Origin of the sequence: Pseudomonas sp. 2,4-D (genome assembly GCF_030418155.1) — a bacterium.
Lineage (GTDB): Bacteria > Pseudomonadota > Gammaproteobacteria > Pseudomonadales > Pseudomonadaceae > Aquipseudomonas > Aquipseudomonas alloputida.
In genome coordinates this window covers 1-185,122 of record NZ_JAUHUI010000005.1, presented here as the reverse complement: position 1 = coordinate 185,122, position 185,122 = coordinate 1, and the positions used below count along the sequence as shown (strand labels likewise).

164 protein-coding genes, 3 tRNA genes and 8 pseudogenes are annotated in these 185,122 nt (G+C 62.0%); 69 read left to right on the top strand and 106 right to left on the bottom strand.

Annotated elements, in window-relative coordinates; all coding sequences use genetic code 11:
- Positions 1-193: 193 nt before the first annotated feature.
- The 4 genes from QYE47_RS06800 to QYE47_RS06785 are packed head-to-tail and all read right to left on the bottom strand — an operon-like array spanning position 194 to position 5,752.
- Entirely contained in the window at positions 194-2,146 is a 1,953-nt protein-coding gene (locus QYE47_RS06800) for an acetyl/propionyl/methylcrotonyl-CoA carboxylase subunit alpha (protein ID WP_070383612.1), read from the bottom strand.
- Positions 2,143-2,958, bottom strand: coding sequence for a gamma-carboxygeranoyl-CoA hydratase (locus tag QYE47_RS06795; RefSeq protein WP_070383613.1), 816 nt, complete (start codon positions 2,956-2,958; stop codon positions 2,143-2,145). The genes QYE47_RS06800 and QYE47_RS06795 overlap by 4 nt, the downstream gene beginning before the upstream one ends.
- 3 nt (positions 2,959-2,961) lie before the next feature.
- Positions 2,962-4,569 (bottom strand): carboxyl transferase domain-containing protein, encoded by a 1,608-nt coding sequence (locus tag QYE47_RS06790; RefSeq protein WP_014590338.1) that lies wholly within the window; start codon positions 4,567-4,569, stop codon positions 2,962-2,964.
- Positions 4,570-4,588: 19 nt separating this feature from the next.
- The gene (locus QYE47_RS06785) at positions 4,589-5,752 is read right to left on the bottom strand and encodes an isovaleryl-CoA dehydrogenase (RefSeq protein ID WP_003251317.1); all 1,164 of its coding nucleotides are present in this window, start codon (positions 5,750-5,752) and stop codon (positions 4,589-4,591) included.
- Between the two features lie 323 nt (positions 5,753-6,075).
- On the opposite strand from QYE47_RS06785, the gene QYE47_RS06780 reads away from it, so the two are divergent.
- Positions 6,076-7,758 carry an AMP-binding protein gene (locus QYE47_RS06780; RefSeq protein ID WP_070383614.1) on the top strand — a complete coding sequence of 561 codons (1,683 nt, stop codon included), beginning with the start codon at positions 6,076-6,078 and terminating at the stop codon, positions 7,756-7,758.
- A 152-nt stretch (positions 7,759-7,910) separates the two neighbouring features.
- Here the strand turns inward: QYE47_RS06780 and QYE47_RS06775 are convergent, their stop codons facing one another.
- On the bottom strand, positions 7,911-8,072 hold the full coding sequence (locus QYE47_RS06775) for a hypothetical protein (RefSeq protein WP_003251307.1): 162 nt from the start codon (positions 8,070-8,072) through the stop codon (positions 7,911-7,913).
- A gap of 139 nt (positions 8,073-8,211) precedes the next feature.
- On the opposite strand from QYE47_RS06775, the gene QYE47_RS06770 reads away from it, so the two are divergent.
- The 3 genes from QYE47_RS06770 to glgB all read left to right on the top strand — a co-directional run bounded on the left by QYE47_RS06770 (position 8,212) and on the right by glgB (position 15,932).
- Positions 8,212-10,230: an alpha-1,4-glucan--maltose-1-phosphate maltosyltransferase gene (locus QYE47_RS06770; protein ID WP_070383615.1), complete on the top strand. Its 2,019-nt coding sequence runs from the start codon at positions 8,212-8,214 to the stop codon at positions 10,228-10,230.
- A gap of 165 nt (positions 10,231-10,395) precedes the next feature.
- A complete protein-coding gene (gene treS / locus QYE47_RS06765) occupies positions 10,396-13,725 on the top strand; it encodes a maltose alpha-D-glucosyltransferase (RefSeq protein WP_070383616.1) in 3,330 nt (1,109 codons plus the stop codon).
- On the top strand, positions 13,722-15,932 hold the full coding sequence (gene glgB, locus QYE47_RS06760) for a 1,4-alpha-glucan branching protein GlgB (RefSeq protein ID WP_070383617.1): 2,211 nt from the start codon (positions 13,722-13,724) through the stop codon (positions 15,930-15,932). Before treS ends, glgB begins: the two co-directional genes overlap by 4 nt.
- 106 nt (positions 15,933-16,038) lie before the next feature.
- On the opposite strand, the gene QYE47_RS06755 is transcribed toward glgB, so the two are convergent.
- Entirely contained in the window at positions 16,039-17,115 is a 1,077-nt protein-coding gene (locus QYE47_RS06755) for an autotransporter outer membrane beta-barrel domain-containing protein (protein ID WP_014590343.1), read from the bottom strand.
- Between the two features lie 188 nt (positions 17,116-17,303).
- Here QYE47_RS06755 and QYE47_RS06750 point away from each other — a divergent pair, with 188 nt between their 5' ends.
- A complete protein-coding gene (locus QYE47_RS06750; RefSeq protein WP_256590440.1) occupies positions 17,304-17,429 on the top strand; it encodes a hypothetical protein in 126 nt (41 codons plus the stop codon).
- Between the two features lie 3 nt (positions 17,430-17,432).
- Here QYE47_RS06750 and QYE47_RS06745 read toward each other — a convergent pair whose 3' ends face one another.
- The 8 genes from QYE47_RS06745 to QYE47_RS06710 form a co-directional block, all read right to left on the bottom strand.
- Complete coding sequence (locus tag QYE47_RS06745) at positions 17,433-18,227, bottom strand: endonuclease/exonuclease/phosphatase family protein (RefSeq protein ID WP_003251297.1); 795 nt, start codon at positions 18,225-18,227, stop codon at positions 17,433-17,435.
- A gap of 121 nt (positions 18,228-18,348) precedes the next feature.
- Positions 18,349-20,502 (bottom strand): glycogen debranching protein GlgX, encoded by a 2,154-nt coding sequence (glgX, locus tag QYE47_RS06740; RefSeq protein ID WP_019437494.1) that lies wholly within the window; start codon positions 20,500-20,502, stop codon positions 18,349-18,351.
- Between the two features lie 136 nt (positions 20,503-20,638).
- Positions 20,639-20,905 (bottom strand): DUF2934 domain-containing protein, encoded by a 267-nt coding sequence (locus QYE47_RS06735; RefSeq protein ID WP_014590346.1) that lies wholly within the window; start codon positions 20,903-20,905, stop codon positions 20,639-20,641.
- Positions 20,906-20,919: 14 nt separating this feature from the next.
- Complete coding sequence (locus QYE47_RS06730; RefSeq protein ID WP_014590347.1) at positions 20,920-23,691, bottom strand: malto-oligosyltrehalose synthase; 2,772 nt, start codon at positions 23,689-23,691, stop codon at positions 20,920-20,922.
- A complete protein-coding gene (gene malQ, locus QYE47_RS06725; protein WP_070383618.1) occupies positions 23,688-25,757 on the bottom strand; it encodes a 4-alpha-glucanotransferase in 2,070 nt (689 codons plus the stop codon). The genes QYE47_RS06730 and malQ overlap by 4 nt, the downstream gene beginning before the upstream one ends.
- On the bottom strand, positions 25,754-27,496 hold the full coding sequence (treZ, locus tag QYE47_RS06720; RefSeq protein WP_070383619.1) for a malto-oligosyltrehalose trehalohydrolase: 1,743 nt from the start codon (positions 27,494-27,496) through the stop codon (positions 25,754-25,756). Before treZ ends, malQ begins: the two co-directional genes overlap by 4 nt.
- 14 nt (positions 27,497-27,510) lie before the next feature.
- Positions 27,511-29,070, bottom strand: coding sequence for a glycogen synthase GlgA (gene glgA / locus QYE47_RS06715; RefSeq protein WP_014590350.1), 1,560 nt, complete (start codon positions 29,068-29,070; stop codon positions 27,511-27,513).
- 647 nt (positions 29,071-29,717) lie between these two features.
- Positions 29,718-29,885, bottom strand: a complete 168-nt coding sequence (locus tag QYE47_RS06710) for a DUF6026 family protein (protein WP_003251280.1) — start codon at positions 29,883-29,885, stop codon at positions 29,718-29,720.
- Between the two features lie 178 nt (positions 29,886-30,063).
- Here QYE47_RS06710 and gnd point away from each other — a divergent pair, with 178 nt between their 5' ends.
- The 5 genes from gnd to QYE47_RS06685 all read left to right on the top strand — a co-directional run bounded on the left by gnd (position 30,064) and on the right by QYE47_RS06685 (position 35,478).
- The gene (gene gnd, locus QYE47_RS06705; protein WP_290446946.1) at positions 30,064-31,071 is read left to right on the top strand and encodes a phosphogluconate dehydrogenase (NAD(+)-dependent, decarboxylating); all 1,008 of its coding nucleotides are present in this window, start codon (positions 30,064-30,066) and stop codon (positions 31,069-31,071) included.
- A complete protein-coding gene (gene zwf, locus QYE47_RS06700; protein WP_014590352.1) occupies positions 31,068-32,573 on the top strand; it encodes a glucose-6-phosphate dehydrogenase in 1,506 nt (501 codons plus the stop codon). Before gnd ends, zwf begins: the two co-directional genes overlap by 4 nt.
- 65 nt (positions 32,574-32,638) lie before the next feature.
- The gene (locus QYE47_RS06695) at positions 32,639-34,435 is read left to right on the top strand and encodes a glycoside hydrolase family 15 protein (protein WP_019437013.1); all 1,797 of its coding nucleotides are present in this window, start codon (positions 32,639-32,641) and stop codon (positions 34,433-34,435) included.
- A 66-nt stretch (positions 34,436-34,501) separates the two neighbouring features.
- Positions 34,502-34,858 (top strand): VOC family protein, encoded by a 357-nt coding sequence (locus tag QYE47_RS06690; RefSeq protein ID WP_014590354.1) that lies wholly within the window; start codon positions 34,502-34,504, stop codon positions 34,856-34,858.
- Positions 34,858-35,478 (top strand): TetR/AcrR family transcriptional regulator, encoded by a 621-nt coding sequence (locus tag QYE47_RS06685; protein ID WP_026031824.1) that lies wholly within the window; start codon positions 34,858-34,860, stop codon positions 35,476-35,478. Before QYE47_RS06690 ends, QYE47_RS06685 begins: the two co-directional genes overlap by 1 nt.
- A 133-nt stretch (positions 35,479-35,611) precedes the next feature.
- On the opposite strand, the gene preA is transcribed toward QYE47_RS06685, so the two are convergent.
- The 3 genes from preA to hydA form a co-directional block, all read right to left on the bottom strand.
- Positions 35,612-36,886, bottom strand: a complete 1,275-nt coding sequence (gene preA, locus QYE47_RS06680; protein ID WP_019437251.1) for an NAD-dependent dihydropyrimidine dehydrogenase subunit PreA — start codon at positions 36,884-36,886, stop codon at positions 35,612-35,614.
- Positions 36,887-38,254: an NAD(P)-dependent oxidoreductase gene (locus tag QYE47_RS06675; RefSeq protein WP_010954834.1), complete on the bottom strand. Its 1,368-nt coding sequence runs from the start codon at positions 38,252-38,254 to the stop codon at positions 36,887-36,889.
- 135 nt (positions 38,255-38,389) lie between these two features.
- Positions 38,390-39,829: a dihydropyrimidinase gene (gene hydA / locus QYE47_RS06670; RefSeq protein ID WP_014590358.1), complete on the bottom strand. Its 1,440-nt coding sequence runs from the start codon at positions 39,827-39,829 to the stop codon at positions 38,390-38,392.
- A gap of 343 nt (positions 39,830-40,172) precedes the next feature.
- Here hydA and QYE47_RS06665 point away from each other — a divergent pair, with 343 nt between their 5' ends.
- Together QYE47_RS06665 and QYE47_RS06660 are read left to right on the top strand one after the other, a co-directional pair.
- The gene (locus QYE47_RS06665; RefSeq protein ID WP_014590359.1) at positions 40,173-41,663 is read left to right on the top strand and encodes an NCS1 family nucleobase:cation symporter-1; all 1,491 of its coding nucleotides are present in this window, start codon (positions 40,173-40,175) and stop codon (positions 41,661-41,663) included.
- Between the two features lie 49 nt (positions 41,664-41,712).
- Positions 41,713-42,996 carry a Zn-dependent hydrolase gene (locus QYE47_RS06660; RefSeq protein ID WP_019437252.1) on the top strand — a complete coding sequence of 428 codons (1,284 nt, stop codon included), beginning with the start codon at positions 41,713-41,715 and terminating at the stop codon, positions 42,994-42,996.
- Here QYE47_RS06660 and QYE47_RS06655 read toward each other — a convergent pair.
- The 3 genes and pseudogenes from QYE47_RS06655 to nhaB form a co-directional block, all read right to left on the bottom strand.
- Positions 42,993-43,953, bottom strand: a pseudogene (locus QYE47_RS06655) (ribonuclease Z). The gene QYE47_RS06660 and the pseudogene QYE47_RS06655 overlap by 4 nt on opposite strands.
- 87 nt (positions 43,954-44,040) lie before the next feature.
- Positions 44,041-44,586 (bottom strand): lipocalin family protein, encoded by a 546-nt coding sequence (locus QYE47_RS06650; RefSeq protein WP_003251256.1) that lies wholly within the window; start codon positions 44,584-44,586, stop codon positions 44,041-44,043.
- Positions 44,587-44,732: 146 nt separating this feature from the next.
- Positions 44,733-46,235, bottom strand: a complete 1,503-nt coding sequence (nhaB, locus tag QYE47_RS06645; protein ID WP_014590362.1) for a sodium/proton antiporter NhaB — start codon at positions 46,233-46,235, stop codon at positions 44,733-44,735.
- A gap of 150 nt (positions 46,236-46,385) precedes the next feature.
- On the opposite strand from nhaB, the gene QYE47_RS06640 reads away from it, so the two are divergent.
- Complete coding sequence (locus tag QYE47_RS06640; RefSeq protein ID WP_014590363.1) at positions 46,386-47,198, top strand: crotonase/enoyl-CoA hydratase family protein; 813 nt, start codon at positions 46,386-46,388, stop codon at positions 47,196-47,198.
- A 36-nt stretch (positions 47,199-47,234) separates the two neighbouring features.
- Entirely contained in the window at positions 47,235-48,065 is an 831-nt protein-coding gene (gene nudC / locus QYE47_RS06635) for an NAD(+) diphosphatase (protein ID WP_070383621.1), read from the top strand.
- Between the two features lie 68 nt (positions 48,066-48,133).
- Here nudC and QYE47_RS06630 read toward each other — a convergent pair whose 3' ends face one another.
- From QYE47_RS06630 to QYE47_RS06580, 11 genes are all read right to left on the bottom strand, one after another.
- A complete protein-coding gene (locus tag QYE47_RS06630) occupies positions 48,134-48,913 on the bottom strand; it encodes a TSUP family transporter (RefSeq protein ID WP_070383622.1) in 780 nt (259 codons plus the stop codon).
- Positions 48,914-49,081: 168 nt separating this feature from the next.
- Entirely contained in the window at positions 49,082-49,912 is an 831-nt protein-coding gene (locus tag QYE47_RS06625) for an alpha/beta hydrolase (RefSeq protein ID WP_014590365.1), read from the bottom strand.
- Between the two features lie 193 nt (positions 49,913-50,105).
- Positions 50,106-51,395 carry an FAD-binding oxidoreductase gene (locus tag QYE47_RS06620; RefSeq protein WP_070383623.1) on the bottom strand — a complete coding sequence of 430 codons (1,290 nt, stop codon included), beginning with the start codon at positions 51,393-51,395 and terminating at the stop codon, positions 50,106-50,108.
- Positions 51,396-51,541: 146 nt separating this feature from the next.
- Entirely contained in the window at positions 51,542-53,503 is a 1,962-nt protein-coding gene (locus tag QYE47_RS06615; protein WP_301158924.1) for a DNA topoisomerase III, read from the bottom strand.
- A gap of 207 nt (positions 53,504-53,710) precedes the next feature.
- Positions 53,711-54,139, bottom strand: a complete 429-nt coding sequence (locus QYE47_RS06610; protein ID WP_003251237.1) for a GNAT family N-acetyltransferase — start codon at positions 54,137-54,139, stop codon at positions 53,711-53,713.
- Positions 54,132-55,298, bottom strand: coding sequence for a cupin domain-containing protein (locus QYE47_RS06605; RefSeq protein ID WP_070383625.1), 1,167 nt, complete (start codon positions 55,296-55,298; stop codon positions 54,132-54,134). Before QYE47_RS06605 ends, QYE47_RS06610 begins: the two co-directional genes overlap by 8 nt.
- Positions 55,299-55,379: 81 nt before the next feature.
- Positions 55,380-56,750, bottom strand: a complete 1,371-nt coding sequence (purB, locus tag QYE47_RS06600) for an adenylosuccinate lyase (RefSeq protein ID WP_010954819.1) — start codon at positions 56,748-56,750, stop codon at positions 55,380-55,382.
- 137 nt (positions 56,751-56,887) lie between these two features.
- On the bottom strand, positions 56,888-57,514 hold the full coding sequence (gene hflD / locus QYE47_RS06595) for a high frequency lysogenization protein HflD (RefSeq protein ID WP_010954818.1): 627 nt from the start codon (positions 57,512-57,514) through the stop codon (positions 56,888-56,890).
- Entirely contained in the window at positions 57,511-58,635 is a 1,125-nt protein-coding gene (gene mnmA, locus QYE47_RS06590) for a tRNA 2-thiouridine(34) synthase MnmA (protein WP_014590369.1), read from the bottom strand. Before mnmA ends, hflD begins: the two co-directional genes overlap by 4 nt.
- A gap of 59 nt (positions 58,636-58,694) precedes the next feature.
- Entirely contained in the window at positions 58,695-59,135 is a 441-nt protein-coding gene (locus tag QYE47_RS06585) for an NUDIX hydrolase (RefSeq protein ID WP_010954816.1), read from the bottom strand.
- A gap of 202 nt (positions 59,136-59,337) precedes the next feature.
- Positions 59,338-61,563 (bottom strand): NADP-dependent isocitrate dehydrogenase, encoded by a 2,226-nt coding sequence (locus QYE47_RS06580; RefSeq protein WP_014590370.1) that lies wholly within the window; start codon positions 61,561-61,563, stop codon positions 59,338-59,340.
- A gap of 414 nt (positions 61,564-61,977) precedes the next feature.
- Between QYE47_RS06580 and icd the strand changes: the two genes are divergently transcribed.
- Complete coding sequence (gene icd / locus QYE47_RS06575) at positions 61,978-63,234, top strand: NADP-dependent isocitrate dehydrogenase (protein ID WP_070383626.1); 1,257 nt, start codon at positions 61,978-61,980, stop codon at positions 63,232-63,234.
- A gap of 71 nt (positions 63,235-63,305) precedes the next feature.
- On the opposite strand, the gene cspD is transcribed toward icd, so the two are convergent.
- The gene (gene cspD, locus QYE47_RS06570; protein ID WP_014590372.1) at positions 63,306-63,572 is read right to left on the bottom strand and encodes a cold shock domain-containing protein CspD; all 267 of its coding nucleotides are present in this window, start codon (positions 63,570-63,572) and stop codon (positions 63,306-63,308) included.
- Positions 63,573-63,802: 230 nt separating this feature from the next.
- Between cspD and clpS the strand changes: the two genes are divergently transcribed.
- Positions 63,803-64,165, top strand: coding sequence for an ATP-dependent Clp protease adapter ClpS (clpS, locus tag QYE47_RS06565; protein WP_003251220.1), 363 nt, complete (start codon positions 63,803-63,805; stop codon positions 64,163-64,165).
- 30 nt (positions 64,166-64,195) lie between these two features.
- Positions 64,196-66,466, top strand: coding sequence for an ATP-dependent Clp protease ATP-binding subunit ClpA (clpA, locus tag QYE47_RS06560; protein ID WP_010954812.1), 2,271 nt, complete (start codon positions 64,196-64,198; stop codon positions 66,464-66,466).
- Positions 66,467-66,551: 85 nt separating this feature from the next.
- On the opposite strand, the gene infA is transcribed toward clpA, so the two are convergent.
- From infA to aat, 3 genes are all read right to left on the bottom strand, one after another.
- Positions 66,552-66,770: a translation initiation factor IF-1 gene (gene infA, locus QYE47_RS06555; RefSeq protein WP_002553999.1), complete on the bottom strand. Its 219-nt coding sequence runs from the start codon at positions 66,768-66,770 to the stop codon at positions 66,552-66,554.
- 101 nt (positions 66,771-66,871) lie between these two features.
- Complete coding sequence (locus QYE47_RS06550) at positions 66,872-67,579, bottom strand: arginyltransferase (protein WP_003251215.1); 708 nt, start codon at positions 67,577-67,579, stop codon at positions 66,872-66,874.
- 56 nt (positions 67,580-67,635) lie between these two features.
- Positions 67,636-68,316: a leucyl/phenylalanyl-tRNA--protein transferase gene (gene aat, locus QYE47_RS06545; protein ID WP_070383627.1), complete on the bottom strand. Its 681-nt coding sequence runs from the start codon at positions 68,314-68,316 to the stop codon at positions 67,636-67,638.
- Positions 68,317-68,722: 406 nt separating this feature from the next.
- On the opposite strand from aat, the gene QYE47_RS06540 reads away from it, so the two are divergent.
- From QYE47_RS06540 to cysG, 6 genes are all read left to right on the top strand, one after another.
- Positions 68,723-71,227, top strand: a complete 2,505-nt coding sequence (locus tag QYE47_RS06540; RefSeq protein ID WP_014590374.1) for a DNA translocase FtsK — start codon at positions 68,723-68,725, stop codon at positions 71,225-71,227.
- A 62-nt stretch (positions 71,228-71,289) separates the two neighbouring features.
- Entirely contained in the window at positions 71,290-71,913 is a 624-nt protein-coding gene (lolA, locus tag QYE47_RS06535) for an outer membrane lipoprotein chaperone LolA (protein ID WP_003251209.1), read from the top strand.
- A gap of 12 nt (positions 71,914-71,925) precedes the next feature.
- The gene (locus QYE47_RS06530; RefSeq protein WP_010954809.1) at positions 71,926-73,251 is read left to right on the top strand and encodes a replication-associated recombination protein A; all 1,326 of its coding nucleotides are present in this window, start codon (positions 71,926-71,928) and stop codon (positions 73,249-73,251) included.
- A complete protein-coding gene (gene crcB / locus QYE47_RS06525) occupies positions 73,248-73,622 on the top strand; it encodes a fluoride efflux transporter CrcB (protein WP_003251205.1) in 375 nt (124 codons plus the stop codon). Before QYE47_RS06530 ends, crcB begins: the two co-directional genes overlap by 4 nt.
- 30 nt (positions 73,623-73,652) lie before the next feature.
- A complete protein-coding gene (serS, locus tag QYE47_RS06520) occupies positions 73,653-74,933 on the top strand; it encodes a serine--tRNA ligase (RefSeq protein WP_014590376.1) in 1,281 nt (426 codons plus the stop codon).
- Positions 74,934-76,325 carry a siroheme synthase CysG gene (gene cysG, locus QYE47_RS06515; protein ID WP_014590377.1) on the top strand — a complete coding sequence of 464 codons (1,392 nt, stop codon included), beginning with the start codon at positions 74,934-74,936 and terminating at the stop codon, positions 76,323-76,325.
- A 106-nt stretch (positions 76,326-76,431) separates the two neighbouring features.
- On the opposite strand, the gene QYE47_RS06510 is transcribed toward cysG, so the two are convergent.
- The 8 genes from QYE47_RS06510 to QYE47_RS06475 all read right to left on the bottom strand — a co-directional run bounded on the left by QYE47_RS06510 (position 76,432) and on the right by QYE47_RS06475 (position 82,175).
- Positions 76,432-77,391, bottom strand: coding sequence for a glutathione S-transferase family protein (locus QYE47_RS06510; protein WP_070383628.1), 960 nt, complete (start codon positions 77,389-77,391; stop codon positions 76,432-76,434).
- A 94-nt stretch (positions 77,392-77,485) separates the two neighbouring features.
- The gene (locus QYE47_RS06505) at positions 77,486-78,487 is read right to left on the bottom strand and encodes a glycosyl transferase family protein (RefSeq protein ID WP_070383629.1); all 1,002 of its coding nucleotides are present in this window, start codon (positions 78,485-78,487) and stop codon (positions 77,486-77,488) included.
- The gene (locus QYE47_RS06500) at positions 78,484-78,819 is read right to left on the bottom strand and encodes a TusE/DsrC/DsvC family sulfur relay protein (protein ID WP_014590380.1); all 336 of its coding nucleotides are present in this window, start codon (positions 78,817-78,819) and stop codon (positions 78,484-78,486) included. Before QYE47_RS06500 ends, QYE47_RS06505 begins: the two co-directional genes overlap by 4 nt.
- Entirely contained in the window at positions 78,816-79,112 is a 297-nt protein-coding gene (gene tusB, locus QYE47_RS06495) for a sulfurtransferase complex subunit TusB (protein ID WP_014590381.1), read from the bottom strand. Before tusB ends, QYE47_RS06500 begins: the two co-directional genes overlap by 4 nt.
- The gene (tusC, locus tag QYE47_RS06490; RefSeq protein ID WP_014590382.1) at positions 79,112-79,471 is read right to left on the bottom strand and encodes a sulfurtransferase complex subunit TusC; all 360 of its coding nucleotides are present in this window, start codon (positions 79,469-79,471) and stop codon (positions 79,112-79,114) included. The genes tusB and tusC overlap by 1 nt, the downstream gene beginning before the upstream one ends.
- Position 79,472: 1 nt before the next feature.
- Positions 79,473-79,865 carry a sulfurtransferase complex subunit TusD gene (gene tusD, locus QYE47_RS06485; protein WP_014590383.1) on the bottom strand — a complete coding sequence of 131 codons (393 nt, stop codon included), beginning with the start codon at positions 79,863-79,865 and terminating at the stop codon, positions 79,473-79,475.
- A gap of 95 nt (positions 79,866-79,960) precedes the next feature.
- Positions 79,961-81,340, bottom strand: a complete 1,380-nt coding sequence (locus QYE47_RS06480; RefSeq protein WP_014590384.1) for a nucleobase:cation symporter-2 family protein — start codon at positions 81,338-81,340, stop codon at positions 79,961-79,963.
- A 163-nt stretch (positions 81,341-81,503) separates the two neighbouring features.
- The gene (locus tag QYE47_RS06475) at positions 81,504-82,175 is read right to left on the bottom strand and encodes a Bax inhibitor-1/YccA family protein (protein WP_014590385.1); all 672 of its coding nucleotides are present in this window, start codon (positions 82,173-82,175) and stop codon (positions 81,504-81,506) included.
- A gap of 133 nt (positions 82,176-82,308) precedes the next feature.
- Between QYE47_RS06475 and QYE47_RS06470 the strand changes: the two genes are divergently transcribed.
- Positions 82,309-82,396: transfer RNA gene (locus QYE47_RS06470), tRNA-Ser, on the top strand.
- Positions 82,397-82,995: 599 nt separating this feature from the next.
- Here the strand turns inward: QYE47_RS06470 and QYE47_RS06465 are convergent.
- Positions 82,996-83,253 carry a hypothetical protein gene (locus QYE47_RS06465; RefSeq protein ID WP_076402832.1) on the bottom strand — a complete coding sequence of 86 codons (258 nt, stop codon included), beginning with the start codon at positions 83,251-83,253 and terminating at the stop codon, positions 82,996-82,998.
- Between the two features lie 76 nt (positions 83,254-83,329).
- Positions 83,330-83,794 (bottom strand): hemerythrin domain-containing protein, encoded by a 465-nt coding sequence (locus tag QYE47_RS06460; RefSeq protein WP_014590387.1) that lies wholly within the window; start codon positions 83,792-83,794, stop codon positions 83,330-83,332.
- Positions 83,795-84,105: 311 nt separating this feature from the next.
- On the opposite strand from QYE47_RS06460, the pseudogene QYE47_RS27275 reads away from it, so the two are divergent.
- Positions 84,106-84,294: pseudogene (locus QYE47_RS27275) on the top strand (DUF6555 family protein); the annotation flags it as partial.
- Between the two features lie 246 nt (positions 84,295-84,540).
- Here QYE47_RS27275 and QYE47_RS06450 read toward each other — a convergent pair.
- From QYE47_RS06450 to QYE47_RS06435, 4 genes are all read right to left on the bottom strand, one after another.
- Positions 84,541-85,866, bottom strand: a complete 1,326-nt coding sequence (locus tag QYE47_RS06450) for an SDR family oxidoreductase (RefSeq protein WP_014590389.1) — start codon at positions 85,864-85,866, stop codon at positions 84,541-84,543.
- Between the two features lie 32 nt (positions 85,867-85,898).
- Positions 85,899-86,132 carry a PLD nuclease N-terminal domain-containing protein gene (locus tag QYE47_RS06445; RefSeq protein ID WP_010954786.1) on the bottom strand — a complete coding sequence of 78 codons (234 nt, stop codon included), beginning with the start codon at positions 86,130-86,132 and terminating at the stop codon, positions 85,899-85,901.
- A 13-nt stretch (positions 86,133-86,145) separates the two neighbouring features.
- Positions 86,146-87,348: a zinc-dependent alcohol dehydrogenase gene (locus tag QYE47_RS06440; RefSeq protein WP_041166878.1), complete on the bottom strand. Its 1,203-nt coding sequence runs from the start codon at positions 87,346-87,348 to the stop codon at positions 86,146-86,148.
- Positions 87,349-87,497: 149 nt separating this feature from the next.
- On the bottom strand, positions 87,498-87,860 hold the full coding sequence (locus QYE47_RS06435; protein WP_019438231.1) for a response regulator: 363 nt from the start codon (positions 87,858-87,860) through the stop codon (positions 87,498-87,500).
- Between the two features lie 147 nt (positions 87,861-88,007).
- Here QYE47_RS06435 and QYE47_RS06430 point away from each other — a divergent pair, with 147 nt between their 5' ends.
- A complete protein-coding gene (locus QYE47_RS06430; RefSeq protein WP_070383631.1) occupies positions 88,008-89,126 on the top strand; it encodes a sensor histidine kinase in 1,119 nt (372 codons plus the stop codon).
- A 5-nt stretch (positions 89,127-89,131) separates the two neighbouring features.
- Here the strand turns inward: QYE47_RS06430 and QYE47_RS06425 are convergent, their stop codons facing one another.
- A complete protein-coding gene (locus tag QYE47_RS06425; protein WP_070383632.1) occupies positions 89,132-89,533 on the bottom strand; it encodes an NUDIX domain-containing protein in 402 nt (133 codons plus the stop codon).
- 297 nt (positions 89,534-89,830) lie between these two features.
- Here QYE47_RS06425 and QYE47_RS06420 point away from each other — a divergent pair, with 297 nt between their 5' ends.
- Entirely contained in the window at positions 89,831-90,103 is a 273-nt protein-coding gene (locus tag QYE47_RS06420; RefSeq protein ID WP_014590392.1) for a PepSY domain-containing protein, read from the top strand.
- Positions 90,104-90,273: 170 nt separating this feature from the next.
- Here QYE47_RS06420 and QYE47_RS06415 read toward each other — a convergent pair whose 3' ends face one another.
- The 3 genes and pseudogenes from QYE47_RS06415 to QYE47_RS06405 form a co-directional block, all read right to left on the bottom strand.
- Entirely contained in the window at positions 90,274-90,600 is a 327-nt protein-coding gene (locus tag QYE47_RS06415; RefSeq protein ID WP_081343580.1) for a KGG domain-containing protein, read from the bottom strand.
- Between the two features lie 730 nt (positions 90,601-91,330).
- Complete coding sequence (locus tag QYE47_RS06410) at positions 91,331-92,125, bottom strand: OBAP family protein (RefSeq protein WP_019438235.1); 795 nt, start codon at positions 92,123-92,125, stop codon at positions 91,331-91,333.
- 432 nt (positions 92,126-92,557) lie between these two features.
- A pseudogene (locus QYE47_RS06405) lies at positions 92,558-92,668 on the bottom strand (transposase domain-containing protein); the annotation flags it as partial.
- 259 nt (positions 92,669-92,927) lie between these two features.
- Between QYE47_RS06405 and QYE47_RS06400 the strand changes: the two are divergent.
- Together QYE47_RS06400 and QYE47_RS06395 are read left to right on the top strand one after the other, a co-directional pair.
- Entirely contained in the window at positions 92,928-94,136 is a 1,209-nt protein-coding gene (locus tag QYE47_RS06400) for an MFS transporter (protein WP_070383633.1), read from the top strand.
- Positions 94,137-94,297: 161 nt separating this feature from the next.
- Positions 94,298-94,903, top strand: a complete 606-nt coding sequence (locus QYE47_RS06395; RefSeq protein ID WP_019438237.1) for a TetR/AcrR family transcriptional regulator — start codon at positions 94,298-94,300, stop codon at positions 94,901-94,903.
- A gap of 310 nt (positions 94,904-95,213) precedes the next feature.
- On the opposite strand, the gene nhaA is transcribed toward QYE47_RS06395, so the two are convergent.
- On the bottom strand, positions 95,214-96,575 hold the full coding sequence (gene nhaA / locus QYE47_RS06390) for a Na+/H+ antiporter NhaA (RefSeq protein ID WP_014590396.1): 1,362 nt from the start codon (positions 96,573-96,575) through the stop codon (positions 95,214-95,216).
- Between the two features lie 303 nt (positions 96,576-96,878).
- Between nhaA and QYE47_RS06385 the strand changes: the two genes are divergently transcribed.
- Positions 96,879-98,852: a choline BCCT transporter BetT gene (locus QYE47_RS06385; RefSeq protein WP_010954773.1), complete on the top strand. Its 1,974-nt coding sequence runs from the start codon at positions 96,879-96,881 to the stop codon at positions 98,850-98,852.
- Positions 98,853-98,879: 27 nt separating this feature from the next.
- On the opposite strand, the gene QYE47_RS06380 is transcribed toward QYE47_RS06385, so the two are convergent.
- From QYE47_RS06380 to QYE47_RS06355, 6 genes are all read right to left on the bottom strand, one after another.
- Positions 98,880-99,296: a DUF1850 domain-containing protein gene (locus QYE47_RS06380; RefSeq protein WP_014590397.1), complete on the bottom strand. Its 417-nt coding sequence runs from the start codon at positions 99,294-99,296 to the stop codon at positions 98,880-98,882.
- Entirely contained in the window at positions 99,293-101,320 is a 2,028-nt protein-coding gene (locus tag QYE47_RS06375) for a TRAP transporter permease (RefSeq protein WP_026031922.1), read from the bottom strand. The genes QYE47_RS06380 and QYE47_RS06375 overlap by 4 nt, the downstream gene beginning before the upstream one ends.
- A gap of 27 nt (positions 101,321-101,347) precedes the next feature.
- Complete coding sequence (locus QYE47_RS06370; protein ID WP_070383634.1) at positions 101,348-102,298, bottom strand: TAXI family TRAP transporter solute-binding subunit; 951 nt, start codon at positions 102,296-102,298, stop codon at positions 101,348-101,350.
- A 104-nt stretch (positions 102,299-102,402) separates the two neighbouring features.
- Complete coding sequence (locus QYE47_RS06365) at positions 102,403-103,857, bottom strand: TrkH family potassium uptake protein (RefSeq protein WP_019438240.1); 1,455 nt, start codon at positions 103,855-103,857, stop codon at positions 102,403-102,405.
- A gap of 272 nt (positions 103,858-104,129) precedes the next feature.
- Positions 104,130-104,771 (bottom strand): 3-oxoacid CoA-transferase subunit B, encoded by a 642-nt coding sequence (locus tag QYE47_RS06360; RefSeq protein ID WP_003251131.1) that lies wholly within the window; start codon positions 104,769-104,771, stop codon positions 104,130-104,132.
- A gap of 8 nt (positions 104,772-104,779) precedes the next feature.
- Positions 104,780-105,475, bottom strand: coding sequence for a 3-oxoacid CoA-transferase subunit A (locus tag QYE47_RS06355; protein WP_010954768.1), 696 nt, complete (start codon positions 105,473-105,475; stop codon positions 104,780-104,782).
- A 390-nt stretch (positions 105,476-105,865) separates the two neighbouring features.
- Between QYE47_RS06355 and QYE47_RS06350 the strand changes: the two genes are divergently transcribed.
- Positions 105,866-108,031, top strand: coding sequence for a methyl-accepting chemotaxis protein (locus tag QYE47_RS06350; RefSeq protein ID WP_070383635.1), 2,166 nt, complete (start codon positions 105,866-105,868; stop codon positions 108,029-108,031).
- A gap of 214 nt (positions 108,032-108,245) precedes the next feature.
- Here QYE47_RS06350 and QYE47_RS06345 read toward each other — a convergent pair whose 3' ends face one another.
- From QYE47_RS06345 to QYE47_RS06335, 3 genes are all read right to left on the bottom strand, one after another.
- Entirely contained in the window at positions 108,246-109,139 is an 894-nt protein-coding gene (locus QYE47_RS06345; RefSeq protein WP_070383636.1) for an SMP-30/gluconolactonase/LRE family protein, read from the bottom strand.
- A gap of 26 nt (positions 109,140-109,165) precedes the next feature.
- A complete protein-coding gene (locus tag QYE47_RS06340) occupies positions 109,166-109,984 on the bottom strand; it encodes an NAD(P)-dependent oxidoreductase (RefSeq protein WP_014590403.1) in 819 nt (272 codons plus the stop codon).
- Between the two features lie 75 nt (positions 109,985-110,059).
- Entirely contained in the window at positions 110,060-110,785 is a 726-nt protein-coding gene (locus QYE47_RS06335; RefSeq protein ID WP_012051859.1) for an oligogalacturonate-specific porin KdgM family protein, read from the bottom strand.
- 342 nt (positions 110,786-111,127) lie between these two features.
- On the opposite strand from QYE47_RS06335, the gene QYE47_RS06330 reads away from it, so the two are divergent.
- The 8 genes from QYE47_RS06330 (at position 111,128) to QYE47_RS06295 (ending at position 121,167) form a co-directional block, all read left to right on the top strand.
- Positions 111,128-112,282, top strand: a complete 1,155-nt coding sequence (locus tag QYE47_RS06330) for a mandelate racemase family protein (protein WP_014590404.1) — start codon at positions 111,128-111,130, stop codon at positions 112,280-112,282.
- A 69-nt stretch (positions 112,283-112,351) separates the two neighbouring features.
- Positions 112,352-113,962, top strand: coding sequence for an ABC transporter substrate-binding protein (locus tag QYE47_RS06325; RefSeq protein WP_070383637.1), 1,611 nt, complete (start codon positions 112,352-112,354; stop codon positions 113,960-113,962).
- A 44-nt stretch (positions 113,963-114,006) separates the two neighbouring features.
- A complete protein-coding gene (locus QYE47_RS06320) occupies positions 114,007-115,044 on the top strand; it encodes an ABC transporter permease (RefSeq protein ID WP_012051862.1) in 1,038 nt (345 codons plus the stop codon).
- A 48-nt stretch (positions 115,045-115,092) separates the two neighbouring features.
- A complete protein-coding gene (locus QYE47_RS06315; RefSeq protein ID WP_070383638.1) occupies positions 115,093-116,703 on the top strand; it encodes an ABC transporter substrate-binding protein in 1,611 nt (536 codons plus the stop codon).
- Positions 116,704-116,764: 61 nt separating this feature from the next.
- Positions 116,765-117,679, top strand: coding sequence for an ABC transporter permease (locus QYE47_RS06310; protein WP_012051864.1), 915 nt, complete (start codon positions 116,765-116,767; stop codon positions 117,677-117,679).
- Positions 117,680-117,690: 11 nt separating this feature from the next.
- On the top strand, positions 117,691-118,530 hold the full coding sequence (locus QYE47_RS06305) for an ABC transporter ATP-binding protein (RefSeq protein ID WP_012051865.1): 840 nt from the start codon (positions 117,691-117,693) through the stop codon (positions 118,528-118,530).
- 11 nt (positions 118,531-118,541) lie between these two features.
- Positions 118,542-119,318: an ABC transporter ATP-binding protein gene (locus tag QYE47_RS06300; RefSeq protein ID WP_014590407.1), complete on the top strand. Its 777-nt coding sequence runs from the start codon at positions 118,542-118,544 to the stop codon at positions 119,316-119,318.
- A gap of 28 nt (positions 119,319-119,346) precedes the next feature.
- Positions 119,347-121,167: a glycosyl hydrolase family 28 protein gene (locus tag QYE47_RS06295; RefSeq protein ID WP_014590408.1), complete on the top strand. Its 1,821-nt coding sequence runs from the start codon at positions 119,347-119,349 to the stop codon at positions 121,165-121,167.
- Here the strand turns inward: QYE47_RS06295 and QYE47_RS06290 are convergent.
- Positions 121,152-121,898, bottom strand: a complete 747-nt coding sequence (locus tag QYE47_RS06290; RefSeq protein WP_012051868.1) for a FadR/GntR family transcriptional regulator — start codon at positions 121,896-121,898, stop codon at positions 121,152-121,154. The two genes, QYE47_RS06295 and QYE47_RS06290, sit on opposite strands and share 16 nt — an antisense overlap.
- 96 nt (positions 121,899-121,994) lie before the next feature.
- Here QYE47_RS06290 and QYE47_RS06285 point away from each other — a divergent pair, with 96 nt between their 5' ends.
- Positions 121,995-122,723: a FadR/GntR family transcriptional regulator gene (locus QYE47_RS06285; RefSeq protein WP_014590409.1), complete on the top strand. Its 729-nt coding sequence runs from the start codon at positions 121,995-121,997 to the stop codon at positions 122,721-122,723.
- Here QYE47_RS06285 and QYE47_RS06280 read toward each other — a convergent pair.
- Both QYE47_RS06280 and QYE47_RS06275 read right to left on the bottom strand, forming a co-directional pair.
- Positions 122,683-122,811 (bottom strand): annotated as a pseudogene (locus tag QYE47_RS06280) (LysR family transcriptional regulator); the annotation flags it as partial. The gene QYE47_RS06285 and the pseudogene QYE47_RS06280 overlap by 41 nt on opposite strands.
- 87 nt (positions 122,812-122,898) lie before the next feature.
- Positions 122,899-123,861 (bottom strand): XdhC family protein, encoded by a 963-nt coding sequence (locus tag QYE47_RS06275; protein WP_070383639.1) that lies wholly within the window; start codon positions 123,859-123,861, stop codon positions 122,899-122,901.
- A 105-nt stretch (positions 123,862-123,966) separates the two neighbouring features.
- Between QYE47_RS06275 and QYE47_RS06270 the strand changes: the two genes are divergently transcribed.
- Complete coding sequence (locus QYE47_RS06270; protein WP_070383640.1) at positions 123,967-124,605, top strand: TetR family transcriptional regulator; 639 nt, start codon at positions 123,967-123,969, stop codon at positions 124,603-124,605.
- Positions 124,606-124,608: 3 nt separating this feature from the next.
- Here QYE47_RS06270 and QYE47_RS06265 read toward each other — a convergent pair whose 3' ends face one another.
- From QYE47_RS06265 to QYE47_RS06250, 4 genes are all read right to left on the bottom strand, one after another.
- Positions 124,609-128,172, bottom strand: a complete 3,564-nt coding sequence (locus QYE47_RS06265) for a molybdopterin cofactor-binding domain-containing protein (protein WP_070383641.1) — start codon at positions 128,170-128,172, stop codon at positions 124,609-124,611.
- Positions 128,169-128,642: a (2Fe-2S)-binding protein gene (locus tag QYE47_RS06260; protein WP_070383642.1), complete on the bottom strand. Its 474-nt coding sequence runs from the start codon at positions 128,640-128,642 to the stop codon at positions 128,169-128,171. The genes QYE47_RS06265 and QYE47_RS06260 overlap by 4 nt, the downstream gene beginning before the upstream one ends.
- A 571-nt stretch (positions 128,643-129,213) precedes the next feature.
- On the bottom strand, positions 129,214-129,690 hold the full coding sequence (locus QYE47_RS06255) for a MarR family winged helix-turn-helix transcriptional regulator (protein ID WP_003251120.1): 477 nt from the start codon (positions 129,688-129,690) through the stop codon (positions 129,214-129,216).
- 70 nt (positions 129,691-129,760) lie between these two features.
- Positions 129,761-130,813 (bottom strand): 2,5-dihydroxypyridine 5,6-dioxygenase, encoded by a 1,053-nt coding sequence (locus QYE47_RS06250; RefSeq protein WP_004577272.1) that lies wholly within the window; start codon positions 130,811-130,813, stop codon positions 129,761-129,763.
- A 321-nt stretch (positions 130,814-131,134) separates the two neighbouring features.
- Here QYE47_RS06250 and nicC point away from each other — a divergent pair, with 321 nt between their 5' ends.
- The 6 genes from nicC to QYE47_RS06220 all read left to right on the top strand — a co-directional run bounded on the left by nicC (position 131,135) and on the right by QYE47_RS06220 (position 137,461).
- Positions 131,135-132,283, top strand: coding sequence for a 6-hydroxynicotinate 3-monooxygenase (gene nicC, locus QYE47_RS06245; protein ID WP_014590414.1), 1,149 nt, complete (start codon positions 131,135-131,137; stop codon positions 132,281-132,283).
- Positions 132,280-133,086 (top strand): N-formylmaleamate deformylase, encoded by an 807-nt coding sequence (nicD, locus tag QYE47_RS06240; RefSeq protein ID WP_014590415.1) that lies wholly within the window; start codon positions 132,280-132,282, stop codon positions 133,084-133,086. Before nicC ends, nicD begins: the two co-directional genes overlap by 4 nt.
- Positions 133,087-133,099: 13 nt before the next feature.
- A complete protein-coding gene (locus QYE47_RS06235; RefSeq protein ID WP_003251112.1) occupies positions 133,100-133,852 on the top strand; it encodes a maleate isomerase in 753 nt (250 codons plus the stop codon).
- A 15-nt stretch (positions 133,853-133,867) separates the two neighbouring features.
- Entirely contained in the window at positions 133,868-134,509 is a 642-nt protein-coding gene (locus tag QYE47_RS06230) for an N-carbamoylsarcosine amidohydrolase (RefSeq protein ID WP_070383643.1), read from the top strand.
- A gap of 208 nt (positions 134,510-134,717) precedes the next feature.
- Positions 134,718-136,031 (top strand): MFS transporter, encoded by a 1,314-nt coding sequence (locus QYE47_RS06225; RefSeq protein ID WP_003251108.1) that lies wholly within the window; start codon positions 134,718-134,720, stop codon positions 136,029-136,031.
- A gap of 137 nt (positions 136,032-136,168) precedes the next feature.
- The gene (locus QYE47_RS06220; RefSeq protein ID WP_070383644.1) at positions 136,169-137,461 is read left to right on the top strand and encodes an OprD family porin; all 1,293 of its coding nucleotides are present in this window, start codon (positions 136,169-136,171) and stop codon (positions 137,459-137,461) included.
- A 171-nt stretch (positions 137,462-137,632) separates the two neighbouring features.
- On the opposite strand, the gene QYE47_RS06215 is transcribed toward QYE47_RS06220, so the two are convergent.
- Together QYE47_RS06215 and QYE47_RS06210 are read right to left on the bottom strand one after the other, a co-directional pair.
- Positions 137,633-137,818: a hypothetical protein gene (locus tag QYE47_RS06215; RefSeq protein WP_019438248.1), complete on the bottom strand. Its 186-nt coding sequence runs from the start codon at positions 137,816-137,818 to the stop codon at positions 137,633-137,635.
- 847 nt (positions 137,819-138,665) lie between these two features.
- Complete coding sequence (locus QYE47_RS06210; protein WP_019438249.1) at positions 138,666-139,571, bottom strand: LysR family transcriptional regulator; 906 nt, start codon at positions 139,569-139,571, stop codon at positions 138,666-138,668.
- Between the two features lie 98 nt (positions 139,572-139,669).
- On the opposite strand from QYE47_RS06210, the gene QYE47_RS06205 reads away from it, so the two are divergent.
- Positions 139,670-140,431: a TSUP family transporter gene (locus tag QYE47_RS06205; protein ID WP_014590421.1), complete on the top strand. Its 762-nt coding sequence runs from the start codon at positions 139,670-139,672 to the stop codon at positions 140,429-140,431.
- Between the two features lies 1 nt (position 140,432).
- On the opposite strand, the gene QYE47_RS06200 is transcribed toward QYE47_RS06205, so the two are convergent.
- The 5 genes from QYE47_RS06200 to QYE47_RS06180 all read right to left on the bottom strand — a co-directional run bounded on the left by QYE47_RS06200 (position 140,433) and on the right by QYE47_RS06180 (position 145,138).
- Positions 140,433-141,857: a GGDEF domain-containing protein gene (locus tag QYE47_RS06200; protein WP_014590422.1), complete on the bottom strand. Its 1,425-nt coding sequence runs from the start codon at positions 141,855-141,857 to the stop codon at positions 140,433-140,435.
- 137 nt (positions 141,858-141,994) lie between these two features.
- Positions 141,995-143,824: an SLC13 family permease gene (locus QYE47_RS06195; RefSeq protein ID WP_014590423.1), complete on the bottom strand. Its 1,830-nt coding sequence runs from the start codon at positions 143,822-143,824 to the stop codon at positions 141,995-141,997.
- Between the two features lie 126 nt (positions 143,825-143,950).
- Complete coding sequence (locus QYE47_RS06190) at positions 143,951-144,343, bottom strand: glycine zipper domain-containing protein (RefSeq protein WP_003251091.1); 393 nt, start codon at positions 144,341-144,343, stop codon at positions 143,951-143,953.
- 73 nt (positions 144,344-144,416) lie between these two features.
- Positions 144,417-144,602, bottom strand: coding sequence for a hypothetical protein (locus tag QYE47_RS06185; protein ID WP_019438252.1), 186 nt, complete (start codon positions 144,600-144,602; stop codon positions 144,417-144,419).
- Between the two features lie 245 nt (positions 144,603-144,847).
- Positions 144,848-145,138: an RcnB family protein gene (locus tag QYE47_RS06180; RefSeq protein WP_014590424.1), complete on the bottom strand. Its 291-nt coding sequence runs from the start codon at positions 145,136-145,138 to the stop codon at positions 144,848-144,850.
- A 117-nt stretch (positions 145,139-145,255) separates the two neighbouring features.
- On the opposite strand from QYE47_RS06180, the gene QYE47_RS06175 reads away from it, so the two are divergent.
- Together QYE47_RS06175 and QYE47_RS06170 are read left to right on the top strand one after the other, a co-directional pair.
- Positions 145,256-145,606 (top strand): hypothetical protein, encoded by a 351-nt coding sequence (locus tag QYE47_RS06175; protein ID WP_012051882.1) that lies wholly within the window; start codon positions 145,256-145,258, stop codon positions 145,604-145,606.
- Between the two features lie 169 nt (positions 145,607-145,775).
- Positions 145,776-146,597 (top strand): class I SAM-dependent methyltransferase, encoded by an 822-nt coding sequence (locus QYE47_RS06170; protein WP_014590425.1) that lies wholly within the window; start codon positions 145,776-145,778, stop codon positions 146,595-146,597.
- On the opposite strand, the gene QYE47_RS06165 is transcribed toward QYE47_RS06170, so the two are convergent.
- From QYE47_RS06165 to QYE47_RS06150, 4 genes are all read right to left on the bottom strand, one after another.
- The gene (locus QYE47_RS06165; RefSeq protein WP_003251082.1) at positions 146,598-147,365 is read right to left on the bottom strand and encodes an SDR family oxidoreductase; all 768 of its coding nucleotides are present in this window, start codon (positions 147,363-147,365) and stop codon (positions 146,598-146,600) included.
- Positions 147,366-147,401: 36 nt separating this feature from the next.
- A complete protein-coding gene (locus QYE47_RS06160; RefSeq protein ID WP_014590426.1) occupies positions 147,402-148,469 on the bottom strand; it encodes a phosphotransferase family protein in 1,068 nt (355 codons plus the stop codon).
- Positions 148,470-148,652: 183 nt separating this feature from the next.
- A complete protein-coding gene (locus QYE47_RS06155; RefSeq protein WP_003251077.1) occupies positions 148,653-148,970 on the bottom strand; it encodes an SCP2 sterol-binding domain-containing protein in 318 nt (105 codons plus the stop codon).
- Between the two features lie 56 nt (positions 148,971-149,026).
- Complete coding sequence (locus QYE47_RS06150) at positions 149,027-149,737, bottom strand: histidine phosphatase family protein (RefSeq protein ID WP_010954748.1); 711 nt, start codon at positions 149,735-149,737, stop codon at positions 149,027-149,029.
- A gap of 197 nt (positions 149,738-149,934) precedes the next feature.
- Here QYE47_RS06150 and sohB point away from each other — a divergent pair, with 197 nt between their 5' ends.
- Both sohB and QYE47_RS06140 read left to right on the top strand, forming a co-directional pair.
- Positions 149,935-150,954, top strand: a complete 1,020-nt coding sequence (gene sohB / locus QYE47_RS06145) for a protease SohB (RefSeq protein WP_014590427.1) — start codon at positions 149,935-149,937, stop codon at positions 150,952-150,954.
- A gap of 154 nt (positions 150,955-151,108) precedes the next feature.
- Positions 151,109-151,182 (top strand) — tRNA-Cys (locus tag QYE47_RS06140).
- Positions 151,183-151,258: 76 nt separating this feature from the next.
- Here QYE47_RS06140 and QYE47_RS06135 read toward each other — a convergent pair.
- Positions 151,259-151,411, bottom strand: a pseudogene (locus QYE47_RS06135) (integrase); the annotation flags it as partial.
- Between the two features lie 141 nt (positions 151,412-151,552).
- Between QYE47_RS06135 and QYE47_RS06130 the strand changes: the two are divergent.
- The 3 genes and pseudogenes from QYE47_RS06130 (at position 151,553) to QYE47_RS06120 (ending at position 154,040) form a co-directional block, all read left to right on the top strand.
- Entirely contained in the window at positions 151,553-151,981 is a 429-nt protein-coding gene (locus tag QYE47_RS06130) for a LexA family transcriptional regulator (protein ID WP_070384463.1), read from the top strand.
- Positions 151,971-152,740: pseudogene (locus QYE47_RS06125) on the top strand (Y-family DNA polymerase); the annotation flags it as partial. The gene QYE47_RS06130 and the pseudogene QYE47_RS06125, both read left to right, overlap by 11 nt.
- A 43-nt stretch (positions 152,741-152,783) precedes the next feature.
- Entirely contained in the window at positions 152,784-154,040 is a 1,257-nt protein-coding gene (locus QYE47_RS06120; protein ID WP_335726757.1) for an outer membrane protein transport protein, read from the top strand.
- A gap of 227 nt (positions 154,041-154,267) precedes the next feature.
- Here QYE47_RS06120 and QYE47_RS06115 read toward each other — a convergent pair whose 3' ends face one another.
- Both QYE47_RS06115 and QYE47_RS06110 read right to left on the bottom strand, forming a co-directional pair.
- The gene (locus QYE47_RS06115; RefSeq protein ID WP_014590431.1) at positions 154,268-154,741 is read right to left on the bottom strand and encodes an isoprenylcysteine carboxylmethyltransferase family protein; all 474 of its coding nucleotides are present in this window, start codon (positions 154,739-154,741) and stop codon (positions 154,268-154,270) included.
- A gap of 21 nt (positions 154,742-154,762) precedes the next feature.
- On the bottom strand, positions 154,763-155,656 hold the full coding sequence (locus QYE47_RS06110; protein ID WP_070383706.1) for an NAD(P)/FAD-dependent oxidoreductase: 894 nt from the start codon (positions 155,654-155,656) through the stop codon (positions 154,763-154,765).
- Between the two features lie 111 nt (positions 155,657-155,767).
- On the opposite strand from QYE47_RS06110, the gene QYE47_RS06105 reads away from it, so the two are divergent.
- Positions 155,768-156,418, top strand: coding sequence for a TetR/AcrR family transcriptional regulator (locus tag QYE47_RS06105; RefSeq protein ID WP_019438753.1), 651 nt, complete (start codon positions 155,768-155,770; stop codon positions 156,416-156,418).
- 30 nt (positions 156,419-156,448) lie between these two features.
- Here QYE47_RS06105 and QYE47_RS06100 read toward each other — a convergent pair.
- A pseudogene (locus QYE47_RS06100) lies at positions 156,449-156,540 on the bottom strand (IS5/IS1182 family transposase); the annotation flags it as partial.
- Between the two features lie 740 nt (positions 156,541-157,280).
- On the opposite strand from QYE47_RS06100, the gene QYE47_RS06095 reads away from it, so the two are divergent.
- On the top strand, positions 157,281-157,580 hold the full coding sequence (locus tag QYE47_RS06095; protein WP_010954670.1) for a hypothetical protein: 300 nt from the start codon (positions 157,281-157,283) through the stop codon (positions 157,578-157,580).
- A gap of 125 nt (positions 157,581-157,705) precedes the next feature.
- Here QYE47_RS06095 and QYE47_RS06090 read toward each other — a convergent pair whose 3' ends face one another.
- Positions 157,706-158,803 carry an SDR family oxidoreductase gene (locus QYE47_RS06090; protein ID WP_014590435.1) on the bottom strand — a complete coding sequence of 366 codons (1,098 nt, stop codon included), beginning with the start codon at positions 158,801-158,803 and terminating at the stop codon, positions 157,706-157,708.
- A gap of 72 nt (positions 158,804-158,875) precedes the next feature.
- Between QYE47_RS06090 and QYE47_RS06085 the strand changes: the two genes are divergently transcribed.
- Complete coding sequence (locus tag QYE47_RS06085) at positions 158,876-159,247, top strand: MerR family transcriptional regulator (protein WP_019438756.1); 372 nt, start codon at positions 158,876-158,878, stop codon at positions 159,245-159,247.
- A 31-nt stretch (positions 159,248-159,278) separates the two neighbouring features.
- Here the strand turns inward: QYE47_RS06085 and QYE47_RS06080 are convergent, their stop codons facing one another.
- The 4 genes from QYE47_RS06080 to QYE47_RS06065 form a co-directional block, all read right to left on the bottom strand.
- A complete protein-coding gene (locus QYE47_RS06080; protein ID WP_070383707.1) occupies positions 159,279-159,515 on the bottom strand; it encodes a hypothetical protein in 237 nt (78 codons plus the stop codon).
- Positions 159,516-159,791: 276 nt separating this feature from the next.
- The gene (locus QYE47_RS06075) at positions 159,792-159,998 is read right to left on the bottom strand and encodes a DUF6434 domain-containing protein (protein WP_041166882.1); all 207 of its coding nucleotides are present in this window, start codon (positions 159,996-159,998) and stop codon (positions 159,792-159,794) included.
- Positions 159,999-160,089: 91 nt separating this feature from the next.
- Positions 160,090-161,100 carry an alcohol dehydrogenase AdhP gene (adhP, locus tag QYE47_RS06070; RefSeq protein ID WP_070383708.1) on the bottom strand — a complete coding sequence of 337 codons (1,011 nt, stop codon included), beginning with the start codon at positions 161,098-161,100 and terminating at the stop codon, positions 160,090-160,092.
- 412 nt (positions 161,101-161,512) lie between these two features.
- Positions 161,513-162,382, bottom strand: coding sequence for a LysR family transcriptional regulator (locus QYE47_RS06065; RefSeq protein WP_019438760.1), 870 nt, complete (start codon positions 162,380-162,382; stop codon positions 161,513-161,515).
- 148 nt (positions 162,383-162,530) lie between these two features.
- Here QYE47_RS06065 and QYE47_RS06060 point away from each other — a divergent pair, with 148 nt between their 5' ends.
- Positions 162,531-163,703: a multidrug effflux MFS transporter gene (locus QYE47_RS06060; RefSeq protein ID WP_014590439.1), complete on the top strand. Its 1,173-nt coding sequence runs from the start codon at positions 162,531-162,533 to the stop codon at positions 163,701-163,703.
- A gap of 372 nt (positions 163,704-164,075) precedes the next feature.
- Here the strand turns inward: QYE47_RS06060 and QYE47_RS06055 are convergent.
- Positions 164,076-164,265, bottom strand: a pseudogene (locus QYE47_RS06055) (hypothetical protein); the annotation flags it as partial.
- 260 nt (positions 164,266-164,525) lie between these two features.
- Between QYE47_RS06055 and QYE47_RS06050 the strand changes: the two are divergent.
- A complete protein-coding gene (locus tag QYE47_RS06050; RefSeq protein WP_070383709.1) occupies positions 164,526-164,723 on the top strand; it encodes a hypothetical protein in 198 nt (65 codons plus the stop codon).
- Between the two features lies 1 nt (position 164,724).
- Here QYE47_RS06050 and QYE47_RS06045 read toward each other — a convergent pair whose 3' ends face one another.
- Together QYE47_RS06045 and QYE47_RS06040 are read right to left on the bottom strand one after the other, a co-directional pair.
- Positions 164,725-165,138, bottom strand: a complete 414-nt coding sequence (locus QYE47_RS06045; RefSeq protein ID WP_019438763.1) for a DoxX family protein — start codon at positions 165,136-165,138, stop codon at positions 164,725-164,727.
- Between the two features lie 104 nt (positions 165,139-165,242).
- Positions 165,243-165,327: transfer RNA gene (locus QYE47_RS06040), tRNA-Leu, on the bottom strand.
- 199 nt (positions 165,328-165,526) lie between these two features.
- Between QYE47_RS06040 and QYE47_RS06035 the strand changes: the two genes are divergently transcribed.
- From QYE47_RS06035 to QYE47_RS06020, 4 genes are all read left to right on the top strand, one after another.
- On the top strand, positions 165,527-165,802 hold the full coding sequence (locus QYE47_RS06035) for a hypothetical protein (RefSeq protein ID WP_014590473.1): 276 nt from the start codon (positions 165,527-165,529) through the stop codon (positions 165,800-165,802).
- Positions 165,803-165,886: 84 nt separating this feature from the next.
- Entirely contained in the window at positions 165,887-167,047 is a 1,161-nt protein-coding gene (locus QYE47_RS06030) for a nitrogen regulation protein NR(II) (RefSeq protein WP_070383710.1), read from the top strand.
- 5 nt (positions 167,048-167,052) lie between these two features.
- Positions 167,053-168,498, top strand: coding sequence for an ATPase domain-containing protein (locus QYE47_RS06025; RefSeq protein WP_070383711.1), 1,446 nt, complete (start codon positions 167,053-167,055; stop codon positions 168,496-168,498).
- 11 nt (positions 168,499-168,509) lie between these two features.
- On the top strand, positions 168,510-168,863 hold the full coding sequence (locus tag QYE47_RS06020) for a response regulator (RefSeq protein WP_010954660.1): 354 nt from the start codon (positions 168,510-168,512) through the stop codon (positions 168,861-168,863).
- Between the two features lie 39 nt (positions 168,864-168,902).
- Here the strand turns inward: QYE47_RS06020 and csrA are convergent, their stop codons facing one another.
- The 8 genes from csrA to QYE47_RS05980 form a co-directional block, all read right to left on the bottom strand.
- Positions 168,903-169,100 carry a carbon storage regulator CsrA gene (gene csrA, locus QYE47_RS06015; RefSeq protein ID WP_012051904.1) on the bottom strand — a complete coding sequence of 66 codons (198 nt, stop codon included), beginning with the start codon at positions 169,098-169,100 and terminating at the stop codon, positions 168,903-168,905.
- A gap of 253 nt (positions 169,101-169,353) precedes the next feature.
- A complete protein-coding gene (locus QYE47_RS06010; protein WP_012051905.1) occupies positions 169,354-170,376 on the bottom strand; it encodes a DNA topoisomerase IB in 1,023 nt (340 codons plus the stop codon).
- 57 nt (positions 170,377-170,433) lie between these two features.
- The gene (modC, locus tag QYE47_RS06005; RefSeq protein WP_014590477.1) at positions 170,434-171,525 is read right to left on the bottom strand and encodes a molybdenum ABC transporter ATP-binding protein; all 1,092 of its coding nucleotides are present in this window, start codon (positions 171,523-171,525) and stop codon (positions 170,434-170,436) included.
- Between the two features lies 1 nt (position 171,526).
- Positions 171,527-172,207, bottom strand: coding sequence for a molybdate ABC transporter permease subunit (gene modB, locus QYE47_RS06000; RefSeq protein WP_014590478.1), 681 nt, complete (start codon positions 172,205-172,207; stop codon positions 171,527-171,529).
- Complete coding sequence (gene modA / locus QYE47_RS05995) at positions 172,207-172,965, bottom strand: molybdate ABC transporter substrate-binding protein (protein ID WP_014590479.1); 759 nt, start codon at positions 172,963-172,965, stop codon at positions 172,207-172,209. Before modA ends, modB begins: the two co-directional genes overlap by 1 nt.
- 82 nt (positions 172,966-173,047) lie before the next feature.
- Positions 173,048-174,133 (bottom strand): nitronate monooxygenase family protein, encoded by a 1,086-nt coding sequence (locus tag QYE47_RS05990; protein WP_019438770.1) that lies wholly within the window; start codon positions 174,131-174,133, stop codon positions 173,048-173,050.
- Positions 174,134-174,184: 51 nt separating this feature from the next.
- Entirely contained in the window at positions 174,185-174,355 is a 171-nt protein-coding gene (locus tag QYE47_RS05985; protein WP_012051910.1) for a hypothetical protein, read from the bottom strand.
- Positions 174,356-174,362: 7 nt separating this feature from the next.
- Positions 174,363-174,665: a DUF1883 domain-containing protein gene (locus QYE47_RS05980; RefSeq protein ID WP_003250918.1), complete on the bottom strand. Its 303-nt coding sequence runs from the start codon at positions 174,663-174,665 to the stop codon at positions 174,363-174,365.
- A 159-nt stretch (positions 174,666-174,824) separates the two neighbouring features.
- On the opposite strand from QYE47_RS05980, the gene QYE47_RS05975 reads away from it, so the two are divergent.
- The 5 genes from QYE47_RS05975 (at position 174,825) to gorA (ending at position 179,352) form a co-directional block, all read left to right on the top strand.
- Positions 174,825-175,184: a hypothetical protein gene (locus QYE47_RS05975; protein ID WP_019438771.1), complete on the top strand. Its 360-nt coding sequence runs from the start codon at positions 174,825-174,827 to the stop codon at positions 175,182-175,184.
- Between the two features lie 77 nt (positions 175,185-175,261).
- Positions 175,262-175,912, top strand: coding sequence for a cytochrome c (locus QYE47_RS05970; protein WP_070383712.1), 651 nt, complete (start codon positions 175,262-175,264; stop codon positions 175,910-175,912).
- Complete coding sequence (locus QYE47_RS05965; protein WP_070383713.1) at positions 175,909-176,823, top strand: c-type cytochrome; 915 nt, start codon at positions 175,909-175,911, stop codon at positions 176,821-176,823. Before QYE47_RS05970 ends, QYE47_RS05965 begins: the two co-directional genes overlap by 4 nt.
- Before the next feature lie 236 nt (positions 176,824-177,059).
- Entirely contained in the window at positions 177,060-177,899 is an 840-nt protein-coding gene (gene galU, locus QYE47_RS05960) for a UTP--glucose-1-phosphate uridylyltransferase GalU (RefSeq protein WP_014590484.1), read from the top strand.
- 97 nt (positions 177,900-177,996) lie between these two features.
- Complete coding sequence (gene gorA / locus QYE47_RS05955; RefSeq protein WP_003256243.1) at positions 177,997-179,352, top strand: glutathione-disulfide reductase; 1,356 nt, start codon at positions 177,997-177,999, stop codon at positions 179,350-179,352.
- Positions 179,353-179,485: 133 nt separating this feature from the next.
- Here the strand turns inward: gorA and QYE47_RS05950 are convergent, their stop codons facing one another.
- From QYE47_RS05950 to QYE47_RS05930, 5 genes are all read right to left on the bottom strand, one after another.
- On the bottom strand, positions 179,486-180,793 hold the full coding sequence (locus QYE47_RS05950) for a substrate-binding domain-containing protein (protein ID WP_014590486.1): 1,308 nt from the start codon (positions 180,791-180,793) through the stop codon (positions 179,486-179,488).
- A 155-nt stretch (positions 180,794-180,948) separates the two neighbouring features.
- The gene (locus QYE47_RS05945) at positions 180,949-182,097 is read right to left on the bottom strand and encodes an ABC transporter ATP-binding protein (RefSeq protein ID WP_014590487.1); all 1,149 of its coding nucleotides are present in this window, start codon (positions 182,095-182,097) and stop codon (positions 180,949-180,951) included.
- Positions 182,098-182,114: 17 nt separating this feature from the next.
- Positions 182,115-182,921, bottom strand: a complete 807-nt coding sequence (locus QYE47_RS05940; protein WP_003256236.1) for an ABC transporter permease — start codon at positions 182,919-182,921, stop codon at positions 182,115-182,117.
- A 6-nt stretch (positions 182,922-182,927) separates the two neighbouring features.
- Positions 182,928-183,845 (bottom strand): ABC transporter permease, encoded by a 918-nt coding sequence (locus QYE47_RS05935; protein WP_014590488.1) that lies wholly within the window; start codon positions 183,843-183,845, stop codon positions 182,928-182,930.
- Positions 183,842-184,867, bottom strand: coding sequence for an ABC transporter substrate-binding protein (locus QYE47_RS05930; RefSeq protein ID WP_004576593.1), 1,026 nt, complete (start codon positions 184,865-184,867; stop codon positions 183,842-183,844). The genes QYE47_RS05935 and QYE47_RS05930 overlap by 4 nt, the downstream gene beginning before the upstream one ends.
- Positions 184,868-185,122 lie beyond the last annotated feature (255 nt).

The window sequence follows — 185,122 nt, the reverse complement described above, 5'->3', positions numbered from 1 at the left end:
CCCGCTCCTACGACGGCCTGTGCATGTGTGTAGGAGCGGGTTTACCCGCGAATACGGTGGCGGCGGTAACGGTGAACGGCGGGTGGAAATTGGCCAGCAGGCCCGGCCCTTTCGCGGGTAAACCCGCTCCTACGGGCTGTTGCAGGGGCGGCCTTGTGTTGCGTTAGGGCCGCAAAGCGGCCCTCCGGCACCGTTATTCCACCAGTTCGACCAGCACAGTCCCTTCGCTGACCATATCCCCCTCCAGGCAGAACAGCGCCTTCACCTTGCCGGCATGCGGCGCACGAATGCTGTGCTCCATCTTCATGGCCTCTAATACCACCAGCGCAGTACCGGCTTCCACCACCTGCCCAGGTTCGACCAGCACCCGCACGATACTGCCGTTCATGGGCGCACCCAGCCCGCCCTGGTGGCTGTGGCTGGCTTCGGCCTCGGCAATCGGGTCGAAGGCTTCGATGGCATGCATTTCGCCATCCCAGTGCAGGTACAGCGTGCCACCCCGACGTATTGCCAGATGCTGGCGACGCACGCCGTTCTGATCAAGCACCAACTGCTCACCTTGCAGCTGCCAGGTGGAAGCAGCGCTGCGTTCCAGGGCCACTGCCTGGTCTTGGCCAGCGCTCACCAGATGCAAGCTGCTGCGTGCCGGCAGGCCCAAGCGCAGGCCGTTACGCCCGCCCCAAGGTGAATGGTGGTCGTCTTCGCGCTGATGGACCCCCTGGCCCTGCAGCCACGCCTCTGCCGCCGCTTCCCAGAAGGCTGCCGGTAGTGCTTGCGGCGCAGGCAGCAGAACCTGCTGATGACGCGGAATGAAGCCAGTATCCAGCTCCGCCGCAGCAAATGCCGGGTGGGCGAGAATGCGCCGCAGGAAGGCAATGTTGGTCTTCAGCCCGCCAATGGCGAACTCATCGAGCATGGCCAGCAAGCGCAAGCGCGCCTGCTCGCGGTCTTCGCCCCAGGCAATCAGCTTGCCCAGCATCGGGTCGTAGAACGGCGACACCACATCGCCTTCGCTGACCCCGCTGTCCACCCGCCGGCCTTCGCCAGGCGCCGATTCACGGTACAGCGCCAATTTGCCGGTCGCGGGTAAAAAATCATTGGCCGGGTCTTCGGCATACAAGCGTACTTCGATGGCATGGCCGATCAGCGGCACCTGTTCCTGTGTGATCGGCAGGGCTTCGCCACAGGCCACGCGAATTTGCCAGGCAACAAGGTCCAGGCCGGTTATGGCCTCAGTGACCGGGTGTTCCACCTGCAGGCGGGTGTTCATCTCCATGAAGAAGAACTCGCCACGTGCATCAAGCAGAAACTCCACGGTGCCGGCACCCACGTAACCGATAGCCTGGGCGGCACGCACCGCCGCTTCGCCCATGGCCCGGCGCAGTTCGGGCGACAGGCCGGGGGCAGGGGCCTCTTCCACCACCTTCTGATGGCGGCGCTGAATGGAACAGTCGCGTTCGTTAAGGTACAGGCAGTTGCCGTGCTGGTCGGCAAACACCTGGATTTCGACATGGCGCGGCTTGAGCACGTACTTTTCCACCAGCATGCGCGCATCGCCGAACGACGACTGTGCCTCACGCTGGGCCGAGGCCAGGGCGTCGGCCAACTGGCTTTCTTCCTCGACCACTTTCATGCCCTTGCCACCGCCGCCAGCGCTGGCCTTGAGCAGCACCGGGTAGCCGATGCGTTCGGCCGCGGCGCGGAACGTGTCCAGGTCCTGGGCCTCGCCATGGTAGCCCGGAACCAACGGCACGCCGGCTGCCTCCATGAGCGCCTTGGCTGCCGATTTGCTGCCCATGGCGTCGATGGCGCTGGCCGGTGGGCCGAGGAATATCAGCCCGGCCTGCTCGATGGCGCGGGCGAAACCTGCGTTCTCGGACAAGAAACCATAACCTGGGTGAATGGCCTGGGCACCGCTGGCCTTGGCTGCTGCCAGCAGCTTGTCGATCAGCAGGTAGCTTTCGGCGGCCTTGGTGCCACCGAGATCCACGCGGATATCAGCTTCGCGGCTATGCCGGGCGTCACGGTCGGTGGCGCTGTGCACGGCAACAGTGGTCAGGCCCATGGCCTTGGCGGTGCGCATCACCCGGCAGGCGATTTCGCCGCGGTTGGCGACCAGCAGGGTGGTCAAAGCGGGGCGGCTCATGGGCGCGGCTCCTTCTTGTCAACGGTTTGCCAGGCGGGGCGGCGTTTTTCCAGGAAAGCGCGCAGGCCCTCCTGGCCTTCGGCGCTGACGCGGATACGGGCGATGGTGTTTTCGCAGTAACGGCGCAGGGCCGGGCTGAGTTCGCCGTCGTCCACTTCGCGCAGCAAGTCCTTGGTGGCGCGCAATGCTTGTGGGCTGTTCTGCAGCAGGTTGCTTACCCAGGCTTCGACGTGGTTGTCCAGTTCGCTGGCCGGGTACACCTCGGCCAGCAGGCCCAGCTCGCGGGCGCGCACGCCAGTGAAACGCTCGGCGGTGAGGGCGTAGCGGCGCGCGGCGCGTTCGCCAATGGCCTTGACCACGAACGGGCTGATCACCGCCGGGGCCAGGCCGATGCGTACTTCCGACAGGCACAGCTGGGCGTCTTCGGCGCCGATGGCGATGTCGCAGCAACTGATCAGGCCCAGCGCGCCGCCGAAGGCTGCGCCTTGCACCACGGCCAGGGTCGGGGCCTTGAGGCGGTGCAGGGCGTACATCAGCTCACCCAGTTCGTGGGCGTCATCCAGGTTGGTGTTGAAGTCCAGTTGTGCCGACTGCTGCATCCAGGCCAGGTCGGCACCGGCGCTGAAGTGCCGGCCACGGCCGCGCAGCAGCACAAAGCGCAGGCTGGCGTCTTCGGCCAACTGGTCGATGGCCACGATCAGCTCGCGGATCATCTGCGCATTGAAGGCGTTGTTCTTGTCCTCACGGCTTAACCACAGGGTGGCGAAGCCGCGTGGGTCGCGGATCACTTCGAGGGTGCTGAAATCGCTCATGGGTCACATCCGGAAAATGCCGAAGCGGCTCTGTTCGATCGGCGCGTTCAGCGCGGCAGACAACGCCAGGCCGAGGACGTCGCGGGTCTGTGCCGGGTCGATGACGCCGTCGTCCCACAGGCGGGCGCTGGAATAATAGGGGTGGCCCTGACGCTCGTACTGATCGAGGATCGGCTGCTTGAGCCTGGCTTCGTCTTCGGCACTGAATGGCTGGCCGCTGCGTTCGCTCTGCTCGCGCTTGACCTGGGCCAGCACCCCGGCGGCCTGTTCGGCGCCCATCACGCCAATCCGCGCGTTGGGCCACATCCACAGGAAGCGTGGGTCGTAGGCGCGGCCGCACATGCCGTAGTTGCCGGCGCCAAAGCTGCCGCCGATGATCACCGTGAACTTCGGCACCTGGGCGCAGGCCACGGCGGTGACCAGTTTGGCGCCGTGCTTGGCGATGCCGCCTTCTTCGTATTTCTTACCGACCATGAAACCGGTGATGTTCTGCAGGAACAGCAAAGGGATGCCACGCTGGCAGGCCAGTTCGATGAAGTGCGCGCCTTTTTGCGCGGCTTCGGCGAACAGGATGCCGTTGTTGGCCAGGATGGCCACCGGGTAGCCATGCAGGTGGGCGAAGCCGCACACCAGGGTGGTGCCGAACAGCGCCTTGAATTCATCGAACACCGAGCCATCGACCAGGCGTGCGATCACCTCGCGCACGTCGAACGGTTGCTTGGCATCGGCCGGAACCACGCCGTACAGCTCGTCGGCCGCATAAAGCGGTGCCACTGGTGCAAACCGCTGCAGCTTGCCGAGCTTGTGCCAGTTGAGGTTGGCCACACTGCGTCGCGCGATGGCCAGGGCGTGTTCGTCGTTGTCGGCATAATGGTCGGCGACGCCGCTGGTACGGCAATGCACATCGGCGCCGCCGAGGTCTTCGGCGCTCACCACTTCGCCGGTGGCGGCTTTCACCAGCGGCGGGCCGGCGAGGAAGATGGTCGCCTGCTGGCGCACCATGATCGCTTCGTCGGCCATGGCCGGCACGTACGCGCCGCCAGCGGTGCACGAGCCCATCACCACGGCGATCTGCGGGATGCCTTGCGCGCTCATGTTGGCCTGGTTGAAGAAGATGCGCCCGAAATGCTCGCGGTCGGGGAACACTTCATCCTGGCGTGGCAAGTTGGCGCCGCCGGAGTCCACCAGATAGATGCACGGCAGGCGGTTCTGCAGGGCGATGGTTTGCGCACGCAGGTGCTTCTTGACCGTCAGCGGGTAGTACGAACCGCCTTTTACCGTGGCGTCGTTGGCCACGATCATGCATTCCACGCCTTCCACGCGGCCGATGCCGGCGATCACGCCCGCCGCTGGCACGTCTTCGCCGTACACCTCATGGGCGGCCAACTGGCCGATTTCGAGGAACGGCGAGCCCGGGTCCAGCAGGCGGTCGATACGCTCGCGCGGCAGCAGTTTGCCACGCGAGGTATGCCGTTCCTGGGCCTTGGGCCCGCCGCCCTGGGCAACCTGGGCGAGCAGGCCGCGCAGGGCCTGGACCTGTTCGAGCATGGCCGCGCTGTTGACGGCAAATTCTGCCGAACGCGGGTTGATCTGGGTGTGCAAGGTAGCCATGTGCGCCCGTCCCTTATGTTCAGCGGGTTTCGTTGAACAGCTCGCGGCCGATCAGCATCCGGCGGATTTCGCTGGTGCCGGCACCGATTTCGTACAGTTTGGCGTCGCGCAACAGGCGCCCAGCCGGGAATTCGTTGATATAGCCGTTGCCGCCAAGAATCTGGATCGCCTCCAGGGCCATTTGCGTGGCGCGCTCGGCGGTGTACAGGATCACGCCGGCAGCGTCCTTGCGGGTGGTCTCGCCACGGTCGCACGCCTGGGCCACGGCATACAGGTAGGCGCGGCTGGCATTGAGCTGGGTGTACATGTCGGCAATCTTGCCCTGGATCAGCTGGAACTCGCCGATGCTCTGGCCGAATTGCTTGCGGTCGTGGATATACGGAACCACCAGATCCATGCAGCTTTGCATGATGCCGGTCGGGCCGCCGGACAGCACCACACGTTCGTAGTCCAGGCCGCTCATGAGGACGCGCACGCCGCCGTTGAGTTGGCCCAGGATGTTCTCTGCCGGCACTTCCACGCCATCGAAGAACAGCTCGCAGGTGTTGGACCCGCGCATGCCCAGCTTGTCGAACTTGTTGCTGCGGCTGAAGCCTTTCCAGTCACGCTCGACGATGAACGCGGTGATGCCGTGCGCACCCTTGTCCAGGTCGGTCTTGGCGTAAATCACGTAGGTGTTGGCGTCGGGGCCGTTGGTGATCCAGGTCTTGCTGCCATTGAGCACGTAGTGATCGCCGCGTTTTTCTGCGCGCAGCTTCATCGACACCACGTCGGAGCCGGCATTGGGCTCGCTCATGGCCAAGGCGCCGATGTGCTCGCCGCTGATCAGCTTGGGCAGGTACTTGAGCTTCTGCTCGTGGGTGCCGTTGCGGTTGATCTGGTTGACGCACAGGTTGGAATGGGCGCCGTAGGACAGTGCCACCGAGGCTGAGCCACGGCTGATTTCTTCCATCGACACCACATGGGCCAGGTAGCCCAGGCCAGCGCCGCCGTACTCTTCCGGTACGGTGATGCCCAGCAGGCCCATGTCACCGAACTTGCGCCACATGTCGGCGGGGAACAGGTTGTCGTGGTCGATCTGCGCGGCCCTTGGGGCCAGTTCAGCGGCGACGAAGGTGCGCACCTGGTCGCGGAGCATGTCGATGGTCTCGCCCAGGGCGAAGTTCAGGGAGGGGTAATGCATGCTGGGGCACCTTCTTGTTCTTGGAAATTGGGTAACACCGTAGCTCAAGGGCTATCCGCTGACCTCTGTAGGAGCGGGCTTGCCCGCGAATGCGTCAGCAGGACCACCGTCATTGCCTGGGTGATCGCTTCGCGGGCAAGCCCGCTCCTACAAGGGTCGGCGTCATGCCGGAGATCCCGGTATCGTTCATCACCTTTACGTTAACGTAAGCCTGCGAGAACGCACTGTCAATCCACTCGTCACCTTTACGTAAACGTAAATCTGCGACAGAGTATTCCCGCTTGCTTCAGCCGTGCCCAAAACAACCACAAGAAGGGACACCCATGAGTCAACCGAGCTATACCCGCGGTCGCCAGGACCGACCCTTGCTGACACAGACCATCGGCCAGGCTTTCGATGCCACCGTGGCCCGCTGTTGCGACAGCGAGGCCCTGGTGTCCCGCCACCAGGGCCTGCGTTACAGCTGGCGGCAGTTGGCCGAACAGGTCGAAATATATGCCCGCGCCCTGATCGCACTGGGCGTGAACACTGGCGACCGTGTTGGCATCTGGTCGCCCAACTGCGCCCAGTGGTGCATCTTGCAGCTGGCCAGTGCCAAGGTCGGTGCCATCCTGGTCAACATCAACCCGGCCTACCGTGTGGGTGAACTGGAATACGTGTTGCGCCAGTCAGGCTGCCGCTGGCTGGTCTGCGCTGAAGCCTTCAAGACGTCTGATTACCACGCCATGCTGCAGGAGCTGGTGCCTGAACTGGCCAGCGCCCGGCTTGGTGAGCTGGCCAGTGAATGCCTGCCCCAGTTGCGTGGCGTCATCAGCCTGGCCGCCAACCCGCCTGCCGGTTTCCTGCCCTGGCACGCACTGGCCGAGCGGGCAGGGCAGACGTCTGCCGAAGCCTGCACAGCCCGTCAGCAAAGCCTGCAATTCGACCAGCCGGTAAACATCCAGTACACCTCCGGCACCACCGGTGCGCCCAAAGGTGCCACGCTCAGTCACTACAACATCCTCAACAACGGTTTCATGGTGGGTGAAAGCCTTGGCCTGACGGCCCGCGACCGTATGGTGATCCCGGTGCCGCTGTACCACTGTTTCGGCATGGTCATGGCCAACCTCGGTTGCATCACCCACGGCAGCACCATGATCTACCCCAACGACGCCTTCGACGCCGAGCTCACCCTGCGCGCCGTGGCCGAGGAGCGTGCCAGCATCCTGTACGGCGTGCCGACCATGTTCATCGCGATGCTTGATCACCCCTCGCGTGCGCAGATGGACCTGTCGACCCTGCGCAGCGGCATCATGGCCGGCGCTACCTGCCCGATCGAAGTGATGCGCCGGGTCATCGACCAGATGCACATGGCAGAAGTGCAGATCGCCTACGGCATGACCGAAACCAGCCCGGTGTCACTGCAGACCGGCCCGGACGACGACCTGGAGCTGCGCGTGACCACCGTCGGGCGCACCCAGCCGCAGCTGGAAAACAAACTGGTGGACGCCGATGGCTGCATCGTCCCGCGCGGTGAGATTGGCGAGCTGTGCACCCGCGGCTACAGCGTGATGCTGGGCTACTGGGACAACCCCCAGGCCACGTCGGATGCCATCGACCCGGCTGGCTGGATGCATTCGGGTGACCTGGCGGTGATGGACGAGCAGGGCTATGTGCGCATCGTCGGGCGCAACAAGGACATGATCATTCGCGGCGGCGAGAACATTTATCCGCGTGAGCTGGAAGAGTTTTTCTACACCCACCCGGCGGTGGCCGATGCGCAGGTGATCGGCATTCCGTGTAGCCGCTATGGCGAAGAGATCGTCGCCTGGATCAAGCTGCACCCGGGGCACAGCGCCACGGTCGAGGAACTGCAGGGCTGGTGCAAGGCGCGCATTGCCCACTTCAAGGTGCCGCGGTATATCCGCTTCGTCGACGAGTACCCGATGACGGTGACCGGCAAGGTGCAGAAGTTTCGCATGCGTGAGATCAGTGTGGCGGAGATTGCAGCTGCATCTGCGGGTTGATGTGCTGGCGCGGCCGGCCTCTTCGCGGGTTTACCCGCGAAGAGGCCGGCCCGATCAATGCAAGATCTTCACCTTGCCAAGCACCCGGTCATCCTCAACCTTTCAATGGAGCAGCGGACATTAGCTGTTCACGCCGATGGCGTGGTCTACCCTTAAGCCTTCACCGGTGGCTCCTGGCTCGGCGGGTCGCCCACTGTCGGCGGCACGGTCGGCTTGATCGGCAGCTCGTCCGGGTCTTCTTCCGGTACGGGTGGTGGCAAGCTCGGGTCGTCGATATTGGGATCGGGTGTCTCCGGTGGAATGGGAATGTTCATGGCCTGACCTCGCGTGGGTGAGTGAAGAGGTGCTGTAGGCTCTGACCGCTGGCAGCTGCCGTTCGCTCAATTATTTTGAACCCCGCGCCTGTGCCCGGCTCTGAACCCTTACCGCCACCAGCCTGAGGGAGCAAGGTCGATGTCACGAAACGAGCCCTTTGAAAGCGTGCCCATGGCGAACGATCACCCGGACCAGGCCATTAGCCTTGCCCAGGCGCTGTTGGCGCCACGCATCGTGATCGAAGACACCCAACCCGTGCTCGACGCCGGCAGCTTCGCCGCCAAGGCCGTCAGCGGCCAGCCCGTGACAGTCAGCACCAAGGCGTACAGCGACGGCCACGACCGCCTGGCGGTGATGCTCAACTGGCGCCAGGCCCACAGCAGGCGCTGGCATTGTGTGCCGATGCAGTCGGCGGGCAACGACCTGTGGCAGGCCGAATTCACCCCCACCGAGCTGGGCCCGCACCGGTTCAGTATCGAGGCCTGGATCGACCCGTTTGCCACCTATTGCCACGATCTGGAGAAGAAGTACCACGCCGGCGTCGAGGTCAAACTGGAGCTGGAAGAAGGCCGTTTGATGCTGGGCAAAGGCATCGAGCTGTGCAGCGGCGCCCTGCGCGAGGAGCTCGAGGCCGTGCAGAACCGCCTGGCCACCCTCAGTACCGATGATCAGGTGGCCGTGTTTCTCGACCCGACCACCGCCCGCCTGATGGGCGAAGCCGAACACCGCAGCTACCTGACCCGCAGCCCTGATTTCCCCCTTGATGTCGACCGCCCGGCCGCCCTGTTCGCCAGCTGGTACGAGCTGTTCCCGCGCTCGATTACCGACGACCCGCAGCGTCACGGCACCTTCAACGACGTGCACGAACGGCTGCCGATGATCCGCGACATGGGCTTCGACGTACTGTACTTCCCGCCCATCCACCCCATCGGCATGCAGCATCGCAAGGGCCGCAACAACGCCCTCAAGGCCGAGCCGGGCGACCCGGGCAGCCCTTATGCCATCGGCAGCCCGGAGGGTGGCCACGATGCCATTCACCCGCAACTGGGCAGCCGCGATGACTTCCGTCGACTGGTGGCTGCGGCGGCGGAACACGGCCTGGAAATTGCCCTCGATTTCGCCATCCAGTGCTCTCAGGACCACCCCTGGCTCAAGGAGCACCCGGGCTGGTTCAGCTGGCGCCCGGACGGCACCATCCGCTACGCCGAAAACCCGCCGAAAAAGTACCAGGACATCGTCAACGTCGATTTCTATGCGCCAGAGGCCGTGCCTTCGTTGTGGCTCGCCCTGCGCGATGTGGTGGTCGGCTGGGTCGAGGAGGGCGTCAAGACCTTCCGCGTCGACAACCCGCACACCAAGCCGTTGCCGTTCTGGCAATGGCTGATCGCCAATGTGCGCAGCCAGCACCCCGACGTCATCTTCCTCGCCGAAGCCTTTACCAAACCGGCGATGATGGCGCGCCTGGGCAAGGTCGGCTACGCACAGAGCTATACCTATTTCACCTGGCGTAACCACAAGCAGGAGCTGCGCGAATATTTCGAGCAGCTCAACCAGCCGCCGTGGAGCCAGTGCTACCGGCCCAACTTCTTCGTCAATACACCGGACATCAACCCGTTTTTCCTGCACACCTCAGGCCGCGCAGGTTTCCTTATCCGTGCCGCGCTGGCGACCATGGGCTCAGGCTTGTGGGGCATGTATTCGGGCTTCGAGCTGTGCGAGGGCACGCCGTTGCCGGGCAAGGAGGAGTACCTGGATTCGGAGAAGTACGAAATCCGTCCACGCGATTTCACCCAGCCCGGCAACATCATCGCCGAGATCGCCCAGCTCAACCGTATTCGCCGGCAGAACCGCGCCTTGCAAACCCACCTGGGCGTGGCCTTCTTCAATTGCTGGAACGACAACATTCTGTACTTCGCCAAGCGTACGCCCGAGCGTGACAACTACATCCTGGTGGCCGTCAGCCTCGACCCGCACAACGCCCAGGAGGCGCACTTCGAATTGCCACTGTGGGAGTTGGGGCTGGACGACAACGCCGAAACCCAGGGTGAAGACCTGATGAACGGCCACCGCTGGTCCTGGTACGGCAAGACCCAATGGATGCGCATAGAGCCCTGGCACCTGCCGTTCGGCATCTGGCGCATCGAGAAAGCCCGTTAACAAGGCTCAGACTGTGCCCCCCGTAGGAGCGGGTTTACCCGCGAACACCGGCGAAGCCGGTGCCATGCACCTCGGCACCGCGCTGTCATCTTCGCGGGTAAACCCGCTCCTACGGGGGATCGAGCAAGCTCGGATGTCTGTGCATGCAATTGAAAGGAGTCGCACATGGCCAAGCGTTCCCGCCCGGCAGCCTTCATCGACGACCCGCTGTGGTACAAGGACGCCGTCATCTACCAGCTGCACATCAAGTCGTTCTTCGACTCGAACAATGACGGCATCGGCGACTTCGCCGGGCTGATCAGCAAGCTCGACTATATCGCCGAGCTGGGCGTCAACACCCTGTGGCTGCTGCCGTTCTATCCCTCGCCACGCCGTGACGACGGCTACGACATTGCCGAATACAAGGCCGTGCACCCCGACTACGGCAGCATGGCCGACGCCCGCCGTTTCATCGCCGAGGCCCACAAGCGCGGCCTGCGGGTGATCACCGAGCTGGTCATCAACCACACCAGCGACCAGCACCCGTGGTTCCAGCGCGCCCGCCACGCCAAGCGCGGCAGCAAGGCGCGCGAGTTCTACGTGTGGTCGGACGACGACCAGAAGTACGACGGCACGCGCATCATCTTCCTCGACACCGAAAAGTCCAACTGGACCTGGGACCCGGTCGCCGGCCAGTACTTCTGGCACCGGTTCTACTCCCACCAGCCGGACCTCAACTTCGACAACCCGCAGGTGCTCAAGGCGGTGATCGGCGTCATGCGCTTCTGGCTGGACCTGGGTGTAGATGGCCTGCGGCTGGACGCGATCCCTTACCTGATCGAGCGCGACGGCACCAACAACGAAAACCTTGTCGAAACCCACGACGTGCTCAAGGCGATCCGCGCCGAGATCGATGCCAACTACCCCGATCGCATGCTGCTGGCCGAAGCCAACCAGTGGCCGGAAGACACGCGCCCGTACTTCGGCGAGGGCGACGGCGACGAATGCCATATGGCCTTCCACTTTCCGTTGATGCCGCGCATGTACATGGCCTTGGCCATGGAAGACCGCTTCCCTATCACCGACATCCTGCGCCAGACCCCGGAAATCCCGGCCAACTGCCAGTGGGCGATCTTTTTGCGCAACCATGATGAACTGACCTTGGAAATGGTCACCGACCGCGAGCGTGATTACCTGTGGAACTATTACGCCGAAGACCGCCGCGCGCGCATCAACCTAGGCATTCGCCGGCGCCTGGCGCCCCTGCTGCAGCGTGACCGTCGGCGCATAGAGCTGCTGACCAGCCTGCTGTTGTCGATGCCCGGCACGCCAACCCTGTATTACGGCGACGAACTGGGTATGGGCGACAATATCTATCTGGGTGACCGCGATGGCGTTCGCACACCCATGCAGTGGTCGCCAGACCGCAACGGCGGTTTTTCCCGCGCCGACCCGCAGCGCCTGGTGCTGCCGCCGATCATGGACCCGCTCTACGGTTACCAGACCGTCAACGTCGAGGCGCAAAGCCACGATCCGCATTCGCTGCTGAACTGGACCCGGCGCATGCTGGCGGTGCGCAAGCAGCAGAAGGCCTTTGGTCGCGGCAGCCTGCGCACCCTCACACCCAGCAACCGGCGCATCCTTGCCTATATCCGCGAGTACACCGACGCCGACGGCAATACCGAGGTCATCCTCTGCGTGGCCAACGTGTCCCGCGCCGCCCAGGCTGCCGAACTCGAATTGTCACAATACGCCGACAAAGTACCGGTGGAGATGCTGGGTGGCAGCGCGTTCCCGCCAATCGGCCAACTGCCGTTTCTGCTGACCTTGCCACCTTATGCGTTCTACTGGTTCCTGCTGGCCAGCCGCGATCGCATGCCCAGCTGGCACATCCAGCCCACCGAGGGGTTACCCGAATTGACCACATTGGTACTGCGCAAGCGCATGGAAGAACTGCTGCAAGCCCCCGCAAGCGATACGCTGCAAAGCACCATCCTGCCGCAGTACCTGCCCAAGCGCCGCTGGTTCGCCGGCAAGGAAGGGCCGATCGATGCCGTGCGCCTGTGTTACGGCGTGCGTTTCGGCACCGCCACCACGCCGGTGTTGCTCAGCGAAATCGAGGTGCTCAGTGACGGCACGGCCACCCGCTACCAGCTGCCGTTCGGCCTGCTGCGTGAGGAACAGATTCATACCGCGCTGCCGCAGCAGCTGGCGTTGTCGCGGGTGCGCCGTGCCCACCAGGTTGGCTTGATTACAGACGCCTTCGTCCTCGAGTCGTTCATTCACGCCGTGATGCAGGCCTGCCAGGATGGCCTGCGTCTGCCGTGTGGCGACGGTGAGGACGGTGAGGGTGAATTGCGCTTCGAATGCACAGAGCAACTGGCCGGCCTGGCGCTCGACGAGGAGAGCGAAGTGCGCTACCTCAGCGCCGAGCAGTCCAACAGTTCGGTGGTCATCGGCGACCGCGTGGTGCTCAAGCTGATCCGCCGGGTCAACCCGGGTATCCATCCAGAGCTGGAAATGAGTGCCTACCTGACCGCCGCCGGTTTTGCCAATATCTCGCCGCTGCTGGCCTGGGTCAGCCGGGTGGACGAGCAACACGCGCCGCACCTGCTGATGATTGCCCAAGGTTACCTGAGTAACCAGGGCGACGCCTGGGGCTGGACTCAGAACACGCTGGAAAGGGCCATCCGCGACCAGATGGAGCCCACCCGCAACGACGCCGAAGCGCACACTGACGCCTTGGCCGAACTCAGCGGCTTTGCGGCCTTGCTTGGCCAGCGCCTGGGCGAGATGCACCTGCTGCTGGCCGCACCCACCGAAGACCCGGCCTTTCAGCCGCGCCCCAGCGATGCGCAGGACAGCGAGCGCTGGTGTGTACAGATCAGCACTGAACTGACCCACGCCCTCGACCTGCTGGCCCAGCACCGTGACACCTTAGACCGCGACAGCCAGGCCTTGGTCGACGACCTGCAGCAACAGCGTGACGGCCTGGCCCAGCACATCGACACCCTGAGCAAGCAGGCTCAGGGGGGCCTGCTGATGCGTGTACACGGCGACCTGCATCTGGGCCAGGTGCTGGTGGTGCAGGGGGATGCCTACCTCATCGATTTTGAAGGCGAACCCGCCCGGCCCCTTGAAGAGCGCCGGGCAAAACACAGCCCCTACAAGGATGTCAGCGGCGTGCTGCGATCCTTCGACTATGCTGCTGCGATGATCTTGCGCAGCGCGTCTGCGGTGGACCTTTCCGAACCGGCGCGGCAAGCCCGGCAGCGGGTTGCCCGGCAGTACCTGCACCAGTCCCGGCATGCCTTTGTCGAAGCCTATGGCCTGGCCACTGCCGCCATGCCCCACGCCTGGCAGCACGCCGAGGGCGAGCGCGCGGCGCTGGAGCTGTTCTGCCTGGAAAAAGCCGCCTACGAGATTACATACGAAGCCGAAAACCGTCCGAGCTGGCTGGCCGTGCCTTTGCATGGTCTGCATGGACTGATCAGTACCTGGGGAGAGTCAGAATGAACGTTACAACGCGTGAAAACGGTGGCCTTCGGCAACGGGACCTCGACGCCCTGGCCCGCGCCGAACACGCCGATCCTTTTGCGGTACTCGGCCCCCACAGCGACGGCGCAGGCGGGCAGCTGGTCCGCGCCTTTCTGCCCAATGCCCTGAAAGTGCACATTCAGGCCCGGGAGGACGGGCGAGTCCTTGCCGAAATGGAGCAGGGCAGCCTGCCCGGGTTGTTCAGCGCGCACCTCGATAAGGCACAGCCCTATCAGCTTCACATCGTCTGGGCCGGTGGCGAGCAGGTTACCGAAGACCCCTACAGCTTTGGCCCGCAATTGGGAGACATGGACCTTCACTTGTTCGCGGAAGGCAATCACCGCGATTTGTCCGGGCGCTTCGGTGCCCAGCCGACTCAGGTCGATGGCATCGACGGCGTGTGTTTCTCGGTCTGGGCGCCGAATGCCCGGCGGGTGTCGGTGGTGGGTGATTTCAACAACTGGGATGGCCGCCGTCACCCCATGCGCCTGCGCCACGGTGCCGGGGTGTGGGAGCTGTTCATTCCGCGTCTGGGCGTGGGCGAAACCTACAAGTTCGAAGTACTCGGCAAGGACGGCATACTGCCGCTGAAGGCCGACCCGCTGGCCCGTGCCACCGAGCTGCCGCCGAGCACGGCGTCCAAGGTAGCCGGTGAACTCAGCCACGCCTGGCAGGACCATGACTGGATGGCGCAACGCGCCCAGCGCCATGCCTACAACGCGCCGTTGTCGATCTACGAGCTGCACCCAGGGTCATGGCGCTGCGAGCTGGACGAAGCGGGGGAAATCGGGCGTTTCTACAATTGGCGCGAACTGGCCGAGCGGCTGGTGCCCTATGTGCAGGAACTGGGCTTTACCCACATCGAACTGCTGCCGATCATGGAGCACCCGTTCGGCGGCTCCTGGGGCTATCAACCACTGTCGATGTTCGCGCCCACCTCGCGCTATGGCAGTGCCGAGGATTTCGCCGCGTTCATCGACGCCTGCCACCAGGGAGGCATTGGTGTGCTGCTGGACTGGGTGCCGGCGCATTTTCCCACCGACGAACATGGCCTGGCGCGCTTCGATGGCTCTGCGCTCTACGAATACGACAACCCCCTGGAGGGCTACCACCAGGACTGGAACACGCTGATCTACAACCTCGGGCGCAATGAAGTGCGCGGCTTCATGATGGCTTCGGCGCTGCACTGGTTGAAGCATTTCCACATCGACGGCCTGCGCGTCGATGCGGTGGCCTCGATGCTGTACCGCGACTACTCGCGCAAGGCTGGCGAATGGGTACCCAACCGCCACGGCGGGCGCGAGAACCTGGAAGCCATCGACTTCATCCGCCACCTTAACGGCGTGGCTGCCCACGAGGCCCCTGGCGCGCTGATCATCGCTGAAGAGTCCACCGCCTGGCCCGGGGTCAGTCAACCTACCCAACAGGGCGGCCTGGGTTTTGCCTACAAGTGGAACATGGGCTGGATGCACGACACCCTGCACTACATTCAGAACGACCCGGTGCACCGCACCTACCACCACAACGAGATGAGCTTCGGGCTGATCTATGCCTATTCCGAGCACTTCATCCTGCCCATTTCCCATGATGAGGTGGTGCACGGCAAGCATTCGCTGATCGACAAGATGCCCGGCGACCGCTGGCAGAAGTTCGCCAATCTGCGCGCCTACCTCACCTTCATGTGGGCACACCCGGGCAAGAAGCTGCTGTTCATGGGCTGCGAGTTCGGCCAGTGGCGTGAGTGGAACCACGACAGCGAACTGGACTGGTACCTGCTGCAGTATCCCGAGCACCAAGGCGTGCAGCGCCTGGTGGGTGACCTCAACCGCCTGTACCGCGAAGTGCCGGCGCTGCACGAGCAGGATTGCCAGCCGCAGGGCTTCCAGTGGCTGATCGGTGACGACGCACAGAACAGCGTGTACGCCTGGCTGCGCTGGAGCAGCAGCGGCGAGCCGGTGCTGGTGGTGGCCAACTTCACCCCGGTACCCCGTGAGGGCTACCGCATTGGCGTGCCGTTCGGCGAGCGTTGGCAGGAGTTGCTGAACAGTGATGCCGAGCTGTATGCCGGGTCGAACGTGGGTAATCTGGGGGCAGTGGCCAGTGAGCCAGTGGCCAGCCACGGGCAGCCATTATCGCTGGCCCTGAACCTGCCGCCGCTGGGGGTGTTGATCATGAAGCCCGCCTGATCGGTTGGCTGTGCTGGCCCCTTCGCGGGTAAAACCGCTCCTACACATACGCACCCGGCGGTGACCCGTGTAGGAGCGGGTTTACCCGCGAAGAGGCCGGCCCTGCCTACCACCGCATCCGCACCCCAAGGCTGCCGATCAGCCCGTTCAGGTCATTGTCGTCCACATCACTGCTGTAATCGGCGCTGACGAACAAAGCAACCGAAGGCGTCACCCGCGCCACCAGCCCCAAGCCTAACTCCACCGTGGTCGAGTAGCGCGAACTGGAGATCTTGTCGACCTCGTCCAGCTTCACCTCATTGGCATTGCTGAAGTCATACCACACGTTGGTCCGCACATAGGGTTCGATGGGCATGCCGCGCACTTCGTAGCGCCCGGACAACTTGGCACCGACCCGGCCGCTCCAGCTCGGCTGGCTGTCAAAGGCTTGCAAGGTCTCTTCCTGCACCTGGTTGCCAGGGAAGAACTGCTGGTTGATCAACTGTGCCTGGGGCTCGATGACCCAGTTGCCACCCAGGCGGATCGGGTAACCGCCCTCTACCGAGAAGGTCATTGCGTGGCCACTGTCGTCCAGGCGCTGGCCGTTTTCGCCACGGCCCATCACGTCGATCCGCGAGCCCATGGCCACGGCATCCAGGTGCCAACCCTGTTCATGGGTCATGCTCCAGTACACCCCCAGGCTTTCACCGCTCAGGTTCACCGCTTTGCGCTGCTTGTCGCCCAGCAGAGGGCGCGCGCCTTTGAAGCTGCTTTGCAGGTTGTTGTGCCCCACGAAAATCCCAGCGCGGTGCACATCGCCTGCTGCTGTTTCACGCACGAACAGGTCCGGGCCGATCATCAGTTGCTGGCTGGGCGCCTCCAGCTGTGCCGGGGGCAGCGCGCGGCCGCGCGCACTGGTGGGGAAGAACTGCGCCCACTGACTGGCAATCAGGTCGGGTGCCGGCTGCTGGTGGCGTTCGCTCATCTGCTGCGAAAACGCATTGAGGGTGCCCAGACTCAACCCACTGGCACTGAGCGGGTCGAGCGACAGTTGCGCCTCCACGGGTTGCTGCAGAAAGCTGGGGGAGGTGGGGTCACCCTGCAGTTCGTACGCGATCGTTTCCACCGGGGTTGCCAGAAGCAGCGACGTGGAAACCGCGTAGAAAATGCCGTCGAAGCGCAAGGGGTTCGAGTTGCTTTTCATGGCGGATCTCCTTTGTTTTTGTGGTGCAGCCCGAGAGACCTGGCCTGTTGTCACGAGCTGTACGGCAAAAACAGTGGGCGACCCAAACCAGCACGCCAGCTATCGCAAACGCGCACGAAGGCGCGAGCTAGAGGCCCGGCGCAAGTTTTTTACAGCTTGGTACTGTTCAGCTAAGGAGAGGTCGCCGCTTGCGTCAAGAAAGCGTGAAGGAAGTGTTCAAAGTGCGTCGTAACGCTCAACCTGTTGTTTTATCGGTAAAAACAGCAGGGCATAGCGGGGATCGCTATTTGCCGCGCCGTAGCTATGAAGAATGATTGCTAAAGTCGCACTTCAACGGCCAGCGGGAGGTGATCTGACAGGTGTGACCAAGGTTTGTGCCCCAGAATCCGCGGCCCATGGCTTTCGGCATTACGCAGGTAAATGCGGTCCAGTCGCAGCAGTGGCAGGCGGGCAGGATAGGTGCGGGCGAGGTGGCCGTGGTGGCGTTCGAAGGCTTCGTGCAAGTCGCGTTGCAGGCCAAGGGTGCGGTTGCCATGGCTTTTCCAGTCGTTGAAGTCGCCGGCGATGATCACCGGGGCGTTGGCCGGCAGGGCGTCCAGCAGTTTACGCAGCAACTGCAGCTGCTTTTGCCGGTGGCTTTCCAGCAACGACAGGTGCACGCAGACCGCATGCACCTGGCCTTGCCCCGGCACCTCCAGCACACAGTGCAACAGGCCGCGGCGTTCGGGGCCGGTGATCGACACGTCCAGGTTGCGGTGCTCGATGATCGGGTATTTGGACAGCAACGCATTGCCGTGGTGGCCGTCAGGGTAGACCGCGTTGCGGCCATAGGCAAAGTCGCTCCACATGCTGTCGGCGAGGAATTCGTACTGCGAGGTCTGTGGCCAGCCGGGATAGCGCGCGGCGTGGCGGTCGTGGCTGCCTAGCACTTCCTGAAGGAAGACAATGTCGGCCTGGGTGCTGCGCACAGCCTCGCGCAGCTCTGGCAAGATAAAGCGCCGGTTGAAGGCGGTGAAGCCCTTGTGGGTGTTCACCGTCAGTACCCGCAGGCGTTTCACGGCTGGGGCCTGGCTGACGCTGGCGAAACCATTACTGCCGGCTTCGAGGCTCACAAATCCTCCTGAAAGTAACCCTGCCTTACTGTCGCCGCTAAAACCTGTGGCAGCGGGCATGCCCGCTCCCACAGGTATGGCGTAGCGATCAAAACGTAAGACCTGCCTGGGTTATCACGGTTCACTCATCGTCGCGCTGCAACACCATCAGCAGCATCGATCGGCCCTTCACCTCGAAGGTACTGTCGAACTGCAGGTGCTGCCCCTTGCGCAACTCCGGCCGGTCGGTATCGACCAGGCAGCTCCAGTAATCGCCTTCGGGCACGGCCGGCAGCTTGAATGGCACCACGTCATGGTGGGCATTGACGATCAGCAGCACGGTGGCCTCGGCACCTGGCCGGGCAATACCGCTGACCTGTGCCCGACCATCTATCAGCATGCCCAGGCAACGCCCGTGTGGGTCTTCCCATTGCTCAACACTCATCTCGTTGCCATCGGGAGCCAGCCAAGTCACGTCCTTGACCCCAATTGCCTCATTGTAGTCACCCACCAGGAAGCGTGACCGGCGCAGCACCGGGTAGGCCAGGCGCAGGCGGGTCAGGCGTTTGACGAAAGCCAGCAGCTCCTGGCCTTCCTCGTCCAGGTCCCAGTTCACCCAGCCGATCTCGCTGTCCTGGCAGTAGGCATTGTTGTTGCCGTGCTGGGTGCGGCTGAATTCGTCACCTGCAACGATCATTGGCGTGCCCTGGGCCAGCAGCAGGGTGGCGAAGTAGTTGCGCATCTGGCGCATGCGCAGGGCATTGATCCCCGGGTCGTCGGTCGGCCCTTCGACGCCGCAGTTCCAGGACAGGTTGTTGTCGGTGCCGTCCTGGTTATTTTCGTCGTTGTCTTCGTTGTGCTTGTGGTTGTAGGACACCAGGTCGCGCAGGGTGAAACCATCGTGGGCGGTGATGAAGTTGACCGAGGAATAGGGCCGGCGCCCGCGGTTGTTGAACATGTCGCCCGAGGCGGTCAAGCGGGCGGCAAAATCGGCCAACTGGCCTTCGTCACCTTTCCAGAAGGCGCGTGCGGTATCGCGGAAGCGGTCGTTCCATTCCGCCCAGCCCGGGGCGAAGTTGCCTACCTGGTAGCCGCCGGGGCCGCAGTCCCATGGTTCGGCAATCAGCTTGACCTGGCTCAGCATCGGGTCCTGGCGGCAGGCGACCAGGAAGCCATGACGCTCGCTGTAGCCATCGTGGTAACGGCCAAGGATGGTCGCCAGGTCGAAGCGAAAGCCATCCACGTGCATTTCGCCGGCCCAGTAGCGAAGCGAGTCGGTGACCAACTGCAGCACGCAGGGGTGGCTCAGGTCCAGGGTGTTGCCGGTGCCGGAGTCGTTGATGTAGTAGCGCTTGTCGTCCGGCATCAGGCGGTAGTACGAGGCGTTGTCGATGCCGCGCATCGACAGGGTCGGGCCGCGTTCGTTGCCTTCGGCGGTGTGGTTGTAGACCACGTCCAGGATCACCTCGAGCCCGGCGTCGTGCAGGTGCGCGACCATCTCCTTGAACTCGGCGATCTTGCCGCTGGCCAGGTAGCGCGGGTGTGGGGCGAAAAAGGCGATGCTGTTGTAGCCCCAGTAGTTGTTCAGGCCCTTGTCCAGCAGGTGCTGGTCGTTGACGAAGGCGTGAATCGGCAGCAGCTCGATGCTCGACACGCCAAGGTCCTTGATGTGTTTGAGCAACTCGTCGTTGGCCAGGCCTGCGAAGGTGCCGCGCAGTTTTTCAGGCACAGCCGGGTGGCGCATGCTGATGCCGCGGGCATGCGCTTCATAGATGATCGTGCGCTCCCATGGGATCTGCACGCGCTGGTCGCGGCCCCAGGTGAACGCCGGGTCGATGACTTTGCATTTGGGCACGAAAGGCGCGCTGTCGCGCTCGTCGAACGACAGGTCACCGTCGGGGTGGCCGATGGTGTAGCCGAACAGTGCCTCGGACCATTTCAGGCTGCCGACCAGTTGCTTGGCGTACGGGTCGATCAGCAGTTTGTTGGGGTTGAAGCGGTGGCCGTTTTCCGGCTCGTAGGGGCCATACACCCGGTAGCCATAGACCAGGCCGGGGTGAGCGTCGGGGAGGTAGCCATGGTAGATCTCATCGGTGTATTCGGGCAGCTCTATGCGCTCGATTTCCTGTTCGCCGGTGGAGTCGAACAGGCACAGCTCGACCTTGGTGGCGTTGGCCGAGAAGAGGGCGAAGTTGACCCCAAGGCCATCCCAGGTGGCGCCGAGGGGGAAGGGCATGCCTTCGCGGATGCGCGATGGTGCGACCGAGCGGGTTTTCTTTGGGGTGCGGGGGCTCATGACGATCCTCGAGTGGCCGTGATGGAAGGGGAATCGGGCTGTCCTGCATGGGCCTCTTCGCGGGTAAACCCGCTCCTACAGGTTCATCACAGGTGCATGCAGGAGCGGGTTTACCCGCGAAGAGGCCAGGACAGGTTTAACTGGCAGTAGGCTTTTTCACCGCCCGGGGCTTTTTCGCTGCAGCGGGTTTAACCCCCGGCAGGGCAGCCGCCTTGGGTTCGGCAGGCGCCTTCGGCTTGGCCGCTGCTTTCTTGCGCGGGGCTGCCTTGGGCGCCAGCGCTTCGGCCTCGGCCAGCTTGCGGGCCATTTCCCAGTGGCGTTCTTCCTCCCCTACGGGCTTACCTTCGGATTCCCAGATCTGGTAGGCAAATTCGCGAATACGCTTTTCATCGACACTCATCATGACGCTCCTGATGCTCAAGATTTTTGTATCAACACATTGACCGGAAACTCCGCCAGCACGGCGCTCAACGGCAACTCCTTTGAAGAGCTGACCGCCGCACAAGCGAAAAGTCCCGTCGAGTTGGCAGGTGACAAGGCAAACGGCAATACCAGCCGGGTGTCGTCCCAGTTCTGCGCCGGGATCAACGGTGTAGCGGCACCTCCGAGCAGGCTGCTGGCCAGGCGGGGGGCGACGACGATGGCGTGCTCGCCTTCCCCCAGGCGAGCAAAGGCAATGACCTTGTCAGCGTGCCGGCCCTGTACGGTCAGTGGCAGGTAGGCACCGCGGCGGAACAGCTCGGCATGGGCCTGGCGGCAGTCCAGCACGCGGGCGATCAAGGCCTGCTTGACACGGCCGTCACGCCATTGCGCCAGCAGCTCGGCTGCCGGCGTGTCGTCCAGCGTGCGACGCCTCGAAGCGTAGTCCACGGCGCGGCGGTTGTCCGGGTCGACCAGGCTGAAGTCCCAGTATTCGTTACCTTGGTACAGGTCGGGCACACCGGGTGTGGTCATGCGCAACAGGGCCTGGACCAAGCCATTGAGTGCGCCGGGGCAGGCCAGCAGCTGCGCCGCGTCGGCCAGTGACTTGCGCAGTTGCTGGTTCTCGCTGTCCAGCAGCAGGCCGTCGAGGTAATGAGCACAGGCGCCTTCGTAGGCCTCGTTCGGTGCACTCCAGCTACTGCGCAGCTTGCCCTCGCGCAGGGCCTTCTGCTGCCACTGGCGAACACGCTCGGCGTATTGGCGCAGGGCATTGTCGTCGTTCAGGTCGAGGTCCAACGGCCAACTGCCGAGCAGGGTTTGTAGCAGCATCAACTCGTCGCCGGGGCTGGGTGCCAGCCCGTCGTCCAACTGCGCGCGCAGGGGGGCGGCCAGCTCACGCCAGTGCTCCACCCGGCTGGCCAGCCACGTGCCGCGCTCGCTGAGTACAGCCAGGCGTGCCCGCGTGTCTTCGCCGCGCTTGTGGTCGTGGGTGGCGGTGGTCAGCAGGTTGTCGGGGAAATCGCGCAGGCGCCGCTGGGCCTCGTTGTGGAAATGCATGGTCGGGGCGCTGAAGCGCTCGGCCTCGAAACCCACGTCGTTACGCGACAGCAGCCGCGCGCTGCGGTAGAAGGCGGTGTCTTCCACGGCTTTGGCGGCGCTGGGCGCTGTCAGTTGCTGGAAGCGCACGCAGGCGTGGCGCAGTTGCTTGCGGGCGCGCCCCGGTGGTAGATGCCGCCAGGCTTGCCCGCCCAGCCACCGTTCAAGTTGGTCCAGTAGCGGCCAGTCAGCTTCGGCAAGGTCTTGCCGTGCGTTGGTCAGGGCCTGCTGGAAGAACGTTTCGTCCTGCGCCGGGCGCCCGCAGGCATTGAAGTAGGTTCGGTAAACCGGGTAATGCGCCACCAACGCCTGCAAGGCCCGGCGAATCGCGCCCAGGGTCAGGTCACGGGTCATCAGGTCGTTGCGCGCGACCTGCAACAGTGCCTGGGCCACCGATTCGCAGTCACCGGCCAGGCTGGCGTTGAGCACCAGGTGACGGGCCTGGCGCACTTCTTCGGTGAACGCCGGGCGCTCGCTGACGTTGCTCCACAGTTCGCTCAGCGGCGCTTCGCCGGCCGGATCATGCTGCAGCAGCGACACCTGGTTCATGAACTCGTAGCCAGTGGTGCCGTCGGTAAGCCAGTCGCGGTGCAGGTGCTCGTCGGCACCCAGGATCTTTTCCACGTACAGAGGGAAGTGCTCCAGCCCTGCATCCAGCGGCCGCCGCGCCAGCAGGCTATCAACCCGCCGGCGCAGTTTGCGGCAGTAGCCACGCGGGTCGGCAAGGCCGTCTATATGGTCGATGCGCAGGCCGTCCACCAGGCCGCGTTCGATGAGTTCGAACAGCTTGGCATGGGTGGCTTCGAACACCACGGCGCGCTCCACGCGCAGGCCGCCCAATTCGTTGATGTCGAAGAAGCGCCGCCAGTTGATGTCGTCGGCGGCGGTGCGCCAGCTGGCCAGGCGGTAAGTCTGGCGCTCCAGCAGCAGGTGCAGGCGCTTGAAACCGGCCTCGCTGCGGCTGTCGAAGGCCACCAGGGCCGATTCGAGGTCGGCACCTTCGCGCACCAGACGTGCCAGTTCGGCTTGTAGCGGTAGGCTATCGGCCAGCGGGGTGGCCGAGTCGCCCAAAGCAGTGAAACGTTCGGCCAGAGCCTTAAGCGCAGGCTCTGGGCTGAGCGCGAGAATCCAGCCGTAATCGACCGGGCAGATCGGGAAACGATGCGCGTAGTGGGCCACTTGCAGCAGCCCCTGCTGTTTGTCGAACTGCAGCGGTATTTCACCATTCTTGAGCGCCACGCCGTAGTCGCTGCCAAGGAACGGCAACAGCAGTTGCCCGGCCAGCAGCGGGTCGCTGGAGTGCCACTGGATGTCGAAGAACTCGGCATACGGGCTGCGCCGTCCCCAGGCCAGCAGGCTTTGCCACCAGGGGTTGTCGGCACCGCCCACGGCCATGTGGTTGGACACCGTGTCGAGGATCAGCCCCATGCCATGCTGGCGCAGGGCGGCGACCAGGCGCTCCAGCGCGGCCTCGCCGCCCAGCTCCGGGTTGACGCAGGTAGGATCGACCACGTCGTAGCCATGGCGCGAGCCAGCGCGGGCCTTGAGGATGGGCGAGGCATACAGGTGGCTGATGCCCAGCTGGGCGAAATATGGCACCAGCGGTACGGCGTGATCGAGGGTGAAGTCGCTGTGAAATTGCAGGCGCAGGGTCGCGGTCAGTGGCTTCATCGGTCGCGCTCCCACGCCTGTTCACGGGCCTGGGCCAGCAGCTCCAGGCGCCGTGCGGCATCCTCGTCGTCGAGCAGTTCGCGTACGGGGCGGGCAAAGCGCCGCCGCCAGTTGGGATGGCCATTGGTGGTGCCCGGCAGGTTGGGTTGCTCGTCGCAGCCCAGCAGGTCTTCCAGTGGAACCAGCACCAGCGGCGCACGGGTATGGCCAACGAAGCGGATGGCCGCATCGATCAGCGCGTCGTTGTCCTTCAGTTCGCCGTAGTTGGCCTCCAGGATGCGGCGCAGGCCTTCGCGTTCTTTCTGACGCTCGTGTCGCCAGTGCAATTCGGCAGCAGCATCAATCAGTTGCAAACGGTGTCTCCAGTCGATGTCGCGGTTTGCCAGCCAGCCTGCCAGTGGCGCCAGGTCGTGGGTGCCGGTTGTGGCCAGGGCATTGTCTGGCCAGTCGAGAATTGGCTTGAACTGGCCCGGCTGGGTCTGCTCGAAGGGCAGCACGCGCATGCCCAGCACCGCTTTCTCGGCCAGCTTTTCGCGCAGGCTGTCGGGCACGGTGCCCAGGTCTTCGCCGAGGATGATCGCCTGGTGACGCACCGACTCCAGCGCCAGCAGGCGCAACAGGTCGTCTAGCGGGTAGTCGAGGTAGGCGCCCTCGCTGGGTTTGGCCCCCTGCGGGATCAGCCATAGCCGGCGCAGGCCCATCACATGGTCGATGCGCAGGCCGCCAGCGTGGGCGAGGTTGGCCCGAAGCATCTCGATGAAGGCGCGATAGCCATTGCGCTTGAGGCCCTCGGGCGAGAAGGCGCAAATGCCCCAATCCTGCCCGACGTGGTTGAGGATGTCGGGCGGCGCACCCACGCTCAGGCCGGCCAGCAGTTCGTCCTGGCGGCTCCAGGCCTGGCTGCCGGCACCGTCGGCACCCACCGCCAGGTCGGCGATCAGGCCCACGGCCATGCCGTTGCTGCGGGCCGCTTCGTGGGCACGTTGCAGGCCACGTTCGGTCAGCCACTGGCAGAACGCGTGGAACTCGACCTTGGCCGGGTAGGCATTGGCTAAAGCCTCCACTTCCGGGTGGTAGGGGTCATGCCAGGCTTTGGGCCAGTTGCGCCAGTCGGCACCGAGGCCGTGCTCCACCGCCTGGGCCTGCAGCACCTCGAAGCGGCAGTGGTGCTCCAGGGTCTGGCCGCCGGCTTCGCGGAAGCTGTCAAAATCTGTGCGTAGCGGGTGATCGCCTTGGCTGAAGCCTTGGTAAAGCGCTTCAAGCAAGCGTAGCCGGGCGCTGGCGGCGCGTGGCCAGTCGACCAGAGGGCGCTGCTCTAGCTCTTCGAGTTGTTGCTCCAGCCCGCAGGCTTCGACGGCCATGCGCACCTCCCGTTCACCCAGCAGGGCCGCGGGGCTGGTGTACAGGGTGTTGAGCAGCAGGCGACTGGAAGGTGAGTAGGGGCTGTAGTGTTCCTGGTCGATGGCCGACAGGGCGTGAATCGGGCTGATAGCCAAGGCATCGGCGCCGCGCTCGGCGGCCGAGCGGGCCAACTGCTCCAGCGCCAGGCAGTCGCCGAAGCCACCATCGCCGGGGCGGCGCAGGCTGTACAGCTGCACTGCCAGGCCCCAGCAGCGTGGTGGCGGCTGTTGCACCTTGTCTTCCAGGCTGTGGCAGCGTGTTGGCGCCACCGCCACGGTGAAGCGGCGGCTGTCGATTTCCACCTGGTGATAGCCGATGGGCAGCTCGCCGGGCAGGCGCGCCTGGTCATCGAGGCTGAGGGTGACCGAGGTGTGATCTTCCAGGGTGCAGTGGGCCACGCTGGCGGCACTGAAGTAGCGCGACAGCGCCAGCGGCTGGCCTAGGTCGGCGGTCAGCAAGGGCGGCAGGTGTTCGCTGTCTTCGGCGGTTTCCACCGCACGCAGGCTGGCGGCAACGGCCGCGTCATCGCCGGCCGGGTGGCCAAGGCCTTCGAGGATGCTGCGCAGCACGTCGTCGCTGACACGCTGGGGCCTGGCATTGGCGTCAATCCAGTCGCGGCTCAGCCCGACGCTGGTTGCCAGACGGTGCAAGGCGGTTTCGCTCATGGGCGCTCCAGGGCAGGGGGAAGCAGGCTGACCACGCAGCTGTAGGCAGCCAGGTGGGTATCCGGGTGGCGGGTGTCGCTGCTGTCGAACAGCCGTGTGGATGGCGCGGGCAGTTCGACCGCCTGCGGGGTGTCGGCCAGGTTCAGGTCGATGCGCAGTGTGTTGCCATTGCCCAGCCGCCAGCGCGCGGTCAGCGCTTTGTCTGCGTGCACCTCGGCGCCCAGCGCACGGCTGCCGGGCAAGTGCGGGATGACGTGGCGGCGGCGCAGGTCGAGCAGTTGCTGGTAAAGGCCGTGCCAGCCGGCGATCACCGCCTTGTTCTGCGGGCGTGAAGAGGCGAAGGTCTGTTCGGCGTTGGGGTCGGGAATGTGCTCACGCTGCTTGGGGTCGGCGAACGCGGCGAAGTGGGCGAACTCGCCACGACGGCCTTCGCGGACGGCGTCGGCCAACGCGTCATGGAAGTCGGTAAAAAACAGGAACGGCTGGCAGCTGCCGGCTTCGTCGCCCATGAACAGCAGCGGAATCATGGGTGTCAGCAGCAACAGGCCGGTGGCTGCACGCAAGGCTGGCACGGGGCACAGCCGGGTCAGGCGCTCACCCAGCGCGCGGTTGCCGATCTGGTCGTGGTTCTGCAGGAACAACACGAAGGCGCTGGGCGGCAAATGCCCGCTGGGTTCGCCGCGTGGTTTGCCATGCCGGTTGGCCTGGCCCTGGAACACGAAACCTTCGCCAAGGCACCGTGCCAGTTGATCGATGGGGCGATGCTGGTAGTCGGCATAGTAACCTTCGGTTTCACCGGTCAGCAGCACGTGCAGGGCATTGTGGCCGTCATCGTTCCACTGGGCGTCGTAACCCTGTTCCAGCAGGCCCGCCTGGTTGTGCTCGTTCTCCAGCACGAGCCACACGTGCCGGCCCGGTTCTACGGCGGCGCGCACCCGTTGGGCCAGCTCGATCAGGAAGTCGGGCTGGTCGATGGCATGCACGGCATCCAGGCGCAGGCCGTCGCAGCGGTAGTCGCACAGCCACATCAGGGCGTTCTGGATAAAGTACTCGCGCACCTGCGGGCGGCGAAAGTCGATGGCCGCGCCCCAGGGTGTCTGCCGGTCTTCACGGAAGAAAGGGCTGGCGTAATGGTGCAGGTAATTGCCGTCGGGTCCGAAGTGGTTGTACACCACATCGACCAGCACCATCAGCCCGTGGCCGTGGGCCTGGTCGACCAGTGCGCACAGCTGCTCGGGGCGGCCGTAGGTATTCTGTGGGGCGTATGGCAGTACGCCGTCGTAGCCCCAGTTGCGTTCTCCGGGAAACTGCCCCAGCGGCATCAGCTCGATCGCGCTGATGCCCAGTTCGGCCAGACGCGGCAGTTCCCGGGCAACCCCGGCGTAACCCCCGAGCAGGCCGACATGCACCTCCTGGATCACGGCCTCATGCCAAGGCCGGCCTTGCCACGGGTGTTGCCAGGCGTAACCGGCCACATCCACTACCTGGCTTGGCCCGTGTACGCCGTCAGGCTGATAGCGCGAGGCAGGGTCGGCCACCTGCAGCTCACCGTCGATACGGTAGTGGTAACGGTCACCGGCCTGGCATGGCGCCACGCCGCTGTACCAACCCTCATCATCCGGCAGCAGTTCGATGGCCGGCTGCCGCTCCAGTTCTACGCTCACGCTGCGCGCATCCGGCGCCCAGAGGGCGAAGCGCGCCGACGTGGCGTCCAGCAAGTGTGCGCCATGTCTGTGCATCTTCCGACCCCCGCTCAGTAGTGGCTCAGTTGTGTCTGCTTGACCAGGTCCTCGTACAGGCGGGCATAGGGTTCAACCGCCTGGCACCAGTTGAACGGTTGGGTCATCGACAGGCAGCGCATGGCGTTCAGCAGGTCCTTCTTGCCGTAAACGTAGAAGGCGCGGCTGAGTGCCTCGCGGTAGCTCTCGACGGTGGACTCGTTGAACAGGAAGCCCGTCACCCCGCACTCGATGGTGTCGGCCAGGCCACCGGTATTGCGTGCCACCGGCAGCGAGCCGAAGCGTTGTGCGTACATCTGGCTGAGGCCACACGGCTCGTAGCGCGACGGCATCAGCAGGAAATCGCTGCCGGCGAACATGCGGCGGGCATCGGTTTCATTGAAGCCGATACGCACACCGATGCGGCCCGGGTGACGCAGTGCCAGCTCGCGCATGGCCTGTTCCTCTTCCGGCTCGCCGCGGCCGATGATCGCGATCTGCCCGCCTTGCTCGACGATGTAGTCGGCCACCCCCAGGGTCAGGTCCAGGCCCTTTTGATAGACCAGCCGCGACACTACGGCGAATAGTGGGCCTTCGGAATCTTCCAGGCCGAACAGCTCGCGCACCTCCTGGGTGTTACGCGCTTTGCCCTCCCAGTCATTGATGCTGAAGTTGTGTTGCAGGTGCTTGTCGGTAGCCGAGTCCCAGCTTTCGTCGATGCCGTTGGGAATGCCACCGAGCAGGCCTTGCTGGGCCTTGCTGGCGAGGAAACCGTCCAGACCGCAGCCGAATTCCGGGGTGGTGATTTCCCGGGCATAGGTGGCGCTGACTGTGGTGATGTGGCTGGAGTAGGCCAGGCCGGCCTTGAGGAACGACAGCTTGCCGTAGAACTCCATGCCTTCTTGCTGCATGGCATGTTCGGGTATCGCCAGCTCCGGGCTGCAGCCGCGGCTGTACACACCTTGGTACGCCAGGTTGTGGATGGTGAATAGCGTGGGCGTATTCAGGCCGCGCCAGTGCATGTAGGCCGGGGCCAGGCCGGCGGGCCAGTCATGCGCGTGCACGACTTCCGGCGTCCAGTGGATCTTGCCTTCGCCGGCAGCGATTTCTGCGGCAGCGAGGCCCAGGCGGGCGAAGCGGATGTGGTTGTCGGGCCAGTCGCGGCCATTGTTGGCACCATAGGGTGTGCCGTCGCGCTGGTACAGTTCGGGGCAGATCAACACATAGATGACCAGGCCGTCGGCCATGTCCATGCGCCCGATCTTGCATGGCGGCAGGGCCGCATGCCCGCCCAGTTCACCCACGATATGTATAGGGTTATCGCTTTCCATCACCTGGCGGTAGCCGGGGATGAGGACCCGCACATCGTGCAGGTGCGCCAGGGCACGGGGCAGGGCCGCGGACACGTCACCCAGGCCACCGGTTTTCACCAGGTCGGCGATTTCCGAGGTCACGAACAGAATCTTGCGCATGTTCGGGTTGTGCTGGCGCTGGGCGCCGGGTGCCTTGCCTGTCGTGGCGAAGTCCGGGGTGAGCGGCTCGCGGTTATCCGGTTTGAAAGCGTCTACGTGAGGCTCGACAGCGGCACTGATCATACTTCTCTCCGTCCCTATGCTTGGTCGGGTGCTGGCACCCGTGGCGATGTTTCGTGCTGGTTCTCTCTAGTTTGAATCTGCTTAGTGCGTTCCATGCCCCAGGGTCGTGCGCGCAGGCACTACGCGATCAGCATTCCGGCCGAAGGCGCTTGGACTGGTTGTGGTGTGTGGGCCGAGGATCGGGAATAGCCCAATGCGTCTGGCCTACTTATGTTCATGACCTGCCGGGTTTCCTGAAAGTTCGACTTTTTTGGGGTCACTCTTCCGTTGAGCAAATGGCGGGCCGAAAACCGAGTGTAGGAGAGAAAGTGCTAAAAAGGTGACCCACTGGTCACTATTGTTATGTGCGCAATAGACGCAAACGTTGGCGTTTGTGAGGGGTTGTGAAAAGGGGTGGGCGAGTGTGGGGCAGAGGGGTTTCGAGCTGCGCCAAATTGTGGCTCGTTACGCGCCATGCACCTTTTGGGTGCGTAAGCGTAAGCATGGCTTTAGGCTGCGAAGAGGCGGGTATGGGCGCAGGATTCTGCTTCAGTGCAGGCCCTTTTGGGCACAAAGCCGCTTCGGTTGCCCGATAGGGTTCAAAGACGGCGACTGGATTCAGGATCGGGTGGGAGCCATGCAGCTCCCACAGGCAGCAAGGGAATCGATCAGAGGCTGACAGCTTTATCGCCAGCGCGCTGTTGCGCCAGCAGCAAGTTCAACTGGGCGACCTGCTGACGCAGCTGGTCACGTTCGTCCTTCAGTTTACGCAGCTCATCACGGCGCACGGAGACATAGAGGGTCTGGGGTGGGGTTGCTGGCATCAATGTACCCATGAGCACACCTCGCGGTTTTGGCTGGTGACAAGTCAAAGCGTAGACGCTTCACGCGGGGCGCATTCTGAATTCTTTCACCGGGCTTGGGAACTTTTTTGTTTATTGTGGTCTTGCCGTTCGTCGCTGAACCCTCGGGCGGCATGCTGGACTAATCTGAAAAGCTGGACTGTCGTCATCCATTTCGAAAAGGGAGCATTGGCTCATGCAACTGGGAATCATCGGGCTGGGCCGTATGGGCGGGAATATCGCAAGGCGCCTGATGCGCGCCGGTCACCGCACCGTGGTGCACGACCGCAACCGTGAAGCCATCACCGGCCTGGAAGGCGAAGGCGCCCAGGGCGCGCATGACCTCGGTGCACTGGTACAAAAGCTGAAAGCGCCGCGCGCGGTATGGGTGATGCTGCCGGCTGGGGACGCCACCGAGCAGACCATCGCCCAGCTGGCCGAAATGCTGGAGCCGGGCGATGCGATCATCGACGGCGGCAACACCTTCTACAAGGACGACATGCGCCGCGCCGCCGAACTGGCCAAGCGCGGCCTGCATTACCTGGACGTCGGGACTTCCGGCGGCGTGTGGGGCCTGGACCGCGGCTACTGCATGATGATCGGCGGCGAAAAGGACGTGTTCGAGCGCCTTGAACCGCTGTTCAAGGCGCTGGCGCCGGGCGTGGGCGACATCCCGCGTACCCATGGCCGCAACGGCGAGCATCAGCGTGCCGAGCACGGCTACATCCATGCCGGCCCACCGGGCGCCGGGCACTACGTGAAAATGGTGCATAACGGCATCGAGTACGGCCTGATGCAGGCCTATGCCGAAGGCTTCGACCTGCTGCGCAGCAAAGGCGGCAACGAGCTGCCCGAAGACCAGCGCTTCGACCTGAACGTGGCCGAAATTGCCGAAGTGTGGCGACGCGGCAGCGTGGTGACCTCGTGGCTGCTCGACCTCACCGCCGATGCGCTGGTGGCCGACCCTCAGCTGTCGCAATTCAGTGGCTCGGTGTCCGACAGTGGCGAAGGCCGCTGGACCATCGACGCCGCCGTCGAGCAGGCGGTGCCGGTGCCGGTGTTGTCCAGCGCACTGTTCGCGCGCTTCCGTTCGCGCCAGCAACAGGGCACCTACGGTGACAAGATCCTCTCGGCAATGCGCCTGGGCTTCGGTGGCCACGTCGAGAAGAAAGGCGAATGACTAAACAGACCCTTGCGGCCGCCCCCCCTTGTACCCTGTTCCTGTTCGGCGCCAATGGCGACCTGGTCAAGCGCCTGCTGATGCCCGCGCTTTACAACCTCAGCCGCGACGGTTTGCTGGACCGTAACCTGCGCATCGTCGGCGTTGACCATAACCCGGCCAGCGCCGAAGAATTCGTCGCGCGCCTGCACGCGTTCATGGTCGAGCGTGACAAAGGAAGCGAGGGCAGCGCCAAGTGCCTGGACGAGAAGCTATGGGCCCGCCTGGCCAAGCGCCTGGATTACCAGACGGGCGACTTTCTCGATCCGGCCACCTACCAGGCCCTGGCCAGGCGCATCGACAAGACCAGCCACGGCAATGCCATCTTCTATCTGGCCACGTCACCACGCTTCTTCCCCGAGGTGGCGCAGCGCCTGGGGCAGGCCGGCCTGTTGGACGAGTCTGCCGGCGGCTTTCGCCGGGTGGTGGTTGAAAAACCGTTCGGCACCGATCTGGCCAGCGCCGAGGCGCTCAACGCCTGCCTGCTGAAGGTGATGGGCGAGCGGCAGATCTACCGCATTGACCATTACCTGGGCAAAGAGACGGTGCAGAATATTCTGGTCAGCCGCTTTTCCAACGGCTTGTTCGAATCGTTCTGGAACAACCACTATATCGACCACGTGCAGATCACCGCAGCGGAAACTGTCGGTGTCGAGACCCGTGGTGCCTTCTATGACAGCACCGGCGCCCTGCGCGACATGGTGCCCAACCACCTGTTCCAGTTGCTGGCGATGGTGGCCATGGAGCCGCCGGCCGCGTTCGGCGCCGATGCGGTGCGCGGTGAAAAGGCCAAGGTGGTCGGCGCTATCCGCCCATGGTCGGCAAAAATGGCCCTGAAGAATTCCGTACGAGGCCAGTACAGCGCCGGCAAGCAGGGGCGCAAGCCGTTGCCAGGCTACCGTCAGGAGGCCAACGTCGCGCCGGACAGCCAGACCGAGACCTACGTGGCGCTGAAAGTGATGATCGACAACTGGCGCTGGGCCGGCGTGCCGTTCTACCTGCGCACTGGCAAGCGGATGAGCGTGCGTGACACCGAGATTGCCATCTGCTTCAAGCCCGCACCGTATGCGCAGTTTCGCGAGTCGGAGCTGGAACGGCCCAAACCCAACTACCTGAAAATCCAGATCCAGCCCAATGAGGGCATGTGGTTCGACCTGCAAGCCAAACGGCCCGGGCCAGAGCTGGTGATGGAGAATGTCGAGTTGGGTTTTGCCTACAAGGACTTCTTCAAGATGACCCCGGCCACTGGCTACGAGACGCTGATCTATGACTGCCTGACCGGTGACCAGACCCTGTTCCAGCGGGCTGACAACATCGAAAACGGCTGGCGAGCGGTGCAACCGTTTCTCGATGCCTGGGCCCAGGGTGGCGAAGTGCATGAGTACTCGGCTGGCGAAGACGGGCCTGAGGCCGGCAATGAATTGCTGACCCGCGACAAGCGGGAGTGGCACCGGTTGGGGTGAGAGGTTTGCAAGCCTGTGCTGGCCCTTTCGCGGGCAAGCACAGGCAACCACACAAAGGAGACTCGATGCCTGCCCAAATCGAAGACTACGCCCTGCTGGGCAACTGCCGCAGTGCGGCGCTGGTCAGCCGCGATGGTGCGCTGGACTGGCTGTGCCTGCCACGCTTCGACGCCCCCGCCGTGTTCGCGGCCCTGCTGGGCAACGAAGAAAATGGCCGCTGGCGCCTGGCCCCTTGCGACCCGGTAACGCACAGTAGCCGCCAATACCTGGGCGACACCCTGGTGCTGGAAACCACCTGGGTCACTGCCAGCGGTCGTGCCAGGGTGCTCGACTTCATGCCCCTGGGCGAAGTCAATTCGGTGGTGCGCATCGTCGAAGGCTTGTCTGGCGAAACCCATTTCGAAATGGACCTGGTCATGCGCTTCGACTACGGCCGCAGCGTGCCCTGGGTGGAACGACTGGACCCACTGACCCTCAGCGCCGTCGCCGGCCCTGACCGATTGATCCTGTGCAGCACCGTGCCCCCGCAAGCCCGCGACCACCATACCGGCTGCCGCTTTCGCGTCAGCACGGGCCAGCGCCAGGTCTTCAGCCTGCGTCACCAGCCCTCGCACTTGCCGGTGCAGCCTGACTGCAACATCGACCAAGCCCTGGCAAACACTTGCGAGCAATGGCAGGCCTTCGCCGACCGCTGCCCGCAGGTAGGACCGTATACCGCCCTGGTGCGCCGCTCGCTGCTCACCCTCAAGGCCATGACCTACGCTCCCACCGGCGGTATTGTCGCTGCCGTCACCACGTCGCTGCCCGAGCGTGTGGGCGGCGAGCGCAACTGGGACTACCGCTTCTGTTGGCTGCGCGACGCGACCATGACCCTGCTGGCCTTCATGAACCTTGGCTATTTCGACGAGGCACAGGCCTGGCGCGAGTGGCTGCTGCGCTCGGTGGCCGGCAACCCCGAGCAGATGCAGATCATGTATGGCCTGGCTGGCGAGCGTGACCTGCAGGAGTACACCTTGCCGTGGTTGGCCGGTTATGAGCATTCGCAGCCGGTGCGGGTGGGCAACGCCGCCTCGGCGCAGACGCAACTGGACATCTATGGCGAACTGGCCGATGCGATGACCCAGGCGATCAAGGGCGGATTGCCCCGTCACCCGCGCAGCGCCGCCATTTCGCGCTTGATATTGCCTTATGTCGAACGTATCTGGCGCGAGCCGGACGAAGGCATCTGGGAAGTGCGTGGCGGCCGGCAGCAGTTCGTGCACTCCAAGGTGATGGCCTGGGTCGCCTTCGACCGCGCCGCAGGGCTGGCCGACACCACGGAAGAAGGCCGTGAGCGCGGGCAGCATTATCGCCAGGTGGCTGACGAAATTCACCACGACGTGTGCGAGCACGGACTGGACCCCAGCGGCCGGTTTTTCGTCCAGGCCTATGGTTCGACCGAAATGGACGCCAGCCTGTTGCAGATCGCCCTGACCGGCTTCCTGCCGGCGAATGACCCACGCTTCATGCGCACCCTGGAACAGATCGAACAGCGTCTGATGAAGAACGGCCTGCTGCTGCGCTATGACAGTGACAGCTGCAGCGACGGCCTGACGCCGGGAGAGGGCACCTTCCTGGTGTGTTCGTTCTGGCTGGCTGACGTTTATGTATTGCTGGGGCGCCAGGCCAAAGCCGAAGCGCTGTACCAACACCTGACCGGCCTGTGCAACGACCTCGGCCTGCTGGCCGAACAGTACGACCCGGCCGGCCAGCGCATGCTCGGCAACTTCCCCCAGGCCTTCAGCCAGATAGGCATCATCAACACCGCGCTGAATCTGCACCGCGCACAGTGCCCGGCACGCGACCGGGCGCGTTGTGGGTAGCGAATGAGTAGGGCGACTGCCTTGACCGGAGTAGACTAGGCCAAACCCTTTCGGCACGGAGCATACATGGGCATTCGCGGTACTGACCGGCAGATCGACAACATCGAGTTCAATGTCAGCGACATCTCACGGAGCAAGGCCTTCTATGGCAGTGTATTCGGCTGGGCTTTCACCGACTACGGGCCGACCTACACCGAGTTCAGCGATGGCCGGTTGACGGGCGGCTTCACCACGGGTGAGCCGGTGCGCCCGGGCGGCCCGCTGGTCATCCTGTACGCCGACGACCTGGAGGCCACGCAGCGCCGGATCGAAGCTGCCGGGGCGAAAATCAGCCGGGCGTCCTTTGCCTTTCCCGGCGGGCGGCGCTTTCATTTCATCGACCCGGACGGTTATGAGCTGGCGGTGTGGACGGCGCAAGCCTGATGGCCAATCACAAGATCGAAATCCGCCGACGCAATATCGAAAAAATTCTGCAAGCGGCGGAAAAGGTGTTTGCCGAGAAGGGCTACGGCGCCACCTCCATGGGGGATATCGCCGAGCAGGCTGAGCTGCCACGCTCCAACCTGCATTATTACTTCAGCACCAAGGACGAGCTGTTCCGCGCGGTACTGCAGGACCTGCTGGATGTGTGGAAGCAGGACGCCCTTTGCTTCGAGAACTTCGACGACCCGCGTGTGGTGCTGACCAGCTACATTCGGGCGAAGATGGGCCATTCGCGCTCGCGGCCGCTGGGCTCGAAAATCTGGGCCGAAGAGATGCTGCACGGGGCGCCGGTGCTGGGGGTTAACCTCGACGAAAGCCTGGTGCCCTGGGCGAAGATGAAAGAGGCCAAGATCCGCTGTTGGGTGGAAGAGGGGCGCATCCTGCCGGTGGAGCCGTCGGCGCTGTTGTACATGATCTGGGCGTCTACCCAGCACTATGCTGACTTTGGTTACCAGGTGCAGTTGCTCAACGGCGGCGAGGTGCTGTCGGACATGGCCTTCGAGAATGCGGTGCAGACGGTGACCAGCGTGATCTTGCGGGGGATCGGGCTGGCGCCGTGAACCGGCGATGGAGGCCGCTGCGCGGCATTCGCGGGCTTGCCCGCTCCCACAGGTTCTGCGCTGTCCTCAGAAACGGCGCAGTCCTGTGGGAGCGGGCAAGCCCGCGAAGGGCTGCATGGCAGCCCCCATTGCTTCAACTGGCCTCGCGGTACGGGTTACGCGGATCCTGCGTCCAGTTCAGGTACGGCTTGCCGGTATCCTGTGCCTCCATTTCGATGCAGTTTTCCACCGGGCAGGTGATCTGGCACAGGTTGCAGCCTACGCATTCCTCTTCGATCACACTGTAGGCATGCGTGCCGTCAGGCTTCAGCGTGCTGGCAATCGCCTGGTGCGAGGTGTCCTCGCACGCAATGTGGCAGCGCCCGCAGCCAATGCACGCCTCCTGGTCAATATGCGCTACCGATTTATAGTTGATGTCCAGGTATTTCCAGTCGGTGGTATGCCCCACCGCCTGCCCGCGGAACGCTTCGATAGTGGCATGCCCATGCTGGTACATCCAGCGTGCCAGGCCGTCCTGCATGTCCTCGACGATACGGAAGCCATGCAGCATCGCCGCTGTGCACACCTGCACGGCGCCACTGCCCAGGGCCATGAACTCGGCGGCGTCACGCCAGTTGCCGATGCCGCCAATGCCACAAATCGGCAAGCCCCGCGTTTCCGGGTCGCGGGCGATTTCCGCCACCATGTTCAAGGCAATCGGCTTCACTGCCGAACCGCAGTAACCGCCATGGGTACTCTGGTCCCCGACAATCGGGTGGGCCACCATGCGGTCCAGGTCGACGCTGGTGATGGAGTTGATGGTATTGATCAACGACACGGCATCGGCCCCGCCTCGGTGCGCGGCGCGGGCCGACTGGCGGATATCGGTGATGTTCGGCGTAAGCTTCACGATCACCGGCAGCGAGCAGTACGTCTTGCACCAGCGGGTGACCATTTCCACATATTCCGGCACCTGGCCGACGGCTGCCCCCATGCCGCGCTCCGGCATACCGTGTGGGCAACCGAAGTTCAGCTCGATGCCATCGGCCCCCGTGGCTTCCACCAGCGGCAGGATGAACTTCCACGATTCCTCTATGCACGGCACCATCAGCGACACGATCAATGCGCGGTCGGGCCAGTCCTTCTTCACCTGGGTGATCTCGCGCAGGTTGATTTCCAGGGAGCGGTCGGTGATCAACTCGATATTGTTGATCCCCTGTACCTGACGGTTGGGGCCATAGTGCGCCGAGTAGCGCGACGACACGTTGACCGCCGCAGGGTCTTCGCCCAGGGTCTTCCAGACCACGCCGCCCCAGCCGGCCTCGAAGGCGCGGACCACGTTGTAGGCCTTGTCGGTTGGCGGTGCGGAGGCCAGCCAGAAGGGGTTGGGTGCCTTGATGCCGGCAAATACGATAGACAAGTCGGCCATTTACGCTGCCTCCACGTTGAGCATGAGTTGGGCATGGATGGCTTCGGCGGCCAGCTTGCCGTGTTGCACGGCCTGCACGGTAAGGTCCTGCCCCAGCGCGGTGCAGTCGCCGCCTGCGTACACGCCCGGCAGGCTGGTCTGCAGGTTTTCGTCCACGCGGATGCGCTCACCCTCGCGGGCCAGTTGCGCAGCCACCGGGTCGCCGAGGCTGGCATCGTCAAAGCGTTGGCCAATGGCCTTGAAAATGGCGTCCGCAGCCAGCTCGAAGGTTTCGCCGGTATCGCGCAGGCGGCCTTCCGCCAGCTCGGTGCGGGCAAAGCGCATGCCGCGGACCTTGCCGGCGTCATCCAGCAGCACGGCATCAGGGCGGGCCCAGGTGTGCAGGCGTACCTGGTTGGCCTTGGCAATGTCCTGCTCGTGGCCGGTCGCGCCCATGTCGGCGTGGCCACGGCGATAAACCAGGTTGACGTCGCGGGCACCCAGACGGCTCATCTGCACGGCCATGTCGATGGCCGTGTTGCCAGCACCGATCACCAGGCAGCGGTCGGCCAACGGTAGCTGGCTCAGGTCATCGGCCTGGCGTAGCTCGCGGATGTATTCGGTGGCGGCGACCACACCGGGGGCTTCCTCGTCGGGCAGCCCTAGCTGGCGCACGGCATTCAGGCCGAGGCCCAGGAACACCGCGTCGTACTGATCGCGCAGTTCGCCCAGGCTAAGGTTGCCACCCAGGCGCTGGCCATGGCGGACTTCGATGCCGCCAATGCCCAACAAGAAATCCACTTCACGCTGGGCATAGTCGTCTACCAGCTTGTAGCGGGCGATGCCGTACTCGTTGAGGCCACCGGCTTTGTCGCAGGCCTCGAACACCACCACGTCATGGCCGTGCATGGCCAGGCGGTGGGCGCAGGACAGCCCTGCCGGGCCGGCGCCCACCACGGCGATACGCTTGCCGGTGGCTGCCGAGCGCTTGAACGGGTGTGCGCTGAACTGGGCGTTGTCCAGGGCGTAACGCTGCAGCTGGCCGATCAGCACCGGCGCGCATTCCTGGGCGTTGTTGCGCACGCAGGCTTGCTGGCAGAGGATTTCGGTGGGGCACACGCGGGCGCAACTACCGCCCAGAATGTTGGCCGAAAGAATGCGCTCGGCGGCGCCTTGCAGGTTTTCGTCACTGATGCGGTGTATGAACGAGGGGATGTCAATTTCGCTGGGGCAAGCGTTGACGCAGGGGGCGTCGTAGCAGTACAGGCAGCGTGCACTTTCCAGGGCGGCCTGGCGCGCGGTGAGGGGTGGGGCCAGGTCGCTGAAGCGCTCGGCCAACTGGTCGGCGCCGGCCCGTGGGCGCGGCAAATGGTTCAGGGCGTTGGTCACGGTTGTAGCCTCTCTATTTTTTTTGGTGCAGGCGACAGGTATTGCGGTCGATTCTGGGGCCGCTCCCACAGGCGATCGCGGTCCTTGTGGGAGCGGCCTTGCGTCGCGATGGGCTGCACAGCAGCCCCAATGACTTCAGCGCTGAACAGGCATCGGCCGCTGATGCTCGGCCCGGCGCCCCAGCACCTCATACACCGCCGGGTACGCCGGCCGTTCCACATAGCGCCCCGCACCCGGCTCGGCGCGCAGGTCGCCATCGGCCCAGAGCACCTTGCCCTGGCTGATGGTGTGGCTTGGGATGCCGCGCACGGTGCGGCCTTCGAAAATGTTGAAGTCCACCTGCTGGTGGTGGGTTTTGGCGGAGATGGTGCGGGTGCCCTGCGGGTCCCACAGCACCAGGTCGGCATCGGCACCCACCCGGATAGCGCCCTTGCGCGGGAACAGGTTGAAGATTTTCGCCGTGTTGGTAGAGGTCAGCGCAACGAATTCGTGCATCGACAAACGCCCGCTGTTGACCCCGGCATCCCACAGTACTGCCATGCGGTCTTCGATGCCGGCGGTGCCGTTGGGGATGCGGCTGAAGTCGTCGCGGCCCATGGCTTTCTGCTCGGCGCAGAAGCAGCAGTGGTCGGTGGCGGTGGTGTGCAGGTTGCCCGACTGCAAGCCGCGCCACAGCGCCTCCTGGTGTTCGCGTGGGCGGAACGGCGGGCTCATCACATAACCGGCGGCGGTGGCCCAGTCCGGGTCACGGTAGACACTGTCGTCCAGCAGCAGGTGGCCGGGCAGCACCTCGCCATACACCGGCTGGCCCTTGCCTCGGGCATAGGCGATTTCATCCAGTGCCTCGCGGCTGGAAATGTGCACCAGGTACAACGGCGTGCCGAGGGTTTCGGCAATGCGGATGGCGCGGCTGGCCGCTTCACCTTCAACCTGCGAGGGGCGCGACAGCGGGTGGGCTTCCGGCCCGGTCATGCCCTGGGCGAGCAGTTTTTTCTGCAGGTGGTACACCAGCTCGCCGTTTTCGGCATGCACGGTGGGCACCGCGCCCAGTTGCAGGCAACGCTCGAAGCTGGCCACCAGGGTATCGTCGGCGGCCATGATTGCATTTTTGTAGGCCATGAAATGCTTGAAGCTGTTCACCCCGTGCTTGGCCACCAGCTCGCCCATCTCTTCGGCCACCTGCTCGCTCCACCAGGTGATGGCGACGTGGAAGCCATAGTCGCTGGCGCTTTTCTGGGCCCAGCCGCGCCACGTGTGGAAGGCCTCCAGCAACGACTGCTGCGGGTTGGGTATGACGAAGTCGATGATCGAGGTGGTGCCGCCAGCCAGGCCCGCAGCGGTGCCGCTGAAGAAGTCCTCGCTGGCCACCGTGCCCATGAACGGCAACTGCATGTGGGTGTGCGGGTCGATGCCGCCGGGCATCAGGTACTGGCCACTGCCGTCGAGGATCTCGCAGTCGGTGGGTGGTTCGAGGTTTTGCCCGATGGCACGGATCAGGCCATCGGCACACAGGACATCGGCGGGATAACTCTCTTCGTGGGTAACCACGGTGGCGCCACGGATCAACAGGGACATGCCGTTTTCCTCGCAGGCTGACCGGTCTTGGCCGGTTCTTTGCATTGTCATGGATGCCAGGGCGGGCAGGGCGGTCAATCCTGTCAGGCCTGACAAGATTCGAGGCTAGATGCTGATTCTGGATTCAGCAAGAAAATTTTCCCATTAAATTTGTGGTTTTTAAGTTGTTGATACAAAAAGGAAAAAATTAACGCGCGAATGGGCGACGGGGTTTTCAGGGTATTTGACTAACTTGACAAGATGAAAATCTGGTCGAGATTTCTAAGCACAATTCCGCGTGCGAACTCCGGTCATCGAATCAGCCTGATGAGCGAAAAATAGAAGAAAAACTGGAGAAGGGCCTATGCAACAGAGCAGATCGGAAGTGGTCGAGCAAGATGGCCTGTTCGAGCTGTCCGAGGGCAGCGATGTCCTCGACAGCCCGCGCTACAACCCCGACATAGCGCCGACCAAGGTGCACCAGCGCACCTGGAACAAATGGCACATCACCGCCCTGTGGGTGGGGATGTCCATCTGCGTACCCACCTACACCCTCGGCGGCGTGCTCACCGCCTACTTCGGCCTCAGTGTTGGCGAAGCGCTGCTGGCGATCCTGCTGGCCAACGTAATCGTGCTGATACCGCTTACCCTCAATGCCTTTCCCGGTACCAAGTACGGCATCCCGTTTCCGGTGTTGCTGCGTTCGTCGTTCGGCATTCTCGGCTCCAACGTACCGTGCCTGATCCGCGCGGTGGTGGCCTGTGGTTGGTTCGGTATTCAGACCATGTTCGGCGGGCTGGCCATTCACCTGTTCCTGGGGTCGGTGTTCGACGGCTGGAAGGCGCTGGGCGGGACAGGCGAGGTGATTGGCTTCATGATCTTCTGGTGCCTGAACCTGTGGGTGGTGCTGCGCGGCGCCGAGTCGATCAAGTGGCTGGAAACGCTGTCGGCACCGCTGCTGGTGGCAGTGGGCGTCGGTCTGCTGTTCTGGGCCTTGCCGCACATGTCGATGACCGAACTGCTGGCCCAGCCGCCCAAGCGCCCGGAAGGGGCAAGCGTGGTCAGTTACTTCTGCGCCGGGCTTACGGCCATGGTCGGTTTCTGGGCCACACTGTCGCTGAACATTCCCGACTTCAGCCGCTACGCCCGCAGCCAGAAGGATCAGATTCTCGGGCAGATCTTCGGCCTGCCGCTGACCATGTTCCTGTTCGCTGCGCTGGGTGTGGTGCTGACCGCCGCGTCGGCGTCGCTGGTGGGCGAGACGGTGTCCGACCCGGTCAGCCTGATCGGCAAGATTCAAAGCCCGTTCTGGGTGGCCCTGGCCATGGCGCTGATCGTGATCGCCACGCTGTCGACCAATACCGCGGCGAACATCGTGTCGCCCACCAATGACTTCCAGAACATTGCCCCACGCTTGATCGGCCGAAGCCGCGCGGTATGGCTGACCGGCTTTATCGGCCTGGCGCTGATGGGGCATGAACTGCTGAAGAAGCTGGGCCTGATTGTCTCCGACCTTAGCCTGGAGAGCGTGTATTCCAACTGGCTGCTGGGCTATTCCAGCTTGTTGGGGCCCATTGCCGGCATCATGGTGGTGGACTACTTCCTGATCCGTCGGCAGAAGCTGGACCTGGCCGGGCTATACCGCGACGACGTGTATCCCGCGTGGAACTGGGCCGGTTTTGCCGCCTTCGCCTTGCCAGTGGGGCTGACGGTAATGGCGATTGGCAACAGCAGTTTCAGCTGGTTCTACGACTACGGCTGGTTCACTGGCTCGCTGCTGGGCGGTGCACTGTACGCCGTGCTTGGCGGTTTGGCGGCACGCAACCCGGTGCGGCTGGCCAAGCCCTCGCCTTGAGGCCTCGAAGAGGCCCGTACAAACAATAAGAAGCCTGAAGGAGAAGCCCGTGACCCCCGTCAAAGAGATCCTGAATACCAACGCCCGTCACGTCGACAGCACCCGCCTGTGGCAGTCGCTGATGGACCTGGCCCGGCTCGGCGCCACTGCCAAGGGCGGTGTCTGCCGCCTGGCCTTGACCGACCTCGACCGCCAGGCCCGTGATCTGTTCGTGCAGTGGTGCGAGGCGGCTGGTTGCTCGGTCAGCATCGACGCCGTCGGCAACATATTCGCCCGCCGTCCGGGCCGTAACCCCAAGCTGCCGCCGGTGATGACCGGCAGCCATATCGACACCCAGCCCACCGGCGGCAAGTTCGATGGCTGCTTCGGGGTGATGGCCGGGCTGGAGGTGATCCGCACCCTCAACGACCTGGGCGTGGAAACCGAAGCGCCGCTCGAAGTGGTGGTGTGGACCAACGAAGAAGGTTCGCGTTTTGCGCCGTGCATGATGGGGTCTGGGGTATTCGCCGGCAAGTTCACCCTGGAAGACACCCTGGCCAAGCGCGATGCCCAGGGTGTCAGCGTTGGCGAAGCATTGAACACCATTGGCTACGCCGGTCCGCGTGCCGTGTCGGGGCACCCGGTGGGGGCGTATTTCGAAGCGCATATCGAGCAGGGTCCTATCCTTGAGGACCAGGCCAAGACCATCGGCGTGGTCCTCGGCGCCTTGGGGCAGAAGTGGTTCGACCTGACCCTGCGCGGTGTTGAAGCCCATGCCGGCCCTACGCCGATGCACCTGCGCAAGGACGCCCTGGTGGGTGCAGCCGCTGTGGTAGAGGCGGTCAACCGCACGGCGCTTGCCCACCAGCCCCACGCCTGTGGCACGGTGGGTTGCCTTCAGGCGTACCCGGGCTCGCGTAACGTGATCCCGGGCGAAGTGCGTATGACCCTCGACTTCCGCCACCTGGAGGGCGAGCAGTTGAATGCGATGATTGCCGATGTGCGCGGGGTGATCGAGGCGACCTGTACCAAGCATGGCCTGAGCCATGAGTTGGTGCCCACGGCCGACTTCCCGGCGCTTTACTTCGACAAAGGCTGTGTCGACGCCGTGCGCGAGTCGGCCAAGGCGTTGGGCCTGCCGCACATGGACATCGTCAGTGGCGCGGGGCATGACGCGATCTTCCTGGCCGAGCTGGGGCCGGCGGGGATGATTTTCGTGCCGTGCGAAAACGGCATCAGCCATAACGAGATCGAGAACGCCACGCCCGATGACCTGGCGGCGGGCTGCGCGGTGTTGTTGCGGGCGATGCTGGCGGCGTCGGAGGCAATTGCCAGCGGGCGCCTGGCGGCCTAGGCACTGGCCTCAAGACGGCCGTTGCGGCCAAGGTGATAGCGCTGCAGGTCCTGCGCCAAGGTCAACTGCCCGCTGTAGTGGGCGAGGGCCTCGTCGCGCACATTGTCGATGTGCGGGCTGCGCCGCGGGTCGTTCTGGTAGCGGGCGCTGAAATGGGTCAGTACCAGGTTGCGCACGCCCGCGGCCTCGGCAAAGCGTGCCACCTCAGCGGCGGTGCTGTGGCCGAACGTGCCCCCGGTGCGTTCGACCACCGCCTGGGTGAAGGTGGCTTCGTGCACCAGTACATCCGCCCCCCTGGCGACGGCTGCCAGCAGCTCTGGTTTGTCGTTGTCCCCGCACACGATCACCCGCTGGGGCGGACGCGAAGGGCGCAGGTAGTCGTTGCCGTTCAGCAGTTGCCCATTGAACGTCACGGTCAACCCCTTGGCCAGCTCGCCCCACAGCGGACCACGCGGTATGCCCTCGGCGTCCAGGCGCTGGATGTCCAGGCGTGGCTCAGGGTTGATTTCGGTGAATACGAAACCCACGCTGGGCACCCGGTGCGACAGTTGCACGGTGGTCACCTGCAGGGTCTCGCATGCGCCATGCGACCAGCTCTTCAACGGGCAACAGGCGCAGCTCGAACGGCAGGAAGGTGTCGCTGGCAACCAGGCCCTGGCGTACCCAGTCGTGCAGTACGGCGGGCAGGATCACTTCCAGCGGCTGGGTGCGCCCGCTCATGCCCGCGCTGGCCAGCAGGCCGGGCAGGCCGAAGCAATGGTCACCATGCACGTGGGTGATGAAGATCGCGCGCAGGTCGCGGATCGAAAGCGGGGTGTGCAGCAGGCGGTGCTGGGTGCCTTCGCCGCAATCGACCAGATACCAGTGGCTGCCACTGGCCTCGATCACGGCCGTGGCGCTGACATTGCGTGCCTTGGTGGGCACCCCGGCGGAGGTGCCGAGGAACAGCAGGTCCATGCTCAGGCTCCTGTTTCAGGCCAGAAGCGGCCAAGGTGATACGGGGCGCACACCTTAGCCGGATTGCCACCCGCCGTCGACGGCCCGCTAGTTATCCTGTCGCCAGATGAGCTTGCTGGTGTCATAACCTTGCTCTCGGGCGATTGTCAGCAGTTGCTCGCGCTGCTGGTCGGTGACCGCTGGCGTGCGCGAAAGCAGCCACAGGTACTCGCGGTTGGGGTGGCCGACCAGTGCCACGCGGTAGTCCTTGTCGTGGTACAGCACCCAGTACTCGCCCTTGGTCAGGCCCGGTGCCAGGCGGCTGAACCAGTTGTCGAAGCGCACCCACAGCTTGTCGGTGCTGCCCGGTTGCTGAGCCTCGGCGATGCCCTTGGCTTCATTCCACTGGCCGTCCTTTTCCTGGCAGCGGTTGGTTACATCGATACGGCCGTCCTCGCGCAAGCCGTAGCGCGCCTCGGACTTCACGCAGTTACGCTGGAAGAACATCGGCAGTCGCGCCAGTTCATACCAGGTACCCTGATAGCGTTGCAGGTCCACCTGTTGGGTACGCGGCGGTGCCGGGTGATCGTTGCCGGCGCAGCCGAGCAGGGCCAGGGTCATGCAGGAAAGCAGCAGTGTAGTGCGCAGCGCCATGGGTGACCTCCTTGGAGCGGATGGGGCGTACCTGTGTTTCGACGCCTGTGCGGGGAAAAAGTTGTAGACGATCTTGCCTGCGGCGAAACCCGTGCAGGAGCGGGTTTACCCGCGAAAGGCCCCGCACAGGTCCGCACAGGCCTGCCTCACAGCCAGTACGTCACCGCCCACCATCCCAACCCGCCCATCACCACGGTATAGGGCAGCGCCATCCACACCATCCGCCCATACGACAGCCGGATCAGCGGCGCAATGGCCGAGGTCAGCAAGAACAGGAACGCCGCCTGCCCGTTCGGCGTCGCCACGCTTGGCAGGTTGGTGCCGGTGTTGATCGCCACTGCCAGGGTTTCGAAATGCTCGCGGCTCATGCTGCCATCGAGAAATGCCTGCTTCACTTCGGTGATGTAGATGGTGGCAACGAACACATTGTCGCTGATCGCCGACAGCAAGCCGTTGGCCAGATACAGCATGCCCGGTTGCTTTTCGGCCGGCAGCGTCAGCACCCAGTTGATCAATGGGCTGAAAAGCTGCTGCTGATGAATCACCGCGACCACGGCGAAGAACACCACCAACAGCGAAGTGAATGGCATGGCGTCCTGGAAGGCACGGCCCAGGCGGTGCTCGTCAGTGATGCCGGTGAAGGCCGTGATCAGTACGATCACCATCAGGCCGATCAGGCCGACCTCGGCCACATGCAGCCCCAGGCAGATGATCAGGATCAGCGCAGCGAGCCCTTGTACCCACAGCGCGATGCGCTGGGCCTGGGTGCGCGCCGCATCGTCTTCGGCCGCATAGGCGGTCAGCACCCTGCGCACCGGTTCGGGCATCAGCGTGCCGTAGCCGAACAGACGCACTTTTTCCAGCAGCACGCAGGTCACCAGGCCAGCACCCAGCACTGGCAGCGAAACGGGCGCCACTTTCAAGAAGAAGTCGACGAAGTGCCACCCCATCTCGTGGCCGATCAGCAGGTTCTGCGGCTCGCCCACCAACGTGCAAACGCCGCCCAAGGCGGTACCCACAGCGCCATGCATCAGCAGGCTACGCAGGAAGGCGCGGAACTGGTCGAGGTCTTCCCGGTGCAGGTGAGCGACTTGCTGGTCGCTCTCCAGTGCGCTCTCCTCGCGCGGATTGGCCCCGGACGCGACGCGGTGGTACACCGCGTAAAAGCCGACCGCAGCGCTGATGATCACCGCCGTGACGGTCAGTGCATCGAGAAACGCGGATAGAAACGCCGACAGTACGCAAAACAGCAGCGCCAGAATGGCCTTTGAACGCACCCCGAGCAGAATGCGTGAGAACAGGAACAGCAACAGTTCCTTCATGAAGTGGATGCCGGCGACCATGAACATCAGCAACAGGATTACCGGGAAGTTGTGCTGCAGTTCCTCGTACAGCGCCTGGGGCGTGGTCATCTGCAACAGCAGGGCTTCGATCAGCAACAAGCCACCGGGCATCAACGGGTAGCATTTCAGGGCCATGGCCAGGGTGAAGATGAATTCGAGCACCAGTGCCCAGCCGGTCGCAACCGGGCCAATGGTTACCAACAACAGCGGGTTGAGCACCAAAAACAGGCAGATGACCACCTTGTACCAAAACGGCGATTTGCCCAGAAAACCGTGGGCGAGGGCGCCGGTCAGGGGGCGTGACATAAATATGTATCCTTATAATTCAACGATGGCGCACGGTGCCGGATATACGCGTCTTAGGCAAGGCGCACAGTCCCGTTTTTGGCACATGTACGGCCATTGGGCTGGGTTACCATCGGTGTCATGAACCTTTCACCCTCAGGAGTGCCGCCCGTGACCGAGTACAGTGCATTCAAGGTCGAACTGACCGACAGCGTCGCCCATGTTCAGATCAATCGCCCAGAGAAGGTCAACGCGATGAATGCGGCCTTCTGGGAGGAAATCGTCGACATCTTCCAGTGGATCGATGACACCGATGCCGTGCGCGCGGTGGTGATCAGCGGCGCTGGCAAGCACTTTTCCGCCGGTATCGACCTGATGATGCTGGCCTCGTTGGCTGGGCAGATGGGCAAGGACGTGGGCCGCAATGCACGCTTCCTGCGCAAGACCATCCAGCGGCTGCAGGCCTCGTTCACCGCTGTGGACACGTGCCGCAAACCCGTACTGGCGGCCGTGCAAGGCTACTGTATCGGCGGCGCCATCGACCTCATCTCGGCGTGCGACATGCGCTACTGCAGCAGTGACGCGCAGTTCTCGATCAAGGAAATCGACATGGGTATGGCTGCCGATGTCGGCACATTGCAACGTTTGCCACGCATCATTGGCGACGGCATCATGCGGGAGCTGGCGTTTACCGGGCGCAATGTCGAGGCCGACGAGGCGCTGCGCATCGGCCTGGTCAACCGAGTCTATGATGATCAGGCCTCACTGATGGACGGCGTCTTTGCCATCGCCCGCGAGATTGCCGCAAAATCGCCGATCGCTGTGGCCGGCACCAAGGAAATGCTCAGCTACATGCGTGACCATCGCATCGACGATGGCCTGGACTACATTGCCACCTGGAACGCCGCAATGCTGCAGTCCGAAGACTTGCGCGTGGCGGTGGCGGCGCACATGAGCAAACAGAAACCGACGTTCGCCGACTGATCGGGCCGGGGGACGCGTAGTAAAGGAACCCCCGACATGTCAGCACGCTGGACTACTGCAGTACTCGACCCACAGATAACCGGGGGGCTTGCGGTGGCCCGCAGCCCTGAAGGGTTTTTGGTGGACGCCAACGGCGCGCTGTTCCCCCGCGACTGGCTCAAGCGCCAGGACCTCGACGTGCTGTGCGAGCACGGCATCGGCCACTTTGACGGCCAGCCGGTGTTCCTGCTGGAACTGCGCTGCGCCACTGATGTGCCTGGCTGCAGCTGGCGCGGCCTGCGTGCGTTCATGCTCGAAGGCGACTTCGACACTTACAAGGTGCTGGGCTATGCCGCACAAATCGGCACCTGGGCCCGCGAGCATCGCTTCTGCGGCAGTTGCGGTCAGCCGATGACGCAAATTCGCTGGGAGCGGGCGATGTATTGCCAACCCTGCGACCTGCGCAGCTATCCGCGCATTTCACCCAGCATGATCGTGCTGGTGACCCGCGGCGATGAAATCCTGCTGGCGCGTTCGCCGCGCTTCGTCACCGGGGTGTACAGCACCTTGGCAGGTTTTGCCGAACCGGGTGAATCGGCCGAAGACTGCCTGGTGCGCGAAGTGCGCGAAGAAGTGGCGGTGGAGGTGCAGAACATCCAGTACGTCGGCAGCCAGTGCTGGCCGTTCCCGCATTCGATGATGCTCGGTTTCCATGCCGAGTACGCCGGTGGCGAGATTGTCATGCAGCCGGACGAGATCGAGGACGCCAAGTGGTTCAGCGTGCACGACCTGCCGCCGCTGCCGGCCGGGCGGTCCATTGCCCGTTACCTGATCGACCTGTATGTTACGCGGCGGCTGGGCTGTGATATCCCTGCTTTCCCGTCCTAGCTGCAGTGAGAAATGTTCTCCGACTAGGCGCAGGGCACAGGCAATGGTCATTCCATTGCCAAAGCCCCTCAGGCCTGCTCGAACCAGTGTTGCCACGCTAAGCGCACGGTCAATGCCAGCACCACGGTGATGAACACCGGGCGGATGAACTTGCTGCCGCCGCTGATCGCCGTGCGTGCACCGAAAAAGGCGCCGACCATCACCGACAGGCCCATGCACAGGCCGACGATATAGTCCACCTGCCCGGAAATGATGAACACCGTCAGCGCCGCGATGTTGCTGACGAAGTTCATGCTGCGCGCCACGCCGCTGGCGCGTACCAGGTCGATGGGGTACAGCAGCAGGGTACTGACCGTCCAGAACGCCCCGGTACCCGGGCCCGCTACGCCGTCGTAGAAGCCCAGGGTGAAGCCTTGCGGCACTTGCCACTTTTTCTTGATCGGTGCATCGGCATCCAGCGGCGCCTTGGGCGTGCCGCCGAACAACAGGTAGATGCCACAGGCGAAGACGATCACCGGCAACATCTTGTTCAGCCATTCGGCTGGCATGTAGTGGGCGATGACGGCGCCGAGCAACGCCCCGGTCAGGGTGGCGAACAATGCCGGGCGCCACTGCGCCGGGTGGAACAGTTTGCGTTTGTAGTAAGTGAAACCTGCTGTGGCCGAGCCGAAGGTGGAACTGAGCTTGTTGGTGCCCAGTACCAGGTGCGGTGGCATGCCGGCAGTGAGTAGGGCCGGAGTGGTGAGCAGGCCCCCGCCACCGGCGATGGCGTCGATGAATCCGGCGACGAAAGCGACTAGCGCCAGGATGAGTAGGGTTAGGGGTTCTACGGTGAGTTCGAAGGGCATGGGTTTTTGGCAGGCAGGGAGGCAAGGAGGCGGCAAAGTGCTGCACTAGAAGGGGAGCATGGTAATCCTGGGGAAGGTGTGTTGCCAGTGCCGGCCCTTTCGCGGGCAAGCCCGCGTAATCCCGTAGGAGCGGGTTTACCCGCGAAAGGGCCGGTACTGGCGAAAACATCAACTACGAATAAACGCCAGCAAATCCGCATTGATCACATCGGCATGGGTGGTCGGCATGCCATGCGGGTAGCCTTTGTAGGTTTTCAGCGTGCCATTGGGCAGTAGCTTGGCCGACAGTACCCCGGAGTTTTCATAGGGCACGATCTGGTCATCGTCGCCGTGCATCACCAGCACCGGCTGCTTGATGCCCTTCAGGTCCTCGGTGAAGTCTGTCTGGGAAAACGCCACGATGCCATCGTAATGGGCCTTTGCACTGCCGATCATGCCTTGGCGCCACCAGTTGCCAATGATGCCTTCGCTGGCTTCGACCCCCGGGCGGTTGTAGCCGTAGAACGGCCCTGTTGGCACATCCCGGTAGAACTGCGCCCGGTTGCTGGCAACCTGGGCCTGGAAACCGTCGAATACCGACTTGGGCAGGCCACCGGGGTTGCCGGGGGTTTGTACCATCAAGGGTGGTACGGCCGCGATCAGCACGGCCTTGGCCACCTTGTCTTCAGGGTACCGGGCCATGTAGCGCACCACCTCGCCGCCGCCGGTCGAGTGGCCGACATGCACGGCACCCTGGGTGCCCAGGTGGGCGACCACGGCGGCTACGTCGTCGGCATAGTGGTCCATGTCGTGGCCGTCCCATACCTGGCTGGAGCGGCCATGGCCCCGCCGGTCGTGGGCGACCACGCGGTAGCCTTCAGCGAGGAAGAACAGCATCTGCGCGTCCCAGTCATCGGCACTGAGCGGCCAGCCGTGATGGAAGTGGATCACAGGTGCATCGCGCGGGCCCCAGTCCTTGTAGAAGATCTGTACGCCGTCCTTCGTGGTTACATAGCTCATGGTCGTTTCTCCTGAGTGCAGGAAGCGAAGGGAGCTATTGAGAATAGGAGGGATTTTGGCAGGTATCAGGAAGTTGTGTTGCCTGTGCGGGCCTCTTCGCGGGTGAACCCGCTCCTACAGGGGGCTCATGGGTTTGAATCCGCAGGAGCGGGTTCTCCCGCGAAGAGGCGCGCACAGGCAACACTCATGCCCTTCAGACGCGGTCGCGCATGCGGTACCAGGCCTTTGCCGCAGCTTCCAAAGGTGCAGCCAGCAGGTCACCACCGGGGAAGCGGCCGTTGTCGATGCCTTGGTACAGCGCCAACAGGTCTTCATCGCCGAGAATGGCATCGCTGACCGCACGCGCCGCCGCCAGGGTCGGCAGTACGCCATGGCCGGAGAAACCCTGCAGCCAGTAGCGCTGGCCCTCGCGGCCGACGTCCGGGGTGCGCTTGATGCTGCAATCGATGTGGCCACCCCAGGCATAGTCGATGGCCACCCCGGCCAGTTGCGGGAATACCCGCTCCAGGTACGGGCGGGTGGCGCTGGCGACGTCCTTGGGAATGCCGCCCAGGTAAGTACAGCCACCGCCGAACAGCAGGCGGTGGTCTGGGGTGAGGCGGAAGTAGTCGGGTACGAACTGGTTGTCGATCACGCAACTGTTGCGAGGTAGTAAGGAATGGGCCAAGTCGGCATCCAGAGGCGCAGTGGCGACTTGGTAGGAACCGACTGGCAACAGGCGACGCGACAGGCTGCGGTCAAGGCGGTCGATGTAGGCGTTGCAGGCCAGCACCAATACCTGGCAGCGGACTTCGCCACGGTCGGTACGGGCGACATAGCCGTCGCGAGCCTGCTGGTAGCTGAGCACCTGGCTCTGTTCGTAGATGCGCCCGCCGCCAGCCTCGATGGTACTGGCCAGGCCCTGTGCCAGTTTCAGCGGGTTGAGGTGGGCACCTTTGGCGTCGTACAGCGCGGCCTGGTAGCGCGGGCTGTCGATCCATTGCGGCAACTCGTCACGGCCGATCAGGCGCAGGGCGTCGTAACCCCATTTATGCTCGGCATCATGCAGGGCCTCTTCGAGCATTTTCACCCGGCGCGGCAATACCGCAGTCCACAGGCTGCCCTGCCGGTAGTCGATGTCGAAGCCGTGGCGTTGGGGCAGTTCGCGCATCTCGTCGGCGGCCCAGCACATGCTGGCCCATAGCCGTTGGGTGCGTTCGATGCCAAGGGCCTGCTCCAGCGGCGGCATGTCGCACGACCAGCCCAACAGCGCCTGGCCACCGTTGCGTCCGGAGGCCGCCCAGGCAACCCGGCTGGCTTCCAGCAGCGTTACGCGTTTGCCGGCCTGGGTCAGGCGCAGTGCAGTGTGCAGGCCGCTGAAACCGGCGCCGATGATCAGCACGTCGGTGTCCTGAGCGCCTTGCAGGGTAGGGCGTAATGGGATGTTGGCGGGGTAGGTCTGGGCGTAGTAACTGGCGACGTGCTGGGCGGATTGTTTGAACATGCCGGATTTTCCGTGAAAATTATTATGCTTATTTTCATGAAAAGTTAGCAGTTAAATTTCACGTTGCCAATGGGTTGGTTGGGGTTTGTGGTTTGCCTTTTGTTAATGTGCTGCCTGGGCTGGCCTCTTCGCGGGTGAACCCGCTCCTACAGGGGGGCTCGTTTTTTCCGCGCCTGCCGTGGCTTGCTTGGGGTCGCCTTGCTTCCAGTTGCTTTGCTCTTCCCGCCACCGCGACGTTTCTTTTTCCAGGGCGGCGCCGCCCCGGCCGCTGGCCCGCTGATGGTCATGCGCATGCCGCTGCAACGCTCCACCAGCTTGCCCATCCACGCTGACTGCCGGGCGACGAACTCTTCCAGGGGCATCTCGCCGCTTTGCACCATGTCCAGCGCCTGCTCCCAGATCGCCGTGGTGCCGGGGTCGGCAATGGCTCGGGGAACGGCGTCGATCAGGCTGAAGGCCGCAGGGGTGGCCGACAACGCCTTGCCGTTCTTCACCAGGTAACCGCGGTCGAGCAGGCCCTGGATAATGCTGGCGCGGGTGGCTTCGGTGCCGATGCCGGTGGTTTCCTTGAGCTTCTGCTTCAGCCGAGGGGCATCCACCAGCTTGGCCACGTTTTTCATCGCCTTGATCAGGTCGCCTTCGGTAAATGGCTTGGGTGGCTGGGTCCACAGGTCTTTCAGCTGCAGGCCGTGTACGTTGCAGTCCTGGCCTTCGCGCAGCGCTGGTAACACCTGGGCCGGTGGTGCCTCGCGGCCTTTGGCCGGGGTCAGCGCTTCGGGCAAGGCGCGGCGCCAGCCCGGCTCGACGATCTGTTTGCCCACAGCACGCAGCGCATGACCGGCGCAGTCGAAGTCGGCCTGGGTGCGGTCGTACTCATGGTTGGGCAGGAACTGCGCCAGATAGCGGGCGCGGATCAGGGTGTACACGGCCTTGTGCTTGGCCGGCAGGCGCGAGGGGTCGCTGGCGGCGGCGGTGGGGATGATGCCATGGTGAGCGCTGACTTTGGCGTCGTTCCACGCCCGCGAGCGGCGTTGCGGCTCCAGGTACGGCTGCAGCGGCGCAAGGCTGGCATCGGCCCGTTGCAGGGCGGAGAGGATGGCGGGTGTCTCAGCGTGCTGGCTTTGTGGCAAATAGCCGCAATCGCTGCGCGGGTAGGTGATCAGCTTGTGTGTTTCGTACAGTGCCTGGGCAATGTCGAGGGTTTCCTGGGCGCCGAGGCCGAACTTTTTCGAGCACAGCTCCTGCAGGGTGCCAAGGTCGAAGGGCAGCGGTGCAGCTTCGCGCACACGCTCGGTCGCCACCTTTACCGCTCGGGCAGTGCCGGCATGGCCGATGTCGGTGGCGGCCTGCTGTGCCAGGCTTTGCTTCAGGCAGCGGCCTTGGTCATCACAGGCGTCTTCGGGGGCGCGCCATTGGGCATTGAAGCGTTGGCCGGCGTGTTCCAGCTGTACGTCGATGGCCCAGAACGGCACCGGCACGAAGTTGGCGATGCTGCGGTCGCGGTCGACCACCAGGCGCAAGGTAGGCGTTTGCACGCGGCCTACCGGCAGCACACCCTGGTAGCCGGATTGGCGGCCCAGCAGGGTGAACAGCCGGCTCATGTTCATGCCGATCAGCCAGTCGGCGCGCGAGCGGCCCAGCGCCGAGTGGTACAGGTTGAACGTCTCGTGGCCTGGCAGCAGGCGTGCCAGGGCCTTGCGGATGGAGGTGTCGTCCAGTGCCGACAGCCACAGGCGCTGCACCGGGCCGCGGTAGCGGCAATGCTCGACCAGCTCGCGGGCAATCATTTCGCCTTCGCGGTCGGCGTCGGTGGCAATCACCAGCTCCCGCGCTTCACCGAGCAGGCGCTTGACCGCCTTGAACTGGCTGGCGGTCTTGGGCTTTACCAGCATCTTCCACTTGTCTGGAATGATCGGCAGGTCGGCCAGGTTCCAGCGCTTGTAACGTTCGTCGTAGCTGTCGGGCGGGGCAGTTTCCAGCAGGTGGCCGATGCACCAGGTTACGCAGATGTCGGTGCCTTGCCAGCAGCCGTCGCCTTTGCGGTTGGCGCCGAGCACTTTGGCGATGTCTTTTGCCTGGGAGGGTTTTTCACAGAGGAACAGGCGCATGGCCGGGACGCTTCATCGGGGTGGTGGGCCATAGGATGCGCAAGCGGGGGCGCAGAGGCAAGTTTTATCTGGATGGATGTACAGGTTTTTTGTCAGCGGGGATGTATATCGCCTGTGCCGGCCTGTTCGCGGGTGAACCCGCTCCTACAGAAGCGCGGTGCTTGTAGGAGCGGGTTTACCCGCGAAGCGGCCAGTGCAGGTTATGGATCAGGCGCGCGAGTCGCGCACCATGTCGACATGCGGGATGCCAGCTTCGAGGAATTCCTCGCTGACTACGCGAAAGCCCAGCCGCTCATAGAACGGCGTGGCGTGCACCTGGGCGCTGAGCATCTGCTGTTTCAGGTCGCGGTTCTGCGCTTCGACGATGACCGCATTGACCAACGCATCGCCCACCTTCAGGCCGCGCCAGTCCTTGAGCACCGAGATGCGCCCGATGGTGCCGTCGGCCAGCAGGCGCGCAGTACCGATCGGATAGTCGCCTTCCAGGGCCAGGAAGTGCAGGGCGTCCTGGTCTTCCGAATCGAACTCGAGCTCTGGCGGAATGTGCTGCTCGGCGACGAACACGGCTTCACGGATACGGCGGATGTCGGCGTTGTCTTTGTGCCAATCGGCGAGGCGAACGCTGATCTTATTCATTGGCGAATCCCAGGCTCCCTTGTTTGACCAGCTGCTGTACCAGCATCAGGCCATCCTCATCCTGCAGCCACTCGGCCAGGTTATCGATGTGCAGGGCGTCGGCCGCACATACCAGCTTCAGCAGCTCTCGCAGTTTGCCAGGCAGTGGGCAACTACGGCCGCTGGCGAACAGTAGCAGGTCGTCTTCGAACTCGGACCAGGCCAGGCGTGCGCTGGGGTTGCGGATCAGGATGGCGCCTTGCTCAAGGGCATTGATCAGCTCTTCCTCGCTCAGCTCTTCGCCAACGATCTGCTCGGGGTAGCGCGGCTCGGTCATGAACTGGCCGAACCAGGTCAGCAGCAGGTCCTTGTCGCCCATGTGCTTGTCGAGCAGCGCCTTGAGGCGGTCGAGGGCATCGTGCTGGATCTGGTGCGGGTCGCTGACTGGCTGGGCGTCGGCGTCGCTGTAGCGCTCTTCGTCGGGCAGGAACTGGCCGAGGAAGTCGGTGAAGTGGGTCAGCACTTCGGCAGCGCTCGGTGCGCGGAAGCCGACCGAGTAGGTCAGGCAGTCATCCACGGCCACACCGTAGTGGGCCAGGCGCGGTGGCAGGTAGAGCATGTCGCCGGGCTCCAGGGTCCACTCGCCGCTCTGCTCGAACTCGGCCAGGATACGCAGGTCGGCGTGCTCCAGCAGTGGGCTGTCACTGCTGCACATCTGGCCGATCTTCCAGTTGCGCTGGCCGTGGCCTTGCAGCAGGAACACATCGTAGTTGTCGAAGTGCGGGCCGACGCTGCCACCCGGGGCGGCGAAGCTGATCATCACGTCATCGATACGCCAGCTGGGCAGGAAGCGGAAGTTTTCCAGCAGTTCGGCCACTTCCGGAACGAACTGGTCAACGGCCTGCACCAGCAGGGTCCAGTCTTTTTCCGGCAATTCGGCGAAGGTGTCTTCGTTGAACGGGCCGCGGCGCAGCTCCCACGGGTGAGCGCCGTGCTCCAGCACGATACGCGACTCGACTTCGTCTTCCAGGGCCAGGCCGGCGAGCTCGTCGGGGTCGAGCGGGCTGATGAAGTCCGGGAAGGCCTGGCGTACCAGCAGCGGCTTCTTCTGCCAGTAGTCGCGCATGAATTCGCGGGCCGAGATGCCGCCGAGCAGCTGCAGTGGAGTATCAGGATTCATGTTCAACCTATTGAAAAAACGTAATTTTCGTACGGGAATAAAAACGCCCGGCCAGGCCGGGCGTTGTACGCGACGCTCAGCTTAGATGCGTTTGGCCTGGGCTGCCGCGTTACCGATGTAGGTAGCGGGGGTCAGCTGCTTGAGCTCGGCCTTGGCTTCGGCTGGCATGTCCAGGCCGTCGATGAAGGTCAGCAGCGCTTCTGGGGTGATGCCCTTGCCACGGGTCAGCTCTTTGAGCTTCTCGTAGGGGTTTTCGATGTTGAAGCGGCGCATCACGGTCTGGATCGGCTCGGCCAGCACTTCCCAGCAGGCGTCCAGGTCGGCGGCGATGCGAGCTTCGTTGACTTCCAGCTTGCCGATGCCTTTCAGGCTGGCCTCGAAGGCGATGACGCTGTGGGCAAAGCCCACGCCCAGGTTGCGCAGCACGGTGGAGTCGGTCAGGTCACGCTGCCAGCGCGAGATCGGCAGCTTGCTGGCCAGGTGCTGGAACAGCGCATTGGCGATACCCAGGTTGCCTTCGGAGTTTTCGAAGTCGATCGGGTTGACCTTGTGCGGCATGGTCGACGAGCCGATTTCGCCGGCGACGGTCTTCTGCTTGAAGTAACCCAGCGAAATGTAGCCCCACACATCACGGTCGAAGTCGATCAGGATGGTGTTGAAGCGGGCGATGGCGTCGAACAGCTCGGCGATGTAGTCGTGCGGCTCGATCTGGGTGGTGTACGGGTTGAACTGCAGGCCCAGCTCGTCTTCGATGAAGGCGCGGGCGTTTTCTTCCCAGTCGATCTGCGAGTAGGCCGACAGGTGGGCGTTGTAGTTGCCCACGGCGCCGTTGATCTTGCCCAGTAGCGGCACGGCGGCAACCTGGGCGATCTGGCGCTCCAGGCGATACACGACGTTGGCCAGCTCTTTACCCAGGGTGGTCGGTGAAGCCGGCTGGCCGTGGGTGCGCGACAGCATTGGCACTTCGGCGTGGGCGTGGGCCAGGGCGCGGATGGCGTCGGCGACCTGGCGCATCAGCGGCAGCAGCACTTCGTCACGGCCGGCGCGCAGCATCAGGGCGTGGGACAGGTTGTTGATGTCCTCGCTGGTGCAGGCGAAGTGGATGAACTCGCTGACCTTGGCCAGCTCAGGCAGCTTGGCGGCCTGCTCCTTGAGGAGGTATTCAATGGCCTTGACGTCGTGGTTGGTGGTGCGCTCGATTTCCTTGACGCGCTCGGCGTGCTCCAGCTTGAAATCGGTGGCCAGGCTGTCCAGCAGGGCGTTGGCTTCGGCGGAGAACGCCGGCACTTCGCCGATTTGCGGGTGGGCGGCCAGGCGCTGCAGCCAGCGCACTTCGACCAGGGCGCGGAAACGGATCAGGCCGAATTCGCTGAAAATGGGGCGCAAGGCCTGGGTTTTGCCGGCATAACGGCCGTCTACAGGGGAAACCGCAGTGAGCGAAGAAAGCTGCATGGGGTGTTCTCGGACAGTCAGGCTTTTGGAAGGGCGCATATCATACATGAAAAATGCGCCTGGGTCGGGTGGCTGACCAAAGGTCGGCCCAATTTGGATCTGGTGGCAGACCCTGTGGGAGCGGGCTGCCCAGCCCGTCAGTTGGGGCTGCGCATCATGTCGTACAGTTCGTTCAGCAACTTGCGCCGGCTGAACACCAGCTGCCAGCGGTGCCCGCCCAGCTGCCGCCACAGTCGCGCGGCGCGGATGCCGGCCAGCAGCAGGGCGCGGATCTTCGAGGCATTGTTGGGCTGCTGCAGGAAGCGCATGTCGCCGTGCACCTGGATGCGCTGGCGCAAGGTGCTCAGGGTGTCCTGGTACAAGGCTCCACTGGAAGCGATGACGTTTTCGTGAACCAGGCCGAAATGCTCGGCCTGCGACTGGATTTGCGGCAGGCGGTTGCCGATGGTGTCCAGCAGGTCGCCACGCTTGTTCAGCTGGCGCTCCAGGCCCAGCATCGACAGGGCGTAGCGCAGCGGCTCGCGTTGCAGGCTGTTGGGGTCGCGCTCGAGGGCGCCGATCAGCGCTCGGTAGCCGTCGCGCAGGTTCAGGTCGTCACCGCCGAACACCTCCAGGGTATCCTTGGGGTCGCGCACCAGCAGGCTGCCCAGCATGCAGCCGATATTGGCTTCACTGGCCTGGCCGGTGCGGGCGATACGGTCGACAAGCACGGCGGCCTGGAACACACCGCCCAGCGCGATCAGCTGCTCCTGCAGGTTGCTCATGCGCGCGGGCTCCACGGCTCGGCAGCCTCGATCACGCCGCCGCCCAGGCACACTTCGCCGTCATAGAACACCACCGACTGGCCCGGCGTCACGGCGCGCTGAGGCTCGTCGAACACGGCGCGGTAGCCGCTGGCGGTGCGTTCCAGGGTGCATCGCTGGTCGCTCTGGCGGTAGCGCACCTTGGCAGTCAACTGCCGTGGGCTGCCGAGGTCGACCGGGTTGACCCAGAAAATCTCCGAGGCCAGCAGGGCGCGGGAGAACAGCCATGGGTGCTCGTTGCCCTGGCCGACCACCAGCACGTTGCGGGCCAGGTCCTTGTGCAGCACGTACCACGGCTCGTCACTGGCATCCTTCAGGCCGCCAATGCCCAGGCCCTGGCGCTGGCCGATGGTGTGGTACATCAGGCCGTGGTGACGGCCGATCACTTCACCTTCGGTGGTTTCAATGTCGCCCGGCTGGGCCGGCAGGTACTGCTTGAGGAAGTCGCTGAAGCGGCGCTCGCCAATGAAGCAGATACCGGTGGAATCTTTCTTCTTGGCGGTGGCCAGGCCGTGTTTTTCGGCGATGGCGCGCACTTCGGGCTTTTCCAGTTCGCCGACCGGGAACAGGGTGCGGGCAATTTCCTTGCCGCCGACGGCGTGCAGGAAGTAGCTCTGGTCCTTGTTCGGGTCCAGGCCCTTGAGCAGTTCGGTGAGCGTGCCGGTGTCGCGGCGGCGCACGTAGTGGCCGGTGGCGATCAGGTCGGCACCCAGCGACAGGGCATAGTCGAGGAACGCCTTGAACTTGATTTCGCGGTTGCAGAGGATGTCGGGGTTGGGTGTGCGGCCAGCCTTGTATTCGTCAAGGAAGTGCTCGAACACGTTGTCCCAGTATTCGGCGGCGAAGTTGGCGGTGTGCAGCTTGATGCCGATGCGGTCGCACACGGCCTGGGCGTCGGCCAGGTCTTCACGGGCGGTGCAGTATTCGGTGCCGTCGTCTTCTTCCCAGTTCTTCATGAACAGCCCTTCCACCTGGTAGCCCTGCTCGATGAGCAGAAGGGCTGAGACGGAAGAGTCCACGCCGCCGGACATGCCGACGATGACGCGGGTCTTGGCGGGGTCTTTAAGTGCTGGGCTGGTCATGGGTACCGGTGTGTATCAAGGGGGAAAAACGCCGATTCTATCAAACCTGCGGAGCCGCGTCAGTCGCGTAGCAGGTCGAGGCTGTGCAGCGGGCCTTTGAGGTAGTCGTCAAGGCAGCGTGGCACCAGCTCGCTGCGCCAGCGAGTCGGGTCGGCCAGCAGTTCGTCGCGGGTCAGCCACACGGCGCGGACGATGTCGCTGTCCAGGGCCAGGTCGGCGTGATGGCGCACGGGGCGGGCGGCGAAGCAGACGCGCTGGTAGGTCACGCCGTTGCTGGGGGCGGTGTACAGGTAGATGCCGACCACGCCGGTCAGCTCGACTTCCCAGGCCGTTTCTTCCAGGGTTTCGCGCAGGGCGGCCTGGGGCAGGGTCTCGTTGGGCTCGAGGTGGCCGGCAGGCTGGTTGAAGACGTGCTGGTTGGCTTTGAATTCCTCGACGAAGAGGAACTTGCCTTCGTGCTCGACGATGGTGGCGACGGTGATGTGGGGTTGCCAGGTCATTTGCCATGTCCTTTCAGATTGCCGGGACCGCCTTGCGGTCCTTCGCGGGCTCGCCCGCTCCCAAAGGTGCAGTGCAGGTCTTGCTGGCAGCACCTTTCCTGTGGGAGCGGGCAAGCCCGCGAAGGGCTGCGCAGCGGCCCCAATCCAGAAAGCACAAACCCCGGTGCGTGGCCGGGGTTTGAGCTGTTACTTCAAGCGAACCTTACAGGGCAGCGATGGCGCTGTTCAGGGTCTGGCTTGGGCGCATCACCTTGGCGGTCAGCTCGGCATCCGGGGCGTAGTAGCCGCCGATGTCGGCTGGCTTGCCCTGAACGGCGTTGAGCTCGGCGACGATGGTCGCTTCGTTCTCGGCCAGGGTTTTTGCCAGTGGTGCGAAGCGTGCCTGCAGGGCAGCGTCGTCCGTCTGAGCAGCCAGGGCTTCGGCCCAGTACAGGGTCAGGTAGAAGTGGCTGCCGCGGTTGTCGATACCGCCGACTTTGCGCGACGGCGACTTGTTGGTGTCGAGGAACTTGCCGGTAGCCTGGTCCAGGGTGTTGGCCAGAACCTTGGCGCGCGGGTTGTCGTAGGTGTTGCCCAGGTGCTCCAGGGAAGCGGCCAGGGCCAGGAATTCACCCAGCGAGTCCCAACGCAGGAAGTTTTCTTCAACCAGCTGCTGCACGTGCTTCGGAGCCGAACCACCGGCGCCGGTTTCGAACAGGCCACCGCCGTTCATCAGCGGCACGATCGACAGCATCTTGGCGCTGGTGCCCAGTTCCATGATCGGGAACAGGTCGGTCAGGTAGTCACGCAGCACGTTGCCGGTCACCGAGATGGTGTCCTTGCCTTCGCGGATGCGGGCCAGGGAGAACTTGATGGCGTCGACCGGTGCCAGGATGCGGATGTCCAGGCCGGTGGTGTCGTGATCTTTCAGGTACTGCTGCACCTTCTCGATCATGACGCCGTCGTGGGCGCGAGCCGGGTCCAGCCAGAACACCGCCGGGGTGTTGCTCAGGCGGGCACGGTTGACGGCCAGCTTGACCCAGTCCTGGATCGGCGCGTCCTTGGTCTGGCACATACGGAAGATGTCACCGGCTTCGACGTTCTGCTCCAGCACGACGTTGCCCTTGCCATCGACTACGCGAACCACGCCGTCAGCCTTGATCTGGAAGGTCTTGTCGTGGGAACCATACTCTTCGGCTTTCTGCGCCATCAGGCCAACGTTCGGCACGCTGCCCATGGTGGTCGGATCGAAGGCACCGTTGACCTTGCAGTCTTCGATGGTGGCCTGGTAGATGCCGGCGTAGCAGCGGTCCGGGATCACGGCCTTGGCGTCTTGCAGTTCGCCTGCGGTGTTCCACATCTTGCCCGAGTCACGGATCATGGCCGGCATCGAGGCGTCGACGATCACGTCGCTCGGCACGTGCAGGTTGGTGATGCCTTTGTCGGAGTTGACCATGGCCAGGGCCGGGCGCTCGGCATACAGGGCCTGGATGTCGGCTTCGATCTCGGCCTGCTTGTCGGCGGGCAGGTCCTTGATACGGGCGTACAGGTCGCCGATACCGTTGTTGGCGTTGAAGCCTACTTCGGCCAGGGCAGCGGCGTGCTTGGTCAGCACGTCGTTGTAGAATTCTTCGACGATGACGCCGAACATGATCGGGTCGGAGACCTTCATCATGGTGGCTTTCAGGTGCACCGACAGCAGCACGCCAGCGGCCTTGGCATCGGCGATCTGCTCGGCGATGAAGGCTTTCAGGGCCTTGCGGCTCATGGTGGCGCAGTCGATGACTTCGGCGGCTTTGACGGCGGTCTTTTCTTTCAGCACGGTGGTGCTGCCGTCTTTGCTGACCAGCTCGATGCGCAGGCTGTCGTCAGCTTCGATCAGTGCGGCTTTTTCGCTGCCGTAGAAGTCGCCCTGGGTCATGTGGGCAACGTGCGACTTGGAGTCAGCGGCCCAGGCGCCCATCTTGTGTGGGTGCTTGCGGGCGTAGTTCTTGACCGACAGCGGCGCGCGGCGGTCGGAGTTGCCTTCGCGCAGCACCGGGTTCACGGCGGAACCCTTGATGCGGTCGTAGCGGGCACGGGATTCTTTTTCTTCCGCGGTGGCCGGCTCGTCGGCGTAGTCAGGGATGTTGAAGCCCTTGCCTTGCAGTTCCTTGATCGCGGCTTTGAGCTGCGGTACCGAGGCGCTGATGTTCGGCAGCTTGATGATGTTGGCTTCAGGGGTGGTAGCCAGCTGGCCCAGTTCCGCCAGGTGATCGCCTACTTGCTTCTCTGCGCCCAGTTGCTCCGGGAAGGCGGCAAGGATACGGCCAGCCAGGGAGATGTCGCGAGTTTCGACAGCGATGTCAGCCGAAGCGGTGAACGCTTCGATGATCGGCAGCAGCGAGTAAGTGGCGAGGGCGGGGGCTTCGTCGGTGAAGGTATAGATGATCTTGGAACGGGTGGGCATGCGGGTTAACTCTCTGTGTGCTGAGCGTGCTCGAGTCTCGTGGTGCGCAGGGTAGGCGCATCGCCCTGGCAGCGCCATGAGCGGAAAGTCGAGAGGCTGCGAGCGGTGATGGTGGATGCATCAGTCGAGCGTCAAGTGCTGAGCTGCGGTAACAACCCAGGCTTTATGGCCATTCATGGCCTAGGGCGGTCCGCATTTTCCTGGGATTCGCCCCGATGACCCTTCGGTCGCGGCGGAGTATACCAAACCATTCGGGCTAATCAGCAAGGCCAAGTGATATCGGCCCATTTATAAGACCAAAGACTAAGCGGCAATGCGGCGGGTTGTCGCATGCCTTGCAGGTCGGCAGATGTGGTTTAGGCTCAGTGGATCGCACGATGTCCAAACCACACCAGACAGCGGAGTAGTGCAAGCATGGGATACCAGAAAATCAAGGTTCCGACCGACGGCACCAAGATCACCGTCAATGCAGATCATTCGCTTAACGTGCCTGATAATCCGATCATTCCTTACATTGAAGGCGACGGGATCGGCGTCGATGTTTCGCCGGTAATGATCAAGGTGGTTGATGCCGCCGTGGAGAAGGCCTACGGCGGCAAGCGCAAGATTGCCTGGATGGAGGTGTACGCTGGCGAGAAAGCCACCCAGGTGTATGACCAGGATACCTGGCTGCCGCAGGAAACCCTCGATGCCGTGCGTGATTACGTGGTATCGATCAAGGGCCCGCTGACCACACCGGTCGGTGGCGGCATCCGCTCGCTCAACGTGGCCCTGCGCCAGCAACTGGACCTGTATGTGTGCCTGCGGCCGGTGCTGTGGTTCCAGGGTGTGCCGAGCCCGGTGAAAAAGCCTGGCGACGTCGACATGGTGATATTCCGCGAGAACTCCGAAGACATCTATGCCGGCATCGAGTGGAAGGCCGGCTCGCCCGAGGCGAACAAGGTGATCAAGTTTCTCAAGGAGGAAATGGGGGTCACCAAGATCCGCTTCGACCAGGATTGCGGTATCGGCGTCAAGCCGGTGTCGAAGGAAGGTACCAAGCGTCTGGTGCGCAAGGCCCTGCAATATGTGGTGGATAACGACCGCGAATCACTGACCCTGGTGCACAAGGGCAACATCATGAAATTCACCGAGGGTGCCTTCAAGGACTGGGGGTACGAGGTGGCGCGTGACGAGTTCGGTGCTCAACTGCTCGATGGCGGCCCTTGGATGAAGTTCAATAACCCCAAGACCGGTCGCGAGGTCATCGTCAAGGACGCCATCGCCGACGCCATGCTGCAGCAGATCCTGCTGCGCCCGGCGGAGTACGACGTGATCGCCACCCTCAACCTCAATGGTGACTACCTGTCCGATGCCCTGGCGGCAGAAGTGGGCGGTATCGGCATTGCCCCGGGCGCCAATCTGTCCGACACCGTGGCCATGTTCGAGGCCACTCACGGCACTGCACCCAAGTATGCCGGGCAGGACAAGGTCAACCCGGGCTCGGTGATCCTCTCGGCAGAGATGATGCTGCGCCACATGGGTTGGACCGAAGCCGCCGACCTGATCATCAAGGGCACCAATGGCGCCATTGCGGCCAAGACCGTGACCTACGATTTCGAGCGGCTGATGGAGGGCGCCAAGCTGGTAAGCAGCTCAGGCTTTGGCGATGAAATGATCAAACACATGTAAGGCAACAGAAAACCGGTCGCCTCCCGTAAAGAGGCGGCCGGTTTTTTCGTCTATCGGCACAGCGCAGGCAGTCAGGCTTTTGCAGTTTCGCTTTGCGGCTCGCCCAAGGTTCTGGCAGCCTCTGCCGCAGCGGCCGCGGCATCTTTGATTTCGACGGCGTGCAAGCCTTTGGGGCCCTGGACGATGTCGAATATCACGGCCTGGCCAGCTTTCAGGGTCTTGTATCCGTCCATTCGGATGGCGGAATAATGGGCGAACAGGTCATCGGATTTACCTTCCTCATTGATGAATCCATAGCCCTTGGCATTGTTGAACCACTTGACTTTACCGCTTGCCATCCCTATGTCCCTCTGCAAAGGACTCCATCACTGGAGTATCATCCACTTCATCCGCATACGAACCTTGCGAAAAATCTGGTTGACTGCGCGGATCTTTATCGACCACGGTGGGTTCTTATTGGTTGTAACACCGTTTTGCCGATAGTCAAGGTCACGCGGCGCCTGCGCTGGCGGTGGCCTGTGCAGTCAACCTGCAACCTTAACCTGACGCTCATGATGAAATTCTTTCCATGCATGCACCTAGTGAGATTCGACTAACATTCAATCAGGATCGCCCGCAATCGAATGAGGACGACGGCTCAGGTCTTGCAGTTCAGGAAGCCAAGCCGATCCTGCAGGCGCCACCGATGTACAAGGTGGTTTTGTTCAACGATGACTACACGCCAATGGATTTCGTCGTCGAAGTGCTCGAGACGTTCTTCAGTCTGAACCGCGAGCTGGCGACCAAGATCATGCTGACCGTCCATACCGAGGGGCGGGCAGTGTGCGGATTGTTTACCCGTGACATCGCCGAAACAAAGGCTATGCAGGTCAACCAATACGCCAGGGAAAGCCAGCATCCGCTACTCTGTGAAATCGAGAAGGACGGTTAATCGCCGACCACTTGGGTATGAGGTGAAGCTATGTTAAACCGCGAGCTCGAAGTCACCCTCAATCTTGCCTTCAAGGAGGCCCGTTCGAAGCGTCATGAGTTCATGACCGTCGAACATCTGCTGCTGGCACTCCTTGACAATGAGGCTGCCGCGACCGTTCTGCGCGCCTGTGGCGCCAATCTCGACAAGCTCAAGCATGACCTGCAAGAGTTCATCGATTCCACCACGCCGTTGATCCCTGTCAACGACGAAGATCGTGAAACCCAGCCGACCCTGGGCTTCCAGCGCGTGCTGCAGCGTGCCGTGTTCCACGTGCAAAGCTCTGGCAAGCGCGAAGTGACCGGCGCCAATGTGCTGGTGGCGATTTTCAGCGAACAGGAAAGCCAGGCCGTGTTCCTGCTCAAGCAGCAGAGCGTGGCCCGTATCGACGTGGTCAACTACATCGCCCATGGCATCTCCAAGGTGCCAGGGCATGGTGCACAGTCTGAAAGCGAGCAGGACATGCAGGACGATGAGGGTGGCGAAACCTCCTCTTCGAGCAACCCGCTGGACGCCTACGCCAGCAACCTGAACGAACTGGCCCGTGCCGGCCGTATCGACCCGCTGGTCGGTCGCGAGCAGGAAGTGGAGCGCGTGGCACAAATCCTCGCTCGTCGGCGCAAGAACAACCCGCTGCTGGTGGGTGAGGCAGGCGTGGGCAAGACGGCCATCGCCGAAGGCCTGGCCAAGCGCATCGTCGATGGTCAGGTGCCTGACCTGCTGGCGCAGAGCGTGGTGTACTCCCTCGATCTGGGCGCGTTGCTGGCCGGTACCAAATACCGTGGTGACTTCGAGAAGCGCTTCAAGGCGCTGCTCGGTGAGCTGCGCAAGCGTCCGCAGGCCATCCTGTTCATCGACGAAATTCACACCATCATCGGTGCCGGTGCGGCGTCGGGCGGGGTGATGGATGCTTCCAATCTGCTCAAGCCGCTGCTGTCGTCGGGTGAAATCCGCTGCATCGGTTCGACCACGTTCCAGGAATTTCGCGGCATCTTCGAGAAGGATCGTGCCCTGGCGCGCCGCTTCCAGAAGGTGGATGTCAGCGAGCCATCGGTCGAAGACACCGTGGGCATTCTGCGCGGCCTGAAAGGGCGTTTCGAAAGCCACCACAACATCGAGTACAGCGACGAAGCCCTGCGCGCCGCTGCCGAACTGGCTTCGCGCTACATCAATGACCGGCACATGCCTGACAAGGCCATCGATGTGATCGACGAGGCTGGCGCCTACCAGCGCCTGCAGCCAGAGGCCAGTCGCGTCAAGCGCATCGATGTGCCACAAGTGGAGGACATCGTCGCCAAGATTGCGCGAATTCCGCCGAAGCACGTCACCAGTTCCGACAAGGAGCTGCTGCGCAACCTTGAGCGCGACCTGAAACTGACCGTGTTTGGCCAGGACCAGGCAATCGACTCGCTGGCCACCGCGATCAAGTTGTCCCGTGCCGGCCTCAAGTCGCCAGACAAGCCGGTGGGTTCGTTCCTGTTCGCCGGTCCTACCGGCGTCGGCAAGACCGAAGCGGCGCGGCAATTGGCCAAGGCGCTGGGTGTGGAGTTGGTGCGTTTCGACATGTCTGAGTACATGGAGCGCCACACCGTGTCGCGTTTGATTGGTGCGCCTCCGGGTTATGTCGGTTTCGACCAGGGTGGCTTGTTGACCGAGGCGATCACCAAGCAGCCGCACTGCGTATTGTTGCTCGACGAAATCGAGAAGGCCCACCCGGAAGTCTTCAATCTGCTGCTGCAGGTGATGGACCACGGTACCCTGACCGACAACAACGGGCGCAAGGCCGACTTCCGTAACGTGATCCTGATCATGACCACCAACGCCGGTGCAGAAACCGCGGCGCGGGCGTCGATCGGCTTCACTCATCAGGACCACGCGTCCGATGCCATGGAAGTGATCCGCAAGAGCTTCACGCCAGAGTTCCGCAACCGTCTGGATACCATCATCCAGTTTGGCCGCCTGAGCACGGAGACGATCAAAAGCATCGTCGACAAGTTCCTTATCGAATTGCAGGCGCAGCTGGAAGACAAGCGTGTGCTGCTGGAAGTCAGCGATGAAGCGCGCGGTTGGCTGGCGGTTTCGGGCTATGACGTGCAGATGGGCGCGCGGCCAATGGCGCGGCTGATCCAGGACAAGATCAAGCGGCCGCTGGCCGAGGAGATCCTGTTTGGCGAGCTGGCCGAGCATGGTGGCGTGGTGCATGTCGACCTGCGCGATGGCGAGCTGGTGTTCGACTTCGAAACCACGGCTGAGGTCGCGTGATGTGCAGGGGCTGCCTGCAGCCCCTTGCAATTTCTTAAGGCACAAAAAAGCCCGGCACCTGGCCGGGCTTTTTCATGGCTTGAGCTTAGCGCGCACGGTAGGTGATGCGGCCCTTGCTCAGGTCGTACGGCGTCAGTTCGACGCGGACCTTGTCGCCAGTGAGAATACGGATGTAGTTCTTGCGCATCTTTCCGGAGATGTGCGCGGTTACGACGTGCCCGTTTTCCAACTCCACGCGGAACATGGTGTTGGGCAGGGTGTCGACGACAGTACCTTCCATTTCGAAGCTGTCTTCTTTCGACATGCAGTTGAGCCCTCGGATCCAGTGTTAGCCCGACGCATATCCGCACCGGGCAAAAAAGTGGCGTGGATTATGCCGGAAAACTGCGTGTCAAGCCAATGCTTTCAGTTGAGGGTGACCCAGCGCTGGTTTATCAGCAGCTCGATAGGTCGGTACTGCGTCTTGTAGTTCATCTTCTTGCAGTTCTTGATCCAGTAGCCCAGGTAAACCGCCTCCAGGTTCTGGCGCAGCGCTTCGGTGATCTGCCAGAGAATGGCGAAACGGCCAAGGCTGCGGCGCTCCTCGTCCGGCTCGTAGAAGGTGTACACCGCCGACAGGCCATTGGGCAGCAGGTCGCACACTGCCACCGCCATCAACCGGCCTTCCAGGCGAAACTCGTAGAACCAGCAGAACGGCAGGTCGCGTACCAGGAAGGTGGAAAACTGATCGCGGCTGGGCGGGTACATGTCGCCATCGGCGTGGCGCGTTTCGATATAGCGCCGGTACAGCTCGAAGTACTCTTCCTTGAACGCCGGGCGCGCTGCGGTTACGGTCAGGTCGGCGTTACGTTTGAGTATGCGACGCTGCTGGCGGTTGGGGATGAAGCGCGCCGCCGGGATGCGCGCCGGCACGCAGGCGTTGCAGTTCTGGCAGTGTGGGCGGTACAGGTGGTCGCCACTGCGGCGAAAGCCCATTTCCGACAAATCGGCGTACACGTGCACGTCCATCGGCTGGCTGGGGTCGAGGAACAGCGTGGTCGCTTGCTCCTCCGGCAGGTAGCTGCAGGAATGGGGCTGAGTGGCATAGAACTTCAACCGCGCCAACTCTGTCATGATCGACCCCTTCGGTGAGACGTTGTTTTAAGTGTAAGCCAGCTACGGGAACTCGCCTAGGCAACCCATGAAGCACTGTTGGGCTGGTCAAGGTGGCGTGCCAGGTAGCTGGCGAACTCGGCACGGCTGATGGCGTGGGCGCCCAGGCTGTGCAAGTGGTTGGTCGGCATCTGGCAGTCGATAAGCACGAAGCCGGCGTCTCGCAGGTGATTGACCAAGGCCACGAAACCGACCTTGGAGGCGTTGTCGGCGCGGCTGAACATCGATTCGCCAAAGAACAGCTGGCCCATGGCCAGACCGTACAGGCCCCCGACCAGTTCGCCGTCCTGGCGAACTTCAACCGAATGAGCGATGCCACGGCGGTGCAGCTCGCAGTAGGCGTTGCGCATGGTGTCGGTGATCCAGGTGCCGTCAGCGTAGTCGCGAGGCGCGGCGCAGGCGGCGATCACGGCCGGGAAGTCGGTGTCGAAGCTGACCTGGTAACGGCCTTGGCGTATCAGCTTGGCCAGCGAGCGTGACACATGCAACTGGTCGGGCAACAACACCGTGCGCGGGTCGGGTGACCACCACAGGATCGGCTGGCCGTCCTGGTACCACGGGAAGCAGCCATGGCGATACGCCTGCACCAGGCGCTCGGGGCTCAGGTCGCCGCCGGCGGCCAGTAGGCCGTTGGGGTCGTGCAGCGCCTTTTCCAGGGGCGGGAAGGTCAGCGAGTCGCGGGTCAGCCAGGTGAGCATGGTCTATCGTGCGGTGGGGGAGGGGAGAGGGCAGCATGGCTTGGGAGAAAAGCGGGGTCAATCTCTTTGGGGGCCTCAAACCAGCGCGGTTACCTGCATAAGGCTACCCCTACAGCGAGGTGAGGCAGTTTTGCGGCAATTCAGGGCAATTTCCTACACATTCATCCAGCCGCAGGCACCATCCGCTACATTTGCTGTCACACCTGTGCAAAAACACAGCATAAGCCTTTGTCACAAAAGAAAATGCATGCTCAAATTGCAGCTATAGGAATTCGCCCCCGGCCAAACCCCCATACGGCGTGCCGCCATGGCGGCTGGCGGGCAGTAATGTTAAAAGTAGTGGTTCGTTGGTCGCGCAGCGGCCGATCACTATTGGACGCGCACCACGCGCAGGAATAGACGCGTTTTGAAGAAATCCACCGCAACTCCAGCTCCATTGCCTGTGCCACTGTGGCGGCAGCAGCTGCATTATCGCCTCAAGGAAGGTGCGTTGATCGCTGTCGGCGCTCTGTGCCTGTACCTGTGGATGGCGCTGCTGACCTACGATACGTCGGACCCGGGCTTCAGCCACACCAGCAACGTCGACCAGGTGCAGAATGCGGCCGGGCGTGCCGGTGCCTATTTCGCCGACATCCTGTTCATGGTGCTGGGTTACTTCGCCTATATTTTTCCGCTGCTGCTGGCGGTCAAGACCTGGCAGATTTTCCGCGAACGCCACCAGCCGTGGGACTGGAGTGGCTGGCTGTTCTCCTGGCGGCTGATTGGCCTGGTGTTCCTGGTGCTGTCGGGGGCGGCGCTGGCGCATATCCACTTCCACCCGCCCGCCAGCCTGCCGTTCTCTGCCGGTGGCGCACTGGGCGAAAGCCTGGGCGACCTGGCGCGCAACCTGCTGAACGTGCAGGGCAGCACGTTGATGTTCATTGCCCTGTTCCTGTTCGGCCTGACCGTCTTCACCGACCTGTCGTGGTTCAAGGTGATGGACCTGACCGGCAAGATCACCCTCGACCTGTTCGAACTGGTGCAAGGGGCTGCCACCCGCTGGTGGGAAGCGCGCAACGAGCGCAAGCGCCTCGAGGCACAGCTGCGCGAGGACGAACCGGTGTTCAAGGCCGCGCCGATGGCTGCCGAGAAGCGTGAGCCGGCCAAGCCGTCACTGCGCGAGCGCATCCTCAAGCGTGAAGAGCCACCCGCTCAGCCGGTCGAGCCACGTGAGCCAACCCTTGCACGCGAACCGATTGTGCCGCCACGTGAAACGGCGCCTGAGGCGTTGGCGCCGCGTGAAACCGTGGTGCCCCGCCAGCAGCACGCAGCGCCCACCATTGTGCCGCCGTCAGCCGCCAGCAGAGCGCCGGAGCCGAGCAAGCGGGCGATGAAGGAAAAGCAGGCGCCGCTGTTTGTCGACAGCGCCGTGGAGGGCACCTTGCCCTCGATTTCCATCCTCGACCCGGCCGAACAGAAGAAGATCGAGTATTCGCCAGAATCCCTGGCCGGTGTCGGCCAGTTGCTGGAAATCAAGCTCAAGGAATTCGGTGTGGAAGTGGCGGTGGATTCGATCCACCCCGGCCCGGTGATTACCCGTTACGAAATCCAGCCGGCCGCCGGCGTGAAGGTCAGCCGCATCGCCAACCTGGCCAAGGACCTGGCGCGTTCGCTGGCCGTGACCAGTGTGCGAGTGGTCGAGGTCATCCCTGGCAAGACCACGGTGGGTATCGAGATACCCAACGAAAACCGCCAGATGGTGCGCTTCTCCGAAGTGCTGGCCACGCCGCAGTACGACGAGCAGAAATCGCCCGTCACGCTGGCGCTGGGCCACGACATTGGCGGCAAGCCGGTGATCACCGACCTGGCCAAGATGCCGCACCTGTTGGTGGCCGGTACAACCGGCTCCGGTAAGTCGGTAGGTGTGAACGCGATGATTTTGTCGATCCTGTTCAAGTCCAGCCCGGAAGACGCGCGACTGATCATGATCGACCCGAAAATGCTTGAACTGTCCATCTACGAAGGCATCCCGCACCTGCTGTGCCCGGTGGTCACCGACATGAAGGACGCCGCCAACGCCCTGCGCTGGAGCGTGGCCGAGATGGAGCGGCGCTACAAACTGATGGCGGCCATGGGCGTGCGGAACCTGGCCGGTTTCAACCGCAAGATAAAGGACGCCCAGGAAGCTGGCGAAATCATCCATGACCCGCTGTATCGCCGTGAGAGCATGGACGATGAGCCGCCTGCGCTGAAAACCCTGCCGACCATCGTGGTGGTGGTGGACGAATTCGCCGACATGATGATGATCGTCGGCAAGAAGGTCGAAGAGCTGATCGCCCGTATCGCGCAGAAGGCACGGGCGGCCGGTATTCACCTGATCCTCGCCACCCAGCGCCCGTCGGTGGACGTGATCACCGGCCTGATCAAGGCCAACATCCCGACCCGTATGGCGTTCCAGGTGTCGAGCAAGATCGACTCGCGTACCATCATCGACCAGGGCGGTGCCGAGCAGTTGCTGGGCCATGGCGACATGCTGTACATGCCGCCGGGCACCAGCCTGCCGATCCGGGTGCACGGCGCATTCGTGTCCGACGACGAAGTGCACCGCACGGTCGAGGCGTGGAAGCTGCGTGGCGCCCCGGACTACAACGACGACATCCTCAACGGCGTCGAAGAGGCCGGTAGCGGCTTTGACGGCGGCGGCGGCGGTGGCGAGGGTGACGATGCCGAAACCGACGCCCTGTATGATGAGGCGGTGCAATTCGTGCTCGAGAGCCGTCGTGCCTCCATTTCTGCCGTGCAACGCAAGCTGAAGATCGGCTACAACCGTGCCGCGCGCATGATCGAGTCGATGGAGATGGCTGGCGTTGTCACCCCGATGAACAGCAACGGCTCGCGGGAAGTGATAGCCCCGGGCGGCCCGCGCGACTGATGAACACCCTGCCGGGCGCCAACGGTGGCGCCCGGCCTTTTCAACGCTCAATGAGGATTCCCATGCGCGCGATTCGCATGCTGTTGGTTTCTGCCCTTACCCTGGGCTCGGTTACTGCTTATGCCGGTGAGCAAGACGTACAACGCCTGACCCAGTTGCTGGAAAAGTCGCAGACCATCGAGGCCAACTTCTCCCAGCTGACCCTGGGCGCCGATGGCACCAGCCTGCAGGAAACCTCGGGCAAGATGACGGTCAAGCGCCCGGGCCTGTTCTACTGGCACACCGATGCACCGCAGGAGCAGGTGGTGGTGTCGGACGGCAAGAACGTCACCCTGTGGGACCCGGACCTGGAACAGGCCACCATCAAGAAGCTCGACGTGCGCCTGAACCAGACCCCGGCCCTGTTGCTGTCCGGTGACGTGTCGAAGATCAGCCAGAGCTTTGATATCGCGTCCAAGGAGCAGGGCGAAGTAATGGACTTCACCCTCAAGCCAAAGACCAAGGACACCTTGTTCGACTCGCTGCGCGTGTCGTTCCGCAAAGGCCTGATCAATGACATGCAGCTGATCGACAGCGTTGGCCAGCGCACCAACATCCTGTTCAATGGCGTCAAGGCCAACCAGGCGGTGCCGGACAGCAAGTTCAAGTTCGACATCCCCAAGGGCGCGGACGTGATCAAGGAGTAACCAGAGCTCGCCATGGACCTGTTTCGAAGCGAACCCGTCGCCCAGCCCCTGGCCGCCCGTCTGCGCCCGTCCAGCCTGGATGAGTACGTCGGCCAGGAGCACCTGCTGGCGCGCGGCAAACCGCTGCGCGAAGCGCTGGAACAAGGTGCGCTGCACTCGATGATCTTCTGGGGGCCGCCCGGGGTCGGCAAGACCACGCTGGCGCGGTTGCTGGCGCAGTTCTGCGATGCGCACTTCGAAACGGTGTCGGCGGTGCTGGCCGGGGTGAAAGAGATCCGCCAGGCCGTGGAGGTGGCCAAACAGCAGGCTGGCCAATATGGCCGTCGCACCATCCTGTTCGTTGACGAGGTGCACCGCTTCAACAAGTCGCAGCAGGACGCCTTTTTGCCCTATGTCGAGGACGGCACGCTGCTGTTCATCGGTGCCACCACCGAAAATCCGTCGTTCGAGCTGAACAACGCGCTGCTGTCACGGGCGCGGGTGTATGTGCTCAAGAGCCTGGACGAAGCGGCCCTGCGCAAGCTGGTCAACCGTGCGCTGACGGAAGAGCGTGGCCTGGGCAAGCGCAACCTGCGGGTGGGCGACGACGCCTTCAAGATGCTGATGGCCGCCGCCGACGGCGATGGCCGGCGCATGCTCAACTTCCTCGAGAACGCCTCGGACCTGGCTGAAGACGGCAGCGAGATCGACGTCGAGATGTTACAGAGCCTGCTGGGTGACAGTCGCCGCCGCTTCGACAAAGGCGGCGAGGCGTTCTACGACCAGATATCCGCGCTGCACAAGTCGGTGCGCGGCTCCAACCCCGATGGCGCCCTGTACTGGTTTGCACGCATGCTCGACGGCGGCTGCGATCCGCTGTACATCGCCCGCCGCGTGGTGCGCATGGCCAGCGAGGACATCGGCAACGCCGACCCGCGTGCGCTTAGCCTGTGCCTGGCTGCCTGGGATGTGCAGGAGCGCCTTGGCAGCCCCGAGGGCGAGTTGGCGGTGGCCCAGGCCATCACCTACCTTGCCTGTGCACCCAAGAGCAACGCGGTGTACGTGGGCTTCAAGACCGCCCTGCGTGAAGCGGCCGAGCACGGTTCGCTGGAGGTGCCGTTGCACTTGCGCAATGCCCCGACCAAGCTGATGAAGCAGTTGGGCTATGGCGACGAGTACCGCTATGCCCATGATGAACCCGACGCCTACGCCGCCGGAGAGGATTACTTCCCCGATGAACTGGAGCCGCGCCAGTACTATCAGCCGGTGCCCCGTGGCCTGGAACTGAAAATTGGCGAGAAGCTGCGCCACCTGGCTGACCTCGACCGCAACAGCCCCCGCCAGCGGAGAAAACCATGATTGCACTCATCGCCGCAGTCAGCGCCGGTGGTATTGCTGGTACCTTGTTGCGCTTCGCTACCACCAACTGGGTGGCGGCCCACTGGCCACGGCACTTCTATGCCGGTACGCTGGCGGTCAACCTGGTTGGCTGCCTGCTGATCGGCTTGCTCTATGGCTTGTTCTTGCACAAGCCGCTGGCGCCGGTCGAATTGCGCGCCGGCCTGATTGTCGGCTTTCTCGGTGGCCTGACGACCTTTTCCTCCTTCTCGCTCGATACCGTGCGCCTGATGGAAAGCGGGCAAGTGCCCCTTGCCTTGGGCTATACCAGTATCAGCGTGGTGGGCGGGCTGCTCGCAACCTGGGCTGGCCTGTCCTTGACCCGATTCTGAACCAACACCTACATATAACGAGAGAACGATATGCTCGATTCCAAACTGTTACGCGGCCAACTTCAGGAAGTGGCGGACCGCCTGGCCTCCCGTGGCTTCAGCCTGGATGTCGCGCGCATCGAATCACTGGAAGAGCGCCGCAAGGCGGTGCAGACCCGCACCGAACAACTGCAGGCTGAGCGTAACGCCCGTTCCAAGTCCATCGGCCAGGCCAAGGCCAAGGGCGAAGACATCGCCCCGCTGATGGCGGACGTCGAGCGCATGGCCAACGAACTGGCTGCCGGCAAGGCTGAGCTGGACGCCATTCAGGCCGAGCTGGATGGCATCTTGCTGACCATTCCCAACTTGCCGGACGCCAGCGTGCCGGTTGGCGCCAGCGAAGACGATAACGTCGAAGTGCGCCGTTGGGGCACGCCGAAGGCGTTCGACTTCGAAATCAAGGACCATGTGGCCCTCGGTGAAATCAGCGGTGGCCTGGACTTCGAAGCGGCTGCCAAGCTGTCCGGCGCCCGTTTTGCTGTGCTGCGTGGTCCGGTTGCCCGCCTGCACCGCGCCCTGGCGCAGTTCATGATCAACCTGCACACCGGCGAGCATGGCTACGAGGAACACTACACCCCGTACATGGTGCAGGCGCCGGCGCTGCAGGGCACTGGCCAGTTGCCGAAGTTCGAGGAAGACCTGTTCAAGATCACCCGCGAAGGCGAGGCTGACTTCTACCTGATCCCGACCGCCGAAGTGTCGCTGACCAACCTGGTGGCGGGTGAAATCCTCGACGCCAAGCAGCTGCCGCTGAAACTGGTTGCCCATACCCCTTGCTTCCGCAGCGAAGCCGGCGCTTCTGGCCGTGACACCCGCGGCATGATTCGCCAGCACCAGTTCGACAAAGTCGAGATGGTGCAGGTGGTAGAGCCGGCCAAGTCGATGGAAGCCCTGGAAGGCCTGACCGCCAACGCCGAACGCGTGCTGCAGTTGCTTGAGCTGCCATACCGCGTGCTGGCCCTGTGCACTGGCGACATGGGCTTTGGTGCGGTGAAAACCTACGACCTGGAAGTGTGGGTGCCGAGCCAGGACAAGTACCGCGAAATCAGCTCGTGCTCCAACTGTGGTGACTTCCAGGCGCGCCGCATGCAGGCTCGCTGGCGCAACCCGGAAACCGGCAAGCCAGAGCTGGTACACACGCTCAACGGCTCCGGTCTGGCCGTAGGCCGTACCCTGGTTGCTGTGCTGGAAAACTACCAGCAGGCCGACGGTTCGATCCTGGTGCCGGAAGTGCTGAAGCCTTACATGGGCGGCGTCGAGGTCATCCGCTAAATGGATTACCTGCCGCTGTTCCACAAGCTGCAGGGTGGCCGCGTGCTGGTCGTCGGTGGCGGTGAGATCGCCTTGCGCAAGGCGCGCCTGCTGGCCGATGCCGGCGGCTTGCTGCGCGTGGTGGCGCCGGACGTCGACGGCCAGTTGGCCGCGTTGGCCCGGGAAGGTGGCGGGGAGGTGCTGGTGCGTGGCTATCAGGCAGCCGATCTGGTCGGTTGCCGGCTGGTGATCGCGGCGACTGACGACCCTGGGCTGAATGCCCAGGTGTCGGCCGATGCGCAGGCCCTTAGCCTGCCGGTCAATGTGGTGGATGCGCCGGCCCTGTGTACGGTGATCTTCCCGGCGATCGTGGACCGTTCGCCGCTGGTAATTGCGGTTTCCAGCGGCGGTGACGCCCCGGTATTGGCCCGCCTGATTCGAGCCAAGCTCGAGGCGTGGATCCCTTCGGCCTATGGTGAGCTGGCCGGGCTGGCTGCACGCTTCCGGCACAAGGTCAAATCCCTGTACCCGGACGTCAACCAGCGTCGCGGCTTCTGGGAAACCGTGTTCCAGGGGCCGATTGCCGAGCGTCAGCTGGCCGGGCAGGGTGCTGAAGCCGAACGTCTGTTGCAGGCGATGGTGGACGGCGTACCGGTGCAGCAGGGTGGTGAGGTGTACTTGGTTGGTGCAGGCCCGGGTGATCCGGACTTGCTGACCTTCCGTGCCTTGCGCCTGATGCAGCAGGCCGACGTGGTGCTGTACGACCGCCTGGTCGCACCTGCCATCATCGATATGTGTCGTCGTGATGCCGAGCGTATCTACGTAGGCAAGCGCCGCGCTGATCATTCAGTGCCGCAGGACCAGATCAACCGCCTGTTGGTCGATCTGGCTCGGCAGGGCAAGCGGGTGCTGCGCCTGAAGGGTGGCGATCCGTTCATCTTCGGCCGGGGCGGCGAAGAGATCGAAGAGCTGGCCGAGCATGGCATTCCGTTCCAGGTGGTGCCGGGCATTACCGCGGCCAGCGGCTGCTCGGCGTATGGCGGCATTCCGCTGACTCACCGCGACTATGCCCAGTCGGTGCGCTTCGTCACCGGGCACCTCAAGGACGGCACCAGCAATCTGCCGTGGAATGACCTGGTGGCGCCGGCGCAGACCTTGGTGTTCTACATGGGGTTGGTGGGCTTGCCGACCATCTGTGCCGAGCTGATTCGCCACGGGCGTGCCGCGAGTACCCCGGCGGCGTTGGTGCAGCAGGGGACCACGCGTAATCAGCGAGTGTTCACCGGCACCTTGGCGGACTTGCCAGACCTGGTGGCCCAGCATGAGGTGCACGCGCCGACCCTGGTGATTGTGGGGGAGGTGGTGCAGTTGCGTGACAAGCTGGCCTGGTTCGAAGGTTCACAGAACAGCTGAAATCGTTGGGGCCGCTTTGCGGTCCATCGCACAGGCCCCAGGCATTGCAAGGTCCTTGTGAGAGCGGCCTTGTGTCGCGATGGGCTGCAAAGCAGCCCCGGCTTTCTCAAGCCTGCCAAATCCCTTTGCCCACCAACCGCTCTCTATCATGCGGCAAACCAAAGTCCTGCAAAGGCCCTTTAGGCACAATCCCGTTCGGGTTGATGGTCTTGTGGCTCATGTAATAGTGCTTCTGGATATGCTCCATGTTCACCGTACCCGCCACCCCAGGCCACTGGTACAGCTCACGCAGCCAGTTGGACAGGTTGTGGTAGTCGCTCAGGCGGCGCAGGTTGCACTTGAAGTGCCCGTGGTACACCGCATCGAAGCGCACCAATGTAGTGAACAGGCGTACATCAGCCTCGGTCAGGTACTCACCCGCCAGGTAGCGATTGCGGCCTAGCAAGGCTTCCAGGTAATTCAGTTCGTTGAACACATCGTCAAAGGCAGCCTCGTAAGCGTCTTGCGTGGTGGCAAAGCCTGCGCGGTACACACCGTTGTTCACCGCCGGGTAGATGCGCTCGTTCAGTGCTTCGATGGTCGGGCGCAGCGATTCGGGGTAAAGGTTCAGTGTATTGCCGGTCAGCTCGTTGAATGCGCTGTTGAATATGCGGATGATTTCTGCCGACTCATTGTTGATGATTCGCTTCTCTTTCTTGTCCCACAGTACAGGCACCGTCACGCGCCCTGTGTAGTGCGGGTCATCCTGGGTGTAGCGCTGGTGCAGGTATTGCAGGGCGTCGAGGTGGTCCCCGCTGGAGCCTTGCTGCTGATCGAAGGTCCAGCCATGGTCCTGCATCAGCCAGCTGACCACTGACACGTCGATCAACGGCTCCAGGCCTTTCAGCGCGCGAACGATCAGGGTGCGGTGGGCCCATGGGCAGGCCAGCGACACATACAGATGGTAGCGGCCGCCCTCGGGGGCGGGCAGCTGATTGCGGCGCTGGGCATTCTCACGCTTGAACGTGCCGTCCTTGCCGTTTTCATACCACTGGTCGTGCCAGCGACCGTCGATCAATAGGCCCATGGTGAGCTCCTGAAACAAAGTTGTTTGTCGTTGGAGCCCAGTCTAGGGCAAATCGTTCGAAGAAATAGCGCAAAGATCGGGGTTCTATTATCGGCTAAATCGATCTATTTCGAGTGTCCCAATAGCCTTGCGCTGTTACGAAGGCCTGCTCCCGGTGCTGTCCCAAGCCACGCAGGGCCAGCGCCATGGTCGCAATCAGGGCCTTTTCGCCATAACTGTCTTCCACTTCGCCACGCCAGAACGCCAGCAAGTGCTCTGCCTGCAGGCTGGGTGGCTTGACATGGCGGCGTTCGCTCAGCGCTGGCCACTCTTCATCCCACGCCTCACCCGCCGTGGTGCCGTAGAGATGGCTGATGACATCGGGATTGACCTCGATTTCGCCGCCATCACCCTTGATCACCACGGCATGGTCGCCCAGCAAGCGGCTGGCTTCGCGGTGCACTGCCTGGTAACCGGGGTGAAAGATGCTCTGCAATCCACAGCGAGCGCCCAGCGGATTGAGCACCCGAGCCAGCGAGTGGATGGGCGAGCGCAGGCCCAGTGTATTGCGCAGGTCGATCATGCGTTGCAGCTGCGGCGCCCAGTCGTGCAGCGGGAAGAATGCCAGCTGGTGTTGGTCCAGTGCGTTGCCGACGGCGGTCCAGTCGCGGCACAGCGGAATCTGCAGCAGGTCGAGCAGTTGCTCTGTGTACATACGCCCGGCAGTGTGTGCGCCACCGCCGTGCATCAGGATGCGAACGCCATTGCTGGCCAGGCACTTGGCGGCCAGCAGGTACCAGGGCAGGTGACGCTTCTTGCCGGCGTACGTGGGCCAGTCCAGGTCAACGGCGATGCGCGGCGCCTGCAGGTAGGCGCGCAAGGCCTCGGTGAAGCCAGCCAGCTCTTCGGCGCTTTCTTCCTTGTGCCGCAGCAGCATGAGGAAGGCACCGAGCTGGGTGTCTTCAACCTTGCCTTCCAGCAGCAGGGTCATGGCTGCACGGGCCTCCTCGCGGGTCAGGCCACGCGCGCCGCGCTTGCCTTTGCCGAGAATGCGCACGAATTCGGCGAACGGGTGTTCGGCGGGGGTTTCCAGAGTGAGCGGACGAGGTTCGGTCATATACAGTTGGTCGGCTTGGGCAGGCCCGCCAGCTTGGCGGCGAGTTTGGCGGGGGTGCCGTTGAACAGGCGGTTAAGGTGCGGGCTGTTGCCCTTTTCAGGGCCCAGCTTGAGGGCCGTGTACTTGATCAGCGGGCGGGTGGCCGGAGACAGCTGGTATTCCTGATAGAACTGACGGAGCAGTTCGAGGATTTCCCAGTGGTCCGCCGTCAACGGGATACCCTCGCGCTTGGCCAAAGCCTCGGCGGCGTCGTGGGACCAGTCTTGCAGGTCGATCAGGAAGCCATCCTTGTCCAGGGCGATCACCTGATCGCCAACGGTGAGCGTATTCATAGCCAGCTGTTGACCTTGTCGTATTGCAGCGACAGTTCGACGAACTCGGCGTAGTCCACTGCCTTTGCCAGGTCGTTGCCGACCGCGCGGGCGTGTACATCCTCGTCCAGGGCGAACAGGCGCTGGGCCAGGCCGGCGGCTTGCAGATGGCCATGCGGCTCGCTGCCGCTGCGCAGGGCATACACGGCATCGCCGCACAGCAGCAGGGCATCTTCGGCACCGAGCAGGCGCAGGCAACTGGCCAGGCGCTCGTCGCCAAACGGGGAATGGGCAATTACATGCAGGGTCTTCATCAGAGCGTTATCACCTGGTCGAAACGGGCTATCAGCGCGGCCAGCGATGCGTCATCAAGCACTTGCACCGGCAGCGCCAGGGTATGGGCTGCCAGGCCACGACGGGCCAGGCTGTGGTTGCAGGCGAACAGTTCTTCGACACCGAACATCGGCAACGCCTGCAGGTTGGCGGCCAGGTTCTTCTGTTGCACGGCGGCGGGTTGCTGGTCCGGCGCGAGCTGGAACACACCATCGTCGAGGAACAGCATGCCCAACGGCAGGTCGAACGCGCCGCCGGCCAGGGCGATGTCCAGCGCCTCGCGGGCAGAGGGGCCATTCCACGGTGCCTGACGGCTGATGATCAACAAAGACTTGGCCATATCAGTCGCCTCCGAAGCAGACAAGGCGGTCGGCCACTTGCGCGGCCTCGTGCAGTTGGCCCAGCCCCGACAGTTCCCAGGGCTTGGGCAGGTTCACGGCCGGGCGCTGGTAGCGGTTGGCCTCTGCTTCGTCGAGCACGCCACGGCGCAGGGCGGCGGCGATACACACCACGGCGTCCAGGTGGTGGGTCTGTATGAACGTGTGCCACTGGTCAGCCACGTCCAGTTCGTCCTGGGGTGCGACGACGTTGGCCGAGGCACTGTGCACCCCGTCCTGATAGAAGAACAGTCGGGCAATCTCATGCCCGCCGGCCAGCACCGCTTCGGCGAAGCGCAGGGCGCGTCGCGAAGAGGGCGCATGGGCCGGGGAGAACACCGCGATAGCGAATTTCATGGCTAACTCATGCAAAGGAATGGTGCCATGATAAAGCAAAAAAGCCCGCGCCCGCTTGTGCAAGCGGGCGCTTGCTTTTCATTCAAGCTTCAGGTTCAAGCCTGCTCCTTGCCCTCTGGCAAGAACCAGTTCAGCACCAGCGCACAAATCCCCCCGGTAGCCACACCCGACTCCAGCACATTGCGAATCGCCGCCGGCATGTGCGCCAGGAACTCCGGCACCTGCGCCACACCCAGTCCCAGTGCCAACGACACGGCAATAATCAGCAGCGCCCGACGGTCCAGCCGGGTACTGGCCAGAATATTGATCCCTGAAGCCGCAACCGCGCCAAACATGACCATCGCCGCGCCGCCCAGCACCGGCTCCGGCACGGCCTGAATCACCCCGGCAACACTCGGGAACAGCCCCAGCAACACCAGCATCACGGCAATCCACATACCGATATGACGGCTAGCGATACCGGTCAGCTGAATCACCCCGTTGTTCTGGGCAAAAATCGAGCTAGGGAAGGTGTTGAACAGACCGGCCAGCAGCGAGTTGGCGCCGTTGACCAGCACGCCCCCCTTGATCCGCTGCATCCACACCGGCCCTTCGACCGGCTGGCGCGACACCTTGCTGGTGGCGGTAACGTCACCGATGGCTTCCAGCGAAGTGACAAGGTAGATCACCAGCATCGGAATGAACAGTGCCCACGAGAAGCCCAGGCCAAAGTGCAGCGGTGTCGGCACCTGGAACAGCGCGGCCTCGTGCATGCCGGTAAAGTCCAGGCGGCCCAGGTATCCGGCCAGCGCGTAGCCGACCACCAGGGCGATGACGATGGCGCAGCTGCGCATCCACACCACCGGGATACGGTTGAGAACGACGATGATCGCCAGTACCACGCCCGACATCAGCAGGTTTTCGCCATTGGCAAAGGTGCCATTGGCCATGGCCCCAAAACCACCGCCCATGCTGATCAGGCCGACCTTGATCAGTGTCAGGCCGATCATCAACACGACGATGCCAGTCACCAGCGGGGTGATCAGGCGTTTGACGAAGGGCAGGATGCGCGACACGCCCATCTCGACAAACGAGCCCGCGATTACTACGCCAAAAATGGCTGCCATTACGCCCTCAACCGGCGTGCCTTGCTTGACCATCAGCGCACCGCCGGCAATCAGCGGGCCGACGAAGTTGAAGCTGGTGCCCTGAACGATCAGCAGCCCCGCGCCAAATGGGCCGAAGCGTTTGCACTGGACGAAGGTGGCGATACCCGAGATCACCAGCGACATCGAAACGATCAAATTGGTATCACGTGCAGATACACCCAACGCCTGGCAGATCAGCAGGCCAGGAGTGACGATCGGTACGATGATCGCCAGCAGGTGCTGCAGGGCTGCCAGCAGGCCGATCAACAGCCGTGGCTTGTCCTCCAGACCAAGCACCAGTTCATTGGCAGGCGCCGCTGCGCCTGGGCTGTGTTCGTGTGAGCTCATTGCTGAAAGCCGCCCCGGAAGAAAAAAGGAGCGCATTCTACGGGGTGATGGCGGATAGCGGTAGAGAAAACGGGATGACGGCACGAGCATCTTGCAGCTCAACCCATTTCCAACGCCCACAAAAAAGCCCGCCGAAGCGGGCTTCTTGCGGTACAGCAATCAATCAGTCATCACGACTCATGATGCCAAACAACTGCAGCAGGCTGACAAACAGGTTGTAGATCGACACATACAGGCTGATGGTCGCCATGATGTAGTTACGCTCACCACCGTGAATGATCGCGCTGGTCTGGAACAGGATGCAGACCGACGAGAACAGCACGAAGCCAGCGCTGATTGCCAGTTGCAGGCCGCTGATCTGGAAGAAGAAGCTGGCAACGACAGCACCCAGCAAAACGAAGAAGCCAGCAGTGATGAAGCCGCTCAGGAAGCTCATGTCCTTGCGGGTGATCAGCACGTAGGCCGACAGACCACCAAACACCAGCGCAGTCATGGCAAACGCGGAACTCACTACCTCGGCGCCACCGGCCATGCCCAGGTAACGGTTGAGGATCGGGCCGAGGATGAAGCCCATGAAACCGGTGAGCGCGAAGGTGGACACCAGGCCCCAGGCCGAATCACGCAGTTTGTTGGTAAGGAAGAACAGCCCGTAGAAGCCGATCAGCACCACGAACACGTTCGGGTAGCCGACGCGCATCTGCTGGGCAACGAAAGCCATGACACCGCTGAAGGCAAGAGTAAGCGCCAGCAGGCTGTACGTGTTGCGCAGGACCTTGCTGATCTCCTGCTGCTCGACCTGCTGGCCGTGGTGGACGGCGTAATCCTGTTCGCGCATGGCGACACTCCTTGGTAAACCTGTGGTTTCGGACGTTCAGATGCTAGGAGTCTATCAGAGCTCCTGCAACCCGCGACACAGAGAGTTTGACAGCGTGTTTCATTAAGGTATTATGGCGGCCGCAAAACGAGCTGGAAGCGTGGCCGAGTGGTTTAAGGCAACGGTCTTGAAAACCGTCGATGGGCAACTATCCTAGAGTTCGAATCTCTACGCTTCCGCCATACAAGTGCTTGATTTCATTGATGTTCGCCGCCGCTTGACCCTCAAATGGGAGCGTTTTGGGAACACTTTGGGAATGACAGGCAGAAGAAAGGGGCCCTTGCGGCCCCTTTTTTTCGCGTTCAGGTCAACCTGAGCGCCTGATTCAACAACCCCACTGCATCCGGGCCGTCCTCGCTGATCCACTTCGCGTAGTGCTTGAAGATCATCGCTGTCAACGTGTACCCCATCTGATCCGCAATCCACTCGGAGCGGTTGCTACAGTCACTTAGCGTTTTGATGATCCGCAAGTCGTCCCAGGATAGTGGCTGACAGCTTCGCCGACATCCCACTTCGGGCCGTTGGCATTCGCAGGGATGGACTGGGCACTTCCAGGTGACGGCTTCACGACAATCATTCCATGTGGGGAGGGCTGATGATACGAGAAGGAGCTTGGCCAACCAAGGTGGGGTTAGAAGGCTTGCCCGGTTTATGGGTAGAAGAATGCCTGCTGCTAGGCGGGCACGCACTATCACGCAGGGATAGCGGTCTCTAATATCCCGCGAAAATTAAGCGAAAGAAACGTCCTCACAGCGTTGAGGGATGGTCGAAGGCGGCGTGCTTAGCTGTTTGACCCACATGTTTGCCGATGAGTGTTCTTCCGCCAACCCCGTAAATTCATGCCGAAGAGACAGATTTGGAGGATGATCAACGCCCACGCTTCTGATTGCCAGCCCCACACAGCCCACAACACATTGCTGGCAATGAAGCAGCAGAAGCCTAACTTCCTTCTCCCGGGGCGGCGGGAACCAATGCACCATGCTGCCAGCACGGTCATGGCCATGGCAGGCCATTCGAGTAACTCGATCCAATGATTCATGAAGCTTTACCCGACTGCTTGTTCGACATCTGCGGCGGATCCCTGCCAGCCGTGGCACTGGCAGGGAATGGCCTTATCAGGCGGCCCGCTGCTCGCCCTTGAGCATCTTTTTCTGGGCTTCCATGGTTTGCCCAAGTTGTTCCAGCACGTCCTTGCCAAGAAGCTTTTTGGCCGTCGGGAAGAGTTCGCCTTCTTCTTCCTCGATGTGGTGCTCCAGCAGCTCTTTCATGACTTTGACCCGACCGGCAAACTCAACGGAGCCGGTTTCTGTGTGTAGGAGGTCAGGGATGACGAGGGCGTCGACAGTGCGATGCTCTTCCTTGGCCTCGTAGTACATTTTCGCCTCTTCCTTGCCGCCGGCTTTTTTAATAGCCGGATACAGGATTTCCTCCTCAAGCGCTGTGTGGATCTGTAATTCTTGCTCGATTTTTTGCAGTAGCTCGGCCCGTTTTTTCACGGCTCGTTCTGTTGTGGCCGACAGTTCCTCGAGCAGCTTCTTCACCAGCTTGTGGTCTTGAATCAGTAAGTCGATAGCGTTCATGGCGTTACCTCATCACGGATTGGGTTTACGAAGTTTGCTTGTGGTTGAGTCGCAGCCAAGCGGCAGGGTTCAACTCTCTCGATGGCTGACACCTTCGAGCGGTGTAGCGACCATTGCGCCCCTTAAGGAGATAAGCTGTGTCGCGAGTCTGCCAATGAAAAGCAGCGCGCTCGCCTCGCAGCCGTCGCTGGTGATAGGCACACAAGAAGAACGGCGACCGGCATTCTGGAAAGACCCTGCCAGTTGCCGTTCCGATGGAATTTTTTGTGGCCCCTTTGCTCAATAGCGCATGAACTAGGGAGGGAATTCTGGTGGTGGGACAGCACCTGTATGTCACTGAGTATGAGCTTCACGGTGAGCCTCGGACATTTGTCATTCGTCTGGAGAAAATGAGTAATGCCGTCGCATGGCACTGCGCCAGCTGTGATGCCGGCATTGGTATCATCCCAAGATTCAGTCAGCAGAAGATCAAGCTGGTCAGTCGGCCGATGGCTGAGCGTTAAGGCGTCGCCAAGGTGAGGTGGCGGCTGGCTGGCGAGGGCCCCGAGTTCGTTCCGCAGCCTATCGATGTCAACAAATTCTGCGGGGCTCCCGAAGGTGCCTGAAGACCGACATCCGATCAACTTGCCTGGAGGTGTTGCCATGCAGCCGACAACTGAAGGTGCCGAAGAAAAAGGGCCAAGCGATGTAGGCATGGACGTAGTCTTGCGAAAAGCTCCGTCCATACCCCGATAGATGTTGCCTTTCTAGTTTTTCCTGCGTCGGGAACAGGCGATTGTTAACCCTGCGATGATCCCAAGCGCCGCGGCGCCTATTAGCAGGGGCGTTTTAGCTTTAGGTTTCCTCCACCCTCCGTCGATACTCCTTCTGTCACTTGGAGGCTCAAACAGGTTGCCTGATGAGGTTTCGGCTATGGGACTGCGATTTATCCCCCACCGCGTTACCCATCCAGACAACAAAGCTATTCCTGGTACTAGGTAGCTGGCCAAGTGTGCGAGGCGAGCAGCAGTCCCGACCGTTGTGTGAGCTCGAGGTGAAATTGCACAGGCTACCATTGCCTTGGCTACCCGTTCGGGATCGTAGATGGGGCTTGGCGGTGTCAGCGCATGCCCGGTGTAGTTGCCGCCGTCTCGGAAGCCGGGTGTGTCCATGACTGCTGGATAAATGTCGCACACATGGATGTTTGGAAACTTGGTCAGCTCCCCTCGCAGCGCCTCGGTCAGTCCACGCAAACCGAACTTGCTCGCCGAATAAGCCGCTGCATAGGGCTGGGCTACCCAGCTGCCCAGCGACAGTGTGTTGATCAAAATGCCGCTACCTTGCGCTTTGAAGAAGGGAAGGGCGACGTAGGCGCCTCGCAGGTAGCCAATCAGATCGGTCTGGATAACCTGTTCGTGAGCTTCCAGCGGGGTAGCCTCGAAGCTTCCGACCGCCCCAACCCCGGCGTTGTTGACCCAGATATCGATCCGTCCATGGCCAAACGCTGAGGCCTGGGCGGCCAGCGCTTGAACCTGGTCGCTGTGGGTGACGTCGGTGGTGATCGCTATGGCATCCGTACCACAATCGGTGCATTCATCCAGGACGTCAAATAATGCTTCTTCATCGCGGGCTGCGAGCACCAAGCGTGCGCCTTTGCAGGCAAAGGCGTGTGCGGCGGCGCGGCCTATGCCGCTGGATGCCCCTGTGATTACCACGACTTTGCCACGCAGCGGCCCCCTGACGGGATATCCACTACGGGGAGCTTCTTGCTCTGTGCCGCTGCTACGGTGTTCGAAGGGTGCGATGATTTCGTCGGCTTCAACCAGAGAGAGCTCAAGGGCGGTGCCATCGACCAGGGTCAAGGTCAGCCCTTCGACCGTACCTGCCTCTTTGTTTGGAAACACGGGTTCACCTTCAGCATCCAGGCTGTCGTATATGAAGCGTGTACCTTCGAGCCATCCCACGGCGGTGAGAAGCTCGGGGCCTAGATAATATTTCCCGTCTTGAAAGAAGCCTGGAAACTGATGCGCTCGCTCCACGTTTTCAACCCGGTAGCGCTCACCTGATTTCATACCTGTCGCTTGATCGACCATTATGCAAACCTCTATAGGTTGGGCCTGGAATATCAGCCTTTGCTGTGCTCGTCTGAAGTGGGCCCAGTGCCTCGCTTGATGCCTCGCGGGCCAGCAACGCCCCATATCCCCAGGCCAACAAGCGGTAGGGCCACGATCAGGAGAGCCCAGGCCGCTTTCACCGCATCTGTCTTGTCGCTCCGGAACACGCTGACGATGGCCCACAGGTCGATGAGCAGAAGAATTGCCGCAACGGCAATCCAGAAGTAACTGGCGAGACCGTTCATGATCACTCCTCCTCTAGAGGTGGTCAGGGCCCAAGGTGCCCGGTGCAGCACCTGGCACGAGGATGACCTTGCGACAGTTATCCTGCTTTTGATCGAACATTTTGTAGCCCATGGCCGCCTCTTCTAGGGCTAAGCGGTGAGTAACGATCAGTTCCGGTTGCAGGCGTCCTGCTTCAATGTGCTCCAGCAGTTCGGGAAGGTATTTTTGAACATGGGTCTGACCCATTTTGAAGGTCAGGCCTTTGTCGAAGGCATCACCGAACATGAAGCCGTGAATGAACCCCGCATAGACGCCGGGCACGCTGACTATGCCGCCACGTCGCACAGCCGCGATGCTCTGGCGCAGGGCCTTGCCGCTGCTACCTTCCAGTTTCAAGGCCGTCATCACGGTTTCCGTGGTGCTGCCTTTGGCTTCAAACCCGACGGCATCGATGACCGCGTCCACGCCACGCGTACCCGGTGTCTGGCGAATGATGCTGTCGGCAGGATCATCATCCTTTTCGAAGTTGATCGGGATGACGCCATAGGCTTGCTGGGCATAGGCTAGCCGGTAGTCGTTGTCATCCACCATAAAGACGATGTGAGCGCCCAGCATCCGTGCGCAGGCCGCACTCAACAGCCCCACTGGCCCCGCGCCATAGATCGCTACCGATGAGCCTTCGCCAATCTCGGCATTGATGACCGCTTGCCAAGCGGTGGGAAGGATGTCGGATAGGAACAGCACTTTGTCATCCGCGAGGGTCGTCGGGACTTTGAATGGCCCGACATTGCCTTTGGGCACCCTAACGTAATCAGCTTGGCCTCCAGGGATCCCTCCATACAGATGGCTGTATCCGAACAGCGCTGCGCCTGGTGGTATGCCCTTTTTGTTGATGATCGATCCGCGCCCGCTATTGGTGGTTTCACAGGCAGCGAAGAGATCATGCTGGCAGAAAAAGCAACTTCCACAAGCGATGACAAAAGGAATCACCACTCGGTCGCCAACCTGCAGGGTCGTCACGTCCCTGCCAACGTCCTCCACGATGCCCATGAATTCGTGGCCGAAGATGTCGCCTTGCTCTGTTTCCGGGATCTTGCCTCGATAGAGGTGGAGGTCGGATCCGCAGATGGCGGTGGCCGTCACTCTTAGGATGATGTCGTCTGCGTCTTGGAGGATGGGGTCTGGAACAGTATCGACCCGCACATCGTTAGCACCGTGGTAGGAGACTGCTCTCATAGTCTTGCTCCTGCAAAAAAAACGTGGGGTATGCAGGGGAAGTCTTTTGGGCTGGCAAAGTTCAGAGCAAACGCTTCAGTGGTGGGGGTAAGCAGTTTTGATTGACGCTAGGTCACGAGTTGGCGCCAGATGGCGACATGTACTGATCCTTACCGGGTGGGAAGCAGCTCTAGCATGGCACGGCTGAGCGTGTCCAAGGTGCAGGGCTTTTTAATGAAGCGCGCATTGGCAGGTAGGGAGCTGGGCGAGAAGACGACATGCCCTGAGACGATGATCACTGGCAACTCAGGATGCCCCCACCAGATGGCTTTGGCTAATTCGAGACCATCGATGTGCCCGGGCATCTGTATATCGGTAATGACTAGGGAAAGGTTTGGAATTTTGTCCAAGATAGCCAAGGCATCGTCCGCATTGGCGCAATCGGTGACGGCGTGACCGAGGTGCGTGACGGCCTCGGTCATCAGCCACCGAAGAACCTCATCGTTCTCTACTACCAACACCTGGTGTCGCATGGTTAGCCTCTCGCCCTACCTCTACAGACCTGGCATATAACAACTCGTTCCAAAGCGCTGACAGAGGATGACGAAGTGGTTTCTTTGCCCTGATGACTCAATGGGCTAGGCTGAACGCTTGGTACGTGTGGATGGTGGGAAACCGTAATGCGCCTGTACGACTTCATTGAGAGTGATATGGGAAGCATTCTCCAGGCTTGGGAGGATTTCGCACGTTCGGTCAAGACGGACTTACCCACTCAGGATTCAGCCGGCCTCAGGAATCACTCTGAGAAGATTCTGCGCACCGTTGCCGCTGATATGCGTACTGCTCAGACTGCGCATCAGCAGCCTGAAAAGGCGCAAGGTAGAGGCCCTCTAATGAGCAGCGATACGGCGGCTCAGACCCATGCCATTACTCGTTTGATAGCGGGATTTTCGATGGATCAATTGGTCTCTGAGTACCGAGCGTTGCGCTCCAGTGTTCTATCGCTCTGGCTGGCAAAAGAGACGCTTCGAGACGCAGAGCATGTTCAAGACATGATCCGCTTCAACGAGGCAGTAGACCAAGCCATGGTTGAATCCATTGCAGCCTATGGCGCAGCAGTGGAATCAACTCGAAAAATGGTACTGGCTGTGCTTGGCCATGATCTGCGTTCGCCATTGGGTGCGGTACTCATGGCTGGTGATCTAATCCTGCGACAGGATGAGTCAGGTGAGAAGGTAAAACTGCTCGCCACTCAGGTTTGTAACAGCGCTCGCCGGGCCAACAATATGGTGAACGACCTTCTGGATCTGGCGCGCTGTAATTTGGGAACAGGTATCCCGGTGCACCTGCAGCAGGTGGAGCTGAACCCGATCTGTCGCTCGGTCATCGAGGAACTGCGCGCGGGTTCCCCTGGGGCGAACATTATTTTGAACGAATCCGTACAGATCACCGGTCAGTTTGATCCTGACCGCATGGCTCAGGTCTTCTCTAACTTGATTGGCAATGCCCTACGCCATGGTGACTCGACGCTACCGATCCAGGTCACCTTCTTCAACGAAGCCGGAGTTCCGTGCTTCAGCGTGCACAATTCCGGAGAGCCGATTCCCAGGGATGTGATGCCTTATCTGTTCAAGCCAGAGGGGAGATATTCAAGCTATGCGGCAGAAGAAAAGGGCTCAGCCGCTGGGTTAGGTTTGGGGCTATTCATCGCATCGGAAATAGTCGCCAGCCATGGTGGCAGGATAGAGGTCGAGTCTGGCGTTGAAGGGGGGACGACCTTCCAGGTCATTCTGTTCTGATGCCTTCAGTCCGACTGGAAGCGCCTACCGTTGACAGCTAGGAAGCCTTCTCGCCTCAGCAATTCGGTGTTTGTAGGTTTGACCGTAACCTGCTCGAGTTCGGGAGCTGAGAACCAGCGACACTCCACGATCTCGTGTGAGGGGGGCGGCTGTACTGACGTTGGCACGTTCATGCGATAGAGCCAGTGCTCTTCCGATTGGAGTACGCTGTGTCCGAGGAACTGAGCATCCGTCAGTTGCATGCCGGTTTCTTCACAGAGCTCTCGACGGGCTGCTTCTAGCTGGGTCTCTCCAGGATCGATTTTTCCGCCTGGCAGTGACCACTCGGAAGCTTCTTTGCGCACCAGCAAGACTTTGTCGGCTTGCAGGCAAATGACAGTGGAGTGCAATTCTTTCGATTGGCTCATGACGGTTCCTCCGGTATGAACGGAAGGCCATACCTACATCTGGAAGTTCACTCCGCTCGGTGAATGGCCTGTCGGGTCGTTTCACCATCCTCTCAGCATGATTCCAACCGCTTCCATCCATCGGAACCTTGGGTGGAATTTCAACCATGCTGAAACCACAGTCGCTGCCTTGCTGTTACGAGGTCTGCCGGAGCTCCATGAAAAGACCTCAGTTTCGGTGTCGACCCGCACTCAAACTGAACGGCGAGATCAGCGTGAGGGTCGGAACGATAACTGTCACGAAAAAGGATGTTAACGATGAAAGCGATGACTCGACTGTTCACTGGCTTCGCCATGGTCGCCGCAATGGCAAGCACTGCAGCATGGGCGGATCAGCCTGGAGCAGATTGGAAAGTAACCAAGGATCAGGCCGAAGCAACCTTAAAAGGCGCCGGCTACACGCAGATCACCAAGATCGAGGCCGATGATGGTCATTGGGAGGGGGAAGGAATGAAAACTGACGGCAAGCAGTATGAGTTCCAGGTCGATCCGCACGACGGCAAGATCATCAAGGACGAGCTGGATAACTAATCAGGGCGGTTGTTGCTCTCTGATCGGCCCGCGCTTTGTGCGCGGGCTTTTTTTCGCCTATCAATTGGGAAAACTGTACTGTTTCCTTAGCCGGTCATTCCGTCATTCCTTGAATGGTGGCTTCGAAGATATTGGGGAAGCCAGGGTTATCCCTCTCCCTGGCTATTTGCTCAGCGGTTGTCTCCCGTCATTCCGCTGTCTTCGTCCTGAATCGCTTGCGACTCATCGTCCATACTTTCCTCCCGGTCAGATTTAATGCCGGTGGAATGGCCTCCTTGGCCACCCCGTTGGGTTGCACCACCGGCACGCTGAGGATCATCTTCCTGAAGGTTACTGCCGCGGCCATGCCCAGTTTGCTGACCCTCAGGTCTCCCTCCGGACATTTGACTACCTTTCTGGCCGGCTTCAGACGCCCGTTGTGGATCATTGGCAAAATTGCCAGGGTTGTTTTGAGCGGTGCCGCCTTGCTGACCAGCCTTGTCTTGATCGTTAGCCATGATCTCGCACCTCGTGTGTTCACACAGAGAGCCTGTGTTTTCTTCGGATGCCGGGAGAGTGCGGGATGCTCCCTTTACTTTCGTGCTAGCTGACCGGGGGCGCGAAAGATCGTAAAGCGCAACGTATCGTGTGATAAAGATCGTTGCAATGGTATAGGTAGGTGTGGCGATCTGAGCGCGGCTAACTTACTTCCAAGAGGGGCAGACGCTGCCGGATGTCGGCGATGAGCCGTCTGCCTTCTGCTTGCATCAGATCGCCATAATTTGCAATTGCGCCACACCTTCGGCACGTGAGAATGGCCTTTTTGTTCAACTTTATTGGTGTCACAAGGTCTTGCCCACCGCATTTTAGACATCTCAGTGTGACGCTCACAGCTTTCCTCTCCATGGATGTTGATTAGTATCCTTACGTTGCCGTGCTGTTCGTGAAACACGTTGCGGTAGATGGAGTGGCGCGGTGTGCTGAACGTTCACTTTGACATGAGGCTAGCTTGCCCAGCCCGCTGCTGGATGATGGCAACTACTGACAAGGGTGGCCGGGAATCCAAGTTGCGGGATGCGCCGGGATAATTTGGATAAGGCAAGCGGAGCGCGCCGGCCCAAGGATGGGCCAGAGCGTGAGGATGTAAGCCCGAAAGGGCCGTAGCCTGGCTTTGCCAGGGTGCGGTTTACGACAGCCGTCCCAAGAGGGGCACGCCAGGGGCATAACTATATGCAACTGTCCCAAGTGCTATTGGCTGGAACGGCTGTTCGCTTTCTCAGATGTCGACGTGGCGGGCCGATGCAGATGAGCACCCGTTGGATCGGTGATCTGAATAACGTTGCCGTGTTGCCAACCATCCGCCTTGGGATCAGCCGCAGGGATTTGAATGTCAGCCCGCTGAGCTTTGATTTTTGCCGCATCTACCTTCAGACGGCGATTGCGCTGCCCGACCATCGCCGGGTCAGCCTGGCCATCCATTGTGAACCCCATCATCAACTGCGGAACGCCCACAGGAAGAGCTTTATCCTGGTCGGTGTGCCACGTGTGCCATGTCTTCCCGTAGGTATGGGCAAGCCGCTCCATCAGCGCATGTTCAGCAGTCGCTGGTATGCCTGGTGCAACCAACTGACCGGACGAGACTTCATACCCGTGGCTGTGCCACATCGCCTTCTCGTTGGCCGGCAGATCAGCAAACAGCTTTTCGTCGATGATGTACTCGACACCCATGATCTTCGCTTCCTTGGTATTACCGTCGAAGATGACGCACTGGATGACATCCTCATTCAGGATGGAGCAGTAGTGATGCGCTTCCATCTGCACATCAGGATGTCCGTTGTAAAAGTGGAAGCCATCCAGGTAGGCGTTGATGGCCTCAATGGGCGGCTTGGCCTGCAAGGTCGCGGCGCCGGCTTCCAGCAACTGGGTCTTTGCGGATTCGGGCCTGCCAGGCGTCTCCACAGGCGACTTCGTCTCAGGAGCAGAGCAAGCCCACAGAAGACTACAGGCCAGGGGAAGGGTTATGAATCTGATGAGTTGTGGCATGAGAGTGGCTCTAGCTAGTGTCCTCAAGGGACAGCTTGGGCCTGTTGAACGGACAACTCAGAAGACAAACGGCCGAATTCTAGGCAAAAGAAAGCCCGCTGCTAGGCGGGCTAATGGGAGCTTCTATCACACGGGGGGATAGGACGAGTGTTGCCTAGGTGTCGTGAAAATGGGGTGAAAGAAAAGTCCCTACAATGTCATCGCAGGGTTCTCCAACGCAGGGCCAGTCTATGCGCGTGATCTGCGACAGACATATGCGACGGTTCACGTCATTGAATCTTGTGGTCAAATGGCAAGCGGAGCGCGCCGGCCCAATGGGACAGAGGCGTGAGGAAAGCCCTGATTATTCAGGGCTTTTTGCGTTTCTTAACCGATCCACGTTCCCCTCCTGCCGCAAGGTCAGGGCTTGGTTTACCGTGGCTTCCCCGACTTTCACTTCCACGGCAATAGCGATTCGTAATCCTCAACCTTCGCGGCATGCGGCAAGTCCTCCAGTACGTGGCGATGCCATGCATAGGGTTCTTGGCCGTTGGCTTTGGTGGTTCAAGCAAGCTCTACGACTGCAGCGACGTTCGTGGCGACTGGCCTGCGGGCCTCATCGCTCACACCTTCAACTCTCGCTCAACGGCGAACGAGTGCTCGCGACACACAAGGCGTCACGGGGCAGGGCGGCTGAATAAGGACGTTCCCCGTCGAGTATTTACATTCAATTCGTATGATAATAAGGTTTTAATCATACGAGCTGCATGTATTTTACCTTGAGCGTGACTGCCCAAGGGCCTTTCGATAAGGAGAGTCGAGCGTGTTCAGTACCTACCGCGAGTTGTTCCAGGCCAAAGGCGCCAAGGGCTTCGCCTTGGCCGGCCTGCTGGCCCGGCTGCCGTTGCCGATGACCGGTATCGGGATCATCACCATGTTGTCGCAGATCACCGGCAGTTACGGCCTGGCCGGTGCGGTGGCGGCCACCTTCGTGCTGACCTATGCACTGATGTCGCCGCAGATCTCGCGCCTGATCGACCGCCATGGCCAGGGCCGCTTATTGCCGGCCGCCGCCGGGCTCAGCGTGCTGGGCATCCTTCTGCTGTTGGCTTGCAGCTATTGGCGGCTGGCGGACTGGACCCTGTTCGTCGGGGCCGCGCTCGCCGGCTTCATGCCCAGCATGTCGGCGATGGTGCGCGCGCGCTGGACCGCGATTTACCGCGGCAAGGCGCAACTGAAGACAGCCTACTCGCTGGAAACCGTTCTTGACGAAGTCACCTTCATTGCTGGCCCGCCGATTTCGGTGGGGCTGAGCGTGGCGGTACTTCCGCAGGCCGGTACATTGGCTGCTGCCGTGTTCCTGGCCATCGGCGTGTTCGCCTTGGCGGTGCAGGTCGGCACCGAGCCGCCAGTAGAGGCTGATGCCGCCACCGGGCAAGACAGCACGTCGGTGTTCAGGCTGGCCGACATACGCCTGCTGACCTTGCTGATGGTCGCTATGGGCTTGATCGTCGGTACGGTCGACATCGTCAGCGTGGCATTCGCCGAGCAGATGGACATGCCGGCTGCGGCCAGCGTGGTGCTGTCCTGTTATGCCATCGGCTCCTGTGTCGCGGGGCTGGTGTTCGGTGTCCTGAAACTCGATACCCCGCTACACAAGCTGCTACTGCTGGATGGGTTGGCGACGGCGGCGACAACCTTGCCGCTGCTGGTGGTGGGAAACATCATCGGGCTGGCCATCGCCGTGCTGGTTGCGGGTCTGTTCTTCGCCCCGACCATGATCGTGGCGATGTCGCTGGTAGAGCGCATCGTGCCCGAAAGCAAGCTGACCGAAGGGATGACCTGGTTGCTCGCCGGCCTCAACGTTGGAGTTGCCGGCGGTGCCGCAGCATCTGGGCAGGTGGTCGATGTGTGGGGTGCCCAGGCCGGATTCAACGTGGCCTTGGCCGCCGGGGCCGCAGTGTTGTTGGTCGCGCTTTGGGGCTACCAGCGCATGCGCGACCGAGCCCGACAGGCGTCGTATTCGGTTTGATCGGCTTCAGGCTCGGTGCAGGCCGCCCGGCTTGGGGCTCGGTCACCGCGCGGCGATACGACAGGCTTGTCAGTGGGCCTCGGGCCCAAGACAATGCATGCAAGCGGTATGAATACTCGCATACGCCCTCCCCATGCCGCCTGAACACAAGGAATAGCTGGATGGTTCGCCGCACCCGCGCCGCAATGCAAGAAACCCGAGCCCTGTTGCTGAGCACCGCCCGCCAGATGTTCAGCGAGCAGGGGTATGCGCACGCCTCGATGGATGATCTGACTGCCCGGGCGGGCTTGACGCGGGGGGCGCTGTACCACCACTTTGGCGACAAGAAGGGGTTGCTGATAGCCGTCGTCGAGCAGCTCGACGCTGAAATGGACGAGCGCCTGCGTGCCATTACCGAGACCGCCGAGAACGCCTTGGACGGCTTTCGCCAACGCTGCCACGCCTACCTGGAGATGGCGCTGGAGCCCGAGATCCAGCGCATCGTGCTGCGCGACGCCAGAGCGGTGTTGGGTGGCGGCTCGCCTGAGGCCCAGCGGTATTGCATAGAGTCGATGCGCCAGTTGATCGACAACCTGGTGCTGGAGGGCGTTTTCGTCGACGCGCACGCTCAAGCGCTGGCTGCGTTGATCTACGGCAGCTTGGCTGAGGCGGCCGTGTGGATCGCGGAGGCCGAAGACGGCAATGCACGCCTGGCGCAGGCTGGCAAGGCGTTCGACCTGCTGTTGCTCGGCGTGCTAAAACGGCCAACAGACTCTGCGCAGGCGTGACCGCGCGCGATATTTCCGCCATTCCGGCAAGCGCTTGAGCGAAGCGAACGCCGCGTCGGCTAGCCAGGCGAATGCCAGCGCAACGAGCCCCAGCAGCAGTGCCCCGATCCAGAACGGCAGTCTCGCCAGCGTGAATGGCGGGGGAGTGAAGGTGCAAGACGGGTAGGTTAGGACATTGTTCACACACGGCTGACTTGGAAAGCCGTGTGTATGGCGTGTTTTCCCGGGCAGCCCTACCCGACACTGAAGTCGTGTCGGGAGTGGCGATCCGCTTGCCCAAATGCAATGGATCGCCAGTACGAGAATGTTGCTAGGTGGGCGAACCTGCTTTGGTAGCAGACGCTGCGCTACGCATGCTCCATACCCCCCAGGTCAAACCCAGCACGGCCGCGATCAACGATGCGGATAGCACGCCGAGTTTCGCTGCCCCAAGTGAGCCAGGGTCGACGAACGCGAGGTTGGCGATGAAGATCGACATGGTGAAACCGATGCCGGCCAGCAGCCCGACCAGGATAATGCTACGCCAGTTGACCTCGGCGGGAAGCACGCACCAGCCTAGGCGGACCATCAGCCAACTGACGCTGACGATGCCCAAGGGCTTTCCTGCAACCAGGGCGACAGCGACGGCGATCATGACCCACTGGGGGCCTTCTGCGGACAGGTCGACACCCGAAAGGCTGACCCCGGCGTTGGCCAAGGCAAACACCGGCATGATGCCGAAGGCTACCCAGGGGTGCAGGGTGCCTTGCATGCGCACTACCGGCGGCAGCAGTTCGCGCTGGGCCAGGCGCAGTCGTTTCAACGGGTCCATGAGGTCGCTGGCATCTTGCTCAGGCGCCTTGGCGCGCCCCAGCAATTCGCCGGTGAAGCGGGTAATGGCGTCCAGTGGGCGCTCACGCATCGGCATCGCGGTCACAGGTGTCATCAGGCCCAGCACGACGCCTGCGAGGGTCGGGTGGGCTCCGGTCAACAAGATGCCCAGCCAGACGATCGCACCGGGAATGACATAGGCGTAGGCTGAACCCACTCCAATCTTCTGAAGCCCGATCACCATTAGCAGGCCGATCACTGCAACGCCGAAGCCGGTGTAATCAAGGCCGCCTGAGTAGAAGAACGCGATGATCAGGACTGCGATGATGTCATCGATGATTGCCAGGGCGAGGAGGAATACACGTACGTTGGACGGTATCGACTTGCCGAGCAGGGCCAATACGCCCACCGCAAAGGCGATATCCGTCGCCGTTGGCACGGCCCAACCTTGTTGGTCTGCTGGCGCGTGACCAAAACTCAGGTAGAGGAGTGCGGGTACCGCTACGCCGCCGACAGCGGCTGCCATGGGAAGCGTGGCTTGACGCAGGCTGGACAGTGCACCTTCGTGGATCTCGCGGCGGATCTCCATGCCCACGACCAGGAAAAAGATGGTCATCAGGCCATCATTGATCCAGAAATGCAGGGACTGCGAATAGACATGCGAGCCCACGCCGAACGTCAACGGGGTATGCCAAAGGGCTTCATAACTGTCGGCAGCCGGGGAATTCGCCCAGATCAGGGCAGCGACTGCGGCAATCAACAGAACGATGCCGCTGACCGCTTCAATGTGCAAAAAGCGTTCAAGGTTGGCGAAGGCGCGCTCGGCCAGTTTCTGGGCGCGAGGTAATTCTACTTTATGCATAGGCACAGGTGCTCCCGCATGGCGGCCCGACCTGCGCTGTTCTTTAACCTGCCTCACTGCACCGTGCAGCTGGCACCCGTGCGGTAGTCTACCGAATAACCACTCGCAGATGAACAAAAAGCACCAAACCATTCACTCCAATGAGGCGTCGGTTTGAGATTTTTTCCTGCAGACGTTAGGGTTTGTAGTTGTTTTCGAGCACACGGAGCTTGGCAAACGGGAGTTTATCCAGCTGCTAGCCTTGGTAAATGTCGTCGTGCCCAGGCACGCTGTGCTCATCGCCTTGCAAGGAGAACTGCCGCTATGACTGCAGCCCCCAAACCCAGGAGCACCCTCAATCCACCTGTCTTCTACACCAGTGCGATACTTGTTTTTCTGCTGGTCTTGTACGCCACGGCATTTCAGGAGCACGCCCAAACGCTGTTCGAGCAAGTCCAGCGATGGATCATCACCAATGCCAGCTGGTTCTATATTCTTGTTGTAGCGTTGGTGTTGATCAGCGTGGTGTTTCTGGCCGTCAGCCGCTATGGCGACATCAAGCTAGGCCCTGACCACAGTGAGCCGGATTACCGAAAGAGCAGTTGGTTCGCCATGCTGTTCTCGGCAGGAATGGGGATTGGCCTCATGTTCTTCGGCGTGGCCGAACCGGTCATGCATTTCTCCACGCCGCCCGTGGGCGATCCCGGCACCGTTGCCGCGGCGCGCGAAGCCATGAAAATCACCTTTTTCCACTGGGGCCTGCATGCCTGGGCGATCTATGCCATCGTCGCGCTGATCCTGGCCTACTTCAGCTTCCGCAATGGCCTGCCGTTAACCTTGCGTTCGGCACTCTATCCGCTGATCGGTGAGCGAATCTATGGCCCTATAGGGCATGCCGTGGATGTCTTCGCCATCCTCGGCACGGTGTTTGGTGTGGCCACCTCGCTGGGTTATGGGGTATTGCAGATCAACAGCGGATTTCATCATGTGTTCGGTTTGCCGGTAAACACCACCGTGCAAGTCATCCTCATCACCGCCACCTGCGCATTGGCGACGCTTTCGGTGGCTAGCGGCCTGGATAAAGGTATTCGCATCCTGTCCGAACTCAACCTGAGCCTGGCGGTGATCCTGATGCTGTTCGTGCTGCTGCTTGGGCCTACGGTGTTCCTGCTGCAGACCTATGTACAGAATACCGGCGCCTACCTTTCGGACATCGTCAATAAAACCTTCAATCTCTACGCTTACGAGCCCACCGACTGGATCGGCGGCTGGACTTTGCTGTACTGGGGCTGGTGGTTGTCCTGGTCGCCCTTCGTGGGTTTGTTCATCGCACGTATTTCGCGAGGGCGGACCATCCGCGAATTCGTCTGCGGCGTACTGTTCGTGCCTGCGGGTTTCACCTTGCTGTGGATGACGGTGTTCGGCGACTCGGCAATCCATATGATCCTCAACGATGGCGTGAAGGATCTGGCTGCTGTGGTCAGTGAGGACAGTTCCCTCGCGTTGTTTGCTTTCCTGGAGCATTTTCCGTTCTCCAGCATCATTTCGCTGGTCGCGGTGCTGATGGTGGTCGTGTTCTTTGTGACCTCGGCGGACTCTGGTGCGCTGGTCGTGGATATGCTCGCCTCCTCCGGACAAGGTCATTCACCCCTGTGGCAACGGATCTTCTGGTCAGTCTGCATAGGCGCAGTCGCGATCGCGTTGCTGCTGGCGAACGGTCTGAAGGCGCTGCAGACCGCGACCATTGCGAGCGCTTTGCCGTTCGCGGTCATCCTGCTGGTTGCGATTTGGGGCTTGTTCAAGGCGCTGAGTCTTGATGCGACTCGCCGCGGGTTGCGCAATCAAGCCTTGCCGGGCCCACGCCATACCCGCCACCCACACGGCGGCTGGCAGCGGAGGCTGCGCAATATTGCATTGATGCCTCGCCGGGTTCATGTCACGCGCTTTATCGCCGAGGTGGTGAGGCCGGCCTGTGAAGAGGTCGCCCAGGAGCTGCGCAAGCAAGGCTACGAGGTGAGCGTGAATGAGCGTGATGATGGGCGGGTATCTCTGGAACTCTCCCATGCCGGTGAAGGACGTTTCCTCTACGAGGTGCGGCCACGGGCCTTCAATACGCCAAGCTTCGTCATGCGGGACACCGAAGACGGTGCCGATTCCCGCAAGTATTTCCGCGCGGAAGTGCATCTGCGAGAAGGGGGCCAGGACTACGACATCATGGGGTGGAGCCGTGACGATGTGATTGGCGACATCCTGGATCAGTACGAACGCCACCTGCATTACTTGCACGTGGTGGGCTGAAGTGGATTCGGTCCTGCCCTGTCGCCGTCAGGGCAGGGCGGTTCGCCTGCTGTCCAAAGGCGGATTTTCACAGGCCCAGAAGTCTACTGCAGCAACGCGTTCGCTTGGCGGTCCTAACCAGTAGGACAGCGGCTGGCACCCGCCTGTCGTGCAGACCTGGTAGTCGCCAGCCTCGGGCGTTCGCCCGGCGTGCAAGGGCTGCAGCGGTGGTAGATGACGACGATAGTGCCAAGTGCCGTTGCGCAGTTGAGCGTCGTCCGGAATCTCCATGCCGGCCCCGCTGCCTTTGACCCGTGCCTCTACCAGTACCAGGCCCGCCGGGGTCACTTGGTAATCCTCTTCCCAGCGGACCTTTTCGATACTGTGCTGCCACGCAAGGGTAAAACCGTTCAGTGGCAGGCTGACCCAGACCACACCGGCCAACCCAACGCAAAGGCTGATCATGCGAGGTGTCCAGAGGCCGGTCGGCTTCGCCAGTAGTGCCAACCCAGCACTGCCGTACCCAACGCAAAACCGACCTCATCGCTGATGGGCGCGGCAAGTATCAAGGACACACCAGCAGCGAACGCCAACAGGCGTTCCCACCAGGGCATGGGGGCACGCAAATGCCCGATCGACGCACATCCCCAGAGGGCTACCGCGAACGCCGCCTTGATCACCATGTACAACGTGGAGCCCATGCTGTCACCTTGCATCATCAACGCCGGGTCATAGACCGCCATGAAGGGCACCACGAAACCAGCCAAGGCAATGCGCACCGCCCAGAAGCTGATCAACAGGCCTTTTTCCTTGGCAATCGGGGCCGCTGCAAAGCACGCCAATGCCACTGGCGGCGTCAGGTCGGCCAGGATGCCGAAATAGAACACGAACATGTGCGAGACGATCAGCGGGACCCCGAGCTCCAACAGGGCGGGGGCGGCAATGGAGCTGGTGATGATGTAGTTGGGGATGGTTGGGATGCCCATACCCAGTACCAGGCAAGTGAGCATGGTCAACACCAGCGAGAGGAACAGGTTGTCCCGTCCCAAGTCAAGAATGTATCCGGCAAAGGTGGTGGCCAGGCCGGTCAGCGAGATGACGCCGATAATGACGCCGACCAGCGCACAGGCAATGCCCACCGGCACCGCATGACGGGCACCCTCCGCGAGGGCCATGACGCATGCGTGCAGGGTGGCACGGCCGCCCTGGACAAAGCAGCACGCAATGGCCAAGCCGGCAATGACCATCAGGATCACCCCGATCCCCATGCGGAAAAAACCTGAACACAGTATCCCGAGTGCAACCCAGAAAGCCGCGCGCAGCCAGGTTTTTCGAGCGCGCAGGATGATCGCCGAGCCTAGGATGACGATGGCGGTCAGGGCCAGGCCGACCATTCCCGAGTACAAAGGTGTTCGCCCGGAAAACAACAGGGCGACCAGAACCATCAGCGGTACCAGCAGGAACCAGCGTTGTCGCAATGCGTCCCAGGCACTCGGGCACTGTTCGCGAGGCAAGCCGTGCAGATGGCTGCGCCGAGCCTCCAGGTGGACCATCCAGTAGACCGAGCCGAAGTACAGTAATGCTGGGATGAGCGCGGCTTTCGCCACCTCGGCGTAGGGCACGTTGATCGTCTCGGCCATGATGAACGCCACAGCGCCCATCACCGGCGGCATCAGCTGGCTGCCCATGCTGGAGGTCGCCTCGACGCCACCGGCAAATGCAGGTTTGTAGCCAAAACGCTTCATCAGCGGAATGGTGAACTGTCCGGTGGTGACGACATTGGCCACCCCCGAGCCGGTAATGGTACCCATCAGTGCCGAGGAGAACACCGACACTTTGGCCGGTCCCCCGCTGCGATGGCCGAACAGCCCCATGGCGAAATCGGTGAACAGACGAATCATGCCCGCCTGCTCAAGAAATGCGCCGAACAGGATGAACAGGTAAATGTAGGTGGCTGAGACATAGGTCGGTGTGCCATACAGCCCCTCGGTGCCGAAGGCCAACTGATTGACGATCTGATCAAGGCCGTAGCCTCGATGCGCGAGTTCGCCTGGCAAGTGTTGGCCAAGCAACCCATAGGCCAGAAACAGGGCGCAAATGATGGGCAACGCTATGCCCATGACGCGCCGCGCGGCTTCAAAGACCAAACCAATAAGCAACAGCCCCACGATCAGGTCACTGGTGGTCAGTTCGCCGGAGCGTTGAATCAGATCCCCTTCGAAGTACCACTGGTATGTGGCCGTCGCCATTCCCGCAAGACCCAGCAGCCAGGCAAGGGGTTGCCACGGCCGATGGTGGCCAACGAATGCATAGCTCAGGTACACCACCAGCAACAGGAACCCCACGTGTATTGCACGCAGTACTTGGGTGGAAATCAGGGGGAAGGCCGCCGTGGCGATCTGGAAAACCGAAAAGACCAGTGCCACGGCAAAAAGCGCGGCAGGCCAGCGATCGGTGCTGGCGTGAAGACCTTGCGCGGTATCACTCATACGCTGCTCCATGGCTCGAGAATGTCATCAGGGGAGCAGGTTTTTCTCCTTGAAGTACCTCTCTGCTCCTGGATGCAGCGGAATGGGCAGGTTCTTGGCGGCATTTTCTGCCTGGATATCTTTCGCTGCAGCGTGGGCCGTGACCAGGCGTGGAAGGTTCTCGAATATCAGCTTGGTCATCTGATAGGCCAGGTCATCGCCGATGTCGGCGCGGGTGACGAGGATGTTGTTGATGGCCGCCGTTGATACGTCCGCCTTCTGGCCATCATAGGTGTTGGCAGGAATGGTGGCGGGTTGGTAGGCCTTGTTGCCAATGCGGGTGACGACGTCGGCAGGGATAGGCACGAACACTACCGGCAAGGTCGCGGCCAAGTCTCGGATAGCCGCTTGACCGAGCCCTGAGGATTGCAGCGTGGCGTCAAGCTGACGGTTCTTGATCAGTTCGACGGACTCCGCATAGGGCAGGTATTCAACTTTTCCCATGTCCTGGTAGGTAAGCCCCGCGGCTTTGAAGATGGCGCGGGCGTTCAGTTCTGTCCCGGACTTGGGGGCTCCAACCGAGATACGCTTGCCTTTGAGGTCTGACAGGGATGTGATCCCAGACTCCTTTCTGGCGACGATCTGGATGTAGTTCGGGTAGGTACCTGCGATGGCACGGAGTTTCTTCAAGGGCGTTTTGAATCCAGCCTCTGCATCGCCCTTCCAGGCATCTGTCACCGAATCCCCCAGTGCGAACGCCAACTCCCCTCGACCGGCTTGCAACAGGTTGAGGTTCTCTACCGAGGCCTTGGTGGCTTGCACCGTGGTCTTGCTGCCCTCGATGCCATGGCTGTAGATCTGTGAAATGCCTACGCCTACCGGGTAATAGACACCACTGGTACCGCCTGTGAGGATGTTGATGAAGGTTGGTGCGGCCTGGGCAGCCGCGCTGACAGCAAACAAGGTGCTGGCCAATGCCAGGCGAAGGGCTGGGTTCATGGCGTCGTTCTCCGCTTGTTGTTGTTATTCCTGCGCCAGTAAACCTAGAACGAATATGCTGTCCCTGCCCAATTTTATGGCTGATCGGCTGGATGGCCTCTGCTCTAGAATCGCCAGAAGACTGGCGAGACCAGTACCAGTACGGTGAGGATCTCGAGCCGGCCAAGCAGCATGCCAACCGTCAGCAACCATTTCGCTGCGTCCGGCAAGGAGGCGAAATTACCTGCTGGACCGATAAGCGTGCCCAGGCCAGGACCGACGTTGCACACAGCGGTGGCCGCCCCGCTCAACGCCGTCATCCAGTCGAGTCCTATCAAAGACAGGCCCAGGGCGATGACCGCAATGGTGACGGTGAAGAAGAACGAGAACGTCAGCAGTGACCGTACGATCTCTTCATCGATGGGATGCCCATTGTATTTTTTCGAGATCGTTGCCCGTGGATGGATCAACTGCTTCAGGCTGCTGACAAGCAAGGCAGCGGCCACCTGGAAACGGAATATTTTCAAACCGCCAGCGGTGGAGCCCGAGCACCCGCCGACAAACGTCAGGTAAAAGAACAGCATGATGGCGAAGCTGCCCCAGAGCGTGTAATCACCCACGGCAACGCCTGTTGTGGTTACTACCGAGGTCACATTCACCGCAACAATACGAAACGCATCCCACCAGGCCAGATCGCTGTGCAGGCAGAGCCAGGTTCCGACGGTGAGCCAGACGAAGACGAGAAAACCAATGAAACCGCGAACTTGATGGTCCTTGAGCAGGATGCCTCGATGGCCACGCAGCGTGGCGACATACAGCGTGAAGGGCAGGCTGCCGAGTATCATGATGACCACAGCCACCCAGTGCACCGCTGGCTGCTCCCAATGGCCCAGCGAGGCATCCGAGGTAGAGAAACCACCGGTTGAAACCAGCGACATCGAATGATTGATGGCTTCGAACGGGGTCATGCCGGCAGCCCACAATGCCCCTGTCCCCAATGCAGTCAGGCCCAGGTAGACCAGCAGGATTATCTTGGCTGCCACATGCGAACGCGGCGTCACTTTGTCAGACCAATCCGAAGACTCGGTTTGGAACAGGCGCATGCCGCCCACGCGCAGCAGTGGCAGGATCGCCACGGCCATGCCGATAAAACCAATGCCTCCCAGCCAGTGCAGCAGCGAACGCCATATCAGCAGCCCCGGCGATGCACTGTCCAGGCCGGTCAGCACGGTCGAGCCGGTGGTGGTGATTCCTGACATGGTTTCGAAGAACGCGTCCGTGTAACTGATGTGTCGAATGAACACCATTGGCAGCGCCGCGAATGCGCACACGATGACCCAGCTTGCCGTCGTGAGCAGATACATGTCCCTGGTCCGCAGTTGCGGTGTGTCGGGTACGCCGCGGGCCACCATGAGCAGGCCGACACACAGAACGATCAGGCTCGACCAGACGAATGCACCGAGGTCGTCGCTGCGGTCGTACACCAGCAGCGTCAGCATTGGAATCACCATGCTGACGGCCAACGTGATCAGGAATACACCAATAATGAAGGCGATGAAACGCAATGCAGGAAGCGGCATTGAGGGAGCTCGTTGGGACAGTGCCGGCAGTATTGCCTGCTTTACGGTAATGTCGAGTAAAAAAGGCGTAAAGTCGTGGCCGGCAATTTTTTACGCCGCTATCTGGCTCCCGCTCGATAGCTCATTGGGTTGACCTCTCCGGGAGTTCTCGTCTATCGGCTCCGAAGCGGTTGGAAAGGCGGCCTCAAGCACCGCGTGCTCCCTGCTCGCGGCGCTTGTGCGGCACTATCGATAGTGCCGCAGAGGCATGGAAAGCCCTAAGTCTTCCTGGATCACTTGATCAGCGGCACGCCACTGAGTTTCTGCAGTTCGTCAAAGTCGATGTCCGCGCAGATTTCGACCACTTTCAGCCCTTCCGGTGTCACTTCCAGCACGGCCAGGTCGGTGTAGATGCGGCTGACGCAAGCGATACCGGTCAGCGGGTAGGTGCACTCGGGCACCAGCTTGCTTTCGCCGGTCTTGGTCAGGTGGTCCATCATCACGAACACTTGGCGGGCGCCGGTGGCCAGGTCCATTGCACCGCCGACGGCCGGGATCGAGCCTTCGGCACCCGTGTGCCAGTTGGCCAGGTCGCCCTTGACCGACACCTGGAAGGCGCCCAGTACAGCGATGTCCAGGTGGCCACCACGCATCATCGAGAACGAATCGGCATGGTGGAAGAAGGCGCCACCGGTCAGCAGGGTGACGTGCTGCTTGCCGGCGTTGATCAGGTCATCGTCTTCCTCGCCCGGCGCAGGGCTTGGGCCCATACCCAGCAGGCCGTTTTCGCTGTGCAGGAACACTTCCTTGTCGCCCAGGTAGTTGGCCACCAGGGTTGGCGCGCCAATGCCCAGGTTTACATACGCGCCTTCCTGGATGTCTGCGGCCACGCGTTGGGCCATCTCGGTGCGGGAGAGCTTTTTGGTGATGGTCATGGCAGGCCTCAGACAGCTTTGGCAATCGAAGAAGCGGCAGCACCGGTGACGGCGACCACGCGCTGGACGAAGATACCCGGGGTGATGATGTGTTCCGGGTCCAGTTCACCAAGTTCGACGACCTGGTCGACCTGGGCGATGGCGGTCTTGGCAGCCATGGCCATGATCGGGCCGAAGTTGCGGGCGGCCTTGCGGTAGGTCAGGTTGCCCCAACGGTCACCCTTGTGCGCCTTGATCAGTGCGAAGTCGGCGTGCAGCGGCATTTCCAGCACGTACATGCGGCCGTCGATCTCACGGGTTTCCTTGCCCTCGGCCAGCAGGGTGCCGTAGCCGGTTGGCGAGAAGAACGCACCAATGCCGGAGCCTGCGGCGCGGATACGCTCGGCCAGGTTGCCCTGCGGGACCACTTCCAGCTCGATCTTGCCGGCGCGGTACAATTCGTCGAACACGTAGGAGTCGGACTGGCGCGGGAACGAGCAGACCACCTTGCGCACGCTGCCTGCCATGAGCAGGGCGGCCAGGCCGATCTCGCCGTTGCCGGCGTTGTTGCTGATGATGGTCAGGTCGCGGGCACCGGTGGCAATGAGGCCATCGATCAGCTCGGACGGCATGCCAGCCGTGCCGAAGCCACCGACCATGATGGTCGAACCGTCGGTAATCCCTTCCACCGCGCTGGCGATGGACTCGTACGTTTTATTGATCAAGGCGAGCTCCTGGTTGTTCCTGGAGTTGTGGTTGTCGGGCTGGCCGGAGCGCGTGAAGCGATGGGGCCTGTCAGCACTTGAAATGGCTTGCTGACTTTCGCTATAGCGTGCCGCAAGATAGGGCAACAGTAGAGAGGGTTTGGCTGAATTTGTGCGATTATCGAACTGTTGTGCGGTCTGCGAGCAGTTCTGGAGGCTATTTGCCTCATTTCAGTGGAATGCTTAAACCGCTCATTTTTGCCCGTGGCTGGTGCGTTCCGGGGTTGCCTGCCGGCATCTTGCACTGATGAAGTGCATCCACTCCGCTGGATCGCCGATTAATCACGCCTCCCGCCGTTGGCGTGCGACTTGCTATCAGATTGCCATTCGATGTCGCGTATGGTGAAGATAATGTCGCTTTCCAGTGGTTCGATGCATTTATCGTCGAGTGAAAAGGGCTGGCTGCCGTGGTTCGGCAAAACCGGCAAATTCAGCATGGGCTGGGCGTGCCGCCTTAATCGGGCCAGTTACCCGCAGGTCGAGCAAACCTTCGAAGCCATCGCCCAGGCCCGCGTGCAGTTGCTGCATGAGTGGGTGCGCGAGCAGTGGGAACACCTGGCCGACCTGGCCGAGCAGGTGGCGCCGGGGCTCGCTCAAGTCGATAGCGCGATGTTGCGCAACACGTTGGCCCAGGCTGAGGACTTTTCCGAACTGTTTGTCGTCGATGCCCACGGCAGCGTCATCGCTTCGACCTGGCCCCAGCGTGGCACGCCACGTATCGAGTACTTGGCAGCCCTGGCGCAGGGGCTGAAAGCACCCTTCCTGCACGGTCCCTACAGCGACCCGCTGACCTTGCAGGTCGGCCCGTCTTCCTCGCGCTTCCACGATGAAGTCACGTTGATGTTCTACCAGCCCCTCATGCACGAGGGCAAAGTGCTGGGTTGTCTGTGTGGGCGGGTGCCCAACGATGTGCTGGGTGACCTGATCCAGCGCGAGGCAGGGCACATTTACCCCGAGTCCGGCGACAACTACCTGTTCATGGCGCAATCGCGCTTCGACCCCACCATACAACCCGGTACCGCGTTGTCCCGCTCGCGCTTCGAGGACGCCACCTTCACCCATGGCGAAAACCTCAAGAACGGTGTGCACACGCCCTGGGCCACCGTGCAGGTCCAGCGTCATACCGAGCTGGAGCTTCGTTTCACCGACCCTTCCACGCGGGAACTGCACCCTGGCGTGAGGGAGACGATCAGGCGCGGTGCCAACCTGTTCGTGACCTACCCCGGCTATTCGGACTACCGTCATGTGCCAGTGGTGGGCAAGGGCGTTACCTTCCAGTTGCCGGGCTCGCCCGACCGCTGGGGCATGATGTGCGAGGCGGACCTGGAAGAGGTCTACCGCCGGCGTTCGCTGAGCTACGGTTTGATGAAACCCTATGTGGCGATCATGGCGGGGCTGTTCGGCTGCAATTACCTGGTGCAGCACTATGCAGGCCTGCCGCAAGGACTGACTGACGTGATCGAGGCCGTGAGCATGCTGGGCGCCACCTTGTTGTTTGGCGTGCTCGGGCCCAAGCGCCTGGCCGCCAGGTTGAATGGCATGAGCAGTGTGCTGTGCACCATCGCCGAGGGTGAAGGCAACCTGCGCCAGCGCCTGGATACCAGTACCTTGGCCAATGATGAGAGCGGCGACATGGCGCGCTGGATCAACAGCTTCATCGACCGCCTGGACACGGTGGTCGGGCAGGTGGTCAAGGCCAGCCGCACGGTCGGCAGCACCAACCAGATGATGCTCGGGCGCAGCCAGGAGGCCAGCGTAAGCTCCGCCGACGTGGCCGACGCCGTGCACCAGATGATGATCATCATGGAAGAGCAACTCGGCGAACTGCAACAGGCCTCGGTCAGCGCCGAGCAGATGAAACAGGCCATGGACGAAGTGGTCAGCCGCGCACGCGCGCAGTACCAGGCGGTGCAGGCGGGCACCCAGTCGATCCGCGATGTGGTGGCGCGCTCATCATCCAGCGTGCAACGGCTCGACAGCCGCATGGTCGAGATCGACAACATCACCGGGTTGATCAGCGAAATCACCAACCAGACCAACCTGCTGGCGCTCAATGCCGCTATCGAGGCGGCGCGGGCGGGGGAGCATGGTCGTGGCTTCGCGGTGGTGGCCGACGAGGTGCGCAGCCTGGCCGCACGCACCTCGCGTGCCGCCGACGACATCCGCCACATGGTCGAGAGCCTGCAGGGCGAAACCCGGCAGGCGGTAAGCTTCATGGAGCAGGGCGTGCAGGACGTCGACAACAGCCTGCGCCTGGCGGAGGACGCCTCTTCCGAAAATGTACAGCTGCACCAGGCGGTGGAGAGCATGTTCGCCATTATCCAGCAGCTCAACCGTCGCAGCGTGGAATACGGCAAGACGATCGAGCAGGTCAACCAGTCCTCCGGCGAGATGCGCCAGACCGCCCTGGTGCTGCAAAGCAGTGCGCAGAAGGTGAAGGTGGATGCTGGCAAGTTGCAGAAGCTGGTGGGGCAGTTCGAAGTCAGCGGTGATGGCGAACGAGGCGTCGCTGCTTGAGTAACGCACCTGTCCGGTCATCGCCAGTTGATGATCGCCGTGGGGCTGGTGGCGGTGTTCATCCATCGCCATGCTCACCGGGCATACCCGCACGCCGATGCAGTTGTGCGTGGCGTTGCTGTTGATCAACGTTGGCTGGGTGCAAGCTCACGCCGCTGATCAGCATCTCGTCGATGGGCGCATTGTCCCTGAAACAGCCGCAGCCTGGCTTCATTCAGCCCTTGGCGATGGGCTCCGGCAAGCCTTTGACGCCAGGGGTCAATGCGAACACGCCACCGGCCAGGGGCTGGTCGCTCAGGTCGATGCCTTGCGGGCGAATCGACGTCACGAACAACGTTTCCAGTTGCGGGCCACCGAATGCGCACATGGTAGGTTTCTTCACCGGTAGCGGCAGGGCGCGGTCCAGCTTGCCGTCGGGAGTAAAGCGCAGTACCTGGCCGGCATCGATCGCACAGATCCAGTAGCAACCTTCGGCATCTACCGCAGCCCCATCCGGCCGGCCGGGGTGCTGGTTCATGTCGACGAAGACCCGGCGGTTGTGCGGGCTGCCGCTATCGATGTCGTAGTCGAAAGCCCAGATCATCTGCACGCTCGGGTGTGAGTCGGAGACGTACATGGTTTTGCCGTCCGGGCTGAACGCCATGCCGTTTGGAACGGACAATGTGCCCAGCCGTGCCTGCAATGGCCCTGCCGTTCCATCTGCCATCGCGTCATACCGGTACAAGGCACCCACCGGCTCGGCGGCCATGCTGGTTTGCATCGTACCGGCCCAGAAGCGCCCCTGGCGGTCACAGCGCCCGTCATTGAAGCGCATGCCGGGCCTGGCGTGTTCGACACTGGCACGCTTGCCGGCCAGCAGACGGCCGTCTGCCTGGGGGGTGAGGTGGAAGATCCCGCTCTCCTGGGCCCCCAGCCAATGGCCTCGGTGGCTGCGGGCAATGCAGCCTAGCATTTCGTCTGCGGTCCAGTGGTGGGTCTGGCCGTCCGGTTGCCAGCGGTGCAGGCGGCCTACCGGAATGTCCACCCAGTACAAGGCATTTTCCTGCGGGTGCCAGACCGGGCTCTCGCCCGTGACATTGCGTGCATCGATAATCAGTTCGGCTGTCATGGAAGCATTCTGCACTCTATCGGGGGTCAGTCGCCAAAAGGTCCGGCAGCGGTGAAGGCGCCACCTTGCAGATGAGCAGTCGGGTCATTCGCGGCGGGTTTCGGCTGCTGCTCCAGTGCCGGGCGGAAGCGTTCGGCACTGTCCTTCGGGTTGAAACCCAGGTGCGCGGCGTAGCGGTTGCTCCACCACAGGTCGCGGTTGGCGGAGACGCCATACACAACGGTGTGGCCAACGTTCTCGGCCAGCAATGCGCGCTCCACCAGGTGTCCCAGGTCGCCATAGCTCAGCCAGGTGGACAACATGCGCACATTGCGGGGTTCGGGGAAGGAGGAGCCGATACGCAGGCTGACGGTTTCGATGCCGTAGCGGTGGAAGTAGAACGTTGCCAGGTCTTCGCCGTAGGCCTTCGACAGCCCGTAATAGCAGTCCGGCCGGCGCGGCGAATGCGCATCCACTTGTTCGCCCTGGGGGTAAAAGCCGGTGACGTGGTTGGAACTGGCAAAGACCACACGTTTGATCCCGTGCTTGCGGGCAGCCTCGTAGATGTGGAAGGTGCCGATGATGTTCGCTTGCAGGATTTCTTCGAAAGCGCGTTCGGTAGAGATCCCACCCAGGTGCACGATAGCGTCTACACCGTTGGCCAGGGCCAGTACGCCGGCCTTGTCCGCCAGGTCGCAATGGATAACTTCTTCATGCTCGTCCTCGGCCGGTGTCATTGGGCTGATGTCCGATACGCGCACGATGTCGGCGTGTGCTTGCAGTGCTTCGCGAAGCACGTGTCCGAGCCCGCCGGCAGCACCGGTGAGCAGCAGGCGGTTGAAGGGTTTGCGGGTGGTCGTGGTCATTGTACTGGGGCCTTTTACTGAAATTGCATGAAGGTGCCGTGCAGGAACGACACCGGCATGGGCGGGCGATAGCCCTTACAGGAAGTTGTACTGGATACCCAGGCGCCAACGGGCCTGGCGATCGTCCGTGTAACTGTTGACCTTGATGTCGCCCACCTCCATGAACGGTGCCCACTGTTTGTTGAGCTTGTACTTGATGATCAGGTTCTGCTCGTAGTCGCGCTTCTTGTTGTCGTAGCGGATGTAGTCGGTGGTGAAGTGGATGTACTGGTATTCGAATGCCCACGGGCCGCTGGGGGTATAGCCGAGCCAGCCTTCAAGGCGGGTGGTGTTCTGGTTGTCCTTGGCGCGGTCCGGCTTGCTGTGGTCAATCTGGTCGCGGTCGAGGTTGCGTGCGTCGTGGCGCACGCGGGTGGCGACGTACCAGGTGTCGCTGAGCTTGTAGTTGTACTTCAAGCCGAACTTGTAGGTGGTCGCATCCTTGGTGCTGTCCATCTGGAAGGCGGGGGTCCAGGTCGACCGGGGGCTCATCTTGTAGTTGTAGTCCACGGTGAACTCATGGCCGTTGTTGACCATGTTGTCGTAGGCGACGTCTTCGCGGTCGCCGGCAGTCTTGTATTTGATTTCTGCGGCAAACCCCAGGCCGCTGTCCTTGCGGTAACTCAGCTTTATCCGGTCGGAATGAATGCTGTCATCTTCGGTGAACGTGTGCCGGTAGTTGATGCTGGCGGAGTCTGCGCAGGCGTAGAACGACAGGCCGAGCGTACTGGCGGCGATGAGGCGGCGAAGTGTGATGTTCATGCGATCTCTTTTTTTGTTTTTGTTGAGGACGTGATGAGGCGGGTGAGCAAGGTGGTCGAGGTGGTCAGTGCTCCGTGATTTTTAAAATAAGTTATCGTACGACTGTGGAGCTGTCTACGAATTATTGAAATGTTGTCTGATCACACTGCTTGATGGCTCTATTAGGCGTGTTTCAAGGATGTGTTTGCTTTTATTTCGGGGTCTCATGATTGCTGCAGGCATCATGAATCGGAGGTTTTATCGGGTTTTAACTGGCGCTTTTCAAATGTTGTATGATGACGTAGGATGACCCCCAGAGCGTGACTCACTCGCCACAAATCCAATAAGAAGGCTCAGACGTCCATGATCATTACTGCTGTAACCGTCCAGGTATTTTCCTACCCCACGCGCCGCGCCGTAGACAGCGCCGGCCATGCCCACCCAGGTGATGTGACCCAGGCCAGGATGGCCCTGCTGCGCATCAGGACCGAGTGCGGCAGCGAAGGCTATGCGCTGGGCGCACCCGAGCTCATTCGCCCTTATGTGCTGGATAATTTCGTGCGCAAGGTGCTGGTTGGCGCCAATGCCTTTGACCGCGAAAAAATCTGGCACGACCTGGCGCACTGGCAGCGCGGTAGCGCCAGCCAGCTGACTGACCGTGCCCTGGCGCTGGTCGAGCAGGCGCTATGGGATTGGGCCGGTCGCAAGCTGAACCTGCCGGTGCACAAGCTGATCGGCGGCTACCGCGACAAGGTGCCGGCCTATGGCTCGACCATGTGCGGCGATGAGCTGCCCGGCGGTCTGTCCACTCCGGAAGAGTACGGTCGCTTCGCCGAAACCCTGGTCAAGCGTGGCTACAAGGCGATCAAGCTGCACACCTGGATGCCGCCGGTGTCGTTCGCGCCCAGCGTGAGCATGGACATCAAGGCATGCGCCGCCGTGCGCGAGGCCGTGGGGCCGGACATTGCGCTGATGATCGATGGCTATCACTGGTACAGCCGCACCGAGGCCCTCACTATCGGCCGTGCCCTGGAGAAGCTCGACTTTGCCTGGTTCGAAGAGCCAATGATGGAAGACTCCGCCGAGTCCTACGCCTGGCTTTCCGGGCAGCTGGATATCCCGGTGCTAGGCCCGGAAAGCCTCGGCGGCAAGCACCTGAGCCGGGCGAGCTGGGTCAAGAACGATGTGTGCGACATCCTGCGTGCGGGGGTTGCCGGTGTGGGTGGCATTGCACCGTGTCTGAAGGTTGCGCACATGGCCGAATCGTTCGGCATGGATTGCGAGATCCATGGCAACGGCGCCGCCAACCTGGCGGTCGTGGGGGCAATCAAGAACTGCACCTGGTACGAGCGCGGTCTGCTGCACCCATTCCTTGACTACGACGAGGTACCTGCCTATCTCAAGCGCCTGGTCGACCCGATGGACGAAGACGGCTATGTGCACCTGTCGAACTTGCCTGGCCTTGGGGAAGACATCGACTTCGACTACGTCGAAACCAATACGCTGCAAAGCTTCTGATTCGTGCATGGCGGCACGCGTCGCTGCGTGCCGCCCGAGCGTCCAATAACTATAAGAAGGCGATCTCACATGAGCGTTATCCCCACACTCTGGGCGGGGGTCTTTGCTGCGTCTCTGGCGCTGACCTCGGTACCTGCTGCTTTAGCGAAAACCCCGGCGGATCAGTTGATCGTCGGTATGAGCATGATCAACCTGCTGTCCCTCGACCCGGCGGCGGCCACCGGGCTGGATGTGTCCGAGGTCAATGCCAACCTCTACGACATGCTGCTGGTGCAGGACGTGCGTCAGCCGGACCGGCTGCTGCCAGCGCTGGCAGAAAGCTGGCGGGTCAGCGATGACCGCAAGACCCTCACGTTCAACCTGCGCAAGGGCGTAACGTTCCAGTCCGGTAACCCGCTAAGTGCCGAGGATGTCGCCTGGTCGCTGCAGCGCGTACTCAAACTTAACCTGGCCTTGGCGTCGACCTGGAAGGCCTACGGGTTTTCTGCGGGCAATGTCGACCAGCACATGCGCGCTGTTGATGACTCAACCTTCGTCATCGAGCTACCACGGCCGACTGATCCGTTGCTGGTGCTGAATACCCTGGCAACTTCGCCCAGCGCATTCATCCTCGACCGCAAGGTGGTGCAGCAGCACCAGAAGGGCGATGACATGGGCAGTGCCTGGCTGGCCACCCACGCGGCTGGTAGCGGGCCGTTCGTGCTAAAGGAGTGGCGCGCCAACGATGTCATCCTGATGAACCGTTTTGACGGGTACTGGGGTGGCCCAGCCAAGCTCAAACGCATCGTCATGCGCAACATGACCGAGTCGCAGTCACTGCGGTTGATGGTGGAGCGGGGCGACCTGGACCTGGCCAAGGGCATGTCCGCGCCAGACATCGAGGCGCTGGAGAAGTCTGACAACGTTCGTACCCAGACCGTGCAGCGCGGAACGTTGTACTACGTTGCTCTGAGCGTGAAGAGCAAACCCTACGACGATGTGCGCGTACGCCGGGCGGTTCGTTCGCTGATCGACTATCAAGGCATCAACCAGACCGTGATGCCGCACTATGGCCAGCTCAATCAGCGCCCGCTACCGCTTGGCCTGCCAGCAAGGCTGGATGATCCGGGCTATGCCCTGAACGTGGCCGAAGCGAAAAAACTGCTGGCCGAAGCGGGCTACCCCGAGGGCTTCAAGACCACCATCCGCGTGCTCACCGAGCCACCTTTCATCAACATTGCGTCCAGCCTGCAGTCGACCTTGGCCCAGGCCGGTATCAAGGCCACCATCGTCACCGGTACCGGCAACCAGATCTACGGTGCCATGCGTGAGCGCAGTTTCGACATCCTGGTCGGGCGCGGCGGCGGTGGTGCTGAACGGCATCCGCATTCAAGCCTGCGCACCCTGGTGTACAACCCGGACAACCGCGACGAAGCCAAGCTGAGCAACTTCCAGGGCTGGCGTACCTCGTTCTACAGCCCCGAGCTGAACAACCTGATCGAGCAGGCGGAAGTCGAGCCCGACAAGGCGCAGCAACTGGCCCAGTACCAGCAAATCCAGAAAACCTTGGACGAGCAGGTGGGGGCCATCCTGCCTGTGTCGCAGATGACCGACACCGTGGTGCTCTACCACGATGTGCAGGACTACCAAGGCCATACCGCGGCCACCACCCGTTACAAAGACGTCTACAAGTCGCGCTGAGGCCAAGCCTGCGAGATTGGTGAATGCTTTTTCAGGAGCCTGTTATGTTTGCTTCGACTGCCTCTGTAATGGGTGCCCGTGTATCGGGTACTGCCCGCCGGGCCAGCACGGTGCTGGTGACCTTGCTTGGCCTGCTGGCGCTGACGTTCTTCATCGGCCGGGTCATGCCGCTGGACCCCGTGCTGGCGGTAGTTGGCCCGGATGCCGACAGCTCCACCTACGACCAGGTATACCGGGCGATGGGCCTGGACAAACCGATCTGGGCCCAGTTCGGGCTGTACTTGAACGACTTGCTGCACGGTGATTTCGGCAATGCACTGCTCACCGGCCACCCAGTACTCGATGACATCAAGCGGGTGTTCCCGGCCACCATCGAGCTGGCAACGCTGGCCATTCTGTTTGGCGTGCTGATCGGTCTGCCACTGGGCGTGGTGGCTGCCAGCAATCAGGGGCGGGTCGGCGACCATGTCGCACGGGTCATTACATTGTTTGGCTATTCCACGCCTATTTTCTGGGTCGGCATGATGGGCCTGCTGGTGTTCTACGCCTGGCTGGGTTGGGCGGGTGGCGCAGGGCGCATCGACCTGGCCTATGACGGCATGGTCGATGAGGTTACCGGCCTGCTGCTGATCGACACGGCGCTGGCGCGTGACTGGGAGGCCTTCACCAGCGCGTTGCGCCATATCGTTCTGCCGGCGTTGATCCTGGGCCTGAACTCGGTGGCCTACATCAGCCGCATGACCCGTAGCTTCATGCTCGAGCAACTGTCGCAGGAATACATCATCACCGCCAGGGTCAAGGGGCTGTCGCGGCGCCAGGTGGTCTGGAACCACGCGTTCCGCAATATCCTCGTGCAGTTGCTCACGGTGGTCGCCCTGGCCTATGGCTCGTTGCTGGAGGGGGCGGTGCTGATCGAAACCGTGTTTGCCTGGCCTGGCTTCGGCCAATACCTCACCAGCAGCCTGATGCTCGGTGACATGAATGCAGTGATGGGCTGCGTGTTGATCATCGGCCTGATTTTCGTTGCGCTCAACCTGATAAGCGACGCCCTGTACAAGGTGTTCGACCCAAGGACCCGCTAATTCCCGCTCAGCGTGAACACATTGAATAACTATAAAAAAGGATGCGCCATGAAGACTGTATTCCCGCCGCTGCGTATGGCTTTGCTGGGCGCAGCGCTGCTGCTCGGCCCGCTCGCTGTGGTGCAGGCGAAAACCCCTGGCGACCAGTTGATCGTCGGCATGAGCATGGTCAACCTGTTCTCCATCGACCCGGCCAACGCGCCCGGCCTGGATGCCTCTGGCATCAATGCCAACCTTTACGACACGCTCATCAAGCGCGACCAGGGCAACCCGGACAAGCACCTGCCACAACTGGCTGAACGCTGGGACGTCAGCGAAGACGGCAAGCAGATCACCTTCCACCTGCGCGGTGATGTCCTGTTCCATTCCGGCAACCCGCTCACTGCCGAAGATGTGGCCTGGTCACTGTACCGGGTGATGAAGCTCAACTATGGCCTGGCTACCACCTGGAAGGCCTACGGCTACAGTGTCGAAAACATTCAAAAGCTGATCCGTGCGACCGATAGCCATACCTTGGTGATCGACCTGCCGCAGCCGACCGACCCGTTGCTGGTGATCGACTCGCTGGCTGTGTCCCCCAGCGCTGTCGTGGTCGACCGCCAGCAAGTGCTCAAGCATGAGAAGAACGGTGACCTGGGCGCGGCCTGGCTGGTCACCAATGAGGCAGGCAGCGGGCCGTTCACCCTGACCAAGTGGAGCGCCAACGATGCGCTGGTGATGACCCGTTTCGACGGGTACTGGGCAGGCCCGGCGAAGATGAAGCGAGTGCTGGTCCGCCACATGACCGAGTCGCAGTCACTGCGCCTGATGCTCGAACGCGGTGACCTGGACCTGGCCTACGGTATGGCTGCGCCGGATATCAAGGCCATCGAGAGTTCCGACACACTCCAGGTGCAAGCGTTGCAGCGCGGCACCCTGTACTACGTGGCGATGAGCATGAAGCAGCCGGAGTTTGCCAACCGCAAAGTCCGTGAAGCGGTGCGTAACCTGATCGACTACCAGGGCCTGGACCAGCAGGTGATGCCGCATTACGGCAAGCTCAACCAGCAGCCGATGCAGCTTGGGCTCGAGGCCCGGTTGCCCGACCCGGGCCACAAGCTGGATGTCGCCAAAGCCAAGGCACTGCTGGCAGAGGCGGGCTACCCACATGGTTTCAATACAACCATTCGCACGCTGTCCGAACCTCCCTTCATTGATATCGCTGCACGTATGCAGTCGACCCTGGCTGAAGGTGGCATCAAGGCCACTATCGTCACCGGTACCGGCAACCAAGTGTATGGCGCCATGCGCGCGCGCAACTTTGAGATGATCGTGGCGCGGGGCGCCGAGCGTTATCCGCACCCGTATTTCAGTCTGCGCACCTTCGTCTACAACCCCGACAACAGTGACAGCGCTGGCCTGCCCAACTTCCAGGGCTGGCGAGCGTCGTTCTTCAGCCCCCCGCTGAATGACCTGATCGACCGGGTGGGGGTCGAGCGCGATGCGGCCAAACGCCTGGCCATGTACCAGCAGGCGCAGAAACTGTACGACGACGAGGTGGGGCCGATCATGATGATTTCGCAGATGACCGACACCGCCGTAAGCGCAGCCGACGTCAAGGGTTTCACTGGCGACGACGCCGAAGCCACCCGCTACCTGGGCGTCTACAAGCAACGTTGAGTACCGTCCGGGGGCTCACGGGTACCCCGAGCGGCCATGACTCCACATCGAGAACTTGCCGATGATTGCCAACATATCTTCTACCGAATCTACCGCCAAGCGGCAGGCCGATGCCCCGGCGTCCAGCCTTGAGGCCCTTGGCAAAAGCAGCCTGCGGGTGTTGCGCCTGCTGGTCCGCAACCCTATGACCCTGGCGGGCTTGCTGGTGGCCTTGCTGCTGGTCGTGGTAGCGGCGTTCGCGCCGTGGATCGCCACCCACGACCCGGTCATCCAGAACCTCGCCAATGCCTTGCAGGCACCCAGTGCCGCGCACTGGTTCGGTACCGACGAATACGGCCGGGATATCTTCAGCCGGCTGGTCTATGGCGCGCGTATCACCCTCTACATCATCGCCCTGGTGACGGTCATCGTCGGCCCGATCGGCCTGTTCATCGGCACGGTATCGGGCTACTTCGGCGGCATTGTCGATACCGTGTTCATGCGCGTCACCGACATTTTCATTTCGTTCCCCAGCCTGGTGCTGGCGCTGGCCTTCATCGCCGCATTGGGCCCTGGCCTTGAGCATGCGGTGGTGGCTATTGCGTTAACCTCCTGGCCACCGATCGCACGGCTGGCCCGGGCCGAAACCCTGTCGCTGCGCAAGGCCGACTTCGTGGTGGCGGTCGAACTGCAGGGCGCGTCTTCGACACGCATCATCCTGCGCCATATCGTACCGATGTGCCTGTCGTCGGTGATCATCCGCCTGACCATGAACATGGCCGGCATCATCCTTACCGCGGCGGCGCTGGGCTTCCTCGGGCTAGGGGCGCAGGCGCCTTTGCCGGAGTGGGGGGCGATGATCTCCACGGGGAGGCGCTACATGCTCGAGTGCTGGTGGCTGGTAGCCGTACCCGGTGCGGCAATCATGCTGGTGAGCCTGGCGTTCAACCTGCTGGGCGATGGCCTGCGGGACATTCTCGACCCGCGTAGCGAGTAACCGGAGGCTTTATGTCAGCAGTCAAACTCAATGTCGAATCGCTCAATGTGCGCTTCGTCAACGGCAAGAAAGTGATGCACGCGGTGCGTGATGTGTCCTTCACCCTGGGCCGGGAAAAGCTCGCCATCGTGGGTGAGTCCGGTTCGGGCAAGTCCACCGTGGGCCGCAGCTTGCTCAAGCTGCACCCCGGCAGCGCGCAGATCACCGCAAAGGCCCTGCAGTTCGGCGATGTCGACCTGCTCAGTGCCAGCGAAAAGACCATGCAGAAAATTCGCGGCCAGCGCATCTCGATGATCATGCAAGACCCCAAGTATTCGCTCAACCCGGTGGTGCGGGTGGGTGACCAGATTGCCGAGGCGTACCTGGCGCACCACAAGGCCAGCCGCAACGACGCCCGTGAGCGGGTGCTGCAGATGCTCGACAAGGTGCATATCCGCGACCCAAAGCGCGTCTACGATCTTTATCCGCATGAGGTGAGCGGCGGCATGGGCCAGCGCATCATGATCGCGATGATGGTGATCACCAGCCCGGAAGTGATCATCGCTGACGAGCCGACCTCGGCGCTGGATGTTTCGGTGCGCCAGCAGGTGCTCAACGTGCTCGAAGAGCTGGTGGTGGAGCAGCAGATGGGGCTGATCTTCGTTAGCCACGACCTGAACCTGGTGCGCAATTACTGTGACCGGGTACTGGTGATGTATGCCGGGCGCGTGGTGGAGTCGCTGGCTGCCAGTGACCTGCACCGTGCCGAACACCCCTACACCCGAGGCCTGCTGGCCGCTTTGCCAAGCATGGACAACCGCCGCCCGCGATTGCCCGTGTTGCAACGCGACCCACTGTGGCTCTCCTGCTGAGGTAACTGACCATGTCCATGATCCAAGCACACGCATTGAACCTTAGCTTTGGCGTTGGCGCCACGCTCAACCAGGTGCTGCACAATGTCGACCTGAGTGTCGAAGATGGCGAGTCATTTGGCCTGGTGGGGGAGTCCGGCTCTGGCAAGACCACGGTATTGCGTTGCCTGGCCGGCCAGTACCGGCACTGGAGCGGAGCCCTGAGCATTGACGGCGTGCCGTTGCAACACAAGCTCCCCAAGGAGCACTTTCGCAAGGTGCAGATGGTGTTCCAGGACCCCTATGGTTCGCTGCACCCGCGCCATACCATCGACACTGCACTGCGCGAGCCGCTGGTGATCCACGGCATGGATGAGCGCAACGATCGCATCAACGACATCCTCGTCAAGGTAGGTCTCAACGACAGCTACCGTTACCGCTACCCGCACCAGCTGTCCGGTGGCCAGCGTCAGCGCGTGGCTATCGCCCGGGCGTTGATTCTTGAGCCTAGGGTGCTGTTGCTCGATGAGCCCACGTCGGCGCTGGATGTGTCGGTGCAGGCAGAAATTCTCAACCTGTTGTCCGACCTGCGTCAGCGCGAGAAGCTCACCTACCTGATGGTGACGCACGACCTGGGTGTGGTCAGCCATCTGTGTGACAAGGTCGCGGTGATGCAGCAGGGGCGTATCGTCGAGCAACTGGACTGCCGGGCACTGAGCCAGGACCAGGCCACCCACGATTACACACGAATGCTGGTGCAAGCCAGCCGTGACTTCAGCGCAGATCGTGCCCCGGCCATGTCGGCCTGAACCCGGCAATTACAAGGAAGACAAGAACATGCCGAATGCCAACCTTGCGCCCGCTTCGCTGGTGCGTGCTGCCGTGGTTGCCCTGGCCATGGGCAGCAGCTTGCCGCTGTGGGCCGTAGAGGCACCTGCAAAGGTCCAGGTGCCGACGCTGGCCTACGACGACCGGCAGATCATCCTGGTATGGGAAAAGCCCGCCAGCCATGCCGAGATCGTCGACTACCACGTGTACGCCAATGGCCGGTTGCTGGGTGCAAGCAACGCCAACAACGAGCAGGTGTCACCGGCCAAACCGTACATCGACCGGTTTTACGAGCAGGACCTGCACAACTTCCACCACCGCATCGCCATTCACAGCTTCACCGCCCAAGGGCTTGCCCCCGATACCGAGTACCACTTCACCGTGCGCTCGGTCGATCGCAATGGCAAGGAGTCTGCTGACAGCCCCGTGGTTGTGCAGCGAACCACGGCCATACCGGCGCTGTTCAACGTGCAGCGCTACGGTGCCAAGGGCGATGGCAAGGCGCTCGACACGGCTGCCATTCAGCGTGCCATCGATGCTTGCAGCAAGGGCTGCAAGGTGTTGCTGCCTGCCGGCACGTACAAGAGCGGGGCGCTTTACCTTAAGAGCGACATGACCCTGGAAATCGCCGAGGGCGCTACCCTGTTAGGTTCCGAGCGTGCCGAGGACTACCCGCGCCAGGGCTATATCCAGTACCCGTATTCCACCACCGTGCGTCCGGCCTCGCTGATCAATGCCTTGCCGCGCGACCCGCGTGCGCATCAGGCCTTCGAGAATATCCGCATCGTCGGCAAGGGCACCATCGACGGCAATGGCTGGAAGCGTAACCCGGATGTGCTCGACGAGCGCGGGCAAGCCTTGCCCTTCTACCTGCCCAGCGACAACAGCCGCTACATGCACGATGGCGTGCTGGCCAAGGCTCAGGTGGAGCGGGCGGTTGCCGAGGGCATGAACGTCAAGGACGCCTACGGTCAGATGCGTTCCTCGCTGATTACCCTGCGCAATGTGAAAAACGTGTTCTATGGTGGCTTCACGGTGGTCAACCCGGCCTACCACGGCATCATGAACCTGGAGACGCAGAATGTGGTGCTGGCTAACACCACGCACCGTACCTACGACGCCAACAACGGCGACGGTATCGAGTTTGCCAACAGCCGCGGCGCCCTGGTGTTCAACAACTTCTTCGACACCGGAGACGACTGCGTCAACTTCGCCGCCGGCACTGGGGCGGATGCGGTCCACCAGAAGGCGCAGGAGGAGGCCTGGATCTTCAACAACTATTTCCGCAAAGGCCATGGCATGGTCGTGGCGGGCAGCCATACCGGCGCGTGGATTCAGAACATCCTGGCCGAGGACAACGTCTCCGATGGCACCGATGCCGGGCTGCGCATGAAAAGCACCAACTTCATGGGCGGCGGCGCACGCCACGTCACTTTCCGTGATTCGGCCATCCGCAACACGGCAAAACAGGCCTTCATCTTCACCCTGGATTACAACGACCCGAATGCCAAGCTCGATTACAAGCGCTCGGCGGTGGCGGGGCAGTTCCGGGATATCACGGTCAGCGACGTAAGCGTGGAAAACGCCCGCACCGCTGCCATCGAGGTCAAGGGCGATAGCAGCCATGGCGCCTGGCATCAGGGCCTGGTGTTTGAACGAGTGCGCTTTCGCGGGCCAGCCCCGGTGAAGATCGATGGCCTCAAGGATTCGCGTTTCGACGGGCTTCGCTTCACCGACACCGGGGGTGCCAACCCTTGGCAGGTGCAGGGCAGCCAAGGGCTTGTCTATACGGACGTAGAGCCCGCGCCGGGGCCTCAGGCCTCGCTGTAGAATGCCTGTAGCCGTTGCGCCTCACGCAGGCGCATACGGCTGTTGCTCAGGTGCAGGTACATGGCGGCGCGCGCCGCATCCACCTGGCGGCTGGCGATGGCGTCGTAGATCTGCTGATGTTCGGCATTGATACCGGCCAGGTAGGTACTGCGGTTGCTCTGCCCGGTATAGGCAGAGTTCATGCGCGTGCGGGGGATCATCTTGGTGCCCAGGTGCTTCATGATATCGATCAGGTACTGGTTACCCGCGGCCTTGGCAATTTTCAGGTGGAACTGGAAGTCGGCGTTGGTCGTGCTGCCGGATTTTTCCGGGCCTTGCATCAGGGCTTCCAAGGCTTGCTGCAGTTCTTCGAGTGCCTGTGGCGTGGCCCGTTCGGCGGCCATGCCGGCGGCTTGCACTTCAAGGCTTAGGCGGTATTCCAGCAGGTCGAGCACATCGGACAGCAGGCTGATGGTTGCCGGCCCCACGTTGAAGCTCTCCGGTGCCGGCATGTCCAGCACGAAGGTGCCCACGCCGTGGCGGGTCTCGACCAGGCCCGCTGCCTGCATGCGCGACAACGCTTCGCGTACTACCGAGCGGCTGACGCCTTCGGTTTCGATCAGTGTGGCTTCGGTCGGCAGCTTGTCACCACGCTTGAGCGTGCCCTCACGCATGCGTTGGGCGAAGCGCTCGACCAGTGCTTCGGCCAGGCGGCGAGGCTGTTGAGGGGGGCTGGCGGTCGGGTTCGGCATTACTGTGCTCTTGTGTTGGCAGCGGGCAGTATAGTGCGTTTTGGCCCCGGGCAGCGGGTATACTCCGGGATCTTCCGCTTAGCAAAGGTTCGCCCAATGGCTTCTGCCACCCCGGAAAAACGCCTGAATCTCGCCCAGCAACTGGTGCATGACCTGTCGCAGCAGATTCTCTCGGGCGAATTGCCAGCGGGAAGCAAATTGCCCACCGAAGAAGCCGTGACCAAAGCGCGTGGCGTAAGCCGTACCGTGGTGCGCGAAGCCATGTCACGGTTGCAGGCCGAAGGCCTGGTAGAAACCCGCCGTGGTATCGGCACCTTTGTTGTAGACGCCATCCCGGCAGGTGACTTCCAGAGTGCCAAGCCTGGAATGGGGGGCGCATACAACGAGGTGGCGATCATCGAGCTGCGGCTTTGCCTTGAAGTCGAGGCGGCTGCCATTGCTGCCCAGCGTGCCACCCCAGAGCAACTGGCTGCCATGCGGGCGGCGCTGGATGGGAGTGTCGCTACGCAGTCTGCACCCTGCATGCGTACCGACTTCGAGTTTCACCTGCAGATAGCCCAATGCACGGGCAACAGCTTTTTCATCGACACCATGACCCATCTTGGGCATACCTTGTTGGCTGCGGCCCAGCAAGCAGTGCCAGGTGGCGATGCCGAGCAACGGGCACTGGAGGCGCGGGAGCGTGAGCAAGTGCATGCCGCGATTACCCGCAAGGATGCCGGTGCTGCCCGCGCTGCCATGCGGCTGCACTTGGTCAACTGCCTGACACGTGCCCAGCGCGCGGTCAGCGAGTGTCCGAAAACAGATCGAACATCAATTGCCTGAGCCATCGGTTGGCCGGGTCCTTGATGTACCGTCTGTGCCAGAACAGGTTGATCTCGATGTTCGGCAACTTCACGGGTGGCGGCAGTAAGCGATGATTTGCAGGGCGAACTGAACCGTGCCCGGCAGTTGGCGGGGCAGGCGCAGGCTGCTTGATGGCTTGGGGCGGTGGCTAACCTCACAGCGCATCCCGCGCCTTGCCCCGATACACCCGCAGCACATCCGCCATCACCGCCAGCGCGATCTCCGCTGGCGCCTTGCTGCCCAGGTCCAGCCCAATAGGCATGTGCAGCCGTTCTATCTGCTTGTCGGTCAGCCCGCCAATCCGCTGCAGCCGCTCGGCGCGACGTGCTGACGTGGCCGCCGAACCCATGGCGCCTATATAGAACGCTGGGGTATTCACCGCCTCCATCAATGCCAGGTCATCGATTTTCGGATCATGCGTCAGCGCCACAATGGCGGTAGCCGCATGGCAACCACCCGCAGCAATGAACAGCGAAGGCAGCACCCGATGCATCTGTGCGCCCTCGATTACGACGTGCGCCATCTCCTCGCGCGGGTCGCAGGCGATGACCTCGCAGCCCAGCGTGTGAGCGATATCGGCACAGGCTTGAGCGACCGGCGACAGCCCGGCCAGCACCAACCGCAGGGCAGGGCCAATGCCGATGTAAATTGCGTCGTGGTGCATGCGCACGCCAGCACGGTTGTCGTCATGCACACTGAATTCACCCGCCGGCATACTGACTTTGCGCATGACCCGCTGCTGCCCCAACAGTGCCCCGTGCAACGCATGCAGGTGCTTCAGCCAAGCGCCATCCGCCTGCCGCCGCTCCACCAATACCACCAGCACACCACCGCAAGGTAAGCGCAAGCGCCGGCTCTGTTCCTGGCCGTCTCCGTAACGCACCACCTGTGCCGGTTGGCTGAACGCACCGTGTGCCAGGCTGGCAAGGAACTCCTCTTCCACGCAACCGCCGGATAATGACCCAACCCAATCCTGCGCGCTGCGGCAAGCCAGCATAGCCCCAGGCGAACGGGGTGCCGAGCCGTAGGTGGACAGCACCGTGCACAGCCACACCGTATCCCCGGCCCGGGCCCATTGCAGTGCCTTGTCGACCACCTGTAGGTCGAGATGCTGCATGTTCCGCTCCCTCGCGTCTATCGTGTCAGCCCAGTCGAAAAAGCCGCGCAATGGCTCAATGTCTGTGGCAGTGTTGGGTATCTGGCCAGCCCCACAGGGACCGACATGCAAACTCGCAAAACCGGTGTTCGCGCCCAGCAGGCCGACCGCACCCGGGACAATATTCTCAAGGCCGCAGTGAAGGTCTTCAGCAAGGAAGGCTTCACTGGCGGGCGCATCGAGCAGATCTCCACGCTGGCCAAGTCCAACGACCGGATGATCTATTACTACTTCGGCAGCAAGGAAAAGCTGTTCATCAGTGTGCTGGAGCACATCTATGCCAGCTTCAACCAGGCCGAAGCGAAGCTGCGCCTCGACCTCGCCGACCCTGAGCAGGCCCTGCGCGAACTGGTGGCGTTTATCTGGGACTATTATGTGCGCCACCCCGAATTCGTCACCATCCTCGCCACCGAAAACCTTCACCAGGGCTTGCACGCGCGCAAGTCGCAAAACCTCAGGGCGCTGTCCGGCGAGGCGGTCGGCGTGCTGCGGCCGATCATCGAGGCCGGACAGGCAGAGGGCCTGTTCCGCGACGATATCTGCATTACCCACGCCTACCTGATGATTGCCTCGCTCTGCTACTTCTATAACTCCAACCGCCATACGCTCAGCTCGTTCCTGGCCGTGGACCTGGCCGACAAGCAGGCCAAGGCCGATTGGCTGGCCTTCATCAGTGACCTTGCGCTGCGCGGCTTGCGCCGCTGAGCCTCAGTGGCTGCCAGGGTTGGCGCGTACCTGCGCAGCCTTGGACGCCAGCCCTTGCCAGGCCGGTTTGTCGGCGGCAAAACGATGGCGCAGGTAGGCCGCGAGGTCGGCTACCTGGCGGTCCGACAGGCTGTCCTTGAAACCGGGCATGTAGCCCAGGTCGCGGGTTGCCGGGGTCGGAATGCCGTGCAGCACAACGCGCAGCAGGTTGTCCGGCAGGTCACTATGGACGTTGCTGTTGACCGCCATCGACGGGCTGACGCCAAACAGCTTCGGCCCCAGCCCATCACTGTGACAGGCCAGGCATGCACCTTTGAATACCCGCTCGCCGTTGCTCAGCGACACGTGCGAGTCCACCTGAGGCGCGGCATTGGTGGCCAGTGTCTGCGGCTCGCCATCCATGGAGCTGAGGTAGTGGGCGATGGCGCGCACGTCGCTTGTTGGCAGGGTGGCAAGCTCACTGACCACCGGGCCCATGGGGCCGGCCGCCACGCCATGTTTTTCGGAGAAGCCAGTGCTGAGGTAGTTGAACAACTCGTCTTCGCTCCACGGCGTCGATGACTTGCCCAGGGCGTTCAAGGCCGGGGCCTCCCAGCCATCGACCATGCCGCCGGCAAGGTAGCTGCTACCGCCTTTTTCTGCGCCCAGCAGGTTGCGCGGCGAGTGGCAGGCCGTGCAGTGCCCCAGGCCGTCGACCAGGTAGGCACCGCGGTTCCACTGCGCATTGCGCTGCGGGTCGGGCTGGTATTCGCCGCGTTGCAGAAACAGCGCATTCCAACCGGCCATCAGCGGCCGCTGGTTGAACGGGAAGCGCATCTGGTTGGCGGGCGCTTCCTGGCGTACCGGGGTTTGCGACATCAGGTAGGCATACAGCGCTTGCATGTCGGCGTCGTTGATGTTGCGAAACGAGGTGTAGGGAAACGCCGGGTACAGGTGCCGGCCATCGCGGCTGATACCTTCGCGCATGGCCCGCTCGAAGGCCGCGAAGGACCAGCGGCCGATACCGGTTTCCGGGTCGGGGGTGATATTGGTGCTGTATAGCGTGCCGAAAGGCGTATCCATTGCCAGCCCCCCGGCATTGGCCTTGCCGCCACTGACCGTATGGCACACGGCGCAGTCGCCCGCCGCCGCCACCTGGCGCCCGCGCTCGAGCATGGCGGCGCTCCAGCTGCCGACAGCAGGTGGCGTTACCGGGGCGATTTCGGCGCGCCAGGGCAAGGCGGTGGCAAGCATGCCCAATGCGGCGCCGAACACCCCGGCCAGCGAACCGAACCACCACTTCGAACGCTTGGTTGACGGCTGCGCTGGCGCGGGCGCATCTGGCCCTTGGCCTTCGCCACCGAGCGCAGCGCGCACGCGTTCGGCAGTGATCGGCAGCTCGCGAAAACGAATGCCGGTGGCGTCGAAAATGGCATTGGCGATGGCCGCTGCGCTGGGTACCGAGGCTGACTCGCCACTGCCCATTGGCGGCTCGTGCTGGCGCGGCAGCATCATTACGTCGATAGCTGGCACCTCGGGGAAGGTCAGGATCGGATAGCCGCCCCATTCCTTGCTCGCCACCGTCGACTCTTCGAAGCTGACCTGCTCCTTGAGCGCCCGGCTGGTGGACTGGATGACGTTGCCGTGGATCTGGTGACGCACACCCTCGGGGTTGACCATCATCCCGGCATCGTGGCCGATCACCACCCGGGTGACGGCCACTTCGCCTGTGCGCCGGTCCACTGCGACATCAGCTACCCACGCTGCCCAGGCCGCGCCGAAGCCGGGGAATTTACTGTGGATATAGCGCGCATAGGCAAAACCCCGGCCGCGCAGCACATCACCTTCGGCCTGTGTCTGCATGGGCCGGGTATGCGGCTGCCATTGCGCGCGTTCAGCGGTGGCTTTGACCAGGTCGATGGCGCGCGGGTCGGACAGGTGCTTGAGGCGATATTCGACCGGGTCGACGCCAGCGGCGAAGGCCAGTTCATCAATGTACGACTCGTGGGCGAAGCTGTTGGGCATGGCCGACACCCCCCGCATCCATGAGGCACGCACCAGTGGCGTCATGTCATTGATAGTGACGCGTATGTGTTCGTAGTCGTAAGGCGGGATCGACGTTCGATCGCCCATCTCGAACAGCGCCGGCACCGGCTCCACGGCACCGGTCAGTAGCAGGGCCAGGGTGGGCGCGCCATTGGACGGGTAGCTGGTCTGGAAGTCATAGGCGGCCACGCTGCCATCGGCGTTCAGGCCGCCGTCGATTTCCATCAACTGCGCGGTGCCCTTGGGCTCCCACACGTGTTCCTGTTCGCGGGTCAGCTGCACCCGCACCGGGCGCTGCACCGCACGCGACAGCAGCACCGCGTCGGCGCACACGTCATCGGCGCAGTTGCGGCCATAACAGCCGGCTGCCTCCATGCGAATGATCTCGATGCGTGCTTCGTCGCACGCCAGCAGCCAGGCCAGGTCTGCGCGCAGCAGGTGCGGGTTCTGCGTACCTGACCACACGCGGATCTGCCCTGCGGTGAAGTCGGCCAGCGCACATGATGGGCCGATCGATGCGTGCAGCTGGTAAGGCCACAGGTAGCTGCGGCTCAGGCGCTGGCTGGCATTGGCGATGCCGGCGTCGACATCGCCCTGGTCCAGCACGGTGCGCTGCACGCGCGGGTTGTCGCGGATGGCCTGGGCGACATCGCTAAGGTCGGGCAGCTTGCCTGTAAAGGGCTTCCAGCTGACTTTCAGCTCATGGGCTGCACGGATGGCTTGCTCTTCGCGCTCTGCCACCACGCCGACGAAGTCGCAGATGACCACCACGGCGACCACGCCGGGTAGATGGGCGATGGAGGATTCATCCACCGCCAACAGGCTGTTGCCGACAAAGTCGCCGCTGTCATGGCCGGCGTAGGGCGGGCGGATGACCCGACCGTGAAGCATGTTGGGCAGGCGCATGTCGTGCACATAGGTCAGCTCGCCGGTGGCCTTGCCAGGGATGTCTACCCGAGGGGCGCTGCGCCCGACCAGGCGGTAGTCCTCGATGGCCTTGAGCGGGGCGTCGTCGGCAATGTGCAGCCGGTGGTTCTCGCCTTGCACCAGTTCGGCAAAACTCAGCGTGCTGCCGTTACTGGCGATAACCGTGCCGTCTTCAATGCGCAGCATTTCGGGCGGGCAGCCAAGGCGCAGGGCGGCCTGTTGCAACAGATAGCGTCGCGCTGTGGCTGCGGCCTTGCGCAGCGGTACCGCGGAAATCTGCAGGGTGGCGCTGGCAATGGTCGCGCCCTGGTTGGGGGCCCGCTCGGTGTCGCCCAGCACCATGTGCACCTGGTCCATGCGCAGGTCCAGCTCTTCGGCGACGATTTGCGCCAGCGAGGTACGGATGCCAGTGCCCAGGTCGACATGACCATTGAAGGCGTAGACCATGCCGTCGTCGCTGACCGCGATGAACAACGCCAGCTCACGTTCCTTGACTGCAGGTGTCACGCCCTTGGCCACAGGGCCTGAGGGTGGGGTGATCTGGTCGACGATCAGCAATACGCCGGTCTTGGCCAGCAGTTGGTCGCGGCTGGGCACCTGTTGTGAGTGGTTCATTGCTTTCTCCGGGTCTCGGCAGCGCGGCGCACGGCGCGCAGGATTTCGACGTGGGTGCCGCAGCGGCACAGGTTGCCGGACAGTTCATTGCGAATCTGTTCGTCGCTGGGGGCGGTAATGCGATCGAGCAGGGCCTTGGCAGTCATGATCATGCCGTTCATGCAGTAACCACACTGGGCCGCCTGCTCGTCGATGAACGCCTGTTGTACGGGGTGCGGCGCGGCCTTGCTGCCCAGCCCTTCGAGGGTGGTGATATCGCGGCCAGCGGCGCCGGCCAAGGGGATGACGCAGGAGCGGGCGGCCACGCCGTCGATGATCACCGTACACGCCCCACACTCGCCCAGGCCGCAGCCGTACTTGGGGCCGTTCAGGCACAGGTCGTTGCGCAGGATCAGCAGCAGCGGGGTGTCAGGCATGGCGCTGACTTCGACGGGCTGGCCGTTGACCTGCAGGGAGATGGTTATTTGCATTGTTGGCTCATCTCTGGAGGTTGCTTGCGCTACCAAAGGACTCAAATGACGCGAGCGTTTAGGTAAGTACTCACTACATGAAATGAGTGAGCAAGAAGCAGGCCAGAGATGAATTTGCAGAGAGCTGTGGTGGGGGGCAGGGAGGAAGATTGTCGGCGTCTGAGAAATCGAGCGCCGCCCGCGCGGCGCATCGCGCTGTGCCGAACCCCCGATGCGTGTGTAGGAGCGGGTTTACCCGCGAATACGGTGGCGGCGGCAACGGTGAACGGCGGGTGGAGATTGGCCAGCAGGCCCGGCCCATTCGCGGGTGAACCCGCTCCTACGGCGGCCTGTGTTCAACCCCCGATGCGTGTGTAGGAGCGGGTTTACCCGCGAATACGGTGGTGGCGGCAACGGTGATCGGCAGGTGGAGATTGGCTAGCAGGACCGGCCCATTCGCGGGTGAACCCGCTCCTACGACGGCCTGTGTCCAACCACCGATGCGTGTCCAATGTGAGCGAGCTTGCTCGCGATGTGCTTGATCTCTCAGGCCGCGTATCTGTGACGGCCACCGCGGCAGTCACAACAATTTTCAGCCCGCGTTCTCGTCGCTGTCGATCATCTTGCGCAGCAGGTACAAAATGGCTACGCGCTCCCCGGCATTCAGGCTGCCCATGCTCAATTCGCTGATCTGCCGGGCGCAGGGGATCATTGCATCGAGCAAGGCCGCGCCGCTTTCGGTGAGTTCGACGATGACCTTGCGCCGGTCGCCCGGGTCTGGCGAAAGCTGCACCAGCTCGCGCGCCTTCAGGCGCTCGACGATGCCGCGGATGGTTGCCTGGTCCACCGCGGTGGCCTTGATCAGTTCGGCCTGGGAGCTGGGGCCGTGGTCGCGCAGGGCGCACAGGGTGACGAACTGGATCGAGGTAAGCTGCGGGTCGCAGGCCTGCTGCTGGAAGATCGCCGTGTGCCGCTGGTAGGCCTTGCGCAGCAAGTGCCCGACCTGTTCGGTAACGTCGTAGGGGGTGTTGTCGAGCGGGGCGCTGCTGGGGGTGGTTTTTTTCGACATAGGATGGCTTGGGCTGGGTGGAAAGAGGCTGGCCGGCCGCCAATAGCGGAGCGCCCGGCCAGTATAACCCCTATCGCGCTCGCGACTCCTCTGGTGCAACCACGTCGCCGGCCAGCACTACCGCCTTGTCATCCAGGTAGATATCGCAGTTGCGCAGCGGGATGTCCAGGTGGCACGGAGTCTTGCGCTTGCCGCCGACCTCGGTGTTGGGGCCAGTGGAGAACAGGAAGTTGCCGTAGAACGCACGGGCATCCATGCACATGCCGTCGTTGCGGTCGTGCAGGCCCATGGCCGTCCATTGCGCGCGCGGCTGCAGGCCCCAGCCTATGTGCGAGATGCCGTATACCTCGGGGTCGTTGAAGTACTTCATGTAGTCACGCAGGTACTCGGCCTCGAAGCCGCCATGTATGCCGGTGATGAAGCCTTTTTCGATTTCCAGGGTGATGCGCTCGCGGCAATAGTTCTTGAATGGCAGGATGATGTCGCCCACGTCCAGCACCAGCGTGCCCTCGGCGCTGTCCTCGTTCGGCCAGGTGAACAGAAAGCCGCTGGGCCAGTGGTCCCAGCGCCCCGGTTCGTCGGCATAGCCGTACTCAGTCACGGCCGGGTACTGGCCGAGCGGGGCATGGAAGTCGCTACCGGCCTTGGACCGCACATGCAGGCTGCGCGCCTGTTTCAAAAGGGTTTCGGCAGCCAGCACCCGGCGTTTGTCGTCTTCGGTCGGCAGCATGCGCGCCAGCACCTCGGGTGGCTCTACGGCCAGCAGGATGCGCGTGCCGGTCTTGAGAATCTGCTCCTGCTCGGGCGAGTGCAGCAGCATCATGGTGTCGACGACCAGGTCGGCCGCTTCCAGCGCCCGCTGCGCCGCCAGGTTGCCGGTCAGCGCGGTGTCGCCGCAGTAGGCCGTCATGTCGTTGCCCATGGCGGTCGGGTGGTTGAACGCCGGCAGCTCTACCGCATACACCTTGGCCTTCAAACGCTGGGCGGCCTCCATGGCGGCGTTGACCGTGCGCGGGTCGGAGTAGTGGCTCTTGAGCACGGCCACGCTCTGCGTTTCGTCCACGCGAGACAGCTTCAGTACGTGCTCGAACATCTGGGTCAGTTGTGCATTGCTCACCGGCATCGGGGTTCTCCTGGGTGGCGTTGACAGGGGCGCACCATGGCAGTGCCTGGTGCTTCATCTCGGTGCAAAATAATAGTGTGTACACCCTACTTATGCAGATGAAAACGCATCCTGCCAGCGAGCGCAAGTTATCTGTTCAAGCGTTACCTATCCACACATAGTCCAGTATTTACGGTAACAGTCAGCCGGTTTTCGTTTCGTTCAGCTGTTTGAAAAATATTTTAAGCTGGCTCTTTTCAAAAGTCATTTGTAGCGTATACGCTCTAAATAGTCAGGCGGTTGAACCGCTGGCCCCCTATCAGAACAAGAGGAGACATACCCATGCGGGGTAGGCAGAAAATCGCAATCGTCGGTGCAGGTCTGGGTGGGGCAGCCGCCGCCACGTTGCTGCAACAGGCCGGGTTCGATGTCGAGGTATTCGAACAGGCTCCGGCGTTCACCCGCCTGGGCGCGGGCATTCATATCGGCCCTAACGTGATGAAAATCTTCCGCCGCATGGGGCTGGAGCAGAAGCTGGAGCTGATGGGCTCGCACCCGGACTTCTGGTTCAGCCGCGACGGCAATACCGGTGATTACCTGTCGCGCATTCCGCTGGGCGAGTTTGCCCGCCGCGAATACGGCGCCGCGTACATCACCATCCACCGTGGCGACCTGCACGCCCTGCAGATCGAGGCCATCCAGCCGGGCACCGTGCACTTCGGCAAGCGTCTGGAAAAGATCGTCGACGAAGGTGACCAGGTGCGCCTGGACTTCGCCGACGGCACCCACACCGTGGCCGACATCGTCATTGGGGCCGACGGCATCCATTCGAAGATCCGTGAAGAGTTGCTGGGGGCTGAAGCGCCGATCTACAGCGGCTGGGTCGCGCACCGTGCACTGATTCGCGGGGTGAACCTGGCACAGCATGCCGATGTGTTCGAGCCCTGCGTCAAATGGTGGTCCGAAGACCGCCACATGATGGTCTACTACACCACCGGCAAGCGCGACGAGTATTACTTCGTCACCGGCGTGCCACATGAGGCCTGGGACTTCCAGGGTGCGTTCGTCGACAGCAGCCAGGAAGAAATGCGCGCAGCCTTCGAAGGCTACCACCCCACCGTACAGAAGCTGATCGACGCTACCGAATCGATTACCAAGTGGCCGCTGCGCAACCGCAACCCGTTGCCGTTGTGGAGCCGTGGTCGCCTGGTGCTGCTGGGCGACGCCTGCCACCCGATGAAGCCACATATGGCCCAGGGCGCGTGCATGGCCATCGAGGACGCGGCCATGCTGACCCGCTGCCTGCAGGAGACCGGGGTGTCGGACCACCGCACGGCGTTCGCCCTGTACGAGGCCAACCGTAAAGAGCGGGCATCGCAGGTGCAATCGGTATCCAACGCCAACACCTGGCTCTACACCCAGGAAGACCCAGCTTGGGTTTACGGCTACGACCTCTATGAGCAGCAGCTTAATAGCGGGGAGGCGGCATGAGCACCTTCGTCGCTGGTGGTAACGTCAGCGCCAATGGCATCCGGCAGCATTACCTGCACTATGGCGGCAAGGGCCATGCGCTGATCCTGGTGCCAGGCATCACCAGCCCAGCGATCACCTGGGGCTTTGTCGCCGAGCGCCTTGGGCAGTATTTCGACACCTATGTGCTGGATGTGCGCGGGCGCGGCTTGTCTTCAAGCGGCCCCGAACTGGACTACGGCACCGACGCTTGTGCTGCGGATATTCCCGCCTTTGCCGCCGCGCTGGGCCTGGATGGCTACCATCTTGTCGGGCACTCGATGGGGGCGCGTTTTGCCATCCGCGCTGCCGCCCAAGGGGCGCCGGGGCTGCAGCGGCTGGTGCTGGTCGACCCACCGGTGTCCGGGCCGGGCCGCCGCGCCTACCCGAGCAAGTTGCCGTGGTACGTCGATTCGATCCGCCAAGCCACGATTGGCATGAGCGGCGATGACATGCGCGCCTTCTGCGCCACCTGGAGCGACGAGCAACTGGCCCTGCGTGCCGAGTGGCTGCACACCTGCTACGAGCCGGCGATCGTGCGGGCCTTCGATGATTTCCACGGGGTCGATATCCACCAGTACCTGCCCGCGGTGCGCCAGCCGGCATTGCTGATGGTGGCCGGGCGGGGTGGGGTGATCGAGCCCCGTGACATTGCTGAAATGCGCGAGCTCAAGCCGGATATCCAGGTTGCGTACGTTGACAACGCCGGCCACATGATTCCCTGGGATGACCTGGACGGTTTCTTCGCCGCCTTTGGCGACTTCCTCGACCACCCCCTCGTCTGACGGAGCACGAGACATGACCCAGCTATACCGCATCGGCCAGATCGTGCCGAGTTCGAACACCACCATGGAAACCGAAATTCCGGCGATGCTCAACGCACGCCAGGCGATCCGCCCCGAGCGGTTCACCTTCCATTCCAGCCGCATGCGCATGAAGCAGGTGAAGAAGGAAGAGCTGGCCGCGATGGACGCCGAGTCCGACCGCTGCGCAGTGGAGCTGTCCGACGCCAAGGTCGATGTGCTGGGCTATGCCTGCCTTGTAGCGATCATGGCCATGGGGCTGGGCTATCACCGTCAATCTGAAAAACGCCTGCAGCAGGCCACCGCCGACAATGATGCACTGGCGCCGGTGATCACCAGCGCCGGGGCGCTGGTCGAGGCCTTGCATGTGATGAAGGCCAAGCGCATTGCCATCGTTGCGCCTTACATGAAGCCGCTGACCGAGCTGGTGGTGAACTACATCCGCGAGGAAGGCTTCGAGGTGCAGGACTGGCGCGCGCTGGAAATCCCCGACAACCTCGCCGTGGCCCGTCACGACCCGGCCAACCTGCCAGGCATCGTCGCCGGCATGGACCTTGAGGGTGTCGATGTGGTGGTGCTGTCGGCGTGCGTGCAGATGCAATCGCTGCCGGCAGTGGCCAAGGTCGAGGCGCAAACCGGCAAGCCTGTGGTCACCGCTGCCATCGCCACCACCTACGCCATGCTCAAGGCGTTGGACCTGGAGCCGATCGTACCGGGCGCCGGTGCCTTGCTGTCGGGCGCCTACTGAAATCGGGAGACGGACATGAGCGACGCACAAAGCGCCCGTGACAACTACCAGGGTGTGTGGGGCCAGCGCATCGGCTTTGGCCGCAAGCCGGCCCTACTGATGATCGACTTCATGCAGGGCTACACCACCCCGGGCGCACCGCTGTACGCCCCAGGCGTGGTTGCGGCGGTCGAGCAGGCCGCCGGCCTGCTGGCGCTGGCCCGCGACTGCGGTACCTTGGTGGTGCATACCAACATCCGCTACCAGCCGCCGCATTTTGCTGACGGCGGCGTGTGGGTGCGCAAGGCGCCGGTGATGAAGGACATGGTCGAAGATAACCCGCTGGCAGCCTTTTGCGAGGCCGTTGCGCCACAGGCAGGGGAGGTGGTGCTAAGCAAGCAGTACGCCAGCGCCTTCTTCGCCACCAGCCTGGCCCCGCTGCTGCATGCACAAGGGGTGGATACCGTGGTGCTGGCTGGCTGCTCGACCAGCGGCTGCATCCGCGCCAGTGCGGTGGATGCCATGCAGCACGGGTTTCGAACCATCGTGGTGCGCGAGTGTGTCGGTGACCGCCACAGCGACCCGCACGAAGCCAACCTGTTCGACATCGACAGCAAGTACGGCGATGTCGTCACCCGGCAGGATGCCATGCAGCAACTCAGGCAGTTGGCCGGCTGAACGCCGGGCAGCGCCTACCCAATAACAATCAAGGACCGGTGCGGGAAGCCCGTCCATGACCGCCTGCTGTCCGGGTGGTCGCCCCGCAGGAGCACTCGGGGTCTTCAGGCGCTGTCCAGGCCCGCCGCGTAGAATGCGCGGCGTGCCCGGCGCGTCGAAAACTGCTGGCCTTAAAACAACCACAAAGTCGCCCGCCAGGAGACAGGAAATGCCAATTGCGAATGCAACCACGGTCCACAGTGACATCGACCATGGCACGAAAGCGTTGTACAGCAAGATCACCTGGAGGCTCATCCCCTTCTTGTGTTTCTGCTACCTCGCAGCTTATCTGGACCGCATCAATGTCGGCTTCGCCAAGCTGCAGATGCTCGAAGACCTGCAGTTCAGCACAGCGGCCTATGGCCTGGGTGCCGGGCTGTTCTTCGTCGGCTACATCATCTTCGAAGTGCCGAGCAACCTGATCCTGCAGCGCGTTGGCGCCAAGCTGTGGATCGCCCGCATCATGATCACCTGGGGCCTGCTGTCGGCCTGCACCATGTTCGTCACCAGCACCACCCAGTTCTATATCCTGCGTTTCCTGCTGGGTGCGGCCGAAGCCGGCTTCCTGCCAGGCGTGCTGTACTACCTGACCATGTGGTACCCCACTTATCGCCGCGGGCGCATCATTGCCCTGTTCATGATCGGGCTGCCGTTGTCGAGCGTGATTGGCGGGCCGATTTCTGGCTGGATCATGGGGCATTTCGACCAGGTTCAAGGTTTGCATGGGTGGCAGTGGCTTTTCCTGCTGGAGGCGATCCCCAGCGTTTTACTCGGCATCCTCACGTTCTGGGCACTGCCTAACCATTTCCAGCAGGCCAAGTGGCTGTCGGCTGACGACAAGGCACAACTGGCGGCAGACCTGGCCGCCGACGATGCCGAGGGCAAGGACAGCAAACACAGCTTCCGCGATGGCTTCTTCAACCTTAAGGTGTGGATGCTCGGTGGTATCGACTTTTCGATCCTGCTCAGCGCCTATGCGATGGGCTTCTGGATGCCGACCTTCATCCGCGATGCGGGCGTCAGCGACACCTTCCATATCGGCCTGCTCACGGCCATTCCAAGCCTGGCCGCGCTGGCCGGCATGCTCATGATCGGTGCCAGCTCCGACCGCCACCGCGAGCGCCGCTGGCACATCATCGTGCCATTCATCATTGGTGCAATCGCCATGGCCAGCAGCACCTTGTTCAGCCAGAACCTGGTGATGACCGTGGTGCTGTTCGCCATTGCCTCGGCGGCGATCATCGGCGCGGTGCCGGTGTTCTTCAGCCTGCCGGCGACCTTCCTCAAAGGCACTGCAGCCGCCACCGGCTTTGCCCTGGCCTGTTCGGTCGCCAACATCGCCGGCCTGGTGAGCAACTCACTGATGGGCGTGGTCACCGACCTCACCGGCACCTCGCACGCTGCGCTGTGGGTGTTTGCCGGCTGCCTGATCCTCAGCTGCTTCCTGGTCATCGCCTTGCCGGCCAAGCTGGTCAACCGCTAGCGGCCCAGCGCTTCGCGCAACGGCAGGGTGGGCGGGCCGTGGCCCGCCTGCCGACCTCTCTCGATGCAACCCGCACGCCGGTGGCCATGCAGTGCCGCCGCGCCGGGTTGCTGTTGCCCAAATCCAGGAGTAGCCCTATGCAAGGTTTCACTGCGCCGCGTTTTTCTTCGTCTGCACGCCTGGCCGGCGGTTGTATTGCCGCCGCCTTGTGTGCAGAGGCCACGGCAGAAGAGGCTGGTTTCATCGAAGGTGCCCGCGCCACGCTGCAGGCGCGCAATTACTTCTTCAGCCGCGACTATGCCGATATCAAGGGCGCCAGCACCCAGTCGCGCACCCAGGAATGGGCGCAAGGGTTTATCCTCAATGCCAGCTCCGGTTATACCCAGGGCACCGTTGGCGTGGGTGTGGATGTTACTGGCCTGCTGGGTTTCAAGCTCGACAGCAGCCCGGAACATGCCCGGTCCGGATTGCTGCCCAGCCTGGACAGCGGCAAGTCGGCGGACGAATACAGCCGCCTGGGTGCGGCGATCAAGTTCAAGGTGTCGCAAACCGAGCTGAAGGTGGGCGAGTTGATGCCTAACCTGCCGGTGCTGCTGTTCAGCGATTTGCGCCTGCTGCCGCCGACTTACCAGGGCGCGATGCTGGAGTCGCGCGAGTTCGCCGGGCTGACCCTGAACGCCGGCCAGTTCCGCTCCACCAGCCTGCGCGACTCGTCCAACAGCCAGAAGATGTACGCGCTGGTCAACGACCCGATCAACCCCGCGCGGCTGGCGCATTTTACCAGCGACCGGTTCAACTACGTGGGTGCCGACTATGCCTTCAACGACAACCGAACCAGCGTCGGCGTCTGGCAGGCGCAGCTGGAGGATATCTACCAGCAGCGCTTCTACAGCTTCAAGCATGCCGAGCCGCTGGGGAGCTGGACGCTGGGGGTCAATGCCGGCTACTTCGATGCCCGCGAGGACGGAAGCAAGGCGGCTGGCGACTACGATAACCATGCGCTGTTCAGCCTGTTCTCGGCCAAGACCGGCGGGCATACATTTTATGTGGGCTATCAGCAGATCGGCGGCGATGACGGCTTTATCCAGGTAGGCGCCAATACCAACCCGATGGGTAATACGCTGCCGACCTATGAGTTCTCGGCGCCGGGTGAACGCTCGTGGCAGGTGCGCCATGATTACAATTTTGTCGCCTTGGGGCTTCCGGGGCTGACGTCGACCCTGCGTTATGTAAAGGGGCGGGACGTGGAAACAGGGCTGGGCTTTGAAGGGCGTGACCGCGAGCGTGACCTGGACCTGGCCTACGTGGTGCAAAGCGGGCCTTTGGCCGGGCTTGGGATACGGGTTCGCAACGTGATGGCGCGCTCCAACTACCGGACAGATATAGATGAGAACCGCTTGATTCTGAGTTACACGATCAAGGTGTTCTGAGGGGATAGGTGACCCGGCGCCAGCTCGGCTTCCGAAGCAACCTTATGCTGCGAAGAAGCAATAGCTGCCTGAGGCAGTCGTTTGCCTTACCGCGCTCTTCGCAGCGCAAGGCTGCTCGTGCAAGGGTATGGGTAGACCTGAGCTGTGGAGCATGACAATGGCTCTTGCAGGTCACTGCAAGGTGTCGGGCTTCAGGCTATCCGGCAGTTGCCGAAGGGCCTCCTCAAGCCGCGCGATCGGCCCAGTGAGTTGATCCGCATCCTTGTCCTTGCCTTCACCTCTCAGGCGCTCACGTTCAACGCGCAGGTTAAGCAGATTTTTCTGCAGCTTCAGTGCAGAGGTTTTGAACGAGTCCATGCTTTTCTCACGCTGTAGGCTTCCGTACCGTTGTAGGAAAAATGGACCGTAGCAGCTCGAATTTGCCGGAGAAACTGATGTTTCATACAGGCAATACTCATTGCCGCGTCCTTTCCTACAGGATGCGGTAAATAATCCTACAAGTCGTGTTGCAGATCGTGTCCTCCCAGGCAAGCTCAATCTACCGTATTGGCTGGGTTCAGGCGCTTTCGAGGGGCCGCGCACTGAACGCAGGTACTGCGCAAACCTGGAGGCGTGTTAGAAACTTCATGTATCAATTGCCGCCCCGCGAGCGACACGTGCTCAGCGTCAACCACTGCGGCTGAATCCAGCCCAGCGGCATCTGCTCATCACATCTGATCCGCTTTTTTTCCATAAACCTGAATCTGTAACCGTATCAGCCCAAGCTCGACAATATGCCCATTCCCGCATCACAACTGTAGAGGTTCCAATGGGCAAGCTGGCGCTGTTCCTGGGTGGTTTTCTGCTGCTGACCATTCTGATTGGTATTCTTGGCACCATTCCGCCAAGCTGAGTTCAACCGCGTTTTCCCCTGCGCGGCCCGTCCACTTCAAGCGACGGGCCCAATCTATTGGCCAATGGCCGGTCATCTCTTTCATCGCACTGCTGGGTCAGCATCAGGTGCAAGTCATTCTCAGGGCAGGCGTGGATCGAGCGGGTCAGGTTGGCCAATTCGCCTTTCTGCTTGTGCGATAAGTCGTTCTTTACGCTGGGAAATCTGTCCACAAAAAACGTGGGTAGGTCTGTGGATAAAGTGCTGCAAGCCAGACCCGCGGCGGGCTCTGTTAAATTGAGCAGAATTTGAACAGTCGTTTCATGGCTTGTTTCAGTGCAGCGGGCCGGCTCGGCGCAGGGCGGCCAGCAAGTCACGCACCCGCGTCGGCAACTCGCCGGCAGGGTATACAGCATGCATCTGCGGGTCCTGGCCGCTACTGGACGTCAAGCGGTACTGCGGGCACACCCGCACCAGGCGGCCGGCCTTGACCTGTGCTTCGCCGACCCAGGCGGCAAGGCGGGCGATGCCGGCGCCGGCCAGGGTGCTGTGGTACACCGCGCCTCCTGAGCCCAGGCGGAGTCTGGGCCTGGGGCGCAGGCTGGTGATCTGGTCATCGTGGCAGAAGTGCCAGGCCTTGAGGATGCGTGGCGCGGTATGCAGGATCAAGGTGTGTCCATCCAGGTCTTCCGGATGTTGCGGTGTGCCAGCCAGGGCCAGATATGCCGGGCTGGCATACAGGTGGCGCTGGTAGGGCCAAAGCGGGTAGCCGATCAGCTCGCTCGATTGGGGGAAGGCGCCGCGCACCACGAAGTCGAATTTACCTTGCAGCGGGTCAAGGGCTTCGTCGCTGTACTGCACGTCCAGGGTCACCTGAGGGTGGCGGCGGGAAAACTCGGCGAGCACTTGCGGTAGCACATGCTCTCCCAGCAGTTGCGGCGCGGCAAAGCGAATCCAGCCTTGGGCGCTGCCGCTGAGCGCGGCCAGTTCGTCGGCAGCATCGCGTTGCACATCCAGCAAGCGTTCGGCATGCGGCAGCAAGCGCTCGCCGGCCTCGGTCAGGGTGACGGCGTTGGCGTTGCGGTTGAGCAGTTTGCTTCCCGCATTGTCTTCCAGGGTTTGTACCGCGCGTGTAACTGCGCTGGGTGAACGCCCCAGGGCGCGGGCGGCAGCAACGAAGCTGCGCTTGTGCGCCACGCTGACGAACGCCTGGATTTCCCGCAGCATGTCCAGTGCCATGGCCTGCTCCTCGTTGCAGTTATCGCAATATGGCATTTCAACACAAGTGTGCCACTTTGATTAGCCTTGCAGGCGTCTTCACTGCCTGGAACCGCGTCATGATGGATATTGCTGTGCTTTCTGTGTTCGCCTTCGCCGCTGGGTTGATCGACGCTGCGGTGGGTGGCGGCGGGCTGATCCAGATCCCGGCCTTGTTCAACGTATTGCCCTCCGCGCAACCGGCCGCATTGCTCGGCAGCAATAAACTGGCGTCCGTGTGCGGCACGGCCTTCGCGGCCCGCTCGTTCATCCGTAAAGTGACGCTGGATTGGGGGTTGATCGTACCGGCGGCACTCAGTGCCTTTGTCATGTCGTTCGCAGGGGCCGCCACGGTGTCACTGGTACCCCCCAGCGTGATGCGCCCGGCAGTGCTGGTGCTGATCGTGCTGATGGCGGTCTACACCTTCTGCAAGAAGGACTTCGGCACCTTGCACACACCTGCGCGGGTCGGCCGCAAGGAGCAGTGCCTGGCAGTGCTGATCGGCGGCGCTATCGGCTTCTACGATGGCCTGTTCGGCCCGGGTACCGGTAGCTTCCTGATCTTCCTGTTCATCCGCTTCTTTGCCCTGGACTTCCTGCACGCCTCGGCTTCGGCCAAGGTGGTGAACATTGCCACCAACCTTGCGGCGCTGGTGTTCTTCGTGCCGACGGGCAACGTGCTGTACGCTATAGCCTTGCCCATGGCGGTGTGTAACATTCTCGGCGCGCTGACCGGTACCTGGCTGGCGGTACGCAAGGGTGCCGGTTTTGTCCGCGGACTGTTCCTGGTGCTGTTGTGTGTGCTGATCGCCAAGCTGTCGTGGGACTTGCTGGTTGGCTAGTTCAGATGACCAGGCGCTGTACTTCGGCCTGTTCAACGCGGTTGCGGCCCCGGGCCTTGGCCCGGTACAGCGCCTGGTCGGCACTCGCCAGCAGTTCGTCCAGGCTGGGGGCCGGCATGTCTGCGTCGCAGCCTGCCACACCGATACTCACGGTAATCTGCAGGCGCTGATCGGCCTGTACCACGTGAAGGTCTTGGATGGCGCGGCGCAGGCGTTCGGCGGTGAAGTTGGCCCGCTCTGGCGCAAGTCCGGGCAGGATGACAACGAATTCTTCGCCACCCAGGCGTGCGATCAGTTCATCGTTGTGCAGTTGGTCCTGCAGGGTGCTGGCGAATTGGCGCAGCACCTGGTCACCGACGGCATGGCCGTGGGCATCGTTGATCGACTTGAAGTGGTCGATGTCCAGCATCATCAGGGTCAGCGGCAGCGCCTGGGCGTGCTGCTGGCGGCTCTCCAGCAACGCGTTGGCGCGGCGTGTGAAGGCGCTGCGGGTGAGCACACCGGTGAGATGATCGACGGTGGCCTGGTGCGCCAGGCGGGCCATGAGGCTACGGTTGGCCTGGCTGACGCAGGCCACCACCAGCGGCCCGAGCACCAGCATGGCGATGCCCAGGCGCGCCGACATCAGCGTGGTAACCCCAGGCTCGCTCTGCGGCACGCTGAAGTGCATGAGGTTTTGCGCCACGGCCACGATCAGCGTACTGCCGGCCGTAAGCGTCAGCAATGAAACCAGGAACGGTGAGTAGGTCCAGGCACACCACAGTAACGCGGCAATCGGGAAGGCAATGGCCCCAGGGCCACCAAAGGCGATGCTGAATGCCAGCGAGGCCATCAGCACCAGCAACGGCGCCAGGCGGATGGATTGCGCGCCGCCGCGCATCAAGGCCCGCACCGAGGGCGCTGTAAGCAGCACCGGCAGCACCAGCACCCCGGTCGAGAACTGTTCGCTGAACCAGGCCAGCCAGGTGGCGCGCAACGACTGTTCGAACCAGGGGGCGGCCATTGCCGCTGCCATGCTGGCCGCCACCATGGCAGCGACGGCGCAGGCGGCGAACACGCTGAGTACGCCGTGCGGGCTGCGCATTCGCCGGTGCATGCGTGGCAAGCGGGACAGCAGCTGCCAGAGGGTGACCACCACGCCAAGATTGCACAGGTTGAACCACAGAGCCGGTACCCAGGCGCTGCCACACAGCAGGTCGGCCCCGACCATGGCCAGCCACACCAGGCTGAAGCCCGTAAAAGTGGCTTGACGGGGGTAGCGCAGCAGTACGCCGGCCAGTACCGCATTGACTGGCCAGAACAGCGACAGCGATTCGATCGGGCGTGCCAGGATGCCGCCCAGGGTAAGGGCGAAGGTTACGCCAAGTACAACGACATAAGGCAACACGCGCGATTGGGCTGGAAAAACCATGAACTCGACCGGCAAGCGGAAACGAAATCCAGGACAACGCGATAGAGCACCTGGGGCAATTACCTGCAGTGTGTTGGCTCAGGGTGGCTGATGTCAATCTGCCGCGATTGGTTGCGATAATGTCAAATTGCCTCTATTTCTGGCCACTTTCCTCACAGCCCGAAGAACCACGGCACCATCACGACGGTAACCAGCATCACCAGCACGGTGAACGGCACGCCAATCTTGACGAAGTCAGCAAAACGGTATTGCCCGGGCCCAAGCACCAGCGTGTTGACCGGTGATGACACCGGCGTCATGAATGCCGCCGACGCGGCCAGTGCGACGGTCATGGCGAACGGGTAGGGCGACATGCCCAGCTGCGCCGCAGTGCTGACCGCCACCGGCGCCATCAGAACGGCGGTGGCGGTGTTGGAAATGAACAGCCCGATCACTGCGGTGACGGCGAACAGGCAGGCAAGAATGGCGCTGGGGCCGGCACCACCCAGCACGTTCACCAGCCCACCCACCGCCAGGTCGATGCCGCCGGTTTTCTGCAGCGCCTGGGCGAAGGGCAGCATGCCCACGATCAGCACCAGGCTTTGCCAGTGGATGGCACGGTAGGCACTGTTCATGTCGATGCAACGGCCTGCGCCCATCAGCAAGCAGCCGATCAACGCTGCTATGACATTGGGTACGGCGCCGCTGACCATTAGCCCGACCATTACCGCCAGGCTAAGCAACGCTTGCGGCGCGCGAGTGCGGGCTGGTGCGACCAGGTCGATCTCGGCGGGCAAGCTCAGGACCAGGAAATCTTTGGGCTTGCTTTGCAATTGGCGTACTGCCTTCCACGGGCCGACCACCAGCAGCGTGTCGCCAAGGCGCAGCTTTTCTTCCACCAGTTGCTCTTCGATAGCGGCCTGATCGCGGCGCAGGCCAACCACGTTAAGGCCATAGCGGGTGCGAAACGCCAGTTCGAGGATACTCTTGCCGATCAACTGCGAGCCGGGTGGCAGCGAGACCTCAGCCATTCCCAAATCCTGGGATTGATCGATGAAGTAGGCGGCCTTGAAGTGCAGCGGCTCCAGGTGCATGGTTTGGCACAGGCTGCGCAGGTCGTCATGCTTGGCGAACAGGTCGAGCAGCAGCACGTCGCCCTGATGCAGCACGGTGCCCGAGTCGGCCGCGATCACGCGCGTGGTGAACTTGTGTTGGCGCTCGATACCGATCACGTTGGCGCCGTGTCTGGTGCGCAGTTGCAGCTCGCCAAGGTTGTGGCCGATCAGCGGCGACTGAGGGCGGATGCGCAGGCGTCGTTCACGGCCGTTGAGCTTGTAGTCCAGTACCAGGTCCAGCAAGGTGCGGCGGCTTTCCACCCGGCCGTCCTTGCGCACTTCACCGTTGAGCCAGTGCCGGGTCAGCAGCATGTAGCCAATGCCCAGCACCAGTACCACCAGGCCGAACGGGGTAAAGCTGAAGAAGCTGAACCCCGCTTCGCCATGGCGGACCAGTTCGCTGTGCACCACCACGTTGGGCGGTGTGGCGACCAGGCTGAGCATGCCACTGATGAGGCCGGCAAAAGCCAGTGGCATCATCAGGCGGCTGGGTGAGAGCTGAAGGCGCGCAGCGATGCTCAGCACCACCGGGATAAAAATGGCCACCACGCCGGTGGAGCTCATTATCGATCCCAGCCCGGCCACCGCCACCATCAGCAGTACCAGCAGGCGCGCTTCGCTATTGCCGGCCCGCTCGCTCATCCATTCGCCGATGCGATATGCAATGCCGGTGCGCACCAAGCCTTCGCCAATCACGAACAGGGCGGCGATCAGCACCACGTTGGGGTCGCTGAACCCGGCCAGGGCCTGTTCCACGGTCAGGATGCCGAGTAGTGGCAGGGCGAGAATCACCAGCAGCGCGACCACGTCCATGCGTGGGCGGTTGATGACGAACAGGATGATCACGATGGCCAGCAGGCCGAGGACCCAGAGCAACTCTTGGTTCATGGATAGGGGGTGTTCCTTCACACGGGGGCACGATAGACAGTAGCAGTCAGTGTGCCAGCTTGTAGTGAAGGGGGTGTTGATGTGCTGCAACAAAAAGGGCCGCTATGCGGCCCTCCGGTCACGGGGTCAGTGACGGTGGCGGTGGTGCTTCTTGCTGCCGCGGTTGTCGTCGCCCAGATGGTTGCCGAGGGCACCACCGGCCGCGCCGCCCAGGCCGGCACCCACGGTCGAACCGGTCTTGCCGCCTACTGCGCCGCCCAGCAGCGAGCCGCCGGCTGAGCCCAGGCCACCGCCAATGGCGGCTTCGGTACGGTTGCCTTTGCGCGCACCGACAGCGCTGCCGGCTGCGCCGCCAACGCCGGCACCGATGGCTGCGCCGGTCTTGCCGCCGAGCTGTTGACCAACAACGTTGCCCAGGACACCCCCCAGGCCACCGCCAATGGCGGCAGTACCGTCACCGGCGAAAGCGCCCTGGCATAGCAGCAGGCCGAGGGCAAGGGAAGGCAGAGTCAGACGCATGATACGAACCTCAAAGGAATCATCAGGATAAGTTGCCGCGCAACGGGCGGCAGGTCAGGGCTGAAAGGACGCTTCAGCGGTAGTAGCGGTCACCGCGGTATTGCCGATCGTCATCGCCGTCGCGGTCATGGCGGTGGTGGTGGCGATGGTCACGGTCGCGGTCACGCCAGCCGTCGTCATCATGGTAGCGATGGCTATGGCAACCTGCGGTCAGCAGAACAACAGCAACCAGGGAAAGGCTTGCAAGACGCGTGAGCACGATATAGGTCCTTGATCCGCATAGGTTTACGGGGCACCTTTTAAGACTGGGACCGATCGATTTGGTTTCCCGGGCGGGCAAAAAAAATTGTGCGTTCCAGCGATCAGCGCCAATGCGCCCGCCTGCAACAACGGGCTGTGGCGCTGACCGGCATCGACCAGCCCTGGCGTCTCGACGCGTTCCAAGCGCACTTGGCCGGCGGCGAGGTGCTGTGCAATGGGTCGCCTTGGCCAGGGCGTGTCGAATCAGGATGCCGGTTGAATCGCCAGCACCACGCCATTGGTGATTTGCACCAGCACATAATGCCTGCCCATGCGCACCCAGTGGCTTTCCTTTTCCGGTTCGGGCAGGCCCTTGGCTTTCCAGTCCTGGATGGCCTGGTCATCGCGTTTGTACTGGTCCGGGGCCTTGTCGCCGACGTTCAGTTCACGGTTGTGGGTTTCGGGGGCGGTGATGCTTTCTTCGCTTGATGGGGCGGCGCTGACGCTCAGGGGCAGGCAAGGCAGGGCGGCGAGTAGCAGATAGTGCAGTTTCATGATGCGTTCCTCGTGATGGCATGTTTTATCTGCGACAGCGGCAAGTGCGCGGCAATTCACTCGGGATGCCTGCCAGTGCTAGAGTCGCCTTCTTTTTCGCGACCCCGAGGATGGAACATGCGTGCGATTCTGCCGTTGGCTGCGGTGCTGATGCTGGCCGGTTGTGCTTCTGCGACCATGGAAACGGCGCGTGGCGGCAAGCCGACTGCGCAGCTTGACTCGCACAAGGCGCCAGAGCTGGTCGCCCAGTGCATCCAGTTCAGCTGGCAGGAAGAGAAGGTGTTCGGTGATGACGCCAGCGGCTACCTGGAACCACGCAAGCAGGGCGGGTTCACCGTGTTTACCCGTGAGGCCGAAGCGTTCGTGGACGTTTACCCGCAGTCGGGCGGGACGCGTGTGGATTACTACGCGAAGCAGAACGACGGCGTGGCCCTGCAACGCCGAGCGGCTGCTGCAACCTGCCTGTAACGGCTGGCGCTATCGCCGCTCCTGTAAGGGCCCGTACATTCAGGGTATTGAGCAAGGCAGTTGTTGCCGCAGCAGAGGCGCGCGGGCTTTACAATTTTTATCAAGGCAGTTGTGTCGCAGGGCGCGCGGTGACGACTAGCATAAGGTGCTTCCACGCAAGGACGACACCATGGACCGTTCACTGCAACTCAACCGCATCAGCTGGGATGAGCGTGCCCCGTTGCACGCCGCTTCGAAGGACTACGAGGTCGAACGCCTGGTCCAGCAACACGGGCACTTGTCCGAAACCGTACGCTTCGACCTGCCATTGCTCGGTGACATCGACGGGCTTGATACGGTCCACTTGCAGTGCCACATCGGCACCGACACCCTGTCGCTGGCGCGCCTTGGCGCCAAGGTTTGCGGCCTGGATTATTCCAAGGCTTCGCTGGCCGAGGCACGGGCATTGGCCGAGCGTTGCGCGCTGCCCATCCGGTATGTCGAGTCTGACGTCTATGCCGCCGACAAGGTACTGCCGGCGGGTACTTTCGACCTGGTCTACACGGGTATTGGCGCGCTGTGCTGGCTGCCCCGCATCGAGCCGTGGGCGCACACCGTCGCGGCACTGCTGAAACCGGGCGGGCGGCTGTTCCTGCGCGACGGGCACCCGATGCTGATGGCTGTCAACGAAGATCATCAGGACCGCCTGCAGCTCGAATATCCGTATTTCGAACACGAAGCGCCGACGGTGTGGCACACCGACCAGACCTACGTCGAAACCGATCAAAGCCTGACCCACACCGAAACCCATGAATGGAACCACGGCCTGGGTGAAGTGATCACTGCCTTGCTGGCCCACGGCCTGCAGCTGACAGCGCTGGTCGAGCACCAGAGCATCCCCTGGGAGGCGCTGCCGGGGCAGATGGTCAAGGGCGAAGATGGCGAATATCGCCTGCGCGAGCAGCCTGCACGCCTGCCCCTGAGTTACACCTTGGTCGCCGTCAAAGCCTGATCAGGACAGGAAGCCACCGTCGACATTGAGCGTGGTGCCGGTGGTGTAGCTGGAGGCATCGCTGGCCAGGTACAGCACCGCGCCCGCCATTTCCTTGGGGTCGGCCACGCGTTTTAGGGGGATCTGCTGCAAGGCGGCATTGAGGATGGCTTCGTTCTTCACCAGTGCCGAAGCGAACTTGGTGTCGGTCAACCCCGGCAGTAGCGCGTTGCAGCGAATACCGAAGGGTGCACACTCTTTGGCGAACACCTTGGTCATGTTGATGACCGCTGCCTTGGTCACCGAGTAGATGCCTTGGAACAGCCCGGGTGAAACACCGTTGATCGACGCCACGTTGATGATGCTGCCGCCGCCGTTCTCGCGCATCAGCTTGCCAGCCTCCACCGACATGAAGAAGTAACCACGGATGTTCACGTCCACGGTCTTCTGGAACGCCCCTGGGTCGGTGTCCAGCACATTGCAGAATTGCGGGTTGGTGGCAGCATTGTTGACCAGCACGTCCAGTCGCCCGAACTGTTCGCGAATGCCGGCGAACACCTGCTGAATCTGTTCCAGCTCACCAATGTGGCAGGCCACAGCCGTGGCCTTGCCGCCGGCGGCAATGATGGCGTCGGCCACCTGCTGGCACCCGTCAAGCTTGCGGCTGGAAACGATCACATGGGCCCCTTGCTGCGCGAGCAAGTGGGCGATGGCCTCGCCGATGCCTCGGCTGGCGCCGGAAACAAAGGCAATCTTGCCGTCGAGGTCGAACAGGTGGGTCTTGGACATGCTGTTTTCCTTGTTATCCGTCGTCGTGGGCTGTGCTCAGAGGCTGGACTTGGAAATGACCTGCAAGGTCATTTGTTCCAGCAAGCGGTTCATGTGAATGAACTGGGCGAAACGCTTGTCCTGGGTCTGGCCATGGTAGTAGCGGTAGTAGATCTGCTGAACGATGCCTGCCAGGCGGAACAGGCCATAGCAATAGTAGTAATCGAAGTTGTCCAGGCGGATGCCGGCGCGCTCGGCGTAGTAATCGACGAACTGGCGACGGCTGAGCATGCCTGGCGCGTTGCTTGGCTGGCGGCGCATCAACTGCACTGGCGCCGGGTCGCCGGCTTCGATCCAGTAGGCCAGGCAGTTGCCCAGGTCCATGAGTGGGTCACCCAGGGTGGCCATTTCCCAGTCCAGCACACCGATGATGCGCATGGGGTTGTCCGCGTCCAGGATGACGTTGTCGAACCGGTAGTCGTTGTGCACGATGCCTGGGCGCGGGTGGTCGGCGGGCATTTTTTCGTGCAACCAGGCGGTTACCGTTTCCCAGCGTGGCGCATCCGGTGTCAGGGCTTTTTCATAACGGCTGGTCCAGCCCTCGACCTGGCGCTGCACGTAGCCCTCCGGCTTGCCCAGGTCGGCCAGGCCGCAGGCGGTGTAGTCCACCTGGTGCAGCTCGACCAGGCGGTCGATGAAGCTTTTGCACAGGGCTTCGGTCCGGCTGGCGTCCAGGTTCAGTTCGGTCGGGATGTCCGAGCGCAGGATGATGCCCTTGACCCGTTCCATCACATAGAACTCGCCGCCGATCAGGCCGGTGTCGGTGCAGTGTGCGTAGGCCTTGGGGCAGTAGGGGAAGCCGCTGTTCAGCTGGTTGAGGATGCGAAACTCGCGGCCCATGTCGTGTGCCGACTTGGCCTTTTGCCCGAAGGGTGGTCGGCGCAGCACGAAGTCGCGGCCCGGGTAGCTGACCAGGTAGGTGAGGTTGGAGGCGCCGCCAGGAAACTGGCTAATGCTCGGCAGGCCGTGCAGGCCGGGGATATTGGCTTTGAAGTAAGGGTCGATGACGGCCGCGTCGAGTTCTTCGCCGGGGCGTACCTGGGTGGACTGGTCGGTGAGCGTCATGCGTCTTCCTTATTCTCGATAGCAAGTACTATTGGGTAATTTAATGGTCCGCCAGGGTTGGAACAATCGTCCCATGTGCCAAATAGGTGAGGGTGTTGCTGGTGGATCACTGCACCGAATGCAGGGCAAAAAAAACCGAAGCCGTCAGGCTTCGGTTTTTCGATCATCCGGTATTCCCAGCCCTCAGGACGGGAACAGCTCGCTGAGTTTCATCGACAGCATCATGTCGCCCTCAACCCGCAGCTTGCCGCCCATGAAGGCCTGCATGCCGTCGGTTTCGCCGCTGACGATACCCTTCAGGGTTTCGGCGTCCATCACCAGGGTGCAGTTGGCATCCGGGTTTTCGCCTTCCTGCAGGTCGCAGGTGCCGTCCTTGACGATCAGCGCGTAGTGCTTGTCTTCGTCGGTGATGTTGAAGCCGAACACCAGGTCCAGGCCGGCGGCAGCGGATGGGTTGAATTTCTCTTGCATCTTTTTGACGGCATCAGCTACGGAGGTCATGGCGCATTCCTTATAGAGTGATTTACACGTCCCCGCAGGGACACAACAAGCCGGGCTTATCGGTAGGTGACAAGCTCCGGCGCCCTCAACAGCTGCACATGGGCCTGGCTGTTGAAGGAGGCTAGTGCCACGTCGCGGCCGCGAAACTTCAGCTGGCTGAGCGACGTGTTGATGATCTGCCAGTTCAGCGCGAACGCCTGGCTGGGGGTAATACCGGTAACCAGGTGGAGCAGGGCGGCAATGGTGCCACCCGAGGTGAAGATAGCAACATGATCGCCGCTGCCGGCGCTGTCCAGCACGCGTTGCAAGCCCCCTTGTACGCGTGACGTAAACGAATGCCAGGTTTCCAGGCCATTATCGGCATGCTCGCCATCGTGCCAGCGCTGCACCATCAACGCGAACAGGCGCTGAAACTCGCTGCGGTGCTGCGCAGCATTGCGCAGCACATGCAGGGCATCGGGCTCTTCCGGCAGCAGGTCGGGCAACAGGGCGCGGATCACACCGTCGGCATCGAACTCATTGAATGCGGCGTCGGTCTCAACCGCCGGCACCGGGCAGCCGTTGGCGTGCAGCGCCTGCAGCGCCAGCCGTGCGGTATCCTGCTGGCGGCGCAGGTCGCCAGCCACGCAGCGGTCCAGCCGCACGCCCAACTGGGCCAGGTGCTCACCCAGGGCCTGGCTCTGGCGTACCCCCACGGGCGAGAGGACGTCGTAGTCATCGGCACCGAAGGAGGCTTGGCCATGTCGAATCAGGTAGAGATTGCCCACGAAAGGTTCCGGCCTGTTGGAGGTTGCTGCGAGGTTAGGATGCGGCTCACGGGCTGTCAACGAAAAAACATACAAGCGTTTGAAAAGGTTGTTTGAAAGATGTTGCCAGCGTTTACACCGGCTGGCAGCACCACAGACGCAACGGTATGCTTGCAACAGTGACGCGCCGTAGTGGCGCAGGCATTTAAGGAGTCAACGTGGAGTTTCTTGCCGAATACGCAAGCTTTCTCGCCAAAACCGCCACCCTGGTCATCGCCATCCTGGTGGTGCTGTCGGCCATCGCCGGTCTGCGTGGCAAAGGTCGGCGCAAATCGGGCGGGCAATTACAGGTCACCCGACTGAACGATTTTTACAAGGACCTGCGTGAGCGCCTGGAGTCCGGCCTGCTCGACAAGGCCCAGCTCAAGGCCCTGCGCAAGCAGCAGGCCAAGGCGGAAAAACAGCAGAAGAAGGGCAAGGCCGAAGACAAGAGCCGGGTATTCGTACTGGACTTCGATGGCGACATCAAAGCCTCGGCCACCGAAAGCCTGCGCAACGAAATCACCGCGCTGCTGACGCTCGCCACCGCGCGTGACGAAGTGGTACTGCGCCTGGAAAGCGGCGGTGGCCTGGTGCACAGTTACGGCTTGGCGGCGTCGCAACTGGCGCGTATTCGTCAGGCGGGCATCCCGTTGACCGTGTGCATCGACAAGGTGGCTGCCAGCGGTGGGTACATGATGGCCTGCATCGGCGAGAAGATCGTCAGTGCCCCATTCGCCGTACTGGGGTCTATTGGCGTGGTGGCACAGTTGCCCAACGTCAACCGCCTGCTGAAAAAACACGACATCGACTTCGAAGTGCTGACTGCTGGCGAGTACAAGCGCACCCTGACCATCTTTGGCGAAAACACCGAGAAGGGCCGGGAGAAGTTCCAGGAAGACCTGGACATCACTCACCAGTTGTTCAAGGATTTCGTCTCCCGCTATCGTCCGCAGTTGCACATCGATGAAGTGGCCACTGGCGAAGTCTGGCTGGGCGTGGCCGCCTTGAATCGCAAGCTGGTGGACGAGCTGCAGACCAGTGACGAGTACCTGAGCGAGCGCGCGCGCAACGCCAACCTGTTCCACCTGCACTATGCCGAACGCAAGAGCCTGCAGGAGCGCATTGGCATGGCCGCCAGCGGTACCGTGGAGAACGCGGTGGTAGGCTTGTGGAGTAAACTCAGCCGCCTGCGCTAACACCTTGAACCCGTTGAAATTTTTTTTCGTTCAGGGGGTTGCAAGGTTAAAAGAATGAAGACATAATGGCGCCCATCGAAACGCAGCAAACTTTGAAAAAGGTTCAGCGTTTCAAGGAGATAGCAAAGCGCAAGCAGCTAGATCCGACCTTTGAGGCCGAGTAGCAAAGTGGTTATGCTCCGGATTGCAAATCCGTCTACGCCGGTTCGATTCCGACCTCGGCCTCCACCATTCGAAAGCCCCGCAGATTAACGTCTGCGGGGTTTTTCTTTATGGGTCGAAAAAAGGCAAGAGTTCCGAAACTTCAGCCTTTCGAGGGCTTTGCGATCGCGCCGACGCGCCGGTAAACATGCTTGGTAATACCCTCTTTCGAATGACCCAGCAGCACGCTTGTCTCGTTCAGGTCGTTGATCTCCGGTGCGGCCTTCGGCCGAATATCGCGGAACTGAAATAGCGAGTGATCCATCGACTCGTAGATCGGGTACCGTCCGCACATATCCCACCTCTCGCCCGTCAGAATTTTCGCCACCCAGGATTGACCGGGCTCCCGATGCCGGATTTGCTGTATATGCATACAGTTCGCATTGGGCCTTCCATCATGACCATCACATTTATAGGTACGCCCACCGGTGTTACCGAACCGCTACCGCTGTATTCGTTCCATGTCCCGGCCGGTTTCCCTTCGCCTGCTGCGGACCATTTGGAAGGCCACATTTCCCTAGATGAGCTATTCGACCTCCGGGCGCCCCATGTGTACCTGGTAAAAGTTGAAGGCGACAGCATGCAAGGCGCAGGCATCTACTCGGGTGATCTCGTGATCGTAGACCGAGGCCTTGAGGCTGAGCACGGCGACATCGTGATTGCTGCCGTTAACAGCGAACCTGTGTGCAAGCGTTTGCACCGACGCGATGGCGTTGTGGTCCTCAAGTCGGAGAATCCGACCTACCCACCGCGGTACATCATGGAGGGCGACGAGCTCGTCATCTGGGGTGTCGTGCGTTACAGCGTTCGCGACCATGCGCAGTGATCCAGTTTTCGCACTCATTGACTGCAACTCGTTTTGCGCAAGTTGCGAGCGTGTATTCCGGCCCGACTTGGCCAAGACGCCGATCGTCGTACTGAGCAACAACGATGGCTGCGTGATTGCCAGGTCATACGACGCCAAGCCTTTCGTGAAGATGGGCGAACCGTACTTCCAGGCGAAGGACAAGTTACGTCGGCACGGCATCATGGCCTTTACAGTAATTACGCGCTTTACGGCGACATGAGCGAGCGTGTCATGTCGTTGATCGAGTCGATGGTGCCTGCCACCGAGATCTACAGCATCGACGAGTGCTTCGCTGATCTGTCCGGTATTCAGGAAAACTTGACCCAGTTCGGGCGAAAGCTGAGGTCCAGGATCTTCCAGTGCACTGGCATACCTGTGGGGGTTGGGATCGCCGGCACAAAGACCTTGGCCAAGCTGGCCAATCACATGGCCAAGCGCCTGCAGGCCCAGACCGGCGGCGTGGTCGACATCACCGATCCGTTCAAGCGAGATTGGGTGCTGCGCAATACCGAGGTGAAAGAGGTGTGGGGAGTTGGCCGCCGTATGACTGCCCACCTTCAAGCGATGGGCATTCATACGGCGATGGATCTGGCCAAGGCTGATGCCAGGACGCTGCGACAGAAATTTAGTGTGGTGGTAGAGAAGACTGCCCGCGAACTGGCAGGAACGCCTTGCCTGGAGCTGGACGAGACCGAGCCCCCGAAGCAGGAAATCTGCTGCAGCCGGATGTTCGGCAAACCGTTCAATCTTTGTCGTTGGTCATGTGCTACTGAGTCCGTCGATAAAACTCCTCGGTTCGTTGCTGGTACTGGGTGCCTCTGGCGTTGCTAGCGCCAATGGCATTGCTCTTAACGAGCAAAGTTCCAGTAGTGCCGGAACAGCGTACGCAGGCAGGTCATCTTCCGCACTGGATGCAAGCACTCTTTACGGTAACCCTGCCGGGTTGACCAAGCTGAAGCGCAGTGAACTGTCCGGCGGATTCGCCTCACTCGCAGTGAGCGACGATATCAGCCATGCCCGGAGCAGTGTTTCAGGGACGAATAAAGGCGACTCGGTACCTCTGGCGGCCATACCCTTCGGCTATGCATCCACACCCATTGACGAGCAGTTATCGATTGGCCTGGGTTTTTATGCGCCGAGTGGGCTGGTCAATGATTATGAACGTTCATTTCAGGGGCGTTACCACGGCTCCTACAGCACGACCAAGGAAATGACCCTGCAACCGACCATCGCCTATCGCGTCAATGACGTATTGTCGATTGGTGGAGGACCGACGATCAATCGGTTCAATGCGAAACTTGAGAACGCTCTGGCTACAGGCCCCTTGAATGGCCAGGACACGCTGGTAACCATCAAGGGCGATGATGTGGCGATTGGCTACAACGTCGGCGTGCTTGTCGATGTCAGCGAGTCGACACGCTGGGGGGTGACTTATCATTCAAAAGTCAGCTACCACCTCGAAGGGCATACCGAGGTATCCGGGGCGCCCAGCGCACTGTCACTGGACGGAAAGTATGCCGCGTCGATGGATCTCACAATGCCAGAGTCTCTGGATACCTCTATTACTCACAAGTTCAACAGCCGTTGGACCGGATATCTGGGAACCACCTGGACCCGTTGGAGCCGGCTTCAAAAGTTTGAGGCGGTCAACAGTGGTGTTTCATCCACCGGCCAACTACTCGGTTTCGGGAAAGTGGGGGAGTCGTTGAACTGGCATGATACATGGTCCGCGGCGATAGGGGTGTCCACCCAATTGACATCACGGTGGCTGTTGAGGGCTGGTTACGCTTATGACCCTGCACCGGTAGGAAACACCGACCGCAGCGTGCGCATTCCGGTGGGCGATCGCCAAGCTGTGACCGTGGGCGGTGCCTACTCACCTGATGCGGACCTCACCATTGATTTCGCCTACGGTTACCTCTGGGATGCCAGGGTTTCAGTGAAGCCTGAAAACAAAACCGGACTCCAGCCGCAGTACTCGGCTGAATATCAGAATCACGCACATGGAGTATCAGTCCAGGCAACCTATCGTTTTTGATCGTGGTGCAGCGTCTCGAAACCAAGGGGACACTTCACATACATGAAAAGGTCTTGTCCGCCCTAGCTACCCTCAATAAACCACGCTGAGGCGATTTAATCTGGGCTAGGGGGAATAAATCTGTCCCCTTTTCAGTCATTCTACGAAATCAGGGCCCATTCAGTAGCCGTGGCAAGAAAGTCGGTGTTGGTTATCAGGATATCCCGCATGCAGCAGTTGCGGAATAGTCAGAGCCAGCGGCGAACCTTGGCCTTGTAACGGCGGTAGTCGTCGCCGAACTTGGATTCGAGATAGCGCTCCTCGCGGGCGATTACCTGTTTCTGGATCACAATCAGCACCAATGGAAGCAAAGCCAAGGCGATTGCTCCGTCGAAGCCGACCGCAATGCCGGCATAGACAAGCGCCATGCCGAGATACATGGGATTGCGGGTCCTCCGATAAGGGCCGGTCGTTGCGATGAGGGTCGTTGGTCGCGACGGCGGAATGTTGGTGCCCAGACGCCGGAACAGCCCCGCCGCCGCAAGCATCATCACCGCGCCGGCAGCGAACAGCAGCGCGCCCGTCGCGACCAGCAACCACCGGTCGATGCCGAAGTAGCTCAGGGCGACGAACCGATCCGCCGCCAGCCCCAACAGCAACGCTCCTAGATAGATGAAGGGCGGAGGTAAGCGCACCCCCGCGCTGTCCGGCTCGACGGCCATGTTCATTTCCTCTCTAAGCGCTCAAGCCAGCATCGACTGCTGGGCAAAAATACCCGCCATCGCGCCCTGCGATGATGCCTGGGTGACCGAGGGCAATATGGGCGTGGTGAGATCGCCGGCGGCGTAGATGCCGGGTGTGCTGGTTTGGCGGCGTTCGTCGACCTTGAGGACGACGCCGGTTGGCGTATCCATCGTGGCGAGGTCCAGCGATTCATGCAGGTTTGCGGATGGCTTGTTGCGCGGATGAGCAAACAGGATGTCGACCGCAACAGTGGAGCCAGTGTCGAGATTGACAGTAGCGATATGCCCTTGGTGATGGGCGATCTCGACGATCCGCCCGTCGATGACAGATATGTTGCGGTGAGCCAGATCGGCCTGGATATCAGGCGCAATGTCGTGACCATCGGCAAAGACAGTCAACCTGTCGGTCCAATCGAGGAACAGCCTGACCTGGTTGTGAGATTGCGGGCCGGACCACACGAGGCCCCAATGTTGCCCGGCGACTTCAAAGCCGTCGCAATAGGGGCAGGGGACGATGGACGTCCCCCAGCTATCGGCAAAGCCCGGAACATCAGGCATCTGATCTGCGACGCCATAGCTTAGGATTACGCGGCGGGCCTTGAGGCTTTCGTGCTCGTCAGTGACAACGCAGAAATCGTCGATTACGCCAGAAATTTTCTCCGCCCGGGCATTGACCAGCCTGATCGTTGGATAGCGCGCCAACTGCTGCCGCGCCGCGGCCAAGATGTCCAGCGGCGGTGTGTGATCGTGACCAAGCAGACCATGTGAATGGCCGGCAAAACGGTTACGCGGGCAGCCGGTATCAAGAACGATGACCTTGCGACGGGCACGGCCGAGCTGTAAAGCGGCGGCGAGACCGGCAAAACTTCCGCCGATGATGATGACGTCATTCATGGTGATGGGCTCCGCTGGAGGGCAGGTTGAAACCTAGCCTTTGGATTGCAAATTTAAGATACCGAGTGGTATCGTATACCTTAAATTAAGATACTGCAAAGTACCAATATCATGACTGAGACCATACAGGTCCGGCGCGGCCGGCCCACCAACGAGGCGCTTGCCCAAACGATACTCAACGCCGCGAGCGAACTTTTTGTGGAATTGGGTTTTCAAGCGACGACGTTGGACAAGGTCGCCCAGCGGGCGAAGATATCCAAGCTCAGCATCTATAAGCGCTTCGAGAACAAGGAGGCGCTGTTCAGCGCAGCCATCACGGCTGGTTGCCAGGAGTCGTTTGCACCACAGGCCCTGCTTGAAGGTGCCGAAGGTTCGGTCGAAGACCAACTTATGGCGGTGGGAACATCACTGCTGCGCACGCTGTTGAGACCAGACGTCAGCAGTATCGAAGCCATGGTCATGGCCGATAAAACGAGTCAAAACGCCTTGAGCAAGCGCCACTACGAAGCCGGCGCCGCCCATGTCATCGCCGACATCGAGACCCTGTTGCGCCAACTTCACGCGAAGGCGCTTCTCAACGTGCCCGATTCCCTCCAAGCCGCCCGCTTGTTTGCCGCGCTCTTCAAAGGGTCCGATCTACTGATGATCGCCCGCTTCGATCAGGCGAGAGCAGAGGACGAAAACGAAATTGAATCCTACTGCCGGTCGGCCGTCGCTATGTTCATAGCCGCGCACGGTCGCAGCGACCGCGCAAGTGGATAAGCATTTAATTGCTCCAGGGCAGCTTGGCCTAGGCTTGGGTTTGCGCTTCAGGGTTCGCAGGGGAATCACAGGCTGCGTCCGATAACTGCGCAGTACTGACGCAAGTGCTCAGCATCGCAGCCTGAATCGACCATAGACTCGGAGACTCCTTCAAGCTGCTGGCTGCTATTGACCGATTGCTGTCCTTAGCGAGAGGCCGCTTTGGGTCCAGGCTGTGTGAAAACGTTCAGCGCGATCCGACTGGTTAGAAAACGACCATAAATTCGCGCTCCTGCGCTAAATCTGGGTTAGCTGAATAACCAAGCCGTTACAGATTTCACGTACGCTCGCACGCTTCAGAGATAAATTTGGGTTTTCACACAGTCTGAGTCGAGCGGACAGTGGGACGAGGGTGTAAGTGACGATAGAGGACTGCTTGAGCTCATAGATGTTGGCGGATGACCCGGTCCGGCGCCGCCCTTGCCGGGGACGCGTTATCGTTGAACTAGAGGTGATATGCTTCGCCGCTTACCAAACAGGGAGGGTGGTAATGACACTGCGGGAGAGGCATAAGGCGTTTCAGGAATGGTTCACGCCGAGGCGGCGTAGGCGAGCGGGCGGAACCTTACTCGCCATCTGGGCTGTCGGCATCTTCATCTACCCTGGTCAGCACTGGATCTATGTATTGACGCCAGGAGTCATGTGGTTCTTGAGCGCTTGGCCGCCCGAGCTTCACGACAAGCGTTGAGTCTCTGGCGGGGCTGCTGAATAGCCGATTGTCCGATTCAGCTCACAGATGAGTCAGACGAATTTGCGTAAAACTGCACGTTCGCTATGGTGGCAATAAACCACCTGACTACAACTAAAGTCGTAGGAGCGTCTCATGAGAATACGCGGTGATGTTTTCTGGGCCTGGGCTGACCCGACGCTTCATCACCGAACTCACGACGAGACGCTCGACGATGGGACATACATTGATGTTCAGACGCGGCTGTCGCGGACAGGCAAAACGCAGATGTTCATCGGGGTGTACGCCCCTGGTGGCATGGCTATCCTTGAAGAGGCCTTCGATTCTCGCCCTGGCGAGTCGATGACCAGGGCGCTGGCGTGGGGCGTTGGCCGAGCCCGACGTGTCGCTGCTGAAGGTGCGCCTGCGGCAGGCTTTCTGGCTGCCTCGAAATAGCGGAGGCGCGCAGCGCCGGAGGTCGAGCGGCGACTTACTGTCATCAGCGAAGACGCAGTGCGTGAAATGCCTGCGTCGCCACACTTTCAGCTATCCGACAGAGTGGGCATCATCAGCCTGGCCCGTCATCCTCGCTGGCCAGCGCCCTCACTTTTGGATTTTTTCATCAAGGAGCCGTTGACATAGCGCACCGTGTTTTCCAGGGCTCGTGTCATGTCGGGATGGGTAAACTGGTACTTTCGCTCCAATTGCCTGCTGTTTCCCATGTCGAAGCGCTGCGTCTGAATAAAGTTCAATGACTCGGCGCTGATCGCCAAGCGGGTCGCCAGTCCCGGAATCGTCAATATCGACCTGAGCAACCCTATGGGTATATGGCGGCGGGGAGCCTTGACCTTTAGCGTGTCTGCGATCTGCCCAAGCATTCCCTGCAAGTTCGGTGTTCGCTCATACAGCGCCAGAACTTGCCGGTTGGCCATGGAGGGGTCGAACGCCACGCAAGTTATCATTTTCACCAGATAATCGACGCTGACCAATGGCAACCAGTGACTGGCGGAACCGGGAATAGCTTTGAATCGGCCTTGTGCCAGATTGCGAATGAGTTCGGCAAGCGGTTGTCCGTCCAGGATATGCCCGTTCTCGCTGTGGCCGCACACCGTAGCAGGGTGAACAATCGTGTAATCCGCATCCGCGTCTTGCATATAGCGGATGACTGCAAAATGGGACTCGAGTTTGCTGCCTTCGTAGCCGCCTACACGGGCGTAGACCGCGGGCCAGTTTGTGTTTTCAGGGCACTGAATATCAACCCCGATACGGGCAAGGTGGTTGAGGTTTTGCAGCATGAAGCCGCCTACCATGAGCAGTCGGATGCGCTGGCTGGCCGCAAGCCTGGCCACGCTCAGAGCACCTTGGACATTGACTGTGCGGGCGCGCTCCGGTGTCAGCCCCCAGGAAAATTCAGCCGCGAGATGGAAAAACACAGCGGTCGCAGTGACGCGTTCTTTGTCTGCTTCGCTGAGGCCAAGCCCCTCCTGGCTGATATCGCCTTCAACGGCATGGAGATACTCCGGGTTACCCCCCAGTTGGCCTACCTGCTCCTTGAGGCGTTCGATGTTACCGGGGCTGCGCATCAGTACCCAGGTCTTGTGCCCTTGCGCAGTAAGACTGGCCAGCAAATGTTGCCCCACAAAGCCGCTGCCGCCGGTGACAAAGCATTCCACACTCATGTTTGAACCCTTGTTTGGATGATGGGCGCAGGCTAAGGTGTAGAGCCTGCTCTACAGTCAAGGATTTTTAACGTGAATATTGGAGAGTTGGAGCGCCGGAGTGGGCTCAGCCGCCATACATTGCGCTATTACGAACAGCTCGGGCTTATTGAGCCACAGCGACAAGCCAACAACTATCGTAGTTACAGTGAACAGACCGTTGCTGACTTGGCTTTTATACAGAGTGCCCAGGGCGGGGGCTTTTCACTTGCTGAGATTGGGGACATTCTTGTGGCCAGGCGGGGTAACACGATCGACTGCGCGCAAGGTGCCGTCTTGGTCGCCGCCAAGATGGCCGAGATTCAAACGAAGATCACCACGCTACAAGCCGCTTATGTTTTTCTGGACGCGGAGCGTGCCAAGCTCGAAGCCAGTGCTATTGCCAATGGGCAGATAATTCCCTGAGGTCCTGTCCATGACCTTTTTCGATCGAGCGTCAGCCTTCAGGTAAGGTTATACCGCAGATAAACTCATGCGTCCCCAAGCGGTGCGAGCCGAACTCCACCACGTAGCCGTCTCCTCTGCGTTCCGCCTCTGCCTTGGCCGTCTTCTGGTCGGCATAAACGTCGACAAAATGCCATGGATGTCGGTCTCTCAGGACTCCCCATCCGATGACCCAGCCTTCCCGCGAAGGGTCCGGCGGCAGGTGCTTCGCCAAGCTTCGAATGGACATACCGATCTCCTCATATGCACAGGCTCGCCCTTGCAGGTTGAGCACTTTTCTTGAACCACACCTCGCGGGCGTCGGTCTTCAGCATGAAGGATGAGTGATATTTCCAGGTTTCCTCATCAAATATTGAAATGTTCGCAGTCTAGGATTGAACTCAAGCCAATTCCACCATCGAGGGAGTCAGGAAATGGATTATTCCAGCATGGTTGAATCGTTGGACAAGATGCTGAACGCAACGGCTGCAGCCAAGGCCTGCCTGCAGCCGTCAGATACAGAACGTCACCCATACCTCCGTAGCCATTCGTCCGCGACGTCACCCATGGTTGATGGGGTGCCACTCTTGATCCAAAGCATGAGTCCACGGTCGAACTTGAATGCCGCGCCGCACTCGCTGAGCAGAAACTGACGAACCTTCTGCGTGTTGCGGTAATGCTTGTCCAGGGGAGTTGTACGGGTGATCGGCCCGGCGTGCCAGTCGACGGTCATGGTCTGTTCCTTTGACAATTGAGAAGGCAAAAAGCCCGTAGAGGGTCATCTACGGGCTTTGCTGTGGTTTCACATGACCTGGCTCGGCCTGTCAGCCTTCGAACTGTATCACCATCCGGCCTTTGATCTTGCCCTCCAGCATCTCGTCAAAGATCTGGTTGATATCCTCGATCGGTCGCAGCGTTACCTTGGGCACCACTTTGCCTTCAGCGGCAAACTGGAAGGCTTCCTGCAGGTCCTGGCGTGTACCTACCAGCGAGCCCACCACTTCGATCCCATCAAGCACCAGGCGAGGAATATTCAGGTCCATGGACTCCGACGGAAGCCCGACGGCCACCAGTCGCCCGCCAGCGCGCAAGGCATCGACGGCAGAATTGAACGCGCCTTTGGCCACGGCAGTAACGACGGCAGCATGTGTGCCACCGGTCTTGGCCTGGATGACCTTCGCGGCATCTTCGTTGAGCGGATTGACGACCAGGTCCGCGCCCATCTCGCTGGCGAAGCGCAGTTGCTCTTCGTTGACGTCGATGGCGATCACTTTGGCGTTGAACACATTCTTGGCATATTGCAGGGCCAGGTTGCCCAGGCCGCCGAGCCCGTAGATGGCGATCCATTGGCCGGGGCGGATGTTGGAGATTTTCACTGCTTTGTAGGTCGTGACGCCGGCGCAGGTGATGCTGCTGGCGGCAGCGGAGTCGAGGCCGTCGGGTACTTTGACCGAGTAGTCGGCCTTGACGATGCAGGCCTCGGCCATGCCGCCGTCCACGGTGTAGCCGGAATTCTTCACGTCGCGGCACAGGGTCTCGTTGCCGCTGTTGCAATATTCGCAATGTCCGCAACCCTGGTAGAACCAGGCAACGCTGGCACGGTCGCCTGGCTTGAGCGAGGTGACGCCCGGGCCAACTTCCTGGACCACGCCAATACCTTCGTGGCCCAGTACTACACCGGTCTTGTCACCAAAGTCGCCATTTTTCACGTGCAGGTCGGTGTGGCACACACCGCAGCACTGCATCTTCAGCAACGCTTCGCCGTGTTCGAGAGGGCGCAAGGTTTTCTCTATCACGTCCACGCGACGGCCTGGTGCAACGACAGCAGCTTTCATGAGAGCCTCCGTGTCTATCCGATGTGAGCTTGGGTTATCGTCGGGACAGCATAGACCTTGCCGGGCCAGGCAAAACTGCTTCAGGTCATGGTCATGGTGGGCGCTTCCACAAAATACCTGCGTATACCTGACTGGCCTTTGCAGAAAAAAGAAAAGCCCGCGGCAAGGATGCGGCGGGCTGCAAGAACATACGGAGCAGGGCCAGTGTGCCCATCCGGATGTCGACATTTCGTGAAGGTCAGGTCATGAGGCTGTCATCATCTGCACCGAAGTGCGCAGGCTCACAAAAAAGCGGCCGACGTCAAGTAATTTGCGAGGGTTTTCTGAAGGCCAGAAACTTATATCGGGCGCCGGGTTAGCTGAACTTCGCGCCACTTTGCGGTGCTGCGGCGTTGTGAGCCATGCCTGACGTTCAATCGGAGAAAGCCGATGTGATCGCCTCCACAACGACACGCACTCTGGCCGTGCGCGCCAAGTCTTGGTGCAACACCAGCCACGCCTCGTAGGACTTGGCCCGCCGGCACCCCGGCCATAGCCGCACCAGCGCGGGATCGCGCTGGGCCAGGTACTCGGGTAACTCGCCTATGGCTAGGCCGGCGCGCACGAAGGTCGCGAGCATCAGGCTCGAATCCAGTTCGGCAACCACGCGCCCCTGTGCTCTGGATTCACCCGCCAGCGTGTTGTCCTGCCGGCTGGTCACACCCTGCTGGTAAAGTGCAATATCGTGATTCGCAAGGCCTTGTCCGGGCTGTGGTTCGCCATGTTTTTCCAGATAGCTTCGGGTAGCGTACAGGCCGACTTCCCAGCAGCCGAGTTGGCGAACGATCAAGTCAGGTTGCTCTGGCCGCAGGGTACGTACAGCAATGTCGGCCTCCCGCCGTGCCAAGTCGAGCAACCGCGTCGTAGTACTCAGGATCACCCGCACTTCAGGATGGCTGGCGCGCAGGTGTTCAATGGCAGGAAGCACGAAGTCCACCGCCAGGGCGTCGGTGGTGGTCACGCGCACCTCACCGGCCACGCGCGCATCGGCACCTTCGCCGCGGCGCTCGAAGGAGACTGCCATGCGTTCCATGTCCTCGGCCATACGCAGCACTTCCTGGCCGGTGTCCGTTAGCACCAAGCCGCCCGTGGTGCGCAGGAACAGCCGACTGCCCAGCGCTCGCTCCAATCCGGTCAGACGCCGGCTCACCGTGGTCTGGTCGATGACAAGTTGCTGCGCCGCCCCGCGCAAGGTGCTGGCGCGCTGAATTGCCAGGAATATCCGCACGTCGTCCCAGTTCATTCCTACCCCCATTGTTGGGGCTGCAAATATGCAGCCATATGCTGCTATTTTATGCATTTTCACATGAAAGGCGTCTCCGTAGCATTGCGTCAATCCCTTTTGAACCCTTTGACGCGCAGCCGGCCCGCCTGGCTGCCGGGGAGCTACCATGCCTCGCTTACCCTTCATCCTGACAGTCGCCATGCTGAGTGCCTTCGGGCTGATTGCTTCGGACGTTTATCTACCCGCAATGCCAAGCATGGCCACCGAGTTCGGCATCGCCGACTGGCAGATGCCGCAGACCATCTCGTTCTACCTGCTGGCACTGGCATTTGCCCAGTTGGCCTACGGGCCACTGTCGGATCGCAATGGCCGCAAGCCCATACTGCTGGGAGGCATCGCCCTCTACATCGTCGGCTCGGTGGGCTGTGCCACCTCCACCACCTACAACGGGTTTCTGGCGTGGCGCATGCTGGAAGCAGTCGGCGCGGCTGCGGGCCTGGTCGTGGGTCGCGCCCTGATCGCCGACACCTGCGACAAGCGCACCTCTGCCAAGGTCTATGCGGTGATCTACCCGCTGGTGTCGCTGTCGCCAGCCTTGGCACCGGCCATAGGCGGGCACTTGGCAGCGGCCTTCGGCTGGCGAGCTGATTTCCTGTTCGTCGCTGCGTTCGGTGGCATGGCACTGCTGATGGCAATGACGCTGCTACCGGAAACGCTACCCATCGCGGCCCGTACCCGTACCTCCCCCTTTGCCGGCTTCAGTCATGTCCTGCACGACCGAACTTTTCGCCGCTATACATTGGTGGTCTGCGCGATCTATTGCGCTTGGTTCGTCTACTTGACCCAATCGCCGTTTCTTTTTGCGCGCCAAGGCTTGAGTGAGGAGCAAAGCGGCTGGCTGTACCTGCCGCTGACGGCCGGCATCATCGCTGCCAACCTGCTGACCAAGCGGCTGCTTGATCGCTGGCACTACGACCGTATCCTCGCTGTCGGCATCATGTGCTTCGTACTTGGCGGGGCGGCATTCCTGGCCGTGCTGGCTCTGGGGCTACATGGCGCGGCCGCTGTGGTGCTGCCGATGTGCCTGGTCAGTCTCGCCAATGGTTCGTCGCTGTCGCTGGCGGTATCTGGGGCCATTGCGAGTGAGCACGGGCATGCGGCCACCGCGTCAGGACTGGTAGGGTTCTGTCAGATCGGCAGCGCCGCGCTGGTGGCAATGGGGGTCAGCGCGGCCTTCGGCACCGGCCTTGGCGTGCTTTGCGGCGCGGTAACGGTGCTCGGCCTGATCGCGCTGTCCACCTGCCTGCCATGGCCTAGAAACCGGACGAGCGTGGTCTGATTATCCTCAATGACGCTGGAACCCCAGCGCCCGGGCCGTGAATGCTTCCAGCATGTGGGATTGGTTTGGTCGCAGCATTCGTTTCGTTATAGGTCTGTCGCAGCCGACTGCCAGCAGCTGAATTGAATTCGTTCGGGCACAAGAGGACATCGTGAAAATTTTGGCTATCTCAGGCAGCTCACGTGAAGCGTCAACGAATACGGCGTTGTTGCAAACTTGAGCATCTGTTGTTACGCATCCCTCTCATTGGAAAATCCCCGGAGGAAGTCGTGAGCTTTTTATGCCTGCCAGATAATGAGTCGCAAATCAGGTCGTTACTACTCAAATTTGCTGCAGCAGTTCATCAAAGCAGCAGGGCGAGCCTGGCAGCCACTAATACAGTTCGTTAGAAATCCGAATTAAGCATTCGATGAAGCGGGCGAGCATTTCCGAAGGCTCGCCTTCCGGACGCAGCAAGTAGGTCGTCAGCAACGGCGAACGGCCTGTCAGTGGCCGTGCCACTACGCCAGGTTCCTGGCTGGCCAAAAATTTGCGCGCAGCCCGTCAGCCCCAGGGCGATGCCTTCCTGCGTGCTTGGCTTACTGCATATGATGAATCCGCCTAACTTATTGATAAACTTGCTGTATCTGGCTATGGCGTAGTCAAGCAAAGTTCGGTGCTGGAGTCATGGTGAAAAAAGCCCGCCATGGAAGGCGGGCAAAAGACGTTTGAAGGGAGAGCCTGCAGGTTGCGCCGGTCCGGTTAACCCAGGATTAAGCGACCACGCATTGACCCGGCACCCTGATCAGCCTATACAGGCCTGCCATTATCCCAGGAGCCAGCATGCGCGACGAAGACGACCTGCACGAACCCGAGCATGATCACCTGCTTGACCACGAATTTCTCTACGACGACGTGGAGCCCGAGGCGGATGCCCAGGGCGCCGAGGATGAAGTGGAGGAAGACGAGGAAACGCTGGATGACCTTGATGACGAAGAGCGCGATCACCCAGCCTGGTTCGACGATTGCGAAGACGACTGACTCAGCGACCATCCACCGAGAACCGCCCAGGCCCGCTTACCGCGAGCAACAGCAGGCCGCCCATGATGCTGAGGTTTTTCAGAAACTGGGTCGTGTTGGCGCTGCGCTCAGGGTCGACCATGTTCCAGAATGGGTGGCCCAGCAGCGCCGTGCCCAGCACGAACAGCGCGAACAGAAATGCTAACGGCCGTGTGTAGAAACCGAGGATCAACAGGATTGCGACGAGAAACTCCATGATGACGGCAATCCCTGCTGCCAGCATCGGGGCAGGGGCGCCGAGCGAGGTCATGTAGCCTACCGTGCCATCGAAGCCGGTCAGCTTGGCCCAGCCAGACAAGACGAACAGGATCATCAGCAGTACGCGGGCGATCAGGATAATGATGTCGCGTTGACCATCGAACAGGGAGTAGCGCATGGCGGCGTTCCAGTGGACGGGGACAAGCTCCACTTTAGCAGCTACGCCAGACATTGCTTTCAGGCAGCAAAAAGGCGCCGCAGGGGCGCCTTTTCAACGAAGTTTGGTGCGAGTGGCGGGACTCGAACCCGCAAGGCTCACGCCGACAGATTTTAAGTCTGCTGTGTATACCAATTCCACCACACTCGCACGCTTGAAGGGGTCGCAACGACCAGCTCGCTTCTAAGCAGAAGGGCTTCGCAATCAAGCGCGCTTTATAACCCATTGTTATAGTTGAGTCAACTGCAGCGCCTATGATCAACAGATAGAAGGGTGATCGAACCGGCAATTGACACCGTGCTGTCGTTACGCCACTGTCGCCCATCATTGGATCCAAGAGTGTTGCGTAATGACTCAGGGCCGGGTTGGTGAAGGTGTGGTGCGTCCCCGGTTATTCTGGCGGCTGTTGTTCGCGCAAGTGCTCGTGCTGGGTGCATTTCTTTACATCAGCCTGATCAGCCTGGGCGTTTATCTGTTGTTGCTGGGCTTTGATGCGGAGCACTCACAGCAGCAGCGTATGTTGGCGCTGGCCGGCGGTGGTATGATCATGCTGCTCAGCCTGTGGTTGCTGAAAGTGGCCATGCCGCGATGCATCAGTCCGACGCTGGCCGAGCCGGAACGCTGACTGCCTGTAGTCGTTCAGCTGTCTACTGGCAGACACTCCGGGCTACGCTCATTTCCTTCCTCCTGCTGTGCCAGTGGAGTTTGCATGGTTTCAGCTGACTGCCTCGATGCTTCCGTCATGCCTGCCCATCGTTACGAACAGCTGGTTCAGTCGGTGGTGGATTATGCCATCTACATGCTCGACCCTTCTGGCCATGTGGTGTCGTGGAACGCAGGTGCGCAACGGATCAAGGGTTACCGTAGAGATGAAGTGATCGGCAAGCACTTTTCGTTGTTTTTCACGGCGCAGGATTGTGCGGAGGGCCGCCCTGAGCGTCTGCTATGCCAGGCGCTGGAGCAGGGTGTGGCGCAGGACGAAGGCTGGCGGGTGCGCAAGGACGGCACGCAGTTCTGGGCCTTGGCGGCACTGGATGTGATCCGTGATGAAAATGGCCAGATCATTGGCCTGGCCAAGGTGACACGCGATATCACTGACCGTCGCGAGACGGCGCAGCAGCTCGACGCAGTGCGCGCCCAGCTGTTCCAGGCGCAGAAGCTTGAAGCCCTCGGCCAGTTGACCGGTGGTCTGGCGCACGACTTCAACAACATGTTGACCATCATCATCAGCTCGGCGCGCCTGGCGCTGGCCACCCAGGACCCGGCACGCACCCAGCGTATGTTGCAGCACATCCTCGATGCCAGCCAGCGTGGCACCGAACTGACCCAGCAACTGCTCAGTTTTGCCCGTCACCGCAAGTTCGATGTGGCCAGCGTTGCCCCGGCAGAGCTGGTTAATGCTACGCGTGGCCTGCTTGAACATGCATTGCCAAGCTCGATTGACATGAAGGTGTTGCTGCAACCGGACCTGCCGTTGATCGAGGTGGATGCCGGGCAACTGCAGATGGTGTTGCTCAACCTGTTGTTCAATGCTCGTGATGCCATCGACGGGCATGGCCGCATCAGCCTGACAGTCGATGTGGTCGAGCTGTTCGGCGAAGTTGAAGGGCTGAAGGGCAGCTTCGTGCGCTTCGAGGTGGAAGACAGCGGCGAAGGCATACCCACAGAGATACTGCCGCGTATCTTCGAGCCGTTTTTCACCACCAAGCCTTTCGGCAAGGGTACCGGCCTGGGGCTCAGCCAGGTCTATGGTTTCGCCCGGCAAAGTGGCGGTGCCATTTGTGTCGACAGCGAGCCTGGCCGGGGAACTTGCATGCGACTGTACTTGCCAATGTATCAGGACCAGACGGATAGCCCACTCGACAGGTAGACAACATGGCACAGGCACTGAAGCGGCTGGTAACGGGGATCGACGGGCTCGACGCGTTGCTCAAGGGTGGCCTGATAGCTGGCGCCTCCTACATTGTCCAGGGGCCGCCAGGGGCCGGTAAGACCATCCTCGCCAATCAGCTGGCCTGCGGCCACGTGCGTGGCGGTGGTCGGGTGCTGGTGGCCACTTTGCTGAGCGAGTCGCACGAACGCTTGTTCCAGTACCTGTCCACGCTGGACTTCTTCGACCCGGCGCTGGTCGGTGACAAAATCCAGTTCGTCAGCGCCTTTGATACCCTTGAGCAGGACGGGCTGGATGCGGTGGTGCGCTTGCTGCGCCAGGAAATTGCCCGGCAACAGGCCAGCCTGCTGATCGTCGACGGTGTGCTCAATGCCCGGGTACGTGCGGAAACCGCGCTGGACACCAAGAAGTTCGTCTCTGAGCTGCAGGGGCATGCAGCCTTTGCCGGTTGCACCGTACTGTTGCTGACCAGTGCCCGGCTGGACGAGGGCAGCCCGGAACACACCATGGTCGATGGCGTGATCGAACTGGGTGAGCAACTGGTCGGCAGCCGCGCCGTGCGCCATGTCCAATTGCGCAAGACCCGCGGCAGTGGTGCGTTGTCGGGGCGTCACGAATGCCTTATCGATGAGTCCGGCATGCAGGTCTATCCTCGCCTGGAAGCGTTGTTCAGCCACCCCAGCCAATTGGGCAGTGGCACCTTGGCGCGTATCAGCAGCGGCGTACCAACCTTCGATGAAATGCTTGGCGGAGGCTTGGCCACCGGGTCAGTCAGCCTGTTGATGGGGCCTTCGGGGATTGGCAAGACATCATTGGGCCTGGCCTTTCTGGGTGCCAGCACCCCGCAGGCGCCGGGGTTGCATTTCGGTTTTTACGAAACACCCGAACGCCTGCGCAGCAAGGCCGCTTCGCTCGGTTACGATTTTGCCGCGATGGAGCAGGGCGGTAGCTTGCAGCTGTGCTGGCAGCCGACCACCGAGGGCTTGCTGGACCAGGTTGGCGCGCGACTACTGGAGCGTGTAGCGGCGCAGGGCAGCAAGCGCGTGGTGATCGACAGCCTTGGCGCATTCAGCCGCCTGGCTATTGACCCGACGCGGCTAAATGCGTTTTTCCGCGCGCTGGCGGGTGAGTTGCGCGCGCGCGATATCAGCGTGATGCTGACCTGGGAGATGCGCGACATCTTCGGCGCGGAAATCAGCGCCCCCGCGCCGGACCTGTCGACTATCGTCGACAACCTTATGCTGATGCGCTTTGTCGAACTGGACTCGCAACTACGGCGCATGCTGTCGGTCCTCAAGGTGCGTGACAGTCACCATGACCCGGCCTTGCACGAGCTGCTGATCGGGCCGCAAGGCATTACCTTGCGCAAGGCGTTCGAAGGTGCCTGCGGTGTGCTTTCGGGAACGCCGACGCCGCAGGAGAGCGGGTGACGGACGAGCCGATGAACACCATCCTGATTGTCGATGACGAATACCTGATCGCCGATATCCTCGGGTTTGCCCTGGAGGACGAAGGTTTCCTGGTGGAAAAGGCGAGCAATGGCTGCAAAGCACTGGAGGCGTTGAAGGAAAAACGTGTGCAGCTGGTGATTACCGACTACATGATGCCGCTACTCAACGGTGAGGAGTTGGCGCGTGCCATCCGCGAGGACCCTGCGTTAAGCGAGTTGCCGGTCATCCTCATGAGCGGCGCACAGGCCAGCCAAGGATGCCCGGCCCTGTTTGCCGCAATATTCGACAAACCGTTCGACATGGATGAGATGATCGCCACGGTGCATCAGTTAATAGGCACCTGAGGCTGGCGGTCGAGCGCATCCATGCCCCTCGGGTGACGCTCAGTGTGAGTCTTCGTGTTTCTCCGGAGCCGGGCTGCCGGCCTGGATGCGTTTGAAGATTTCTTCTCGATGGACCTGAACATCTTTCGGTGCATCGATACCGATCCTCACCTGCATCCCTTTGACGCCCAGAATGGTGACTTTGATGTCATCGTTGATGACGATGCTTTCGCCAACCTTACGGGTGAGTATCAGCATGTAGTTCTCCTTGGTGATGTAAAAGTCCGCCGGGCTAGTTGCCGTGGCGGCGGGAGCTTGTCCCTCTTCCTTCTCATTAAAGACGCTTTCGGCGGATAGTAATTCCCCGACAGACAAATTCTGTTGCGTGTCTTCAGTTGCAGGTGCCAAAGCAAACCGTCAACGGTTTGTCGGCCAAGGTGCTCGCTGGCAAGAATAGGGGGGTTGGCGGCTAATGGGAAATTTCTTCGCATCATGGGCTGAATAGACAAGCTCAATGGGCCTCCTGTTCCTCGAGTGCCTGAAGAAACAACAACAAGGCCACTTCCTCCGGGTCCAGGCCTTTGCGCACACGGTTTTTCGGCAAATTGGCAAGGCGCCCCAAGGTATAGTGCTCCAGGACTGCCGGGTGGATGTAGCAGCGCCGGCACACTGCCGGCGTATTGCCCAGGCGCGTGGCTACCTGGCGGACTATTGCTGCGACCTGACGTTTGGCTTCACTCTCCGGCTCCCAGGCCAAGGGCTTCAGCAGGTTCAATGCCAGGCTGCTGCCGGCCCAGGTGCGATAGTCCTTGGCAGTGAAGTCGGCGCCGGTCAACTGCTGCAGAAACTGATTGACCTCGGTGGAGCCGACACTATGGCGCTGGCCGTCTTCATCCAGGTACTGAAACAGTGCCTGCCCAGGCAGTTCCATGCAGCGTTTGAGCAGGTTGGCCAAGCGCCGGTCGTTGAGGGTGACGTTGTGTTCGACGCCGCGCTTGCCGCGGAATTGAAAGCGAATGCTGCTGCCTTTGATCTGTACATGGCGATTGCGCAGGGTGGTCAATCCGTACGACCGGTTATCGCGCAGGTAGCGCTGGTTACCAATGCGGATCAGGGTGTGGTCCAGCAGGCTCACCACCAGCGCCATGACCTTTTCCCGGTCCAGCCCTGGCCGCGCCAAGTGGGCTTCCAGCTGTGTGCGCAGCTTTGGCAAGGCTTGGGCGAACGCAAGCATGCGCCCGTATTTGTGCTGGTCGCGCAGTTCGCGCCACTGCGCGTGGTAGCGGTACTGCTTGCGGCCACGGGCATCACGGCCGGTGGCTTGCAGGTGGCCTTGCGGATCGGCGCAGATCCACACATCCGTGTAGGCCGGGGGGATCACCAGTGCGGCGATGCGTGCGAGGGTTTCGCTGTCGCGTACTCGTTGGCCATCGGCATCCAGGTAGATGAAACGGTCGCGCCAGCGCCGACGGGTCAGGCCCGGCTGACTGTCGTCAACGTAGTGCAGGGTGCGCGGCAGGGGGCAGTCAAGCATGGGCGGTGGGCCTCGATCAGGTCACTGATCAATGGACAATACGCGCGCTAAGGATGCTCAACCCAAAAGGGCCACCGACTTGATCTGGGCGAACAGTATCTGCCCCGTGTGCAAACCGAGCTGGTCTGCCGAGAAGCGGGTGATGCGTGCAAGCAGGGCATTGCCGCCAGCATCCAGGCTGACCAGCACATGCGCCGGGTTGGCCGCCGGGCAGCTCTCGCGCACACGCACCGGCAGGCGGTTGAGGATGCTCGATGCGCTGTCCGCCGCCAGTGCCAGGCTGACATCCCGGGCCTGCACCTTGACGCGCAGGGTGCTGCCCATCACCTGCGCCGCGTGGGTGATGCGCAGCAGCGGCCCGCTGCTGCCGGGCAGGCGCAGGTCAAGCAGGCCGTAGTGTGGGTCGTGCCCAACCACCCTACCTTCGAACACGACGCCGGCGTCGTCGCCCTGGGCCAGCGACAGGTCAAGGCGAGCCAGGGTTTCGCCGATCGGGCCGCTGGCGATCGCCCGGCCTTGTTCCAGCAACACCAGGTGGTCGGCCAGCCGCGCGACTTCATCCTGGGCGTGGCTGACATATATGAGGGGGATGTCCAGTTCGTCGTGCAGGCGCTCCAGGAAGGGCAATATCTCGCGCTTGCGCGGGCCGTCGAGGGCTGCCAGCGGCTCGTCCATCAACAACAGCCGTGGGCTGCTGAGCAGGGCGCGGGCAATACCCACCCGCTGCGCCTCGCCACCCGACAGGGTTGCCGGGCGGCGGTCCAGCAAGTGGCCGATACCCAGCAGTTGGCACGCCTGGTCGAGGCTGACCTTGCGTGCAGCGGGCGCTACCCGGCGCCAGCCGAACGTCAGGTTGCCGCGCACCGACAGGTGCGGGAACAGGCTGGCTTCCTGGAACACGTAGCCCACCGGGCGCAGGTGCGGTGCCTGGAAGTAGCCACGGGTGCTGTCTTCCCAGACTTCGCCGTTGACTTCGATATAGGCGCTGGCGGCCCGTTCCAGCCCGGCCAGGCAGCGCAGGCAGCTGGTCTTGCCGGAGCCAGAGTGGCCGAACAGCGCGCTGATGCCGCGCCCGGGCAGGTGCAGGTTGACGTCCAGGGTAAAGTCGTCGCGTGCCAGTTTCAGGTGCGCCACAATCGATGCGGTCATTTCAGCTCCAGCCAGCTTTGCCACGGCGTCCAGCGTACAGCAGGAGCAGCACCAGGAATGAGAACACCAGCATGGCCCCGGCCAGCCAGTGGGCTTGCGAATACTCCATGGCTTCGACGTGATCGAAAATCTGCACCGAAACCACGCGAGTCTTGTCGGGGATGTTGCCACCGATCATCAGTACGACGCCAAACTCGCCCACCGTGTGGGCAAAGCCGAGGATGCTGGCAGTGACGAAGCCAGGGCGGGCTAGCGGCAGCACCACGTGAACGAAGGTATCCCATGGGCTGGCGCGCAGGGTGGCGGCGACTTCCAGGGGGCGCTGGCCGATCGCGCCAAAGGCATTCTGCAGGGGTTGCACCACGAACGGCAGGGAGTACACCGTCGAGCCAATCACCAGGCCTGTGAAGCTGAACACCACACTGCCCAGGCCTAGCGCCTGGGTGGCCTGACCAAGCCAGCCGTGCGGGCCAAGGGCGATCAACAGGTAAAAGCCGATCACCGTCGGTGGCAGTACCAGCGGCAGTGCCACCACCGCACCCACCGGCCCGCGCAGCCATGAGCGCGTGCGCGCGAGCCACCAGGCGACCGGGGTGCCGATGACCAGCAGGATCAGGGTGGTCAGGCTGGCCAGTTTTACGGTCAGCCAGATGGCGCCCAGGTCACTGGCATCGAGTGGCATCAGCGTTCATAACCATAAGATTTGATCACCGCTGCGGCTTTCGGGCCTTTGAGGTATTCGACCAGTGCCTTGGCGGCCGCATTGTCCTTGCCTTTGTTGAGGATGACGGCGTCCTGACGGATCGGGTCGTGCAGGTTGGACGGCACGATCCAGGCCGAGCCATGGGTTACTTTGCCGTCCTTGTAGATCTGCGAAAGGGCGACGAAGCCCAACTCGGCGTTGCCGGTGGAGACGAACTGGAAGGCCTGGGTGATGTTCTGGCCTTCGACGATCTTGCCTTTGGTGGCTTCGGTGAGCTTCAGCCTGTCCAGCAGCTGGGTGGCGGCCAGGCCGTAAGGTGCCGCTTTCGGGTTGGCGATGGACAGGTGTTTGTATTCGTTCTTTTTCAGTACTTCACCCTTGGCATCTACGTAGCCTTCCTTCGCAGACCACAAGGCCAGGGTGCCGATGGCGTAGGTAAAGCGTGAGCCAGGTACGGTTTCCTTTTCTGCTTCCAGCTTCTTGGGGGTGGTGTCGTCAGCGGCGAGGAACACTTCGAACGGTGCACCGTTCTTGATCTGCGCGTAGAACTGCCCGGTGGCGCCGTAGGCCGCGACCAGTTTGTGGCCGGTGTCTTTTTCGAATTCCTTGGCGATGGCCTGGACAGGGGCTGTGAAATTGGCTGCGACCGCGACCTGGACTTCGTCGGCCCAGGCAGTGTTGAAGGCGAGCAGGCTGGCCAGGGCAGTGAAGGTCAACTGGGGCGAGCGGATACGCATGAAGACAGCTCCTTGAGATTATCGTTATAGCCTTAACTATATAGCGATAAGCCATTGGCCGTGAAGAGGCCAGGCCTGCCTGTCAGAATGCCTGGTGACCGATTACTGCCAGTGCCTTGCCGGCAATCTCCCGGGTCAGCTCACCCGCCGGCATGTGCCGGCCCAGCCGTAACGCCTGCCCCGACCACAGATTGCTGAAATCACTATTACCCTGCGGATCGGTGATTGCCCGTAAAGGCATCAATGCCCCGCCCGCCAGCGGGAAGCGCGGTGCAAGCTCGCTCATCGGCCCCAGCTCGCGCATGAGGCGATTGTTGATGCCTCGCGCCGGGCGGCCGGTGAACAGGTTGGTCAGGGCGGTGTCGCTGGCAGGCGCGCTGTCCAGCGCCTGGCGATGCGCTGGCGACACCTTGGCCTCGGGGCAGAACAGGTAAGCCGTGCCGATCTGCACTGCCGATGCACCCAGGGCCAGTGCCGCCAACAGCCCGCGGTGGTCGCCGATACCACCGGCGGCAATCACTGGCACGCCGACGGCATCGGCAACCTGCGGTACGAGCGCGAAGGTGCCTATCTGGCTGGTGATGTCATCGCTGAGGAACATGCCGCGATGGCCACCGGCTTCATAACCCATGGCGATGATCGCATCGCAGCCATTGCGCTCCAGCCAGACCGCTTCTTCCACGGTCGTGGCGCTGGACAGTACTTTGGCACCGCTGGCCTTTACCCGCTGCAGCAGTTCGGCCTGCGGCAGGCCGAAGTGGAAGCTCACCACCTCCGGGCGCAACGCTTCGACCAGCAGGCAGCTCTGCTCGTCGAAAGGCGCACGGTTGGACACCGGCGTGGGCGCCGTGAAATCGGCGCCCACTTCGCTGTAATAAGGCTCAAGCGCCTGCTTCCAGCGCGCATCGCGCTCGGCATCGGGCGCTGGCGGCTGGTGGCAGAAGAAGTTCAGGTTCAGCGGGCGCCCCGGGCAGCCGGCGCGGAATGCAGCGATCTCGGCGCGCACCTGTTCGCCGCTGAGCATGGCGCAGGGCAGGGCGCCCAAGCCACCTGCCAGGCCCACGGCAATGGCCATGGCCGAGCCGGTCGCCCCCGCCATGGGTGCCTGCAGAATGGGCAGCTCGATGCCCAGCAGGTCGAGGATACGGCGGTCGGGCCAGTGGCTCATGCGATTCTCCTTGCGTGGGGCGAGCGATGCGGCGGGGGCTTGCGGCGAGTCTTACAGGGCCTTGCTGACCTGGATGTCGCTGATTTTCTCGGCGTCTTCGCCGTGGATCTTGCGCAGGGCCTCAAGGGCTTGCTCCTGCGAGGCATCGGGCATCAGCGCGAAATCCCAGCGACGCTGGCCGTCGAGCTTGTATTTGATGACGTACTTGATGGTCTGGGTCATGGTGGCCTTATCTGAGTTTCGACGACGAGCGACGGATGATCTTGATCTTGTGGGTCAGCGTTGGCTTGCGGGTGACCGAGATCGGGCGAGTGGTGACGGTATCGATGGTGATGTTCCAGAAGCCGGTGCTGGGTACGGTGATCTTCGCCGGAAACTTCTCGAAATGGCCGCCGTGGTAAGTATGACGGCCGCCGTTCTTGAAGCTGCGGAAGTTGGCGTCGTTCATCAGGCGGATATTGCAGCGCTGGGAGCACTCGATGACGACAATATCGTCCTCGTTGAGGTGCTCGCGCTGGTGTACGAATTTCATGTGATGCTCCGCAAGGTTTGGATCTGCAAAAGCAAAAGATACCACGATGTGCCGTTACACTGCCGCGTTGATCGCCGGGCGTAGATAATTCTGCCAAAGCAGGGAGCAAAACCGCCTGGATGTGGTCGAAGCGAATTCTTGAAGGCAGAGGTGCAGCAAATGAAGTGGATGGTGGCGGCGTTGTCGGTGACGCTCGGTGGCTGCGTGAGCGTCGCGGAGCTGGAGCAATCGCGTGAAACGATGGATGTGATCTCTGGCAAGAGCCCACGCGCCTATGCCGATTGCGTAAAGGAGAAGCTTGCCGATACGCGTGACCCGCTGACCGAAGAGCAGCGTGGCGATGGCCTGCGGCTGATCGTACCGCAGAAAATCACCTCAGGTGCCGGCCCGGCCGCGCTGGTGGATATCGACAAGCGCGGCAGCGGCAGCAGTATCAAACTGCACGAGCGGCTGAATAACTTCCCGCTGCGCCTTGGCGATGTGCGCACTGCCGCAACGCAGTGCATCTCCGGAAGTTGATCTGAAGCAACGGGTCCTCCTTTCTCTGCTTATATGTTTTAAGCCTAAACATATAACAAAAGAAAAGGAGATTCGTGATGACACCGTTGAGACGCGTGATGATCGGCAGCTTGCTGATCCTGATCTGGCCCACGGCACATGCCGCTGATGGTCAGAAGGTCTTCACCCAGGGTGGGGCCAACCCCGCCGCCATGGCCTGCCTGGGTTGCCATGGCCCGGACGGCAATGGCATTGCGGCTGCCGGCTTTCCACGTTTGGCCGGGCTACCGGCCGGGTACCTTGCCAAGCAGTTGCAGGACTGGCGCAACGGCAGCCGCAAGCAGCCAGTCATGGAACCTTTGGCCAAGGCCCTGAGCGACGATGAAATCAAGGCCGTCAGTACCTACCTGGCCAGCCTGCCGGCAGCGCCCGCTGGCGACCTGCACCGCCAGCAGATTGCCGATGACCCGACTATCCGCATGGCCTTGTACGGCGACTGGAGCCGGCAGATTCCAGGTTGCGTGCAATGCCACGGGCCGGGTGGCGGCGGGGTGGGCGAACACTTCCCGCCCTTGGCCGGCCAGCCCGCCAGTTACCTGGTGGCACAGCTCAATGCCTGGCGCGACGGCAGCCGCAGCAATGACCCCAACCAGCTGATGGTCGGCGTGGCCAAGGCCATGACCGATGAGGAGATCAAGGCCGTTGCCGAGTTCTTCGCCCGCCCCGCCAGTCAGGAGGTCACGCCATGAAAAACCTGATTCCCGTCTTGTTGCTGCTGGCCGTGGGCAGCGCCCAGGCCACGCCGATCGCCATGGAAGACCAGTCGCAGTTGAAGGTTCCCGGTGTGCAGGCGACACCGCAGTTCGTGCCGCCTGCTGAGCGTGAGTTGCCCGATAATGCCTTTGGCAAAATGGTGCGTGAAGGCCACGCCTTGTTCGTCGACACCCGCCGACTGATGCCCGAGGCGGTGGGCAACGGCATGAACTGCAGTAACTGCCACCTCGATCAGGGGCGGTTGGCGCACTCGGCGCCGCTGTGGGGGGCCTACCCGATGTACCCGGCCTATCGTAAGAAGAATGACAAGGTCAACACCTTCGCCGAGCGTATCCAAGGGTGTTTTCAGTTCAGCATGAACGGCAAGCCGCCGGCCGCTGACAGCCCGCAGATGACGGCATTGGCGGTGTATTCATACTGGCTGTCGACCAAGGCGCCGACCGGTGTGGAGATTGCCGGACGTGGTTATCCGGAGGTGGCACAACCCAAGGGCGGTTATGACTTCAAGCGCGGCCAGCAGGTTTACCGTGAACAATGCGCGATTTGCCATGGCGATAACGGTGAAGGGCAAAAGGTCGCAGGCGAGTACGTAATGCCGCCGCTTTGGGGCAAGGACTCCTACAACTGGGGGGCCGGCATGCACCGCATCAATACCGCGGCGTCGTTCATCAAGTACAACATGCCGCTGGGCAAGCCGGGCAGCCTCAGCGATCAACAGGCCTGGGACGTGGCGGCGTGGATCAACCGCCACGAGCGGCCACAGGACCCGCGGTTGGTAGAGGGATCCATCGAGAAGACGCGGGTGAAGTTTCATGCCAATGATGGGGTTAACCTGTATGGTCAGCAGGTTGATGGGGTGCTGATCGGGCAAGGGACAGGTAGCTGAGCTAAGCCGGTGGCGGCCTCTTGGCGCGTGAGCCCGTCGAAGAGGCCGCCACCGGCACGCTGATTTTCCTGTCATCCAACGGTCATGTATGACAGCAATATTTACGATCCCTCGGAACTATCTACACTGGGATATCTCTATGATGGCAACGGTCGTTGTCGGGGGCATTGTAAGGTGACTGCCGCCTGATTAGACTGCGCCGAATTCCACAGGCCTAGCCTTTTGTAAGGACGTATATGATCAAAAAATGCTTGTTCCCGGCAGCCGGCTACGGCACGCGCTTCTTGCCTGCTACCAAAGCCATGCCCAAGGAAATGCTGCCGGTGGTCAACAAGCCACTGATCCAGTATGGCGTTGAAGAAGCATTGGATGCGGGTCTGAACGAGATCTCCATCGTTACCGGGCGCGGCAAGCGTGCCCTGGAAGACCACTTCGACATCAGCTACGAGCTGGAAAACCAGATCAAGGGCACCGACAAGGAAAAATACCTGGTCGGTATTCGTCGTCTGCTCGACGAGTGCTCCTTCTCGTACACGCGCCAGACTGAAATGAAGGGCCTTGGCCACGCGATTCTTACTGGCCGCCCACTGATCGGCGACGAGCCGTTCGCGGTGGTGCTGGCGGACGACCTGTGCGTCAACCCGGAAGGTGACGGCGTACTGACTCAGATGGTCAAGCTGTACAAACAGTACCGCTGCTCGATCGTCGCCATCCAGGAAGTCGACCCGCAGGAAACCAACAAGTATGGTGTGATCGCCGGTGAGATGATCCGCGACGACATCTTCCGTGTGACCAACATGGTCGAAAAACCGGCCCCGGAAGACGCGCCTTCGAACCTGGCGATCATCGGCCGTTACATCCTGACCCCGGATATCTTCGACATCATCGCCAATACCAAGCCAGGCAAAGGCGGTGAAATCCAGATCACCGATGCCCTGCTGCAGCAGGCGAAGGATGGGTGCGTGATTGCCTATAAGTTCAAGGGCAAGCGTTTCGACTGCGGTGGCGCCGAAGGCTACATCGACGCGACCAACTTCTGCTTCGAGAACTACTACAAGACTGGCAAGGCTTACTGATAAGCCCTGCTGGCCTCAAAGCCATCCTTCGGGGTGGCTTTTTTGTTTGCGGCGGCCAACGGCGGTATGCTGGACGCCTGCCTGGGAGAGTGAATACATGGCCTTCGATTTTGATCTGTTCGTGATTGGCGCCGGGTCCGGTGGTGTGCGCGCAGCGCGTTTTGCTGCCGGTTTTGGCGCAAAAGTGGCAGTGGCTGAAAGCCGCTACCTGGGGGGCACCTGCGTCAACGTCGGTTGTGTGCCGAAAAAACTGCTGGTGTACGGCGCGCACGTTGCTGATGAGCTGGAGCAAGCCGCAGGTTTCGGCTGGACGTTGGAAGAGGGGCATTTCGACTGGGGCACCCTGATTGCCAACAAGAATCGGGAAATCGAGCGCCTCAACGGCATCTACCGTAACTTGCTGGTCAACAGCGGGGTGACCCTGTTGCAAGGCCACGCGCGTCTGACGGGCGCCAACGAAGTGGAAGTGGACGGTCAACGCTACACCGCCGAGCATATCCTTATCGCTACCGGTGGCTGGCCGCAGGTACCGGACATCCCTGGCAAGGAACTGGCCATCACCTCCAACGAAGCTTTCTACCTCAAGGACTTGCCGCGCCGCGTGCTGGTGGTGGGTGGGGGTTATATTGCCGTCGAATTCGCCGGCATCTTCCAGGGCCTGGGGGCCGACACCACACTGCTGTACCGTGGCGACCTGTTCCTGCGCGGCTTCGACGGCTCGGTGCGCACCCACCTGAAGGAAGAGCTGGAAAAACGCGGCCTCGACCTGCAGTTCAACGCCGACATCCAGCGCATCGACAAGCTTGAGGATGGTCGCCTCAAAGCCACGCTCAAGGACGGCCGCGAGCTGGTAGCCGACTGTGTGTTCTATGCCACCGGCCGGCGCCCGATGCTGGACAATCTGGGCCTGGAGAACACCGGCGTCGAGCTGGATGCGCGCGGCTACATCCGGGTCGATGAGCAGTACCAGACCACCGCGCCCTCGATTCTCGCCATTGGCGATGTGATCGGCCGTGTACAGTTGACCCCAGTGGCCTTGGCTGAAGGCATGGCCGTGGCGCGGCGCCTGTTCAAACCCGAGCAATACCGCCCGGTGGATTACCAGAACATCCCCACCGCGGTGTTCAGCCAGCCACCCATCGGTACCGTAGGCTTGACCGAAGAGCAGGCGCTGGAGGCCGGGCACAAGGTGCAGGTATTCGAAAGCCGCTTCCGGGCCATGAAGCTGACCCTGACCGACATTCAGGAAAAGACCCTGATGAAGTTGGTGGTCGATGCCGAGACCGACAAGGTGCTGGGCTGCCACATGGTCGGTCCTGACGCTGGCGAAATCATTCAGGGCCTGGGCATTGCGCTTAAAGCCGGTGCCACTAAGCAGCAGTTCGACGAAACCATCGGCGTGCACCCGACGGCGGCTGAAGAGTTCGTGACCATGCGCACCGTCACCCGCTGATGACGCGGAGCCTGCTGTGCAGCCTGTAGACGCAGCCTTGTGCTGCGACGAGGCCCTTGCAGACAGAGAAACGCTTCTGTCATTCGGGCCTCGTTGCAGCACAAGGCTGCTTCAGGGGGTGTGCAAGGCCGGATCAATACACCCACACCTCGACCCGCCGGTTGCGCAGCCGGCCTTGCTCCAGTTCATTCCCGGCCACTGGCAGTTCATCGCCCATCCCGGTCACCTGCAGCACCTCCACGCCACCGCGCGCCAGTTCGCGGCGCACCGCTTGCGCACGCAGGCGGGAGAGCAGGGCTGCGCGCCCAGGGGTTTCCTTGGGATCGCCGAACCCCACCAGCACCGCCTTGCCCTGCAGCTTCCCGGCCTGGCGTAGGTACTCTGTCACCCGCTGCACGTCGCGCAGGGCCTTGTTATCCAGGCTGGCGCTTCCTTCCTGGAAGCGGAAGTTCACACTCAGCCGCTGCGCCTGCCGGGCCAGGGTACGATAGGGCGGTGGCATGTCGCCTTGGGGGGCGACAGAAAGGGCCTTGATCTGCTGCGAAACGAAACCCTGCTGGGCGATGATCGCCTGGCCGGCCGGGCTCTGGGCAAAATCGACCAGGGCCTTGGCCTGGGGCTTGGGGTTGGCCGGCAGGTAAAAGTACAGGCGCCGTGAGAGCGGGTAGTCCTCGCTGGCCACCCGTGCGCGCTCCGGCAGCATGGCCGGCGCGTCGCCTTCGGCCACCGCCAGCACCTTGGCCCCGTGTGCGGTGGCCAGGCTGCTGAAACCGATGGCCTGGCGGTCGGTACCCACGCGTGCCGCCAATTCGTCACTGGACTCGAAGCGCCTGGCCTTGGCCGAAAGCTCGCCATGCTGAGGTTCCAGCACCAGCGCCTTGAAGGTCTCGAAAGTGCCGGAACGGTCGTCACGGGCATACAGATGAATGGCCCCGCCAGGTATGCCCAGTTGTTCCCAGCGCTGGATCTGCCCAGAGAAAATGTACGCCAGTTGCCGGATGTTCAGTTGGGGTATTGGGTTGTCGGGGTGGACGATGACCGCGACGCCGTCGAGGCCGATCACCTGTTCGGTGCCGGCTGCGCGAAGGTCGCCCAGCGCCTGCAACTGGCGCACTTCACTGTCGTTGATCGGCCGCGAGGCGGCGGCCAGGTCCGCGTCGCCACGGCCCAGCGCGACAAAGCCGGTGCTCGAGCCGTGGGCGGCAATGTCGATGCGCAAGGGCTGGCCGTGCCCGTCGCGGGCGGTAATCACCCACTCGTTGGCGACCTTGCCCGGCTGTTGCTCGATGGCGGTGGCCTGCTGTGCGCGCAATTGCCCCTGTACCAGCGCGGGCAGCAAGGCCGCGCCGATGGTGTTGGAGCCTTGCACGCGCAGGTGCAGGGGCTCAGCCAGGGTCGCGAGTGGTAGCAGGGTGAGCAGCAAGACAAGCAGGCGGAGCATGCCGGGTGACCTGTGGCATAGAGTTGGCCGGCAGATTACGACAGTGGCGTGATGATAATGTGACGGGGCGTACGCCTCCAATAGTGCAGCGCCTGCCAGATCGTGTGCCGCGCGGGCGGTGCTCGATCTGGCAGGCGCTGCAACGCACAAGAGCGTTAATGCGCCCCGGCCGACTTGCTCAGGTCGCTCTCGGCCCATTCGGTATAAATGCAAGCGTCTGCCACTGCCCAACGCACCTTCACGCTGTCGCCCGGCTGCATCGGCATGCCCGCCGCCGACAGTGCCTTCACGGTCAGCTCGGTACCCCCTGCAGTCACCACATGGCAGGTCTGGCTTTCACCCAGGAACAGCACTTCGCCAACCTTGGCAGTGACCTCGTTCCAACCCGCCGGCAGCGGGTCACGCGTGGCCTGTTCGGCGGTCAGGGCCACGGCCTTTTCCGGGCGCACCATGATCAGTGCATCCTGCGAGGCGGCCAGCCCCGGGGTCAAGCGAATGGCCACTGGCTGGCCCTCGAAGCTGCCCGCGCCGTTGCTGCTGGCCTTGATCCGCAGGAAGTTGGAATTGCCCAGGAACGATGCGACAAAGGCATTCGGTGGGTTCTGGTACAGGTCGTAACCGGTGCCCAGGCCGACGATCTTGCCGTGGCTGAAAATGGCGATGCGCTGGGACAGGCGCATGGCTTCTTCCTGGTCGTGGGTGACGTAGACGATGGTGATGCCCAGGCGGCGGTGCAATTGGCGCAGTTCGTCCTGCAGGTCTTCACGCAGCTTCTTGTCCAGCGCGCCGAGCGGCTCGTCCATCAGCAGGATGCGCGGCTCGTACACCAGCGCCCGGGCGATCGCCACGCGCTGCTGCTGGCCGCCCGACATTTGCGAGGGTTTGCGGTGGGCGAACTGTTCCAGTTGCACCAGCTTGAGCATGGCGTCGACGCGTTTGGCGGTTTCGGCAGCACCGAGTTTGCGAATGGCCAGTGGGAAAGCGATGTTGTCACGCACATTCAGGTGCGGAAACAGCGAATACCGCTGGAACACCATGCCGATGTCACGCTTGTGCGGCGGCACGTTGACCAGCGACTGGCCGTCGACCAGGATCTCGCCGCTGCTCGGTGTTTCGAAGCCGGCCAGCATCGACAGGGTGGTGGACTTGCCCGAGCCGCTGGAACCGAGGAAGGTCAGGAACTCGCCGTCCTGGATCTCCAGGTCGAGGTTGTCCACGGCGGTGAAGTCGCCGTAGTGCTTGTTCAGGCCGCGCAGGCTGACGAGGGTTTTGCCGTGCGCGTTGTCTTTGATCACTGCACTCATTGTTGTTTTCTCCGCGCTCAGGCGTTTTCGGTGCGCCGGCGCAAGGCGGCGGCAATGAACATGACCAGCAACGACAGGCCGATCAGCAAGGTCGAAGCCACGGCGATGACCGGGCTCAGGTCCTGGCGCAAGGTGGTCCACATCTTCACTGGCAGGGTCTGCAGGTCGGGGCTGGCCATCATCACGCTCAGCACCACTTCATCCCAGGACACCAGGAAAGCGAACAGGCCACCGGCGATCATGCCGGGGCGGATGGCCGGGAAAGTGACCTTGAAAATGGCCTGCAGGCGTGAGGCACCGCAGATCACCGCAGCATCTTCGATCGACTGGTCGAACAGCTTCAGCGAGTTGATGATCGAGATGATGGTGAACGGCAGGGCGACGATCACGTGGCTGACCACGAAGGCGAACAGCGTGCCGGTGTAACCTAGCTTGAGGAACAGTGCGTATACCGCCACGGCAATGATCACCAGCGGCACGATCATCGGCATGGTAAACAGCCCGTACAGCAGCTCGCGGCCCGGGAAGCGGCCACGCACCAGGGCGAATGCGCTGGGCAGGCCCAGCAGCACGGCGGCGATGGTGGTCAGCACGGCCACCTTAAGGCTGGCCAGTGCGGCGTCCATCCACTCCGGGTTGGAGAAGAACTGGCCGTACCACTTGAAGGTCCAGCCCGGTGGCGGGAACACCAGCCACTGTGACGAGCCGAATGACAGCAACACGATGAACACCACCGGCAGCAGCAGGAAGGCCGCGATGACCCCGGTGGTCAGGTACAGGCCCGTACGCAGCGGGCGGCCCATGGCATTGGGAGACAGGAGCATGGCGGTTTACCTCGCGTTGCCAACCGGGGATTCCGGCTGCAGCTTCAGGTACAGGTAGAAGAGCACCAGAGTGATCGCCACCAGCAGTGCGGCAGCGGCGCTGGCCAGGCCCCAGTTGAGGAACGACTGCACCTGCTGGATGATGAATTCGGGCAGCATCATGTTCTGTGCGCCCCCCAGCAGCGCCGGGGTGACGTAGTAACCGAGCGACATCACGAACACCATCAGCGCCCCGGAGAACAGCCCCGAGCGGCACAGCGGCAGGAACACCTTCCAGAAGTTGGTCCACGGGCTGGCGCCACAGATCGAACCTGCCTGCAGCACCATCGGGTCGATGGCGTGCATGGTCGCCTGCAGTGGCAGCACGATGAACGGGATCATGATGTAGCTCATGCCGATTACCACGCCGGTGAGGTTGTGTACCATTTCCAGCGGGGCATCGATGATGCCCATGGCCATCAACGCCTTGTTGATCACGCCCGAGCTCTGCAGCAGCACCAGCCACGAGTAGGTGCGCGCCAGCAGGCTGGTCCACATCGACAGCAGCACGATGTTCAGCAGCCAACGGCCCCAGCCCTTGGGCACCAGGGTGATCGCCCAAGCCAGCGGGAAGCCCAGCAGCACGCTGATCAGGGTCACCACGCCGGCCACCGAAAAGGTGTTGAACAGCACACGTGCGTAGGCCGAGTTGGCAAACAGCTGCTCGTAATTACCCAGCCCCGGGGTGGGTTCCAGCACCCCGCGCAGCAGCAGGCCGACCAGCGGGGCGAAGAAGAACACGCCAAGGAACAGCAGGGCAGGCAGCAGATTGCGGCTGCCTTTCCAGCGCTGGCTCAGGCTTGCGCGGCGCGGGGCGGTGCCCGGGGCGCCGGCACCCGTGGGGGTGCCTTGCGCATTATGCAGGGCGTTGATGGCGACTTTCATTTGACCAACCACTCATTCCAGCGGGCCGCGATGGCTTGACCGTTCTTGGCCCAGTAAGCGAAGTCGAGTGTGACCTGGTCCTGGGCGTAGGCAGTTGGCAGGTTTGGCGCGAGGTCTTTGTCCAGTTTGGCCACGCTGTCGACGTTGACCGGCGCGTAGGCGGTCTTGTTGGCGAATTCGGCCTGGCCCTCGGCGCTGCTGGCGTTGGCCAGGAATTTCATGGCCGCTTCCTTGTTCTTGGCGCCTTTGGGGATGACCAGGAAGTCGGCCATGACCAGGTTCTGCTTCCAGCTCACGCCCACTGGTGCACCATCTTGCTGCAGGGCGTAGACACGGCCATTCCAGAACTGGCCGAGCGAGGCTTCACCCGAGGCCAGCAACTGCTGCGACTGGGCACCACCGCCCCACCAGACGATGTCTTTCTTGATGGTGTCGAGCTTCTTGAAGGCGCGGTCCAGGTCCAGCGGGTACAGTTTGTCGGGGGCTACGCCGTCGGCCAGCAGGGCCAGTTCAAGCACGCCGGGGCTAGGCCATTTGTACAGGGCTCGCTTGCCGGGGTAGGCCTTGGTGTCGAACAGCGCGGTCCAGTCCACCGGCTTGTTGGCCCCGAGCTTGCCTTCGTTGTAGCCGAGCACGAAGGAGAAGAAGAATGACCCGACGCCATGGTCAGAGACGAAGCGTGGGTCGATCTTGTCGCGCTTGATCTGGTTGAAGTCGAGGGGTTCAAGCAGGCCTTCGCTGGCAGCGCGCAGGGCAAAGTCCGCTTCGACGTCGACCACGTCCCATTGCACGTTGCCACTCTCGACCATGGCCTTGAGCTTGCCGTAGTCGGTGGGACCGTCCTGCACGACCTTGATGTTCGTGGCTTTGGTGAACGGTACGGCCCACGCTTCTTTCTGGGCGTCCTGGGTCGTACCGCCCCAGCTGACGAAGTTGAGGCTGTCGGCGGCCTGGGCGGCCTGACATGCCAGGGTCAGCAGGCTGGCGGACAGCACTGCGGTTACACGTTTGCTCAACAGCATGGTTACGCCCTCGTTGCTTTTTGTTATTCGAGGCGGGGCTTGTGGTGCGCCCGCCAACTGTGTTCGGGGAGCAGCTAAAACAAAGTGTCTGGTGGCCGTGGGTGAGTGTAGGTGCGGCCTGCAGATTCAAGGTCTACGGGATATCATATTATGGTATTCCAAACTTTTGGCAAGAGGTATGAGGCGACCGGCCATCACTCCGCCCTGTCAAAAGCACCAAGGGCCCTGTAGGAGCGGGTTTACCCGCGAATGCGT

Bases quoted from the DNA above. Each gene is read 5' to 3' on its own strand.
- QYE47_RS06800 (WP_070383612.1), bottom strand. From the start codon at position 2,146: ATGAGCCGCCCCGCTTTGACCACCCTGCTGGTCGCCAACCGCGGCGAA.
- QYE47_RS06795 (WP_070383613.1), bottom strand. From the start codon at position 2,958: ATGAGCGATTTCAGCACCCTCGAAGTGATCCGCGACCCACGCGGCTTC.
- QYE47_RS06790 (WP_014590338.1), bottom strand. From the start codon at position 4,569: ATGGCTACCTTGCACACCCAGATCAACCCGCGTTCGGCAGAATTTGCC.
- QYE47_RS06785 (WP_003251317.1), bottom strand. From the start codon at position 5,752: ATGCATTACCCCTCCCTGAACTTCGCCCTGGGCGAGACCATCGACATG.
- QYE47_RS06780 (WP_070383614.1), top strand. From the start codon at position 6,076: ATGAGTCAACCGAGCTATACCCGCGGTCGCCAGGACCGACCCTTGCTG.
- QYE47_RS06775 (WP_003251307.1), bottom strand. From the start codon at position 8,072: ATGAACATTCCCATTCCACCGGAGACACCCGATCCCAATATCGACGAC.
- QYE47_RS06770 (WP_070383615.1), top strand. From the start codon at position 8,212: ATGTCACGAAACGAGCCCTTTGAAAGCGTGCCCATGGCGAACGATCAC.
- treS (WP_070383616.1), top strand. From the start codon at position 10,396: ATGGCCAAGCGTTCCCGCCCGGCAGCCTTCATCGACGACCCGCTGTGG.
- glgB (WP_070383617.1), top strand. From the start codon at position 13,722: ATGAACGTTACAACGCGTGAAAACGGTGGCCTTCGGCAACGGGACCTC.
- QYE47_RS06755 (WP_014590343.1), bottom strand. From the start codon at position 17,115: ATGAAAAGCAACTCGAACCCCTTGCGCTTCGACGGCATTTTCTACGCG.
- glgX (WP_019437494.1), bottom strand. From the start codon at position 20,502: ATGAGCCCCCGCACCCCAAAGAAAACCCGCTCGGTCGCACCATCGCGC.
- QYE47_RS06735 (WP_014590346.1), bottom strand. From the start codon at position 20,905: ATGATGAGTGTCGATGAAAAGCGTATTCGCGAATTTGCCTACCAGATC.
- QYE47_RS06730 (WP_014590347.1), bottom strand. From the start codon at position 23,691: ATGAAGCCACTGACCGCGACCCTGCGCCTGCAATTTCACAGCGACTTC.
- malQ (WP_070383618.1), bottom strand. From the start codon at position 25,757: ATGAGCGAAACCGCCTTGCACCGTCTGGCAACCAGCGTCGGGCTGAGC.
- treZ (WP_070383619.1), bottom strand. From the start codon at position 27,496: ATGCACAGACATGGCGCACACTTGCTGGACGCCACGTCGGCGCGCTTC.
- glgA (WP_014590350.1), bottom strand. From the start codon at position 29,070: ATGATCAGTGCCGCTGTCGAGCCTCACGTAGACGCTTTCAAACCGGAT.
- QYE47_RS06710 (WP_003251280.1), bottom strand. From the start codon at position 29,885: ATGGGTACATTGATGCCAGCAACCCCACCCCAGACCCTCTATGTCTCC.
- zwf (WP_014590352.1), top strand. From the start codon at position 31,068: ATGACTAAACAGACCCTTGCGGCCGCCCCCCCTTGTACCCTGTTCCTG.
- QYE47_RS06695 (WP_019437013.1), top strand. From the start codon at position 32,639: ATGCCTGCCCAAATCGAAGACTACGCCCTGCTGGGCAACTGCCGCAGT.
- QYE47_RS06690 (WP_014590354.1), top strand. From the start codon at position 34,502: ATGGGCATTCGCGGTACTGACCGGCAGATCGACAACATCGAGTTCAAT.
- QYE47_RS06685 (WP_026031824.1), top strand. From the start codon at position 34,858: ATGGCCAATCACAAGATCGAAATCCGCCGACGCAATATCGAAAAAATT.
- preA (WP_019437251.1), bottom strand. From the start codon at position 36,886: ATGGCCGACTTGTCTATCGTATTTGCCGGCATCAAGGCACCCAACCCC.
- hydA (WP_014590358.1), bottom strand. From the start codon at position 39,829: ATGTCCCTGTTGATCCGTGGCGCCACCGTGGTTACCCACGAAGAGAGT.
- QYE47_RS06665 (WP_014590359.1), top strand. From the start codon at position 40,173: ATGCAACAGAGCAGATCGGAAGTGGTCGAGCAAGATGGCCTGTTCGAG.
- QYE47_RS06650 (WP_003251256.1), bottom strand. From the start codon at position 44,586: ATGGCGCTGCGCACTACACTGCTGCTTTCCTGCATGACCCTGGCCCTG.
- nhaB (WP_014590362.1), bottom strand. From the start codon at position 46,235: ATGTCACGCCCCCTGACCGGCGCCCTCGCCCACGGTTTTCTGGGCAAA.
- nudC (WP_070383621.1), top strand. From the start codon at position 47,235: ATGTCAGCACGCTGGACTACTGCAGTACTCGACCCACAGATAACCGGG.
- QYE47_RS06630 (WP_070383622.1), bottom strand. From the start codon at position 48,913: ATGCCCTTCGAACTCACCGTAGAACCCCTAACCCTACTCATCCTGGCG.
- QYE47_RS06625 (WP_014590365.1), bottom strand. From the start codon at position 49,912: ATGAGCTATGTAACCACGAAGGACGGCGTACAGATCTTCTACAAGGAC.
- QYE47_RS06620 (WP_070383623.1), bottom strand. From the start codon at position 51,395: ATGTTCAAACAATCCGCCCAGCACGTCGCCAGTTACTACGCCCAGACC.
- QYE47_RS06615 (WP_301158924.1), bottom strand. From the start codon at position 53,503: ATGCGCCTGTTCCTCTGTGAAAAACCCTCCCAGGCAAAAGACATCGCC.
- QYE47_RS06610 (WP_003251237.1), bottom strand. From the start codon at position 54,139: ATGAATAAGATCAGCGTTCGCCTCGCCGATTGGCACAAAGACAACGCC.
- QYE47_RS06605 (WP_070383625.1), bottom strand. From the start codon at position 55,298: ATGAATCCTGATACTCCACTGCAGCTGCTCGGCGGCATCTCGGCCCGC.
- purB (WP_010954819.1), bottom strand. From the start codon at position 56,750: ATGCAGCTTTCTTCGCTCACTGCGGTTTCCCCTGTAGACGGCCGTTAT.
- hflD (WP_010954818.1), bottom strand. From the start codon at position 57,514: ATGAGCAACCTGCAGGAGCAGCTGATCGCGCTGGGCGGTGTGTTCCAG.
- mnmA (WP_014590369.1), bottom strand. From the start codon at position 58,635: ATGACCAGCCCAGCACTTAAAGACCCCGCCAAGACCCGCGTCATCGTC.
- QYE47_RS06585 (WP_010954816.1), bottom strand. From the start codon at position 59,135: ATGACCTGGCAACCCCACATCACCGTCGCCACCATCGTCGAGCACGAA.
- QYE47_RS06580 (WP_014590370.1), bottom strand. From the start codon at position 61,563: ATGCCCACCCGTTCCAAGATCATCTATACCTTCACCGACGAAGCCCCC.
- icd (WP_070383626.1), top strand. From the start codon at position 61,978: ATGGGATACCAGAAAATCAAGGTTCCGACCGACGGCACCAAGATCACC.
- cspD (WP_014590372.1), bottom strand. From the start codon at position 63,572: ATGGCAAGCGGTAAAGTCAAGTGGTTCAACAATGCCAAGGGCTATGGA.
- clpS (WP_003251220.1), top strand. From the start codon at position 63,803: ATGCATGCACCTAGTGAGATTCGACTAACATTCAATCAGGATCGCCCG.
- clpA (WP_010954812.1), top strand. From the start codon at position 64,196: ATGTTAAACCGCGAGCTCGAAGTCACCCTCAATCTTGCCTTCAAGGAG.
- infA (WP_002553999.1), bottom strand. From the start codon at position 66,770: ATGTCGAAAGAAGACAGCTTCGAAATGGAAGGTACTGTCGTCGACACC.
- QYE47_RS06550 (WP_003251215.1), bottom strand. From the start codon at position 67,579: ATGACAGAGTTGGCGCGGTTGAAGTTCTATGCCACTCAGCCCCATTCC.
- aat (WP_070383627.1), bottom strand. From the start codon at position 68,316: ATGCTCACCTGGCTGACCCGCGACTCGCTGACCTTCCCGCCCCTGGAA.
- lolA (WP_003251209.1), top strand. From the start codon at position 71,290: ATGCGCGCGATTCGCATGCTGTTGGTTTCTGCCCTTACCCTGGGCTCG.
- QYE47_RS06530 (WP_010954809.1), top strand. From the start codon at position 71,926: ATGGACCTGTTTCGAAGCGAACCCGTCGCCCAGCCCCTGGCCGCCCGT.
- crcB (WP_003251205.1), top strand. From the start codon at position 73,248: ATGATTGCACTCATCGCCGCAGTCAGCGCCGGTGGTATTGCTGGTACC.
- serS (WP_014590376.1), top strand. From the start codon at position 73,653: ATGCTCGATTCCAAACTGTTACGCGGCCAACTTCAGGAAGTGGCGGAC.
- cysG (WP_014590377.1), top strand. From the start codon at position 74,934: ATGGATTACCTGCCGCTGTTCCACAAGCTGCAGGGTGGCCGCGTGCTG.
- QYE47_RS06510 (WP_070383628.1), bottom strand. From the start codon at position 77,391: ATGGGCCTATTGATCGACGGTCGCTGGCACGACCAGTGGTATGAAAAC.
- QYE47_RS06505 (WP_070383629.1), bottom strand. From the start codon at position 78,487: ATGACCGAACCTCGTCCGCTCACTCTGGAAACCCCCGCCGAACACCCG.
- QYE47_RS06500 (WP_014590380.1), bottom strand. From the start codon at position 78,819: ATGAATACGCTCACCGTTGGCGATCAGGTGATCGCCCTGGACAAGGAT.
- tusB (WP_014590381.1), bottom strand. From the start codon at position 79,112: ATGAAGACCCTGCATGTAATTGCCCATTCCCCGTTTGGCGACGAGCGC.
- tusC (WP_014590382.1), bottom strand. From the start codon at position 79,471: ATGGCCAAGTCTTTGTTGATCATCAGCCGTCAGGCACCGTGGAATGGC.
- tusD (WP_014590383.1), bottom strand. From the start codon at position 79,865: ATGAAATTCGCTATCGCGGTGTTCTCCCCGGCCCATGCGCCCTCTTCG.
- QYE47_RS06480 (WP_014590384.1), bottom strand. From the start codon at position 81,340: ATGAGCTCACACGAACACAGCCCAGGCGCAGCGGCGCCTGCCAATGAA.
- QYE47_RS06475 (WP_014590385.1), bottom strand. From the start codon at position 82,175: ATGCGCGAACAGGATTACGCCGTCCACCACGGCCAGCAGGTCGAGCAG.
- QYE47_RS06465 (WP_076402832.1), bottom strand. From the start codon at position 83,253: ATGAATCATTGGATCGAGTTACTCGAATGGCCTGCCATGGCCATGACC.
- QYE47_RS06460 (WP_014590387.1), bottom strand. From the start codon at position 83,794: ATGAACGCTATCGACTTACTGATTCAAGACCACAAGCTGGTGAAGAAG.
- QYE47_RS06450 (WP_014590389.1), bottom strand. From the start codon at position 85,866: ATGGTCGATCAAGCGACAGGTATGAAATCAGGTGAGCGCTACCGGGTT.
- QYE47_RS06445 (WP_010954786.1), bottom strand. From the start codon at position 86,132: ATGAACGGTCTCGCCAGTTACTTCTGGATTGCCGTTGCGGCAATTCTT.
- QYE47_RS06440 (WP_041166878.1), bottom strand. From the start codon at position 87,348: ATGAGAGCAGTCTCCTACCACGGTGCTAACGATGTGCGGGTCGATACT.
- QYE47_RS06435 (WP_019438231.1), bottom strand. From the start codon at position 87,860: ATGCGACACCAGGTGTTGGTAGTAGAGAACGATGAGGTTCTTCGGTGG.
- QYE47_RS06430 (WP_070383631.1), top strand. From the start codon at position 88,008: ATGCGCCTGTACGACTTCATTGAGAGTGATATGGGAAGCATTCTCCAG.
- QYE47_RS06425 (WP_070383632.1), bottom strand. From the start codon at position 89,533: ATGAGCCAATCGAAAGAATTGCACTCCACTGTCATTTGCCTGCAAGCC.
- QYE47_RS06420 (WP_014590392.1), top strand. From the start codon at position 89,831: ATGAAAGCGATGACTCGACTGTTCACTGGCTTCGCCATGGTCGCCGCA.
- QYE47_RS06415 (WP_081343580.1), bottom strand. From the start codon at position 90,600: ATGGCTAACGATCAAGACAAGGCTGGTCAGCAAGGCGGCACCGCTCAA.
- QYE47_RS06410 (WP_019438235.1), bottom strand. From the start codon at position 92,125: ATGCCACAACTCATCAGATTCATAACCCTTCCCCTGGCCTGTAGTCTT.
- QYE47_RS06395 (WP_019438237.1), top strand. From the start codon at position 94,298: ATGGTTCGCCGCACCCGCGCCGCAATGCAAGAAACCCGAGCCCTGTTG.
- nhaA (WP_014590396.1), bottom strand. From the start codon at position 96,575: ATGCATAAAGTAGAATTACCTCGCGCCCAGAAACTGGCCGAGCGCGCC.
- QYE47_RS06385 (WP_010954773.1), top strand. From the start codon at position 96,879: ATGACTGCAGCCCCCAAACCCAGGAGCACCCTCAATCCACCTGTCTTC.
- QYE47_RS06380 (WP_014590397.1), bottom strand. From the start codon at position 99,296: ATGATCAGCCTTTGCGTTGGGTTGGCCGGTGTGGTCTGGGTCAGCCTG.
- QYE47_RS06375 (WP_026031922.1), bottom strand. From the start codon at position 101,320: ATGAGTGATACCGCGCAAGGTCTTCACGCCAGCACCGATCGCTGGCCT.
- QYE47_RS06370 (WP_070383634.1), bottom strand. From the start codon at position 102,298: ATGAACCCAGCCCTTCGCCTGGCATTGGCCAGCACCTTGTTTGCTGTC.
- QYE47_RS06365 (WP_019438240.1), bottom strand. From the start codon at position 103,857: ATGCCGCTTCCTGCATTGCGTTTCATCGCCTTCATTATTGGTGTATTC.
- QYE47_RS06360 (WP_003251131.1), bottom strand. From the start codon at position 104,771: ATGACCATCACCAAAAAGCTCTCCCGCACCGAGATGGCCCAACGCGTG.
- QYE47_RS06350 (WP_070383635.1), top strand. From the start codon at position 105,866: ATGTCGCTTTCCAGTGGTTCGATGCATTTATCGTCGAGTGAAAAGGGC.
- QYE47_RS06345 (WP_070383636.1), bottom strand. From the start codon at position 109,139: ATGACAGCCGAACTGATTATCGATGCACGCAATGTCACGGGCGAGAGC.
- QYE47_RS06340 (WP_014590403.1), bottom strand. From the start codon at position 109,984: ATGACCACGACCACCCGCAAACCCTTCAACCGCCTGCTGCTCACCGGT.
- QYE47_RS06335 (WP_012051859.1), bottom strand. From the start codon at position 110,785: ATGAACATCACACTTCGCCGCCTCATCGCCGCCAGTACGCTCGGCCTG.
- QYE47_RS06330 (WP_014590404.1), top strand. From the start codon at position 111,128: ATGATCATTACTGCTGTAACCGTCCAGGTATTTTCCTACCCCACGCGC.
- QYE47_RS06325 (WP_070383637.1), top strand. From the start codon at position 112,352: ATGAGCGTTATCCCCACACTCTGGGCGGGGGTCTTTGCTGCGTCTCTG.
- QYE47_RS06320 (WP_012051862.1), top strand. From the start codon at position 114,007: ATGTTTGCTTCGACTGCCTCTGTAATGGGTGCCCGTGTATCGGGTACT.
- QYE47_RS06315 (WP_070383638.1), top strand. From the start codon at position 115,093: ATGAAGACTGTATTCCCGCCGCTGCGTATGGCTTTGCTGGGCGCAGCG.
- QYE47_RS06310 (WP_012051864.1), top strand. From the start codon at position 116,765: ATGATTGCCAACATATCTTCTACCGAATCTACCGCCAAGCGGCAGGCC.
- QYE47_RS06305 (WP_012051865.1), top strand. From the start codon at position 117,691: ATGTCAGCAGTCAAACTCAATGTCGAATCGCTCAATGTGCGCTTCGTC.
- QYE47_RS06300 (WP_014590407.1), top strand. From the start codon at position 118,542: ATGTCCATGATCCAAGCACACGCATTGAACCTTAGCTTTGGCGTTGGC.
- QYE47_RS06295 (WP_014590408.1), top strand. From the start codon at position 119,347: ATGCCGAATGCCAACCTTGCGCCCGCTTCGCTGGTGCGTGCTGCCGTG.
- QYE47_RS06290 (WP_012051868.1), bottom strand. From the start codon at position 121,898: ATGCCGAACCCGACCGCCAGCCCCCCTCAACAGCCTCGCCGCCTGGCC.
- QYE47_RS06285 (WP_014590409.1), top strand. From the start codon at position 121,995: ATGGCTTCTGCCACCCCGGAAAAACGCCTGAATCTCGCCCAGCAACTG.
- QYE47_RS06275 (WP_070383639.1), bottom strand. From the start codon at position 123,861: ATGCAGCATCTCGACCTACAGGTGGTCGACAAGGCACTGCAATGGGCC.
- QYE47_RS06270 (WP_070383640.1), top strand. From the start codon at position 123,967: ATGCAAACTCGCAAAACCGGTGTTCGCGCCCAGCAGGCCGACCGCACC.
- QYE47_RS06265 (WP_070383641.1), bottom strand. From the start codon at position 128,172: ATGAACCACTCACAACAGGTGCCCAGCCGCGACCAACTGCTGGCCAAG.
- QYE47_RS06260 (WP_070383642.1), bottom strand. From the start codon at position 128,642: ATGCAAATAACCATCTCCCTGCAGGTCAACGGCCAGCCCGTCGAAGTC.
- QYE47_RS06255 (WP_003251120.1), bottom strand. From the start codon at position 129,690: ATGTCGAAAAAAACCACCCCCAGCAGCGCCCCGCTCGACAACACCCCC.
- QYE47_RS06250 (WP_004577272.1), bottom strand. From the start codon at position 130,813: ATGCCGGTGAGCAATGCACAACTGACCCAGATGTTCGAGCACGTACTG.
- nicC (WP_014590414.1), top strand. From the start codon at position 131,135: ATGCGGGGTAGGCAGAAAATCGCAATCGTCGGTGCAGGTCTGGGTGGG.
- nicD (WP_014590415.1), top strand. From the start codon at position 132,280: ATGAGCACCTTCGTCGCTGGTGGTAACGTCAGCGCCAATGGCATCCGG.
- QYE47_RS06235 (WP_003251112.1), top strand. From the start codon at position 133,100: ATGACCCAGCTATACCGCATCGGCCAGATCGTGCCGAGTTCGAACACC.
- QYE47_RS06230 (WP_070383643.1), top strand. From the start codon at position 133,868: ATGAGCGACGCACAAAGCGCCCGTGACAACTACCAGGGTGTGTGGGGC.
- QYE47_RS06225 (WP_003251108.1), top strand. From the start codon at position 134,718: ATGCCAATTGCGAATGCAACCACGGTCCACAGTGACATCGACCATGGC.
- QYE47_RS06220 (WP_070383644.1), top strand. From the start codon at position 136,169: ATGCAAGGTTTCACTGCGCCGCGTTTTTCTTCGTCTGCACGCCTGGCC.
- QYE47_RS06215 (WP_019438248.1), bottom strand. From the start codon at position 137,818: ATGGACTCGTTCAAAACCTCTGCACTGAAGCTGCAGAAAAATCTGCTT.
- QYE47_RS06210 (WP_019438249.1), bottom strand. From the start codon at position 139,571: ATGGCACTGGACATGCTGCGGGAAATCCAGGCGTTCGTCAGCGTGGCG.
- QYE47_RS06205 (WP_014590421.1), top strand. From the start codon at position 139,670: ATGATGGATATTGCTGTGCTTTCTGTGTTCGCCTTCGCCGCTGGGTTG.
- QYE47_RS06195 (WP_014590423.1), bottom strand. From the start codon at position 143,824: ATGAACCAAGAGTTGCTCTGGGTCCTCGGCCTGCTGGCCATCGTGATC.
- QYE47_RS06190 (WP_003251091.1), bottom strand. From the start codon at position 144,343: ATGCGTCTGACTCTGCCTTCCCTTGCCCTCGGCCTGCTGCTATGCCAG.
- QYE47_RS06180 (WP_014590424.1), bottom strand. From the start codon at position 145,138: ATGAAACTGCACTATCTGCTACTCGCCGCCCTGCCTTGCCTGCCCCTG.
- QYE47_RS06175 (WP_012051882.1), top strand. From the start codon at position 145,256: ATGCGTGCGATTCTGCCGTTGGCTGCGGTGCTGATGCTGGCCGGTTGT.
- QYE47_RS06170 (WP_014590425.1), top strand. From the start codon at position 145,776: ATGGACCGTTCACTGCAACTCAACCGCATCAGCTGGGATGAGCGTGCC.
- QYE47_RS06165 (WP_003251082.1), bottom strand. From the start codon at position 147,365: ATGTCCAAGACCCACCTGTTCGACCTCGACGGCAAGATTGCCTTTGTT.
- QYE47_RS06160 (WP_014590426.1), bottom strand. From the start codon at position 148,469: ATGACGCTCACCGACCAGTCCACCCAGGTACGCCCCGGCGAAGAACTC.
- QYE47_RS06155 (WP_003251077.1), bottom strand. From the start codon at position 148,970: ATGACCTCCGTAGCTGATGCCGTCAAAAAGATGCAAGAGAAATTCAAC.
- QYE47_RS06130 (WP_070384463.1), top strand. From the start codon at position 151,553: ATGACCATCACATTTATAGGTACGCCCACCGGTGTTACCGAACCGCTA.
- QYE47_RS06115 (WP_014590431.1), bottom strand. From the start codon at position 154,741: ATGGCCGTCGAGCCGGACAGCGCGGGGGTGCGCTTACCTCCGCCCTTC.
- QYE47_RS06110 (WP_070383706.1), bottom strand. From the start codon at position 155,656: ATGAATGACGTCATCATCATCGGCGGAAGTTTTGCCGGTCTCGCCGCC.
- QYE47_RS06105 (WP_019438753.1), top strand. From the start codon at position 155,768: ATGACTGAGACCATACAGGTCCGGCGCGGCCGGCCCACCAACGAGGCG.
- QYE47_RS06095 (WP_010954670.1), top strand. From the start codon at position 157,281: ATGAGAATACGCGGTGATGTTTTCTGGGCCTGGGCTGACCCGACGCTT.
- QYE47_RS06090 (WP_014590435.1), bottom strand. From the start codon at position 158,803: ATGAGTGTGGAATGCTTTGTCACCGGCGGCAGCGGCTTTGTGGGGCAA.
- QYE47_RS06080 (WP_070383707.1), bottom strand. From the start codon at position 159,515: ATGTCCATTCGAAGCTTGGCGAAGCACCTGCCGCCGGACCCTTCGCGG.
- QYE47_RS06075 (WP_041166882.1), bottom strand. From the start codon at position 159,998: ATGACCGTCGACTGGCACGCCGGGCCGATCACCCGTACAACTCCCCTG.
- adhP (WP_070383708.1), bottom strand. From the start codon at position 161,100: ATGAAAGCTGCTGTCGTTGCACCAGGCCGTCGCGTGGACGTGATAGAG.
- QYE47_RS06065 (WP_019438760.1), bottom strand. From the start codon at position 162,382: ATGAACTGGGACGACGTGCGGATATTCCTGGCAATTCAGCGCGCCAGC.
- QYE47_RS06060 (WP_014590439.1), top strand. From the start codon at position 162,531: ATGCCTCGCTTACCCTTCATCCTGACAGTCGCCATGCTGAGTGCCTTC.
- QYE47_RS06050 (WP_070383709.1), top strand. From the start codon at position 164,526: ATGCGCGACGAAGACGACCTGCACGAACCCGAGCATGATCACCTGCTT.
- QYE47_RS06045 (WP_019438763.1), bottom strand. From the start codon at position 165,138: ATGCGCTACTCCCTGTTCGATGGTCAACGCGACATCATTATCCTGATC.
- QYE47_RS06035 (WP_014590473.1), top strand. From the start codon at position 165,527: ATGACTCAGGGCCGGGTTGGTGAAGGTGTGGTGCGTCCCCGGTTATTC.
- QYE47_RS06030 (WP_070383710.1), top strand. From the start codon at position 165,887: ATGGTTTCAGCTGACTGCCTCGATGCTTCCGTCATGCCTGCCCATCGT.
- QYE47_RS06025 (WP_070383711.1), top strand. From the start codon at position 167,053: ATGGCACAGGCACTGAAGCGGCTGGTAACGGGGATCGACGGGCTCGAC.
- QYE47_RS06020 (WP_010954660.1), top strand. From the start codon at position 168,510: ATGAACACCATCCTGATTGTCGATGACGAATACCTGATCGCCGATATC.
- csrA (WP_012051904.1), bottom strand. From the start codon at position 169,100: ATGCTGATACTCACCCGTAAGGTTGGCGAAAGCATCGTCATCAACGAT.
- QYE47_RS06010 (WP_012051905.1), bottom strand. From the start codon at position 170,376: ATGCTTGACTGCCCCCTGCCGCGCACCCTGCACTACGTTGACGACAGT.
- modC (WP_014590477.1), bottom strand. From the start codon at position 171,525: ATGACCGCATCGATTGTGGCGCACCTGAAACTGGCACGCGACGACTTT.
- modB (WP_014590478.1), bottom strand. From the start codon at position 172,207: ATGCCACTCGATGCCAGTGACCTGGGCGCCATCTGGCTGACCGTAAAA.
- modA (WP_014590479.1), bottom strand. From the start codon at position 172,965: ATGCGTATCCGCTCGCCCCAGTTGACCTTCACTGCCCTGGCCAGCCTG.
- QYE47_RS05990 (WP_019438770.1), bottom strand. From the start codon at position 174,133: ATGAGCCACTGGCCCGACCGCCGTATCCTCGACCTGCTGGGCATCGAG.
- QYE47_RS05985 (WP_012051910.1), bottom strand. From the start codon at position 174,355: ATGACCCAGACCATCAAGTACGTCATCAAATACAAGCTCGACGGCCAG.
- QYE47_RS05980 (WP_003250918.1), bottom strand. From the start codon at position 174,665: ATGAAATTCGTACACCAGCGCGAGCACCTCAACGAGGACGATATTGTC.
- QYE47_RS05975 (WP_019438771.1), top strand. From the start codon at position 174,825: ATGAAGTGGATGGTGGCGGCGTTGTCGGTGACGCTCGGTGGCTGCGTG.
- QYE47_RS05970 (WP_070383712.1), top strand. From the start codon at position 175,262: ATGACACCGTTGAGACGCGTGATGATCGGCAGCTTGCTGATCCTGATC.
- QYE47_RS05965 (WP_070383713.1), top strand. From the start codon at position 175,909: ATGAAAAACCTGATTCCCGTCTTGTTGCTGCTGGCCGTGGGCAGCGCC.
- galU (WP_014590484.1), top strand. From the start codon at position 177,060: ATGATCAAAAAATGCTTGTTCCCGGCAGCCGGCTACGGCACGCGCTTC.
- gorA (WP_003256243.1), top strand. From the start codon at position 177,997: ATGGCCTTCGATTTTGATCTGTTCGTGATTGGCGCCGGGTCCGGTGGT.
- QYE47_RS05950 (WP_014590486.1), bottom strand. From the start codon at position 180,793: ATGCTCCGCCTGCTTGTCTTGCTGCTCACCCTGCTACCACTCGCGACC.
- QYE47_RS05945 (WP_014590487.1), bottom strand. From the start codon at position 182,097: ATGAGTGCAGTGATCAAAGACAACGCGCACGGCAAAACCCTCGTCAGC.
- QYE47_RS05940 (WP_003256236.1), bottom strand. From the start codon at position 182,921: ATGCTCCTGTCTCCCAATGCCATGGGCCGCCCGCTGCGTACGGGCCTG.
- QYE47_RS05935 (WP_014590488.1), bottom strand. From the start codon at position 183,845: ATGAAAGTCGCCATCAACGCCCTGCATAATGCGCAAGGCACCCCCACG.
- QYE47_RS05930 (WP_004576593.1), bottom strand. From the start codon at position 184,867: ATGCTGTTGAGCAAACGTGTAACCGCAGTGCTGTCCGCCAGCCTGCTG.